General features: G+C 60.3%; 182 protein-coding genes, 7 tRNA genes and 1 pseudogene. 98 read left to right on the top strand and 92 right to left on the bottom strand.

The window, feature by feature from the left end; translation table 11 throughout:
* The first annotated feature begins 218 nt into the window (after window positions 1-218).
* The 3 genes from JBE38_RS22945 to JBE38_RS22935 are packed head-to-tail and all read left to right on the top strand — an operon-like array spanning window position 219 to window position 3,784.
* Entirely contained in the window at window positions 219-878 is a 660-nt protein-coding gene (locus JBE38_RS22945; protein ID WP_060754755.1) for a paraquat-inducible protein A, read from the top strand.
* Window positions 865-1,488, top strand: coding sequence for a paraquat-inducible protein A (locus JBE38_RS22940; protein WP_104995418.1), 624 nt, complete (start codon window positions 865-867; stop codon window positions 1,486-1,488). Before JBE38_RS22945 ends, JBE38_RS22940 begins: the two co-directional genes overlap by 14 nt.
* Window positions 1,481-3,784 carry a PqiB family protein gene (locus JBE38_RS22935; protein WP_205345185.1) on the top strand — a complete coding sequence of 768 codons (2,304 nt, stop codon included), beginning with the start codon at window positions 1,481-1,483 and terminating at the stop codon, window positions 3,782-3,784. The genes JBE38_RS22940 and JBE38_RS22935 overlap by 8 nt, the downstream gene beginning before the upstream one ends.
* Window positions 3,785-3,970: 186 nt before the next feature.
* Here JBE38_RS22935 and mksF read toward each other — a convergent pair whose 3' ends face one another.
* Genes mksF through mksB form a run of 3 tightly spaced genes read right to left on the bottom strand, consistent with a single transcriptional unit; the run spans window position 3,971 to window position 8,782 of the window.
* The gene (gene mksF / locus JBE38_RS22930; protein WP_205345184.1) at window positions 3,971-6,811 is read right to left on the bottom strand and encodes an Mks condensin complex protein MksF; all 2,841 of its coding nucleotides are present in this window, start codon (window positions 6,809-6,811) and stop codon (window positions 3,971-3,973) included.
* Window positions 6,808-7,515, bottom strand: a complete 708-nt coding sequence (gene mksE, locus JBE38_RS22925) for an Mks condensin complex protein MksE (protein WP_060754759.1) — start codon at window positions 7,513-7,515, stop codon at window positions 6,808-6,810. Before mksE ends, mksF begins: the two co-directional genes overlap by 4 nt.
* Window positions 7,505-8,782: an Mks condensin complex protein MksB gene (mksB, locus tag JBE38_RS22920; protein WP_060754760.1), complete on the bottom strand. Its 1,278-nt coding sequence runs from the start codon at window positions 8,780-8,782 to the stop codon at window positions 7,505-7,507. Before mksB ends, mksE begins: the two co-directional genes overlap by 11 nt.
* 187 nt (window positions 8,783-8,969) lie before the next feature.
* On the opposite strand from mksB, the gene JBE38_RS22915 reads away from it, so the two are divergent.
* Window positions 8,970-9,713: an energy transducer TonB gene (locus tag JBE38_RS22915; RefSeq protein ID WP_205345187.1), complete on the top strand. Its 744-nt coding sequence runs from the start codon at window positions 8,970-8,972 to the stop codon at window positions 9,711-9,713.
* The gene (rimI, locus tag JBE38_RS22910) at window positions 9,706-10,158 is read left to right on the top strand and encodes a ribosomal protein S18-alanine N-acetyltransferase (protein ID WP_090366980.1); all 453 of its coding nucleotides are present in this window, start codon (window positions 9,706-9,708) and stop codon (window positions 10,156-10,158) included. Before JBE38_RS22915 ends, rimI begins: the two co-directional genes overlap by 8 nt.
* Window positions 10,159-10,212: 54 nt before the next feature.
* Here the strand turns inward: rimI and JBE38_RS22905 are convergent, their stop codons facing one another.
* Window positions 10,213-10,617 (bottom strand): hypothetical protein, encoded by a 405-nt coding sequence (locus JBE38_RS22905; protein WP_060754763.1) that lies wholly within the window; start codon window positions 10,615-10,617, stop codon window positions 10,213-10,215.
* Between the two features lie 139 nt (window positions 10,618-10,756).
* Between JBE38_RS22905 and can the strand changes: the two genes are divergently transcribed.
* Entirely contained in the window at window positions 10,757-11,401 is a 645-nt protein-coding gene (gene can, locus JBE38_RS22900; protein ID WP_010213394.1) for a carbonate dehydratase, read from the top strand.
* On the opposite strand, the gene JBE38_RS22895 is transcribed toward can, so the two are convergent.
* The 3 genes from JBE38_RS22895 to acpA all read right to left on the bottom strand — a co-directional run bounded on the left by JBE38_RS22895 (window position 11,398) and on the right by acpA (window position 15,060).
* The gene (locus tag JBE38_RS22895; RefSeq protein WP_205345183.1) at window positions 11,398-11,922 is read right to left on the bottom strand and encodes an SET domain-containing protein-lysine N-methyltransferase; all 525 of its coding nucleotides are present in this window, start codon (window positions 11,920-11,922) and stop codon (window positions 11,398-11,400) included. The two genes, can and JBE38_RS22895, sit on opposite strands and share 4 nt — an antisense overlap.
* 145 nt (window positions 11,923-12,067) lie before the next feature.
* Complete coding sequence (locus tag JBE38_RS22890) at window positions 12,068-13,237, bottom strand: hypothetical protein (protein WP_205345182.1); 1,170 nt, start codon at window positions 13,235-13,237, stop codon at window positions 12,068-12,070.
* A 122-nt stretch (window positions 13,238-13,359) separates the two neighbouring features.
* Entirely contained in the window at window positions 13,360-15,060 is a 1,701-nt protein-coding gene (gene acpA / locus JBE38_RS22885; RefSeq protein ID WP_205345181.1) for an acid phosphatase, read from the bottom strand.
* A gap of 158 nt (window positions 15,061-15,218) precedes the next feature.
* On the opposite strand from acpA, the gene JBE38_RS22880 reads away from it, so the two are divergent.
* On the top strand, window positions 15,219-15,509 hold the full coding sequence (locus tag JBE38_RS22880) for a nucleotidyltransferase domain-containing protein (protein ID WP_205345180.1): 291 nt from the start codon (window positions 15,219-15,221) through the stop codon (window positions 15,507-15,509).
* Window positions 15,506-15,850, top strand: a complete 345-nt coding sequence (locus tag JBE38_RS22875; RefSeq protein WP_090366972.1) for a HepT-like ribonuclease domain-containing protein — start codon at window positions 15,506-15,508, stop codon at window positions 15,848-15,850. The genes JBE38_RS22880 and JBE38_RS22875 overlap by 4 nt, the downstream gene beginning before the upstream one ends.
* A gap of 33 nt (window positions 15,851-15,883) precedes the next feature.
* On the opposite strand, the gene JBE38_RS22870 is transcribed toward JBE38_RS22875, so the two are convergent.
* Entirely contained in the window at window positions 15,884-17,302 is a 1,419-nt protein-coding gene (locus JBE38_RS22870; RefSeq protein WP_205345179.1) for a TIGR00366 family protein, read from the bottom strand.
* A 186-nt stretch (window positions 17,303-17,488) separates the two neighbouring features.
* On the opposite strand from JBE38_RS22870, the gene JBE38_RS22865 reads away from it, so the two are divergent.
* Entirely contained in the window at window positions 17,489-18,778 is a 1,290-nt protein-coding gene (locus JBE38_RS22865) for an MFS transporter (RefSeq protein ID WP_090366969.1), read from the top strand.
* Between the two features lie 3 nt (window positions 18,779-18,781).
* On the opposite strand, the gene JBE38_RS22860 is transcribed toward JBE38_RS22865, so the two are convergent.
* A complete protein-coding gene (locus tag JBE38_RS22860; protein WP_060754769.1) occupies window positions 18,782-20,152 on the bottom strand; it encodes a GntT/GntP/DsdX family permease in 1,371 nt (456 codons plus the stop codon).
* Between the two features lie 216 nt (window positions 20,153-20,368).
* On the opposite strand from JBE38_RS22860, the gene JBE38_RS22855 reads away from it, so the two are divergent.
* The 4 genes from JBE38_RS22855 to JBE38_RS22840 all read left to right on the top strand — a co-directional run bounded on the left by JBE38_RS22855 (window position 20,369) and on the right by JBE38_RS22840 (window position 26,883).
* Complete coding sequence (locus JBE38_RS22855) at window positions 20,369-21,274, top strand: cation diffusion facilitator family transporter (RefSeq protein ID WP_205345178.1); 906 nt, start codon at window positions 20,369-20,371, stop codon at window positions 21,272-21,274.
* Window positions 21,275-21,382: 108 nt separating this feature from the next.
* Window positions 21,383-22,603 carry a TolC family protein gene (locus JBE38_RS22850; protein ID WP_205345177.1) on the top strand — a complete coding sequence of 407 codons (1,221 nt, stop codon included), beginning with the start codon at window positions 21,383-21,385 and terminating at the stop codon, window positions 22,601-22,603.
* 20 nt (window positions 22,604-22,623) lie between these two features.
* Window positions 22,624-23,730 (top strand): efflux RND transporter periplasmic adaptor subunit, encoded by a 1,107-nt coding sequence (locus JBE38_RS22845; RefSeq protein WP_205345176.1) that lies wholly within the window; start codon window positions 22,624-22,626, stop codon window positions 23,728-23,730.
* An 18-nt stretch (window positions 23,731-23,748) separates the two neighbouring features.
* Window positions 23,749-26,883: a CusA/CzcA family heavy metal efflux RND transporter gene (locus JBE38_RS22840; RefSeq protein WP_205345175.1), complete on the top strand. Its 3,135-nt coding sequence runs from the start codon at window positions 23,749-23,751 to the stop codon at window positions 26,881-26,883.
* Window positions 26,884-26,893: 10 nt separating this feature from the next.
* On the opposite strand, the gene JBE38_RS22835 is transcribed toward JBE38_RS22840, so the two are convergent.
* The 3 genes from JBE38_RS22835 to JBE38_RS22825 form a co-directional block, all read right to left on the bottom strand.
* A complete protein-coding gene (locus tag JBE38_RS22835; RefSeq protein ID WP_205345174.1) occupies window positions 26,894-28,279 on the bottom strand; it encodes a heavy metal sensor histidine kinase in 1,386 nt (461 codons plus the stop codon).
* Window positions 28,276-28,950, bottom strand: a complete 675-nt coding sequence (locus JBE38_RS22830; RefSeq protein WP_090366961.1) for a heavy metal response regulator transcription factor — start codon at window positions 28,948-28,950, stop codon at window positions 28,276-28,278. Before JBE38_RS22830 ends, JBE38_RS22835 begins: the two co-directional genes overlap by 4 nt.
* Window positions 28,951-29,286: 336 nt before the next feature.
* Entirely contained in the window at window positions 29,287-30,606 is a 1,320-nt protein-coding gene (locus JBE38_RS22825; protein WP_205345173.1) for an OprD family porin, read from the bottom strand.
* Between the two features lie 225 nt (window positions 30,607-30,831).
* On the opposite strand from JBE38_RS22825, the gene JBE38_RS22820 reads away from it, so the two are divergent.
* The 3 genes from JBE38_RS22820 to JBE38_RS22810 all read left to right on the top strand — a co-directional run bounded on the left by JBE38_RS22820 (window position 30,832) and on the right by JBE38_RS22810 (window position 33,217).
* Entirely contained in the window at window positions 30,832-31,164 is a 333-nt protein-coding gene (locus JBE38_RS22820; protein WP_060754777.1) for a DUF2790 domain-containing protein, read from the top strand.
* A gap of 102 nt (window positions 31,165-31,266) precedes the next feature.
* Window positions 31,267-32,583: a methyl-accepting chemotaxis protein gene (locus JBE38_RS22815; RefSeq protein WP_090366959.1), complete on the top strand. Its 1,317-nt coding sequence runs from the start codon at window positions 31,267-31,269 to the stop codon at window positions 32,581-32,583.
* Between the two features lie 52 nt (window positions 32,584-32,635).
* Window positions 32,636-33,217, top strand: a complete 582-nt coding sequence (locus JBE38_RS22810; protein WP_090366958.1) for a flavin reductase family protein — start codon at window positions 32,636-32,638, stop codon at window positions 33,215-33,217.
* A 58-nt stretch (window positions 33,218-33,275) separates the two neighbouring features.
* Here JBE38_RS22810 and JBE38_RS22805 read toward each other — a convergent pair whose 3' ends face one another.
* Entirely contained in the window at window positions 33,276-34,085 is an 810-nt protein-coding gene (locus JBE38_RS22805) for an AraC family transcriptional regulator (protein ID WP_060754780.1), read from the bottom strand.
* 190 nt (window positions 34,086-34,275) lie between these two features.
* Here JBE38_RS22805 and JBE38_RS22800 point away from each other — a divergent pair, with 190 nt between their 5' ends.
* The 4 genes from JBE38_RS22800 to ddlA all read left to right on the top strand — a co-directional run bounded on the left by JBE38_RS22800 (window position 34,276) and on the right by ddlA (window position 36,926).
* On the top strand, window positions 34,276-34,839 hold the full coding sequence (locus JBE38_RS22800) for a DUF2975 domain-containing protein (RefSeq protein ID WP_090366957.1): 564 nt from the start codon (window positions 34,276-34,278) through the stop codon (window positions 34,837-34,839).
* A 7-nt stretch (window positions 34,840-34,846) separates the two neighbouring features.
* Window positions 34,847-35,068, top strand: a complete 222-nt coding sequence (locus JBE38_RS22795) for a helix-turn-helix domain-containing protein (protein ID WP_060754782.1) — start codon at window positions 34,847-34,849, stop codon at window positions 35,066-35,068.
* A gap of 80 nt (window positions 35,069-35,148) precedes the next feature.
* Window positions 35,149-35,787 carry a LysE family translocator gene (locus JBE38_RS22790; protein ID WP_205345172.1) on the top strand — a complete coding sequence of 213 codons (639 nt, stop codon included), beginning with the start codon at window positions 35,149-35,151 and terminating at the stop codon, window positions 35,785-35,787.
* 44 nt (window positions 35,788-35,831) lie between these two features.
* Complete coding sequence (gene ddlA, locus JBE38_RS22785) at window positions 35,832-36,926, top strand: D-alanine--D-alanine ligase (RefSeq protein WP_161548335.1); 1,095 nt, start codon at window positions 35,832-35,834, stop codon at window positions 36,924-36,926.
* A 27-nt stretch (window positions 36,927-36,953) separates the two neighbouring features.
* On the opposite strand, the gene JBE38_RS22780 is transcribed toward ddlA, so the two are convergent.
* From JBE38_RS22780 to JBE38_RS22745, 8 genes are all read right to left on the bottom strand, one after another.
* Window positions 36,954-37,268, bottom strand: coding sequence for a helix-turn-helix domain-containing protein (locus JBE38_RS22780; RefSeq protein WP_090366954.1), 315 nt, complete (start codon window positions 37,266-37,268; stop codon window positions 36,954-36,956).
* Window positions 37,269-37,339: 71 nt separating this feature from the next.
* Window positions 37,340-38,065, bottom strand: a complete 726-nt coding sequence (pgeF, locus tag JBE38_RS22775; RefSeq protein WP_205345171.1) for a peptidoglycan editing factor PgeF — start codon at window positions 38,063-38,065, stop codon at window positions 37,340-37,342.
* 21 nt (window positions 38,066-38,086) lie between these two features.
* Entirely contained in the window at window positions 38,087-39,916 is a 1,830-nt protein-coding gene (gene ggt / locus JBE38_RS22770; RefSeq protein ID WP_205345170.1) for a gamma-glutamyltransferase, read from the bottom strand.
* Window positions 39,917-39,952: 36 nt separating this feature from the next.
* Complete coding sequence (locus tag JBE38_RS22765) at window positions 39,953-40,732, bottom strand: PhzF family phenazine biosynthesis protein (RefSeq protein WP_060754788.1); 780 nt, start codon at window positions 40,730-40,732, stop codon at window positions 39,953-39,955.
* Window positions 40,733-40,826: 94 nt separating this feature from the next.
* On the bottom strand, window positions 40,827-41,660 hold the full coding sequence (locus tag JBE38_RS22760; protein ID WP_090366950.1) for an EamA family transporter: 834 nt from the start codon (window positions 41,658-41,660) through the stop codon (window positions 40,827-40,829).
* 206 nt (window positions 41,661-41,866) lie between these two features.
* Entirely contained in the window at window positions 41,867-43,141 is a 1,275-nt protein-coding gene (locus tag JBE38_RS22755; RefSeq protein ID WP_060754790.1) for a glycoside hydrolase family 68 protein, read from the bottom strand.
* A 427-nt stretch (window positions 43,142-43,568) separates the two neighbouring features.
* A tRNA-Met gene (locus JBE38_RS22750) sits at window positions 43,569-43,645 on the bottom strand.
* Window positions 43,646-43,869: 224 nt separating this feature from the next.
* The gene (locus tag JBE38_RS22745; RefSeq protein ID WP_060754791.1) at window positions 43,870-44,421 is read right to left on the bottom strand and encodes an RNA polymerase sigma factor; all 552 of its coding nucleotides are present in this window, start codon (window positions 44,419-44,421) and stop codon (window positions 43,870-43,872) included.
* Window positions 44,422-44,683: 262 nt separating this feature from the next.
* Between JBE38_RS22745 and sctW the strand changes: the two genes are divergently transcribed.
* The 11 genes from sctW to sctU are packed head-to-tail and all read left to right on the top strand — an operon-like array spanning window position 44,684 to window position 54,824.
* Window positions 44,684-45,748: a type III secretion system gatekeeper subunit SctW gene (gene sctW, locus JBE38_RS22740; protein WP_205345169.1), complete on the top strand. Its 1,065-nt coding sequence runs from the start codon at window positions 44,684-44,686 to the stop codon at window positions 45,746-45,748.
* Window positions 45,745-47,838 carry a type III secretion system export apparatus subunit SctV gene (gene sctV, locus JBE38_RS22735; protein ID WP_205345168.1) on the top strand — a complete coding sequence of 698 codons (2,094 nt, stop codon included), beginning with the start codon at window positions 45,745-45,747 and terminating at the stop codon, window positions 47,836-47,838. Before sctW ends, sctV begins: the two co-directional genes overlap by 4 nt.
* 34 nt (window positions 47,839-47,872) lie before the next feature.
* A complete protein-coding gene (locus JBE38_RS22730; RefSeq protein WP_205345167.1) occupies window positions 47,873-48,772 on the top strand; it encodes an FHA domain-containing protein in 900 nt (299 codons plus the stop codon).
* The gene (locus JBE38_RS22725) at window positions 48,769-50,127 is read left to right on the top strand and encodes a FliI/YscN family ATPase (RefSeq protein ID WP_060754795.1); all 1,359 of its coding nucleotides are present in this window, start codon (window positions 48,769-48,771) and stop codon (window positions 50,125-50,127) included. Before JBE38_RS22730 ends, JBE38_RS22725 begins: the two co-directional genes overlap by 4 nt.
* Complete coding sequence (gene sctO / locus JBE38_RS22720; protein WP_205345166.1) at window positions 50,114-50,542, top strand: type III secretion system stalk subunit SctO; 429 nt, start codon at window positions 50,114-50,116, stop codon at window positions 50,540-50,542. Before JBE38_RS22725 ends, sctO begins: the two co-directional genes overlap by 14 nt.
* Window positions 50,539-51,000 carry a type III secretion system HrpP C-terminal domain-containing protein gene (locus JBE38_RS22715; RefSeq protein WP_205345165.1) on the top strand — a complete coding sequence of 154 codons (462 nt, stop codon included), beginning with the start codon at window positions 50,539-50,541 and terminating at the stop codon, window positions 50,998-51,000. The genes sctO and JBE38_RS22715 overlap by 4 nt, the downstream gene beginning before the upstream one ends.
* A complete protein-coding gene (locus tag JBE38_RS22710; RefSeq protein WP_205345164.1) occupies window positions 50,997-52,010 on the top strand; it encodes a FliM/FliN family flagellar motor switch protein in 1,014 nt (337 codons plus the stop codon). Before JBE38_RS22715 ends, JBE38_RS22710 begins: the two co-directional genes overlap by 4 nt.
* Entirely contained in the window at window positions 52,007-52,660 is a 654-nt protein-coding gene (gene sctR / locus JBE38_RS22705; RefSeq protein ID WP_090366944.1) for a type III secretion system export apparatus subunit SctR, read from the top strand. Before JBE38_RS22710 ends, sctR begins: the two co-directional genes overlap by 4 nt.
* 7 nt (window positions 52,661-52,667) lie before the next feature.
* On the top strand, window positions 52,668-52,931 hold the full coding sequence (gene sctS / locus JBE38_RS22700; RefSeq protein WP_060754800.1) for a type III secretion system export apparatus subunit SctS: 264 nt from the start codon (window positions 52,668-52,670) through the stop codon (window positions 52,929-52,931).
* Between the two features lie 10 nt (window positions 52,932-52,941).
* Window positions 52,942-53,730 carry a type III secretion system export apparatus subunit SctT gene (gene sctT / locus JBE38_RS22695; RefSeq protein ID WP_161548327.1) on the top strand — a complete coding sequence of 263 codons (789 nt, stop codon included), beginning with the start codon at window positions 52,942-52,944 and terminating at the stop codon, window positions 53,728-53,730.
* Window positions 53,727-54,824: a type III secretion system export apparatus subunit SctU gene (gene sctU, locus JBE38_RS22690; RefSeq protein WP_090366941.1), complete on the top strand. Its 1,098-nt coding sequence runs from the start codon at window positions 53,727-53,729 to the stop codon at window positions 54,822-54,824. The genes sctT and sctU overlap by 4 nt, the downstream gene beginning before the upstream one ends.
* 1 nt (window position 54,825) lies before the next feature.
* Here sctU and JBE38_RS22685 read toward each other — a convergent pair whose 3' ends face one another.
* The 18 genes from JBE38_RS22685 to JBE38_RS22605 all read right to left on the bottom strand — a co-directional run bounded on the left by JBE38_RS22685 (window position 54,826) and on the right by JBE38_RS22605 (window position 69,141).
* On the bottom strand, window positions 54,826-55,197 hold the full coding sequence (locus JBE38_RS22685; RefSeq protein WP_161548325.1) for a transcriptional regulator: 372 nt from the start codon (window positions 55,195-55,197) through the stop codon (window positions 54,826-54,828).
* Complete coding sequence (gene hrpT / locus JBE38_RS27740; protein ID WP_060754804.1) at window positions 55,194-55,397, bottom strand: HrpT family type III secretion system protein; 204 nt, start codon at window positions 55,395-55,397, stop codon at window positions 55,194-55,196. The genes JBE38_RS22685 and hrpT overlap by 4 nt, the downstream gene beginning before the upstream one ends.
* Window positions 55,394-57,526, bottom strand: a complete 2,133-nt coding sequence (gene sctC, locus JBE38_RS22680) for a type III secretion system outer membrane ring subunit SctC (RefSeq protein ID WP_090366937.1) — start codon at window positions 57,524-57,526, stop codon at window positions 55,394-55,396. Before sctC ends, hrpT begins: the two co-directional genes overlap by 4 nt.
* 14 nt (window positions 57,527-57,540) lie before the next feature.
* Entirely contained in the window at window positions 57,541-57,948 is a 408-nt protein-coding gene (locus tag JBE38_RS22675; protein ID WP_090366935.1) for a hypothetical protein, read from the bottom strand.
* Entirely contained in the window at window positions 57,935-58,171 is a 237-nt protein-coding gene (locus tag JBE38_RS22670; protein WP_090366934.1) for a hypothetical protein, read from the bottom strand. The genes JBE38_RS22675 and JBE38_RS22670 overlap by 14 nt, the downstream gene beginning before the upstream one ends.
* 104 nt (window positions 58,172-58,275) lie before the next feature.
* A complete protein-coding gene (sctL, locus tag JBE38_RS22665) occupies window positions 58,276-58,836 on the bottom strand; it encodes a type III secretion system stator protein SctL (RefSeq protein ID WP_235863192.1) in 561 nt (186 codons plus the stop codon).
* 7 nt (window positions 58,837-58,843) lie between these two features.
* Window positions 58,844-59,425 (bottom strand): type III secretion protein, encoded by a 582-nt coding sequence (locus JBE38_RS27735; protein ID WP_235863190.1) that lies wholly within the window; start codon window positions 59,423-59,425, stop codon window positions 58,844-58,846.
* Window positions 59,418-60,191, bottom strand: coding sequence for a type III secretion system inner membrane ring lipoprotein SctJ (gene sctJ / locus JBE38_RS22655; protein ID WP_090366930.1), 774 nt, complete (start codon window positions 60,189-60,191; stop codon window positions 59,418-59,420). The genes JBE38_RS27735 and sctJ overlap by 8 nt, the downstream gene beginning before the upstream one ends.
* A 7-nt stretch (window positions 60,192-60,198) precedes the next feature.
* Entirely contained in the window at window positions 60,199-60,561 is a 363-nt protein-coding gene (locus JBE38_RS22650; RefSeq protein ID WP_126870743.1) for a hypothetical protein, read from the bottom strand.
* A gap of 433 nt (window positions 60,562-60,994) precedes the next feature.
* Window positions 60,995-61,909 (bottom strand): sigma 54-interacting transcriptional regulator, encoded by a 915-nt coding sequence (locus JBE38_RS22645; protein ID WP_090366926.1) that lies wholly within the window; start codon window positions 61,907-61,909, stop codon window positions 60,995-60,997.
* A 325-nt stretch (window positions 61,910-62,234) separates the two neighbouring features.
* Entirely contained in the window at window positions 62,235-63,335 is a 1,101-nt protein-coding gene (gene ychF, locus JBE38_RS22640; protein ID WP_090366924.1) for a redox-regulated ATPase YchF, read from the bottom strand.
* Window positions 63,336-63,357: 22 nt separating this feature from the next.
* Window positions 63,358-63,942 carry an aminoacyl-tRNA hydrolase gene (gene pth, locus JBE38_RS22635; protein WP_003171596.1) on the bottom strand — a complete coding sequence of 195 codons (585 nt, stop codon included), beginning with the start codon at window positions 63,940-63,942 and terminating at the stop codon, window positions 63,358-63,360.
* A gap of 166 nt (window positions 63,943-64,108) precedes the next feature.
* Entirely contained in the window at window positions 64,109-64,705 is a 597-nt protein-coding gene (locus JBE38_RS22630; protein ID WP_060754814.1) for a 50S ribosomal protein L25/general stress protein Ctc, read from the bottom strand.
* Window positions 64,706-64,842: 137 nt separating this feature from the next.
* Window positions 64,843-65,784: a ribose-phosphate pyrophosphokinase gene (locus JBE38_RS22625; protein WP_003171603.1), complete on the bottom strand. Its 942-nt coding sequence runs from the start codon at window positions 65,782-65,784 to the stop codon at window positions 64,843-64,845.
* 46 nt (window positions 65,785-65,830) lie between these two features.
* Window positions 65,831-65,905 (bottom strand) — tRNA-Gln (locus tag JBE38_RS22620).
* A 36-nt stretch (window positions 65,906-65,941) separates the two neighbouring features.
* Window positions 65,942-66,745 carry a 4-(cytidine 5'-diphospho)-2-C-methyl-D-erythritol kinase gene (gene ispE, locus JBE38_RS22615; protein ID WP_240202583.1) on the bottom strand — a complete coding sequence of 268 codons (804 nt, stop codon included), beginning with the start codon at window positions 66,743-66,745 and terminating at the stop codon, window positions 65,942-65,944.
* A 49-nt stretch (window positions 66,746-66,794) separates the two neighbouring features.
* Window positions 66,795-67,412, bottom strand: a complete 618-nt coding sequence (gene lolB / locus JBE38_RS22610) for a lipoprotein insertase outer membrane protein LolB (RefSeq protein WP_104995457.1) — start codon at window positions 67,410-67,412, stop codon at window positions 66,795-66,797.
* 4 nt (window positions 67,413-67,416) lie between these two features.
* Window positions 67,417-69,141, bottom strand: coding sequence for a tetratricopeptide repeat protein (locus tag JBE38_RS22605; RefSeq protein ID WP_205345162.1), 1,725 nt, complete (start codon window positions 69,139-69,141; stop codon window positions 67,417-67,419).
* Window positions 69,142-69,323: 182 nt separating this feature from the next.
* Between JBE38_RS22605 and hemA the strand changes: the two genes are divergently transcribed.
* The 6 genes from hemA to JBE38_RS22575 all read left to right on the top strand — a co-directional run bounded on the left by hemA (window position 69,324) and on the right by JBE38_RS22575 (window position 74,691).
* Complete coding sequence (hemA, locus tag JBE38_RS22600; protein WP_060754818.1) at window positions 69,324-70,613, top strand: glutamyl-tRNA reductase; 1,290 nt, start codon at window positions 69,324-69,326, stop codon at window positions 70,611-70,613.
* Entirely contained in the window at window positions 70,610-71,692 is a 1,083-nt protein-coding gene (gene prfA / locus JBE38_RS22595) for a peptide chain release factor 1 (RefSeq protein ID WP_060754819.1), read from the top strand. Before hemA ends, prfA begins: the two co-directional genes overlap by 4 nt.
* Entirely contained in the window at window positions 71,693-72,523 is an 831-nt protein-coding gene (gene prmC / locus JBE38_RS22590; protein ID WP_205345161.1) for a peptide chain release factor N(5)-glutamine methyltransferase, read from the top strand. It abuts the gene before it with no gap.
* Complete coding sequence (locus JBE38_RS22585; RefSeq protein WP_205345160.1) at window positions 72,517-73,272, top strand: molybdopterin-synthase adenylyltransferase MoeB; 756 nt, start codon at window positions 72,517-72,519, stop codon at window positions 73,270-73,272. Before prmC ends, JBE38_RS22585 begins: the two co-directional genes overlap by 7 nt.
* The gene (gene murI, locus JBE38_RS22580) at window positions 73,265-74,059 is read left to right on the top strand and encodes a glutamate racemase (protein WP_205345159.1); all 795 of its coding nucleotides are present in this window, start codon (window positions 73,265-73,267) and stop codon (window positions 74,057-74,059) included. The genes JBE38_RS22585 and murI overlap by 8 nt, the downstream gene beginning before the upstream one ends.
* A gap of 113 nt (window positions 74,060-74,172) precedes the next feature.
* Complete coding sequence (locus JBE38_RS22575; RefSeq protein WP_060754823.1) at window positions 74,173-74,691, top strand: acyloxyacyl hydrolase; 519 nt, start codon at window positions 74,173-74,175, stop codon at window positions 74,689-74,691.
* Window positions 74,692-75,002: 311 nt separating this feature from the next.
* Here JBE38_RS22575 and JBE38_RS22570 read toward each other — a convergent pair whose 3' ends face one another.
* From JBE38_RS22570 to JBE38_RS22520, 11 genes are all read right to left on the bottom strand, one after another.
* Entirely contained in the window at window positions 75,003-75,308 is a 306-nt protein-coding gene (locus JBE38_RS22570; RefSeq protein ID WP_060754824.1) for a YkgJ family cysteine cluster protein, read from the bottom strand.
* Between the two features lie 54 nt (window positions 75,309-75,362).
* Window positions 75,363-75,854 carry a DUF2878 domain-containing protein gene (locus JBE38_RS22565; RefSeq protein WP_090366907.1) on the bottom strand — a complete coding sequence of 164 codons (492 nt, stop codon included), beginning with the start codon at window positions 75,852-75,854 and terminating at the stop codon, window positions 75,363-75,365.
* On the bottom strand, window positions 75,847-77,118 hold the full coding sequence (locus JBE38_RS22560) for an SAM-dependent methyltransferase (protein ID WP_090366905.1): 1,272 nt from the start codon (window positions 77,116-77,118) through the stop codon (window positions 75,847-75,849). Before JBE38_RS22560 ends, JBE38_RS22565 begins: the two co-directional genes overlap by 8 nt.
* Window positions 77,105-77,914, bottom strand: a complete 810-nt coding sequence (locus JBE38_RS22555) for a DUF1365 family protein (protein ID WP_205345158.1) — start codon at window positions 77,912-77,914, stop codon at window positions 77,105-77,107. Before JBE38_RS22555 ends, JBE38_RS22560 begins: the two co-directional genes overlap by 14 nt.
* Window positions 77,911-79,158, bottom strand: coding sequence for an FAD-dependent oxidoreductase (locus JBE38_RS22550; RefSeq protein WP_205345157.1), 1,248 nt, complete (start codon window positions 79,156-79,158; stop codon window positions 77,911-77,913). Before JBE38_RS22550 ends, JBE38_RS22555 begins: the two co-directional genes overlap by 4 nt.
* On the bottom strand, window positions 79,155-79,937 hold the full coding sequence (locus tag JBE38_RS22545; RefSeq protein ID WP_060754829.1) for an SDR family NAD(P)-dependent oxidoreductase: 783 nt from the start codon (window positions 79,935-79,937) through the stop codon (window positions 79,155-79,157). The genes JBE38_RS22550 and JBE38_RS22545 overlap by 4 nt, the downstream gene beginning before the upstream one ends.
* Window positions 79,934-80,356, bottom strand: coding sequence for a nuclear transport factor 2 family protein (locus JBE38_RS22540; protein ID WP_205345156.1), 423 nt, complete (start codon window positions 80,354-80,356; stop codon window positions 79,934-79,936). The genes JBE38_RS22545 and JBE38_RS22540 overlap by 4 nt, the downstream gene beginning before the upstream one ends.
* Window positions 80,349-81,791: a deoxyribodipyrimidine photo-lyase gene (phrB, locus tag JBE38_RS22535; protein ID WP_205345155.1), complete on the bottom strand. Its 1,443-nt coding sequence runs from the start codon at window positions 81,789-81,791 to the stop codon at window positions 80,349-80,351. The genes JBE38_RS22540 and phrB overlap by 8 nt, the downstream gene beginning before the upstream one ends.
* The gene (locus tag JBE38_RS22530) at window positions 81,792-82,721 is read right to left on the bottom strand and encodes a MerR family transcriptional regulator (protein WP_060754832.1); all 930 of its coding nucleotides are present in this window, start codon (window positions 82,719-82,721) and stop codon (window positions 81,792-81,794) included.
* Between the two features lie 5 nt (window positions 82,722-82,726).
* Window positions 82,727-83,686, bottom strand: a complete 960-nt coding sequence (locus tag JBE38_RS22525; RefSeq protein WP_205345154.1) for a YbgA family protein — start codon at window positions 83,684-83,686, stop codon at window positions 82,727-82,729.
* A gap of 113 nt (window positions 83,687-83,799) precedes the next feature.
* Window positions 83,800-84,786 carry an NAD(P)/FAD-dependent oxidoreductase gene (locus tag JBE38_RS22520; protein ID WP_060754834.1) on the bottom strand — a complete coding sequence of 329 codons (987 nt, stop codon included), beginning with the start codon at window positions 84,784-84,786 and terminating at the stop codon, window positions 83,800-83,802.
* A 226-nt stretch (window positions 84,787-85,012) separates the two neighbouring features.
* Here JBE38_RS22520 and JBE38_RS22515 point away from each other — a divergent pair, with 226 nt between their 5' ends.
* Both JBE38_RS22515 and hemH read left to right on the top strand, forming a co-directional pair.
* On the top strand, window positions 85,013-85,912 hold the full coding sequence (locus JBE38_RS22515) for a TIGR01777 family oxidoreductase (RefSeq protein WP_090366893.1): 900 nt from the start codon (window positions 85,013-85,015) through the stop codon (window positions 85,910-85,912).
* A 14-nt stretch (window positions 85,913-85,926) separates the two neighbouring features.
* Complete coding sequence (hemH, locus tag JBE38_RS22510; protein ID WP_205345153.1) at window positions 85,927-86,949, top strand: ferrochelatase; 1,023 nt, start codon at window positions 85,927-85,929, stop codon at window positions 86,947-86,949.
* Between the two features lie 6 nt (window positions 86,950-86,955).
* On the opposite strand, the gene JBE38_RS22505 is transcribed toward hemH, so the two are convergent.
* The 3 genes from JBE38_RS22505 to algW all read right to left on the bottom strand — a co-directional run bounded on the left by JBE38_RS22505 (window position 86,956) and on the right by algW (window position 91,049).
* Window positions 86,956-87,675, bottom strand: coding sequence for a DUF4198 domain-containing protein (locus JBE38_RS22505; RefSeq protein ID WP_205345152.1), 720 nt, complete (start codon window positions 87,673-87,675; stop codon window positions 86,956-86,958).
* Between the two features lie 12 nt (window positions 87,676-87,687).
* Window positions 87,688-89,784 (bottom strand): TonB-dependent siderophore receptor, encoded by a 2,097-nt coding sequence (locus tag JBE38_RS22500; RefSeq protein ID WP_205345151.1) that lies wholly within the window; start codon window positions 89,782-89,784, stop codon window positions 87,688-87,690.
* Between the two features lie 110 nt (window positions 89,785-89,894).
* Window positions 89,895-91,049, bottom strand: a complete 1,155-nt coding sequence (gene algW / locus JBE38_RS22495; RefSeq protein WP_104995472.1) for a Do family serine endopeptidase AlgW — start codon at window positions 91,047-91,049, stop codon at window positions 89,895-89,897.
* A gap of 103 nt (window positions 91,050-91,152) precedes the next feature.
* Here algW and JBE38_RS22490 point away from each other — a divergent pair, with 103 nt between their 5' ends.
* From JBE38_RS22490 to cysN, 3 genes are all read left to right on the top strand, one after another.
* Entirely contained in the window at window positions 91,153-91,911 is a 759-nt protein-coding gene (locus JBE38_RS22490; protein WP_060754840.1) for a Nif3-like dinuclear metal center hexameric protein, read from the top strand.
* Window positions 91,912-92,137: 226 nt separating this feature from the next.
* Window positions 92,138-93,055 carry a sulfate adenylyltransferase subunit CysD gene (gene cysD, locus JBE38_RS22485; RefSeq protein ID WP_060754841.1) on the top strand — a complete coding sequence of 306 codons (918 nt, stop codon included), beginning with the start codon at window positions 92,138-92,140 and terminating at the stop codon, window positions 93,053-93,055.
* A 9-nt stretch (window positions 93,056-93,064) separates the two neighbouring features.
* Window positions 93,065-94,963: a sulfate adenylyltransferase subunit CysN gene (gene cysN, locus JBE38_RS22480; RefSeq protein ID WP_090366885.1), complete on the top strand. Its 1,899-nt coding sequence runs from the start codon at window positions 93,065-93,067 to the stop codon at window positions 94,961-94,963.
* Between the two features lie 98 nt (window positions 94,964-95,061).
* On the opposite strand, the gene JBE38_RS22475 is transcribed toward cysN, so the two are convergent.
* From JBE38_RS22475 to JBE38_RS22465, 3 genes are read right to left on the bottom strand one after another with little or no spacing between them, the layout of a single operon-like run.
* Window positions 95,062-95,961: an acyltransferase gene (locus JBE38_RS22475; RefSeq protein WP_205345150.1), complete on the bottom strand. Its 900-nt coding sequence runs from the start codon at window positions 95,959-95,961 to the stop codon at window positions 95,062-95,064.
* Window positions 95,962-98,061: a phosphate acetyltransferase gene (pta, locus tag JBE38_RS22470; protein WP_060754844.1), complete on the bottom strand. Its 2,100-nt coding sequence runs from the start codon at window positions 98,059-98,061 to the stop codon at window positions 95,962-95,964.
* Window positions 98,062-98,121: 60 nt separating this feature from the next.
* A complete protein-coding gene (locus JBE38_RS22465; RefSeq protein ID WP_081087021.1) occupies window positions 98,122-98,415 on the bottom strand; it encodes a DUF3565 domain-containing protein in 294 nt (97 codons plus the stop codon).
* A 14-nt stretch (window positions 98,416-98,429) separates the two neighbouring features.
* Between JBE38_RS22465 and JBE38_RS22460 the strand changes: the two genes are divergently transcribed.
* The gene (locus tag JBE38_RS22460) at window positions 98,430-98,915 is read left to right on the top strand and encodes an FKBP-type peptidyl-prolyl cis-trans isomerase (protein ID WP_060754845.1); all 486 of its coding nucleotides are present in this window, start codon (window positions 98,430-98,432) and stop codon (window positions 98,913-98,915) included.
* A gap of 182 nt (window positions 98,916-99,097) precedes the next feature.
* On the opposite strand, the gene rpsT is transcribed toward JBE38_RS22460, so the two are convergent.
* Entirely contained in the window at window positions 99,098-99,376 is a 279-nt protein-coding gene (gene rpsT / locus JBE38_RS22455) for a 30S ribosomal protein S20 (RefSeq protein ID WP_060754846.1), read from the bottom strand.
* A gap of 253 nt (window positions 99,377-99,629) precedes the next feature.
* Between rpsT and murJ the strand changes: the two genes are divergently transcribed.
* From murJ to ispH, 6 genes are all read left to right on the top strand, one after another.
* On the top strand, window positions 99,630-101,168 hold the full coding sequence (gene murJ, locus JBE38_RS22450) for a murein biosynthesis integral membrane protein MurJ (RefSeq protein ID WP_090366879.1): 1,539 nt from the start codon (window positions 99,630-99,632) through the stop codon (window positions 101,166-101,168).
* A 119-nt stretch (window positions 101,169-101,287) separates the two neighbouring features.
* The gene (ribF, locus tag JBE38_RS22445) at window positions 101,288-102,226 is read left to right on the top strand and encodes a bifunctional riboflavin kinase/FAD synthetase (protein ID WP_060754848.1); all 939 of its coding nucleotides are present in this window, start codon (window positions 101,288-101,290) and stop codon (window positions 102,224-102,226) included.
* Between the two features lie 14 nt (window positions 102,227-102,240).
* Window positions 102,241-105,072, top strand: coding sequence for an isoleucine--tRNA ligase (gene ileS / locus JBE38_RS22440; protein WP_205345149.1), 2,832 nt, complete (start codon window positions 102,241-102,243; stop codon window positions 105,070-105,072).
* On the top strand, window positions 105,065-105,574 hold the full coding sequence (lspA, locus tag JBE38_RS22435; RefSeq protein ID WP_060754850.1) for a signal peptidase II: 510 nt from the start codon (window positions 105,065-105,067) through the stop codon (window positions 105,572-105,574). Before ileS ends, lspA begins: the two co-directional genes overlap by 8 nt.
* A gap of 7 nt (window positions 105,575-105,581) precedes the next feature.
* Window positions 105,582-106,019: an FKBP-type peptidyl-prolyl cis-trans isomerase gene (gene fkpB / locus JBE38_RS22430; RefSeq protein WP_174554049.1), complete on the top strand. Its 438-nt coding sequence runs from the start codon at window positions 105,582-105,584 to the stop codon at window positions 106,017-106,019.
* Window positions 106,020-106,197: 178 nt separating this feature from the next.
* Window positions 106,198-107,145, top strand: coding sequence for a 4-hydroxy-3-methylbut-2-enyl diphosphate reductase (gene ispH / locus JBE38_RS22425; RefSeq protein ID WP_060754852.1), 948 nt, complete (start codon window positions 106,198-106,200; stop codon window positions 107,143-107,145).
* On the opposite strand, the pseudogene JBE38_RS22420 reads toward ispH, so the two are convergent.
* Window positions 107,099-107,678: pseudogene (locus JBE38_RS22420) on the bottom strand (GspH/FimT family pseudopilin). The gene ispH and the pseudogene JBE38_RS22420 overlap by 47 nt on opposite strands.
* A gap of 203 nt (window positions 107,679-107,881) precedes the next feature.
* Here JBE38_RS22420 and pilV point away from each other — a divergent pair.
* The 5 genes from pilV (at window position 107,882) to thiO (ending at window position 111,195) form a co-directional block, all read left to right on the top strand.
* The gene (gene pilV, locus JBE38_RS22415; protein WP_205345148.1) at window positions 107,882-108,367 is read left to right on the top strand and encodes a type IV pilus modification protein PilV; all 486 of its coding nucleotides are present in this window, start codon (window positions 107,882-107,884) and stop codon (window positions 108,365-108,367) included.
* Window positions 108,364-109,071 (top strand): PilW family protein, encoded by a 708-nt coding sequence (locus JBE38_RS22410; RefSeq protein ID WP_090366868.1) that lies wholly within the window; start codon window positions 108,364-108,366, stop codon window positions 109,069-109,071. Before pilV ends, JBE38_RS22410 begins: the two co-directional genes overlap by 4 nt.
* A 7-nt stretch (window positions 109,072-109,078) precedes the next feature.
* Window positions 109,079-109,609: a pilus assembly PilX family protein gene (locus JBE38_RS22405; RefSeq protein ID WP_205345186.1), complete on the top strand. Its 531-nt coding sequence runs from the start codon at window positions 109,079-109,081 to the stop codon at window positions 109,607-109,609.
* 12 nt (window positions 109,610-109,621) lie between these two features.
* The gene (locus tag JBE38_RS22400) at window positions 109,622-110,023 is read left to right on the top strand and encodes a type IV pilin protein (protein ID WP_090366864.1); all 402 of its coding nucleotides are present in this window, start codon (window positions 109,622-109,624) and stop codon (window positions 110,021-110,023) included.
* Between the two features lie 62 nt (window positions 110,024-110,085).
* On the top strand, window positions 110,086-111,195 hold the full coding sequence (thiO, locus tag JBE38_RS22395) for a glycine oxidase ThiO (protein ID WP_205345147.1): 1,110 nt from the start codon (window positions 110,086-110,088) through the stop codon (window positions 111,193-111,195).
* Here thiO and JBE38_RS22390 read toward each other — a convergent pair.
* Both JBE38_RS22390 and JBE38_RS22385 read right to left on the bottom strand, forming a co-directional pair.
* On the bottom strand, window positions 111,182-111,415 hold the full coding sequence (locus JBE38_RS22390; protein WP_060754859.1) for a PP0621 family protein: 234 nt from the start codon (window positions 111,413-111,415) through the stop codon (window positions 111,182-111,184). The two genes, thiO and JBE38_RS22390, sit on opposite strands and share 14 nt — an antisense overlap.
* A gap of 126 nt (window positions 111,416-111,541) precedes the next feature.
* Window positions 111,542-112,567 carry an outer membrane protein assembly factor BamD gene (locus JBE38_RS22385; RefSeq protein WP_090366860.1) on the bottom strand — a complete coding sequence of 342 codons (1,026 nt, stop codon included), beginning with the start codon at window positions 112,565-112,567 and terminating at the stop codon, window positions 111,542-111,544.
* Between the two features lie 149 nt (window positions 112,568-112,716).
* On the opposite strand from JBE38_RS22385, the gene rluD reads away from it, so the two are divergent.
* The 7 genes from rluD to JBE38_RS22350 all read left to right on the top strand — a co-directional run bounded on the left by rluD (window position 112,717) and on the right by JBE38_RS22350 (window position 117,813).
* Window positions 112,717-113,679, top strand: a complete 963-nt coding sequence (gene rluD, locus JBE38_RS22380; protein ID WP_090366858.1) for a 23S rRNA pseudouridine(1911/1915/1917) synthase RluD — start codon at window positions 112,717-112,719, stop codon at window positions 113,677-113,679.
* Window positions 113,676-114,401 carry a peptidoglycan editing factor PgeF gene (pgeF, locus tag JBE38_RS22375; protein ID WP_205345146.1) on the top strand — a complete coding sequence of 242 codons (726 nt, stop codon included), beginning with the start codon at window positions 113,676-113,678 and terminating at the stop codon, window positions 114,399-114,401. The genes rluD and pgeF (JBE38_RS22375) overlap by 4 nt, the downstream gene beginning before the upstream one ends.
* Window positions 114,402-114,531: 130 nt before the next feature.
* On the top strand, window positions 114,532-117,096 hold the full coding sequence (gene clpB, locus JBE38_RS22370; protein WP_060754863.1) for an ATP-dependent chaperone ClpB: 2,565 nt from the start codon (window positions 114,532-114,534) through the stop codon (window positions 117,094-117,096).
* 303 nt (window positions 117,097-117,399) lie between these two features.
* A tRNA-Asn gene (locus JBE38_RS22365) sits at window positions 117,400-117,475 on the top strand.
* Between the two features lie 9 nt (window positions 117,476-117,484).
* A tRNA-Pro gene (locus JBE38_RS22360) sits at window positions 117,485-117,561 on the top strand.
* 5 nt (window positions 117,562-117,566) lie between these two features.
* Window positions 117,567-117,642 (top strand) — tRNA-Lys (locus JBE38_RS22355).
* 94 nt (window positions 117,643-117,736) lie between these two features.
* Window positions 117,737-117,813 (top strand) — tRNA-Pro (locus tag JBE38_RS22350).
* A gap of 104 nt (window positions 117,814-117,917) precedes the next feature.
* Here the strand turns inward: JBE38_RS22350 and JBE38_RS22345 are convergent.
* The 3 genes from JBE38_RS22345 to JBE38_RS22335 all read right to left on the bottom strand — a co-directional run bounded on the left by JBE38_RS22345 (window position 117,918) and on the right by JBE38_RS22335 (window position 120,169).
* Window positions 117,918-119,216 (bottom strand): NAD(P)/FAD-dependent oxidoreductase, encoded by a 1,299-nt coding sequence (locus JBE38_RS22345; RefSeq protein ID WP_060754864.1) that lies wholly within the window; start codon window positions 119,214-119,216, stop codon window positions 117,918-117,920.
* Between the two features lie 60 nt (window positions 119,217-119,276).
* The gene (locus JBE38_RS22340) at window positions 119,277-119,450 is read right to left on the bottom strand and encodes a DUF3094 family protein (protein ID WP_090366854.1); all 174 of its coding nucleotides are present in this window, start codon (window positions 119,448-119,450) and stop codon (window positions 119,277-119,279) included.
* Between the two features lie 89 nt (window positions 119,451-119,539).
* A complete protein-coding gene (locus JBE38_RS22335; protein WP_053254334.1) occupies window positions 119,540-120,169 on the bottom strand; it encodes a DUF1780 domain-containing protein in 630 nt (209 codons plus the stop codon).
* A 128-nt stretch (window positions 120,170-120,297) separates the two neighbouring features.
* Between JBE38_RS22335 and JBE38_RS22330 the strand changes: the two genes are divergently transcribed.
* Window positions 120,298-120,987, top strand: a complete 690-nt coding sequence (locus JBE38_RS22330) for an energy-coupling factor ABC transporter permease (RefSeq protein WP_090366852.1) — start codon at window positions 120,298-120,300, stop codon at window positions 120,985-120,987.
* 65 nt (window positions 120,988-121,052) lie between these two features.
* The gene (locus tag JBE38_RS22325) at window positions 121,053-121,268 is read left to right on the top strand and encodes a hypothetical protein (protein WP_003171680.1); all 216 of its coding nucleotides are present in this window, start codon (window positions 121,053-121,055) and stop codon (window positions 121,266-121,268) included.
* Here JBE38_RS22325 and yacG read toward each other — a convergent pair.
* The 4 genes from yacG to JBE38_RS22305 are packed head-to-tail and all read right to left on the bottom strand — an operon-like array spanning window position 121,265 to window position 124,150.
* Window positions 121,265-121,462 carry a DNA gyrase inhibitor YacG gene (gene yacG / locus JBE38_RS22320; RefSeq protein WP_090366850.1) on the bottom strand — a complete coding sequence of 66 codons (198 nt, stop codon included), beginning with the start codon at window positions 121,460-121,462 and terminating at the stop codon, window positions 121,265-121,267. The two genes, JBE38_RS22325 and yacG, sit on opposite strands and share 4 nt — an antisense overlap.
* Window positions 121,459-122,082 carry a dephospho-CoA kinase gene (gene coaE / locus JBE38_RS22315; protein ID WP_060754868.1) on the bottom strand — a complete coding sequence of 208 codons (624 nt, stop codon included), beginning with the start codon at window positions 122,080-122,082 and terminating at the stop codon, window positions 121,459-121,461. Before coaE ends, yacG begins: the two co-directional genes overlap by 4 nt.
* Window positions 122,079-122,945, bottom strand: coding sequence for a prepilin peptidase (locus tag JBE38_RS22310; RefSeq protein ID WP_205345145.1), 867 nt, complete (start codon window positions 122,943-122,945; stop codon window positions 122,079-122,081). The genes coaE and JBE38_RS22310 overlap by 4 nt, the downstream gene beginning before the upstream one ends.
* Window positions 122,942-124,150, bottom strand: coding sequence for a type II secretion system F family protein (locus tag JBE38_RS22305; protein WP_205345144.1), 1,209 nt, complete (start codon window positions 124,148-124,150; stop codon window positions 122,942-122,944). Before JBE38_RS22305 ends, JBE38_RS22310 begins: the two co-directional genes overlap by 4 nt.
* A gap of 203 nt (window positions 124,151-124,353) precedes the next feature.
* Here JBE38_RS22305 and JBE38_RS22300 point away from each other — a divergent pair, with 203 nt between their 5' ends.
* From JBE38_RS22300 to JBE38_RS22290, 3 genes are all read left to right on the top strand, one after another.
* Entirely contained in the window at window positions 124,354-124,767 is a 414-nt protein-coding gene (locus JBE38_RS22300) for a pilin (protein WP_126870647.1), read from the top strand.
* A 64-nt stretch (window positions 124,768-124,831) separates the two neighbouring features.
* A tRNA-Thr gene (locus JBE38_RS22295) sits at window positions 124,832-124,907 on the top strand.
* A 172-nt stretch (window positions 124,908-125,079) separates the two neighbouring features.
* A complete protein-coding gene (locus JBE38_RS22290) occupies window positions 125,080-125,382 on the top strand; it encodes a DUF6388 family protein (RefSeq protein ID WP_060754872.1) in 303 nt (100 codons plus the stop codon).
* 144 nt (window positions 125,383-125,526) lie between these two features.
* Here the strand turns inward: JBE38_RS22290 and nadC are convergent, their stop codons facing one another.
* Window positions 125,527-126,375 (bottom strand): carboxylating nicotinate-nucleotide diphosphorylase, encoded by an 849-nt coding sequence (gene nadC / locus JBE38_RS22285; protein WP_090366842.1) that lies wholly within the window; start codon window positions 126,373-126,375, stop codon window positions 125,527-125,529.
* 239 nt (window positions 126,376-126,614) lie between these two features.
* On the opposite strand from nadC, the gene JBE38_RS22280 reads away from it, so the two are divergent.
* The 4 genes from JBE38_RS22280 (at window position 126,615) to JBE38_RS22265 (ending at window position 130,819) form a co-directional block, all read left to right on the top strand.
* Complete coding sequence (locus JBE38_RS22280) at window positions 126,615-128,771, top strand: DUF1631 domain-containing protein (RefSeq protein ID WP_205345143.1); 2,157 nt, start codon at window positions 126,615-126,617, stop codon at window positions 128,769-128,771.
* A 61-nt stretch (window positions 128,772-128,832) separates the two neighbouring features.
* Entirely contained in the window at window positions 128,833-129,396 is a 564-nt protein-coding gene (ampD, locus tag JBE38_RS22275) for a 1,6-anhydro-N-acetylmuramyl-L-alanine amidase AmpD (protein ID WP_205345142.1), read from the top strand.
* Window positions 129,393-130,229: a regulatory signaling modulator protein AmpE gene (gene ampE / locus JBE38_RS22270; protein ID WP_205345141.1), complete on the top strand. Its 837-nt coding sequence runs from the start codon at window positions 129,393-129,395 to the stop codon at window positions 130,227-130,229. The genes ampD and ampE overlap by 4 nt, the downstream gene beginning before the upstream one ends.
* 161 nt (window positions 130,230-130,390) lie before the next feature.
* Window positions 130,391-130,819 carry a hypothetical protein gene (locus tag JBE38_RS22265; RefSeq protein WP_090366833.1) on the top strand — a complete coding sequence of 143 codons (429 nt, stop codon included), beginning with the start codon at window positions 130,391-130,393 and terminating at the stop codon, window positions 130,817-130,819.
* Here JBE38_RS22265 and JBE38_RS22260 read toward each other — a convergent pair.
* Together JBE38_RS22260 and cra are read right to left on the bottom strand one after the other, a co-directional pair.
* Window positions 130,748-131,542 carry a TatD family hydrolase gene (locus tag JBE38_RS22260; RefSeq protein WP_205345140.1) on the bottom strand — a complete coding sequence of 265 codons (795 nt, stop codon included), beginning with the start codon at window positions 131,540-131,542 and terminating at the stop codon, window positions 130,748-130,750. The genes JBE38_RS22265 and JBE38_RS22260 overlap by 72 nt on opposite strands.
* Before the next feature lie 2 nt (window positions 131,543-131,544).
* Entirely contained in the window at window positions 131,545-132,540 is a 996-nt protein-coding gene (gene cra, locus JBE38_RS22255; protein ID WP_060754879.1) for a catabolite repressor/activator, read from the bottom strand.
* Window positions 132,541-132,833: 293 nt separating this feature from the next.
* Between cra and ptsP the strand changes: the two genes are divergently transcribed.
* The 4 genes from ptsP to JBE38_RS22235 are packed head-to-tail and all read left to right on the top strand — an operon-like array spanning window position 132,834 to window position 139,920.
* Entirely contained in the window at window positions 132,834-135,692 is a 2,859-nt protein-coding gene (ptsP, locus tag JBE38_RS22250; protein WP_205345139.1) for a phosphoenolpyruvate--protein phosphotransferase, read from the top strand.
* Window positions 135,693-136,613 (top strand): 1-phosphofructokinase, encoded by a 921-nt coding sequence (gene pfkB, locus JBE38_RS22245; protein WP_126870689.1) that lies wholly within the window; start codon window positions 135,693-135,695, stop codon window positions 136,611-136,613. It abuts the gene before it with no gap.
* An 11-nt stretch (window positions 136,614-136,624) separates the two neighbouring features.
* Window positions 136,625-138,334, top strand: coding sequence for a PTS fructose-like transporter subunit IIB (locus JBE38_RS22240; RefSeq protein ID WP_205345138.1), 1,710 nt, complete (start codon window positions 136,625-136,627; stop codon window positions 138,332-138,334).
* 44 nt (window positions 138,335-138,378) lie between these two features.
* Window positions 138,379-139,920 (top strand): alkaline phosphatase D family protein, encoded by a 1,542-nt coding sequence (locus tag JBE38_RS22235; protein WP_090366822.1) that lies wholly within the window; start codon window positions 138,379-138,381, stop codon window positions 139,918-139,920.
* Window positions 139,921-140,098: 178 nt separating this feature from the next.
* Here the strand turns inward: JBE38_RS22235 and JBE38_RS22230 are convergent, their stop codons facing one another.
* Together JBE38_RS22230 and JBE38_RS22225 are read right to left on the bottom strand one after the other, a co-directional pair.
* On the bottom strand, window positions 140,099-142,624 hold the full coding sequence (locus JBE38_RS22230) for a PepSY domain-containing protein (protein WP_205345137.1): 2,526 nt from the start codon (window positions 142,622-142,624) through the stop codon (window positions 140,099-140,101).
* A 136-nt stretch (window positions 142,625-142,760) separates the two neighbouring features.
* Window positions 142,761-145,043 (bottom strand): TonB-dependent receptor, encoded by a 2,283-nt coding sequence (locus tag JBE38_RS22225; protein WP_205345136.1) that lies wholly within the window; start codon window positions 145,041-145,043, stop codon window positions 142,761-142,763.
* Window positions 145,044-145,247: 204 nt separating this feature from the next.
* Between JBE38_RS22225 and JBE38_RS22220 the strand changes: the two genes are divergently transcribed.
* Together JBE38_RS22220 and JBE38_RS22215 are read left to right on the top strand one after the other, a co-directional pair.
* Window positions 145,248-145,928, top strand: a complete 681-nt coding sequence (locus JBE38_RS22220) for a Fe2+-dependent dioxygenase (RefSeq protein ID WP_025856255.1) — start codon at window positions 145,248-145,250, stop codon at window positions 145,926-145,928.
* Window position 145,929: 1 nt separating this feature from the next.
* Window positions 145,930-146,679 (top strand): tetratricopeptide repeat protein, encoded by a 750-nt coding sequence (locus tag JBE38_RS22215; RefSeq protein ID WP_205345135.1) that lies wholly within the window; start codon window positions 145,930-145,932, stop codon window positions 146,677-146,679.
* 49 nt (window positions 146,680-146,728) lie between these two features.
* Here the strand turns inward: JBE38_RS22215 and JBE38_RS22210 are convergent, their stop codons facing one another.
* The 5 genes from JBE38_RS22210 to JBE38_RS22190 all read right to left on the bottom strand — a co-directional run bounded on the left by JBE38_RS22210 (window position 146,729) and on the right by JBE38_RS22190 (window position 151,845).
* A complete protein-coding gene (locus JBE38_RS22210; protein ID WP_090366814.1) occupies window positions 146,729-147,892 on the bottom strand; it encodes a type III PLP-dependent enzyme in 1,164 nt (387 codons plus the stop codon).
* 477 nt (window positions 147,893-148,369) lie between these two features.
* On the bottom strand, window positions 148,370-149,527 hold the full coding sequence (locus tag JBE38_RS22205) for an osmoprotectant ABC transporter ATP-binding protein OsmV (RefSeq protein WP_090366812.1): 1,158 nt from the start codon (window positions 149,525-149,527) through the stop codon (window positions 148,370-148,372).
* On the bottom strand, window positions 149,524-150,177 hold the full coding sequence (locus JBE38_RS22200; RefSeq protein ID WP_060754889.1) for an ABC transporter permease: 654 nt from the start codon (window positions 150,175-150,177) through the stop codon (window positions 149,524-149,526). The genes JBE38_RS22205 and JBE38_RS22200 overlap by 4 nt, the downstream gene beginning before the upstream one ends.
* Before the next feature lie 12 nt (window positions 150,178-150,189).
* Entirely contained in the window at window positions 150,190-151,083 is an 894-nt protein-coding gene (locus JBE38_RS22195; protein ID WP_090366809.1) for a glycine betaine ABC transporter substrate-binding protein, read from the bottom strand.
* A gap of 9 nt (window positions 151,084-151,092) precedes the next feature.
* The gene (locus tag JBE38_RS22190; protein ID WP_240202574.1) at window positions 151,093-151,845 is read right to left on the bottom strand and encodes an ABC transporter permease; all 753 of its coding nucleotides are present in this window, start codon (window positions 151,843-151,845) and stop codon (window positions 151,093-151,095) included.
* 295 nt (window positions 151,846-152,140) lie between these two features.
* On the opposite strand from JBE38_RS22190, the gene JBE38_RS22185 reads away from it, so the two are divergent.
* The 3 genes from JBE38_RS22185 (at window position 152,141) to JBE38_RS22175 (ending at window position 154,509) form a co-directional block, all read left to right on the top strand.
* A complete protein-coding gene (locus tag JBE38_RS22185) occupies window positions 152,141-153,724 on the top strand; it encodes a peptide chain release factor 3 (protein ID WP_060754891.1) in 1,584 nt (527 codons plus the stop codon).
* Window positions 153,725-153,902: 178 nt separating this feature from the next.
* A complete protein-coding gene (locus tag JBE38_RS22180; protein WP_060754892.1) occupies window positions 153,903-154,148 on the top strand; it encodes a hypothetical protein in 246 nt (81 codons plus the stop codon).
* Window positions 154,149-154,245: 97 nt separating this feature from the next.
* The gene (locus JBE38_RS22175; protein ID WP_060754893.1) at window positions 154,246-154,509 is read left to right on the top strand and encodes a hypothetical protein; all 264 of its coding nucleotides are present in this window, start codon (window positions 154,246-154,248) and stop codon (window positions 154,507-154,509) included.
* A gap of 112 nt (window positions 154,510-154,621) precedes the next feature.
* Here JBE38_RS22175 and JBE38_RS22170 read toward each other — a convergent pair whose 3' ends face one another.
* The 11 genes from JBE38_RS22170 to JBE38_RS22120 all read right to left on the bottom strand — a co-directional run bounded on the left by JBE38_RS22170 (window position 154,622) and on the right by JBE38_RS22120 (window position 171,520).
* A complete protein-coding gene (locus JBE38_RS22170; protein ID WP_090366801.1) occupies window positions 154,622-155,593 on the bottom strand; it encodes a peptide ABC transporter ATP-binding protein in 972 nt (323 codons plus the stop codon).
* Window positions 155,593-156,561: an ABC transporter ATP-binding protein gene (locus JBE38_RS22165; RefSeq protein WP_060754895.1), complete on the bottom strand. Its 969-nt coding sequence runs from the start codon at window positions 156,559-156,561 to the stop codon at window positions 155,593-155,595. Before JBE38_RS22165 ends, JBE38_RS22170 begins: the two co-directional genes overlap by 1 nt.
* Before the next feature lie 10 nt (window positions 156,562-156,571).
* Window positions 156,572-157,483, bottom strand: a complete 912-nt coding sequence (locus tag JBE38_RS22160) for an ABC transporter permease subunit (protein WP_060754896.1) — start codon at window positions 157,481-157,483, stop codon at window positions 156,572-156,574.
* A 10-nt stretch (window positions 157,484-157,493) separates the two neighbouring features.
* Entirely contained in the window at window positions 157,494-158,504 is a 1,011-nt protein-coding gene (locus tag JBE38_RS22155; RefSeq protein WP_104995505.1) for an ABC transporter permease subunit, read from the bottom strand.
* 75 nt (window positions 158,505-158,579) lie between these two features.
* The gene (locus JBE38_RS22150; protein WP_205345134.1) at window positions 158,580-160,178 is read right to left on the bottom strand and encodes an ABC transporter substrate-binding protein; all 1,599 of its coding nucleotides are present in this window, start codon (window positions 160,176-160,178) and stop codon (window positions 158,580-158,582) included.
* A gap of 80 nt (window positions 160,179-160,258) precedes the next feature.
* A complete protein-coding gene (locus JBE38_RS22145) occupies window positions 160,259-161,653 on the bottom strand; it encodes an OprD family porin (RefSeq protein ID WP_205345133.1) in 1,395 nt (464 codons plus the stop codon).
* A gap of 170 nt (window positions 161,654-161,823) precedes the next feature.
* On the bottom strand, window positions 161,824-163,368 hold the full coding sequence (locus tag JBE38_RS22140; protein WP_446731252.1) for an ABC transporter substrate-binding protein: 1,545 nt from the start codon (window positions 163,366-163,368) through the stop codon (window positions 161,824-161,826).
* Window positions 163,369-163,728: 360 nt separating this feature from the next.
* Window positions 163,729-165,357, bottom strand: coding sequence for an ABC transporter substrate-binding protein (locus tag JBE38_RS22135; protein WP_205345131.1), 1,629 nt, complete (start codon window positions 165,355-165,357; stop codon window positions 163,729-163,731).
* A gap of 258 nt (window positions 165,358-165,615) precedes the next feature.
* Window positions 165,616-167,217, bottom strand: a complete 1,602-nt coding sequence (locus tag JBE38_RS22130; RefSeq protein ID WP_205345130.1) for an ABC transporter substrate-binding protein — start codon at window positions 167,215-167,217, stop codon at window positions 165,616-165,618.
* A 102-nt stretch (window positions 167,218-167,319) separates the two neighbouring features.
* Window positions 167,320-170,481: a dermonecrotic toxin domain-containing protein gene (locus tag JBE38_RS22125; RefSeq protein ID WP_342592926.1), complete on the bottom strand. Its 3,162-nt coding sequence runs from the start codon at window positions 170,479-170,481 to the stop codon at window positions 167,320-167,322.
* Window positions 170,482-170,806: 325 nt separating this feature from the next.
* Complete coding sequence (locus tag JBE38_RS22120; RefSeq protein WP_205345128.1) at window positions 170,807-171,520, bottom strand: SIMPL domain-containing protein; 714 nt, start codon at window positions 171,518-171,520, stop codon at window positions 170,807-170,809.
* 218 nt (window positions 171,521-171,738) lie between these two features.
* Here JBE38_RS22120 and JBE38_RS22115 point away from each other — a divergent pair, with 218 nt between their 5' ends.
* From JBE38_RS22115 to JBE38_RS22105, 3 genes are all read left to right on the top strand, one after another.
* Window positions 171,739-173,001 carry an ATP-binding protein gene (locus JBE38_RS22115; protein ID WP_090366785.1) on the top strand — a complete coding sequence of 421 codons (1,263 nt, stop codon included), beginning with the start codon at window positions 171,739-171,741 and terminating at the stop codon, window positions 172,999-173,001.
* The gene (locus JBE38_RS22110; RefSeq protein WP_003171731.1) at window positions 172,994-173,554 is read left to right on the top strand and encodes a response regulator transcription factor; all 561 of its coding nucleotides are present in this window, start codon (window positions 172,994-172,996) and stop codon (window positions 173,552-173,554) included. Before JBE38_RS22115 ends, JBE38_RS22110 begins: the two co-directional genes overlap by 8 nt.
* A gap of 99 nt (window positions 173,555-173,653) precedes the next feature.
* Window positions 173,654-175,378 (top strand): ABC transporter ATP-binding protein/permease, encoded by a 1,725-nt coding sequence (locus JBE38_RS22105; protein WP_090366783.1) that lies wholly within the window; start codon window positions 173,654-173,656, stop codon window positions 175,376-175,378.
* A gap of 196 nt (window positions 175,379-175,574) precedes the next feature.
* Here the strand turns inward: JBE38_RS22105 and JBE38_RS22100 are convergent, their stop codons facing one another.
* A complete protein-coding gene (locus JBE38_RS22100) occupies window positions 175,575-176,012 on the bottom strand; it encodes a YhcB family protein (protein WP_060754907.1) in 438 nt (145 codons plus the stop codon).
* Between the two features lie 146 nt (window positions 176,013-176,158).
* On the opposite strand from JBE38_RS22100, the gene JBE38_RS22095 reads away from it, so the two are divergent.
* The 3 genes from JBE38_RS22095 to zapE all read left to right on the top strand — a co-directional run bounded on the left by JBE38_RS22095 (window position 176,159) and on the right by zapE (window position 179,342).
* Complete coding sequence (locus JBE38_RS22095; RefSeq protein ID WP_060754908.1) at window positions 176,159-176,788, top strand: alpha/beta hydrolase; 630 nt, start codon at window positions 176,159-176,161, stop codon at window positions 176,786-176,788.
* Window positions 176,789-176,812: 24 nt separating this feature from the next.
* On the top strand, window positions 176,813-178,168 hold the full coding sequence (locus tag JBE38_RS22090; protein ID WP_205345127.1) for a tryptophan--tRNA ligase: 1,356 nt from the start codon (window positions 176,813-176,815) through the stop codon (window positions 178,166-178,168).
* Window positions 178,169-178,247: 79 nt separating this feature from the next.
* Window positions 178,248-179,342: a cell division protein ZapE gene (gene zapE, locus JBE38_RS22085; protein WP_060754910.1), complete on the top strand. Its 1,095-nt coding sequence runs from the start codon at window positions 178,248-178,250 to the stop codon at window positions 179,340-179,342.
* A 132-nt stretch (window positions 179,343-179,474) separates the two neighbouring features.
* Here zapE and JBE38_RS22080 read toward each other — a convergent pair whose 3' ends face one another.
* On the bottom strand, window positions 179,475-180,395 hold the full coding sequence (locus tag JBE38_RS22080) for a GlxA family transcriptional regulator (RefSeq protein WP_174554048.1): 921 nt from the start codon (window positions 180,393-180,395) through the stop codon (window positions 179,475-179,477).
* A gap of 220 nt (window positions 180,396-180,615) precedes the next feature.
* Here JBE38_RS22080 and JBE38_RS22075 point away from each other — a divergent pair, with 220 nt between their 5' ends.
* The gene (locus JBE38_RS22075; RefSeq protein WP_060754912.1) at window positions 180,616-181,752 is read left to right on the top strand and encodes an acyl-CoA dehydrogenase family protein; all 1,137 of its coding nucleotides are present in this window, start codon (window positions 180,616-180,618) and stop codon (window positions 181,750-181,752) included.
* Between the two features lie 112 nt (window positions 181,753-181,864).
* Here JBE38_RS22075 and JBE38_RS22070 read toward each other — a convergent pair whose 3' ends face one another.
* Window positions 181,865-182,905 (bottom strand): NADP(H)-dependent aldo-keto reductase, encoded by a 1,041-nt coding sequence (locus tag JBE38_RS22070; protein ID WP_090366779.1) that lies wholly within the window; start codon window positions 182,903-182,905, stop codon window positions 181,865-181,867.
* Window positions 182,906-183,153: 248 nt separating this feature from the next.
* On the opposite strand from JBE38_RS22070, the gene rplM reads away from it, so the two are divergent.
* From rplM to JBE38_RS22030, 8 genes are all read left to right on the top strand, one after another.
* Window positions 183,154-183,582 carry a 50S ribosomal protein L13 gene (gene rplM / locus JBE38_RS22065; RefSeq protein WP_060754914.1) on the top strand — a complete coding sequence of 143 codons (429 nt, stop codon included), beginning with the start codon at window positions 183,154-183,156 and terminating at the stop codon, window positions 183,580-183,582.
* Window positions 183,583-183,596: 14 nt separating this feature from the next.
* Entirely contained in the window at window positions 183,597-183,989 is a 393-nt protein-coding gene (gene rpsI, locus JBE38_RS22060; RefSeq protein WP_016971570.1) for a 30S ribosomal protein S9, read from the top strand.
* A 266-nt stretch (window positions 183,990-184,255) separates the two neighbouring features.
* Complete coding sequence (gene petA / locus JBE38_RS22055; RefSeq protein ID WP_060754915.1) at window positions 184,256-184,852, top strand: ubiquinol-cytochrome c reductase iron-sulfur subunit; 597 nt, start codon at window positions 184,256-184,258, stop codon at window positions 184,850-184,852.
* Window positions 184,852-186,063, top strand: a complete 1,212-nt coding sequence (locus JBE38_RS22050; RefSeq protein ID WP_060754916.1) for a cytochrome b — start codon at window positions 184,852-184,854, stop codon at window positions 186,061-186,063. The genes petA and JBE38_RS22050 overlap by 1 nt, the downstream gene beginning before the upstream one ends.
* Window positions 186,063-186,842, top strand: coding sequence for a cytochrome c1 (locus JBE38_RS22045; RefSeq protein ID WP_205345126.1), 780 nt, complete (start codon window positions 186,063-186,065; stop codon window positions 186,840-186,842). The genes JBE38_RS22050 and JBE38_RS22045 overlap by 1 nt, the downstream gene beginning before the upstream one ends.
* Before the next feature lie 149 nt (window positions 186,843-186,991).
* Window positions 186,992-187,609 (top strand): glutathione S-transferase N-terminal domain-containing protein, encoded by a 618-nt coding sequence (locus JBE38_RS22040; RefSeq protein ID WP_060754918.1) that lies wholly within the window; start codon window positions 186,992-186,994, stop codon window positions 187,607-187,609.
* Window positions 187,610-187,626: 17 nt separating this feature from the next.
* Window positions 187,627-188,046, top strand: a complete 420-nt coding sequence (locus tag JBE38_RS22035) for a ClpXP protease specificity-enhancing factor (RefSeq protein ID WP_205345125.1) — start codon at window positions 187,627-187,629, stop codon at window positions 188,044-188,046.
* Window positions 188,047-188,203: 157 nt separating this feature from the next.
* On the top strand, window positions 188,204-188,953 hold the full coding sequence (locus tag JBE38_RS22030; protein WP_060754920.1) for a FadR/GntR family transcriptional regulator: 750 nt from the start codon (window positions 188,204-188,206) through the stop codon (window positions 188,951-188,953).
* 3 nt (window positions 188,954-188,956) lie between these two features.
* Here JBE38_RS22030 and JBE38_RS22025 read toward each other — a convergent pair whose 3' ends face one another.
* Window positions 188,957-190,111, bottom strand: a complete 1,155-nt coding sequence (locus JBE38_RS22025; protein ID WP_205345124.1) for a phospholipase — start codon at window positions 190,109-190,111, stop codon at window positions 188,957-188,959.
* Between the two features lie 232 nt (window positions 190,112-190,343).
* Between JBE38_RS22025 and kdgD the strand changes: the two genes are divergently transcribed.
* The 4 genes from kdgD to garD all read left to right on the top strand — a co-directional run bounded on the left by kdgD (window position 190,344) and on the right by garD (window position 195,781).
* Entirely contained in the window at window positions 190,344-191,255 is a 912-nt protein-coding gene (kdgD, locus tag JBE38_RS22020) for a 5-dehydro-4-deoxyglucarate dehydratase (RefSeq protein WP_060754922.1), read from the top strand.
* Window positions 191,256-191,309: 54 nt separating this feature from the next.
* Window positions 191,310-192,755, top strand: coding sequence for an aldehyde dehydrogenase family protein (locus JBE38_RS22015; RefSeq protein ID WP_205345123.1), 1,446 nt, complete (start codon window positions 191,310-191,312; stop codon window positions 192,753-192,755).
* A gap of 96 nt (window positions 192,756-192,851) precedes the next feature.
* On the top strand, window positions 192,852-194,216 hold the full coding sequence (locus JBE38_RS22010; RefSeq protein ID WP_205345122.1) for an MFS transporter: 1,365 nt from the start codon (window positions 192,852-192,854) through the stop codon (window positions 194,214-194,216).
* Window positions 194,217-194,227: 11 nt separating this feature from the next.
* Window positions 194,228-195,781: a galactarate dehydratase gene (gene garD, locus JBE38_RS22005; protein WP_205345121.1), complete on the top strand. Its 1,554-nt coding sequence runs from the start codon at window positions 194,228-194,230 to the stop codon at window positions 195,779-195,781.
* Window positions 195,782-195,932: the final 151 nt, after the last annotated feature.

The following is a 195,932-nucleotide window of genomic DNA, read 5'->3' as shown; positions in this document are numbered from 1 at the left end:
CAGTGAAACGATGCATCGCCGATGGTAGTGTGGGGTTTCCCCATGTGAGAGTAGGTCATCGTCAAGATTAAATTCCGAAACCCCATTTGCGAAAGCAGATGGGGTTTTGTTTTGGGCGATCGAAAATTCACCGGCACTCCCCGACAAATTTGCACAGTTATTTCTGAACCAGGCCACTAGAATAGGCACCTAACCATTTTTAGAGTCTGAGCCCTACTATGCCCGATCCGGTTGATACCCTTGAGGTGTCGGATTTACCGCTGGACGATCTGGTGGCATGCCATGAGTGCGACTTGCTGATGCGTAAACCGGTACTCGCCATCGGTGAGAAGGCCCAATGCCCACGCTGCGGATACGAGTTGTACGCTCATCGCCACAATGTCGTGGAGCGAAGCCTTGCCTTGGTAATTGCCGCGCTATTGCTTTACATCCCCGCGAACTTTTTACCTATCATGCAGCTCAATCTACTCGGGCAATCCTCCGAAGATACCGTCTGGACTGGCGTCGTCGGTTTGTTTGATACCGGCATGCAAGGCGTCGCGGTGGTGGTGTTCCTGTGCAGCATGGGCATTCCCCTGCTCAAATTGCTCTGCCAGTTGGCCGTGCTGCTCAGCATCCGCTGGAAGGTTGGCCGCAGCTATGGGTTGTTGCTCTACCGTATTTACCATCATCTGAAAGATTGGGGGATGTTGGAGGTCTACTTGATGGGCGTGCTTGTGGCGATCGTCAAACTCGCTGACATGGCCTCCATCACAGTCGGCCTGGGGCTCGTCTGTTTTGTCAGTCTATTAATCGTTCAAGTGCTGCTTGAGGTGGTGATGTCGCCCCATCAGATCTGGCAGGCGCTGTCTGGAGAGGATGATCATGCGAGCGATTGATGCAGGTATTCTGATCTGTACCGAATGCCACGAACTGAACAAGCAAGAGCCGGACACCGATGAGCAGCTGTGCACGCGTTGCGGTGCGCTTATCCATGCCCGTCGCCCCAACAGCCTGGCGCGCACATGGGCATTGCTGATGACTGCGGCGATCCTGTACATCCCCGCGAACCTATTGCCGATCATGACCATCAATACCCTCGGCCAGGGCGACCCCAGCACCATCATGGCCGGCGTGATCCAACTGGTGCAGCACGGTATGTACCCCATTGCGGCCGTGGTGTTCATCGCCAGTATCCTGGTGCCCACATTCAAGTTGGTGGGTATCGGTCTGCTACTGTTTTCGGTGCAGCGCCATCAACCGCTGTCCGCGCAACAACGCATTATCATGTACCGCTTCATCGAATTCATTGGCCGCTGGTCCATGTTGGATATCTTCGTGATCGCCATCCTGGTGGCGGTTGTAAACTTTGGCCGGCTTGCCAGTGTCGAGGCTGACCTCGGCGCTGCAGCGTTCGCCAGTGTGGTGATCTTGACGATGCTTGCCGCAGTAACTTTTGATCCCCGACTGATTTGGGATAACACGGAGTCGGACGACGACCATGAGTGATTTGCCTAAAGCTAAAACCCGCCCAGCCTCCAACTGGTCGGCCATTTGGGTGTTGCCCCTGATTGCCCTGATCATCGGTGGCTGGTTGGGATGGCGTGCCTATAACCAACAGGGCATTGAGATCCAAGTCCGTTTTGAAAGCGGCGAAGGTATTCAGGTCAACAAGACCGAAGTGGTCTACAAAGGCATGACCGTGGGTAAGGTCAAAGCCATGGCTCTGGATGACGAAGGCAGCAATCGGGGTGTGATCGCTACCATCGAAATGAACAAAGACGTTGAGCAGTATCTCAAGACCAACACGCGTTTCTGGCTGGTCAAACCCAGCGTCAGTCTTGCGGGTATCACCGGCCTTGAAACCCTGGTCTCAGGTAACTACATCGCTGCCAGTCCAGGTGATGGTGAACCCACCCGCAAATTCAAGGCGCTGTCTGAAGAGCCACCGTTATCTGACGCCAAGCCCGGTTTGCACTTGACCCTCAAGGCCGATCGACTCGGCTCGCTGAATCGTGGCAGCCCGGTGTTCTACAAGCAGATCCAGGTTGGCCAGGTCAAAAGCTACCTGCTCTCCGAAGACCAGAGCACCGTCGAGATCAAGGTCTATATCGAACCGACCTACGCCCACCTGGTGCGCAAACATACGCGGTTCTGGAACGCCAGTGGTATCAGCATCGACGCCAACCTCTCCGGCGTAAAGGTGCGCAGCGAATCCCTCTCTAGCATCGTTGCCGGCGGTATCGCCTTCGCCACGCCGGAGAATCGCAAGGACAGTCCGCCGACCGACCCGAGCCTGCCCTTCCGTCTGTATGAGGATTTTGATGCGGCCGCGGCCGGTATCAGGGTCAAGGTCAAACTGACCGATTTCGAAGGTTTGCAGGCTGGACGCACCCCCGTCATGTACAAAGGTATCCAGGTCGGTAGCCTGAAAACCCTGAAGATCGACCCAAGCCTCTCCAGTGCGAACGCTGAACTGACCCTCGATCCGCTCGCTGAGGAATACCTGGTGCAGGACACCCAGTTCTGGGTCGTCAAGCCGTCCATCTCACTGGCGGGCATCACTGGTCTGGAAGCCTTGGTCAAAGGTAACTACATCGCCATCCGACCTGGCGATAAAGGCGGCGCGCCACAGCGTGAGTTCACTGCCCGTGCCAAAGCTCCGCCGTTGGACCTGCGCTCCCCAGGCCTGCACATGGTGCTGCTCACCGATAGCCTCGGCTCCCTGGATGTGGGCAGTCCGATCCTCTACAAACAAGTCAAAGTCGGCTCGGTGCAGAGCTACCAGTTCTCCCGCAAGAACAAGCAGCTTGTGATCGGCGTTCACATCGAGAAGGAATACGAAAACCTGGTCAACGGTTCGACGCGCTTCTGGAATGCCAGCGGCGTCACCCTGACTGGCGGTCTGACCGGCGGCATCCAGGTCAAGAGTGAGTCGCTGGCCAGCCTGATGGCTGGCGGTATTGCTTTCGAAACCCCGGAGCCCAACGTACCCCTGAAAAGGCGCATTCCACGTTTCCGCCTGTTTGCTGACCGTGACGCGGCCAATCAGCATGGCACCCTGGTGACCATCAGGGTTGATCGCGCCGATGGACTGCGCCCGGGCACACCGGTACGTTTCAAGGGACTGGATGTGGGCAAGATCGAGAGCGTTGACCTGAGTGCCGACATGCAATCGGTATTGCTCAGCGCACGTATCACCCAAGTGGCCGATCGGATCGCGCGCGCAGGCAGCCAGTTCTGGGTGGTCAAGCCTGAGCTGGGCCTGATGAAAACGTCGAACCTGGAAACCCTGGTCACCGGCCAATACATCGAAGTGCAACCGGCGGCGAAAAACGCCGCTGCGCAGAAGAGTTTTGTAGCGCTGGACCAGCCTCCTGAAGCCGCCCACCAGGAGGCTGGCCTGAGCCTGACCCTCAGCGCCGCCCGCCGTGGTTCGTTGAAGGAAGGGGTGCCGGTCACGTATCGCGAAGTCACCGTCGGCAAGGTGACGGGTTACGAGTTGGGCCAGACTGCGGACCGTGTCCTGATCCATATCCTGATCGAGCCCAAGTACGCGCCTTTGGTACGGAGTGGCAGCCGCTTCTGGAACACCAGCGGCTTCGGGGTCGACTTCGGGCTATTCAAAGGTGCAACAGTGCGCACCGAGTCCCTGGAAACCTTGGTTGCCGGTGGTATCGCCTTTGCCACGCCAGACGGCGAGCGCATGGGCAACGCCGCACGGCCACAGCAAACCTTTGCGCTGTTCGACAAGTTCGAAGACGAATGGCTGACCTGGGCGCCTAAGATTCCTCTGGGCAAATAGACCGAGGCGCTGCCTTTCGCGAGTAAGCCCGCTCCCACATTCGCCCGCATTCCTGCAGCGAACACTCGGTCACCTGTGGGAGCGGGCTTGCTCGCGAAGAGGCCTCCAAGGGCTCCACGCTACTCAAAACCATAAAAAAGGCCGCGATCCATCAGATCGCGGCCTTTTGCGTTTCAGCGCAGTGGATCAAACCTCATCCAACTCCGGCTCGTCCGCCTGCACGTTCATCGTTGCCTTCACCACATCGTGACGACGGATGTACTTCCAGTCCGCTTCATCGATGTAGATGCCGTTCGGCCCGCTGCCGCCTTCAAGGTCAATCGCCACCTGGGCGGACACCTGCGGCTTCACACTCGCCAGGATCGGTACGAAGCCCAGCTGCAAGCTGGTTTCCAGCAGCGCGGCCTGGTTCTTCTCGTCGATGTCCGCTGCCTCGTCCAGGTAGTACGGCAAGCGCACACGCCCGGCCTGGTCGCGGTCCATCAAGTGCAGCAACAAGTACATGTTGGTCAGCGCCTTGATGGTCATGGTAGTGCCGTTGGACGCCGCGCCGTCGATGTCGGTGTGAATCACCGGTTGGCCGTGCACCTTGGTGATCTCGAACGCCAGCTCGAACAAGTCCTTGAGGCCCAGCTGGTTATGGTTGGCGGCTACCAGGCGTGCCAGGTATTCCTTGGCCTCTTCGTTCTTGTTGTCCTGCTCGGCGCTCTGGCTGAGGTCGAACACCGACAAGGTTTCGCCTTCTTCATACTGACCGGCACTGTGGATGATCTGGTCGATATGCTTGAGCGCCTCCTTGTTCGGCGCCAACACGATGCGAAAGCTCTGCAGGTTGGACACCTGACGCTTGTTGATCTCGCGGTTGAACAAGGCCAACTGGTGTTCCAGGCTGTCGTAGTCACTACGGATATTGCGCAGGGTACGTGCGATATCGGTGACCGCCGCACGGCGCGCCTTGCCCAGTGTCAGGGCTTCGTCGGTACGGTGCGCATAGGCGTTGATCAACAGTTGCAGGCGGCGTTCTACGTCATCCTCGCTGTCGAACTTGGCCACGCCCTTGAGGCGTACCTGCGCATACAACGCTTCGATCTGGCCATCGGCGCGCAGCAAACCTTGCCAGCTGTCCTGATAGTCATTGAGCAGTGGCAGCAGGTTGTCCATGGAGTCGTCGACCGGGTCCATGAACGGCGTGCCGAACGGCAAGTCCGCCGGCAGCAGTTGGCGACGGCGCAAGGCGTCATCCAGCGTACGCTGCTTGGCTTCCATATCCGCGATCTGACGGCCGACCAGTTGCAACTTGGCCGACAATTGCTGAACGCGCTCGGTGAAGGCATCGCTGGAGCGTTTCAACTCATCCTGGGCGGCTTCCATCTGCGCCAGGCTTTCCAGTTTTTCGCCTTCTTCGGCACTCAGGGTTTGCGTACGGCGGAAGTCTTCCAAGGCCTTTTGCGCATCCAGCACTTGCTGGTACAGCGCTTCGGTCTGGGTCTTGCTCGCCGCGCGGTCAGCAGCGACCGCCTGTTGCGTCTTGAGCTGCTTGAGTTCTTTTTCCAGGCGTTCTTTCTGGTCACGCAGTGCTGCGCGATCCGCCAAGGCTTGCAACGCCGGTGGCTCGATGTGGGAGATGTCGATGGACAGCCCCAGCACTTCGAAGCGCTCGCCCTTGAAGCCGTCGAGGATCTGCTCCAGGGATTTGACCCACTGGCCGTCCTCGTCCAGCGTGATGCCGTGCTCACCCAATGGCAGGCTGAACAGCGAACTGTTGAACAGGCGCATCAGACGTTCGACATCCTGCTGCGAGAACTCTTCACGCAGTTTGGCGTAGCTGTTGTTGTCCGCGTGGTCGAGCTGCTGCCTGACCGACTTCAAGCGTTTTTCCAGATCCCGCAGACGCTCGTCCAGATCCTCGGCGCTGAATTGTCGCGACTGCGCCAGGGCACCGGCCAATTCATCGTGGGCATCCTTGGCCGCCAGCAGTTGCTGCTCCAGCACCTTGACGTCATTGACCAAGGCAAAGCGATGCTTGAGCACCGACAACTCGCCCAACCAGCGCTGAATACCGCTGATCTCCCGCTCCAGGCGCATCAGCTCCTGGGTGCCGCCGCGCTGGTCGTTCTGCAGTGCGTCCTGCTCGTTGCGGTAGTGCTCGGCCTGGATCGTCAGTTCTTCCTTGCGCGCACTGGCGTAATCCGACCAAGTGCCCAGCAACGAATCCAGCAACGGCGACAGGCGATGCAGTTTGCCGCGCAGGATATCGCGCTGCTTCACACCATTGGACAGTGCCTCGACCAAAGGCCCCGCGGCCACCAGCGAGTTGTAGTCCTGTTCCATGCGTCGTACATCACGGAAGGCCTCTTCGCATGCAGCGATGTAATCGACACTGCCGGAACGCAGGCTGTGTTCGAACGCATCGAGGAACAATTGCTTGAGCTTGGCCGCGGTGATTTCGCGCATGTGCAGCAGGTTGATAAACAGTGCCCGGAACGTCTTCAGGCTCTGCTCGCTGGTGGAGCGTAGCGGAATCAGGGTCAGGTCCAGTGGGATCGACGTATGGCCGCCCACCAGCAGGCGACGCAGTTCATCGGGCTTGAGCTCATAGGCTTTCAGGCCTTCGCGCTCAAGGTTGGTGAACAGCTCTTTCTGGCGCAGGCAGGTATCGTTTTTCTGGTAATGGGCCAGGTCCAGCTTGCCGGCATAGGCAAAGAACTGGTGGCCGAAACCGCCCCCCGGGCCACGTCCGACCACACCGATCACGTGGGGGCCGTGAGGCAGGGAGACTTCCACGAGGATGTAGCTGGTGTCACTGGCGAAGTAGAAGCGCCGCGATTGTTCCAGGGTGTACTTGCCGAAACTCATGTCCGACATGCGCGCCAGGATCGGGAACTGCAAGGCGTTGATCGACGCGGATTTGCCCAGGTTGTTGGCGCCATAGACCGACAGCGGTTCTTCCAGTGGGAACAAGCCCAGGCTGTAGCCGGCGGTGTTCAATAGGGCGAAACGGCGGATGCCGTAGCGTTCCTTGCTCATGCGTCGGTCTCCTGTTCTTCTGCAATGGCACGAGCCAGGGCGTCTTCTTCGCTTTCTTCGGTAAAGTCACTGAGGTCCAGCGGGTCATCGGTTTCCAGCAGTTTTTCATCGCTGTCTTCGTCGATGATCACCGGTGCCGGCAATGGCAACACGCTGTGGATGCTGGCGGCCAGGTCGCGATCCTGCTGTACCGACAGGCACACATCAAGGAAACGGTGCATCGGCGGCAGGAAGCGGTACACGCCGTTGTCTTCGCTGGCAAAACCCAGTTGGGTCATGCGGCGCATGATTTTCTCTTCGAGTTCTTCCTGGGTCTGCACTTCGGCCTGGATAAACAGGTCGCGGTACTTCTCCAGCAACGACGGCAGCTCATCGCGGCCCAGGCTGCCACCGTCCAGCACAGCGATCGGGTCGCGGCCCTGGTCGGCCAGATGTTCGACGATGATGAAGGTGAACAACGCCAGGCGCTGCGCGGTCTTGTTCACTTGCGCGGCGGCCACGGCGGTGTCCGGCACGAAATAGTAGAAGCCCCGGGTGTCGCATACCAATTCAAAGCCCAGGGCCTTGAATAGCGTGCGGTACTGGTCCTGGAAGTTTGACAATTGTGCATACAGCTCAGGGTCGCGGCGGCTGACGTGGTAACCCTTGAACAGCTCGCGAAAAATCGGCGCCAGCTGGGACAGTTCGGATAGATCAAGATGCATAAGGCGTGCTCGCAGAATTCTCGGCGGCGTCAGGCGTGGCCGGGAGCAGGGCGAATGAGCGCAGGCTGACCTGGTGCTCGTGTGTGTGGTAATCGCGGCGTTCCAGGCGTTCGCGCTTGAAACGTTTTTCCCGCGAGAGGCGCGAGAACCAGTACAGCAACTCATCGGTGGCACCGTCCGGTTCCTGTTCCAGCAGCCAGGTCATCAGGTCCGGCATCGGCAGCGCGTCTTCGCAGCGTTCGAGCATTTCCTTGACCGTGCGCGGCGCGCGTTGGGCTTCGCCTCTGTGGGATTTGTGCGCCTTGGGGAAGCGTGCCGGTTTCGGCTCGAAATTCGCCAGGGCGTACACATAGGCTTCCACCTGGCTCGCACTGCCGAGAAAGGTGCTTTGCGGCCGGGTAAACATGGGCAACGCCGCTTGCGGCACCGCGTCCAGCCCTTTGCGGCGAATCGCCGACAAGGCCAGCGCCGCGCCTCGGGTCACGGCGTTGTGCCGACGGGCTTCTTCACGCAGCGGCAACAGCAGTTCGCGCGCATGACGCAAGGTCAGCTGGGCACTGGTCTGCATTTCAAGAATGCGCGCGTGGGTGCGCAGCAGCATGTCGTCGTCCACCAGGTGACCCAGGCGCTGTTGCTCGGTGAGCAGGCGCAGCAGCACATTCTCGACCTTGCGCACGCCCTGTTCGAAGGCGCCATCGGCGTTCACCAGTTGGATCATCGGTTCGACGTATTCATCCCAGGTTGCCAATACCTCGGCGTAACGCTGGCGCAGCGGTATCTGCCGGTCACTGGTCTTGGCGCGGTCGGCCACTGCGGCGAGGGCCTGTTCGTCGTTGGCGAGCTTTTTCAGCACGTCACGCACACGCATGTCGAGCAGGCGCAGTTGACGGGCCAGGTCGTGGCCGTCACGGATATCGAACGCATCTTGGATGTAGCCTGCCAAGCGTTCCAGATGGCGCAGGTAGGCTTCGATTTCCAGGCACAGGCCAAGCCGGTGCTCCTTGCGAAGATAAGCCAGGAAGTCATGGATCTGCGCATTGAGCTCGAAACGGTTCGGGCTCTTGGCGACAGGCACCAGGATATCCAGGCGAATCCATACGTCCAGCAGGTTGGTGATGTCCTGGGGCGTGCTGTCCAGTTGTTGGGCGGCCAATTGTGCGCGCAGCTCGCCCAGGCTCAAGGTGCCTTGGTCGAAGTGTTCACACAGTGGCTCCAGTAAGGCCCAGTGTTCGGCGAGGGCGCGTAGGACGCGCTTGGGTTCGATCATGGGAATGGCCGGCTGGTTGGCGATTAAAAGTCGCGATTGTACTGCATCAGGCGCGGGATTTATCCACAGCCGGTCAGCGCGCAGTGGGCGATTGTTGCCGAACAGCGGTAGAATCCTCGCTCTTTACTTATCCACAAGTGGCCGAGCTGTGCTTATCGAGTCCCGACGTCGCGCTTACTTGACCGCCATGCAGGTGGTCAACTGGCTGCCCCGCACCGAACTGCCGTTTGCCGCGCCGTCGCGGCCTGAGCTGTTGCAGGCGCTTGAACCCTATGAGGCGTTCGAGTCATCGGGCGAAGAGGCCGCAGCGCCCGTGGCGGTGGTCAACCCCGTAGCCCAATCGCGCCCTGTGGTCGAGCGAGCGAAGATCGAAGTACCGCGCCCATCGCCGGTGACCAAGCCGGTGGTGGCTGAAGAGACTGCGCCGGTGGTCAAGACGCCGGTAGTGCCGCCACCGCGCTTCGCCCTGCAATTACTGCGCGCCGGCCGTTGCCTGTTGCTGGTGGAACTGCCCACTGGCGAGCGTTTCCAGACCCGCGACCCGGCCTATATGCTGCTCAAGGACATGCTGCGCGCCGCCGGCCTGCCCGACAGCCCGCAAATCGTCGGCGACCCGGTGCGCTGGCCGCTGCTGGTACGCGGCACCATGGACCAGGGCCCGGAAGCTGCGCGGGATTTTGTGCAAGGCTTTGTGTCGGCGCGCCTGGAAGACGAACCCTGTGCATGCCTGTGGCTGATCGGCCTGCCCGCCGTGCGTTTCGCCGGCGAGGCCAATGCCGAAGCCTGGTACCGTGAACTGCAGGTCGAGGGCCTGGGCCTGTCCTGGGCCCTGCCGGGCCTGGAATTATTAATGGAAGAGCCACAGCGTAAGGCTGATGTCTGGCAAGCCATGCGCCGGCTGATGGCGCGCTGGAAAACGACTGATGAGTGAGGCTTTATCCTTCCGCCCGATGACCGAGGCTGACCTCGACGCGGTGCTGAAAATCGAATATGCGGCGTTCAGCCATCCGTGGACCCGCGGGATTTTCCTTGATGGCTTGGGCAAGTACCAGATCTGGCTGATGTTCGAAGGCGAGCAACAAGTCGGCCACGGCGTTGTACAGATCATCCTCGATGAAGCGCATTTGCTGAATATCACCGTCAAGCCGGAAAACCAGGGCCGCGGCCTGGGCTTGGCGTTGTTGGAACACCTGATGTCCCGCGCCTACGCGGCCAACGCTCGCGAGTGCTTCCTCGAAGTGCGCGACAGCAATACCAGCGCGTTCCGCTTGTATGAGCGCTACGGCTTCAACGAAATCGGGCGTCGGCGCGATTACTACCCCGCCGTGGGTGGCCGCGAAGATGCCGTCGTGATGGCCTGCACCCTCGTCGACTAGGGCGCAGGCCTCGTGTGGGAGCGGCTTGCTCCCACATCCAGCTCCGGTGGTGTGTCAGCGGCTACCGTCTACCGGGTCGATGTCGGCCAACTCGGCCTCATCCAATCCATTGCCGCCGCCAATCTCGTCTTCATCGACAATGCTCAGGTCATAATCGGCAGCGTCGCCATCGCCAGCTTCTCGAGCATCCCGCGCACCGTCTTCATGGATCAGGGTTTCCGGGCTCATGTCATCGTCGGTCGCCTCATGATCGGCCGTCGAAGCCCCGGTCATGCCGGCCTCCCGCGCCCGTTCAGCGGGTATCAGGTGCTCGCGCTCACGCGGGGGGATCTCTTCACCTATCTGCGCCGTCGGTTCCTCTTCGTCAAAATCCAGCTCGCGCATCGAGCCCATGCGATCTTCGTTGTCATCAATCGGTTCGGGCTGCGTGGCGCCGTAGGGGCGTCGTGATTCGGTCATGGCCAATCCTCATACTGTGGGGCTTATAGTGTGTGGACAGGCGCGGCAGCCTAAAGATTCAAGCTAATTAGCACTCAGCGTGACCCGGACGACGGGTTGTCAGTCACAAAACTGCGCACCATTCCTGAGGCTTTCCCTGATGAACGAACTACAAGACTTACTTGATAACAACGAACGCTGGGCGGACGCGATCAAACAGGAAGATCCCGAATTCTTCGCCAAGCTCGCTCGCCAGCAGACGCCGGAATACCTCTGGATCGGCTGCTCCGATGCCCGCGTACCGGCTAACGAGATCGTCGGCATGCTGCCGGGTGATCTGTTCGTGCACCGCAACGTGGCCAACGTGGTGCTGCACACCGACCTCAACTGCTTGTCGGTGATCCAGTACGCGGTCGACGTGCTCAAGGTCAAACATATTCTGGTGACCGGTCACTATGGCTGCGGCGGCGTGCGTGCCTCGATGCAAGACCGCCAGTTCGGCCTGATCGACGGCTGGCTGCGCACGATTCGCGACCTCTATTACGAGAACCGCGACCTGCTGGCCCAATTGCCCACCGAAGAAGAACGCGTCGACCGCCTCTGCGAGTTGAACGTGATTCAGCAGGTGGCCAATGTCGGCCACACCAGCATTGTGCAAAACGCCTGGCACCGTGGGCAGAGCCTGTCGATCCATGGCTGCATCTACGGCATCAAGGATGGGCGCTGGAAGAGCTTGAACACCACCATCAGTGGCTTTGAGCAGTTGCCGCCACAGTATCGCTTGCGCCCACTGGGTGAAGCCTAAGGGCTTTTGCGCATCCGCCACTGCTGCATGAACGCCTGGCCTTCGGCGTTCAGCGGCTCCTGGCTGCCGGTGATCCACCCTCGGCAGTTCAGCTCGCCACATTGGCAAGCGAACTGCCGGAACAACACGTCCTCGGTGCTCGCGTAATCCATGCTCAGGATTGTGCCGGCGCGCAAGGGCTGCACGGTCCACACCTCCAGGTAGGTGGTGTCGAAAAACACGTTCGGGTTGCACGAGTGCATCAATAAACCGGCGAACCAGCGGTCGTACAAGTGGATGCGTGACGACAACTGCAAGGTATGCAGGCGTCGCTCGCTGACCGCGTAGCCGGAGACTTTGGCGATGCGCACGCGGGCGTCGAAGGCCACGCGGGCCTTGACCCCGGCGCCGACACCCTCAATGTCGTGCAAAATCTTGAATTGCTTGGCCGAAGGGTAACCCTGTTCAACAAGCAGTGTCTTGAAGGGGTAAAGGCAGTCATTTACAGACGCTTTGGCCTTATCCATGGCATGAGTTTTCATGACTCTCCTGGGTTAGGCTGCATCGACTTGCTGATGTTGTCTGATTACCAGTCTCGCAGCTGATGGGGGCTGCTCAAGAATCGTCGAAGTTGGATCCGGTTTCTACTGTCAAATCTGACAGTAGAAACCGGGTTTTTTGCCTGATTTACAACGCTGGGGCTGCGAGGGTGGGGATTGGAGCGGCGGTTTTCAGTTGTTTGAGCTGGGCCTTGATGACCGGCGTGGCGCATTTGGCATTGGCTTGCTCCGGTGTCAGGTTGCGCACCGAGGTGTAGAACAGCTCACAGGTCTGTTCCTTGCGCGTGACTTGCCAGGTGTTCATGCACGCTTTAAGCAACACATTGGGATCGCCGGCCGGTTTCTGCCCCATCCCCGCTTGCCAGCAGGCGGCGCTCAAATCCTGCCCCATGACTTTCAAGCCCGCTTCATCGGCTTTTTGCTCGTTACCGTCATAGGTGGCCGGGTCAGCCGCATACCAGATGTAACTGGGATGGTTGGAGCCCAGCACCGACACTGTTTTGCCGGCGGCCGGGCTGATCTGCGCCAGGCCCAGCACACCGACGGTCTGGCCGTATTGCTGCTTGATCCAATTGCGCACCGGTGCGCCGAACGCGACCATCGGCAAGGAGCCACTTGGCGTCAGGCTCAGCTCCTGGACCATGCGTGTCTGGTAGCCATTGAAATAGCTGTAGACGCCTTCCAGATCCTTGCCCGCGTTAGACGGTGCAGCGACGGGAGCGATATCGATGATCGTCTGGTACGCAGGCGTTTCTGTGGCCGGGATACCGTTGTCGGTGAGCAAGGTCGCCCAACGGTCGGTCGTGGCCGATTCCAGGTAGTCCTGGGCCTGGGTCAGTGAGTAGTCCGGTGGGAAGTGCAGCAGCTCAATGCTCTTGCGGTTTTCCAGGGCCATGCCCAACGGCAGGAACAGGTACCAGTTGTACGCCCACTTACCGTCGCTGTTGAGCTTGCTGGCGCCTTGGTAAGCCAGGTCGGCGGTGTCGAGCAATTTGCTCAAAGGCTGGCCGTAGTTGTCAGGCACGCCGCTGAAGGTCGCCGAGAGCTGGCCCTCGTGGGTCTTCACGCTGACCTTGGCACGGTTGTAGCCATCACGCTGCAGGCTCTGGTTCAAGTAGTGCTCGACGGTCTGTTCCAGCGACCAGGGCCGAAAGCAGATCACGTTGCAATTATTGGGGAAAGCGAACAACTGGGTGACGCGCTGCGTACTGCCTAGCGGCACTTCGATATCAGCCTGGACGGCCGCACTCCCCAAGAGTGCAGCCAGGGCAAAAGACAACCGGGTCGGTTTGAACATGCTTGATTCCTTGTCAGCGAAAGCCCGTCTGCGCGGGGTGAAAGCCCACCCCCACACAGTAGCGGCTGACCAGCAAAACTGCGTGTTAAATCGCCCGGTGTGTCGCTATTGGATAAGAAAACCTACACATTGAACTGCAATGCGTTGCTCAAGTCGCCCATGGGCTTCTGGCCACGGGCGATCATCGCGTCATCCCGTTGCTTGAGACCGTCCAGTTTCTCCAACTGGAACACCCGGGTGATCAAGCGCAGGATCGATGCTGTGTCGTACACCGTATGGTCAACCGTGCCTTTACGGGCAAATGGCGACACCACCAGCGCCGGCACCCGGCTGCCCGGGCCCCAACGGTCGCCCTTGGGCGGAGCAACGTGGTCCCACCAGCCGCCGTTTTCATCCACGGTGACCACCACGACCATGTTTTTCCACTGCGGGCTTTCCTGCAGGACTTTCAAGGCGCGGGCGATGTGGCGATCACCCGATGCCACGTCGGCGTAACCGGCGTGCATGTTCAGGTTGCCCTGGGGCTTGTAGAAGGTCACGGCGGGCAGCTTGCCGGCCTGGGCGTCGGCGAAGAATTTGTTGGTGCTGGCCTCATCGCCCAAGCCGCCGTCGCGCAGGCGTTTGTCGCGTTCAGCGCGATTTTCCGGCCCTTGTTGCTTGAAATAGTTGAATGGCTGGTGGTGGTACTGGAAGTTCGGGATCTTCGGGATGCCGCCCGAATCCTTGAACTGGTCCAGGGTCGCTTGCCAGGCGCCGGCATACCAGGCCCAGTCGACGTTCTTTTTCGACAACTTGTCGCCGATGTGTTCGTGGGTCTGCGGTACCAGTACGTTGGGCAGGTCGGCCTTGGCGTAGTCCGGGTTCTGCGGATCGCGAATCCAGGTCGGCCAGTAGGGCGGCGCCAAGGTATTCACGCCGTAACCATCCGGGGTCAGTGCGCTCGGGCCGAACTGCGGCGGGCCGGTCATGGCGCTGGCGGGGGACTTGTCCAACGGCTTGAGACGAGTGTCGGTCGGGTCATCGCTTTGCAGTGTGGCGATCTGGGCCTTGGCGACCGATTGCGCAGCATTGGGATAAAACGGCGCGGTAGCGCTGATCAGATACTGGTGGTTAAGGAACGAGCCACCGAATGCTCCCTGGAAGAAGTTGTCGCACAGCACAAATTCCTTGGCCACGTCCCACAGGCGCAGGGAGTAACGGCTCTGGGCGTAATAACCCATTACCAGACCACCGGAATCGGCCCAGGCGACGAAGTTATCGTTCTTGCCGCCGTTGATCTGCATCTGGTTTTGATAGAACACGTGCCACAAATCACGGGTGACCAGGCTCAGCGGCAGGTCTTCGGCGCTCGGCCCCTTGAGGGCAAACGGTGCGTTGGGCAGGTTTTCCTGGAATTGCACTTCACTGGGATAGGTCACCCCATCCACCGTTTGTGGGCCGACTTGCAACACACCGCCCCAGGCCGGTGGCAATGTGCTCAGCAGGCTGCCGTCGCGGTCGCGTTGCTGGGTGTCTGCGGCCGACAGCGCCGACAAGGGTTTTTCTACGCCAGGGAAGTCCGCAAACAGATTGTTGAAGCTGCGGTTCTCGGCATAAATCACCACCACGGTTTTCACCTGCTCGTGCAGGGCCTTGTCCAGCTCTTGCGGCGTCAGTGGCCGCTCCACCGGTTTGCCCGGCGTCTGGTTGGCGTTGCCGCAGGCACTCAACGTCGCGCCCACCCCCAGCACCGCCGCGCCCCCCAGGAAACGCCGGCGGCTGGTATCGACCGGCGGTTGGGCTACGGAATCGGGGGAAGGGCGTTCTTCGTGCTCGTCACTCATTGCTGGGAGTCCTTGCTGGCGAGATGTTGCAAGATATTTCGCAGGACGGTAGCAATGCAATGTGACGGAACGAAGACAGTGATGTGAGCACCCAGACGTGTCTACACGCGCCCCGCGCTGCTAGACTTGCTCGATAATGGATGTCACCGGGGTGAACCGTGAAACCTTCAACTGCGCTGGATCTGAAGCGAGCGGCCGTCAGAGAAGTGGTGGGCCGTTTTCGCATTTCTAACCCAAGGGTATTTGGGTCTGTATTGCTGGGTACCGACCAAGAAGGCAGCGACCTTGATTTGCTGGTCGATGCGCCGGCGGGGACCACACTATTTGATCTTGGTGGGCTGCAAGTCGAGCTTGAAGATCTACTCGGGGTTAATGTGGATCTACTGACGCCTGCCGATTTGCCTTTGAAGTTTCGCGCGAAGGTGTTGGCTGAGGCGCGGCCGGTATGACTGCAAACCGCCTCGGGGATTATCTGGACCACATAAGGCAGGCCACTGTTGATGCGATCAGCTTTGTCGAAGGCTTGAGCAAAGATGAGTTTTTGGAGGACAGGCGTACCCAGCAAGCGGTGGTTATGAGTTTGATCATCATCGGTGAAGCCTCAACGAAAATCATGGATCAACATGCGGAATTCGCTGCGGCTCATTCACACGTTCCGTGGCGCAGCATGCGCGGAATGCGCAACCGGATCGCCCACGGCTACTTCGATATCAACCTGGATGTGGTTTGGGACACGATCCAGATCGCATTGCCTGATTTACTCGAGTGTCTCCCTGTTGCTCCTGCATGAAGCACCTGTTGCAACAGGTGCTTCACCCGTTGATTAAGGCATCACCGGCGGCAAATACTTCAACGTCGTCCCCAGCGCCCACAGCAGGAACAGCACCAACGGCGTGTGCACCAGCAGTTGCACGAACGAAAACCCGATCAGATCCCGTGCCTTCAACCCCAACACGCCCAGCAGCGGCAGCATGTAGAACGGGTTGATCAGGTTCGGCAGCGCTTCGGCGGCATTGTAGATCTGCACTGCCCAGCCCAGGTGATACTGCAAGTCATTGGCCACTTGCATCACATAAGGCGCTTCGATGATCCACTTGCCACCACCTGACGGAATAAAGAAGCCCAGGACCGCCGAGTACACGCCCATCAATAGTGCATAGGTGTCGTGGGAGGCGATAGAGGTAAAGAAGGTCGAGATATGGTGCGCCAGGGTCTGGCCATCGCCGCCCTTGACCACGGTCATCAACGCAGCGATCGAGCCGTACAGCGGGAACTGTATCAGCACGCCGGTGGTGGTCGGTACGGCGCGAGCCACGGCATCGAGGAAGCTGCGCGGCCGCCAGTGCAGCAGCGCGCCGACCATGATGAACAGGAAGTTGTAGGTGTTCAGCCCCGAGATCGCACTGATCGCCGGCTTGCTCGAAAACTCATGGAACAGCCAGCCGGCGGCCAGCAAGGCCAGCAGGATGGTCAGCAGCGGGCTGTGTTCCAGCCATTCGCCAGGGCGGCTCGGTGCTTGCGGCTTGGGCAGGTTGAAGGCTGGGTCGACGCCACACGCCTTGGCATCGCGGGCGCTGTTCGGCCCTGGTGCGGTGGCGTAGGCGACGATCAGCGAGACTACGATCAACGCCAGCAACAGCGCGCCGGATTGCCACAGGAAGATGGTGTCGGTGAACGGGATCATCCCGGTGATCGCCAGGATCGAGGGCGGCAAGCTCGCCGGGTTGGCCTGCAACTGCGCGGCGGATGACGACAACCCCAGCGCCCACACTGCGCCCAGCCCCAAATAGGCAGCCGCACCGGCGGCGCGGTAGTCCATGCGCAAATCCGTGCGCCGGGCCAGTGCGCGTACCAGTAGCCCACCGAACACCAGGGACAGGCCCCAGTTGAGCAAGGAGGCGACCATGGAAATCAACGCCACCCAGGCCACGGCCGAGCGGCCGTTCTTCGGGATACGCGCCAGCCGGTCGATCAACTTCACCGCAGGCGGCGAGCTGGCCACCACATAACCACCGATCACCACGAAGGCCATCTGCATGGTGAACGGGATCAAACTCCAGAAACCGTCACCAAAAGCCTTGGCGGCTTCGGTGGGCGCGGCGCCCATGCCCAGGGTCGCCACGGCCACGATGATCACGGCGAGGGCGGCAAACACCCAGGAGTCAGGAAACCAGCGCTCGGCGAAATTGGAGCAGCGCAGGGCAAAGCGGGCATAGCGGCTTTCTTCGATAGCATCGGCCACGAGTCATTCCTCTTGTATTTATTATGAGGTTCGGCAGTTTTACGGCATGTTCCGCTACGGCTATTGATATGGGAATGCAGTTATCTTCATCGATCGATGAGGAAAACAAATATATCTGTCGTGATTGCCATCATTGGGCTCAGCTCATAACCTGCACGCCATTTTGTTTGTCTGCCGAGCTTTCACATGACTGCCACCTTCTCTTCACAGGCGCAGCGTTTTTCCCGCTCCGACTACAAAACCCTGGGCCTGGCCGCCCTCGGCGGCGCCCTGGAAATCTACGACTTCATCATCTTCGTATTCTTCGCGCTGACCCTCAGCCAACTGTTCTTCCCGCCGGAAATGCCGGAGTGGCTGCGCCTGCTGCAAAGCTTCGGCATCTTTGTCACTGGCTACCTCGCACGCCCGCTGGGCGGCATCCTGATGGCGCACTTCGCCGACCATCTGGGACGCAAGCGTGTGTTCAGCCTGAGTATTCTGATGATGGCCTTGCCGTGCCTGCTGATCGGGATCATGCCGACGTACGCGCAAATCGGCTATTTCGCACCGCTGATTCTGCTCGCCTTGCGCGTGCTGCAAGGGGCGGCGGTCGGCGGCGAAGTGCCCAGCGCCTGGACCTTTGTCGCCGAGCACGCCCCGATCCATCACCGCGGCTACGCCCTGGGTTTCCTGCAAGCCGGCCTGACCTTCGGCTACCTGCTTGGTGCCCTCACCGCGACGCTGCTGGCGCAACTCTTCAGCCCCGCCGAAATCCTCGATTACGCCTGGCGCTTCCCGTTCCTGCTCGGTGGTGTGTTCGGTGTGATCGGCGTCTGGCTGCGCCGCTGGCTCAGCGAAACCCCGGTGTTCCTCGAAATGCAGGCACGCCGCCAGGCCGCTGCCGAACTGCCGCTGCGCACCGTGCTGCGTGAGCATCGCGCCGTGTTGCTGCCGGCGATGATCCTCACGTGCGTGCTGACATCGGCCGTGGTGGTACTGGTGGTCATCACCCCGACCATGATGCAGAAAACCTTCGGTATGAGCCCCAGCCACACCTTCGCCTTGAGCGCGCTGGGCATCGTCTTCCTGAACATCGGCTGCGTGCTCGCCGGCCTTTTGGTCGACCGCATCGGCGCTTGGCGCGCGGTGCTGGTCTATAGCCTGCTGCTGCCGGTAGGCATTGCGGTGTTGTACGCCAGCCTGATCGCCGGTGGTGTATGGCTGGGCGCGGCATACGCCTTGGCGGGCTTGAGTTGTGGCGTAGTCGGTGCGGTGCCGTCGGTGATGGTCGGGCTGTTTCCGGCGCAGGTGCGGGTGTCGGGGATTTCCTTTACCTACAACATTGCCTACGCGCTATGGGCGAGTACCACGCCGCTGTTGCTGATTGCGCTGATGCCGACCAGTCCGTGGATTTGTGTGGGTTACTGTGCGGTGATGGGGGCGGTGGGTGTGGCGAGTGTGGCGCTGTTTGGCAAGCGCCACACCTTGGCTGCCTGAGGCTCAGGTCAGAAAATGCCAGAGCAACAGCGTCCCGATCAAACCTACGACCGACACAATAGTCTGCAGTACCGACCACACCCAGATCGTCTGCTTGAGCTGTAAGCCGAAGTACTCACGCACCATCCAGAACCCGGCGTCGTTGACGTGGCAGAAGAACACCGAGCCTGCGCCAATCGCCAGGGCTACCAATGAGCTCTGCGTCGCCGCCAGCCCGGCCATCATCGGCGCGAGAATACCGGCTGTGGTGGTCGTGGCGACGGTCGCTGAGCCGGTGGCCTGGCGCAAGGCCACGGCGATCAGCCAGGCGAGTAAGAGATAAGGCATGTGTGCGCCTTCGGCGACCTTGCTGATGGTCTGGCTGACACCGGCGTCGAGCAGGGTTTGCTTGAGGCCGCCGCCGGCGCCGATGGTCAGCAGCAGTACGGCGATGGGTGCGAGCGCTTTGCGCAGGGTGTTGCCGACATCGGCGCGGGGCATGCCGGCGGCCCAGCCCAGGCAGATCACGGCGGCGATCACGGCGAGGCCGAGGGCGATCAGTGGTTCACCGAGGAACTTCAAGGTCAGGCCGATGCTGCTTTCTGCCGGCAGCGCGACTTTGGCCAGGGTGCTGCCCAGCATCAGAATCACCGGCAACAGAATGATCAGCAACGACACCCCAAAGCTCGGCTGGCGCGGGGCCTTGGGCGGTGCGCTGAACAGCGCGCCGATATCGGCCGGTTCATCCACGTGCAGGCGTTTGGACAGCCAGTTGCCATAGATCGGGCCGGCCAGCATCACGGCCGGTACCGCCAGGCAGAAGCCCAGCAACATGGTCAGGCCCAGGTCGGCGTGCAACGCGCCCACCGCAATCAGCGGCCCGGGGTGCGGCGGCATCAGGGCGTGCAGGGTGGTCATGCCCGCGAGCGCCGGGATGGCGATTTTAAGCAGAGGCTGGTTCGAACGCTTGGCCATCACGAAGATGATCGGCACCATCATCACCAGGCCCACTTCGAAGAACAATGGCAGGCCGATGACCATCGCCACCAGGGCCATTACCCACGGCAATGACTTGCCCTTGCCCAGCCCGAGCAACGTGGTGGCGATGCGGTCGGCTGCGCCGGATTCGGCCATCAACGCGCCGAGCATCGAGCCCAGCGCAATGATGATGCCGGCCTCACCGAGGATCGCCCCGGCGCCTTTGCTGAAGGCTTTGGCAACTTCTTCCGGCGGTAGCCCGGCGCCGACACCGGCGATAAAGGTGCCGATCAGGATCGACAGGAACGGCGGTAATTTGGTCGCGCTGATCAGCACGATGATGCTGGCGATGGCCAGCAGGACGCAAAACATGAGGCGTGTGTCGTGAACCATCCACGCAGCAGTCGATAACTCCAAGAGGGAACTCCTTATCGAACAGGTTGGCTAATATGTTTCTTTTTGTTTCCTGCTCGAAAAGCATACCCGATAGAGCGGTTCCAGAGCGGTCATGAGCGATTTTGGTGCGGCCAATGTAACGGCGAGCTGGCGAGCGGATGACAAGTTTGCAATGCAGGTCCGAAGATCTGGCCTATAGCTCTATGATCGACGGACACCCTCACAGGAAGACATTTCATGAGTGCAGGACATAGCCACGCCCAAGTACGCGCCGGCCACGAAAGAAAACTCTGGTTTGCCCTGGGGTTGACCGGCAGCTTCATGATCGCCGAGGTGATCGGTGCCTTCATCACCGGCAGCCTGGCACTGTTGTCGGACGCCGCGCACATGATGACCGACGCCTTGGCCCTGGCGATTTCCCTGGTGGCGATCCAGGTCGCCAAGCGTCCCGCCGACCGCAAGCGCACCTTTGGCTACGCCCGTTTCGAAATCCTGGCGGCGGCGTTCAATGCGCTGCTGCTGTTCGCCGTGGCGTTCTACATCCTCTACGAAGCCTATCAACGGTTACAGGCGCCCGCCGAAATCCAGTCCACCGGCATGCTGGTGATCGCGGTGCTGGGGTTGGTCGTCAACCTGATCTCCATGCGCCTGCTCAGCGCCGCCAGCGGCGAGAGCCTGAACGTCAAAGGCGCGTACCTGGAGGTCTGGAGCGACATGCTCGGTTCCATCGGTGTGGTCATCGCGGCGGTGGTGATCATGTTCACGGGGTGGGGCTGGCTAGACTCCGTGGTCGCGGCGGCGATTGGTTTCTGGGTATTGCCACGCACCTGGACCCTGCTCAAGGAAAGCATGAACGTGCTGCTGCAAGGTGTTCCGGAGGGCCTGGATATCGATCAGATCGAGCAGGCCATTGGCAATGTACCCGGGGTCAAGGGCGTGCACGACCTGCATATCTGGGCCCTGACCAGCGGCAAAAATGTGCTGAGCACCCATTTGGTGGCGGACGCGTCGAAGGGCACCGAGCAACAAATCCTTAGCGCGGTCACGGAAATGCTGCATGAACAATTCGATATTTCCCACGCGACCATTCAGGTTGAAGGGGAGGGTTTTCAACATGACGAGCACGACGAGGTTCACGCCTGATCCCGGCTAACGGATTTGTAATGTTCCACCCACCGCTCTGATAAGTAACGAAAGTTACATTGCCCCCGCTGGGAACCTCAGCGACTTCATGGGCGTGGAACTTTCGTTATGGCAATTTCCGTAAGAGCATTTTTAGGCGCGATGACGTTGTGGATGGCCGCAAGTGTCGCCCAGGCGCAAACCCTCACCCTCGACTCAGCCTTGCAAGCCGCATTCGCCAACAACCCTGAACTGGCGGCTGCGCAATGGGAGATCGAGATTGCCCAGGGCGGTCGCCAACAGGCCGGCTTGATCCCCAACCCGGTGGCCTCCTGGGATGCGGAAGACACCCGCCGCAACAGCCGCACCACGACCGTCAAACTCAGCCAGACCGTGGAGCTGGGCGGCAAGCGCGGTGCGCGAATCGACGTGGCGACCCGCGCCCAGGACGCCGCCGCGCTGACCTTGGAGCAGCGCCGCAACGGCCTGCGCGCCGAGGTGATCGACAGCTATTACAGCGCCCTGCGCGCCCAGGAGCGCCTCGACCTCGCGCAGCGCTCGATGGCCTTGGCCGAGCGCGGCCTGGTGGTTGCCAACGGTCGTGTCAACGCCGGTAAATCCTCACCGGTGGAGGCCACTCGCGCCCAGGTACAACTGTCCGAGATTCGCCTGGAATTGAACCGTGCGCAGGTCGGCCTCACCGATGCCTACCGTCGTTTGGCCGCCAGCACCGGCAGCGCCGCGCCGGACTTCCAGGGCGTGGCCACGCAAAGCCGATCCTCACCGCCCTTGCCGTCCTCTGCGCAATTGCTGTCACGCCTGGAGCAAACCACCGAGCTGCGTCTGGCCGAGTTACAGATTCTGCAAAGCGAAGCCAGTGTGGGCCTGGAGAAAGCCCAGCGCATTCCCGACCTCGACGTGTCGGTCGGCAGCCAATACGACGCCAGCGTGCGCGAGCGGGTGAATGTGGTCGGGGTGTCGATGCCGATCCCGCTGTTCAACCGTAACCAGGGCAACGTGCTCGCCGCCAACCGCCGTGCGGACCAGGCTCGCGACCTGCGCAATGCCACCGAGCTGCGGCTGCGCACCGAAACCCGTCAGGCGCTGGACCTGTGGCAAACCGCAAACACCGAGGTGCAAGCGTTCAACCAGCAGATTCTGCCGGCGGCCCAGCGAGCGGTCGACAGTGCCACCCGTGGCTTCGAGATGGGCAAGTTCAACTTCCTCGACGTGCTCGATGCCCAGCGCACCTTGATCGCTGCACGCACCCAATACCTCACGGCGACCGCCCAGGCCACCGACGCCTGGGTGCGTATCGAACGGATCTACGGCGACCTCGCCCGGTTTTGATTTTTTCTGGAGTTTTTTTGATGAACAACAAACATGGCATGGCGCTCGCCGTCGCCCTGAGCCTGATGCTGTCGGGTTTTGCCTGCGCCGATGAAGAGGAAGGCAAACTCGAACTCACTGAGGCGCAGATCCAGGCCGCCGGTATTCAACTGGCGCAGGCACAGCCCCGTGCGCTCAGTACGCTGCTGACATTGCCGGGAGAAGTACGCTTCGACGAAGACCGCACCTCGCACATTGTTCCGCGTGCGGCGGGCGTCGTAGAGGCGGTCAAGGTCAACCTCGGGCAAGCGGTGAAGAAGGGCGAACTGTTGGCGGTGATCGCCAGCCAGCAGATCTCCGATCAACGTAGCGAGTTGGCCGCCAGCGAGCGCCGTGTCGAACTGGCGCGCACCACCTTCCAGCGTGAGCGCCAGCTGTGGAAGGACGAGATCTCCGCAGAGCAGGATTACCTGCTGGCACGCCAGACTTTGCAGGAGGCCGAAATTGCCCTGAACAACGCTCGGCAAAAGATGAACGCCCTGAGCGGCAGCGCGGTCTTGGCGGGCGGTAATCGCTACGAGTTGCGCGCGCCGTTCGCCGGTGTGGTGGTGGAAAAGCACCTTGGCGTCGGCGAAGTGGTCAGCGAAACCAGCAACGCCTTCACGCTCTCGGACCTGTCCCAGGTGTGGGTCACCTTCGGTGTGTTTCCCAAAGACCTGAACAAGGTGCGCGTCGGTAAACCGGTGAAAGTCAGCTCCACCGAAATGGGCACCGATGTGCTCGGCACGGTGGCCTATGTCGGCAACCTGCTCGGCGAGCAGACGCGCACCGCCAGCGTGCGCGTGAGCGTACCCAACCCTGATGACGCCTGGCGTCCGGGCCTGTTTGTGACGGTGCAAGTGGCCACCGACACCTATCAGGCCAAGGTCACCGTGCCGCAAACCGCGATCCAGACCGTCGAGGACAAACCTTCGGTGTTTGTGCGCACCCCGGACGGTTTTATCACTCGCCATCTCGAACTGGGCGTGAGTGAAAACGGCTACGTCGAGGTCCGCAAAGGTCTCGACGCCGGGGCACAGGTGGCAACCGTCGGCAGCTTCATCCTCAAGTCCGAATTGGGCAAAGGCTCGGCCGAACACGCCCATTGATCCTGCGAGTGATTTCCCATGTTTGAGCGCCTTATCCAATTCGCCATCGAGCAGCGCATCATTGTGCTGCTGGCGGTGCTGTTGATGGCCGGTGTCGGCATCGCCAGCTATCAGAAGTTGCCCATCGACGCCGTGCCTGATATCACCAATGTGCAGGTGCAGATCAACTCGGCAGCGGCCGGGTTTTCGCCGTTGGAAACCGAGCAGCGCATCACCTTTCCTATCGAAACGGCCATGGCCGGGCTACCGGGGTTACAGCAGACGCGTTCGTTGTCGCGTTCTGGTTTGTCCCAGGTCACGGTGATTTTCAAGGATGGCACCGACCTGTTCTTTGCCCGCCAATTGGTCAACGAGCGTCTGCAAGTGGCCCGTGAGCAATTACCCGAGGGTATCGAAACGGCCATGGGGCCGATTTCCACTGGCCTTGGTGAAATATTCTTGTGGACCGTCGAGGCCGAGGAGGGCGCACTCAAAGATGACGGTACGCCCTACACGCCGACCGACTTGCGGGTGATCCAGGACTGGATCATCAAGCCGCAACTGCGCAACGTTCCGGGCGTAGCGGAGATCAACACCATCGGTGGTTTCGCCAAGGAATATCAGGTCGCGCCCGACCCCAAGCGCCTGGCGGCCTACAACCTGACCTTGGGCGATCTGGTCACGGCGCTGGAACGCAACAACGCCAACGTCGGTGCCGGTTACATCGAACGCAGCGGTGAGCAGTTGTTGATTCGGGCGCCGGGGCAAGTGGCGTCCATCGACGATATTGCCAACATCGTGATCACCACCTCGGACGGTACGCCGATCCGCGTGCGCAATGTGGCTCAGGTCGAGATCGGCCGCGAACTACGCACCGGCGCAGCCACTGAAAACGGCCGTGAAGTGGTGCTGGGCACGGTGTTCATGTTGATCGGTGAAAACAGCCGTACCGTGTCCCTGGCGGTGGCGAAAAAGCTCGAGGAGATCAACCGTTCGCTGCCCGAGGGGGTGGTGGCCGTTACCGTCTACGACCGCACCAGCCTGGTGGAAAAAGCCATTGCCACGGTAAAGAAGAATCTCTTTGAAGGCGCGCTGCTGGTGGTCGCGGTACTGTTCCTGTTCCTGGGCAATATCCGTGCGGCGCTGATTACGGCCATGGTGATTCCCCTGGCGATGCTCTTCACCTTTACCGGCATGTTCACCAATAAAGTCAGCGCCAACTTGATGAGTCTCGGCGCGCTGGATTTCGGCATTATCGTCGATGGTGCGGTGGTGATCGTGGAGAACGCCATCCGCCGTCTGGCCCACGCGCAGCACCGTCATGGGCGCTTGTTGACCCGCAGCGAGCGCCTGCATGAGGTGTTCGCGGCGGCCAAGGAAGCGCGCCGTGCACTGATCTTCGGGCAACTGATCATCATGGTGGTGTACTTGCCGATCTTCGCCCTGACGGGGGTGGCCGGGAAGATGTTCCACCCCATGGCGTTCACCGTGGTGATCGCCCTGCTTGGCGCGATGATCTTGTCGGTGACCTTTGTGCCGGCGGCGATTGCGCTGTTCGTTACCGGCAAGGTCCAGGAAGACGAAAACCTGGTGATGCGCAGTGCGCGCCGGGCCTATGCCCCGGTGCTGGATTGGGTGATGGCTCGTCGCTCGCTGTTGTTCGGCCTGGCGGTGCTGACCATCATCGCCTCCGGGGCGGTCGCCAGCCGCATGGGCAGCGAGTTTATCCCCAGTCTCAGTGAAGGCGACTTCGCCCAGCAGGCCTTGCGCGTACCCGGCACCAGCCTGACGCAGTCGGTGCAGATGCAGCAGCAACTGGAAAAAACCTTGCTGGCCCAGGTACCGGAAATCGAGCGGGTGTTTGCTCGCACCGGCACTGCGGAAATCGCCTCCGACCCGATGCCGCCGAATATTTCTGACAGCTATGTGATGCTCAAGCCGAAGGAGCAATGGCCCGATCCGAAGAAGTCCCGCGAGGCGCTGATTGCCGATATCCAGCGTGCCAGTGCGATTGTGCCGGGCAGTGCGTATGAACTGTCGCAACCGATCCAGTTGCGATTCAACGAACTGATTTCCGGGGTGCGCAGTGATGTGGCGGTGAAGGTGTTTGGTGACGACATGGCCGTGCTGAACAAGACCGCCGAGGAAATTGCCGAAACATTGAAAAAGCTCACGGGCGCCTCGGAAGTGAAGGTGGAACAGACCTCCGGCCTGCCGGTGCTGACCATCAATATCGACCGCGACAAGGCCGCGCGTTTTGGCCTGAACGTGGGCGATGTGCAGGACACCATTGCCGTCGCGGTGGGTGGGCGGCAGGCCGGGACCTTGTACGAAGGCGATCGTCGTTTCGATATGGTTGTGCGTTTGTCCGATGCGTTGCGCACCGATATCGAGGGGCTTGCGCGACTGCTGATCCCGGTGCCGGCAATGGCCGGCAGCGGAGCGGGGCCATTGGGCTTTATTGCCTTGTCCCAGGTCGCCAGCCTGGACCTGGTGCTCGGCCCGAACCAGATCAGCCGCGAGAACGGCAAGCGCCTGGTGATCGTCAGTGCCAACGTACGGGGGCGGGATATCGGTTCATTCGTCGAAGAGGCCGAAACGGCGATCAGCCGCCAGGTGAAGGTGCCCGCCGGTTACTGGACCACCTGGGGCGGCCAGTTCGAACAATTGAAGGAAGCCTCCGAGCGTTTGCGTATCGTGGTGCCGGTGGCGTTGCTGCTGGTGTTCGGGCTGTTATTCATGATGTTCAACAACCTCAAGGATGGCCTGCTGGTGTTTACCGGGATTCCGTTTGCGCTGACCGGCGGAATCATGGCCCTGTGGTTACGGGATATTCCGTTGTCGATCTCGGCGGGCGTGGGCTTCATCGCATTGTCCGGGGTGGCGGTGCTCAACGGGCTGGTCATGATCGCTTTCATCCGCAACCTGCGGGAGGAGGGGCGTTCATTATCAAAGGCGGTCAACGAGGGGGCTCTGACGCGCTTGCGCCCGGTGCTGATGACTGCGTTGGTGGCCTCTCTCGGGTTTATCCCCATGGCACTCGCCACCGGCACCGGCGCCGAGGTGCAGCGGCCGTTGGCGACGGTGGTGATCGGCGGGATTATTTCATCGACGCTGCTGACCTTGCTGGTGCTGCCGGCGCTGTATCAATGGGCGCACCGCAAGGAAGAATGACCCTTGCACTTCACGTGAATGGGAAGACCAGGCGAAACAGCGTGAAACCACCGGGCAGGCTGCGTACGTCGGCCTGCCCCTGGTGCAAGGTCATGATCGACCGCACGATGGCCAGCCCCAGGCCGGTACCGCCCTCGTTGCGGGCGCGGCTGCTGTCGACACGGTAGAAACGTTCGAACAGGTGCGGCAGGTGCTGGGCTTCGATGCCCGGGCCGGGGTTGCTCACCGATACCGACACCTGGTTGCCATAGGTTTCCACCAGCAACGAAATATGCGAGCCCGCCGGGCTGTGGCGGATGGCATTGGACAGCAGGTTGGACAGCGCACGCTGGATCATCAGGCGGTCCCCGAGTACCTGGGCGTCGCCGCTCAAGGTCAGGGTCAATTGTTTGTCTTCGGCACTCAGCGCAAACAACTCCATGACCCGATGGGCTTCAGCCGCCAAGGGGACCGCCGTAAATGAGGCGCGTGCCGCCGGGTGGCTGACCTGGGCCAGAAACAGCATGTCATTGACGATGCGTCCCAGACGTTCCAGTTCTTCGGTGCTGGATTCCAGTACGGCCTTGTATTCCTCCGGAGGGCGTTGGCGTGACAAGGTCAGTTGGGCCTTGCCCATCAAGTTGGTCAGGGGCGCACGCAGTTCGTGGGCGAGGTCATCGGAGAATTGCGAGAGCTGCTGCACCCCAGCGTCCAGGCGATTGAGCATCACATTGAAGCCTTGAGCCAGTTCGCCCAGTTCCTTGGGCAGGTTATCGATGGACAACCGATGGGTGAGGTCCTGGGTGGTGACTTGGGCTGCCACATGACTGAACTGCTTCAATGGCGCGAGCCCGCGTTGCACCAGCCACCAGGCACCCATGCCGATCAGGATCAACAACATGGGCAGCGCGATGATAGTGGCTCGCAGGTAGGCGCTGAGCAGGGCCTGGTCGTCCATGCGGTCCAGCGACAGCAACACCCGTACGCGTTCGCCGCTGGCCAGGCGCATCAGGCTGGAGGCGCTGAGCACCTGGTTGCCATAACTGTCCGTCCAGTTCAGGTAGCCGAGGGTTTCCCGAGGCTTGAAGTCGGTCAGCAGCGGTTCTTGCGGCTTGGCACCGACGCTCAGCAGTACGCTGTTGTTGGGCGCGGTGCCGACGATGGTCAGGTAGAAGTTGTCGTGGCCCATTACCAGGTCCATCAGCGAATGTGGCCGGGCACGAATGGCATGGGTATCGAGGCCCAGGGCGAGGCTGTGCTGGATCTGTTCCATCTTGCTTTCCAGGCCCTTGCGCGCCAGTTTTTCCAGCTCATGGGTCAGGGCCAGGTAGGCCAGGGTCGCCAGCAGCACGACCAGGCCCGCGCCCATCAGGCTGACGGTCAGGCCCAGGCGCATCGACAGACTGCCGGTTTTCATGGGCGTGCCTCCAACACGTAGCCCACACCGCGGATGGTGTGGATCAGCTTGACCTCGCTCTGGTCATCGACCTTGGCACGCAGGCGGCTGATGGAGACCTCCACCACGTTGGTATCGCAGTCGAAGTTCATGTCCCACACCAGGGAGATGATCTGCGTGCGGGTCAGTACTTCACCGGTCTGGCGCATCAGCACCTGCAGCAGGGCAAACTCCTTGGTGGTCAGGTCAATGCGCCGGTTGCCGCGATAGGCGCGATGGCGGCGAGGGTCCAACTCAAGGTCCGATACGCGAAACACTTCAGGCTGTTGAATATGTTCGCTGCGCCGCAGCAGCGTGCGCACCCGCGCCAGTAACTCGGGAAATTCGAAGGGCTTGACCAGGTAATCATCGGCGCCCATGTCCAGGCCCTTGATCTTGTCCGCCAGTCGGCCACGGGCGGTCAGCATCATCACGCGCTGGGTGCCGTTGCGGCGTAATTGCTCCAACACTTCCCAGCCATCTTTGCCGGGCAGGTTGACGTCGAGAATCACCAGTTCATACGCGTGTTGCCCGGCCAGGTGCAGGCCGTCAACGCCATTGCTGGCGCAGTCCACCACATAGCCGCTTTCGTTCAAGCCTTGCTGCAGGTAGTCGGCGGTTTTTTGTTCGTCCTCAACCACAAGGATACGCATGGGGGGTTACCTATCACGAAGAGAAAAGAAGGCCATTTCCTTATGGACTGTGCGTTGGGGGAGTAGGAAAAGTCTGAACCGTGAAGTAGCTTCAGGGTCAACTGCGACCATCGGCCGCACAAAACCGGGCTCAAAAAAAACGCCCCAGGCGGGGCGTTAAAAATCCATCTCTTTCCAAAGGAGCTACACAAAAGCTTCAGAGATGAATGTGCTCGGTGAATAAGTTGAGGCCAGTATAGGAAGATCAACTTAACGAGAAGGTGAGGCCAATATTACAGTTTTGATAACTGGGAATTTGTGAACAGATGTTGGTCAACGGCGAACGAATGTAATCACTTACAGCGCTACCAGTGGATATTCGGCAATCAAGCGAACTTCCTCCAGGTCCGACTCAAATGCACTGGAGCGCACGGTGGCCTGGCGCAGGCGCAATGACAAGTCTTTCAAGGTGCCACTTTGCACCACATATTTGGCCTCGATATCCCGCTCCCAGCGACGCTGGTCGGTCAGCGGGTTACCCGCTGCATCGCGGCGCATGTAGACGGCGTTGGCGTTGCTGTAGTCGGCACCCGTGCCTTTACCGTAGCGGGTCATGAACGACAGGCCGGGGATGCCGAACGGCTGCATGTCCAAGTCATAGCGCAGCATCCAGGAGCGTTCCTTGGGCGCGTTGAAGTCGCTGTACTGGATCGAGTTATTGAGGAAGATCGAGTCTGATTGGCGCAGATAATCAAAGTCGTCATCGCCGTTGTTGCGCTGGTGCGAGACGGCTACGCTGTGGGCGCCGATCTTGACCCCGAGCCTGGCACTCCAGATGTTGTTATCGAACTCACCCAGGCGTTTTTTGCCTTCGTCCACCGCTTTGTAATAGTTGAAGTCGCCGAACAATGAGACGTCATCGTTCAGCGGGTAACTGGCGGCGCTGCCGAAATAATATTGATCCCAGGCGTCCTTCAAGCGGCTGCTGTACAGGCTCACACTCAAGTGTTTGTTGAGCTGGTAATCACCGCCGAAGTAGCCGATCCAGGGCGAGTCCACCTTGCCTGCATAGAAGGTCGCGAAACCGTTGTTCATGCCGCTTTCGTTGGGTTGGCTCATGCCGCTCAAGCGCCCGCCTTGCAGGCTCAAACCCTCGATGGAGGTGTTTTGCGCGGTCACGCCACGAAAGCTTTGCGGCAGTAAACGCGAGTCGCCGTACGCCACCACGGGGGTGAGCGGGAACACATCACCGGCCTTGATCACGGTGTCGAGCACGCGCAATTTCACCGCGCCGCCAACTTTGCTGTAGCTGTTTTCAGGGTGGTTGTCGCTGTCCACCGGCAGCACGCCGAACGAGCCCTTGCCGCCGCTGCGGCCGCTGCCCGAGTCGAGTTGCAGGCCGTACATGGCGAACGCATCCAGGCCGAACCCCACCGTGCCTTGGGTAAAACCGGATTCGAATTTGCCGATCAACCCCTGCGCCCAGGCCGCGGAATAACCGTTGCCGGTGGGGCTGGATTGGCCCTTGCGATCATCTCGGTTGAAGTAAAAATTGCGCGCTAGCACGTTGACACTGCTGCCTTCGATAAACCCTTCGGGCTTGTCCTCAGCAGCCACGGCGGTCAGGGGCAATGCGGCGATCAACGAAAAGGGAAGGGTGTAGTGGCGGATATTCATGGTTCGCTCCTGGGGCTTGGCAGTTATCGGCTTCTTATGGGGGCGGGCGTTCTTATTGATCTGGCCCAGGCTGATAGTTGCAAACCTCAGATAACGGGAAAGTGGCTCGAACATTACAATTCTGGAAAGTCATGGCCACCTAACAAATAAGTAATGTTGTCGTGAACATGGCGTCAGGGTTGGCTGGTTAATCTCGGCACTGAACTTTCAGACGAGGAACCGGTAATGAACTTTTATAAAATTGGCCTGGGTGTATTAACGGCTATCCTGTCTTTTGGCGCATTGGCCGAAGGCGGCGGGGATCGTACGTTCGCTCTGATGATGGAGCGCAATGAAAAGGCTATGGCCGATTACGCGGCCAGGGTCGGCAAGCCGGCACCCGAGGTACAGGCGTATCGCTACGGCATGAAGCTGGACATCGCCAACGTGGTCAACGTGACGCCGCCCATCCGCTCGTGCAACCCGGTGCCGTCACGCATGACCTATGAGGACTCCACGGGCAAGCTCAATACCCTGGAGTATCAAGTGATGGGGGTGTGCCGGAACAATGGCGGCTGACCGGCCAGGAATATAGTTGGATCTGAGGTGAAACCCTCTTCAGAAAACGCCGGCCGCGCCGATGCAGAAAATACCCTGTCATCATTTGATCATTGGTGCCCCATGTTCACGACCCGTTTGAAGCAGGAGCTGTCGGCTCTTCGCGAAGAGTTGTCCAGCTTGCAACAGGTTAAAGAGAGCCTGGAAAGCGAAATGATCGCGATCACCCTGGACCCGCAAGGGCGCATCGCGTCGGTCAACGCCCTCTTTCTTCAGGAGATGGCTTATCAAGGCACGCAACTGTCGGGGCGCTTGATTGATGAGTTGTTTCCGGCACATGTGCGCGACAACGAATTCCAGCAGCGTTTCAAGAACGCACTGGTACGCGGTGAACACTATGCCGGCACCGTGCGCCTGATGCGCGGCAATGGCAAGGAAGCGTGGCTGCGCTCGATCGTGCAGCCGGTGCGCAGCTCGGACGGGCGCATCAAATATTTCTCGATCGTCTCCAGCGACCTGACCCGGACCATCGAGGCCTCGCGTGAGCATGAAAACCTGATCACGGCGCTGGTGCGCTCCACTGCGGTCATCGAGTTTGACCTCGACGGTCATGTGCTGACCGCCAACGACCGTTTTCTCAATGGCATGGGCTACAGCCTGGCTCAGATTCAGGGCAAGCATCACCGCATATTCTGCGAGCCGGAGGAATACAACAGCGCCGAATACCAGCATTTCTGGACGCGCTTGAAGGCCGGAGAATTCATCGCGGCGCGCTTCAAGCGTGTCGACAGCCAGGGTCGTCTGGTGTGGCTGGAAGCGACCTACAACCCGGTGCTGGATGCCAATGATCGAGTGTACAAAGTGGTCAAGTTCGCCACGGTGATCACCGACCAGGTCAACCGGGAGCAGGCCGTGGCCGAGGCCGCCAACATTGCCTACAGCACCTCGCAGCAAACCGACAGCAGCGCTCAGCGCGGCACCACTGTCGTGACGCAGGCGGTGGGGGTGATGCGTGACCTGGCCAAGCACATGCAGCAGGCCGGCGAAGGCATTGAAGCGCTGAACGAGCAGTCCCAGGTGATCGGCAGCATCGTCAAGACCATCAGCGGTATTGCCGAGCAGACCAACCTGCTGGCGCTCAATGCGGCCATCGAGGCGGCCCGTGCCGGTGAGCAAGGCCGTGGTTTTGCGGTGGTGGCGGATGAAGTTCGTCAGCTGGCATCACGTACCAGCAAAGCCACTGAGGAGATTGTCGGTGTGGTGCGTCAGAACCAGGATATGGCCCGCGATGCGGTCGCCCTGATGACCGATGGCCGCGTGCAAGCCGAACAGGGGCTGGCGCTGGCGTCCGAGGCGGGTACGGTGATTGTGGAAATTCAGGACGGCGCGCAGAAGGTGGTCAGCGCGGTCGGGCAGTTCGCCAATCAGCTGTCGAGCTGAGCATAGGGCTCAGGTATCGTAGGTTCTTTCTTGCATGAAGAGCCGACCTTCCATGAGCCCTACCCATCGTCGCCCCGTTCCTCTGTCCAAAGCTTATCGTTTGCTTAACCACGGGCCGACCGTACTGGTGAGCGCAGCCTTTGGGGGCAAGCGCAATATCATGGCTGCAGCCTGGGCCATGCCCTTGGATTTCGAACCGCCGAAAGTCGCGGTGGTCCTGGACAAATCCACCTGGACCCGCCAATTGCTCGAAAGCGCCGGCACCTTCGTGCTCCAGGTGCCCTGTGTGGCCCAGGCTGACCTGGTGCAGACGGTCGGTAATACGACCGGCGCTGAAACCGACAAGTTTGCCGCTTACGGCCTGCAAACTTTTAGCGGGGAGCACACCGAAGCGCCGCTGCTGGAAGGCTGCGTGGCCTGGTTGGAATGCCGCTTGTTACCCGAACCCCACAACCAGCAGACCTACGATCTGTTTCTGGGCGAAGTGGTTGCCGCCTACGCCGATGTGCGCGTGTTCAGCGAGGGGCATTGGCATTTTGAAGGGCATGATGAGCTACGCACCTTGCACCACATTGCCGGCGGGAATTTCCTGAGCATCGGCGCACCGGTTGTCGGGCGTCAACTTTTGCCCTGAATCCACCCTCTGTAGGAGCGAGCAAGCTCGCTCCCACACATAGGGCGAGCCAGTTTTTTCAGCGCCCGAGCATCTTCACCCAGCGCGACGGCGGCATGCCGTAGGTGCTGCGAAATTGCCGGGTCATATGGCTCTGGTCGGTGAAGCCGGCGGTCAGTGCCGCGTCTACCAACGATTGCCCCTGGGCCAGCAAGCTGCGTACCAGGTCCAGCCGCCGCATGGTCAGGTAGCGATAAGGGCTGGTGCCGAACAACAAGCGAAAATCCCGCGACAAGGCCCAGCGATCACGCCCGCAGTGGTCGGCCATTTCATCCAGGGTAATGCTGCGGCCCAGCGCGCTGTGGATAAATTCCCGAGCGCGCTCGGCGGCGACGTAGTCGAACGACTTGCGGCTGACAATCACCCCCGAGGCGGCGTTCAGTGCCTGGGCCAGGTCGTACAGTGCGTCCTGCTCCTGCATCGGGTCGATCGGGCAATCGAGGCTTTGCAGCAACACTTCGCTGGCGCGAAATAACCGTGGGTCTGTCGATAGGCCCTTGTGGATAAACGGTAAAGGCCGGCCTCCGAGAATCTGCTGGATCAACGCCGGTTCCACATAAATCATGCGGTACTTGAAGCCTTCCACGCTGCTGGCGCGGCCGTCATGGGTTTCATCCGGGTGAATCACCATGGTCGTGCCGGGCAGGCTGTGGGTCATGCAGCCCCGGTAGTGATAGCTCTGTACGCCAAACAAAGTGCGCCCGATCGCATAGGTGTCATGGCGATGGGGGTCGAATGCAAAGCCCGCAAAGTACGCCTCGATACGGTCCAGGCCGCTGGCGTGCGGGGCGCGGTGCAGCCAGTCGAGGGTGGAGGTGGGTTGGCCCATGGTGACTTGTCACAAATAGAGGTGGAAACACGTTAACCCAGTCTGTGCAGGTTGTGGGGCGTGGTCTTGAACGATTGTGCAGGTTTTTTTGGGAAGGATGAGCGGTTTTAATTGTGTATCGGTAAATTATTATTGTTTTACGATAATAAATTCGCTATTTTGCCTCGACATTAATTCAACGAGGTTGTTTATGAACACTCAACGTCTTGCCCTGCTTAGCCAACGAATGTCAGTGATCACATTGCTGCTGATTGTCGGCATGCTGGTCCTGAACGCGGCTGTGTGGTTGTTTCCAACCTTGAGCTCCTCTACTGGTGGGCGAGGCTTCAGTTTTGCGCTGAGCGATCGCCTGATCCAGGGGCGCATGGACCAGGTAGCCCTGTTCCCGCTATGGCAAACCCTGGGCGCCATTGTGCTGTCGAGTATTCCGCTGATGGCCTTGGCGAGTGGCTTGAATCATCTGCGCAAGCTGTTCCAGCGCTATTCGCGGGGTGAGTACTTTTCCAGCACGGCCGCTTCGCACTTGGGCAAGGTTGGGAAAGCCGTCGCGATCTGGGTCTTGCTGGACTTCCTATGCGAACCATTGCTGAGCGCCTGGATAACAATGACCTTGCCGGTCGGCGAGCGATTGATCACCCTGAGCGTGACGGCGCCCAGCGTTGTGGCACTGTTTCTGGCCGGTTGTATCGCAGTGATTGCGCGTATTCTGTGGCAGGCCAGTGAAGTCGATTCCGAAAACCGCACCTTTGTCTGAGATTGAAATGCCCATTGTGATTGAGCTGGACGTCATGCTTGCCCGGCGCAAGGTCAAATCCAAGGACCTGGCGGCCGCCATCGGAATTACCGAACAGAACCTGTCGTTGCTCAAACAAGGCAAGGTCAAGGGTATACGGCTGGGGACGCTGGATGCCATCTGCACCTATCTGCAGTGCCAGCCCGGTGATCTGTTGGTGCATATGCCGGAACCTCCGGTCGAGCGGTAGCGGCTAACTATTTTTCGAACAGGGATCGGCTTATGCTGCTTTCACACGGATTGGCGATTTTTTCGAGCAGGGGTCAGTTTATGGAGCTTTCACACTGGGTCTATACCGCGCCATTGCTCTCGTTAGCGTTGCTCTGGATAGTTGCCGTCGTCACCCCGGGGCCGAATTTTTTCAACATCGCCCAGTTAGCCGCCAATGCCTCGCGCCGCCATGGTGTGGCGGCCTCGGCAGGTGTCGCCTCGGGTACGGTGCTGTGGGGAGTGGCCGGTGGCCTGGGCATCAAGTCGTTGTTTACGGCGGCGCCCATGTTGTACCTGGCGTTCAAGATTATCGGTGGCTGCTACCTGATTTACCTGGGGCTCAGGCTGTTCAAACGTTCGGTACCGGTCGCGGGCCGGAACCCGCTGGCGGATGGGCAGCGACGCTCGCTGTTGTCGGCTTGGCGGCTGGGTTTGCTCGGTAATTTGTCCAACCCGAAGTCCGCCCTGTTTGTCGCGACGATCTTCGCCTCGACCATGCCTCCTTCGCCCTCGCCGTTGCTGCTGACGCTGGCTGTGATCGTCATGGCCAGCCTGTCGTTCAGTTGGTATTGCGCCGTTGCACTGGTGTTTTCCAGTGAGCGCATGGCCAACCTCTACAGTCGTTCGCGCAAGTGGCTCGACCGTTTTGCCGGTGGTTGCTACGTACTGTTCGGTGCACATCTGGTGGCGAATCGCTGACCGCCCGTGTTAAGAAGCCTTACTTTCAACTGTGAGGCCGGGTCATGAGCAAGGTGCGGGTGGGTATTATTTTTGGTGGCCGTTCGGCCGAGCACGAAGTCTCTTTGCAATCGGCGCGCAATATCGTCGACGCCTTGGACCGTACGCGCTTCGAGCCCGTCCTGATCGGCATCGACAAGGCCGGCCACTGGCACCTCAACGACACGTCGAACTTCCTGATCAACCAGGAGAACCCGGCGCTGATCGCCCTCAACCAGTCCAACCGCGAACTGGCGGTGGTGCCAGGCAAGGGCAGCCGGCAAGTCGTGGAAACCTCCGGGCAGGGTATGCTGGAACACATCGACGTAATCTTCCCCATCGTCCACGGCACCCTGGGTGAAGATGGCTGCCTGCAAGGTTTGCTGCGCATGGCCGATATGCCTTTCGTTGGCTCCGATGTGCTCGGCTCGGCGGTGTGCATGGACAAGGACATCAGCAAGCGCCTGCTACGCGATGCCGGTATTGGCGTTACCCCGTTCATCACCCTGACCCGTGGCAATGCGGCGCGCACATCCTTTGAAACGGCCGTCAACAAACTGGGCTTGCCGATGTTCGTCAAACCCGCGAACCAGGGGTCTTCGGTGGGTGTGAGCAAGGTTGCCAGCGAAGCCGAGTACCACGCAGCCGTCGAGCTGGCTTTGGGTTTTGATGAAAAAGTGCTGGTGGAATCCGCCGTTCAAGGCCGAGAAATCGAATGCGCCGTATTGGGCAACGACAATCCCATCGCCAGCGGTTGTGGCGAGATCGTGGTGAGCAACGGCTTCTATTCCTACGACAGCAAATACATCGACGAGCAGGCCGCCCAAGTGGTGGTGCCGGCCGCTATCAGCCATGACGCCAGTGAGCGTATCCGCCAGTTGGCCATCGAGGCATTCGGGGTGCTGGGCTGCTCCGGGCTGGCCCGGGTCGATGTGTTCCTCACCGACGACGGCGAAGTGCTGATCAACGAAATCAACTCACTGCCCGGCTTCACCCGCATCAGCATGTACCCCAAGCTGTGGCAGGCGGCGGGGATGAGCTACAGCGAGCTGGTGAGCCGCTTGATCGAGCTGGCACTGGAGCGCCATGCCGGGCGCAAGGGGCTCAAGATCAGTCGGTAGTCATCGACCGACAGCTCAGTAGCGTCATCAGGCGTTACTGAGTACTTCCCGGAAAACGTCTGGCCGTATGGCTGCTATGTGCAGCAGTGAGCGTGCGGCCCCGGAAGGAGAGCGACGCCCTTGTTCCCACTCTTGAAGTGTTCTTACCGAAACCCCTAAAAGCTCGGCAAACTTGGGTTGTGACAATCCGGTTTTACTCCTGGCTTCTGCGGCTTGAGTGATCTCAACCTGATGCACAGCGCCGTAATGTCCCGCTTTAACATCCTGTATGGCGGCCAGTAACTCTTCGCCAATATTACGTTTGGCGTCACGTTCCTTCAGTTGCTTCTCAGTGAGGGGCATGGTTCATGTCCTTTGCGATTTTGTGCAGGATATGCGCTGGAATATTCTCGGTATCCTTTGTAGGTTCTCTCTCACCGGTCTCGGCGAGCAATCCACGAATAGATCAACGTCTTCGGTTCCTGCGGGTGATGAGTTCTTCGGCGGTAGCTGGCGAAGGTGGGCGATGTGCAATAAGTGCACACCTCACTGACTTCAATCTGCTCACGTTTGAGTCCCGCCGCTTGCAGAAGCATCACCCCATACCCGCTCAAATCGAACCAGGCACTTCCCGCTTGCCTGGCATACGGCGGTGCAATCTCGGGTGGCAGCAATGGGGTCGGTTGCGCAAAGCTCCATGGCGTCAGACCGTCCCGCCACAAGTGGCCTTGATCGATCTGGAACTGCCCGATAAACCCCTCGCTCACTTCATAACAGCACGGCTTGATCGACGGTCCGATGGCCACTCGCAATTGGTCCACGGGAATGCCCTGGGCGGCAAAGCGTTGCACCGCGTTGGCGATGATCCCGCCTTGCAGTCCCTTCCAGCCGCCATGCACGGCGGCAACCATTGCGCCGTTTTCCGAGGCGATAAGCACCGGCAGGCAGTCGGCTGTAATCACCGCAATCGTCTGATGCTCGCGGGTGAACACGCCGTCCGCCTCAAGGGTGTTGGCCACCTGATCGGCCTGCCATTCAATCACCGAGGCGCTGTGCACCTGCTTGCAGATGAACACGGTTTCTGGCCGTAGCGGATCATTGATCGAGCAAAAGCCATGGTCGACGCCGGGGACGGCGCCGAGATTGTCTGCCTGCTGCACAGGATGTCTCCGCTGAAAAAATTAGTCGCCGACCGCTTCGCCTTCACGCCGAGGGTCGGCGCCGCCGCTCAGCGACACCTTGCCCTGGGCATCCCGCGTGCGCACGATGGCCTGGATGCCGCTGGTCATCTCAATCTCGCTCAACGTATGGCCTTTGTCCTGCAATGCCTGTTTCAACCCTGGGCTGAACAGGCCAGCCTCCAGTTCGGTCGCACCGTTGCGGCTGCCGAAGTTCGGCAGGCTGATGGCGGCTTGCGGGTCGAGGTTCCAGTCGAGCATAGCCACCAAGGATTTGCTCACATACTCGATGATCTGTGAGCCGCCCGGCGAGCCTACCGTGGCCAGCAATTCACCGCTCTTGCGGTCGAACACCAGGGTCGGTGCCATGGCCGAACGTGGGCGTTTTCCCGGCTCGACGCGGTTGGCCACCGGCTGGCCGTTTTCTTCGGGGATGAACGAAAAATCGGTCATCTGGTTGTTCAGCAGAAAGCCTTGGACCATCAGGTGCGAGCCGAACGCCGCTTCCACCGTGGTGGTCATCGATACGGCGCCGCCCTGGTCGTCCACGGCCACCACTTGTGAGGTGGAGATACGCAGCGGCGAACGGTCCGGCGCGTACGCCACCTGGATGCCCGCAGGTCGGCCCGGTTTGGCGATGCCCATGCTGCGCTCGCCGATCAGCGTGGCGCGTTGGGCCAGGTAGTCCGGTGCGACGAGGCCCGCGACGGGGACGGGGGTGAAGTCTGAATCGGCCACATACAGTGCGCGGTCGGCGAAGGCCAGGCGACCGGCCTCAGCGATCAGGTGCACGGCTTCGGGGCTGGGCTCAAGACCGGCGGGCGAGGCACTTTTCACGGGTGTCATCGGCGCGATGGCCAGGCGCGGGTCGCGGGCCTCCACGGCCTGCAACGTGCCGAGGATTTGCGCAACGGCAATCCCGCCCGAGGAGGGGGGCGGCATGCCGCACACGCGGTAATGTTTGTAGTCGGTGCAAAGCGGTGTGCGCTCCTTGGCGACATAGCCCTTGAGGTCGGCCTGCGACAGGCTGCCCGCATTGCGATTGCCCTGGACCTTGCGTGCGATCTCGTCGGCGATCGGGCCGTGGTACAGCGCGTCGGGTCCTTCCTTGGCAATGCGCTTGAATACACTCGCCAGTGCCGGGTTTTTCAACAGCGTGCCGGTGGCTTTAGGCGTGCCATCGGCGTTCAGAAAGTAGGCCGCCATGTCAGGCGACTGCGCGATGTAGCGGTCGGCGGCAATCAGCGCGTGCAAGCGGGGGGATATCGCGAAGCCCTGCTCCGACAAACGAATGGCGGGCTCGAACAACTTGGCCCATTGCAGGTGGCCGGTTTGCTTGTGGGCCATTTCCAGAGCACGCAAGACGCCCGGCGTGCCGACCGAACGCCCGCCGATCTGCGCCTCGGGAAACGCCATGGGAGTGCCGTCGGCCTTCAAGAACAAGCGCTCGGTTGCACCGGCCGGCGCCGTTTCGCGACCGTCGTACGCGTGTACGGTTTGCCCATCCCAGAGCATGATGAAAGCACCGCCGCCGATGCCGGACGACTGCGGTTCCACCAGGGTCAGCACCGCCTGCATGGCGATCGCCGCATCAATGGCCGAGCCTCCTTGGCGCAACATCTCACGCCCGGCTTCGGCCGCCAACGGGTTGGCGGCGGCGGCCATATGGCGCTCGGCGTGTTGCGTCACAAGATCGCTGCGGTAACCCGAACCCAGCTCCGGTGCTGGAGGTTGTTCAGTGACGGGGGTGTGACAGCCGGCCAGGGCGAAGGCTGCGGCAACCATTGACAGTTGACGGCGGGAAATCGAAAGCACGCGCTGAACTCCGTTCATTGTGAGAATGATCTGTTGTCCTTGGGTGGCTCCTTTTTACAGGTAAATCGTGCCCTTGAGGTAGAGCACTGCGTGCCCGGCGATAATCACGCGGTCGCCCTTGAGTTCGCAACGCAGTTGTCCACGACGGTTGCCTCCCTGTTCGGCGGTCAATTGCGACTTGCCCAGGCGCTCGGCCCAGAATGGCGTCAGCGAGGTGTGCGCAGAGCCGGTGACAGGGTCTTCATTGATACCGACATTCGGGCCGAACCAGCGAGAAATGAAATCAAACCGCGTGCTTTTGGCCGTCACCGCAATTCCGCGTTTAGGCAGGCCCTTGAGGCGAACGAAATCCGGCGTCAGGGCGGCGACCTGGGCTTCGTCTTCCAGCAGCACGATGTAGTCATCGGTGGCATACACCTCGGCGTGCTCAACCCCCAAGGCGTTCAACAGGCCGGTGGGTGGCTCACAACGCTCGGGCTGCTTGGCCGGGAAATCCATCGCCAGTTCGTCGCCATTGCGCGTTACGCGCAACTCACCGCTGCGGGTGGCGAAGCGCAATACATCCGGTGCATCCGGCAACTGGTGAATCAAGACCCATGCCGCCGCGAGCGTGGCGTGGCCGCACAGGTCCACCTCGACTTCCGGGGTCAGCCAGCGCAACTCGTAAAATCCATCACGGGGCACGAAGAACGCGGTTTCCGAGAGGTTGTTCTCGGCGGCGATGTTGTGCAGTTGCTCATCGGTCAGCCATTCGGTCAGCGGGCAGACCGCCGCCGCGTTACCGCCAAAGGGATGTTGGCTGAAAGCATCGACCTGGTAGATATCCAATTTCATCAGGAGCACTCCGTGTAGGGGAGGCCGGACACTAACAGTGGGTCCCCGGAGCGTCAAAATACAGATACGAAGTTTTTTTGAGCGCAAACGCTGTTCAGCCCAGGCGCAATACCATCGCCCCGCCGGCAATGATGCAGGCGGCGAGGAGGCGAGCCCGCGTCAGATGCTCTTTGAGTACCCATGCACAGATCACCACGCCAAACAGGATGGAGGTTTCCCGTAGCGCAGAAACCGTGGCGATCGGTGCGGCAGTCATCGCCCACAGGGCCAGGCCATAGGACGCCAGTGTGCCGAAGCCGCCCACCACGCCAAGGTGCCAGTGGCGCCTGACGTATTCAATGAAGACGCCGCGCTGTGTGGCCAGGGCCCATGCGCAAAGCGGGATGCCGGTCAGCAGGAATATCCACAGGGTGTACGCCGCCGGCGCGCTGGATTTACGCACACCCACGCCGTCGATCAGGGTGTATCCCGCGATCACGCCGGCGTTGATCAAGGCCAGCACCACGCCTTTTCGCGACCCTGCCGAAGGGACGGCGGCCATGCTCAAGATGCCGAGGGAGATGATTGCGATGCCGAGCCAGGCGAATGCCGACAATGCCTCGGACAACAGCAGCACGCTCACCGTCGCCACCAGCAGTGGCGCGGTACCGCGCATGATCGGATAGGTCTGGCTCATGTCGGCCACGCGGTAGGTCGAGGCTATGAGGGCGAAATACAGCACCTGGAAAACCACTGATGCCCCTATGAACGGCCAACTGCCTCGCGCCGGGGGCTCCAGGAACGGGACAGTCGTCAACGCGATCAGCGAAGCGACTGAGGCGATCATGCAGGTGGTCAGGAGCTTGTCGGCCCCCCCTTTGACTACGGCATTCCAGGTGGCGTGAAGTGCGGCGCCCAGCAGAATGATGGCGAATACGTCGAGGCTCATGAAGGGCGTTCCTGCTGCGCTCAAGGGTATGTCAGACAGGCAAGAGTGTGATGAAGTAGCTCACAAAGAGGAAGACCCGTTACGGGCTGCATCCTTGCAGCCCGTAACGGGTCGGTGTTGCAGTGAGCCGGGCGGGATACTCGATCCTATCCACAACGGGCTCTTTATCGAATTCGAGCCCGCTGCCCAAACACCCTGTTTCGCTGTTATTGGAGTGCTACATCGAGCATCGGCGGAATGTAACCGTAGTCATACTCGGCCACCACGAACGTCTGCTGCCCTTTGATCTTGATCCCCACCGTCGGTGCTTCGGTACCGCCGATACGAATCTGCTTGCCGGTTTCGTCGGTCGGCACACTGTCGATAAACGAGGTCACCAGGCCGTTGGGCATCACACAGTGCGAGTAGGTCTGGAAAGGCTGGGAGGACGGGTTGCCCAGCACCAGGCCGGAACCGTTCAACGGCACGTAAGGGCCGAACAGCGAATCGGCGACGAAACCGTACACCCCGTCCGGCCCGGTCACGCCGTCGGCATAGGTAAAGGTGTGGCTGATGGTGAACAGGTAGTACTTGCCGTCCTGGAACACGAAGTGTGGGCGTTCGGTCTGGTCGTTGACGCCGACCGCGGTCAGCAGCGGCGGCAGCATTTCCCAGTCGTCCCCGTCTTCGTCACGGGCCACGGCGATACCGACACAGGCGGTCTGGAAGCGCGAGTTGCCGACGTCTTCATAACCCGGCGGCACATCGCCGATTTCGGCTTTCCCGACCTTGTGCGAACCGCGCTCGCCGGCCACGTTGCCTTCAAACAGCATGTACAGTTTGCCGTCGTTGGGGTCACGGAACGGCCAAGGATCGCGAAAGCCCCAGAAGGCGTTCTGCGCTTCGGTCTGATACATGTGGCCGTCGGCTTCGAACAGCGGCTTGACCTTTTCAAAGCCGACCATGCTGACACCATGCTCGGTCGTCACCACCCGACCGCGCACCTTGACGATGGTCGCGCCTGGCGTGACGGCGGTGTAGTACAGGTCAATGTCCCCCTTTTCGTTCAACAGGATTGGCGTGCCGGCCCATTCGCGAGCGGTCGGCGAAACCCCTTCGGCCATCACTCGGCCACCGAGTTTCCAATCCTTGCCGGTACGGGAAAACCAGTAGTACATCTTTGCCCGGCCATGGCGGTCGTTCCAGTCGCGGGTGATGTCGTAGTTACCGTTCTCGTCGATGTACTCCGGGTCGTTAGGATGGCGATCCGCGGTCAGGGTGAAGATCACCGACCAGCCATCGACGGAGGTCACGTTTCCGTCCAGGTCGCGCAGCGGCATGGTGTCCCAGATGAACACCTCATTGCTCAATACCGGGAAATCCGCACTGACCAGTGGCTGGGTCGTAGTGGGATCGTCCGCGTGGACTTTCAGCGCATCGGCCCGAGTCCAGAGGCTGGGTTGATGGGGGATCTTGCCGAATTTTTCAGTGTTGCTTTTCATGGGTAATACCTCGTCCGTGAAGGAAGTTATAAAAAATACTGTATGTACATACAGTAGTTTCATCTTAGGCAAACCTGTTTTTAGGGTCAAGCGTAAATTTGCATTTGTGCATAATTTGACTTTTTACGCAGGCTGATACGTTTCAGCTTGATGCGTTTCTAGAAGTTAGCTTTAAGCCTGATCGGCGACGATGCCTGCATGATATTCGCGGCAGAGAACTGTGGTGCGTTGGTCTGGGCGTGGGCGGGCGTCTTCAAAGCCTGGAGTACAGGCATGATCAAGCAGCCAGGTTGGCGGGTGTCGTATTGGAGAGAGGGGAGTTTGACGTCGCTGGACCCGCATGGATGTCCAGAAACAAAAAAGCCCGCACTAGGCGGGCTTCTTGAGGTGATTCACAGACTGCTGTAGACATCTATGGATCGGTACTTGGTGGCTACACAGGGACTTGAACCCCGGACCCCAGCATTATGAATGCTATGCTCTAACCAACTGAGCTATGTAGCCAAGTGGCGCGCATTATTCGCGTAGAACGGGAATGCGTCAAGCGTTTTTGTTGAAAATTTTTCTACGCTTTCAACTGTTTAAGGAAAATCGGGCTAAACAGCGACGAGTGGCGGGTTGGGCGTCAGGTTTCGGCGGGATGGGCACGGCCTTGCTGTCGCGCATGAAAAGGCTAGATCGAGTTGGGCTGATATCCCTGTCGCCCAACGATGGCCAGCTAGTCTGGCTTAAGGTCGCAACGGCGTGTGGGTGACGCGCTTGAGTTGTTCACGTGCCCGTGACAGGCGCGAGCGAACAGTGCCGATAGGGATGTCCAGTGCATCGGCGGTGTCCTGATAGCTGCCATCCGTCTCCAGCGAGGCATACAGGGTTTTGCGCATTTCCTGCGGCAGGTCCTTGATGGCTATCAGGGTTTTTTCCAGCCGGCGATTGACCTCGAACTCCCAGTCCAGATTACGGCTGTCCTCCTGGCCATGCCACAGCGCCTCGTCGAATTCGCAATGCACCGGTTTGGCATACAGGCGCCGGAAGTGGTTGCGAATCAGGTTCTGCGCGATTCCGCACATCCAGGTGCTGAGTGTCGCCTGGCCGCTGTAGCGCTCGCGGTTACGCCAGGCTTCCAGGTAGGTGAGTTGCAGAAGATCGTCCGCATCTTCCGGGTTGAGCACGCGCTTATGAATGAAGCGCCGGAGTTTTTTTTGTTGGTCGTCCGTCAGGTGGAGCATGAATTGAGGCGAGCTGCCAACAAGATGAGCGAGGGCACCAATAGGGATATCCATGATTTTTTCCTCTGGGTGGACACGGTCGAAGTGGTTTCGACGTGACCCCTTTTGCACTGGCTGTGCCAAAGAAAAAAAAGTTTTAATTCGTTGATTTATAAGTAGATATTTATTTTTTTGTGCTGGGTTTTGTGCAGTCTTTTGCAAAAAGCGGGGATGCTGTTGTGCGGGTATTTTCAAAAACGCCGCAGGGATAGTTCGATGGAACCGTATGGCGCGCGCCTGCCACATAGGGACACAAACTCCCTGTCCTGGCCCGCCCATGAAAGTCGAACCGTTCAACGATGTGCAACCGATCCTGAGCCCGGATCAACCCCGCATCGGCGTTACCCAAACGCAGGCCGGTGCCACGGCTATCGACGACATTGCCCAGATATTCAACGAAGAAATGGCGCTCAATGGCGTGGCTCTGGGCCGCCGTTCGATTGGGCGGCAGGTCACACCGATTGAGCACATCACCCAGCTCTATGAACAACTGGGCCATCCTGCCCAGGCGTCATTGGCAACCGTTGCTCGCCAGGTCCGCATGCAACTGTTGCTACAGCCTGGTATCGACACATTGCTCGAGCTGACTGGCCGCGATCCTGCGCGCACCTTCGTGGTACTTCAGCGGGTGGCGGCCGAGGCGCAAGCTGAAGCGCGCAAAGTCGAGGCGGCCCTGGCGCGAGATGCACTCGCAAAGTTGGAAATCCGCTTCAAGCGGGAAATCCAGGCCGGGCTGAATATCGCACTGACGCTGCAGCAGGCCAGTGGTGACCCAGAGGAGCGCCAAGCGGTGCGTGCGTTGTATTACGCCAGCGTGGTCATGCGCCAATCCCTGGCGTTCATGATGCAATCGCTGCTCGGGGTGTACGGTGGCGAGCAGTTTGGCGCCGGGCTCAACCTGATGCGTCGTGCTTTGGCCGACGATATCGCCGCCCACACGCCTTCGGTACCCACGGCACAACTGCGTACGTTGCTGCTGGGTTTGCAGAGCTGCAGCCAGCTGGGCGGGGCGTTATCCAATTGCCAGGCGTTGATCCAGCGCCTGGATGCGGAACTGGATGCGGTAGGCCTGCTGCAACGGCTTCTGGGCTATGCCGGCACCGGTATCGAATCGGCGGAAGTCCAGCGGCTGGCTTGCGATTTTGGCGGCGCGCTACCGGCTGCCCAACTGGTGTCTCTCAACGGCTTGTACCCGGTGATGCAACGTTTGCCCCTGGCTCTGTGGCGTGACAGCCGTGGGCGTGAAGAGGCCCTGCACAACATCTTGCTGGTGATGGACGAATTCACCCGTGCCGAGCGCGGTCACCTGCACTTCGACGGTGAGCCGAGGAGCCTCCCGTGACGGTGCTGGCCGCCATCAACGCTGTGCTGCTCAAAGTGGCGCAGCGTGCTGAAGTGTTAGGCGCGGTGGTGGTCATGGCCATCGTGTTCATCTTTATTGTGCCGTTGCCCACCTGGTTGGTGGATATCCTGATCGCACTCAATATCTGCATTTCCTGTTTGCTGATCGTGCTCGCGCTGTACCTGCCCGGGCCGTTGGCGTTCTCGTCGTTCCCGTCGATTTTGCTGCTGACCACGATGTTTCGCCTGGCATTGTCGATCGCCACCACGCGTTTGATCCTGCTGGAGCAGGACGCGGGTGACATTGTCGAAGCCTTCGGCAATTTTGTGGTGGGCGGTAACCTCGCGGTGGGCCTGGTGATTTTCATGATCCTGACCCTGGTCAACTTCCTGGTGATTACCAAGGGCTCCGAACGGGTCGCCGAAGTCGCCGCGCGCTTCAGCCTGGATGCCATGCCGGGCAAGCAGATGTCGATCGACAGCGATTTGCGCGCCGGGCTGATCGACGGTGGGCAAGCTCGCGACAAACGCGAGCAGTTGTCCCGTGAAAGCCAGCTGTTCGGGGCCATGGACGGGGCCATGAAATTCGTCAAAGGCGACGCCATTGCCGGCTTGATCATCGTGCTCATCAACCTGCTGGGTGGTTTCTCCACCGGGATGTTCCAGCATGGGATGAGTGCGGGAGAATCGATGGCGTTGTATTCGGTGCTGACCATTGGCGATGGCCTGATCGCCCAGATTCCAGCGCTGCTGATCTCCCTGACCGCCGGCATGATCATTACCCGTGTGGCACCGGATGGGCGCAAGGGCGCCAAGAACATGGGCGCCGAAATTGCCCGGCAGATGACCAGTGAGCCCAAGAGCTGGATGATCGCCTCGGTGGGCATGCTGGCCTTCGCCGCGCTGCCGGGCATGCCCACGGTGGTGTTTATTCTGATCTCGCTGATGACCGGCAGCCTGGGCTACTACCTGGCGCGTCAGCGCCAGCGCGAGGCTGCCCCGCCGCCGCAGGCTGAAAAAGTGGTGCGGCCCGAGGAAAACGGTGACGAAGACTTGCGCGGTTTTGATCCGTCACGCCCCTATCTGTTGCAGTTCCACCCGACGTTGTACGCAACGCCGCAGGTCATCGATATCGTTCATAAGATTCGCCAGGCCCGCAACGGGCTGGTCACGAGCATCGGCCTGACGCTGCCGCCGTTTGAAGCCGAATTCGATGACTTGCTGGCACCCGACGAGATGCGCTTCTGCGTGCATGAAGTGCCGGTGATGGCGGCGACCCTGAGTGATCGCATCGCCGTTGAATACGCATTGCTGACGCCACCCTTGGAGCGAGGCGAGAGAGGGCTCCCTGAGCGCGATGAGCAGGACTGGTTATGGCTTGCTCCCGATGACCCTTTATTGGACGACCCCCAGGTCGAGCGTTTCACTGCCCCGAGCCTGATCATCGAGCGCATGACGCGAGCGATGATGCTCAGCGGGCCGCGCTTTCTCGGTATCCAGGAGAGCAAGGCGATTCTCAGTTGGCTGGAACACAACCAGCCGGAACTGGTGCAGGAACTGCAACGCATCATGCCGCTTTCGCGGTTTTCGTCAGTGCTGCAGCGCCTGGCCAGCGAAGGCGTGCCGTTGCGTGCGGTGCGCTTGATTGTCGAGTCGTTGATCGAGTACGGCCAGCATGAGCGCGAACCGGATGCCTTGGCCGATTACGCGCGCATTGCCCTCAAGTCGCAGATCTACCACCAATACAGCGAGCCCGATGGCCTGCATGCCTGGCTGCTGTCGCCCCAGACTGAAAACATCCTGCGCGAAGCGTTGCGCCAGACCCAGAGCGGCGTGTTCTTTGCCCTCGACAACGAGAGCAGTGCAGCCCTGATCAACCTGCTCAACCAGGCATTTTCGGCGCGGCCCAAAAGCAAGAGCGTGATGCTGGTGGCACAGGATCTGCGCAGTCCCTTGCGCACTTTGTTGCTGGACGAATTCAGCCATGTGCCGGTGCTGTCCTTCGCCGAGTTGGGGAGTACTTCCAAGGTCAGGGTACTGGGGCGTTTTGACCTGGGCCAGGACGAGTTGATGCGCGGAGCAGTGGCATGACACCGCCGTTAATGCTGACACCACAGGTGCGATGATGTTCGAGCTGCGGGTACTCGATGGACTGCAAAAAGGCGCCGCTTTGCCGTTGTTTGGCGAGCAGTGGAGCCTTGGCGCCCACGCGGATGCCGACCTGTTGTTGAGGGACCCGGGTATCACCGAGCACCACGCCCGTTTGCAACTGGTCGACGGACATTGGACGGTGCAGGCCGAAGCGGGGCTGTTGCAAGACAGCGACGGGCAAGTGCTGGCGCAGATCGGCGACCTGGCACTCGATACGCCTTTTGTGATCGGTGCCGTGCGCTTGTGTGTGGTGCCGGCTGATCAGCCTTGGCCGCAGGCGCCGCCTGACCGGCCAACACCGTTGGCGCCGCCGCCTGAACCCGCCCAGCGGCTGGTGCTGTCGTCGATCTCCCCGTCGCAACAGAAACGTTTGATCAGCCTGGTGTTGCTGTGTGCCTTGGTCATCGTCGCGATCGGTATCGTCTCGACGCCAGGGCGCGGGGCACAGGCGTCGCTGATGCCCGCCGTGGAGCAAAAGCAGGAGCTGATCTCGCCCTTCGAGGTGCGGCAGCAGTTGTTGAAGATGCTCAGCGAACGTGAGTTGGCTCAGCGGGTCAGCTTGCAGGTGATCAATGCCCAGATTGTCCTCAACGGCGATGTTTCCCAGGAAGAGGTCGAGTTGGTCGCCCGCATGCTCAGTCGTTTCGCCGAGCAGTTCGACACCGCCGTGCCGGTGATCAGCCGCGTGCAGGTACGCGATAACACACTCCCCTTCAAGATCCTCCAAATCGTCGGCGGCGCCAGCGGCCATGTGGTGCTTGAGCACGGCGTTCGGTTGTTCGTGGGCGACGAACTGAATGGCCTGCGGTTGGTGTTGATCGACAACAACAAAGTGATTTTTGACGGTACGCAACGGTATGAGGTGCGCTGGTGAACAACTCGATACAGGCGCGCCTGGAAGCGTGGCGGCTGAACCAGTCACACGCGTTGACCCGCTTTGCGCCCGTTTCGATGCGCGGTCGCATACAGCGTGTGAACGGCATGCTGTTGCAATGCCGGTTGCCTGACGCACGTATTGGTGACTTGTGCCAGGTGGAGAAAAAACCGGGTGATTGCATGCTGGCCGAAATCATCGGGTTCGATCAGCAGGACGCGGTGCTCAGCGCCCTGGGTAACCTGGAAGGTGTGCGCGTAGGCGCCAGTGTTGAGCGCCTGGGCGTGCCACACCGAGTACAAGTCAGCGAGGCGCTGCTGGGGCAGGTGCTGGATGGCTTTGGTCGGCCTATTGCGGGGGACGGTCCCAGTGCGTTTGTCGTGACCGACACGCTCGATGCCAGCACCGTATTGTGCGAAGCGCCGCTGCCGACCGAGCGACCGAGGATCAATCGGGCGCTTGCCACCGGGGTGCGTTCGATCGATGGCCTGTTGACCTTGGGCGAGGGCCAGCGCGTGGGCCTGTTTGCAGGGGCCGGTTGTGGCAAGACCACCTTGTTGGCCGAGATTGCCCGCAACGTCGACTGCGATGTGATTGTGTTCGGCCTGATTGGTGAGCGAGGCCGCGAGCTGCGTGAGTTTCTCGACCATGAGCTGGATGACGCATTACGCGCCAAGGCGGTATTGGTCTGTGCCACCTCCGACCGTTCCAGCATGGAGCGCGCCCGCGCCGCTTTCACCGCAACGGCGCTGGCCGAAGGGTTTCGGCGCAAAGGCCAGCGGGTGTTGTTGCTGATCGATTCCCTGACCCGGTTCGCCAGAGCCCAGCGCGAGATCGGCCTGGCGGCCGGCGAACCCCTGGGGCGCGGGGGCTTGCCGCCGTCGGTGTATAGCTTGCTGCCGCGGTTGGTGGAGCGGGCCGGGCTGACGCGAGACGGTGTGATCACCGCCATCTACACGGTGCTGATCGAACAGGACTCCATGAGCGATCCGGTGGCCGATGAGGTTCGCTCCCTGCTTGATGGTCACATCGTGCTGTCGCGCAAGCTGGCCGAGCGTGGTCACTATCCGGCGGTGGATGTACTGGCCAGCTTATCGAGGATTTTGAGCAATGTGGCCGAGCCCGCACATATCCGGGCCGGCACCGCGCTGCGACGCTTGTTGTCGGCGTATCAGCAGATCGAGCTGATGCTCAAGCTGGGTGAGTATCAGCCCGGCAGTGATGCCTTGACCGATATGGCCGTGGACAGCCGTCAGTCCGTCGATGGTTTTCTGCGCCAGGACTTGCGAGAGCCATCACCTATCACGACGACCCTGGAGCAACTGACGGAGCTGACAGCGTATGTCCCCTTCTGAGTCACTGAGTGTTGAAGTCGAGACACTGCGGCGCTTGCGTCGGCATCGCGCGGATCGTGTCGAGCGAGCGTTGAGTGCCGCCCAGCGAGCCCAGCGAGCCCTGCTGGAACAGATCGCGCAGGCGCAGCAGGCGCTTGAACACACACGCCTCGAAGAGGCGCGGCAATGCGCACAACTGCTGAGTCAGCATCAGGGGCAGGTCATGACCTTCAAGGCGTTGAAAGATTGGAGCGCCCAAGAGCGCAACCTGTCGGCCGGCACCCAGCGTGAAGAAGACCAGCTACACGCCTTGCATGAGCAAAAGGCGCAGCAGGCCGAGCACATCAGCAGCGTGCAGAAGCAGGTCAGCCAATGTTTGCGTGAGGTCGAAAAGCTTCAGGAACTGGCCAGTTTATTGATTCAGGAGGAGGCGTGACTCAGGTGCCGGCAGACAAGGTCGAGCGTCCGCGCCTGCGGGAGCTTCGTGAGGCGCGTGAGGCCGGGGCCGGCGTGGCTATCCCTGAAGAACAAGGGCAGTTGTTCCGCCGGCTATTCGCTGATGAAGGTGAGCCCACGGGCTATGGCAGCCACGCTGCGGCGGGACGAAGCGCAGCCGCAGAGATCGCCATGATCGAGACATTGACCGAACAGTTGGCCCCTCGGTTACACATCGCTTCGCAGTGGCCGCTGGAAGCGATGCTGTACGTGCCTCGGCTGGGGCGGATTAAGACCCGTATCCGCCGAGAGCAGGGCGCCTGGAGCGTTGAGTTGGAGGCCGAGCAGGACACGACGACGCGTTGGCTCAGTGGTGTGCGACAGCGCTGTGAGGATCGGATTGCCCAGGCCGTTGGCCAGCCGGTCAGCCTGCATCTGGCGCATCTGGAGCGCACGTGATGATGCCGCCTCTGGCCTTGCGCCCGGTGCAGGGTGACGTGGTCGCTGCGCTGCGTCGGTTGGGGGGCGGGTTGCGCCTGCCCTTTGAGGTCGACGGCCAGCGCGGGGAGTTGCGGCTTGAGCCCGCGCGCGCACCGGAAGGCGTAACGCCGTTGTGTTTTGAAACGGCCTGCGGGGTGCTGGCGTTCGGTGAGCCTTCTCCGCAGCTCAGCCTGTTGGGCGAGTGCCCGGTGACACTGGCCCAGGCCGGCAATGATCCGGACTCCTGGTTCTGGGCGCTGTTTGAACAACATCTGAGCCCACAGGTTCGCGCGTTGTTCGGCTACCTGCGTTTATCCCCCGCGGTGCCGGTGTTGGACTTCGGTTGTCGGCTGTGGGTATGCCTTGGCGCATCCAGGGTCGCGGGTTTTCTGTGGATGTCTACGCATAGCTTCCTGGCACTGTGCGAGGCCGGGCCTTGGCAGCCGACAGCCGCGCCGATGCCGGACCGATTCCAACTGACGCTCGCGGTCACGCTGGGGCATTTGCGTTTGTCGATCGCGCAGCTGTGCAGCGTCCGCGAAGGCGACGTCGTGGTGCTCGAACACACCTATTTTCAAGTGCAGGGCACCGGTTACTTGCCCGTCGGCAAGCATCGCCTGCACGGGTGCATTGACGATGCAAGCGGGTCGCTGTGCCTGACCGTGACTTCAATAGAGGAAACAACTGTGGATGAAGATTTGATTGCTCATCACGCTCCGCAAGGCGGGGACGACCAACCGGTGACGGATGTGTTCGGTCATGAGCCATTTGATGAGTTGAGCATGGCGCTCAATGTACGCTGCGGCACGCTGAACCTGAGCCTCGGCGAGTTGCGCAACCTCGCCCCCGGCGCCGTGCTGGGGATAACCGGATACGCCCCCGGCATGGCCGGGCTTTACTATGGCGACCGGCCCATCGGCCAGGGCCAGTTGGTTGAGGTGGATGGGCGGCTCGGCTTGCAGTTGTCCCGTGTGGTGTTCTCCCGATGACCTTTCAAGGCGTGGACCCGCTCGTTCTCGCGCTGTTTCTGGGTTCATTGTCGCTGATGCCGATGTTGTTGATCGTGTGCACGGCGTTCTTGAAGATCGTCATCGTGCTGATGATTACCCGCAACGCCATCGGCGTGCAGCAGGTACCCCCGAGCATGGCGATCAATGGCATCGCCCTGGCGGCGACGCTGTTTATCATGGCGCCCGTCGGCTATGAGGTGGCGCAGACGCTCAAGGCGTCACCGCTGGACTTGAGCAGCGTGCAGACGATGCAAGAGACTGGCTTGGTGGCCATCCAGCCGTTGCGCACGTTCATGCAGCGCAATACCGATCCGGATGTCCTGACCCACCTGAAGGAAAACAGTGCGCGCATGTGGCCGCCGGAAATGGCGCAGCAGGTTCAGCGCGAAGACTTGATCCTGTTGATGCCGGCCTTTGTTCTCTCGCAGTTGCAGGCGGGTTTCGAGATCGGCTTCCTGATCTACATCCCGTTTATCGTCATCGATTTGATCGTCTCCAATCTGCTCCTGGCATTGGGCATGCAAATGGTCTCGCCCATGACCATCTCACTGCCGCTCAAGCTGCTCCTGTTCGTCCTGGTGTCCGGATGGTCGCGTCTGCTCGACAGCCTGTTCCTTTCTTATCTGTGAGTGACCTATGGAACCGATCGTGCTGTTCAAGCAAGGCATGTTGCTGGTGGTGGTCCTGTCGGCGCCCCCGTTGATCGTGGCGGTGGTGGTCGGTGTGCTGACATCGCTGGTGCAGGCGTTGATGCAAATACAGGATCAGACCCTGCCCTTTGGCATCAAGTTGGTCGCGGTAGGCGTCACGCTGATATTGACCGGCCGTTGGATTGGGGTGGAGTTGATCCAACTGATCAACCTGACGTTCGACATGATCGCCCGTTCGGCACTGAACTGAGGTTACCGGCTTGCTGCTTCTCGTTGATTACCTGCCCAGCCTGCTGGTCGCCATGGCGCGCATCTATCCCTGTGCTTTTCTGGTGCCTGCATTCTGCTTCCAGCACCTTAGGGGGATGCCTCGACACATCATCGTCATGGTCCTCGCGCTGATTCCGGCACCCGGCATCTACAGCGTGCTCAACGGCCAGGACTACTCGGCCTTGATGATCGCTGGGTTGGTGTTCAAGGAGCTGGTGCTGGGGTTCCTGCTCGGGATCTTGCTGGCCATGCCGTTCTGGATGTTCGAGTCAGTGGGCGCCTTGCTGGACAACCAGCGTGGCGCCCTGGCCGGTGGTCAGCTCAACCCTTCATTGGGGCCGGATGCTACGCCCGTGGGCCACCTGTTCAAGCAGTTGGCGATCTACCTGTTGATCGCGACCCTCGGGCTTGGCGTATTGACCCAGGTGATCTGGGACAGCTACCTGGTGTGGCCGCCGACGGCGTGGCTGCCGTCGGTGGCGGTGAATGGCTTCAGCGTATTCCTCGGGCTGCTTGGCGATACGTTCATGCACATGATGCTGTATGCCGCACCGTTTATTGGCGTGTTGCTGTTGCTGGAATTCGGCGTCGCCTTGCTCGGGTTGTATAGCCCGCAACTGCAAGTGTCGACCCTGGCGCCGCCGCTCAAAAGCCTGGCCGGGTTGATGATCCTGATTTTGTACTTTCCCCTGTTGCAGGATTTGATCGTCGGTCGCATGAGCCTGCTGGGTGATCTCAAACACGCCCTGGGCCTATTGCTTCAGGGCTCGACGCCATGAGTGACTCCGGTGAGAAAAAGCACGCGGCGACGCCGAAGAAGTTGCGTGACCAACGTCAAAAAGGCCAGGTCGCGCAGAGCCAGGATGTCGGTAAATTGCTGGTGTTGACCGCCTTGAGCGAGATCGCCTTGTTCACGGCCGAACCCAGCATGCAACGCTTCCAGCAGCTGATGGTGCTGCCCATGTCGCGAATGGGCCAACCCTTCGCACGCGCTTTGGAAGAGGTGTTGCTGGAAAGCCTGATCGTGTTTTTTGCGTTTGCCCTGATGATGGCCGGCGTGGCGATCAGCGTGAAGTTGATCAGCAGCTGGATGCAGTTCGGGTTGCTGTTTGCGCCACAGAGCCTGCAGCTCAACTTCAGTCGCCTGAACCCTCTGAGTCAACTCAAGCAGATGTTCTCGGCCCAGCAGGTCATGAACCTGTTGATGAGCCTGGCCAAGGCCCTGCTATTGGGCGTGATCCTGTATGCCGTGATCGGTCCGTCCTTGGGAACCCTGATCAAGCTGGCCGGTAGCGACCTGCAAACCTATGTCCAGGCGCTGATTGTAGTGTTCCGCCATCTACTGCATGCCTGTCTGGGCTTGCTGTTGGTCTTGGCGTTGATTGACCTGGCGTTGCAGAAGCATTTTTTTGCCAAGCGCATGCGCATGACCCAAGTGGAGGTACTCAAGGAATACAAGGATATGGAAGGCGACCCGCACGTGAAGGGGCAGCGTCGCTCCCTGGCTTATCAACTGGCCCAGGAAGAACCCAAGGTCAAGCTGCCCAAGCTGGAGGAATCCGACATGCTGGTGGTCAACCCGACGCACTTTGCCGTCGCCTTGTATTACCGCCCAGGCAAGACGCCGCTGCCGTTACTGGTGGACAAGGGCACGGATGCGCAGGCACGCGCGTTGATCGACCGGGCGAAAGCCGCCGATGTCCCGGTGGTCCAATGCGTCTGGCTGGCCCGTACGCTGTACGAGAAAAAGCTGGGGATGGGGATTCCTCGCGAAACCTTGCAGGCGGTCGCCTTGATCTACCGGACCTTGCGTGAGCTTGACGCTGAAGCCAAGCGCGAAACCCTGGAATTGCCGGGACTGGAGCGGCGTTGATTCAGCGAGCGGCGCGCCGGTCCAGCGTCTCGAGATTGGCCAGCGAGAGCAGGCGGCTGATGGTTGCGTCGAGCGCCTGGCGCTGTGTCGGCAGTGCATGCCAGATCACCAGGTTGCCCCCGGCGTCCAGGTAGACAAAGCAGCCACTGAAGGCCACTGCTTGTTCAAACCGGCGCTCAAGTGCCCGCTGCAATTGTCGGGGTTGCAAGACGTCGCGGTTCACCTGCAGGGCCAATCCCGGGCCGGCAGCCGTATCCATGGCGTAGATGGCAATGCCGGGGCCGACTGGCAGGTGGGCGCCAGGGCCACCCACCCATGCGTCGCTGAATGCCTTGCGACGCTGCTGGTTATCGGCAAGTGCGTGGGGCGTCATCGTTCCAGCGATATCGTCTGGTAATCCGAACGCTCGCCTGACGGGCCCGACTCGGCTCGCATCTGCGGTGGCCACCAGACCACCAGCGTGTGCTTGCCTGACTGCGGACGTGAGCACGAGTCGCCTTGGCAGGTCGGCGTGCAGCCGGCGACGAGCAGTGCCGCACCGATGAGTGTGGAGCACAACAGTAAAGGCTTCATTGCGGTTGGTTCCGGGTTGGGGTGAGCAGGGAAGGGCGGGAGACGCCGATGTGTTCGTCTTTCACCACGGGACGCATGGCAATAAAGACCTCGGCTTCTTCACCCGGCTTGAGCCAGGCTCGCGGCCAGACGCTGACGGCCAGGGTGTGTGAGTTACTGCACTCCTTTTCATCAATACGTACGTTGCGCTTGAACTGGTTGCGCAGCACGACGACGGCCACGTTGAAGTCCGGGCCGGTGTACCACTGGCTGCGGTCGGTATTGAGCGCCAGCAGATCGCGCGTGACGCATAGGGTATTGAGCCCCAAGGGCAAGGGAGCCATCTTGAAAGGCTTGGGTACCTGGCCGCTCACCAGATGCGCCAGGGTGCTGGTGATATCGCTGCGCTTGATCACCGGTTGGTGAGGGGCATCGCGCCTGGCCAAGGGTTTGAGGGCGGCTTGCAACTCGGCCTGATCGTCTTGTGGCAGGTAGCGCGAAGGGTCGGCCTGATCGCCGATGACCCGCGGGGTCAGGATGAACAGCCTTTCGCGGCGATTGTTCTGGCGTTCAGTGGAAGAAAACAAGGCCTTGCCCAGCAGGGGAATATCTCCCAGCAATGGGACTTTGTTGTGCTTGTCGGTGCTTTCGCTGACGTGGAAGCCACCGATCACCAGTGAGCGTTTCTCCGCCATCACCGCCTGGGTGCTGACTTTGCCACGGCTCACATCCGGTGTTGTGCTCAGGGGGTTGGACTCATTGAAGTTACCGTCTTCGATGTCCACCAGCAGGTGGATCTGATGCTTGCCCCGGGACGTGATGACCCTGGGCACGACCTGGAAGCTGGTGCCGACCGTGACGGGCAAGATGGTTGCGTTCTCGGTGCCGCCGACCAGGTATTGAGTGCGGTTGAAATCGATCACCGCAGGGTGGTTTTCCAGGGTCAGGACCGACGGGTTCGAGACCAGGGTTGCCAGGCCGCGTTGTTCCAGGGCACGTATGTCTGCGTAGAACCGGTCGCGATTTTCAAATGAAAGTTGTGATGACGTACCGGGGCTCGTGTTCACGCCGCCTCGGAAACGGCTGTTCTGAAACCCCCAGTTAACCCCGAATTCACGCAGTTGAGTGCGCTCGATATCCAGGATGATTGCGTCGATTTCCACCAGCTTGCGCGCTACGTCGAGTTGGGCAATCAGGTCGCGATACATGGCCTGGCGTTCGGGCAGGTCATAGATCAGTACCGCGTTGTTGCGCACGTCCGCCTCGACGCGGATTTTGCCGCTGCCGACGGGCGCACGCGGCGTGACCATGGGGCCAGTGCCTGGGGGCTCCGAAGGTGCCGTGGTGCCCAGCATCTGCCCCAGCAACGGGTTGCTCAAGCGAGCGCCGCTCGCCGCGAGCGGTGCGGGTGCGGAAGGGGGCGTGGTACGGGGTGACAAGGCTGAGGCTGGGCGCGTTTCCAATAGCCCGCGCAGCATATTGGCGACGCCGGGGACGTTGTATTTTTCGCCACGATAATCAATCTGCCGGTCTGCGGCATTGGCAAACTTCAGAGGGAACGTCAGTACGCTCTGTTTTTCATCGGGCGACCGGCGCTGGCTGGCGAACTGTTTGATCTGCTCGATGTAGCGTCTGGGGCCGGAAACCAATATCACACCGTCCTCGGGGAGCTCGCCCCAGCCGAAGCGGCTTTCCAGCAAGCCGATATCAGTCAATGCCTGCTTCAAGTCCGCGATGGTTTCCGAGGAGACCTCGAGGCGTGCGGATTCCTGTTGGTCCAGGGTGCTGATATACAAAGTGTTGTTGTACAAGTACCACTGGAAACGATGCTCAACGCCCAACCTGTCGAGCAGCGACTGGGGGGTATTGGCGCGGATCTTTCCATTGACGACACCCTCCAGCAGGCCCTCGATCTGCAACTGCGTGCCGAAGGTCTGGGCGAAGTCTTCAAGTACCTCGCGCAAAGGCTTGTGTTCGGCTTCATAGGCATACGCGGTGTTTTTCCATTCGCTGGGAATGGCGGCCTGTGCGCTTTGCCAAGGGATCAGCAACCATGGCAGAACGAGCAGGCCGCGCCAGCCGGAGCGCTTTGCAGTTAACCGGGGCGAGGGGGCATGCAAGCCATCAGGCTTGTCGGAGGTATTGTTCATAAGGCGTTCTCTGATTAAGGCGAAAGCGGATGTCGCGAGGTGGTGCGCAGCGCACGGGCAGGGCGTGCAAGGCGGGCCATGACTGCCCGCCAGGTGTCACGCTGATTGAGCAGCGCCTCGAGGCTTTTCTGCACCTGCGTCGGGTGTGGCGCGTCGTGCAGGCACTCGAGCAACCACAGCGCGCCATGGGCCGGGTCTTGGGCGAGCGCCCCTGGAAAATGATGCAAGCTGGCGGCGCCCGGACGCATCCAGTTCTCCAACTGGGCATTGGTGGGCACGTGCTGAGTGAGTTCAACGCCCAGTACCAGCGCGCCGCTGTCACGTCGCAGGACGATACGGCTATCGCCTTCAGTCAAGGTGATCTGCGGATCGGAACCGCTCAACCAGTGCGCCAGGTCATCCTCACCTTCAAGGGATTCCATCAAAGACGATCTTCCCTTTATCGGCCATGTGATTGGTCATCGCGAAGGTTGAGGTCACCAGTTGGTTGGCATCCATTTTTAGCTCGAGGGCTTCACCCAATAACGCCTCGAATGTTTCGTTATCGAGCGCCTCTTCCGTAGCTTTCTTCATCTGTTCGATGCGGCGGTTGACGGTATCCAGTTCCCTGTATTGCCGTTGCTGCTGGCGGTAATCAAAACTCATGGGCGGCTCTCCGGTGGCTTTGCCGTTATAAGTGGCTAAAGCCTGGTAACGGTTCCACGCCAAGAGTTTTGAAAGGCAATGTAATCAGCGCTGCCGGAAATTCCTTACCTGCCGCGGGACACGGGCTCAAGCAATAGCAGGCTATCAACGGTAGAGCGCCACTCGATGTGGAAGCGGCCTTCTTCGGTTTCCAGTATGAGTGTCTCGGCCGCCAGGGAGTCATCAAGGCGCAGGCACCAGGGGGCCTCAGTGTGAAGCTGCAGCCATTGCTCGACCTGCGCGTGGTCCTGCGGGTGGCAGACCAGGTTGGCGGCGATTGCCGGGACTTGCGTGTTCAGCAGTTTTTTAAGCAGTGCGCTGAGGCGCTCGGCGGGAGGTGTCAGCTCCAGCAAGCTGATCAGCGCTTGATTGGTGACGGAGGTGGCAATCTGCTCGAGGCGCTCGCAAATGGCCTGCCGCTCTACTTCCCAGCGTTCGAGCTGGCGATTGGCACGCTGCCAGAACTCGACCTGGGCCTGTTCAAGCAATTGCTCGCTGTGTGCCTGAGCCTGGCGCAGCAGCGCGTCGGCTTGGGCCTGGGCGTTTTCGAGCAACTGCTCGGCCTGTCGGCTGTCGGCAAGGACAGCTCGGGGAATCAAGGCATGCGGCAGGCTTGCGGTGGGCATCGACAGTTCAATCTTGCGTCGGCATAACATGGTGCGGGGGCACTCCGGAGGGGGCAGCGTGAAAGTCGTCTTCCGCCGCAGCGGTGGCACGCCAGATCACTGCCTGCCAGACAGTGTCCAGTTTGCTTCCCACTTGCGGCAGGTATTGGCTTTCGAGTTCCAGTACCCGACGTCGCGCAAAACTGAGGCGCAAGCGCTGCCACACGGTGTGATCGACCCAGGCGCGCAGATGATGCAGAGGGTCTTCACCGGGTTGTCGGGACGAGGAGGGCAGGGCCATGGATAGGCGGGCGCACCACTGGCGCTGGTCATGATTCAAAGCCGTATCGCGCCGTGGGTGGTAAATGCCGTCGACCAGGGTCAGCATCAACGCTTGTTGCTCCGGCGGTGCCAGTACCATCCGCAATAGCGCGGCAGAGGGCTGGATCGGCAGGCAGGGCGTGATGCCCAATGCGCGACTGATCAGCTCATGTCGGCCGCGGCATAACGCCAGGCTGGCGGGTGAGTTGAGATCGAAGGCGACCCATGGATGCTGCGAACGGCTCCAGGGGCAGGCCCACCAATGCACCCAGTCACGGATATCAGGCATGTGGTGGCGAACTCGAAGGTGATGCGGTTCGCGTCTTGCGAAGCCATAGAGCAGCGGCAACGAGTGACACTATCAAGAGGATCAGCAAGACCGTCACACAGATCTGCCAAAAGGCCAGGTCAGCCTCGGGTACTAGAAACGCGCCGAAGTAGACCAGTCGTTCGCGCTCGATATAGGTCGCGGCCGGCACGAACGTAACGGTGAGTTTTTGCGGGTTGTCCGCCGTGGTACTCATGCCGGGGATGCTGCTGGCAACCATCCTGCGTACGCGTGGCCTGATGTTGTCCGGCTCCAGCCTTGGATCGTGCTTGATAAAGACCGAGGCTGAAGCCGGTTGTACGGGTTCGCCCGGCGCTACACGCTCGGGCAGCACAACATGGACGCGGGCAACGATGACCCCATCTATGTTGGATAGCGTCGCCTCCAGTTCCTGGGACAAGGCATAGATATAGCGCGCACGCTCTTCCAGCGGGGTGGAAATAACCCCTTCCTTACGGAAAATTTCACCGAGTGTGGTGCGCGCGGTTTTTGGCAGCCCTGCCGCCTCCAGCGTTCGAACCGCACGGGCGATATCGCTTGTGCGGACCCGTACCACGACACCGTCTTTCTCCAGCGCTTTCTGGGCACGGATATGCTTGTCCGCCAGTTCGGCGATCACATCGTTGGCTTCCTGCTCGGACAGTTGGCGGTGAAGGTCAATGCGTTCGCCACAGCCGCTCAGCATGAACATCAGCGCAAGTAATAAATAGATGAAACGCGTGCGCATAAGCGGCCTACTGCAAGTTGGTGGTTTTTTCTACCATCGAAACGCAGTGCTTAATGATTTTCACCGACACGGTCAGGACCTCTTTGCTTTCAGCCAGCGCCTGCGGGACTTCAACTGATTTTATCGAGTTCTTGTCTTTCACCAGGTCGCTCAAGCCCTTGGAGACATCGTTGGCGCGCGCCCTCAGATAGTTGGATTGCTCGGCCAGAAAGTGCGTGCCGATGGTGGGGGGCGGTGTTTTGACGCTGTCATTGGTTGCCAGGGCTGACGCAAAAAAGTGGCTGTCGATGGTGCTGTCAGGGCCCGTCGTGGCTTCGGCGATTGGAAGCGGTGTGGAAGGCGGCGAGGCCCACTCGTTTTTTAAAAGCATGTAATCTCCACCCATTGCACGAGGTTGAAAACGAAAAGAGTTGCCTCCCTTGCTAAGCAAACAAAGGAGGCAGTAGGGTCATGGCCTGGCTGAGCCTATTTGTTGCATTATTTTTGTCGAATTATCGATATGAATGGTATTGATAGCGTGCTTGACGTTATCCCCATTCTTTTTCTTTTGCAGCTCAGCTAGTACCTGTTCCGTTTGCTCGTTTGAGATGAGGCCGTTGCTAGGAATGAGTGAGGATATGTTGTTGGTATCCATATGCAGTACCTTTTACAGTTGGAAATGTCTATGTGGTTAGCAAAGTTTACTTGTGCGAGTGTTAAGGGCTAACGCTCACATCGTGGGTGGCTGAATATGTTTCAATAGTTCCGGGCTTGCGCTTTTTAGTCGTTGCCAGATATTTCGTAAATGTTGTCTGTTGACGGGGCTAATTGAATATATTCAAGTGCTTCAAACGGTAGTACAGCGTCCGCTTGGGGATTCCCAGTTCCATCGCCACACTTTCCACACAATCGGCATGACGTTTCAGGGAGGCCTCAATCAGTGATTTCTCGATTTGTTGCAGTTTTTCCTTGAACGGTTGCACCCTCTGCTCCACCAGCGGTTCGCACAGGGGCGGCAAGCCCAACACAAAGCGCTTTGCCGCTGAACGCAGCTCCCGGATGTTGCCGAGCCAGGCGTGACACAGCAATTGTTGGAACAACGTAGGGGAAGGCGTCGGTGCGGCGCATTTGAAGTGCTCGGCTTCCTGTTGAACCATGCTCAAGAACAACGGAATGATTTGCTCCTGGCGAGTACGCAGCGGTGCGAGGCGGATGCTGACAACATTGAGCCGGAAGAACAGATCGCGCCTGAAGGTCCCTTGTTCAACCATGTCATGCAGCGATTGCTGGGCAGAGGCGATCACGCGCATGTCTACCGGGATGAAACGAGTCGACCCCAGGCGTTCCACTCCGCGAGACTCCAGTGCACGTAATAGCTTGGCTTGCAGCGCGAGGGGCATGCTATCGATTTCATCCAGATACAACGTGCCCAAGTGCGCTGCTTCAATAAATCCTGCACGTGACTGCACCGCACCGGTATAAGCGCCACTGTTCACGCCGAACAGCTGGCTCTCCGCCAGGCTTTCCGGAATCGCCGCACAGTTCACGGCGACGAAGTTTCCTCGACGCCCGGATAAACGATGAACGCGTTGGGCCAGTGTGTCTTTGCCAGTCCCCGTTTCTCCTAATAACAGAATGTCAACATTGAGTGTTGCAGTGCTATTGATTGTATGCTCGATATCGGAACTTTCAGTGAGTGGATGGTCTGTTTCGTGTTCTTCTTGAAAGACGGCCGACATAGTGTGGATGCTCTACTCTCACGTTTAATTCACTGTGGGTGGCGCAAATGATAAAGGCCACTCAGTAGAGCTCAAATTGCGAAGAATGTCATGAGTTCTTCAATGGATAATGGCAGGAAGTAGAGTGGGAAAAGTTGGATTGAGTGAGCGGTTAAGTTGTGCAAGTGCTTTTTTGTTTTTAACGCCGCACAGCAAGTAAGAATAATCTTAAAGTGGTGATGAGTGGAGGGAAGTAACAGCTTGTTTGTGGTTTTAAATCCAACGCCCACAAAAAAGCCGATGCATTGCATCGGCTTGATGTTGTAGCGAAGTCTTGCGGTAATGCTTACACGTTAAAACGGAAGTGCATCACGTCACCATCCTTGACGATGTATTCCTTGCCTTCCAGGCGCCACTTACCGGCTTCCTTGGCACCGGCTTCACCCTTGTACTGGATAAAGTCGTTGTAGGCGATCACCTCGGCGCGGATGAAGCCTTTTTCAAAGTCGGTGTGGATCACACCCGCAGCCTGTGGCGCGGTGGCACCGACCTTGACGGTCCAGGCGCGGACTTCTTCAACACCGGCCGTGAAGTAGGTCTGCAGGTTGAGCATTTCGTAACCGGCACGAATCACGCGGTTCAGACCCGGCTCTTCCAGGCCCAGGGCCTCAAGGAACATGTCTTTCTCTTCGCCGTCTTCAAGCTCGGCGATTTCCGCTTCGATCTTGTTGCACACAGGCACAACCACTGCGCCTTCTTCCTCGGCGATGGCCATGACCACGTCGAGCAGCGGGTTGTTCTCGAAGCCATCCTCGGCGACGTTGGCGATGTACATCACAGGCTTGGTGGTCAGCAGGTGGAAGCCTTTGATCACGGCCTTCTCGTCCGCGCCCATGTTCTTCATCAGGCTGCGTGCCGGCTTGCCTTCGGTGAAGTGAGCGATCAGTTGCTCCAGCAGGCCCTTCTGGACCACGGCGTCCTTGTCACCGCCTTTGGCGTTGCGCGCGACTTTCTGCAGTTGTTTCTCGCAGCTGTCGAGGTCAGCGAAGATCAGTTCCAGATCGATGATCTCGATGTCGCGTTTCGGGTCGACGCTGTTGGAGACGTGAATCACGTTCTCGTCTTCGAAGCAGCGGACCACATGGGCGATAGCATCGGTTTCACGGATGTTGGCCAGGAACTTGTTGCCCAGGCCCTCACCTTTCGAAGCACCGGCCACCAGGCCGGCGATGTCGACGAATTCCATGGTGGTCGGCAGGATGCGCTTCGGATTGACGATAGCCGCCAGTGCGTCCAGGCGTGGGTCCGGCATCGGCACGATGCCGCTGTTGGGCTCGATGGTGCAGAAGGGGAAGTTCTCCGCCGCAATACCGGACTTGGTCAGGGCGTTGAACAAGGTGGATTTGCCGACGTTGGGCAGGCCGACGATGCCGCAATTGAATCCCATGGTGTTTTCCCCTCGGTAAGAGTCAGGCCTTCTGGCTGTGCAGGTTTTTCATCGCACGGTTCCATTCACCGGCGAAGATATCCGGCAGCACGCCGAGGGCAAAGTCGATGCTGGCATCGAGTTTTTCCTGTTCGGCGCGTGGCGCACGACCCAGGACGAAATTTGAAACCATACTGGCGACGCCTGGGTGGCCAATGCCGAGCCGCAAGCGGTAGAAATTATTCTGATTACCCAACTGCGCAATGATGTCGCGCAGACCGTTATGCCCACCATGCCCGCCGCCGAGCTTGAGTTTGGCGACGCCGGGAGGCAGGTCCAGTTCGTCATGGGCCACCAGGATTTCTTCGGGTTTGATCCGAAAGAAGCCCGCAAGCGCCGCGACGGCCTGGCCACTGCGGTTCATGTAGGTGGTGGGAATCAGCAGACGAACATCCTGACCTTGATGCGAGAAGCGTCCGGTCAGGCCAAAATATTTGCGATCGGCCGCAAGGTTCACACCTTGTGCGTGGGCGATACGCTCAACAAAAAGGGCCCCTGCGTTATGCCGGGTCTGTTCGTATTCGGCGCCTGGATTTCCCAGGCCAACGATCAGTTTAATGGCAGTCACGACAGGGGCCCTTCCTTTGGAGTTGTGGATAAGATCGCCAGACCTGAGTGCGGCGAAAGTGGACGACATTACATCATTTACTCAAGAGTAAACGCCGCGTTATCGCCCGCTTTCTCGCTACGTCTCGGTCCGCGATGTTTCCTCAAACTCCGGCAATACAGAGTAATTACTCTGCAGCGCCTTCTTCAGCTTCTGGAGCAACGCGTGGAGCGTGAACGTTGGCAACAGCTTTGTCATCACCGTGAGCCAGTGCAACGAACTCAACGCCTTTTGGCGCCTTGATGTCGGACAGGTGAACGATGGCGCCGATTTCCAGAGCCGACAGGTCGACTTCGATGAACTCAGGCAGGTCTTTCGGCAAGCAGGTCACTTCGATTTCGTTCAGAACGTGCGAGATCTCGCCGCCTTTCTTGACCGGAGCTTCTTCACCAACAAAGTGCACAGGCACGATCGCGGTCAGTTTCTGGCCGGCAACAACGCGAACGAAGTCAGCGTGCATGATGAATTGCTTGGACGGGTGACGCTGCATCGCTTTAACGATGACGTTCTGCTTGGCGCCATCGACGTTCAGCTCGATCACGTGGCTGTAGGCAGCTTCGTTTTCGAACAGCTTGGCGATTTCTTTGGCCAGGATGGTTACGGATTCAGCTGGCTTGTTGCCACCGTAAACAACAGCAGGGATGTTGGCGGCGTGACGCAGGCGGCGGCTCGCACCTTTCCCCAGGTCAGTACGCGCTTGGGCGTTCAGAGTAAAGTCAGTCATTTTGTATCTCCAAAATAGCCATCATCGAGGGGCGTTTGCGACCAGCGCCGCACTCGATATGGGCAAAAAAGCCCCGCCCCGACAGGATGCCGGGGCGGGGCGCTTTTCGTCAGTGAGGTGTTCCGAAGGTTTGACCCTTAACGGAACATCGCGCTGATCGATTCTTCATTGCTGATGCGGCGAACCGCCTCGGCAACGACCGGTGCGATATCCAGTTGGCGGATACGCGCACAGGCTTGAGCTGCGGCGGACAACGGGATGGTGTTAGTCACCACCAGTTCATCCAGCACGGAGTTCTCGATGTTCTCGATCGCTCGGCCCGACAGCACAGGGTGTGTGCAGTAGGCGAAGACTTTAGCCGCACCGTGCTCTTTCAAGGCTTTCGCCGCGTGGCACAGGGTGCCGGCGGTGTCGACCATGTCATCAACCAGAATACAGGTACGCCCTTCGACATCACCGATGATATGCATCACTTCAGAGTGATTGGCTTTTTCACGGCGTTTGTCGATGATCCCGAGGTCCACGCCCAGGGATTTGGCAACAGCCCGTGCACGCACGACGCCACCAATGTCCGGGGACACGATCATCAGGTTTTCAAAGCGCTGATCTTCGATGTCATCCACCAATACTGGGGAGCCGTAGATGTTATCTACCGGAATATCGAAGAACCCCTGGATTTGGTCAGCGTGCAGGTCAACCGTGAGAACACGGTCGATGCCTACCACGGTCAGCATGTCAGCAACGACTTTCGCGCTGATAGCCACACGTGCGGAACGCGGACGGCGATCCTGACGAGCATAACCAAAGTAAGGGATTACAGCTGTGATTCGAGTCGCTGAGGAGCGGCGGAAGGCATCAGCCATCACGACGAGTTCCATCAGGTTATCGTTGGTCGGAGCGCAAGTCGGCTGAATAATGAAGACGTCTTTACCGCGAACGTTTTCATTGATCTCGGCTGTAATTTCGCCGTCGGAAAACTTGCCGACAGAGATGTCACCGAGAGGGATATGCAGCTGACGTACGACACGTCGAGCCAGATCGGGGTTAGCGTTCCCCGTAAAGACCATCATCTTGGACACGCGCAGTACCTAGAGGCTGAGGGTAACCTGGATGAGTATTAGAAAATGGCAGGGGCGGCTGGATTCGAACCAACGCATGGCAGGATCAAAACCTGCTGCCTTACCGCTTGGCGACGCCCCTGTATCTGTTGCAACGAGTGCCTAACACTCGGTTCCTTTAGAGCAGACTTTGCAGCTTGCGATGCAACATCGAAACGTTGCTTCCCTTTGCTACAAACCCTGTAAGGGTCTCTGTAAGAAGGGCCGAGACTTTATCAGCTTCAGCTTTGTTTGGGAAGCCCCCAAACACACAACTTCCAGTTCCGGTTAATTTTGCTTCGGTAAAATTACCTAACAAATTCAAAGCGTTACGTACCTCTGGATAACGCCTTGCTACAACCGGTAAGCAGTCATTTCGACTGTTTCCCTTGGGAACGGGGCGCACTTTAATGGGAGAAGAGTTACGTGTCAACAACGGATCTGAAAAAATTTCTGCTGTACTTACAGATACTTGCGGAACAAGCACGACGTACCACGGCTCTTCGGGGTATTCCGGCGTGAGTTTCTCCCCCACGCCCTCAGCAAAAGCGGCCCGTCCGTGCACGAAAACCGGGACATCGGCGCCTAGCGTCAGGCCCAGCGCGGCCAGACGTTCAAGGTCCCAGCCCAGTTGCCACAAGTGATTCAGACCCAGCAGTGTGGTCGCGGCGTTCGAGCTGCCACCACCGATTCCGCCGCCCATGGGCAGAATTTTATCGATCCATATGTCGATGCCCAGTGAGCAACCGGATTGTTCCTGAAGTTTTTTGGCCGCCTTCACAATCAGGTTGCTGTCGTGGGGCACACCTTCGAATTCGGTGTGCAAGCGGATCACGCCATCGTCGCGCACGGCGAAGGTGAGTTCATCGCCGTAGTCGAGAAATTGAAACAGTGTCTGCAATTCGTGATAGCCGTCTTCACGGCGGCCGAGAATGTGCAGCATCAGATTGAGTTTGGCAGGCGAGGGTAGGGTCAACTTTTCTACGGTCACGTTATTGCCCCAGCTTGCGCGGTTGCCAATCCTTGATCACCAGGGTGACGTCCAGGTCGGTGCCATGCAGCTTGATACGCTCCGGCAGCCAGTAGCCGCCCTGTTCTACATAGCTGAGGTACTCGACCTGCCAGCCATCCTGCTCCAGTGACGCGAGGCGGCTGTCGCCATTGAGGCTCAGACGGCTCTTGCTGTCCGGTGCGGGCAAGCCGCGCACCCACCATACAAGGTGCGACACGGGCAGTTTCCAGCCAATCTGTTCTTCCAGCAGCGCTTCCGGCGATGCCGCTTCATAGCGTCCCTGGTTGGCCACTTCGAGGCTCACCTGGCCAGGTCGACCGGTCAGGCGCGCTGCGCCGCGACCGAGCGGGCCGGACAGGCGAATATCGTAGTAGTCCTGGCGTTGCAGCCAGAACAGCGTGCCGCTGCCCGAATCTTTCGGCGCGCGCACTCCGACCTTGCCCTCTATCTGCCAGCCATCAATGCTGCTGAGCTGGTTTTTGTGCTGTTTCCATTGCCCTGGGTTGCCCTGGCCTTCAACGGATTCGCGGCTACCGACACCCGCGCAACCGGCGAGCAGGGCAATAAGACTGAACACTACAATGTGGCGCAAGAACATAAGCTTAAAGGGTCTCGGATCCGGTCAGGCGCTTGATGGTGCCGCGCAGAATGGGGCTTTCGGGTTGTTCCTTGAGGAATTTTTCCCAGATTTGTCGCGCTTCGCGCTGCTTGCCGTTGGCCCACAGCACTTCACCCAGGTGGGCGGCGACTTCCTGGTCGGGGAAGCGTTCCAGTGCCTGGCGCAGCAGGCGTTCCGCTTCGTCCAGGTTACCCAGGCGGTAATTCACCCAGCCCAGGCTGTCGAGTACGGCCGGGTCTTCCGGGTTGATCTTGTGCGCTTGCTCGATCAGCGTCTTGGCTTCGTCGTAGCGCGTGGTGCGATCAGACAAGGTGTAACCCAAGGCGTTGAGTGCCATGGCGTTCTCGGGGTCGCGCTTGATGATCAGGCGCAGGTCTTTTTCCATCTGCGCCAGGTCATTGCGTTTTTCCGCCTGCATGGCGCGGGTATATAGCAGGTTCAGATCATCGGGGTATTGCAGCAAGGCTTGTTGCAGCAATTTCCAGGCGCGCTCGCCCTGCTTGTTGGCGGACAAGGTTTCGGCCTGGATCAAGTACAGCTGGATCGCGTAGTCCGGTTCGGCATCGCGGGCCGCGGCCAGGCGTTTCTCCGCTTCATCGGTACGGCCGTTGCTCATCAGGATATCGGCCTGGCGCAACTGGGCGGGCAGGTAGTCGTTACCTGGGCCGACCTGGGCGTACTCCAGCAGGGCGGCCTGGGGATCATTGCGCTCTTCGGCAATACGGCCAAGGTTCAGGTGCGCCGAATCGACGTGGCTTTCCCGCGCAATCAGCTCCTCCAGGTAACCCTTGGCTTCGTCCCAGGCCTTGGCTTCCAGGCACACCAGCGCCAGGGAATAGCGCAGCTCGTCATCGTCCGGGTACTGCTGGACCAGGTTGGCGAACTGGACTTTGGCGTCCTCCATGCGGTCCTGCTCGACCAGCATTCGCGCGTAGGTCAGGCGCAGGCGCTTGTCTTCCGGGTATTTCTTGATGCTTTTTTCCAGCAGTGGAATCGCTTCCTTGCCGCGATTGAGGTTCTGCAGCAGGCGCGCGCGCAACAGGATCGGAGCGATCTCGCCCTCTTCCGGCGGGTTCTGTTCCAGCAGCTTCAGGGCTGCGTCGGCTTCGTCATCCTGTTGCAGCAGCAACGCCTTGCCGAAAATCAGCTGGCTGTTCTTCGGATGCTTTTGCAGCAGGCGGTCGAAACCCTTCATCAGGCCATTACGCGTGTCCTGGTCGGTATCGGCGGCCGACAGCGCGAGGAAGTCGAAATGGGTGTCACCCTTGCCTTGCAGGACTTTCTCCATATAAACCATGGAGTCGTCATAGCGCCCGGCGCGTGCCAGTTGAACCGCCGCGGCCCGCTGGGCTTCCAGGTCGTCCGGGGCGTTTTTTGCCCAGATCAGCGAGCTGTCCAGCGCAGCCTGGTCGGCGCCCAGGTATTCGGCGATGCGAAACGCCCGCTCGGAAATGCCGGGGTCCTGGGTGTTGATCGCCTGGGTCACATAGTTATCCAGCGCAATATCGAAACGATTCCGCTGGCCGGCCAGTTCCGCCGTCAGCAGGCTGTAGACCGTCTCTTCACTGAACGAGGAGTAAACCTTGGGTTTTTCAGGGGCGGGAGTGCTGTCTTCCACCGGTGGCGTACCGTCCGGCGATACGGGTGCCATGGCCTGGCAGCCGCTGAGGAAGACAAAAGCAAGGAGCAACGCGGAGGATCTATTCATATAGGAAGAGGACGACTAACCTGCGGTCGGATCATCATGACACAAGCCTTCGGCCAAACATAACCAAGTCTCAGTGGATGCCTTTATAGACACAAGGCATTAGGACAATAGCCTACGGTGGTTGTTCTGAATCATTCGAAGTAGGACAATTGTCGGCTTCCCGACATCATCAGCGATATTGAATGGCCTTCCTCGCACTCGGTATTAACCACAAGACTGCTACCGTAGACGTGCGCGAGCGCGTGGCGTTTACGCCAGAGCAGTTGGTTGAGGCCTTGCAGCAGCTCTGCCGGCTCACCGACAGCCGCGAAGCTGCAATCCTTTCGACCTGCAATCGCAGCGAGCTTTATATAGAGCAGGAGCATCTTTCAGCGGATGGGGTACTGCGCTGGCTGGCCGATTACCACCATTTAAGCCTCGACGACCTGCGCGCCAGCGCCTATGTGCACGAAGAAGATGCGGCAGTTCGTCACATGATGCGCGTCGCCGCAGGGCTCGACTCGCTGGTGTTGGGCGAACCGCAAATCCTCGGCCAGATGAAGTCCGCCTATGCCGTGGCCCGCGAGGCCGGCACCGTGGGGCCGCTGCTGGGCCGCCTGTTCCAGGCCACGTTCAATTCGGCCAAGCAAGTGCGCACCGACACGGCCATCGGCGAAAACCCGGTTTCCGTGGCGTTTGCCGCCGTCAGCCTGGCCAAGCAGATTTTCAGTGACCTGCAGCGCAGCCAGGCGCTGCTGATCGGCGCCGGTGAGACCATCACGCTCGTCGCCCGGCACCTGCACGACCTGGGCGTGAAACGTATCGTGGTGGCCAACCGTACGCTTGAGCGCGCGAGCATCCTGGCCGAGCAGTTCGGTGCGCACGCCGTTCTGCTCTCGGACATTCCGGCCGAACTGGTGCGCAGCGATATCGTGATCAGCTCAACCGCCAGCCAGTTGCCGATCCTGGGCAAGGGCGCGGTGGAAAGCGCATTGAAACTGCGCAAGCACAAGCCGATCTTCATGGTCGATATCGCTGTTCCCCGCGATATCGAACCCGAAGTCGGCGAGTTGGACGACGTTTACCTCTATAGCGTCGACGACTTGCATGAAGTGGTCGCCGAAAACCTCAAGAGCCGCCAGGGCGCTGCCCAGGCCGCAGAGGAAATGGTCAGCGTCGGCGCCGAAGATTTCATGGTGCGCCTGCGTGAACTGGCAGCGGTGGATGTACTCAAGGCGTATCGTCAGCAGAGCGAACGCCTGCGCGACGAGGAGTTGGCCAAGGCCCAGCGGTTGCTGGCCAACGGCAGCAGTGCCGAAGAGGTGTTGATGCAACTTGCCCGTGGCCTGACCAACAAGTTGCTGCATGCACCCAGTGTGCAGTTGAAAAAGCTTACCGCCGAAGGCCGCCTCGATGCGCTGGCCATGGCCCAGGAACTCTTTGCCCTCGGTGAGGGCGCGTCAGATAGCTCTTCGGATAAAAAACCGCAATGAAAGCGTCACTGCTCAATAAACTGGATGTGCTCCAGGACCGTTTCGAAGAACTGACCGCCTTGCTCGGCGATGGTGAGGTCATCTCCGATCAGACCAAATTCCGCGCCTATTCCAAGGAATACGCCGAAGTCGAGCCGGTGGTCGCCACCTATAAGAACTTGCTGAAGGTGCAGGCCGACCTCGAAGGCGCCCAGGCGCTGCTCAAGGACAGCGACCCGGACATGCGTGAAATGGCCGTGGAAGAAGTCCGCGAGGCCAAGGAAAAGCTGGCCGAGCTGGAAGGCGACCTGCAACGCATGTTGCTGCCCAAAGATCCGAACGATGGCCGCAACGTGTTTCTCGAAATTCGCGCCGGCACCGGTGGTGACGAGGCGGCGATCTTCTCCGGCGACCTGTTTCGCATGTACTCGCGTTATGCCGAACGTCGTGGCTGGCGCGTGGAGATCCTGTCCGAGAACGAGGGCGAACACGGTGGCTATAAAGAAGTCATCGCCCGGGTTGAAGGCGACAACGTCTACGGCAAGCTCAAGTTCGAGTCCGGCGCGCACCGTGTACAGCGGGTTCCTGCGACTGAGTCCCAGGGCCGCATCCACACCTCGGCGTGTACCGTGGCGGTGTTGCCCGAGCCGGACGAGCAGGAAGCCATCGAGATCAACCCGGCGGACTTGCGCATTGACACCTACCGTTCGTCGGGTGCCGGCGGCCAGCATGTGAACAAGACCGACTCGGCGATCCGGATCACCCACTTGCCGTCAGGGATCGTGGTGGAGTGCCAGGAAGAGCGTTCCCAGCACAAGAACCGTGCGCGGGCCATGTCCTGGCTGTCGGCCAAACTCAACGACCAGCAGACCAGCGCTGCCGCCAACGCGATTGCCAGCGAGCGTAAATTGCTGGTCGGGTCGGGTGACCGTTCCGAACGCATTCGTACCTACAACTTTGCCCAGGGCCGGGTCACCGACCACCGCGTCAACCTGACCCTTTATTCCCTCGACGAAATTCTTGCCGGCGGCGTTGAAGCGGTGATCGAGCCGTTGCTCGCTGAGTACCAGGCTGATCAATTAGCGGCGATCGGTGAATAAATGACCATCATCGCCAGCCTGCTGCGCGCCGCCGACCTGCCCGACTCGCCCACTGCGCGCCTGGATGTGGAACTCTTGCTGGCGGCTGCCCTGGGCAAATCGCGCAGTTACCTGCACACCTGGCCGGAGAAAATCGTCAGCAGTGAAGACGCGCTGACCTTCGCCGGTTACCTGCAGCGCCGCCGCAGCGGCGAGCCGGTGGCGTATATCCTCGGCCAGCAGGGTTTCTGGAAGCTGGACCTGGAGGTCGCGCCCCACACGCTGATCCCGCGTCCGGAAACCGAACTGCTGGTAGAAGCCGCCCTGGAACTGTTGCCCGCAACGCCCGCCAAGGTCCTCGACCTGGGCACCGGCAGCGGCGCCATTGCCCTGGCCCTGGCCAGCGAGCGGCCGGCCTGGCAAGTCACCGCCGTCGACCGGGTATTGGAAGCCGTGGCCCTGGCCGAGCGCAATCGCCAGCGCCTGCACCTGAAGAACGCCAGGGTGTTGAACAGCCATTGGTTCAGCGCCCTGCAAGGCGAGAGCTTTGATCTGATCATCAGCAACCCGCCGTATATCGCCGACAACGATCCGCATCTGGTCGCCGGCGATGTGCGTTTTGAGCCGGCCAGCGCACTGGTGGCGGGCCACGATGGCCTGGATGATTTGCGGTTGATCAGCCAAGCGGCGCCTGCTCATCTGAATGCCGGTGGTTGGCTGTTGCTTGAGCATGGTTACGACCAGGCGGCCGCCGTGCGTGATCTGTTGCTGAGCCAGGGGTTCAAACAGGTGCACAGCCGCATCGACCTTGGCGAGCACGAACGCATCACCCTGGGGCGCCGGCCATGCTGACCGACCAGGAGCTGTTGCGCTACAGCCGACAGATTCTGTTGCAGCATGTCGACATCGAAGGTCAGTTGCGCCTGAAAAACGGCCGGGCGCTGATCATCGGCCTCGGCGGGCTGGGCGCGCCGGTCGCGTTGTACCTGGCTGCGGCGGGCGTGGGCCAATTGCACCTGGCGGACTTCGACACGGTCGACCTGACCAACCTGCAACGCCAGATCATCCACGACACCGACAGCGTTGGGCAGACCAAGGTCGATTCAGCCATGCGCCGCCTGACGGCCATCAACCCTGATATCACCTTGCTTGCCCACCGTGTGGCGCTGGATGCCGATTCACTGGCGGCGGCGGTGGCGAATGTGGATGTGGTGCTCGATTGCAGCGACAACTTCTCCACCCGTGAGGCCGTTAACGCAGCCTGCGTCGCCGCTGCCAAGCCATTGATCAGCGGCGCGGCGATTCGGCTTGAGGGGCAATTGTCGGTGTTCGATCCGCGTCGCGCCGAGAGCCCGTGCTACCACTGTTTATATGGGCACGGCAGCGATACCGAACTGACTTGCAGCGAGGCCGGCGTCGTCGGGCCTCTGGTGGGGCTGGTCGGTAGCCTGCAAGCGCTGGAGGCGTTGAAGCTGCTCGCCGGTTTTGGTGAGCCGTTGGTGGGCCGCTTGTTGCTGGTCGATGCCTTGACCACACGGTTTCGCGAACTGCGGGTCAAGCGCGACCCGGGCTGCAGCGTGTGCGGGACTCAGCGTGGATAAGGGCGCGCCTATCGGTGTGTTCGACTCCGGCGTCGGCGGCTTGACGGTGCTGGATGAAATTCAACGGTTGTTGCCCCATGAGTCGCTGCTGTATGTCGCGGACTGTGGGCATATTCCCTACGGCGAGAAAAGCCCGGCGTTCATTCTCGAGCGCTCCCGCACAGTCGCCGAGTTTTTCCGCAAGCGCGGCGCCAAGGCGTTTGTGATCGCCTGCAACACCGCGACTGTCGCCGCCGTTGCGGACTTGCGCCAGGACTACCCCGACTGGCCTCTGGTGGGAATGGAGCCCGCGGTCAAGCCTGCGGCTGCCGCGACGCGCAGCGGCGTCGTCGGTGTGCTTGCCACTACCGGTACCTTGCAAAGTGCCAAGTTCGCCGCCTTGCTCGACCGCTTCGCCACCGACGTGCGGGTGATTACCCAGCCTTGCCCGGGGCTGGTGGAGTTGATTGAAACCGGCGACCTCGTCAGCCCTGCGCTGTGCACTATGTTGCAGGGTTATGTCGAACCGCTGCTCAACGCCGGCTGCGACACCATTATTCTGGGCTGCACCCACTACCCATTCCTCAAGCCGTTGCTGGAGCAGATACTCCCGCCGAGCATCATTCTGATCGACACCGGCGCCGCCGTGGCACGTCAGCTCAAGCGATTATTGGGCGAGCGCGACCTGATAGGCACCGATAAGCCTGAACATGCACAGTTCTGGACCAGTGGTGATGTCGATCATTTAAGAAATATCTTACCGACACTATGGAAATATCCCGGCGTTGTGAGTAGTTTTGGCTCGTGAAAAATTCGTGAAAAAACCTCGGTTAGAAGCTGAACTTCTGACACTACGCAGGCTTCTATACCGAGTTAGCCCTTACATATCACTCTAACTCCGTTCTTAAAGGACTGTTTCTTATGAAGCGTTTGTTCGCTTTGGCTACGATTGTGGCCGCTGTGGTGGGACACTCTGTTTCGGCCCAGGCCGCCGGCCTGGAATTCGGGGTGGGGGGCACGAGTGATTCGACGATGACCTATCGCCTGGGTCTGACTTCCGACTGGGATAAAAGCTGGTGGCAGAGCGATACCGGCCGACTGACCGGCTATTGGAGCGGCGCCTATACCTATTGGGACGGTGACAAGCGCGCCAGTGTAAGCAGCGTGTCGTTCTCACCAGTGTTTGTGTATGAGTTTGCCGGAGAGTCGGTCAAACCCTACATCGAGGCTGGGGTCGGTGTGGCGCTGTTCTCGCGCACGCGGGTCGAGGACAATAACATCGGCCAGTCCTTCCAGTTCGAAGACCGGTTGGGCTTTGGCCTGCGCTTTGCGGGTGGGCATGAAGTGGGTATCCGTGCCACGCACTATTCCAACGCGGGCATCAGCAGCAACAACGACGGGGTGGAAAGCTACTCGCTGCACTACACCCTGCCGTTGTAATTCTTCAGAGCACTGCCACACCCCTGTGGGAGGGGGCTTGCCCTAATGCCTGTCAGTTAAGCGATAGAGCGGACGATGGATAACCTGTGGGAGGGGGCTTGCTCCCGATAGGCCGCGCAGCGGCCTCAAAAATGGGCCTGCTACGCAGTCCATCGGGAGCAAGCCCCCTCCCACAATGACCGCGTTAAGCCTTAACTGACTGGCATCAGGGCTTGCCCCCGATAGCGCGGGTTCAGTCAATGCATTTGCCACTGACACCACGCAATCGACCGCAAGCCCTTCCCGCATTCTGCTCTGCGCTCATCTCAACATCAGCGATACGCGGTCGCAATCCCTTCACGCTCGGTCAGGCACTCCGGCGCTCCCATCTCGAACTCCCGGCAAATCAGCGGTCGCCTGTCGTAAATGGTGCACATCATCGTGTCCCGATCCAGCGCCGCACACCAGCCGTCGTCAAGGCGCAGCATGACTTCGCCACCCCACTCATCGGTATCGATATAGCGCTCCGGCACACCGGTATCGGTGATCAGCATGACTTCCAGCTGGCAACAGCAGGCTGCGCATGTTGAGCAGGTGACGGCGGGTTCGGTGATCTGGGTATGGGGGATGTGGGTCATAGGTGCGCAGTGTAAGGCAAGCGCATGATATGCGTATGAATGCTCTGACAGACGTCACTGCTCCAGTTGCCGTGCGATCCAGTGCAGCAGTGGGAACAGCGCCGCCCAGAGCAGCGCCAGGCCGATGAGGGTGAGTGTCGTGCCGTAGCCGAAACGCACGCCCGCCAAGTGGCTACCGGCGTAATAAGACAACGGCCCGCCGATCGCCCCCAACAGGCTCGCCCGCCACCACGGCTGAGCGCTCCAGGCCAGGCAATGCCGCAGGGTGGTTGCCAGCAACGCCCACAGCAGCATCAGCCAAAACGGAATCAGCGGCCCTGGAAAGCTGAAATGAAACACCCCAAATGTACGTAGGAAGGTATCGATCACGATGCCCAGCAAGGCCACGGCAAGGATCACCTGGCCTTCCTGGGACCATGAACTGGTCCATAGCAAGTGGATGGCCAGCACCGCGCCTCCCACCAGTAACCAGCGACTGTCACCGCCGAGCACACAGGCAAACCAGCCGCACTGGAATAGCACGGCGTTTGCCAAGGGTTTAAGCACTGAAGCGCCCGAGCAAGGGCGGGGTGATCGCCGCGGGTTTGGCCAGCAGTAACTGCGCGGTGCCAATGGTTCGTTCCATGAAGCCTCCTTCGCAGTAGCACAGGTAGAACTCCCACAAACGCAGGAAGTACTCATCGTAGCCCAGCTCGGAGAGCCGCGCGTGAGCGCGGCGCAGGTTTTCATGCCACAGGCGCAGGGTGCGTGCGTAATGCAGGCCGAAGTCTTCCATGTGCAGCAGGTTCATGTCGGTGTCACGGCAGACGATCTGCAGCATGTTTTGCACGCACGGCAGGGCGCCACCGGGGAAAATGTAGCGTTGGATAAAGTCGACGCTGCGCTTGGCCTGTTCGAAGCGTTGCTCGCGAATGGTGATGGCTTGCAGCAACATCAGGCCCTGCGGCTTGAGCAGGTGGGCGCATTGCTTGAAGTAGGTGGGCAGGAAACGATGGCCGACCGCTTCAATCATTTCGATGGACACCAGCTTGTCGTACTGGCCGCTCAGGTCGCGGTAATCCTGCAGCAACAGGGTGACCTGGCCCTGCAATCCCAGCGCCTCGATGCGTTTCTCGGTGTAGGCGAACTGCTCTTTGGACAGCGTCGTGGTGGTGACCTTGCAGCCGTAGTGCTGCGCCGCGTACAGCGCCATGCTGCCCCAGCCGGTGCCGATTTCCAGCAAGTGGTCGGTGGGCTTGAGTGCCAGTTTCTGGCAGATGCGTGCAAGCTTGTTCAGCTGCGCCTGTTCCAGGGTGTCATCGGGCGTGAGGAATTGGGCTGCCGAATACATCATGGTCGGGTCGAGGAATGCTTCGAACAGGTCATTGCCCAGGTCGTAATGGGCCGCGATATTCTTCTGCGAGCCCTTGCGGGTATTGCGGTTGAGCCAGTGCAACGCCTGGGTGAACGGTCGGGCCAGGCGCGCCAGGCCGCCCTCCATGGCGTCGAGCACCTCCAGGTTGCTGACCATCACTCGCACCACGGCGGTCAGGTCCGGGCTGCTCCAGTAACCATGAATGAACGCCTCACCGGCACCGATAGAGCCGTTGGCCGCCACCAGGCCCCATACCGCCGAATCGAGGATGTGGATTTCCCCAAGCAAATGCGCTTCCCGTGCGCCGAACACCTGCCGTTCGCCGTCCTCGATCACCACCAGTTGACCGTGGCGCAGTTGGCTGAGTTGACGCAGCACGCCTTTGCGCAGCAGGGCGCCGGTCATGCCGTTGACGTTCATGCGGTGGGGCTTGACCGATAAGCTAGGGGATTTCATGGCGGTGATCCTTGGTATACCCGACTGCAGTGCGAGAGGCGCCATCGGCGGCCTGATGGGAAAAAATCGGTGTGCGTTTGAGCAGCAGGCGCAGCGCCTGCCAGTAAATCGCCAGGCAGGTCTTGGCGGTCATCCAGGGAAAGCGCCACAGGTAGCGATGCAGGCTGGCCCGATCCAGTGCTTGCCGTTGCAGGCTCAAGGTGGCGTCGAAGACTTTTTGCGCGCCCTGCCAATCAGCCATATGCACGCCCAGCCTGGCGCCGGGAGGGCTGAAACTCATGCGATATTCCAGGTCGCGGGGCAAAAACGGCGACACATGAAACGCCTTGGCTACGGCGAAGTGCTGGTGCTCACCGGCATCGAGGGCCTGGGCCGGCAGTACGTAGTGGTAGCGTTCGCGCCACGGGGTGTTGGTCACTTCACACAGGATGGCGGCCAGTGATCCATCAGCCTCGTAGCAATAGAAGAAGCTCACCGGGTTGAACGCCAGGCCCCAACTGCGGGCCTGGGTCAGCAGGCAGATAGCGCCTTGGGGTGTGCGCCCCAGCGCCTGGCCGACTTGTTGGCGCACGGCGTCGCTCAAATTCATGCCATGGCGAGTGAACTCACGCAGGTAATCCTGCTGACGAAAACCGAAGGGGGCCAGCCGGCCGGCGCCGGCCAAGGGGGACAGCCCGAGTACTTGGTGTTCTTCGTTCAAGTCCAGGTACAGCAGGCCGATGCGGTAGCGAAAGGCATGGCCTCTGGGCGCAAACCGGCGATGGGCGATCCAGCCGCTGTACAAGGCGCTGTTCACAGGCTTTCTCCAAAGGCTTGCGCCACGCGCAGGGCGCTGACCACGCCGTCTTCGTGAAAACCGTTGGCCCAGTAGGCGCCGCAATAAAAGGTGTGGCGCGCGCCGTGCAATTCTTCCCAGCGCGCTTGTGCGGCCACTGCCGCGAGGCTGTATTGCGGATGGGCATAGGTGTAGCGCCCGAGGATCTTCAGTGGGTTGATCATCGGTGTCTGGTTGAGGCTGACGCAGAAGGTCGTCTCGCTGTCGATGCCTTGCAGGATGTTCATGTCATAGGTCACGGCCGCCTGCGTCTGCGCATCGCCGGCCAGCCGGTAGTTCCAACTGGCCCAGGCGAGCTTGCGCTCAGGCAACAGGCGCGTATCGGTGTGCAGCACCACATCGTTGTTGGCGTAGGGCAGGGCGCCTAGGATCTCCTGTTCGGCCTGGCTCGGGTCGGCGAGCAACGCCAGGGCTTGATCGCTGTGGCAGGCCAACACTACCCGGTCAAAGGCCTCGCTGCCGGCAGGGCTGTGGATAACCACGCCCTCAGGCGTGCGCTCGACCTTATGCACAGGGCAATTGAGGCGGATCCGCTCGCGAAAGCCTTGGGTCAACGGTTCTATGTAACGGCTGGAGCCACCTTCGATCACGCACCACTGCGGCCGTTTGTTTACCGACAGCAAACCGTGGTTCTTGAAGAAACGCACAAAGAACTGCAAGGGAAACCCGAGCATATCCGCCATGGACATCGACCAGATCGCCGCGCCCATCGGCACAATGTAGTGCCGGATAAACCTTTGGCCATAACCGCCCGCTTCCAGATAAGCCCCCAGGGTCATCTCGGCGCTGATGCGCTGCTGTTGCAGGTCCAGCGGCGCCTGATGGTTGAAGCGCAGGATGTCGCGCAGCATGCCCCAGAATCCTGGCGACAGGATGTTGCGGCGCTGGGCAAAGAGACTGTTGAGGTTATTGCCGTTGTACTCGAAACCGCTGCTCTGGTCGCACACCGAGAAGCTCATCTCAGTGGGTTTGAATTTCACCCCAAGCTGCTCCAGCAGGCGAATGAAGTGGGGGTAGGTCCAGTTGTTGAACACGATGAAACCGGTGTCCACCGCATAGTGCCTGCCCTCGACCGTCACGTTGGCGGTGTGGGTATGTCCGCCAATACGGTCGCCGGCCTCGAACAGGGTAATGTCGTGGCGACGGTTGAGCAGGTAGGCGCTGGTCAGCCCGGCGATGCCGCTGCCGATAATGGCGATCTTCACAGGTCGTCCTTCTGCGGTGGCGGGCTGCGCAGCATGCGTTTGCCGATGATCAGTTGCGCACGGTTGGGCAGTTTCGACAACGGCCACAACGTGGCGATGAACAGTGCGGGAAAGGCGATTTCCAAAGGCCGTTTGGCAAGCTGGCCGAAGATATGCTTCGCCGCCTTGTCGGCGGACCAACTCAAGGGCATCGGGAAATCATTGCGTTCGGTCAGTGGCGTGTCGACAAAGCCCGGGCTGATCACCGTCACGTCGATATTCTCCGGTGATAGGCTGATGCGCAGCGCTTCGAACAGGTAGCGCAGCCCGGCCTTGGACGCACCATAGGCCTCGGCACGGGGCATCGGCAGGTACGTCACCGCGCTGGCTACCCCCACCAGATGCGGACTCTGCCCTTTGCGCAAGAGCGGCAAGGCGGCCTCGATGCAGTAACTGCTGGCCAGCAGGTTGGTGCGTATCACGTACTCGATGATCGATGAGTCGAACTGTTTGGCATCGACATATTCACAGGTGCCGGCGTTGAGGATCACCGTGTCCAGCGAACCCCAGGCCGCCTCGATCCGCTCGCCGATCTCGCGTACGGTCTGACTGTTGGTCAGGTCGCCGGCCACTACCAGCACCTGCCCCGAATAACGTTGGGCGAGTGCTTCCAGCGGGCCTTTGGTGCGCGCGCTCAGTGCCACGTGGGCACCGCTGTTGAGCAATTCCACGGCGAGCGCGGCACCGATGCCACTGCTGGCGCCGGTCAGCCAATAACGGCGGGGCGGTGTAGGGCTCATCCCAGTCTCCTCTTCAGCCAACGGATCAATCGGCCGAATAGCGGCAAGTGTTCATAGAGCAGTGCGCCTGCATCAAAATAGTCGCGATGGCGGTAGACCTTTTCGTGCCACATCAGGTGTGAGCAGCCTTGTACGTTCACCTCCTCACCGTGGTTCAGGCGTGGGTGGCGAAAACTCATGTTCCAGCGCAGGTAGCCTTCGCCTTCCGCCACTTGGTCAAACCCCTGGAAGTCAAAGCGCAACTGGTTGACGTGGCTGTACAGCTGGGTGAAGTAACGGTGCATTGCGGGGAGCCCGTGGACTTCGTGCAGCGGGTCGGCGAATACGATGTCCGGGCTGTACAGGCTGTCGAGCCGGTGCAGGTTGTGCTTGTCCAACGCGGCGAAGGCCTGGGCGAACCGTTGCAGGAAATCACTCATGTTCAGCCGCCTCCTGGCGTTGCGGCAGGCTGCGGAACGCGGCCAGTGCGCGCTCGCGGGAGTGTTTCAGGTCGACCATCGGGCGCGGGTAATCGGCCACGCCGAACAGGCCGCCGACGGACTCCGGGTTGTGCACTTGTTTTTTATTCAGCGCGGCCAGTTCCGGCAGCCAGCGCTTGATGAACACGCCCTCGCCGTCGAATTTTTCCGATTGGCTCAATGGGCTGAAAATCCGGAAGTACGGCGCCGAGTCGGTCCCGGTGGAGGCGCTCCACTGCCAGCCACCGTTATTGGCGGCCAGGTCGCCGTCGATCAGGTGGCGCATGAAAAAGCGCTCGCCCTCACGCCAGTCGATCAACAGGTTCTTGGTCAGGAACATCGCCACGACCATGCGCAGGCGGTTGTGCATCCAGCCGGTTTCCAGCAATTGGCGCATGGCGGCGTCGATGATCGGCAGGCCGGTGCGTGCTTGCTGCCAGGCGGCCAGCTCCTTGGGCGCGTGGCGCCAGGCCACGGCTTCGGTTTCGGGGCGGAAGGCGCGATGGCGCGACACGCGCGGGTAGCCGACGAGGATATGTTTGTAGAACTCGCGCCAGAGCAGCTCGTTGATCCAGGTGATAGCGCCGATGTCGCCGCTTTCGAATTCACCCTGGTTGGTTTGCAGCGCGGCATGCAGGCATTGGCGCGGCGACACCACGCCGGCGGCAAGGTATGCCGATAGCTGGCTGGTGCCGGGTTTGGCCGGATAGTCGCGTTCGTCCTTGTAGTAGCTGATCTGTTGATCGGCGAAAGCATCGAGACGGCGGCGGGCCTCGTCCTCACCCGCAGGCCACAGGGCACGCAGGCTTTCACTGGGTGTTTCGAAGCCTTCAACGGTGGTTGGCACAGCATCACTGTCGAGCTTGAGTGGTGCCTGGGCTTCTGGCGTGGGCACGATCGGCGGCAAGGCGCTATGCAGGCGGGTATAGCAGACTTTGCGGAACTGGCTGAATACCTGAAAGTAGGTGCCGGTCTTGGTCAGTACGCTGCCTGGCTGGAAAAACAGTCGGTCGAGGTAGCTGTGGAACGTCACGCCGTCGGCTTCCAGGGCCTTGGCCACTGCGGCATCGCGGCGGCTTTCGTGGATGCCGTATTCCTCGTTGACATGCACCGACGCGACCGACAGCTCCCGACACAGTGCGCTCAGCACGCCCGGTACCTCTTCCCAGGTCGCAGCTGTGCGAATCAGCAAAGGAATATTCAGCGTGCCCAGCGTCTGGCTCAAGTGCTGCAGGTTGCGCAACCAGAAGTCGACTTTGCACGGTGCATCATCGTGAGCCAGCCATTGTTCGGGCGTGATCACGTAGATGGCCGCGGTCGGGCCTCGCCGGCATGCGGCAGCCAGGGCGGTGTTGTCGTGTAGGCGCAGGTCGGTGCGCAGCCAGATCAAATGCATTTAGACAATTCCACGCTGGATCAATAGCTGATGAGCCGACAACGGGTCTTCGGCCACGAACAATTGCGGGGTATCACGGCTCAACGCGACCAGTTCGGCTTGGTGAATGCATACCGTGGGGCCGGCAATCAATAGAGGGCAAGCAACGCCGCTCAAGTGCTTGGGCAGCGCCGCCAACTGAAGCGATTTGCTCGAATACAGCACCACGGCGCGGGGTTTCAGGTGAGCCACGGCCAGCGCCAGTTCGCCGGCCGGCAGTGGCCAGTCGAAGACTTCCACCGGGCAGTCGGCGCTGCTGGCCAGCCAGGCGCACAGCCACAGGTGCGGCTCCACGGGCAAGTCGGAATGGTTGATCAGCAGCAACGGGGCGCCATGCAGTTGACGATTGTTGTGATAGATGCGCGCGCCGAACTTGCTGCGCAGCCATGACAGGAAAAACACCCGCTCCATTTGTGCGCCGAGTTGGCCCTGCCACTTTTGCTCCAGTTCATTGAGCAGCGGCAGCATTAATTGCTCGCACAAGGTCCGTGGCGGGTACAACGCCATGGCCTGGTTGAACGCATCGTCGACCCGGCGCTCGGCCAGCTCGCTGATGGCCTGCACCAGTGTCTGGCGCAGGGCGTGCCATTCGTTTTCGACGGCGTCAGGTGGGGATTGGGCGGAGTCGATCAGGGATTTCACCTGGCTGACCGGCACGCCGCGATTGAGCCAGGTCAGAATGGTGTGGATACGTTGGACATGCTCGGCGCTGAACAGCCGGTGGCCCTTGGGCGTACGCTGCGGCACGATCAGGCCATAACGGCGTTCCCAGGCGCGCAGGGTGACCGGGTTGACACCGGTCTGGCGCGCCACTTCACGGATCGGCAGCCAGCCATTTTGCAGGGCTTGCGCGATGTCCTCGCCGGGTTCGTCTAGCAGGGCAGCTTTCATATGAGTCAGATCGCGTTTCGCAGGCTGAGGTTTTCCGGGTGCGGTTGCAGGTACGCCTGCTGCGCGATATAGCGGTCCGGGTGTTGGCGAAAGTGATGCTTGAGCAAGGTCAGCGGCACCACCAGCGGTACGATGCCATGGCGGTATTGGCCGATGACCGTTTGCATTTCTTGCTTATCCTCGGCGCTGATGGCCTGTTTGAGGTAGCCGCTGATGTGTTGCAGCACGTTGGTGTGGGTGCCACGGGTGGCGCATTTTTTCAGGCCGGTCATCAACTCGCTGAAATACCCGGCAGCCAGGTTTTCCAAGTCGATGTCTTTGGTCATGCTGCCAAGGAGGTGGCCGAGGCTTTTGTAATGCGCCGGGCTATGGGCCATCAGCAAGTATTTGTAGCGCGAATGGAAAGCCAGCAGGCGATGGCGGGTGAGGCCCTCAGCCAATAGCTGTTGCCAACTGGCATAGACGAAGACGCGGGTCAGGAAGTTTTCCCGCAGCACCGGGTCATTCAGGCGGCCGTCTTCCTCCACCGGCAGGTTGGGGTGACGTGTGCAAAACGCCTGGGCATAAATGCCCCGGCCGCCGCCATCGACGGGCGTGCCGTTGTCGCGGTAGACCTTGACCCGCTCCAGGCCGCACGACGGCGATTTCTGCATAAAGATGTAGCCGCACAGGTCGGTATGTTGCTCAGCCATTTGCTGGCCATAATTATCCAGCGGCTGGGTGACATTCAGTTCGCGGCGTACGGTACCGACGGCTTGCGGCTGCGCCGGGTCGCCTACCAGGCGAATCGGTTCGCGGGGGATGCCCATGCCGATCGCCACTTCGGGGCATACCGGCACAAAGTCGAAATAGTCGGCGAGGGTCTGACTGCACAACAGGGATTGTTTGTGTCCGCCATTGAAGCGCACGTTCTCGCCGAGCAGGCAGGCACTGATGGCGATCTTCGGTTTTGCAGTGCGGGACATGACCAAACCTCTGTGAAATTCCTGTACAAGCCGTGGAGGCTCGTACAACTACATTCATCATAGGTTTAATGTTGTACAAATCAAATGTTTTGTACAATTTTTTTAAGCGTGAACTACGCCATATGTTCGATCAGCCGTCGCGCTGCTTCCTGGCCGCTGAGCCAAGCCCCTTCCACTCGACCGGACAGGCACCAGTCGCCGCATACGTACAGGCCCAGGTCAGCGTCGGCCAATACGCCGAACTCATGGCTGCTGGACGGCCGGGCGTACAACCAGCGATGCGCCACGCTGAACGACGGTGCTGGCATGGCACAGTGCAGCAGTTCAGCGAAGGCGCCGTGCAAGTGCTCGATCACGGCTTCCTTGGAGAGGTCCAGATGAGCTTTGCTCCAGGCGCTGGTGGCGTGCAGTACCCAGGTGTCGAGCGCGCTGTCGCGCCCCGGCTTGCTGCGATTGCGTGCCAGCCAGTCGAGAGGGCTGTCTTGGACGAAGCAGCCTTCCATGGGGGTATCCAGAGGCTGGTCGAACGCGAGGGCGATGGCCCAGGTCGGGTCCATTTTTACCCCGGCGGCGGCACTCGCCAGCTTGGGCGCGGCGGCCAGCAGAGCCGTTGCTTGAGGGGCCGGCGTAGCGATCACTACGTGGCTGAACGGGCCGTGATTGCCGCCGTCGGCGTCCAGCAGGTTCCAATGGTGTTCGCCTTGAAACACTTCGGTGATGCGGCAACCAAACTCGACCGGCAGGTCGTCGAGCAAGGCGCGGGTGATGGCGCTCATGCGCGGCGTACCCACCCAGCGGCTTTGTTCATCGGGGGAGGGGCTGAGCTGGCCGGACTTGAAGTTGTACAGCTGCGGTTTCCATTGTTCGGCCCAGCCATTGCTCTGCCAGCGCTGTACTTCGTTGACGAAACGTCGGTCGCGGGCGGTGAAGTATTGCGCGCCCATGTCCAGTGAGCCGGCATCGCTGCGCTTGCTGGACATGCGCCCGCCACTGCCACGGCTTTTATCGAAGAGTTGTACGGTGTGCCCCGCGTCTTGTAACGCTCGGGCGGCGGAGAGACCGGCGATGCCGGTGCCGATGATCGCGATGGGAACAGTCATGGAAGGCCTCGTTTACCGTTGGGTACAGCCTACGCCGACACTAATAGCTGTACAATATTGTTTTTTGGTATAAGTTTTGGCGTAACTGTTCTTACAACGTGACCTATGGTTAAAGCAGAGGCTTGGAACCCTGCGGTTCTAGGCCACGGCTACGCCCGATAACAAATGAACCCTGCTTATAAAATAGACCAGTGGCGGGCGGCAAACGTTACATGAGGAGCGTCTTATGCATATTTTGCTGACCGGCGGTACTGGTTTGATCGGTCGCCAACTCTGCCGCTATTGGCTCGCTCAAGGCCATCGCCTGACCGTGTGGAGTCGTGACCCGGAGCAGGTCGCCCGACTCTGTGGCGAGCAAGTGCTGGGTGTCGGCAGCCTGCAAGAGGTTATCGGCGCGGTGGACGCTGTCGTTAACCTGGCCGGCGCGCCGATTGCCGATCGCCCGTGGACGAAGAAGCGCAAGACGCTGCTGTGGAGCAGCCGTATCAGCCTCACCGAAACCCTGGTGGCATGGATGGAAAGCCTCGAGCAGAAACCGGCCGTGTTGATTTCCGGCTCTGCGGTGGGCTGGTATGGCGATGGCGGCGAGCGCGAGCTGAGCGAGGCGAGCGGTCCGGTGCAGGATGATTTTCCCAGCCAGCTGTGTATCGCCTGGGAAGAAACGGCATTGCGCGCCGAAGCATTGGGCCTGCGCGTGGTGCTGGTGCGCACCGGCCTGGTGCTGGCAGCCGAGGGCGGCTTTTTGTCGCGGTTGCTACTGCCGTTCAAGCTGGCGTTGGGCGGGCCGATCGGCGATGGTCGGCAATGGATGCCGTGGGTCCATATCAAAGATCAAATCGCCCTGATTGATTTTCTTCTGCACAAGCCTGACGCCAGTGGTCCTTATAATGCCTGCGCCCCTCACCCGGTGCGTAACCGCGAGTTTGCCAAGACGCTGGGCCAGGTGCTGCACCGCCCCGCATTCATGCCGATGCCGGCCTTGGCGTTGAAGGTTGGTTTGGGCGAGTTGTCCGGGTTGTTGCTGGGCGGGCAGAAAGCCGTCCCCGAACGGCTACTGGCCGCCGGTTTCACTTTTCAGTTCACTGATTTGCACGCGGCCCTGGAAGATTTGTCCAGCCGCCTCTAGAGATAGGATGTTGCATGACGGATCACGCGTTGTTACTGGTCAACCTGGGCTCACCGGCGTCCACTTCGGTGGCCGATGTGCGCAGCTACCTCAATCAGTTCCTGATGGACCCCTACGTGATCGACCTGCCGTGGCCGGTGCGGCGTTTGCTGGTATCGCTGATCCTGATCAAGCGGCCCGAACAATCGGCCCACGCTTATGCCTCGATCTGGTGGGAAGAAGGCTCCCCGCTGGTGGTGCTCAGCCGTCGCCTGCAGCAGCAGATGACGGCGCAATGGACCCAAGGCCCGGTCGAGCTGGCCATGCGGTATGGCGAGCCCTCGATTGAAAGCGTGTTGACCCGGCTGGCGAGCCAAGGTATCCGCAACGTCACCCTGGCGCCGTTGTATCCGCAGTTTGCCGACAGCACCGTGACCACCGTGGTGGAAGAGGCGCGGCGCGTGATGCGGGACAAAAAGCTCGACGTGCGCCTTGCCATCCTGCAGCCCTTCTACGACCAGCCCGAATACCTCGATGCCTTGGTCGCCAGTGCCAAGCCGCATCTGCAGCAGGACTACGATCACTTGCTGTTCAGCTTTCACGGCCTGCCGGAGCGGCACCTGAAGAAGCTCAACCCAAGCCATGCCTTTGATGGCGCCACGGACTGCTGTGCCAACGCGTCACCCGAAGTGCGGGCGACTTGTTACCGTGGCCAGTGCTTCAGTGTGGCGCGGGAGTTTGCCGCGCGCATGGGGCTGCCCGAAGACAAGTGGTCGGTGGCTTTTCAATCGCGGCTGGGCCGGGCGAAGTGGATCGAACCCTACACCGAGGCGCGCCTTGAGACCCTGGCTCAGCAGGGGGTTAAAAAGCTGCTGGTGATGTGCCCGGCGTTTGTCGCTGATTGCATCGAGACGCTGGAAGAGATCGGCGATCGCGGGTTGGAACAATTCCGCGAAGCGGGGGGCGAGGAGTTGGTGTTGGTGCCATGCCTCAATGACGACCCGCATTGGGCAGTGGCGCTCAACACACTGTGTGAAAGAGCGCCGTTGGACCTCTGAACACCCTCACTCGTGGTGAGGTTCGCCGAGGAACGTCAGCGAAGTGAATAACCCACGTGTCGCCACATCGGGGTTGTCCTTGAGCGGTACGACCACCTGCGCGGCGATCACGTTCAAGCCCTCATTGCGCACCAGCACCTGGGCACGTCCGTCTTTATCGGTTTCGGTGCTCAAGGTGTTCGGTGCGTTGCGATAATCGCCCACCAGCTTGACCCCGGCCACCGGCTTGCCGTCGAGCAGCACTCGCACGGGCAATGATCGACCCGGGCCGACAGTCAGCGGGTCGACTTCCGGCAGGATCAGCAACTTGAGTGCGTCCAGCTTGGGCAGCTTGGCGCCAGGCGTGTAAATCGCCAGGCTGTACTTGAAGGTCTGCGTCGACTCAATGGCTCCAGGCACCTGGGTGCGCCCTTTGTTGATCCACTGTTTATCCGCCGTTTGCGACCACATGCCGTTATCCAGCGCCACTGCCAATACTGCCGGTGCCTTGAGCGGCTTGAGGCGTGCGTGATCGTCAAGGCGCTGCACAGTCACCGGGATCATTTTGCCGCTGGCGTCGTAGGCCCAGGCGCCGCTGATTTTCTGGGCCTTGAAAGCGTTGTCCTCGGCGCCATGGCCGTAGATCACTTCGATGTTGCCGCGACGTTCTTCGGTCCACAGGCCGTGTGCCGATACCTGAGTGGCGAACAGCAGGCCAACCAGGGCTAGGGGTTTGAGTGGGTGCATGATGGGGTCCTTTTACAAGTTGAGGGTCAAGCTCAGGGTCAGGTTGCGCGGCTCGCCGGGTGTGACCCAGTAGGTGCTGTAGGAGCGCTCGTAGTATTTTTCATCGAACAGGTTGTTGAGGTTCAGGCCCACGGTCACCTGCTCGCTGGCCTTGTAATGGGCCAGCAGGTCGACGGTGTGATAGGCCGGCAATTCGAAGTGGCTGCCCGCTTCCCCGGAGCGGTCACCGACATAGGTGAATGCCGCGCCCAGGTCCGAACCGCGCAGCGCGCCATCCTGGAATTCGTACACGCCCAGCAGGCTGGCGCTGCGCTTGGCCACGCCGAGAATGCGGCTGCCGGTTGGAATGGCTTTATCACCCTGGGTGACTTCGGCGTCGATGTAGGCGAAGGCGCCGATGACTCGTACGGCGTCGCTCACTTGCCCGCTGGCTTGCAGGTCAAAACCTCGGCTGCGGGCCTTGCCCATGGCGCGCTGGGTGTCGGTGGCCGGGTCCAGGGCCAGGACGTTTTCCTTGTCGATATGGAAGGCGGCAAGGGTGGTGCTGAGGCGGTCGTCGAACAGCTCGCTCTTGATACCCACTTCATAGCCCACGCCTTCTTCCGGCTTGAAGGATTTGCCACCGGCATCCAGGCCATTATTGGGTTTGAACGATGTCGAGGCGTTGGCAAACAGGCCGACTTGCGGTGTGAGTTGGTACAGCAGGCCGGCGCGCTGGGTCAGGGTGTAATGGGTTTGCCGGCTCTTGGCGTGGTTGCGTGTGAAGTCCTCAGTGCTTTGTTCCACATGCTCCAAACGCGCGCCAAGCATGCCGCGCAGGCGGTCGGTGAAGACGATCTGATCCTGCAGGTTCAGCGCCTGGCTTTTGACTTGTTCATAGACGTCTGTGCCGGAGCGCGTGCCGTTGGGTTTGGGCTGGCCATACACGGGGTGGAAGACGTCTATGGCGTAAGGGCTGCCGGCAATCGCGGTGACACGTTCCTTCTTGCGGTAGTCCTCGTACTCGGTACCGATCAGCAGTTCGTGTTGCCAACTGCCGATATCGAACCGGCCGCGCAGTTCCAGTTGGGTGATGCTGTCGTGCCAGCCGGTGGAGCGCTCACGGTAGCGGCGGTTGACGGTGTGCCCGTCGGCGTTCAGTGCTCGGCTTTCCGAGGCATCGCCCCACAGGCTGCCTTGTTTGTAATGGCTGGCTAGGCGCAATTGCCAGGTGTCGTCGAGGCTGTGTTCGATAGCGGCCTGGATCCGATTGTTGTGGTTGCGGATATTGCCGTCGTTGGGTTCGCCGAGAAATGTGGAGCGGGACATGCCGGTGTTGGCGACGATGCCGCGATCGAATGTCGAGCTGTGGCGTACGAATTCACTTTCTACCAGCAGGTGGGTGTCCGGCGTCAGTTGAAAGCTGAAGGACGGTGCGACAAACACCCGCTTTGCATCCACGTGATCGCGGAAACTGTGGTTGTCCTCCACCGCCAGGTTGACCCGCGACAGTAGGTTGCCTTCGCTGTCCAGCGGCGTATTGACGTCTATGGCGGTACGGTAGCGGTCCCAACTGCCGGCGCTGGTTTGCAGGGTGGTGAAGGCATCCGGTTGAGGTTTCTTGGTGACGATGTTGACGGTGCCGCCCGGATCTCCACGCCCATACAGGCTGGCAGCAGGGCCCTTGAGCACTTCAATGCGCTCGATATTGGCCGTGTCCGGTGTACTCGGGTAGCCGCGGTTGGCGCTGAAACCGTCCTGGTAGAACTCGGAGGTGGTGAAGCCTCGCACGCTGTATTCGTAGAGCGTCAGGCCGCCGAAGTTGTTTTGCTTGGACACACCGCCTGCATATTCCAGGGCGCGCTCAACGTTGTGGCTGCCCAGGTCCTTGAGCACCGTGGCAGGGATCACGCTGATCGATTGGGGGATGTCGCGAATCGCGGTGTCAGTTTTGGTCGCGCTGGCAGAGCGCGTGGCGCGATAGCCTTCAACCGGACCTGTGGCGGATTCATAGGCGTCGGTGGTGACGCTGATGGCATCCAGTTCAACGGTATTGTCTTCGGCGTAGGCGGGGTCCAGCAGCAAACCCAGGGCCAGGCCGGCCAAGGGCACAAACTTTCGAGACGACATGATAGAGCGTTCCAATAGCGATATTGAAACAATATAACATGACTAATGAGAGTGAATTGCTTTGAAACATCCGTTTACAGGTGCCCGCGAACGGGTACCTGCGATGTGACTTATCCCTCTTCCTTCATCGGCGCGGGCGGCGGGCGCAGGCCAATTTCCGCCGACAGGTTGATCTCTTTACCGTTGCGCATGACCTGGATCGTCACCTTCTCGGTCGGTTTGATCCGTGCTACCTGGTTCATCGACTTGCGGCCATCACCGGCCGGCTCGCCATCGATACTCAGGATCACATCGCCCAATTGCAGGCCGGCTTTCTGGGCCGGGCCGTCGCGGAAGATCCCCGCCACGACAATGCCGGGGCGACCGGTCAGGCCAAAGGATTCGGCCAGTTCCTTGGTCAACGGCTGGACTTCGATCCCCAGCCAGCCGCGAATCACCTGGCCGTGTTCGATGATCGACTTCATCACTTCCATCGCCAGTTTTACCGGGATCGCAAAACCGATGCCTTGGGAGCCGCCGGACTTGGAGAAAATCGCGGTGTTGATGCCGGTCAGGTTGCCATTGGCATCCACCAGCGCGCCGCCGGAGTTGCCCGGGTTGATCGCCGCGTCGGTCTGGATGAAGTCTTCGTAGCTGTTGAGCCCCAACTGGTTGCGCCCGGTAGCGCTGATGATGCCCATGGTTACCGTCTGGCCAACACCGAACGGGTTGCCGATGGCCAATGCCACATCACCCACGCGCAGCCCTTCCGAGCGGCCGATGGTGATCGAGGGCAGGCTCTTCAAATCGATCTTCAGCACCGCGAGGTCGGTTTCCGGGTCGCTGCCGACCACACGGGCCAGGGTTTCACGGCCATCGCGCAGGGCCACGACGATCTGGTCGGCGCCGCTGGTCACGTGGTTATTGGTAAGGATGTAGCCTTCGGGGCTCATGATCACCCCGGAACCCAGGCTCGACTCCATGCGGCGCTGCTTGGGGTCGTTGTCACCGAAGTAACGGCGGAACTGCGGGTCTTCAAACAACGGATGCGCCGGCTTGTTGATGACCTTGGTGGTGTACAGGTTGACCACGGCAGGCGCGGCGATGACGACAGCGTCCGCATAAGTCACCGGGCCTTGCACCACCGAACTGGTTTGCGGCGCCTGCTGCAGGTTGACATCAAGGCTGGGCAAACCCACCCACTGGGGATAACGCTGAATAATCAGCATCGCGATCAGCACGCCAGCCAACAATGGCCATCCAAAAAAACGCAGTGCCTTGAGCATCAAGTAAGTCCTGACAGGTTGCAGGGGGCGGGAGAGCGCCCATAATGTCGCGCATTATACGAGGCTGCGAGCGCCTCGGAACGGGATATTTAGGAGTCTTTATATGGCCGTCCCCCTTACCACCCTCGTCGAGGAAGCGGACCGCTACCTTGCCAGCGCAAAAATTGCCGATTACTGCCCAAATGGCCTGCAGGTGGAGGGTCGCCCGCAAGTGCGGCGCATCGTCAGTGGCGTGACCGCAAGCCAAGCCCTGTTGGATGCTGCCGTCGAAGCCGAGGCTGACTTGGTGCTGGTGCATCACGGGTATTTCTGGAAGGGTGAGAACCCGTGCATCACCGGCATGAAGCAGCGCCGCCTGAAAACCCTGCTCAAACACGACATCAGCTTGCTGGCCTACCATCTGCCGCTGGACCTGCACCCGGATGTGGGCAACAACGTGCAGCTTGCCCGCCAACTCGACATCACCGTCGAAGGCCCGCTGGACCCGAGCAACCCCAAGGTCGTCGGCCTGGTCGGTTCCCTCGTCGAGCCCTTGTCGCCCCGTGATTTCGCGCGCCGTGTGCAGGACGCCATGGGCCGCGAGCCGCTGCTGATCGAAGGCAGTGAAATGATCCGCCGTGTCGGCTGGTGTACCGGCGGTGGCCAGGGCTATATCGACCAGGCGATTGCTGCGGGTGTCGACCTGTACCTGAGTGGCGAAGCGTCCGAGCAGACCTTCCACAGTGCGCGGGAAAACAACATCAGCTTCATCGCCGCCGGCCATCACGCCACCGAGCGCTACGGGGTGCAGGCGTTGGGTGATTACCTGGCGCGGCGTTTCGCCCTGGAACATTTGTTCATTGACTGCCCGAACCCGATTTGAGCCGTGCGGCGGGTGACTTGCCGGCGATAGCAGTGTGTCAGTCTGAGAAGGGTGGCTGAGCCGCCGCTATCGAGAGCAAGCCCCTCCCACAGGCCAAACCTGGGGGCATATTCATATACCGTTTCGATCTAGTTGGCGCCCTGAATAGAAGAAGGTGCTGTGCTAGCATGCCTCGCTCGAACACGGCCCGCTGGCCGTCCATAAGATCGTTTTTCCGTGAGTAACCATGGTCGACAAACTGACGCATCTGAAACAGCTGGAGGCGGAAAGCATCCACATCATCCGCGAGGTCGCCGCCGAGTTCGACAACCCGGTGATGCTCTACTCGATCGGTAAAGACTCCGCCGTGATGCTGCATCTGGCGCGCAAGGCGTTCTTTCCGGGCAAGCTGCCGTTCCCGGTGATGCACGTCGACACCCGCTGGAAATTCCAGGAGATGTACAAGTTCCGCGACCAAATGGTCCAAGAGCTTGGCCTGGAGCTGATCACCCACGTCAACCCGGATGGCGTGGCGCAGGGCATCAACCCATTCACCCACGGTAGCGCCAAGCACACCGACATCATGAAGACCGAGGGCCTCAAGCAGGCCCTGGACAAGCATGGTTTCGACGCAGCCTTTGGCGGTGCCCGTCGCGATGAAGAGAAATCCCGCGCCAAAGAGCGCGTGTACTCGTTCCGCGACAGCAAACACCGCTGGGACCCGAAGAACCAGCGCCCCGAGCTGTGGAACGTCTACAACGGCAACGTCAACAAGGGCGAGTCGATCCGTGTGTTCCCGCTGTCCAACTGGACCGAACTGGACATCTGGCAGTACATCTACCTGGAAGGTATCCCGATCGTACCGCTGTATTTCGCCGCCGAACGCGATGTGATCGAGAAGAACGGCACGTTGATCATGATCGACGATGACCGCATCCTTGAGCACCTTTCCGACGAAGAAAAAGCGCGAATCGTCAAAAAGAAAGTACGTTTCCGTACCCTTGGCTGCTACCCGTTGACGGGCGCGGTGGAGTCCGAAGCCGAGACGCTGACGGACATCATTCAGGAAATGCTCCTGACGCGAACTTCCGAGCGCCAGGGCCGTGTCATCGACCACGATGGTGCCGGCTCGATGGAAGACAAAAAACGTCAAGGTTATTTCTAAGGGGCTGTCATGTCGCATCAATCTGATTTGATCAGCGAGGACATCCTCGCCTACCTGGGCCAGCACGAGCGCAAGGAAATGTTGCGCTTCCTGACCTGCGGCAACGTCGACGACGGCAAGAGCACCCTGATCGGGCGCCTGCTGCACGACTCCAAGATGATCTACGAGGATCACCTGGAAGCCATCACCCGCGATTCGAAGAAAGTCGGCACCACCGGTGACGACATCGACCTGGCCTTGCTGGTCGATGGTTTGCAGGCTGAGCGTGAGCAGGGCATCACTATCGATGTTGCCTACCGCTATTTCTCCACCGCCAAGCGCAAATTCATCATCGCCGACACTCCCGGCCATGAGCAGTACACCCGCAACATGGCCACCGGTGCATCCACCTGTGACCTGGCGATCATTCTGATCGATGCGCGCTACGGCGTGCAGACCCAGACCCGTCGCCACAGCTTTATCGCCTCGTTGCTGGGGATCAAACACATCGTGGTGGCCGTCAACAAGATGGACATCAATGGCTTTGACCAAGGTGTATTCGAGCAGATCAAGGCCGATTACCTGAAGTTCGCCGAGGGTATCGCCTTCAAGCCGAGCACCCTGGCATTCGTGCCGATGTCCGCGCTCAAGGGCGACAACGTGGTGAACAAGAGCGAGCGTTCGCCCTGGTACACCGGGCAGTCGCTGATGGAGATTCTCGAAACCGTCGAGATCGCCAACGACCGCAACTACACCGATTTGCGTTTCCCGGTGCAGTACGTCAACCGTCCGAACCTGAACTTCCGTGGTTTTGCCGGCACCCTGGCCAGCGGCATCGTGCACAAGGGCGACGAAGTGGTGGTACTGCCTTCGGGCAAGAGCAGTCGCGTCAAATCCATCGTCACCTTCGAAGGCGAGCTGGAGCACGCAGGCCCGGGCCAGGCCGTGACCCTGACCATGGAAGACGAGATCGACATCTCCCGTGGCGACCTGCTGGTACATGCCGACAACGTGCCGCAAGTGACCGACGCCTTCGACGCCATGCTGGTCTGGATGGCTGAAGAGCCGATGCTGCCGGGCAAGAAATACGACATCAAGCGCGCCACCAGCTATGTGCCGGGTTCCATCACCAGCATCGTGCACCGCGTGGACGTGAACACCCTGGCCGAAGGCCCGGCGAGTTCGCTGCAACTCAATGAGATTGGCCGGGTCAAGGTCAGCCTCGACGCCGCCATTGCCCTGGACGGCTACGACAGCAACCGCACCACGGGTGCGTTTATCGTCATCGACCGTTTGACCAATGGCACCGTGGCTGCCGGCATGATCATCGCGCCGCCGGTGGGTCATGGCGGTGCGGCGCAGCACGGCAAATTGGCGCATGTCTCCACCGAAGAGCGTGCGTTGCGCTTCGGCCAACAGCCGGCCACCGTGTTGTTCAGCGGCCTGTCGGGCGCCGGCAAAAGCACCTTGGCCTACGCGGTTGAGCGCAAGCTGTTCGACATGGGGCGTGCGGTGTTCGTGCTGGATGGCCAGAACCTGCGTCACGACCTGAACAAAGGGCTGCCGCAGGACCGTGCCGGTCGCACTGAAAATTGGCGGCGTGCCGCCCATGTGGCGCGCCAGTTCAACGAGGCCGGCCTGCTGACCCTGGCCGCGTTCGTTGCGCCGGATGCCGAAGGCCGTGAACAGGCCAAGGCGCTGATCGGCGCCGACCGCCTGCTGACCGTCTATGTGCAAGCGTCGCCGCTGGTGTGCGCCGAGCGTGATCCGCAAGGTTTGTACGCTGCCGGTGGGGATAATATCCCTGGCGAATCCTTCCCGTATGACGTGCCGCTGAACGCCGATCTGGTGATCGACACCCAGGCCCTGTCGCTGGAAGAGAGCGTCAAGCAAGTGCTGGAGCTGTTGCGTCAGCGCGGCGCGATCTAAAAATGTGGGAGGGGGCTTGCTCCCGATAGCGGTACATCAGCCATTACCTTTGTGGCTGATCCGCAGCTATCGGGAGCAAGCCCCCTCCCACAGGTTGATTACCTTTTGCCTGGATGCTCTGTGTGCAGCTTGTCCAGCAGCGCATCCTTGTCCTGCCAGAGTTGGTTGATCCAGCCCTGGAATGCGGTTCGATACTCCCCATCCTGCTCGTAGTTCTTGCCGATGAACGCGGCGGGGATCTGCACTTCTTCAAACTGCACCACCACGTCCTTCACATTTCCGCAGAGCAAGTCCCAATACCCCGGGCTCCCGGCCGGGTAATGAATGGTGACGTTGACCAGTGACTTCAGTTGCTCGCCCATGGCATCCAGCACAAACGCAATCCCACCGGCTTTGGGCTTGAGCAGGTAACGAAAGGGTGAATTCTGCTGCGCGTGCTTGCCAGGGGTAAACCGCGTGCCTTCGGCAAAGTTGAAGATGCCCACGGGGTTGTCACGAAACTTCGCGCAGGTCTTGCGGGTGGTTTCCAGGTCTTTGCCTTTCTTCTCCGGGTGCTTTTCCAGGTAAGCCTTGGTGTAGCGCTTCATGAACGGGAAGCCCAACGCCCACCACGCCAGGCCAATCACCGGTACCCAGATCAGCTCCTGCTTGAGGAAAAATTTCAACGGGCGAATCCGCCGGTTGAGCACGTATTGCAACACCATGATGTCGACCCAGCTCTGATGGTTGCTGGTCACCAGGTAGGAGTGTTGGTAGTCCAGGCCCTCAAGGCCGGACAGGTGCCAGCGTGTACGCTGCACCAGGTTCATCCAGCCTTTGTTGTTGGTGACCCAGGCTTCATGGGTGTGGTTCATCAGCCACTCACTGAAGCGCTTGGCAAACGGCAGCGCCTTGAACAGCGCCACGATAAACAGGAACGAACACAGCAGGATCGTATTCAACGCCAGCAGCAGCGAAGCAATGACCCCGCGCACGGCGGCAGGTAGAAAATCCAGCATTTAAATATCCATGGGGCGGTTGGCGGCTTGGATCGCAGTCAGTGCGATGGTGTACACGATGTCGTCGACTTGAGCGCCGCGTGGCAGGTCGTTCACCGGTTTGCGCAAGCCCTGGAGCATCGGCCCCAGGCTCACGCAGTCGGCGCTGCGCTGCACGGCCTTGTGCGTGGTGTTGCCGGTGTTCAGGTCCGGGAACACGAAGACGGTGGCTTTGCCGGCGACCTGGCTATTGGGCGCCAGTTGCCGAGCGACGGTTTCGTTGGCGGCGGCGTCGTACTGCAACGGGCCATCGATCAGCAGCGAGCTTTGCTGTTCGTGGGCGAGCAGGGTGGCTTCGCGGACTTTTTCCACCTCCTCGCCGCTGGCTGAATCACCGCTGGAGTAGCTGATCATCGCCACGCGCGGGGTGATGCCGAACGCGGCGGCCGAGTCGGCGCTTTGCAGCGCGATCTCGGCCAGTTCGGCCGCGCTCGGGTGCGGGTTCATGACGCAGTCGCCGTACACCAGCACCTGTTCGGGGAACAGCATGAAGAATACCGACGACACCAGCGTGCAGCCCGGCGCGGTCTTAATCAGCTGCAGGGCCGGGCGGATGGTGTTGGCGGTGGAATGAATGACGCCGGACACCAGGCCGTCCACTTCATCCAGCGCGAGCATCATGGTGGCGATCACCACGTTGTCTTCCAGTTGCTGCTCGGCCATCGGCGCGTTGAGGCTTTTGCTCTTGCGTAGCGCAACCATGGGTTCGACGTAGCGCTGGCGTATCAGGTCCGGGTCGAGAATCTCCAGGCCCTCGGGTAATTCGATACCCTGGGCGCGGGCGACGGCCTCCACATCCGAAGGCTTGGCCAGCAGCACACAGCGCGCAATGCCGCGGGCCTGGCAGATGGCGGCTGCTTGTACGGTCAGCGGTTCGCTGCCCTCGGGCAACACGATGCGCTTGTTGGCGGTCTGGGCGCGTTGGATCAGCTGATAACGGAACACCGCCGGCGACAGGCGCATTTCCCGTGGCGTACCGCAACGTTGGTGCAGCCAGCGTGCATCCAGGTGGCTGGCGACGAAATCGGTGATGATCTCGGCGCGCTCGCGGTCGTCGATCGGAATTTCCTTGTTGAGGCTGTTGAGCAGGTTCGCCGTGTCGTAGGAACCGGTGCTTACCGACAGCACCGGCAGTCCGGCCTGGAGCGCGCCACGGCACAAATCCATGATGCGCGGGTCGGGCAGGGTGTCGCTGGTCAGCAGCAGCCCGGCCAGGGGCACGCCGTTGATCGCCGCGAGGCTGACGGCGAGGATGATGTCGTCGCGATCACCTGGCGTCACCACCAGCACGCCAGGCTTGAGCAGTTCCACAGTGTTGCGCATGGTGCGCGCGCAGATGATGATTTTGGTCATGCGCCGGCTTTCATAGTCGCCGGCGTTGAGGATCTGCGCGCCCATCAGGTCGGCGACGTCGCGGGTGCGCGGAGCGTTGAGCTCGGGTTGGTAGGGGATGCAGCCGAGCAGGCGGAAATCCCCACTGCGCAGTAACGGCGAATGTTCTTTCAGGCGCGCCGAGAAGGCTTCCATGCTTTCGTCGGTGCGCACTTTGTTGAGGATCACGCCCAGTACCTTCGGATCTTTCGGGCCGCCGAACAGTTGCGCCTGCAATTCGACCCGGCCGGAAAGCTCGGTGAGTACTTCGTTCTCCGGGGCGGACACGAGGATCACCTCGGCATCGAGGCTTTTGGCCAGGTGCAGGTTGACTCGCGCCGCGTAGCTCGCGCTGCGGGTCGGCACCATGCCTTCGACGATCAACACGTCCTTGCCCACGGCGGCTTGCTGATACAGGGTGATGATTTCCTCGAGCAGCTCATCGAGCTGGCCGTCGCCAAGCATGCGCTCAACGTGGGCCAGGCCCAGGGGTTGGGGTGGTTTCAGGCCGTGGGTGCGCGCCACCAGTTCGGTGGAGCGCTCGGGGCCCGTGTCGCCAGGGTGCGGCTGGGCAATCGGTTTGAAGAAGCCGACTTTCAGTCCGGCCCGCTCAAGGGTACGCACCAGCCCGAGGCTGATGGAGGTCAGACCCACACCAAAATCGGTGGGCGCGATAAAAAAAGTCTGCATGCGAATTCTCTGGAGGTGCATGGCTTCGGTGGTGCTCTATGGTTGAGCACCTGCCGGGAATCAGGCATCAAGATTATCGTTATTCGACCCTTGCGCACACCAGCCGCAGGCAAAGGGTTGGCCTATTTTTTCAAGGCGTTGCGTGGTATCGAGTACCCAGCCTCGGGACTGCCAGGGCGGCTGGTGGCGCAGGTGCTGGGTGTGGCCGCAGGAGAGCTCGGCGACCCAATGCTGATCGTCATCCTGGTGGAACCCGATGATGAGGGATACCGTTGGTCGGTCCCGTTGGTCCGGGTTCTGTTCGCTTTCGGGCAAATCCTTGTTTAGACTTGTCCGTTCTTCATTCTTATGCAAAAGGTCTCGCCCCCATGACGATCGCCGCTAACAAGGCTGTCTCCATCGACTATACCCTGACCAACGACGCTGGTGAGGTCATCGACAGCTCAGCCGGCGGCGCGCCGCTGGTCTACCTGCAAGGCGCAGGCAACATCATCCCGGGCCTGGAGAAGGCCCTGGAAGGCAAGAGCGTCGGCGATGAGCTGACCGTTGCCGTTGAACCTGAAGATGCCTACGGCGAATACTCCGCCGAACTGGTCAGCACCCTGAGCCGCAGCATGTTCGAAGGCGTCGACGAGCTGGAAGTGGGCATGCAGTTCCACGCCTCCGCACCGGACGGCCAAATGCAGATCGTCACTATCCGCGATCTGGATGGCGATGACGTGACTGTCGACGGTAACCACCCTCTGGCTGGCCAGCGCCTGAACTTCAAAGTGAAGATCGTTGCCATCCGCGACGCCTCCCAGGAAGAAGTGGCTCACGGTCACGTCCACGGTGAGGGCGGTCATCACCACTGATTGATGCATTGATCGGCTGGTAGCAAAAAACGCCCCGACTGGTTCGGGGCGTTTTTTTGCCTGCATTTCATGGTGGGCGGGTTTCTATGATTTTCAGGCACAAACAAAAATGCCCCGGACCTTTCGGTACGGGGCATTTCTTAACTGTTACGCCGGTAAGCCAGCGTTGCAGTTGTTACCACTTAGGCAGCAGCAGCGACGTTCAGAGCCTTGATGTGGCCATTCAGGCGGCTCTTGTGACGAGCGGCTTTGTTCTTGTGGATGATGCCTTTATCGGCCATACGGTCGATAACAGGCACAGCCAGAACGTAAGCAGCTTGAGCTTTTGCAGCGTCTTTGGTGTCGATGGCTTTAACTACATTCTTGATGTAGGTACGAACCATGGAACGCAGGCTGGCGTTGTGGCTGCGACGCTTCTCAGCCTGTTTTGCACGTTTTTTGGCGGAAGGTGTGTTGGCCACCGTCGAGCTCCTCGAAAGACTTTTTAGGAAATAGCAAACAAAATAGGCCGCGAATCATGCCGATGACTTGTTGGGTTGTCAAGGGCGGCTGATGCGAACTGCTGAGTGGTCGATCTGAAGAGGCGGGTGATTTATTTCCGGCGCTTGACCTGTAAACTCGCGAGCTTTGGCTCTGTGCTGTTGCAGGCGCGCAGTATCGCATAAGTGGGCGCTTTGTTCGCCTGCTGTTTATCTATAGGCGCAAACTCTTTCGATGAATCTGCTCAAATCGTTGGCTGCGGTCAGCTCTATCACGATGATCTCCCGGGTATTGGGGTTTGTGCGTGACACCCTGTTGGCGCGCATTTTCGGCGCCAGCATGGCCACGGACGCCTTCTTTATCGCCTTCAAGCTGCCCAACCTGCTGCGCCGGATCTTCGCCGAGGGCGCATTTTCCCAGGCCTTCGTGCCGATCCTGGCGGAATACAAGACTCAGCAGGGCGAGGAGGCAACCCGCACCTTCATTGCCTACGTCTCGGGCCTGCTGACGCTGGTTTTGATGTTGGTCACCATTGCCGGCATGCTCGCTGCACCCTGGGTGATCTGGGCCACGGCGCCGGGTTTTGCCAATACGCCGGAAAAATTCGCGCTGACCACTGATCTGCTGCGGGTGACCTTTCCTTATATATTGCTGATCTCGCTGTCATCCCTGGCCGGCGCCATCCTGAATACCTGGAACCGGTTCTCGGTGCCGGCGTTCGTGCCGACCTTGCTCAACGTGAGCATGATTATCTTCGCAGTATTCCTCACGCCGTACTTCGATCCACCCGTGATGGCTCTGGGCTGGGCGGTGCTGGCCGGTGGCCTGGCGCAGTTGTTGTACCAACTGCCGCACCTGAAAAAGATCGGCATGCTCGTTCTGCCGCGCTTGAACCTGAAGGACACCGGTGTCTGGCGCGTGATGCGCAACATGTTGCCGGCAATCCTGGGGGTATCGGTCAGCCAGATTTCCCTGATCATCAACACTGCCTTCGCCTCGTTGCTGGTGTCGGGTTCGGTGTCGTGGATGTACTACGCCGATCGCCTGATGGAGTTGCCGTCCGGCGTGCTCGGTGTGGCCCTGGGCACGATTTTGCTACCGACCCTGTCGCGCACCTATGCCAGCAAGGACCGCCAGGAGTACTCGCGTATTCTCGACTGGGGGCTGCGCCTGTGCTTCGTGCTGGTGCTGCCGTGTGCCCTGGCCCTGGGAATCCTGGCTGAACCGCTGACGGTGGCGTTGTTCCAGTACGGCCAGTTCAGCGCGTTTGACGCCTCCATGACCCAGCGCGCATTGATTGCCTATTCGGTGGGTCTGCTTGGCATCATCGTGATCAAAGTGTTGGCGCCGGGCTTCTATGCTCAGCAAAACATCCGTACGCCGGTGAAAATCGCGATCTTCACGCTGATTGTCACGCAATTGCTCAACCTTGCATTCATCGGCCCGCTGGCGCACGCCGGGCTGGCCCTGGCCATCAGTGCCGGCGCCTGTATCAATGCCGGCCTGCTGTTCTATCAACTGCGCAAGCAGCAGATGTTCCAGCCGCAACCTGGCTGGGGCCTGTTTGCGCTCAAGCTGGTGGTTGCGGTGGGCGCGATGTCGGCGGTGCTCTTGGGTTTGATGCACTTCATGCCCGCCTGGGATGAAGGGCATATGCTGGAACGCTTCCTGCGCCTGGGCCTGCTGGTGGTTGCGGGCGTTGTGGTTTACTTCGGCATGTTGCTGCTGCAGGGCTTCCGGCTGCGGGATTTCAATCGCAAGTCCCTGAACTAGGGACTTTGCCTCAATAAAACCGGTGTTTTATCGAATCAACCCACTTGGCCTGCGCTGTTGCCTGTCGTCCGGGGCCGGGTGTGGTTATAATCGACCACTTTATGAGCAAGAAGCGCGTTATGCAGCTGGTTCGAGGTCTCCACAACCTGCGCCCCCAGCATCGGGGCTGCGTCGCCACTATTGGCAACTTTGACGGTGTTCACCGTGGTCACCAGGCTATCTTGGCCCGGCTGCGTGAGCGAGCGGTCGAGTTGGGTGTGCCCAGCTGTGTGGTGATTTTCGAGCCACAGCCGCGGGAGTTTTTCACCCCGCAAACGGCGCCGGCCCGTCTGGCCCGCTTGCGCGACAAACTGCAACTGCTGGCTGAAGAGGGCGTGGACCGAGTTCTCTGCCTGGCCTTCAACCAGCGTTTGCAAAGCCTTAGCGCCGCCGAATTCGTCGACCGTATCCTGGTGGATGGCCTGGGTGTGCAACACTTGGAGGTCGGCGACGACTTCCGTTTCGGTTGCGACCGTGTCGGGGATTTCGATTTCCTGCAACAGGCCGGCGTCAACCAGGGCTTTACCGTCGAAGCCGCGCAAACCGTCGAACTGGACGGGCTGCGCGTTAGCAGCACGCAGGTGCGTAATGCACTGGCCGCTGCCGACTTCGCCTTGGCCGAGCGCCTGCTCGGTCGTCCGTTCCGCATTGCCGGACGGGTATTGCACGGCCAGAAGCTGGCGCGCCAACTGGGCACGCCGACCGCCAACGTGCAACTCAAGCGCCGCCGTGTGCCGCTGACCGGGGTTTACCTGGTGAGCGTCGACATCGACGGCCAATCGTGGCCGGGAGTCGCCAATATAGGCGTCAGGCCCACGGTTGCAGGTGATGGCAAGGCCCACCTGGAAGTACACCTTTTGGATTTTGCCGGTGATCTGTATGACCGGCGTTTGACGGTGGTTTTCCACCAGAAGCTGCGTGAAGAGCAGCGTTTCGCCTCACTTGAGGCGTTGAAAACGGCGATCAATGCGGATGTCGCCGCCGCCCGTGCACTAGCCGCACCTAGCGCCCATCGCTAACCGAAGAGCCTTAAATGACCGACTATAAAGCCACGCTAAACCTTCCGGACACCGCCTTCCCAATGAAGGCCGGCCTGCCACAGCGCGAACCGCAGATCCTGCAGCGCTGGGACAGTATTGGCCTGTACGGAAAGTTGCGCGAAATTGGCAAGGATCGTCCGAAATTCGTCCTGCACGACGGCCCTCCTTATGCCAACGGCACGATTCACATCGGTCATGCGCTGAACAAGATTCTCAAGGACATGATCATTCGCTCGAAAACCCTTTCGGGTTTCGACGCGCCTTATGTCCCGGGTTGGGACTGCCACGGCCTGCCGATCGAGCACAAGGTCGAAGTGACCCACGGCAAGAACCTGGGCGCGGATAAAACCCGCGAACTGTGCCGTGCCTACGCCACCGAGCAGATCGAAGGGCAGAAGTCCGAATTCATCCGCCTGGGTGTATTGGGTGACTGGGCCAACCCCTACAAGACCATGGACTTCAAGAACGAGGCCGGTGAAATCCGTGCCTTGGCCGAGATCGTCAAGGGTGGCTTCGTGTTCAAGGGGCTCAAGCCCGTGAACTGGTGTTTCGACTGCGGTTCGGCCCTGGCCGAGGCGGAGGTCGAGTACGAAGACAAGAAGTCCTCGACCATCGACGTAGCCTTCCCGATCGCGGACGACGCCAAGCTGGCCGAGGCCTTTGGCCTGGCGAGCCTGGGCAAGCCAGCGGCCATCGTGATCTGGACCACCACCCCGTGGACCATCCCCGCCAACCAGGCGCTGAACGTACACCCGGAGTTCACTTACGCCCTGGTGGACGTTGGTGACCGCCTGCTGGTGCTGGCCGAGGAAATGGTTGAAGCCTGCCTGGCCCGTTACGAGCTGCAGGGTTCGGTGATTGCCACCACCACCGGTTCCGCGCTGGAGTTGATCAATTTCCGCCACCCGTTCTATGACCGTCTGTCGCCGGTTTACCTGGCTGACTACGTCGAGCTGGGCTCGGGTACCGGCGTGGTCCACTGCTCGCCCGCCTATGGTGTGGACGACTTTGTGATCTGCAAGAAATACGGCCTGACCAACGATGACATCATCAACCCGGTGCAAAGCAATGGCGTGTATGTGTCATCGCTGGAGTTCTTTGGCGGCCAGTTCATCTTCAAGGCTGACCACGCAATCATCGAGAAGCTGAGCGAAGTCGGTGCGTTGATAAAGTCCGACACCATCAAACACAGCTACATGCACTGCTGGCGTCACAAGACCCCGCTGATCTACCGCGCCACCGCGCAGTGGTTCATCGGCATGGACAAAGAGCCGGCCAGCGGCGACACCCTGCGCGTGCGCTCGCTCAAGGCCATCGAAGACACCGGCTTCATCCCGGCCTGGGGCCAGGCACGCCTGCACTCGATGATCGCCAACCGCCCGGACTGGTGCATCTCGCGTCAGCGTAACTGGGGCGTGCCGATCCCGTTCTTCCTCAACAAGGAAAGCGGCGAGTTGCACCCACGCACCGTTGAGCTGATGGAAGTCGTGGCCCAGCGCGTTGAACAGGAAGGCATCGAAGCCTGGTTCAAGCTTGACGCCGCCGAGCTGTTGGGCGACGAAGCACCGTTGTACGACAAGATCAGCGATACCCTCGACGTGTGGTTCGACTCGGGCACCACCCACTGGCACGTGCTGCGTGGTTCGCACCCGATGGGCCACGAGACCGGTCCTCGCGCCGACCTGTACCTGGAAGGTTCGGACCAGCACCGTGGCTGGTTCCACTCTTCCTTGCTGACCGGTTGCGCCATCGATAACCACGCTCCGTACCGCGAGCTGTTGACCCACGGTTTCACGGTGGATGAAAGCGGCCGCAAGATGTCCAAGTCACTGGGCAACGTGATTGCGCCGCAAAAGGTCAACGACACCCTGGGTGCCGACATCATGCGTCTGTGGGTGGCCTCGACCGACTATTCGGGCGAAATGGCTGTATCCGAGCAGATCCTGCAGCGCAGTGCCGACGCCTACCGCCGTATCCGTAACACCGCACGCTTCTTGCTGTCGAACCTGACCGGTTTCAACCCGGCCACCGACATCCTGCCGGCCGAGGACATGCTCGCCCTGGACCGTTGGGCCGTGGACCGTACCCTGTTGCTGCAGCGCGAGTTGCAGGAGCATTACGGCGAATATCGCTTCTGGAACGTTTACTCGAAGATCCACAACTTCTGCGTGCAGGAGTTGGGTGGTTTCTACCTCGACATCATCAAGGATCGCCAGTACACCACCGGCGCCAACAGCAAGGCCCGTCGCTCGGCGCAGACCGCGCTGTACCACATCAGTGAGGCGCTGGTGCGCTGGATCGCGCCGATCCTGGCCTTCACCGCCGACGAGCTGTGGGAGTACCTGCCAGGCGAACGCAACGAATCGGTGATGCTCAACACCTGGTACGAAGGTCTGACCGAATTGCCGGCTGATTTCGAATTGGGCCGCGAGTACTGGGAAGGCGTGATGGCCGTCAAGGCTGCGGTGAACAAGGAGCTGGAAGTTCAGCGTGCGGCCAAGGCCGTCGGTGGCAACCTGCAAGCCGAAGTCACTCTGTTTGCCGAAGACGGCCTGACTGCCGATCTGGCCAAGCTGAGCAACGAACTGCGTTTCGTGCTGATTACCTCCACCGCGAGCCTGGCGCCATTCGCCCAGGCCCCGGCGGATGCAGTCGCCACCGAAGTGCCAGGCCTCAAGCTCAAAGTGGTCAAGTCGGCCTTCGCCAAGTGCGCCCGTTGCTGGCACTGCCGTGAAGACGTCGGTGTGAACCCTGAGCATCCGGAAATCTGTGGTCGTTGCGTCGACAACATCTCGGGTGCTGGTGAGGTTCGCCACTATGCCTAACACCAGTCGTTTCGGACGTCTGGGCTGGCTCGTGCTGAGTGTGCTGGTCCTGGTCATCGACCAGGTCAGCAAGGCTCATTTCGAAGGCTCCCTGCAGATGTTCCAGCAGATCGTGGTGATCCCGGACTACTTCAGCTGGACCCTGGCCTACAACACCGGCGCCGCTTTCAGCTTTTTGGCTGATAGCGGTGGCTGGCAGCGCTGGCTGTTCGCGCTGATCGCGGTGGTGGTCAGTGCGGTGCTGGTAGTTTGGCTCAAGCGTCTTGGCCGCGATGACACCTGGCTGGCTATCGCCCTGGCCCTTGTGTTGGGCGGCGCGCTGGGCAACCTCTACGACCGCATTGCCTTGGGCCATGTGATCGACTTTATCCTGGTGCATTGGCAGAACCGCTGGTACTTCCCGGCGTTCAACTTTGCCGACAGCGCCATCACCGTCGGTGCGATCATGCTGGCGTTGGACATGTTCAAAAGCAAGAAAACCGGAGAGACCGTCAATGACTGATCAGGTATTGGCTGAACAACGTATCGGCCAGAACACGGAAGTCACTTTGCATTTCGCACTGCGCCTGGAAAATGGCGACACGGTCGACAGCACGTTCGACAAGGCCCCCGCGACTTTCAAAGTCGGTGATGGCAACCTGCTGCCGGGTTTCGAAGCCGCGCTGTTCGGCTTCAAGGCTGGCGACAAGCGCAACCTGCAGATCCTGCCGGAAAATGCCTTTGGCCAACCCAACCCGCAAAACGTGCAGATCATCCCGCGTTCGCAGTTCCAGGACATGGATCTTTCGGAAGGCTTGTTGGTGATCTTCAACGATGCGGCGAATACCGAACTGCCGGGTGTGGTGAAAACCTTCGATGACGCGCAAGTGACCATCGACTTCAATCACCCGTTGGCCGGTAAAACCTTGACCTTTGATGTTGAAATCATCGACGTTAAAGCGATCTGATCAACGACGCGGTTAAAAATGTGGGAGCGGGCTTGCTCGCGAAAGCGGTCTATCAGTAACACATGTGTTATCTGGCCCACTGCTTTCGCGAGCAAGCCCGCTCCCACCTTTGATCTCTACTGTCAGGTGGGTTAGCGTCTAGCTTGAACCCAAGTGGCTGCAAGACACGAGGCACAGCATGCAAATCAAACTCGCCAACCCCCGTGGCTTCTGCGCCGGCGTGGACCGGGCGATCGAAATCGTCAATCGCGCCCTGGAAGTCTTCGGGCCGCCGATTTATGTGCGCCATGAAGTTGTCCACAACAAGTTCGTGGTCGAAGATCTGCGCGCGCGCGGTGCCATCTTTGTTGAAGAGCTCGACCAGGTGCCGGACGACGTTATCGTCATTTTCAGCGCCCACGGCGTTTCCCAGGCCGTGCGTACCGAAGCTGCCGGCCGTGGCCTGAAAGTATTCGATGCCACCTGCCCATTGGTCACCAAGGTGCATATCGAAGTCGCACGCTACAGTCGTGACGGGCGTGAATGCATCCTGATCGGTCATGCCGGCCACCCGGAAGTTGAAGGCACCATGGGCCAGTATGACGCCAGCAACGGCGGTGCCATCTACCTGGTGGAAGATGAAAAGGACGTCGCCGATTTGCAGGTACACAATCCTGATCGGTTGGCTTTCGTGACCCAGACTACCTTGTCCATGGACGACACCAGCCGCGTTATCGACGCTTTGCGCGCGCGTTTCCCTGCCATTGGCGGTCCGCGCAAGGATGACATCTGCTACGCCACGCAAAACCGTCAGGATGCGGTCAAGCAATTGGCCAACGAATGCGACGTGGTTTTGGTGGTCGGCAGCCCGAACAGCTCCAACTCCAATCGTCTGCGCGAGCTGGCTGAACGCATGGCCACACCGGCCTACCTGATCGACGGTGCTGAAGACATGCAACGCAGCTGGTTCGATGGCGTTGAGCGTATCGGTATCACGGCCGGAGCCTCGGCTCCGGAAGTGCTGGTGCGGGGCGTGATCCAACAGTTGCAGGCTTGGGGCGCGACCGGCGCCGATGAGTTGGCCGGCCGTGAAGAGAACATCACGTTCTCCATGCCCAAGGAACTGCGGGTTCGCTCGTTGCTCTGAGCCCAGGTGCTGGATCAGTCCCGACATAACGCCTGCTCGGTTTTATCACTGCGCAGGCTGATGCGGCCGCTTGGGGCCAGCACTACCTGATGCAGGCTTTGTGCCTGGCCCGTGTCGCATATGTGCACGGTGCCGGCACGGAAGCCTCCCCCCGTAAATACCGGCTCGCCCAATCCGCTGAAGCGCACTTGGCTCTTGACCGGCCCATTGCCGACCAGCGTTGCACGCCCGCTGTCCTGTCGCTCCAACAGTATCGGGTTGTCTTCGTCCATATGACCGCGCCCGCTGACATCCTCGATGACTCGCCAGCCTAGGCTCCAATCGTCCTCCAATGCATGAACAATCACCGCGCGATTGCGTGTGAGCGCTGCGCTGCGGGCGAAGCGCAGGCCCTGCGCCAGTGATTCGGCTGCGCTGTGTTGCTGGTGTGCGTCGAGTAATCCTTTGAAGCTGGGCACCGCCAAATGCGCCAGCAGGCCGCTCAGCATCAGGCCCAATAGCAACTCGATCAGGGTGAAGCCTCGTTCTGTCATATGCCGTCCCTCCGTGGACGCAGCTGGTAATCCAGCGGGTAGAGACAGGTATAGCCAGCGGATGCCAGGGTTGGATGATGGCCTTTATGTCCAAAGTATTTCCCTTTGTTCCGCAAGCAGCACCGATTAAAAACCGGCGCTAGTCTTGGGGCGCACAACAGGTTTTGCCTGTTTTTCGCCCCTCGACATGGATGACGACGGTGATGCTAGTCCGTACACACAGGTTTTTTCTTCGCGCCGTCCAGTGGCGCCAAACCGGCATGACCCTGATCGAGGTGTTGGTGGCGGTGTTGATTCTGGCTGTCGGTTTGTTGGGCGCTTCGGCCATCCAGCTCAATGCGCTCAAGTACACCGAGAGCGCCAGGATGACCAGCCAGGCCAGTTTCATTGCCTACGACATGCTTGATCGAATTCGCTCCAATCCCGGGATCGATTATTCGTGGTCGCGAGCTGGATCTTCGATGGCCAATGTCCCGACCGCCAGCGTGCGTGATCTGGACCTGCATGATTTCGAGGCCAATATCCTGGGTTTCGCCGGCGCAGATGCCAAAGGAGCGGTATCGACCAGCGGGCCTGAGGTCACTATCACCATCAGTTGGCTGGCGGGCAGGGGCGCAGGCGGCCCGGGAGCAAGGGAGACGTTCGTTCTCACCAGTCGCATGGTCGATGAACAAGGCGCGTTGCAATGAGCCGTCTTGTACGCGGATTCAGCCTGGTGGAAATGCTGGTGGCGTTGGCCGTTGGGCTCGTGTTGGTGCTGGGCGCAAGCCAGGTGGTCATCAGCACACGGCTGACGCATGCCAGTCAATTGGCGGCAATGGTCCTGCAAGACGATGCACGATTTGTACTGGGCAAGCTGACGCAGGATATTCGCCAGGCGGGCATGTTTGGTTGTCTGGCCAGCGCATTTATCGACGACGCCCCCGCCGCCCTGGAGCGACCGTTGGGGTGGAGTACCTCGGGGAATGCGACGTCGCTGACCCTGGTCACTGCGGATGTCGGTAGTGGGGGAGGCAAGCCTGATTGGACGGTGGTATCCGACTGCAAGACGGTTGCCCGGGCATATGCTGGGGCATCACCCGCGCCGGCGCCTGGGCAGATCCGCTTTGCGCTGCGCCAGCTCACCTACACCTTTGAATCCGGCCAACTGAAAGTCAGCACCCCGGCGGCGCCGGCCAAAGCGGTGCTTGTGGATAACGTGCGGGCGTTCGACATCAGTTTTGGTATGGCGGCCAAGCCCGCATCAACAAGCGTAGTGCGTTACGACAGCAACCCTGCCGATGAGTCGTTGATACGCAGTGTACGCATCCTCATGACGTTGCAAGACCCGACAGGGCGTGTCAGGGACCAGACCTACAGCGTTGTGGCTGCGCTGCGAAATCGCCAGGGGTAGGGCCGTGATGAAGATAAGTGGCGGTATTCATTGGCGTGAGGCAGGGATGGTGTTGTGGATCAGCCTGGTGTTCCTGCTGCTGTTGTCACTGGTTGGTTTGTCATCGATGCAAGGTGCGATATCCCAGCAAAAAGTCGCGGGCAGCTTGTGGCATCGCAACCAATCTTTTCAAAGCGCCGAAAGCGGCCTCAGGTTGGGGGAGCTGGCGGTAAAGCGCGGTGGCGGTGGGCTGCCCGAATGTCACTCGATCATCACATGCTCGCCACCTGAGGAGGCGTTTACGTTGATGGGGGCCGGGGCGAATCCGGTCTCGGCGGTTACCTGGGTTGCCTTCGACGCGGGGTTCTATGGCATTCAATTCATAGGCGAGGGCTTGGGGCTGGCGCATTTGCCGGCGCAAACCGCGGCGCGGCTGTTTCGAGTGACGGCCATCGGGCTAGGGGGCCAATCGCGCACGGTCCTGGAGAGCGTGTATGCCCAGGTGGACGAGGGAGGGCGGGCGCGGTTTCAACGAATCCTGTGGCGGCAACTTCAGTAAAGGAGCAAACGGATGAGCACGGATAGCCAGGGATTTACCCTGATCGAGTTACTGATTGCCATGGCAATCATTGCGGTGTTGGCCACGGTCGCTTATCCCGGTTATACCGGGCATGTGAAAAAGGTCTATCGCAGTCAGATTGCCGCACTGTTGACCGAACAGGCCCAGTATCTGGAGCGCTTTTACGCCCGGAACGGCACTTTTATTGATGCAGGGGACGTCAGTGCGGGTAATGATCACTATAGAATCAGCGCTGTATTGAGTGCCCAGGATTTTGCCCTGCTTGCCACGCCCTCCGTCTATTCAGTCATGGCGGACGACGCATGCGGTGAATTCAGCTTGAGCAGTACCGGCGTGCGAAGCAACCCGGGAGCCAAGCCGGAAATGTCGCGCAAGACGTGCTGGGGGCAGTGATGAGAGTGCTGGATGAATGGGCGCTGTGTGCGCCAACCCCTATATATCGGCTGGATCAAATGATGGCAGAGCAACAGCGAGTGGTGATTGTCGGCGGCGGAGTAATCGGGTTGTTGACGGCGTTCAACCTGGCCACCCAGGGGCAGTCGGTAGTATTGCTGGAGCGTGCGGGGCTTGGGCAAGAGTCTTCGTGGGCCGGGGGCGGGATCGTTTCACCGTTGTACCCATGGCGCTACAGCCCGGCAGTGACCGCTTTGGCCCATTGGTCCCAGGACTTTTACCCACAGCTGGCGCAGCGGTTGTTTGCCGCCACCGGGGTTGATCCAGAGGTGCATACCACGGGCTTGTACTGGCTTGATCTGGACGATGAAGCCGAGGCTTTGGCCTGGGCTGCTCGCGAGGGACGGCCGCTGAGCAAGGTGGATGTGTCGGCCGCGCACGATGCCGTGCCGGTGCTGGGGCGCGGCTATTCCCAGGCCATTTACATGGCTGATGTGGCCAATGTTCGCAACCCTCGCCTGGTCAAATCCTTGAAGGCGGCGTTGCAGGCATTGCCCGGTGTGACGATTCACGAGCAGTGTGAAGTGGCCGGTTTTGTCCTGGAGGGCGATACCGTAGTGGGCGTCGAAACGACGGCTGGCCGGGTGCTCGGCGATCAGGTCGTGCTTGCGGCGGGAGCCTGGAGTGGGGAGCTGCTGGGCACGTTGGGGCTGGCGCTGCCTGTTGAGCCGGTCAAAGGCCAAATGATCTTGTACAAATGTGCCTCGGACTTTTTGTCGAGCATGGTCCTGGCAAAAGGACGTTATGCGATCCCACGCCGTGACGGCCACATATTGATTGGCAGCACGTTGGAGCATGAGGGGTTCGACAAGACGCCGACCGAAACCGCGCTGGAAAGCCTCAAGGCTTCGGCAGTGGAATTGATTCCTGCCTTGGCTGGCGCTGAGGTGGTGGGGCATTGGGCGGGCTTGCGGCCTGGCTCGCCGGAAGGTGTGCCGTACATTGGCGAAGTGCCCGGCTTCAACGGGCTGTGGCTCAATTGTGGGCATTACCGCAATGGCCTGGTGCTCGCACCCGCGTCCTGTCAGTTGTTCACTGACTTGCTGCTGGGCCGTGCGCCGATTATCGAGCCGGCACCTTATGCGCCGGCTGGTCGTCTCAGCGCTGGCTAGGCTTCGGACCTTGTTCCAGGTGCGCCTGGGTGCAGTACCACTCTTGGCGTACGCTCAGTGCGCGATCCTGCGGCAGGTGTACGCCACAGTGCGCGCAACGCACCATCGGCGTGGCATCGGGCTCACTGGACCGTTGCTGTTTGGCGGCCGGGCTTTTGAATTTGCGCCAGAACCATACTGCGGCAGCAATGACGGCAATCCAGAACAGTAGACGAACCATGGTAAGCAGCTTCTCGACAAGGAATGCGCCAGTTTAGCCAAGGACGCAGCAGGCGCACAGCGCAATAATGCTCGCCCACAAAAAAGGGAGCCTATAGGGCTCCCTTTCTCTGATTGCCTGGATCGATCAGTCGAAAATACCGAAGGTCATGTAGCTGAACCACGAACGATCTTCCTTGCTGCCAGCGGCTTGTGGTGCCTGCTCTTCGATCACATCGCCGTTTTCGTCATGAGGCTTGAGGTCGGAAGGAATGGCGTCTTTCGCGTCCTGGAACTGCTTGATCACGTCCTGGTTGGCGCGGGTTTCGCCCGGCGGCAGCGGTGGACGGGATTCGATCAGGCCCAAGGTGTACTTGCTCAGCCACGAACGGTTATCCGCTTCGGCAACCTGAGGCACGAACTGGCCGTCTTTCAGGCTCGGGTGATCCGGGTAGTTGAGCTTCAGGGTTTCCAGGCTGGTGCTCGCCAGGGCGTCCAGGTGCAGGCGCTGGTAAGCCTCGGTCATTACCGCCAGGCCGTCACCCACGGATGGGGTTTCCTGGAAGTTTTCCACCACATAGCGGCCACGGTTGGCAGCGGCCACGTACGCCTGACGGGTCAGGTAGTAGTGGGCTACGTGGATCTCGTAGGACGCCAGCAGGTTACGCAGGTAGATCATGCGTTGCTTGGCATCCGGGGCATAGCGGCTGTTGGGGTAGCGGCTGGTCAGCTGGGCGAACTCGTTGTAGGAGTCGCGGGCAGCGCCCGGATCACGCTTGGTCATGTCCAGCGGAAGGAAGCGCGCCAGCAGGCCGACGTCCTGGTCGAACGAGGTCAGGCCCTTCATGTAGTAGGCGTAATCCACGTTCGGGTGCTGCGGGTGCAAGCGGATAAAACGCTCTGCGGCGGACTTCGCGGCTTCCGGCTCGGAGTTCTTGTAGTTGGCGTAGATCAGTTCGAGCTGGGCCTGGTCGGCGTAGCGCCCGAACGGGTAACGCGACTCCAGGGCCTTCAGCTTCGCTGTGGCGCTGGTGTAGCTATTATTGTCCAAGTCTTTCTGAGCTTGCTGGTAAAGCTCGACTTCGCTCAGGTTTTCGTCGACGACGTCCTTTGTTGACGAGCAAGCAGCAGTCATGGCGAGGATGGCGATCAGCAGCAGGTGTTTCACTTGCATGGCGGCTTGCGTCCCTATGACGGCCGCTGTCTTGGGCGGGGCCGTCCTGTTATGATGAGCGCCCCGTTGAAAGCCTCGGGGCAAAAGACGCCGTATTTAACCACAAGCGCGCAGCCGAAACCAAAGGCTGTGCCACGCCTAGTCTGAGCATGTCCGATAAAATTGAACTTCGCGCAGAGGTGCCGTCCGAAATGGGTGGCCAACGCCTCGATCAAGTCGCCGCACAATTATTCGCTGAGCACTCGCGCTCGCGCCTTTCCGCCTGGATCAAAGACGGCCGCCTGACTGTGGATGGAGCGGTTATCCGCCCGCGAGACATAGTTCATGGCGGTGCGATTCTTGAGCTGACTGCCGAGCAGGAAGCCCAGGGAGAATGGGTTGCCCAGGACATCGAGCTGGACATCGTCTATGAAGACGACGACATCCTGGTCATCAACAAACCCGCAGGGCTGGTGGTTCACCCGGCTGCCGGGCACGCTGATGGCACTTTGCTCAACGCCCTGTTGCATCACGTCCCGGACATCATCAATGTCCCGCGCTGCGGCATCGTGCACCGTCTGGACAAGGACACCACCGGCTTGATGGTGGTGGCCAAGACCATTCAGGCGCAGACGCAGTTGGTTACCCAGTTGCAGAGCCGCAGCGTCAGCCGGATCTACGAGTGCATCGTGATCGGCGTCGTGGTGGCGGGTGGCAAGATCAACGCCCCAATCGGTCGCCACGGCCAGCAGCGCCAGCGTATGGCGGTGATGGAAGGCGGCAAGCAGGCCGTGAGCCATTACCGCGTACTGGAGCGTTTTCGCTCCCACACCCACGTGCGGGTCAAGTTGGAAACCGGTCGTACTCACCAGATTCGCGTGCATATGGCGCACATCAACTTCCCGTTGGTCGGAGATCCTGCCTACGGTGGCCGCTTCCGCATTCCGCCGGCGGCCAGTGCAACCATGGTTGAATCGTTGAAAAACTTCCCGCGCCAGGCGCTGCATGCCCGCTTCCTGGAGCTGGATCATCCGACGAGCGGTAAGCGCATGAGCTGGGAATCGCCTCTGCCAGACGACCTGGTGTGGTTGTTGTCGCTGCTCAAGCAGGATCGCGAGGCGTTTATCGGATGAGTGACTGGCTGATTCCTGACTGGCCCGCGCCGGCTCAGGTGAAAGCCTGCGTCACCACCCGTGCGGGCGGCGTCAGCCTGGCGCCGTTCGACAGCTTCAACCTGGGCGATCATGTCGAGGACAGCCTGGAGGCCGTCCTTGAAAACCGTCGTCGTCTCTCCGAGACCTTCAAGATTCAGCCGGCTTGGCTGCGCCAGGTCCATGGCGTGAGCGTGGTCGAGGCCGATCCCGGCCGCATTGCCGAAGCTGATGGCAGTTGGACCAGTACTCCAGGCATTGCCTGCACCTCAATGACTGCTGACTGCCTGCCGGCGTTGTTCTGCAACCGTGCCGGCACTCGCGTCGCGGCTGCCCATGCCGGTTGGCGCGGGTTGGCGGCAGGGGTGTTGGAGGCGGCGTTCGAAAGCCTGGATACCGAGCCTGCCGACGTCCTGGTCTGGCTCGGCCCTGCCATTGGTCCGCAAGCTTTCGAGGTCGGTCCGGAAGTGCGTGAAGCGTTCATGCAGCAGTTGCCGATGACCGCCCAGGCCTTTGTACCCAGCCGCAATCCTGGCAAGTACATGGCCGACATCTATGAGCTGGCGCGCCTGCGCCTGGCCGTACAGGGCGTTACCGCTGTCTATGGTGGCGGTTTCTGCACGGTGACCGACCCACGCTTCTTCTCCTATCGCCGCAGCCCACGCACCGGTCGATTTGCCTCCCTTATCTGGCTTGAGCGCTAGACTCTCCTGACTTACGTCAACTGTTCGTAGCTTGAATCTTCCAGAATTCACCCCATCTACTGGATATCTGGCAGGTTTCTTCATTCAGGATGTGTTTATAGCTCCGGCCTGCTCAAAAGGAAGGTGACTAATGCGTATTGATCGTTTAACCAGCAAATTGCAGTTGGCTTTATCTGATTCCCAATCGTTGGCGGTGGGCCTTGACCACCCGGCCATTGAGCCTGCGCACTTGATGCAGGCGCTCCTGGAGCAGCAAGGTGGTTCTATCAAACCCTTGCTGATGCAGGTCGGTTTTGACGTCAACAGCCTGCGCAAGGAGTTGAGCAAAGAGCTCGACCAACTGCCGAAAATCCAGAATCCCACCGGCGACGTCAATATGTCGCAGGACCTGGCGCGCCTGCTCAACCAGGCTGACCGTCTGGCTCAACAGAAAGGTGACCAGTTCATCTCCAGCGAGTTGGTGCTGCTCGCGGCCATGGATGAGAACAGCAAGCTCGGCAAGTTGTTGCTCGGCCAGGGCGTGAGCAAGAAAGCCCTGGAAAATGCCATCAACAACCTGCGTGGCGGCGATGCGGTGAACGACCCCAACCACGAGGAGTCGCGCCAGGCCCTGGACAAATACACCGTCGACCTGACCAAGCGTGCCGAAGAAGGCAAGCTTGACCCGGTGATCGGCCGTGACGATGAGATTCGTCGCACCATCCAGGTCCTGCAGCGTCGCACCAAGAACAACCCGGTGCTGATCGGTGAGCCCGGTGTGGGTAAAACCGCGATCGCCGAGGGCCTGGCCCAACGCATCATTAACGGTGAAGTGCCGGACGGCCTGAAAGGCAAGCGTCTGTTGTCCCTGGATATGGGCGCGTTGATCGCCGGCGCCAAGTTCCGAGGCGAGTTCGAAGAGCGTCTGAAGGCTCTGCTCACCGAACTGTCGAAGCAGGAAGGGCAGATCATTCTGTTTATCGATGAACTGCACACCATGGTCGGCGCCGGTAAAGGCGAAGGCTCGATGGATGCCGGCAACATGCTCAAGCCGGCTTTGGCCCGGGGGGAGTTGCACTGCGTTGGCGCGACCACGCTCAACGAGTACCGCCAGTACATTGAAAAGGACGCGGCCCTTGAGCGTCGCTTCCAGAAAGTGCTGGTGGAAGAACCGAGCGAAGAGGACACCATCGCGATCCTGCGCGGCTTGAAAGAGCGCTATGAGGTCCACCATAAGGTGGCGATCACTGACGGTGCAATCATTGCGGCGGCCAAATTGAGCCATCGCTACATCACCGATCGTCAGTTACCGGACAAGGCCATCGACTTGATCGACGAGGCCGCCAGCCGCATCCGCATGGAGATCGACTCCAAGCCGGAAGTGCTCGACCGTCTGGATCGACGCCTGATTCAACTGAAAGTTGAGTCCCAGGCCCTGAAGAAGGAAGAGGATGACGCGGCGAAGAAACGCCTGGAAAAACTCCAGGAAGAAATCGTCCGCCTGGAACGTGAGTATTCGGACCTTGAAGAAATCTGGACCTCGGAAAAAGCCGAAGTACAGGGTTCTGCACAGATCCAGCAAAAGATCGAGCAGTCGCGGCAGGAGTTGGAAGCTGCGCGTCGCAAAGGTGACCTGAACCGCATGGCCGAATTGCAGTATGGGGTGATCCCGGACCTGGAGCGTAGCCTGCAGATGGTTGACCAGCACGGCCACAGCGAGAACCAGCTGTTGCGCAGCAAGGTGACCGAGGAAGAAATCGCCGAAGTGGTCTCCAAGTGGACCGGCATTCCCGTGTCGAAGATGCTGGAAGGCGAACGTGACAAGCTGCTGAAAATGGAAAGTCTGTTGCATCAGCGCGTCATCGGCCAGGAAGAAGCGGTGGTCGCGGTGGCCAACGCCGTACGGCGGTCCCGGGCAGGGTTGTCCGACCCGAACCGTCCGAGCGGCTCATTCATGTTCCTCGGTCCGACTGGTGTGGGTAAGACCGAGTTGTGCAAGGCGTTGGCCGAGTTCCTCTTTGATACGGAAGAAGCCATGGTCCGGATCGATATGTCCGAATTCATGGAGAAACACTCGGTGGCCCGCTTGATCGGCGCCCCACCAGGCTACGTGGGCTATGAGGAGGGCGGTTACCTGACCGAGGCCGTGCGGCGCAAGCCTTACTCGGTGATCCTGCTGGATGAGGTCGAGAAGGCGCACCCGGATGTGTTCAACATCCTGCTGCAAGTGCTGGAAGACGGCCGCCTGACGGACAGCCACGGACGTACCGTAGACTTCCGCAATACGGTGGTCGTGATGACCTCCAACCTGGGCTCGGCACAGATCCAGGAGTTGGTGGGTGATCGTGAGGCGCAGCGTGCCGCGGTCATGGATGCGTTGACCAGCCACTTCCGTCCGGAATTTATCAACCGGGTGGACGAGGTGGTGATCTTCGAGCCTCTGGCGCGGGATCAGATCGCGGGCATCACCGAGATCCAGTTGGGTCGCCTGCGGGGTCGCCTGGCCGAGCGCGAGCTGGGCCTGAATCTGAGCGGCGAGGCCTTGGACAAGCTGATCGCGGTGGGTTACGACCCGGTGTATGGCGCACGGCCGTTGAAGCGTGCGATTCAGCGCTGGATCGAAAACCCGCTGGCTCAGTTGATCCTGTCGGGCCGCTTTATGCCGGGGACCAGCGTCGAGGCCACGGTGGAGAACGACGAAATCGTCTTCCATTAAGCTTGGCGAGTACGTTAATAAGAGAAGGCTCCGCATCGCGGAGCCTTTTTTTTCGATAGGGCGTTGAACTGTAAGGCAAAGGCTTGTAAAGTGCGCCCCGCAACAACGTCAGCCCAAGGGTTTCTTCTCCCCAAGAAGAAATCAGAAAGAAGCGCAAATCATTGTCTTAAAAGCAATTTAAAGGGTTGACAGGGGTTTTTAAGATTGTAGAATAGCGCGCCTCAGAGACATGAACGTAGCGATACGGACAGATCGAAGAGAAGGTTACATCGCAGTAAAAGTTGTAAATTTGAAATACGCAGTTCCGTGATAGCTCAGTCGGTAGAGCAAATGACTGTTAATCATTGGGTCCCAGGTTCGAGTCCTGGTCACGGAGCCATTTCAAAATCGGGGTATAGCGCAGTCCGGTAGCGCGCCTGCTTTGGGAGCAGGATGTCGGGAGTTCGAATCCCCCTACCCCGACCATATTTGGGTCGTTAGCTCAGTTGGTAGAGCAGTTGGCTTTTAACCAATTGGTCGTAGGTTCGAATCCCACACGACCCACCATTTTTGAGACCAGTTAACCCTGGAATCAAATCTTAAGATCAGAGGCCAAAAGCACTGATCGAAGAAGGCGACTGAAAGGTCGCCTTTCTTTTACCGGGGTATAGCGCAGTCCGGTAGCGCGCCTGCTTTGGGAGCAGGATGTCGGGAGTTCGAATCCCCCTACCCCGACCATATTAAAAATCCCCGTATCGAAAGATACGGGGATTTTTTTTGCCTGTGGAAAACTCGGCGGCACTGTAAATCAATGTGGGAGGGGCAAGCCCCTCCCGCAGGTTTTAGTGCAGCTTAAGACGTGGCTCGGTGCCACGCCCAATCTTGCTGCCCAGCATCAGCATCGCCGTGCGAAAGACTCCATACAGCGCCATCTGATGCATGCGATACAGCGACACATAGAACATCCGCGCCAGCCAGCCTTCGAGCATGACGCTGCCGGTCAGGTTGCCCATCAAGTTACCCACAGCGGAAAAGCGCGACAGCGAGATCAGCGAGCCGTAGTCAGTGTACTTGTACGACGGCAGCTCCTTGCCTTCGATCCGCAGTTTCAGTGACTTGGCCAGCAACGAGGCCTGTTGGTGAGCGGCCTGGGCCCGTGGCGGCACGTTGCGGTCGGTGCCCGGTTGCGGGCAGGCGGCGCAGTCACCGAAGGCGAAGATGTTTTCGTCGCGGGTGGTTTGCAGCGTCGGCAGTACTTGCAGTTGGTTGATACGGTTGGTTTCCAGGCCATCGATATCCTTGAGGAAACCGGGGGCGCGAATACCGGCGGCCCATACCTTCAGGCTGGCCGGGATCACCTGGCCGCTGCTGGTAATCAGGGCATCTGCCGTCACTTCGCTGACCGCCGAGTTGGTCAGCACGGTCACTCCGAGTTTCTCCAGGGTTTTATGCACAGGCGCGCTGATCCGCTCCGGCAGCGCGGGCAAGACTTTTGGCCCGGCCTCGATCAAGGTGATGTGCATGTTTTCCGGTTTGATGCGGTCCAGACCGTAGGCCGCCAGTTCATGGGCGGCGTTGTGCAGCTCGGCGGCCAGTTCAACCCCGGTGGCACCGGCACCGACGATGGCGACGCTGATTTTTTCTTCCACATCGGTCTGGCCCGCGTGGGCGCGCAGATAGTGGTTGAGTAATTGCTGATGGAAGCGCTCGGCCTGCTTGCGGGTGTCGAGGAACAGGCAATGTTGCGCTGCACCCTCGGTGCCGAAGTCATTGGTGGTGCTGCCCACTGCGATTACCAGCGTGTCGTAGCTCAACACTCGCGCGGGCACCAGCTCGCGCCCCTCTTCATCGAGGGTGGCAGCCAGTTGAATTTTTTTCTGTTCACGATCCAGCCCGCTCATGCGCCCCAGCTGGAACTCGAAGTGGTTCCATTTGGCTTGGGCGACATAGTTGAGTTCGTCTTCCGAGGAGTTCAACGAACCGGCGGCCACTTCGTGCAGCAGCGGTTTCCAGATATGAGTCAGGTTGGCGTCCGCCAGTGTGATGCTGGCGATGCCGCGCTTACCCAGAGTCTTACCCAGGCGGGTAGCCAACTCCAGGCCGCCGGCGCCGCCGCCGACGATAATAATACGATGGGTCATGGGGATATCTCGCAAGGCTAAAAGAAATCGGAGCAGTGACCCCCGCGAGCGCCAGGCAGCTCATAGCGTGAGGTAACTCAAAAGGCGGCTCAGCAAACCGAGCCCGATTACCGCCACCAGCACCACACCAAGGAGCAGCCAAGGCCGGAAAGGCTTGCGCTCGACTTGGTTCTGGGAGAGTTGCAGGTACTCTTCGACATGCTGTTGGTCATCGGGGTTCAGGCGGCTGGTCATAAAGGCCTCGTCAGGTAGACGTTGCAAAAGGGCGCCACGTTACAGTCAGGGGATTGGCGGCATCGCCACAAGCGTAGCCTGCGCCCGTGTCACAGGCTGATGCCCACGTCGAATACTATGCTGCGGCCCAGGTTGTTACGCAAGAAGTCCGGTGCGTCTGGGTGTGCGAACAGCACCCGGGCAAAGGTCGGCCCGACTAACGACAGCGAACGCCAACCCTGGCGCAGGTATTCGGTGGGGGGCGGGAAGTGGCTGTTGAGGTCCAGTACTTCGCGTTTGAGGCTGGTGAAGGCAATCAAGTCCAGCTCGCCGAGGTCCATGCCGCGTTCTTTGTAGTTATGGGCTTTCTTGCGCAAGGTGGGGGCCAGGCGCAGCAGAAACTCATGGGCGGGGATGCGTCGCGGCTTGGCCTCGCGCCGGACCAGTTGGCTCAGGGAAAACGCACTGCGTCGGCGCAGCAGCTCATCGCGCCATTCGTCGTTCAGGCGCCGGCCTTCATCCAGAACAAAAAAAACTTCGAAACTGGCGTCGCGAAACAGCACGTCCGGCGGCTCTTGCCCGGCAGGGTGAAACTCTTCCGCCCGGTAAGGCACGTTCAAGCCTTGCAGCAGGCGCTGGCAGACCCAACGCTCACGCTCCCATTTGCGGGCATTGGACAAGAACGCGTTGGCTTGTTCGGCCGCTACGGTGAGCAGGCGCAAGTAATCTGAGTCATCCATGTTTGCAGCTTAGCGTTCAAATGATGACCGCAGGAAGTCTTGCTTTAAAACAGCGGTGTAGACTGGCCTCTCGAGAGTGGCTCAGGGATGAGGTGCATGATGAGGTTTCTTGCAGGGGGTGTGTTCCCGTGATCAGCGCAGCGGTATTGGCACCGGCAACGCTCGGCTTCGGTTGGTTGTTGTACGCGCCCTGGGTGTTGTGGGCGATCCTGCGCTCGCCCTGGGTCGAGCTGTTTGCCGACCGACGGCGCCAGCATTTGTTGTTCGGTACGGTGTTTGCGCTGTTCATGCTGTGGTTGGTGCGGCGGGATTTCGATACCGGAGTTTCCTACCACTTTATCGGTATGACCGCCGTGACCCTGTTGCTCGACTGGCCCCTGGCAATCGTCGGAGGGCTTGTCGCGCAAATGGGCCTGGTGTGGCTGGGGCGCCAGGATCTGGCCGCTGTCGGGGTCAATGGCCTGTTGTTGGTCGTGCTGCCGGTGCTGGTCACCGAAGGCTGCGCGCTGCTGGTGGAGCGTGCGCAGCCGCGTAATCCTTTTGTGTATATCTTCTGCTCGGGTTTTTTCGCCGCTGCGCTGTCGGCGTTGCTCTGTCTGTTGGCCGCATTGGGGCTGTTGTGGTTCGACGGGCGTTTCGCGATGCCGGAATGGCTGGAGGATTTCGTCGGTTACTTGTGGCTGATCATCTTCCCCGAAGCCTTTATCAACGGCATGGTGATCAGTGCCTTGGTGGTGTTCAGTCCTGAATGGCTGGAGACTTTCAACCGCACCCGCTACCTCTCGGCACCCTGGAAGGATGACGACTCGCAGCGTTGATCCAGATCAAATCGCGGGCAATCCGGCAGGCCCATGCTCTGCACAATTTTTCAGGAGCACGGATCATGAGTGTGTATGAGTGGGCACGGCAGGAGTTGCGCAGAAGCCAGGACGCAGCGCAGGAAATCGGTTTTGACCCAGGGCTGACCCTGCGCGCCATGCTCAGTGCAGTGGTGCAACAGAGCAAGGGCGTACGCAGCTTCGAAGACCTGGCCGACGAACTGCAATACCTTGCAGAGAACCTCGACGACCAGCAGGAATACGCTTTTATGCGGCCTTAGTGGCGCGGCAGGTCTTCGGAGAACAGCTCGTCTTCGGCATCCGGGGCCACGGGAATCTTGTGTTCTTCAGCCGCCCAGGCACCCAGGTCGATGAGCTTGCAGCGGTCCGAGCAGAACGGTCGGTTGGGGTTGGTTGTTTTCCATTCCACGGGTGCGCCGCAGGTTGGGCAGTCGACGGTCAAGGGTTGGCTCATGATCGGCCTCCACGCAAAGTAAGGTAAAAGTGGTGCAGTCGCTCGACCTCGCTATGCAGCCAGGCGAGGTCCTGGTCATTGACCAGCACGTCATCGGCATGGTTCAGGCGGTCTTCACGGCTGGACTGGGCCTTGAGAATCGCCTGCACCTGCTGCTCGCTGATGCCGTCGCGCTGCAGGGTACGCTGAATCTGCAGCGATTGCGGCACGTCGATCACCAGGATGCGCTGGGTCATGCTGTACTGGCCGGACTCGATCAGCAGCGGAGACACCAGTATCGCGTAGGGCGATTGCGCACGCGCCAGGTGGCTGCGAATCTCTTCGCCAATCAGTGGGTGCAGCAAAGCTTCCAGCCAGAGGCGCTCCTGGGGGACTTCAAAGATCAGTTGACGCAACGCGGCGCGGTCCAATCGGCCGTCGGGCAGCAGCACGCCGGCACCGAAGTGCTCGGCGATACGCGCCAGTGCCGGTCGGCCGGGCTCGACGACCCAGCGGGCGGCATGGTCGGCGTCGACCAGGTCGATGCCCAGGTCGATAAAGTGCTGGGCGGCAGCGCTCTTGCCGCTGCCAATGCCGCCGGTGAGGCCAAGAATCCAGGGTGTTGCGACAGAAGTGGTCATCTGAAACCGACAGACTGCAAATAGAAGTCGGTTATTTGACCACCCCAGAGCAATGCAATCCAGCCGGCAATCGCCAGGCAAGGACCAAATGGCATCGGCGTCGATACGTCGGACTTGCGCAAGTGCATCAGCATCAGCCCGGCAGACACCCCCAGCAGCGACGCCAACAGCAGCGTCATCGGCAGAATCTGCCAACCCCCCCAGGCGCCGAGCAGGGCCAGTAATTTGAAGTCGCCATGGCCCATGCCGTCCTTGCCGGTGATCAACTTGAACAGCCAGAACACCGTCCACAGGCACATATAGCCCGTGACCGCGCCCCACAGCGCATCGGGCAGTGTCGCCAGCAGGCCATTGCTGTTGAGGATCAGCCCCAGCCATAGCAGTGGCAGCACGAGCACGTCCGGCAGCAGTTGATGCTCTGCATCGATCAGGCTCATGGCCAGTAAGCCCCAACTCAGCAGCATCACTGCGCCTGCTTGCCAGCCGAAACCGAAGTGCCAGGCAGTGGCGGCCGAAATGAGTGCGCAGGCCAGTTCGGTCAACGGGTAGCGGGTGCTGATGGGCTCGCGACAATGGGCGCAGCGCCCCCTGAGCATCCCGTAGCTGAGCAGCGGGATATTTTGCCAGGGGCGAATCGGTTGGTTGCACCGCGGGCAGCAGGAATTGGGGCGAATCAGGTTATAGGCAGGCCCGACAGGCGCAGTTGGCAGTCCGAGGAGTTCGTTGGCCTGGGCACGCCATTCCCGTTCAAGCATCTTCGGCAGGCGCCACACCAGCACATTGAGGAAGCTGCCGACGATCAGGCCGAGCACCAGCGCCGTTGCAACGAAGGCCCAGGGAAGCTCAGTGAGCAGCCTGCTCAAAATGCGCTCCCCAATTGGAAGACCGGCAGGTACATGGCAAGGACCAACGCACCGACAATACCGCCCAGCACCACCATGATCAGGGGCTCCATCAGGCTGGTGAGGTTATCGACCAGGTGGTCCACATCGGCCTCGTAATGGCTCGCGACTTTTTCCAGCATGCCGTCCAGCGTGCCGGACTCTTCACCGATGGCTGTCATCTGGACCGCCATGCCTGGAAACAAACCGCTGGCGGCCATGCAGTGATTCAGTTGCATGCCGGTGGAGACATCATGGCGCATACGTTCGATTGCCTGTTTGAAGGGGCCAATGCCGACGGCGCCGGCTGCCGAGCTCAAGGCCTGCACCAGCGGCACGCCTGCGGCAAAGGTAGTCGAGAGCGTACGGGCGTAGCGGGCGATGGCGGACTTCTGCAGCAGTGTGCCCGCCAGGGGCAGTTTCAACAAACCCGCTTCCAGCCTGTGACGAAAGCCCGGAGACGCCCGATGGGCCAGGCGTAGCCCGGCAGTTGTCGCGCCCAGGCTCAGTGCCACTAACCACCAGGCACGCTGCAGGAATTCGGACAAGGCAATGACCCACAGGGTAAAACCGGGCAAGGAGCTGTCGACCCCCGCGAACAGGTTCTGGAACTGCGGCACCACATGGATCAGCAGCACCGTACTGACCAGAGTGGCAACCACCAGGATCGCGATAGGGTAGGTCATGGCTTTCTTGACCCTGGCCTTGAGCCGTTGGCTTTTTTCCAGATGGATTGCCACGCGCTCCAGTAGGGTTTCCAGGGCGCCGGCTTGTTCTCCGGCGGCGATCAGGTTGCAATACAAGTCATCGAAGTAGCGCGGGTGCTTGCGCAGTGCGGCAGCCAGATTGGTGCCGGCGGCAATCTCCTGTTTCAGCCCCTTGAGCAGTTCGCGCAGCTGTTGGTTTTCGACGCTTTCACGAATGATATCGAACGCCTGCAGCAAGGGGATGCCGGCCGTCAGCAGCGTCGCCAGCTGGCGAGTGAACAGCGCAATATCGGCGGGCTTTATTGCAGGAGCGAGTATTGGCAGGCCCTGGGCTTGCTTGCGCACGCGACCGGGGCAGATTCCTTGCCGGCGCAGTTGGGCCTTGATCGATGCAAGGTCGTGACCGGTGGTTTTTCCGCTCACCCTGCGCCCTTTGCGGTTGATGCCTTCCCAGGCGTAGATCGTCGAAGCGTCGTTCATGTCGCGGTTCCGCACACAGGTAGTGGAAGCTTTATAGCTTAGCCAGGTAACGGGCTCGGGCCTGAAGCGGCTGAGCGATAAAATGTCAGAATGTGCGTCTTGTGCGCGATTGGCCGCTCACGGATGAGTACACTGGCGCCGCTGCAAAATGCGGGGCGCAGGAAGCGCCTTGTCTTGGGTTATATCTCTGGAGAGTGAATGTGATGCGTCAGAAAGGCTTTACCTTGATCGAGCTGCTGATCGTCGTGGCGATCATCGGCATTTTGGCAACCATCGGCTTGCCCATGTACACCAAGCACCAGGCCAAGGCCAAGTTCACGGCGGGCTTGGCTGAAATCAGTGCATTGAAGGCGGGCTTCGAGGACACCCTTAACCAGGGTACCGTACCGACGCTGGCTTTGATCGGTGGCACCAGCCCCACCGCCAACTGCACTATCGACGTGACGGGTGATGTGGCCACCGGGGCCGGCTCCATCCGTTGTGAAATCCTTGATGCGCCTGCGCCCGTGCTGGGCAAGACCATCACCTTGACGCGCAGTGCCACCACGGGCTGGAAGTGTGCCACCACGGCTGACGCGCAATACGTCGCCAAGGGCTGCGGCACCGACGGAGCGTAACCTTTGCCGGGTGGTAGGCGAGTGAGTTGCCGCATGCCCGATGCGGTGCTAGCTTTAGCCCACCGCCCGTGTAGCTCAGCCGGTAGAGCAGCGCACTCGTAACGCGAAGGTCGCAGGTTCGATTCCTGTCTCGGGCACCAAGGCAACACTGTTTCAACGGCATGTTTCAAAGGCTGTTTCAAAGGCAACGTTTTCAGATGATCCCAGAATGGTTCTGAAGGCCAGACAAGTCGGCATTCGTGCCCGCTTATCAATATCTGCGCGACCTTGATGACCCAGATGCATCCCCATTCCTCGATCTAAGAGAACAACATGACCACGACTGAGATGACCCAGGAAGTTCGGCACCAGGTAGCACTCGAAAAGTACCTCGAGGAGTCACCGCAGCTTAAGGAAGAGATCAAGGATTTGAGTGCTGATGACCAGCGCGACCAGATTCAGTGGGCATTCGAGGACGAAGCCGAAAGCCGGGGCTACCAACCTTGGGAGCTGACGCTCAAGTACACCTCTACACCCGAAGAGTTCGAAGCCGCGCGGCTGGCCTTGCATAAAGAGGCGGCCGAGGTGCTCGGAGTCGAGTGGGAAGAATATTGCGAGATGAACAACCTCGTGTAGTGAGCGGGCTTGCCCCGCGCTGGGTGGCGCAGCCGCCCCAAACCCAGGCGCCTCGGTCCTCCTGAAACACCGCAGCGCCCCGATTGGGGCGGCTGCGCCCCCCAGCGCGGGGCAAGCCCGCTCACTACAACATTTCGGGGGAGGTCAGATGCTCAGGCGCATCGACAAATCCACCGCCTTGACATCCTTGGTCATCGCGCCGATGGAGATGTAGTCCACTCCGGTTTCAGCGATAGGCAGCAGGGTGCTTTCATTGATCCCGCCGCTGGCTTCCAGCTTGGCCTTGCCGGCGTTCAGTCGCACGGCTTCACGCATGTCATCCAGGCTCAATTCGTCGAGCATGATGATGTCGGCATTCGCCGCCAGTGCTTCACGCAGTTCTTCCAGGCTTTCCACTTCGATTTCCACCGGCTTGCCCGGGGCGATCTTGTGGGCGGCCGTAATTGCCTGGGCAATGCCGCCACACGCAGCGATATGGTTTTCCTTGATCAGGAACGCGTCATACAGACCGATACGGTGGTTGTGACAGCCGCCGCAGGTCACTGCGTACTTCTGCGCCAAGCGCAGGCCCGGCAAGGTTTTGCGGGTGTCGAGCAGCTTGACCTGGGTACTCGCGACAAAGTCCGCCAGGTACTGAGCCCGCGTGGCTACGCCTGACAGCATTTGCAGGAAGTTCAGCGCGCAGCGCTCACCACTGAGCAGCGAGCGCGCCGGGCCTTCGAGATGAAACAACGCCTGGTTGGGGCTGACGCGATCTCCGTCGGCCACCTGCCAATGTACGGCGACGCGCGGGTCGAGCTGGCGGAATACCGCGTCTACCCAGGCGGTGCCGGCGATAACCGCCGCATCACGGGTAATGATCGTGGCTTTGGCCAGCCGTTCGGCCGGGATCAATTGCGCGGTGATATCGCCGCTGCCGATATCCTCCAGCAGTGCACGGCGCACGTTGGCTTCGATTTCGGCGGTGAGGTCGGCAAGACGGAGATTCGGCATAACAGGCTCCACAAACAAAGTGCAGGGATTATAGGGCCAGCACGCGCCCGAACCCAGGCTCACTACTCATTTGCCACGCGATGGCAGAGTTTGCTGGCGTAACGGCCCTCATTTGCAAGATAATCCAGCGCCTTGCAATTGGCGTCATAGCTTTGACGTAGGGGTGATGCCGGGATATTTGCAGTGCCCGCCCAGGCCTGCCCTCGATATTTTCAACTCCACCGTTTCAGGAGGCCAGGATGCACAATGACGGAAAGGTGGTGCCGATCAACAAGGCACAGGCCACGCCATCGCCGCTCGCGCGCCTGCCTGTGGTGTTGCTGCAGGTGCGTGACAAGGCCGCGCAACAGCTGCAACAAGGGTTGCAGGAGCTGTTCGACAACGCCGACGACACCCTGTTCGAGATGGCCGACAAGGCCCGCAGTAACGCCGACCACCACATCTTCTTTGAAGCCATGCGCGACCTGCGGCTCAAGCGCAAGAATTTCGAGCGCGTATTCATGGAGCAGCTGTTTGCCGCCTTCGCCCATCTGGGGCAGGTCGGGCGCGGTGACGTGCAGCTGGTGCCGAGGGTGTCATACGAAACCGGCGTCGCTAAGTCCGGCGATGCACTGGAAAAGGCCGTGGCGCTGGAGGCCATGTTGGGGCGGGTACACCACCGTGACGGCCTGGCGCTGGGGCAACTGACGGCCCGCTTGAGTGCTTTGCTGGGCAAGCCACTGGACGAGCGTGAAAACCCTTTGGGGCCGGCCCTGCTGTGCGAGTTCTTTTTGCAGGCGGGGCGCAGCCTGGGCGTGGAGATTCGCGTCAAGCTGATCATGCTCAAGCTCTTTGAAAAATACGTGCTCAGTGACGCCGACCTGTTGTACGGCGGCGCGAATCAACTGTTGGTTGCCACCGGGGTATTGCCCGAGCTCAAGGCGGTACCCTCGCGCCGACCCGGCGGGCGTGCGTCGCGTGACCAGCAGCGCGAGGAACGCTCGCCATCCATGGAGCCTGCGGGCGATGACAGTGGCCAGGAAGCCTTTGCCGCTTTGCAGAAGCTGCTGGCCGCCGTTCGTGGCAGCGTTGCCCCCACCCTGGAAGCCAGCGCCGAGCCGCAACCGATTGCCTCCCGCGACCTGCTGCGTCTGCTTTCTCATCTGCAACAGTACGTGCCGGAGCCCGAGGCCGAAGACGATTTCGACCTGCGTAACCAGCTTGAACAGCTGTTGACCCGGGTCAGCGTCAAAAGCGGAAAATCCCGTGTGGTGGAAGACGCCGATGAGGATGTGATCAACCTGGTCGCGCTGCTGTTCGAATACATCCTCAGTGACCGCACCGTGCCTGACGCCTTCAAGGCACTGATCGGTCGCTTGCAGATTCCGATGCTGAAAGTGGCGGTGCTGGACAAGAGCTTCTTCAGCCGTACCAGCCATCCGGCGCGACGCTTGCTGAATGAAATAGCCGCCGCCGCCATGAGCTGGAGCCCACGGGATGACTATCAGCGCGACAGCCTGTACCTGCATATTGAGCAGGTGGTGCAGCGCTTGCTGAATGATTTCGTCGACGACATGACGATTTTTTCCGAGTTGCTGGCGCAGTTCACTGCGTTTGTCTCGGATGAGCGTCGCCGCAGCGAGCTGCTTGAACAACACACCTACGTCGCCGAAGAAGGGCGCGTGCGGGCTGACGCGGCTCGCCAGCGTGTGGCCGAGGTGCTCAACCGGCGGCTGCTGGGCAAGGTGTTGCCCCAGGCGGTGGTGCAATTTATCCAGCAAGCCTGGAGCCAGGTGCTGTTGCTGGCCAATCTCAAGCACGGCGAGCAGTCGGTGCAATGGCAGGCGGGGCTGCGCACCATGGACGAGTTGATCTGGAGCGTGGGGCTGCAGAAGGACACCGAGGCCGGTCGTCACCTGCTGGAGCAGTTGCCCGGGCTGCTCAAGGCATTGCGCGACGGCCTGACCAGTGCCGCGTTCGATCCCTTCAGCACGCGCGAATTCTTCGATCGGTTGCAAGCCATGCATGTGCAGTCTTTCGGTGGCGAGGGGGCCGAGACGTTGGTTGAAGTGCGCGAGCCCTTCGTACTCGGTGCCGGGGCGTCTGATCCGGCCGCGAACTTGCCCAATGATGACCCGGACCTGCTCAAGGTCTATCAGTTGCGGCTGGGAAGCTGGTTCGAGTTCCAGACCAGCGCGGCCAGCACCCTGCGTTGCAAGCTGACGGCGATCATGGCACCGACCAATACCTATATTTTTGTCGGTCGCTCCGGGCTCAAGGTGCTGGAGAAGAGTGCTGCGCAGTTGGCCATGGCCTTCAAGCAGGGTGTACTGCGCACGTTGGACGAGGGCTTGCTGTTTGATCGTGCGTTGGCTTCGGTGATCGGTAACCTGCGTCAACTCAATCGCGGCAAGTGATCGCAACCGCAGGGCGGAACGCGGCATACTGGTAACACTTCGTCTCATTCAAGGAGCCAGTATGCAGTTGGACCCCGCCAGCGGTTGGTGCCAGGGCATCCGTCATTGCCCTTCGCCCAACTTCAACGAGCGCCCGGCTGGTGAAATCTCGCTGTTGGTGGTGCATAACATCAGCTTGCCACCTGCGCAGTTTGCCACCGGCAAGGTGCAGGAATTTTTCCAGAATCGCCTCGATGTTACGGAGCATCCCTATTTTGAAGGGATTGCCGCCCTACGGGTATCTGCGCATTTTCTGATTGAGCGTGACGGCACAGTGACGCAATTTGTCTCGTGCCGTGACCGGGCGTGGCATGCCGGGGTTTCCAGTTTCGAGGGGCGTGAGGTCTGCAACGATTTTTCCCTGGGGATCGAGTTGGAGGGAACGGACGAGCTGCCTTTTACCGATGCCCAGTATGATTCGCTGATCGAACTGACACGCCAGTTGTTGGCGGCTTATCCCGACATAACGCACTCGCGTATTTGCGGTCATAGCGATATCGCCCCGGGTCGCAAGACCGACCCCGGCCCGGCTTTTGATTGGACGCGCTTTCGCAGCGCCCTGCAGGATGGAGGACACGCACGATGAGTTTCCTGGTGTTGGTTCTGGCGGTGTGGATCGAGAAGTTCTCGGCCCTGCGCCAGCGGTTGCAGAGCGATGGTGGCTGGTTGCGTGAGCTGGCCAAGTTGGAGTCGAGCCCCAGGATGGGCAAGCGACCCTGGCTGATTCTGTTGTTGCTGGTATTGCTGCCGGTACTGTTGCTGGCGCTGTTGTTGCTGGTGCTGGAGCCGGTGGCCTACGGTTTGTTGGCTTTGCCGGTGCACTTGCTGGTGGTGATCTACAGCCTGGGGCGTGGCGATCTATTGGCGCAGCTCGGACCTTTCCGCGATGCCTGGCGACGCGGTGACCTGCAGGCTGCCGAGCACGTGGCCGAGCGAGACCTGAACATCGGCGCCGACAGCGGCGAGCAGCTACTGGAGCGGGTTCAGGGGCATCTGCTCTGGCAGGCCTACCAGAGCTTTTTTGCGGTGATTTTCTGGTATTTCCTGCTGGGCCCGGTGGCGGCGTTGGCTTACCGCTTGCTGGCGCTGGCCAACGAATACAGCCAGAACCCGTTGGTGGCCGAGCGCGCCGGGCAACTGCGGCACGCGTTCGACTGGGTGCCGGTACGCCTGCTGGCGGCCAGTTTTGCCTTGGTCGGTAATTTCGTAGCGGTCAGCCGGGTGATGCTCCACGAGCTGCTGAATTGGGATATCAGCGCCGCACAACTGCTGGAAAAAGTCGGCCTGGTGGCCGCAGAAATCCCTGCGCCCGTGGTGGGCGTCGACGGCATCAATAGCCTGGATCAGTTGTGGGAACTGCTGCTGCGCGCGGCGGTGTTGTGGTACGCCGGGTTTGCTATCTGGACTGTGTTGCCCTGACACAATCCCGCAGGGGTGGGTCGTTTCGCGTGTAGGGCTTTCGTGTAGGAATAAGATTTTTGCGGTGTGGTGCTTGTCTTGTTTTCCCTGTCGGCCTTCATTGTGAGGTAAATCGGTGAGAAGTTTGTATCACCTAGTAACCGTCTCGGGGAGGCACAGTCATGACCGCTGTCATCGGCATCAAAGGGCATTGTGCTCACTGTGAAATGACATTCGAGCTCAAGCCTTGGCAGTTGAATGCCATTGCCATCGATGAGCCCTTTGACTGCAGGTACTGTCACGCGTGCTTGCAGCTGTGTTGCCACAAGCAACTGCGTCAATTCCGAGCGTTGGACCATTGGGCGCTGGTGCGTCCCGGCATGGTCATTCTGACCTGCGCGACCTTGCTGATGGCGCTGGTGGCGGAGTGGGTGGGACTGCTCAGTGTGGTCGGGCAGTTCAATATTTCACTGACGACGGTGTTGGTGCATTGCCTGAGCGTGCGTTACGCCCGCCACCGGCAAAAGATTACCTTGAATCTACAGGCTGTCAGCCGGCTGCCAATTGAACAGCTGGCACGCGTTGCGTGTGCTCGCCTCGGCCAGGCGTGACGCGTCGATACCCATGCGTTCAGCCAGAGCGATGCAGATGTCTGGCAGGTGTTGCGGGCTGTTGCGCTGGCCCGGGTACATGACCGGCGCCATATCCGGTGAATCGGTTTCCAGCACGACCGCCTCAAGGGGCAGTTGAGCGAGCACCTTGTGCATGCGCAGTGCCTGGGGCCAGGTAGCGGCGCCGCCCAGGCCCAGTTTGAAACCGAGCTTGATGTACTCGCGGGCCTCTTCGACGCTGCCGGCGAACGCGTGGATGATGCCGCCGCGTGGCAGGCGAATGCGCTTGAGCGTGGCGATGACCGCCGCGTGGCTACGACGCACGTGCAGCAGGGCCGGGAGCTGAAAGTCCACCGCCAGTTTCAGCTGGGCTTCGAACAGGCTTTGCTGGCGCTCGCGATCCAGTTGCTCAAGGAAGTAATCCAGGCCGATCTCGCCGACGGCGCACAGTTGCCGGTGGCCGTGCAAGCGGTTCAGCCAGTCGCCCAATTCCTCCAGGTCGGCGGGGCGGTGCTCATCGAGATACACCGGATGCAGGCCGAAGGCGGCGAATAAGCCGTCATCTGTTTGCACCAGATCCCACAACCGCTGCCAATTCTGCTGATACACCCCCAACACCACCATGCGCTGCACGCCGAGTTGGCGGCTGTGGGTGAGGACTGCCCGGCGATCGTCATCGAAATCCGGGAAGTCCAGGTGGGTATGGGTGTCGATCAGCTTCACGTTCAAGCCTCGTGAATGCGCTGCTTGAAGGTCCGGCCGATGGCGTGCACGCCAGGCTGATACTGCTCGTCTTCAATCGCCGCCAGCGCCAGGCGCAGGGCGGTATCGGCGATCAATTGATGTTGTTGGGCCATGGCGTTGACCGGCAACGGCAGGAAATCCAGCAACTGAGTGTCGCCGAACGTGCCCAGGCGCAATGGCCGGGACTTAAGGGGGAAATCATGCAGTGCGTCGAATACGCCTTGCAGCAGCACGTAGGAAGTGGTCACCAGCGCATCGGGCAAGTGCCCCAAGCGCTGCAGGAGTTGCTCCATCAACTGACGGCCGCAATCGCGGCTGAAGGCCTCGCCGTGTTCGACGATCACCTCGCCGGCAAACCCTTTGAGGGCTTCACGAAAGCCCGCGGCACGTTCCTGGCTGATGCTCAGCTCTGGGTGGGCACCGATCAGCGCAATCTGCTTGGGCAACGGCAGCAACAGGCTACTGGTCAGTTGCTGGCAGGCCTTGCGGTCGTCGCTGACCACCGAGCAGAACTGCGCAGGCTCCATGACCCGGTCGATGGCGATCACCGGCAGCCCCTTGGCTTGCAGCTCGCGGTAACTGTCGTCGCTGGCCGGCAGACAACTGGCGACAAACAACGCATCGCAGCGCCGCGCGCGGAACAGTTGCAGCAACTGGCGCTCGCTGTCGGCTTCATCGTCGGAACTGGCGATCAGCAATTGATAACCCCGTGCCCGTGCCCCTTGCTCCAGCAGCTTGGCGATACGTGCGTAACTGGGGTTTTCCAGGTCCGGCAGGATGAAGCCCAAGGTGCGCGTATGCCGGCTGCGCAGCCCGGCCGCCTGGGGGTTGGGAGTAAAGCCATGGGCTTCAACCACTGCACGCACCCGCTCGACGGTGGCGTTACTGATGCGTTGCTGTTCGGCCTTGCCATTGATGACATAGCTGGCGGTGGTTACGGACACACCGGCCAGGCGTGCGATATCACTGAGTTTCAAACCGGGATTTCCTTGTTTTTTGGAGCTCGCCCCGACATTTTGTCTAATCGTAACCGATTCCAGCGCGTGGCCCATGCCTCAGCTCAAGTGCCGAGCGGCCCTTCAAGCTTGCGCAATTACCGCGTAACCTGCCATAAATTCTAGATTAAACGTTTCAGCTGGCGTATTTTTACGACGTTCGTGACTAAGTGGCTACTGCCAATTGACCACTCAGTCAGTTATTTTTGAACACATTGCGCTGATTTATTCAAAACAATACCTAGTGCACGCCTTGCACTAACTAGGAGAACGGCATGCTGGAGCTCACTGTAGAGCAGATATCCATGGGCCAGGTGGCTGTGGATAAATCTGCCGCCTTGCATTTGCTCGCTGACAAATTGGTGGCCGATGGCCTGGTCGCCGAGGGTTACCTCAGTGGCTTGCAAGCCCGTGAAGCCCAAGGCTCGACCTTTCTCGGCCAAGGCATCGCCATCCCCCACGGCACTCCCGAGACCCGCGACCAGGTGTTTTCTACCGGCGTGCGCTTGCTGCAGTTCCCCGAAGGGGTGGACTGGGGTGACGGCCAGATCGTTTACCTGGCCATCGGCATTGCCGCCAAATCCGATGAACACCTGCGCCTGCTGCAACTGTTGACCCGTGCCCTCGGCGAGACCGACCTGGGCCAGGCGCTGCGCCGCGCAGGTTCCGCCGAAGCCTTGCTGAAACTGCTGCAAGGCGCGCCGCAGGAGCTGGCGCTGGATGCACAGATGATCAGCCTGGGCGTGTCCGCCGATGACTTTGAAGAGCTGGTTTGGCGTGGTGCCCGGCTGTTGCGCCAGGCCGACTGTGTCAGCAATGGTTTCGCCGCCGTATTGCAGCAAGTCGACGCGCTGCCCCTGGGTGATGGCCTGTGGTGGTTGCACAGCGAACAGACGGTCAAGCGCCCGGGCCTGGCGTTCGTCACCCCGGACAAACCCATGCGCTACCTTGGCCAGCCGCTGCACGGCCTGTTCTGCCTGGCAAGCCTGGGCGAAGCACACCAGACGTTGCTGGAGCGCCTGTGCGCGTTGCTGATTGAAGGTCGCGGCCAGGAGCTGGGCCGCGCGACCAGCAGCCGTGCCGTGCTCGAAGCGCTCGGTGGCGAACTGCCTGCCGACTGGCCCAGCGCTAGCATTCCCCTGGCCAACGCCCATGGCCTGCACGCGCGTCCGGCCAAGATCCTCGCGCAATTGGCGAAAAGCTTCGACGGTGATATCCGCGTACGCATCGTCGATGGCCCGGTGGGTGCCGTGTCGGTGAAAAGCCTGAGCAAACTCTTGAGCCTGGGCGCACGCCGTGGCCAGGTGCTGGAGTTTGTCGCCGAGCCGACGATTGCCGGTGATGCGTTGCCTGCCTTGCTGGCGGCGGTAGAAGAGGGCCTTGGCGAAGAGGTTGAACCGCTGCCGACTGTAAGCGCCCCTGCGCCAGTGCTCGACAGTGAGCCGGTGATCAATGCGCCGCTGTCCGGCAGCCAAGTCCAGGCGATTGCGGCTGCCCCCGGCATCGCCATCGGCCCGGCCCATATCCAGATCCAGCAAGTGTTCGATTACCCACTGCGTGGCGAATCTTCGGCCATTGAACGCCAGCGCCTGCACCAGGCCCTGGCTGATGTACGCCGCGATATCCAGGGTTTGATCGAACGTAGCCAGGCCAAGGCTATCCGCGAGATCTTCATTACCCACCAGGAAATGCTCGACGACCCGGAACTGACCGATGAAGTCGACACGCGCCTCAAGCAAGGCGAGAGTGCGCAAGCTGCGTGGATGAGCGTGATTGAAGCGGCCGCCAGGCAGCAGGAATCGCTGCAGGACGCCTTGCTCGCGGAGCGCGCCGCCGACTTGCGGGATATCGGTCGCCGGGTGCTCGCGCAGTTGTGTGGCGTGGAAACCGCCCAGGAACCCAGCGAGCCGTACATTCTGGTGATGGACGAAGTGGGCCCCTCGGATGTGGCGCGCCTCGATCCATCGCGTGTCGCCGGCATCCTGACGGCCCGGGGCGGCGCTACGGCCCACAGCGCAATTGTTGCGCGCGCGCTGGGCATTCCCGCGCTGGTGGGGGCCGGTTCGGCAGTCTTGCTGCTGGCGTCCGGCATGCCACTGTTGCTGGACGGCCAGCGCGGCCGCCTGCATGTCGACCCCGACGCCGGCACCCTGCAACGTGCCGTGGTCGAGCGCGATACCCGCGAACAGCGCCTGCAAGCCGCAGCGGCCCAGCGCCATCAACCGGCACTGACCCGCGACGGCCATGGCGTGGAAGTCTTCGCCAACATCGGCGAAAGCGCTGGGGTTGCCGGTGCGGTGGAGCAGGGGGCCGAAGGTATCGGGCTGCTGCGCACCGAGCTGATTTTCATGGCTCACCCGCAGGCGCCGGATGAAGCCACCCAGGAAGCGGAGTACCGCCGCGTGCTCGACGGCCTCGCCGGGCGCCCGCTGGTGGTGCGCACCCTGGATGTGGGTGGGGACAAACCGCTGCCCTACTGGCCGATTGCCCAGGAAGAAAACCCCTTCCTCGGCGTGCGCGGTATTCGTCTGACCTTGCAGCGCCCACAGATCATGGAAGCCCAGTTGCGGGCGTTGCTGCGTTCGGCGGACAACCGTCCGTTGCGCATCATGTTCCCCATGGTCGGCAGCGTGGATGAATGGCGTGCCGCCCGGGAGATGACCGAGCGCCTGCGCCTGGAAATCCCGGTGGCGGATTTGCAGTTGGGCATCATGATCGAAGTGCCGTCCGCTGCGTTGCTGGCGCCGGTACTGGCCAAGGAAGTGGACTTCTTCAGTGTCGGCACCAACGACCTGACCCAGTACACCCTGGCCATCGACCGCGGCCACCCGACGCTGTCGGCCCAGGCGGATGGCTTGCATCCCGCCGTATTGCAATTGATCGACATCACCGTGCGTGCCGCCCACGCCCAAGGCAAGTGGGTTGGCGTGTGCGGCGAGCTGGCGGCCGACCCGCTGGCGGTGCCGGTGCTGGTCGGCTTGGGTGTGGATGAGTTGAGCGTTTCGGCCCGCAGCATTCCGGAAGTGAAGGCGCGGGTGCGGGAATTCAGTCTGAGCGAGGCCCAGGGCCTGGCGCAAAAAGCACTCGCGCTGGGCTCGGCCGCCGACGTGCGTGCCCTTGTGGAGGCCGTGTAAATGGCGAAGATTCTGACCCTGACGCTGAACCCGGCGCTCGACCTCACGGTGCGCCTGGCGTGCCTGGAACCGGGCGCCGTCAACCGCAGCGAGCCTCTGCTCACCCACGCTGCCGGCAAGGGGGTGAACGTGGCCCAGGTGTTGGCCGATTTGGGCCACCAAGTCACCGTCGGCGGCTTTCTCGGTGAAGACAACCCCCAAGCCTTCGAGGCGCTGATTGCGCGGCGCGGGTTTGCCGATGCGTTTATCCGCGTGCCGGGCGAAACCCGCAGCAACATCAAGATCGCCGAACAGGACGGCCGGGTCACTGACATCAATGCCCCGGGGCCACAGGTCAGCGAGCAGGCGCAGTTGGCGCTGCTCAATCAGCTCGCCTTGATTGCGCCCGGCCATGAGGCCGTGGTGGTTGCCGGCAGTTTGCCGCGTGGTGTCAGTGTGCAGTGGTTCCAAGGCTTGCTCGCAACATTGAAGGACCTCGGCTTGAAGGTGGCCCTGGACACCAGCGGCGAAGCCCTGCGTGCGGGTTTGCAAGCCGGTCCCTGGTTGGTCAAGCCCAACACTGAAGAGCTGGCCGAAGCCCTGGATAACGCCGCAGACACCATCAGCCGCCTGCATCGGCAAGGCGTGGAGCATGTGGTGGTTTCCGATGGCGCCGCCGGCGTGAACTGGTACAGCCCGGGCGTGGCGTTGCACGCCACGCCGCCCAAGGTCAGCGTCGCCAGTACCGTCGGCGCCGGCGACTCGCTGCTGGCCGGCATGCTGCACGGTTTGCTCAGCGGCGACGCGCCCGAGCAGACCCTGCGCCGCGCCACCGCGATTGCCGCCATGGCGGTCACGCAGATCGGTTTCGGCATCAGCGATGACGCGCAGTTGGCGCGTCTGGAAAGCGGCGTCGATGTGCGCGCGCTGACAGAACAATAAGAGGGTTTGTGATGAAGTTAGCCATTGTTACCGCCTGCCCGAACGGCATGGTCACCAGTGTGCTGTGTGCTCGCTTGTTGGACGCCGCCGCGCAACGCCAGGGTTGGAGCACCAGCGTCGAAGTGGTGGACGTCGCACGCCCGGAGCGGCAGTTGTCCCAGGCGACGATCGATGCCGCCGAGTGGGTGCTGCTGGTCAGCAGCACGCCGGTCGACATGCAGCGGTTTGTCGGCAAACGCGTGTTCCAAAGTACGCCTGCTCAAGCCTTGGCCGATGTCGAGGCGGTGTTGCGCCTTGGCGCCGAAGAAGCCCAGGTGTATGTCGAGACACAGCAGGCGGTAAAAAGCGCGCCGCGTATCGTCGCGATTACCGCATGCCCCACCGGCGTCGCGCATACCTTCATGGCCGCCGAAGCCTTGCAGCAAACCGCCAAGCGCTTGGGTTATGACTTGCAGGTCGAGACTCAAGGTTCGGTCGGTGCCCGCACCCCCCTGAGCCCGGAAGCTATCGCCAATGCCGATGTGGTGTTGCTCGCGGCGGACATCGAAGTCGCCACCGAGCGCTTCGCCGGCAAGAAGATCTACCGTTGTGGGACTGGCATCGCCCTCAAGCAATCCGAAGCGACCCTCAACAACGCCCTGGCCGAAGGCGCGGTGGAAAACGCCGCCAGTGGCGCGGTGGCCAAGCCGGAAAAAACCGGGGTGTACAAACACCTGCTCACGGGTGTGTCGTTCATGTTGCCGATGGTGGTGGCAGGCGGGTTGCTGATCGCCTTGTCGTTCGTGTTCGGCATCCATGCCTTCGAAGAAAAAGGCACCTTGGCCTCGGCCCTCAAGATCGTCGGCGACCAAGCCTTCATGCTGATGGTGCCGCTGCTGGCGGGCTACATCGCCTACTCGATTGCCGACCGTCCGGGCCTGGCGCCCGGCATGATCGGCGGCTTGCTGGCGGGCACGCTGGGGGCCGGGTTTATCGGCGGCATTTTTGCCGGTTTCCTGGCCGGTTACTGCGTCAAGTTGATCACCCGCGCGGTGCAGTTGCCGCAGAGCCTGGAGGCGCTCAAGCCGATCCTGATCATCCCGTTGCTGGCCAGTCTGTTCACCGGGCTGGTGATGATTTATCTGGTCGGCCCGCCGGTGGCGCGCATGCTCACGGGCTTGACCGATTTTCTCAGCACCATGGGCACCACCAACGCGGTGCTGCTGGGCATTCTGTTGGGCGGCATGATGTGTGTCGACCTGGGCGGGCCGATCAACAAGGCCGCGTATGCGTTTTCCGTCGGCCTGTTGGCGGCGCAGAGCGGGGCGCCTATGGCTGCGACCATGGCCGCAGGCATGGTGCCGCCGATCGGCATGGGCATCGCGACGTTCCTGGCGCGACGCAAGTTCGCCCAGACCGAACGCGAAGCCGGCAAGGCCGCGATGATTCTAGGGTTGTGCTTTATCTCTGAGGGCGCGATCCCGTTCGCCGCCAAAGACCCGCTGCGGGTGATCCCGGCGAGCATCGCCGGTGGCGCCTTGACCGGTGCGCTGTCGATGTATTTTGGCTGCAAACTCGCGGCGCCTCACGGCGGCTTGTTTGTGCTGGTGATTCCGAACGCAATGAACCATGCATTGCTGTACTTGCTGGCGATTGTGGCCGGCAGCCTGCTGACCGGTCTGGTCTATGCGTTGATCAAGCGTCCGGACGCGGCGCCGGTGGCTGTCGCAACGGTGTCATAAGCGCATGCTTTAGTGGCCCTTTTGATACTCAAGAGGGCACCTGCATGAGCCACTTCGATCTCGGCCGTCGCCGTGTGATGCAAGCCGTCGGCGCCGGCATTCTTCTGCCGGGTCTTGCCCCGGCGGTGATTGCTTCGGTCAAGGACCGTCCGCAACTCACCGACGGGGTGCAGTCCGGTGACTTGCTCGGCGACCGCGCCATGATCTGGAGCCGCAGCGACCGCCCGGCCAGGATGGTGGTGGAGTGGGACACCCGCAGCGTGTTCAGCAACCCCCGTCGTTTTGTTTCCCCTCTGGCCGACCAGCGCAGCGACTTTACCGCTCGCGTCGAGCTGACCGGGCTGCCGGTCGATCAGGCGATTTTCTACCGCGTGCACTTCGAGGATGCCCAGACCGGTGTCGCCAGCGAGCCCTGGTTCGGCCACCTGCGCAGTGTGCCGCAGCAGCGTCGCGACATTCGCTTTGTATGGAGCGGCGATACCGTTGGCCAAGGCTTCGGCATCAATCCGGACATCGGCGGCATGCGCATCTACGAAGCCATGCGCCTGCGCCTGCCGGACTTCTTTATCCACAGCGGCGACACCATCTACGCCGACGGCCCGGTGCCGGCGCAACTCACGGTCGAGGACGGGCGTATCTGGCGCAACATCACCACCGAAGCCAAGAGCAAGGTTGCTGAAACCCTCGATGACTACCGCGGCAATTATCGTTACAACCTGATGGACGAAAATGTGCGCCGCTTCAATGCCGAGGTGCCGCAGATCTGGCAATGGGACGATCACGAAGTGGTCAACAACTGGTCGCCGAGCAAGCAATTGGACGAGCGTTATCAGGTCAAGGACATCAACACGCTGGTGGGGCGTGCGCGTCAGGCCTGGCTGGAATATTCGCCGATGCGCCGGCAGAGCGCCGACGGCGGCGGGCGCATTTACCGCAAGCTCAGCTATGGTCCGCTGCTGGATGTGTTCGTGCTGGATATGCGCAGTTATCGCGGGCCTAACGACGACAACCTGGGCGGCGAAAAACCCTTTATGGGGCGTGAACAACTGGACTGGCTCAAACGTGAGCTCAAGGCGTCCCAGGCGCAATGGAAAGTCATCGCCGCCGACATGCCCATCGGCCTCGGCGTGCCGGATGGTGAGGTCAGCCCAGGTGTACCGCGCTGGGAAGCCATCGCCAACAATGACCCGGGCGCACCGCAAGGCCGCGAGCTGGAGGTGGCCGAGTTGTTGGGCTTTTTAAGGGCGCAGCAGGTTCGCAACCACGTGTGGCTGACGGCTGATGTGCATTACTGCGCGGCGCATCACTATCACCCGGATCGCGCAGCGTTCCAGGATTTCGAGCCGTTCTGGGAGTTTGTCGCCGGGCCATTGAACGCGGGCAGTTTCGGGCCAAACCCACTGGATAAGACGTTTGGCCCCGAGGTGGTTTTCCAAAAGGCTCCAGCTGCGCAGAACAGCTCGCCGTTTGCCGGGTTCCAGTTTTTTGGCGAAGTGCAGATTGATGGGCAGACGGCGGAGCTGACGGTGACTTTGCGCGACCTGGATGGCGTATCCGTATACCAGCAAAAACTCCAACCCGCCTGACTTGTTGGTGGGTCTGTAGTGAGCGGGCTTGCCCCGCGCTGGGTGGCGCAGCCGCCCCAAACCCAGGCACCTCGGTCCTTCTGAAATACTGCGGCGTCTTTGTTGGGGCGGCTGCGCCACCCAGCGCGGGGCAAGCCCGCTCACTACAAGCCCCCGGATCTCCATCGGCTTTCGAGGGTCAGTAGACATCTCGACGGTAGCGGCCTTGCTCAATCAAGCGTTCCACCGCTTCACGGCCGAGCACGTCATGCAGCACTTGGTCCACGCCCGCTGCCATCCCCTGCAAACTGCCGCACACATAAATGGCTGCGCCATCGGTCAGCCATTTGCGCAGTACGTCTGCCGACTCACGCAGTCGGTCCTGTACATAGATTTTCTCTGCCTGATCGCGGGAAAACGCCAGGTCGAGCAGGGCCAGATCGCCGCTGGCCAGCCAGCCATGCAACTCGTCCCGGCAGAGGAAATCGTGCTTGATATTGCGTTCGCCGAACAGCAGCCAGTTGCGCTGCTGGCCATCGGCAATACGCGCCTTGAGCAAGCTGCGCAGGCCCGCGAGGCCGGTGCCGTTGCCCAGCAGAATCAGCGGCACCGGGGTTTGTGGCAAGTGAAAGCCGCTGTTACGCCGCAAGCGCAGGCTGATGCCCGAGCCGATTGCTGCGTGCTCGGTCAACCAGCCCGAGCCGAGCCCCAGGCTGCCGTCGGGATGACGTTCCTGGCGCACGATCAGTTCCAGCACGCCGTCGCTGGCAATCGAGGCGATGGAGTATTCGCGCATGCCCAGGGGCACCAGCGCGTTCACCAGCGCCTGGGCGTGCAGGCCGACCAGGTGCGCACGGTGGGTCGGTAATTGGCGGGTGGCCAGAGCCTGTTCGAGGGGTTGCGCCAAGCCATCGATAACCACGCTGTCGTCACCGGCCAGGCCCATGCCCTCAAGGAAGTGTTCAACGGCCCCCAGGCTGTTGCGCGGCAGCACTTCCACCAGGTCGCCCGCCAGCCAGGTTTGCGGCGACGGCGGTGTCAGGCCCAGCAGGTAGATGCTGGCGCCGACGCTGTCGCGATTGAGCAGGGTGCGTTGGCTGAGGGTCCAGTTTTCATACGGTGCGGCCTGCCAGGCCGCTGCAGGCGCGTGGCCGGTGAGTTGGCCCAGTTGCTGTTGCCAGGTCGACAGGGCTGCGGTATCGCCGCTGTCGACTTCCACCGGGGCAAATAAGGCATTGCCGCCCTGATGGGTCAGCCAGAAATGCAGGCGTCGGGCAAAGCCGCAGAAGTGTTCATATTGACGATCGCCCAGGGCCAGTACCGAGTAGTTCAGGCCTTTGAGGGACAGGTCCTGGCCGAGCACGTTGCGCTCAAAACCACGGGCGCTGTCTGGCGCTTCACCATCACCGAAGGTGCTGACTACGAACAGTGCATTTTCCGACTGGCTCAAGTCGCTTTGGCTGACGCTGCCCAGAGGTTGCACCTTCACGGACACCCCGGCGGCCTGCAATTGGCCGGCCGTTTGCCAGGCCAACTGCTCGGCAAAGCCGCTCTGGCTGGCAAAACCGATCAACCAGGCTGGGGCGTTGCCCGGGTTGGTGCCCAGGCCCTTGCGCGCATCGCGCACCTGGCGTTTTTTTCGGCGCCGGTCGAGGTATAGCAGCCAGCCCGTGATAAAGAACAGCGGCATCAACAACGAGGCGACGGTGAGGATGATCCTGCCGGTCAGGCCAAAGTAGCTACCGGTGTGCAGCGCGTAGATGCTGGTGAGCCACTGGGACTTGAGGGACTGGGCCGCGTACGGGTCGTGGGATTGGACCTCGCCGGTGACCGGGTCCAGATCGATCTGGTTCAACGCCCGGTCATGCGGCGATGAGCTAAGCAGGTAGTAGACGGTGGCCGGCTGCCCGGCGACGGCCGGCATACGAATGTTGTAGGCGCTCAAGTCGGGGCCGGCATTCGCGTAGATGCTGCTCCAGATGGCGTCGTAGTTGGCCTCCGGGGCCGGACCTTGAGGCGCCGGTCCGCGCTTGCGCACGCGCTCGTTATGCGGGGCGTCGGACAGCAGGCTGGTGAGGCCCTGCCTGTACCAGTCGTAGGACCAATACAGGCCGGTCAGCGCCGAAAACAGGTAGAACAACAGGCACCAGGTGCCGAACACCGAGTGCAGGTCCCAGTTGAAACTGCGGCCCTTTTTGCGCCAGTCCAAGGTCAGCCAGGCACGCCAGTTCGCCACTTGGCGTGGCCAGCGCAGGTACAGGCCGGAGAGGCAGAAGAACACCAGGATCAGCGTGCAGGCGCCGGTGATGTTGCGCCCGGTTTCGCCCATGGCGAGGAAACGGTGCAGTTGCAGAGTGAAGCCGAGCACATCCTGGCCGACGGCATCGCCCCTGTCATCGCCGGTGTACGGGTCGAAGTAGCGCATCTGGCCACGCCGCTCACCCGGTGGCGCGGTGAAGTACACGCGGGCGGCATTGCCGCTTTCGGTTTCCACCCACAGCATCGACACGCTCTTGCCCTCACGGGCTTCGAGCTTGCGCACCAGCTCGGCGGGAGGCAGCACGCCGGCCTCGCGTTTTTCCACGGTCAGTACCCTGGGGTTGAGCGCCCGCAGGATTTCATCCTGAAACGAAACCGCAGCCCCAGTGATCCCCATCAACGCCAGCACCAGCCCGGCCGTAATGCCGAAGAACCAGTGCAACTGAAACAGGGTTTTCTTCAACACGTCTGACTGCCTCGCTCATCTGGATTTGTTCGTCACGGCGCGCATTATGCCGTGAGTTGTCGAGAAGCATTCTTTTTTACATGCAAAAGCCCCACGCATCCGATACGTGGGGCTTTTGGCGGGGCGTTGACCGCTTTTAGAAGTGGAAGCTGGTGGTCAACAGCGCCGTACGACCGGCGGCCTGGTTGGCGAAGTGCGTAGAGAAGGCCTTGTCGTAGTAGGTCTTGTCGGTCAGGTTTTGCACGTTCAGTTGCAGGTCGACGTTCTTGGTCAGCTTGTAGCTGGCCATGGCGTCGTAGCGGGTGTAGGACGGTACGTACACGGTGTTACCCACATCGCCGTAAACCTGGTCGACGTAAAAGGCGCCGCCGCCGATGGTGAGTTTTGGCGTGAGGTTGTAAGTGGTCCACAAGCTGAACGAGTTCTTCGGCGTGTTGGGCATCTGGTTGCCTTTGCTGGAGCCGGCACTGACGACACCGTTACGCCCGTTGAGGCCCGATTTGACCAGCTCGCTGTCCAGATAGGTATACCCGGCGAATACTTGCCATTGTTCGGTCAGCTTGCCGCTGGCGGACAATTCCACGCCATCGACCTGGGATTCGCCGGCGTTCTGGTAGGTGAGGGCGTCCACCAGGATTCGCGTGTTTTTCTTCTCGGTACGGAATACGGCAGCCGTCAGGGACAGGCGATCGTGGAACAGGTCCCACTTGGTGCCCAGCTCATAGTTGACGGTTTCTTCCGGTTTGAGGTCGCTGGTGGCTGCGCCGGCCGATAGCGGATTGCCGTCAGCCCCTTCGCCGACCAAGCCGCCGGGAGGTGAAGCCGAGGTCGCGTAGGAGGCGTAGATGCTGCCATTCTCCAGCGGCTTCCAGACCAGGCCTGCCTGCCAGTTGAAGAATTGGCTGTCCTCCTTGATTTTGCTGCGACCGGTGGTGGCGTTGCTGTTGGCCACGGTGTCGAAGGTGTCGTAACGCAGGCCCATGTTCAGCAACCATTTCGGGTCGAGTTCGATGGTATCGAATACGTACGCGGCGCGGCTGGTGGCCTTGGTGTTGGTGCCGTTGTAATTGCGCGCGATGCTGCCGTTCCAGACATCGTCCGGGTTCGGATTGCTCAGGGATGTGCACTGGCCTCCCAGGCTGCCCTTGGCGGCGGTGCACACAGGGTTGGCGTTAGGGCTGACGTTGTAGCCGCTGACACGGGTTTCTTCACCCGTGAACTCCAGACCTGTGGAGTAGCTGTGCTTCAAGCCCAGGGCCTGGAAACTGCCGAACAGGTCAGTCTGGTTAGTGGTGGTCGTGGTGGTGGACACGCGACTGTTGGCGCGGCGCCATACCGTGCCGTAACGGTTGACGTTGAACTTGCTGTCATCCGGCTGAGTGAGCACATAGTCCTGGCCAGTGCTGCCGTGGCGCAGGGTGTTCTTGAGGGTCATATTGTCGTTCAGATCGTGCTCGATGGAGACGGTGCTGATGTCGGCGCGGGTCTTGCGGAAGTCACGGCTCTTCAGGCCGTAGAAGTTGTTGCTGTCGCCGCCATCGACAGGTTTGTCGTGCACGTGGGCGGTGGCGGTCGACGATCCGTAGCCATAGGGAATGCCCGAATCCGGCAGATCATCGCTTTCCATGTGGTAGTAGCTGAGGTTGACGCGGGTCGGTGTGCCCAGGCCGAAAGTCAGCGACGGCGCTACACCCCAACGGTCGTAATTGATCGCATCGCGGCCGGCCACATTCTGCTCGTGGCTCATCAGGTTCAGGCGGAACGCGGCGTTGTCGAGGAACTGGCGGTTCACGTCGAGTACGTAGCGGCGGGTCTGGTCGGAGCCGTAGGTGAAACCACCGTTGGTGAAGTCCCGCGCCTGGGGCGTCTTGCTGACCAGGTTGAGGCTGCCGCCGGCCGAGCCGCGACCGCCGAAGGATGAGTTCGGACCTTTGCTGACTTCAATCGACTCGATGTCGAAGATCTCGCGGCTCTGGCCGCCGGTGTCGCGCACGCCGTCCAGATAGGTGTCGCCCTGGGCGTCAAAACCACGAATGAAGGGACGGTCGCCTTGAGGGTTGCCGCCTTCACCGGCACCGAAGGTAATCCCCGGTACGGTGCGCAGGGCATCTTGCAGCGACGTGGCGGCGGTGTCTTTCAGGACTTGTTGCGGCACTACAGTGACCGATCGCGGGGTGTCCACCAGCGGGGCGGTGTACTTCTGCGAGGAGGCCTTTTCCACCTGGTAGGAGGTGTTGTCCTGTTCCTGGCCGGTGATGCTGGTGGCACCCAGGGAGATGCTGTTGCGCTCGCCTTTGGGTTCAGTGACTTCAGCCGCTTGCGCCAGGTGGGTGACAGAGCCGGCAGTGAGAGCGACGCCGATGGCCGATGCCAGCATGCGTGGTGAACTGGCCGGTGTTTTTGTAGTGGTGCGCGACATGACGTGTCCTTCCCCAAGGATGTGAGGCCGCGGAATATAGGCTCAACAAGACTTTCTATCAATTGCGATACATTGCTATTCGCATTGAATTTACATTCTTTACACTTTTGCCTTACGGTTTCCACGCACTCATTCGTCTGGGTGTTTTACATGGCGGATAAGAATCAATACCATTAGCACCTTTCCGTATTCAGGGGCTGCCCCATGCTGCTGCACATACCCGGCCTGTTCTCTCGTGAGGAAGTGCAGCGCATTCGCCAGGCCCTGGAAACCACCGAATGGGCCGACGGCAAGATCACTGCCGGGCACCAGTCCGCCAAAGCCAAGCACAACCTGCAATTGCCCGAAGGCCACCCGCTGGCCAAGGAAATTGGCGCCGCAATGTTGGAGCGGTTGTGGAAAAACCCGCTGTTCATGTCCGCCGCGTTGCCGCACAAGGTCTTCCCGCCGTTGCTTAACTGTTACACCGCCGGCGGCAGTTTCGACTTCCATATCGATAACGCCGTGCGCCAGGCGCGGGGCAGTCACGAGCGGGTGCGCACCGACCTGTCGTCTACCTTGTTTTTCAGCGACCCGGATGAGTACGACGGCGGCGAACTGGAAATCCAGGACACCTTCGGCCTGCAACGGGTCAAGTTGCCGGCCGGTGACATGGTGCTGTACCCCGGCTCCAGCCTGCATAAAGTCAACGCCGTGACCCGCGGTGCGCGTTATGCCTCGTTCTTCTGGACCCAGAGCCTGGTGCGTGAAGACAGTCAGCGCACCTTGCTGTTCGAGATGGACGGCGCCATCCAGCAACTGACCCGCGACGTGCCTGACCACCCGGCCCTGATCCAACTGACCGGCACCTACCACAACCTGTTGCGTCGCTGGGTCGAGGTCTGACATGAGTTTTTTATTGCGCCGCGAGGAAGTGCTCAACGTCGAGCAACTGCGAAGCATGCTCGACGACTCCCCGGTGCGCGCAGCCCAGGCGATTCTGATGGCGGCGAAGGAAGGCGTGACTGAAGCGCAGGCGTTGCTGGGGCAGATCCTGCTGGAAGGGCGCGGCATTGCGCGGGATGAAGCGCTGGCATTGCGCTGGTTTCAGATTGCAGCCAAGCGCGGCCATTTAATGGCGCGCAACATGGCCGGGCGTTGCCTGGAGCATGGTTGGGGCTGTGCCATCAACGAGGCGGCGGCTGCGCGGGAATATCGCCTGGCGGCGCAGGCTGGGTTGGATTGGGGCCAGTACAACTATGCCAATCTGCTGGCGACCGGCCGAGGTGTCGCTGAAGACCGACGGCAAGCGTTGAGGCTGTATCGCCTGGCGGCAGAGCAGGGCCATGCCAAATCCATGAATCTGGTGGGCCGTTATCTGGAAGACGGGCAGTGTTGCCCAAGGGATCTGGAGGCCGCCGTCGAGTGGTATCGCCGCTCCGCCGAGGGCGGTGATTTTCGCGGGCAATTCAGTTACGCGGCGGTGCTGGCCGATAGAGCGCAAATCGATGAAGCGTTGGGTTGGCTGCGCAAAGCATTGGCGGGCGGCAATCGTAAGTTTTTGCTGACGGCGCACAAGGCGTTGGCGGCGGCCAATGATCCGCAGGTCCGCGCAATGGCGCAAGCCTACCGGCAACGCGCCGCCAGCTTGTCTTGAGGCATAAAAAAAACCATGACCTGTCATGGGTTTTTTGTGTGCGGCGGGCTTACACGTAGTAAGACTTCAACGGTGGGAAGCCGTTGAATTCAACCGCGCTGTAGCTGGTGGTGTACGCACCGGTCGACAGCCAGTACAGGCGATCACCGATCGCCAGGTTCAGCGGCAGGCCATATTTGTAGTTTTCGTACATGATATCGGCGCTGTCGCAGGTAGGACCGGCGATGACCACTTCTTCCATCTCGCCTTTCTTCTCGGTCCAGATCGGGAACTTGATGGCTTCGTCCATGGTTTCGATCAGGCCGGAGAACTTGCCCACGTCGGTGTACACCCAACGCTCGACGGCAGTACGGGATTTACGCGCCACCAGCACCACTTCGCTGACCAGGATACCGGCGTTGGCAATCAACGAGCGCCCTGGCTCCAGGATAATTTCCGGCAGGTCGTCGCCGAAGTCTTCCTTGAGGAAGCGGATGATTTCTTCCGCGTAGGTTTCCAGGCTGTTGGTGCGGGTGATGTAGTTGGCCGGGAAGCCGCCGCCCATGTTGATCAGCTTGAGGTGGATGCCGTCTTCTTCTTTCAGACGTTCGAAGATCACTTTGACCTTGGCGATCGCCGCGTCCCAGACGCTGATGTCGCGCTGCTGCGAACCCACGTGGAACGAGATGCCGTACGGCACCAGGCCCAGGTCGCGGGCGAGGATCAGCAGGTCCATGGCCATGTCGGTCTGGCAGCCGAATTTACGCGACAGAGGCCAGTCGGCCGTGGTCGAGCCTTCGGTGAGGATACGGACATACACTTTCGCCCCCGGCGCAGCCTTGGCGATGTTGCGCAGGTCGGCTTCGGAGTCGGTAGAGAACAGGCGCACACCCTTTTCAAAGAAGTAGCGGATGTCCTTGGATTTCTTGATGGTGTTGCCGTAGCTGATACGGTCCGGGCTGACGCCGCGGCCCAGTACCTTGTCCAGCTCGTAGATCGAGGCGATGTCGAAGCTCGACCCCTTGTCTTTCAACAGGTCGATGATTTCGACGGCTGGGTTGGCCTTGACCGCGTAATAGACCTTGGCGAATTCGAAACCGGCGCGCAGGTCATCGTAGGCCTGGCTGATCATCGCGGTGTCGATCACCACGAACGGGGTTTCTTGCTTGTCGGCGAACGCCTTCATTTTGTCAAAAGTGGCGCGCGCGAAATAATCTTCGACCTGGATCGACATGCTGGGAACTCCTAAGGGCAAACTGAAATTAGCAATGGGTGCAAATGAACGTCCTCCGTATCCCCACTTTGGTTCGCCTACTTCCCAAGGCATGTCGCCGAAAGCAAAAAGGCCATGGGATCAACCGCTTCCCTTGGCCTTGCTGTCTCGTCGTCAGTACTTGAGCCGGATGGATCGTTTCCAGCATGGACGTTCGGCGCGAACTTTAGGACGTGAGGGGCTATAGATCAACTAAAAATGTCGCGTTTTTGCACGCGTTCGTCGCGGCACCCCGTGCAGCTACTTATGTAACCGACCGGTGTGACGGATTGATGTTCCCCGGATGTGGCAAATCGGTGGGATTTCCCTGACACCCCGAGGGGGAAATGTGGGAGGGGGCTTGCTCCCGATAGCAGTGTGTCAGTCAGCTTATCGGTAGCTGTCACACCGCCATCGGGAGCAAGCCCCCTCCCACAGTTTTAACTGCGTTGTGTCAGGTCAAGCCAATGCGGTCTCGGCAGGGGAGACGATGCTGGTTTTGCCCCCACGCGACTTACCGGAACTCAGGTACTCGGCAATCGACTCCTGGGTCACTTCACCGAGGAACACCCGCTCTGCATCCATGACCGGCAACCACGAGCGGTTGAATTCGTACATGCGCGACAGCAGGATGCGCAAATGTTCGTCATACGCGGCGGTGGCGTTGAACTCGCGCAGGTATTGGCCGCAGGTGCCGGTCTGACGGTGCAGGTCGCGACGTCGTACATACCCCAGCGCCTTGTTCTCGGCGCAGGTGACCACCACGTAACGACGGTCATGCTCATCCATCAGTTCCAGCGCATCGGCCACCGGAGTCTCCGGGCTCACCGATGGGGCGTTGTCCGCCGCGTCCTCGGCCTTCACCAGCAGCAGGCGCTTGAGGGTGCTGTCCTGGCCTACGAAATTGCTGACGAACTCGTCGGCCGGGTGGGCCAGTAGGGTGTCCGGATGGTCGATCTGCAGCAGCTTGCCGGCGCGGAAGATCGCGATCTTGTCACCCAGCTTTATCGCCTCGTCGATGTCGTGACTGACCATGATCACCGTCTTGTTCAACGCCCGTTGCATCTCGAAGAACTCGTTCTGGATCATCTCGCGGTTGATCGGGTCGACCGCGCCGAACGGCTCATCCATCAGCAGCAACGGCGCATCGGCCGCCAAGGCGCGGATCACACCGATCCGCTGTTGCTGGCCGCCGGACAATTCACGCGGGTAGCGGTGCAGGTACTGCTTGGGTTCCAGCTTGATCATGCTCATCAACTCGCGGGCGCGGTCGTGGCATTTCTGCTTGTCCCAGCCGAGCAGTTTGGGCACCACCACGATGTTTTCCTCGATGGTCATGTTGGGGAACAAACCGATCTGCTGGATCACATAGCCGATGTTGCGACGCAGGGTCACTTCGTCGAGGTCGGTGGTGTCTTCGCCGTTGATCAGAATCCTGCCCGAAGTCGGTTTGATCAGGCGGTTGATCATCTTCAGCGTGGTGCTCTTGCCGCAACCCGACGGGCCGAGGAATACGCAGATTTCGCCTTCGTTGACGGTCAGGCTGACATCGTTGACGGCAGTGATGGTCTTGCCGTTGCTTTGGAAGGACTTGGACAGGTTTTGGAGTTCGATCATTTGAGCAATCCTTTTGGAGTCAGCGAGCGTTGCAGCCATTGCAGAAGCAGGTCGGCGAAAATGGCCAGGAGGCTGACCAGTACGGCGCCGACAATCAGCATCGACATATCGCTGCGGCTGATGGAAGCCAGAATCAGTACACCCAGGCCGCCGGCGCCGATGGTGGCGGCGATGGTCATCACACCGATATTCATCACTACGGCGGTACGCACACCGGCGAGGATCACCGGTACGGCGATGGGCAATTCGACCATGCGCAGGCGCTGGCCGAAGGTCATGCCGATGCCGCGTGCGGCCTCACGAATGCCCGGCTCGACGCCGGTGAGGGCCAGGTAGGTGTTACGCATGATCGGCAGCAGGGAGTAGAGGAACACCGCCGTGATTGCCGGCATCGGCCCCAGGCCCTGGCCGAACTTGGAGTAAAACGGCAGCAGTAGGCCGAACAGGGCGATGGACGGCACGGTCAGTAAGACCGTGGCGCTGGCCTGCAACGGGCCGGCGAGGGACGGGAAGCGCGTCATCAGGATGCCCAGCGGCACGCCGATGAGGATCGCGAGGATCACGGCAATGCCAACAAGGGTGATGTGCTGCCAGGTCAGGTGCAGGACTTGGGCCCAATCAAGATGGGAAAAGGCGTTCAGGAATTCCATGTCTTCTCCTATTTAGTTGATTGGATGTTGGCGCAGGAAATCGGCGGCCACGGCGGATGGGCTCTCATGGTCGACGTCGACCCGCGCATTCAGTTGGCGCATGGTTTCATCGTCGAACAGGGCGGCCAGCGGCTTGAGGTCAGCTGCCAATTGCGGATGGGCGTCGAGATAAACCTGACGAACCACCGGGGCTGCGGTGTAGTCCGGGAAGTAGTGCTTGTCGTCTTCCAGCAGCTTCAATTTGAAGGCGTTCAGGCGACCGTCGGTGGTGTAGACCAACCCGGCGAACACCTGGCCATTGCGCAACGCGGTGTAGACCAGGCCCGCGTCCATCTGCCGAGTGTTTTTGCGCGTCAGGTTCATGTCATACAGCTTGACCATGCCGGCCAGGCCGTCGGAGCGGTTGGCGAACTCGGTGTCCAGGGCCACCAGACGGTTTTCCTTGGCGTCTTGTGCCAAGGCTTGGGTCAGGTCGCTGATGCTGTTGATTTGAGGGTGTTCCTCGGCAACCTTCTCCGGCAGGGCCAGGGCGTAGGTATTGCTGAAACGCGACGGTGCCAGCCAGGCCAGGCCTTTTTTCGCGTCGAGTTCTTTAACCCGTGCGTAGGATTGTTCGCTGTCGAGTTTCTCGTCGATGTGGTTGTAGGCCACCAGCGACACGCCGGTGTATTCCCAGATCAGGTCCAGTTGCCCGCTTTCCTGGGCGCTGCGTGCCAGGTTGCTGCCCAGGCCGCCAGTCACGCGAGTGTCATAGCCTTTGGTGCGCAGGTATTGGGAGGTGATTTCGGCAAGCAGGGTCTGTTCGGTGAACACCCGGGCGCCGATGCGAATGACGGGTTTTTCCGCCGCCTGTGCGAAACCTGCACAGAGCAGGACGCAACTCAGTATCAAGGTCAGTGTTTTCATGTCGGTTCCTTAAGACGCGCGCAGCCCGCGTTCCAGCCAGAGGCGGCTGGTCAGGGTCACCAGGCCGTCAAGCAGCAACGCCAGCAGCGCGGTGCATGCGGCGCCGAGCAGCAGTTGCGGCTGATTGTTCAGGGCGATGCCGGGGAAGATCAGGCTGCCCAGGCTGTTGGCGCCGATCAGGAACGCCAGCGGTGCGGTGCCGACGTTGATCGCCAGGGCCACGCGCACGCCACCGATGATGATCGGCACGGCATTGGGCAATTCCACGCGAAACAGCACCTGGCGTGGCGTCATGCCGATGCCGGTGGCGGCTTCTTTCAGGGAGCCTTGGACGTTTTTAAGGCCTTCGTAGGTGTTGCGCACGATGGGCAGGAGGGAGGCCAGGAACAACGCGAAGATGGCCGGGCCGCTGCCGATGCCGAGGACGCCGAGGGCGATGGCCAGTACGGCCAGGGGAGGGACGGTGTTGCCGATGTTGAATATCTGCATGAAGCGTTCTGCGCGCCCGACCATGTTCGGTCGGCTGAGCAGGATACCGGCGGGGATGCCCACAACGAGGGCGGCCAGCATGGAGACAAGAACGAGGATCAGGTGAGCTTGCAGGTAAAACAACAAATCGTCGCGGTACAGTTCGATCGTGTTGATGCCGATCCAGTGGACCAGCAGGGCCAGGAGCGCGACGACAACCACGCCTCCTATCAGCCCTTTGCCATAGCGAATAGCCACAGGCGGACTCCTTTTTTCTTCTGTCGGCGAACACATTCCGTGGCGGCAATGCCATTGCTGGCTGTCTTCGAATGCGTTCGCGAAAAGCAGCTCGCCGATACCGTCAACGCGGTATGCGATCGAGCCATGAGCGCAGCCTCGTCAGGCTAACTTGCTGATTTTTCAGCCCCTGTTACGAGTGCGATAACAGGGGAATGGACGTCTCTACCTTTTTAAAGGTTCCATACTTGGCAGTATTTAGCCACCCCTCATCGGGTGAACGGTGGTCCGGGCCACGGGGTTTGCGCTATACTCGCCGCCCTTTTTTGACTCACCTGCCAGGCGATTTCCCATGACCCACCAGGCCGCCGAAGTCGCGAAACGCCGCACTTTCGCCATTATTTCCCACCCCGATGCCGGTAAAACCACCATCACCGAGAAGCTCCTGCTGATGGGCAAGGCAATCGCGGTGGCCGGCACGGTGAAATCCCGCAAATCCGACCGCCATGCCACCTCCGACTGGATGGAAATGGAAAAACAACGGGGTATTTCCATTACCACGTCGGTCATGCAGTTCCCGTATCGCGACCACATGGTCAACCTGCTCGATACCCCCGGCCACGAAGACTTCTCCGAAGATACCTACCGCACCCTGACGGCGGTGGACTCGGCGCTGATGGTCCTCGACGGCGGTAAAGGTGTCGAGCCACGGACCATCGCCCTGATGGATGTCTGCCGGCTGCGTGACACGCCCATCGTCAGCTTCATCAACAAGCTCGACCGTGATATCCGCGACCCCATCGAACTGCTCGATGAAATCGAAGCCGTCCTGAAGATCAAGGCCGCGCCGATCACCTGGCCGATCGGTTGCTACCGCGACTTCAAGGGCGTGTACCACCTGGCCGACGACTACATCATTGTCTACACCGCCGGCCACGGTCACGAACGTACCGAAACCAAGATCATCGAGAAGCTGGATTCGGACGAAGCCCGCGCTCATCTGGGCGACGAGTACGACCGTTTCGTCGACCAGCTGGAACTGGTGCAGGGCGCCTGCCACGAATTCAACCAGCAGGAATTCCTCGACGGCCAGCTGACGCCGGTATTCTTCGGCACCGCCCTGGGCAACTTCGGCGTCGACCACGTGCTCGACGCCGTGGTGGACTGGGCCCCGCGCCCGCTGCCGCGTGTGGCCAACGAGCGCACCGTGGAGCCGGTTGAAGAGAAGTTCTCGGGCTTCGTGTTCAAGATCCAGGCGAACATGGACCCCAAGCACCGTGACCGCATCGCCTTCATGCGTATCTGCTCCGGCAAATACGAAAAAGGCATGAAGATGCGCCATGTGCGCACCGGCAAGGACGTACGCATCGGCGACGCCCTGACGTTCTTCTCCTCCGAGCGTGAACAGCTCGAAGAAGCCTACGCCGGCGACATCATTGGCCTGCACAACCACGGCACCATCCAGATCGGCGACACCTTCACCGAAGGCGAAGCGCTGGGCTTCACCGGTATCCCGCACTTCGCCCCGGAGCTGTTCCGCCGCGTACGCCTGCGCGATCCGCTGAAATCCAAGCAGTTGCGCCAAGGTTTGCAGCAATTGGCGGAAGAAGGCGCGACCCAGGTGTTCTTCCCCGAGCGCAGCAACGACATCATTCTCGGCGCTGTCGGTGTGCTGCAGTTCGATGTGGTGGCCAGCCGCTTGAAAGAGGAATACAAGGTCGAATGCTCCTACGAGCCTATCACCGTGTACTCCGCGCGCTGGATCGATTGCAGCGATAAGAAGAAGTTGGAAGAGTTCTCCAACAAGGCCGTGGAAAACCTGGCGATGGACGGCGGCGGTCACCTGACCTACCTGGCCCCGACCCGGGTCAACCTGGCGCTGATGGAAGAGCGCTGGCCGGACGTGAAATTCCGTGCGACCCGCGAACACCATTAAGGTCTGAGCGGTAGATAAAGGGCGAAGCTGTGATGGCTTCGCCCTTTTTCATGGCCGCTGCAAAAGCCGATGTGGATGGCGGCTTGATCTCCACTCGGCGGTCGAATTGGCGAGAAGCCCACATCCGGTCTAGCGTTTCAACTATTTCATTCTCTCACCGACGGATCAGGAGACGCCCGTGCGTATAACTCAACGTGCCATTCAACTGGTGCTGCTGGGCGCCTTGGGGCTGTGCGCCACCTGGGCCCTGGCGGATGCAGGCACCCCCCAGTGGAAGGACACCGGGGCGGTGAGCAAGAAAAAGCAGAAGGAGGTCAACTCCGGTGGTTGGCAGCCCCAGGCCCAACCCGCGCCTAAGGAAGATGCGGAAAACCCTTACAACGAAGGCGAGGACAGTGGAACCTACGATGACGGCGATACCTGAGGCACAAGTGGCTTGAACCCTGTAGCGCAACTAGCTTGATCCACAGCGCCGGCCGAACGCTGGCGCACATGATTCACTGACTGGACGGAAATCGACCATGACTATCTTTCAACGTTTAGTGCTGATGCTAAAAGTGCTGGTGATGTTGTCCCTGGGCATTTCGTCTGCATGGGCCAATACGGCTGTGCAGAGCCAGGTCCCGGGGTTTGTGGCGGCCAATACCGTGCAAACCGGCGGTTTGCAGCTGGCCAAGAGTGAATCTGAACCCGGTGATGAAGACCAGGGCGGCTCCAAGGATGACGACGACCAGCAAGCCCCGCCCGATGACAGCGACGACAGCGACGGTGACAGCGATACCTGAGTCGACCTGAAAAAAAGCCCCACCTGCCAGACTGATGCGCAATCTGACGGGCGGGGCGGTAGAACGCCTGCAATGCCCTGGGCCAAATCGCCCAGGGCATTTTTATACGTGGTCAGGCGACGAACTGCTCCGCGTAGTGGCACGCCACCTGGCGGTTATCCAAGGCGCGCAACTGCGGTTCCTCGCTGCTGCAACGTGCGGTCGCATACGGGCAGCGCTTGTGGAAGGCGCAGCCAGGCGGCGGGTTCAGCGGGTTGGGCAGCTCGCCGACGATCTTGATCTTCGGCTTGTTCGGGTCCGGGTGGATGGTCGGGGTGGCCGACAGCAGCGCCTGGGTGTAGGGGTGCAGTGGGCGCGCGTAGATGTCGGCCTTGGGGCCCACTTCCACCGGGCGGCCGAGGTACATCACCATCACGTCGTCGGCGACGTGCTGCACCACCGCCAGGTTGTGGGAGATGAACACGTACGCGGTGTTGAACTCCTGCTGCAGGTCCATGAACAGGTTGAGCACCTGCGCCTGGATCGACACGTCCAGTGCGGAAGTCGGTTCATCCGCCACCAGCACTTTGGGTTGCAGCATCATTGCCCGGGCCAGGGCGATACGCTGGCGCTGGCCACCGGAGAACATGTGCGGGTAGCGTTGATAATGCTCAGGGCGCAGGCCCACTTGCTTCATCATCGCCTGCACTTTCTCACGGCGCTCGGCGGCCGACAGGTTGGTATTGATCAGCAACGGCTCGGCCAGTTGATCACCGACTTTCTGGCGTGGGTTCAATGAGGCGTACGGGCTCTGGAAGACCATCTGCACGTCTTTGCGCAGTTGCTTGCGCTGGGCCTTGTCGGCGCCCGCCACTTCCTGGCCGGCGATTTTCAGCGAGCCTGAAGACGGCTCTTCAATCAGTGTCAGCGCACGCGCCAGGGTGGATTTGCCGCAACCCGACTCGCCTACCACGGCGAGGGTCTTGCCGGCTTCCAGCTCGAAGGACACGCCATTGAGGGCGCGCACTGTAGCGTGGCCCTTGAACAGGCCGCGGGACACTTCGTAGTGACGGGTCAGGTCGCGGGCAGTAAGAACGACGGCCATTACGCCACCTCCTGGTTCAGCGGGTAGAAGCAGCGGGCGAGGCTGTGGCTTTTCGGGTCAAGGCCTGGGCGCTGGGCACGGCAGGAGTCCTGCACGTACGGGCAGCGCGGCGACAGCAGGCAACCCTGCGGGCGGTCGTAGCGGCCGGGCACGATACCCGGCAGCGTGGCCAGGCGCGTGGCGCCCAGGCTGTGCTCGGGGATCGCCTTGAGCAGCGCTTCGCTGTAGGGATGCGCCGGAATATCGAACAACTGCGGCACCTGGCCGACTTCGACCGCTTGGCCGGCGTACATCACGCACACGCGCTGGGCGGTTTCAGCCACCACCGCCAAGTCGTGGGTGATCAGCACCAGGCCCATGTTCTGCTCTTTTTGCAGGGCCAGCAGCAGGTCCATGATCTGCGCCTGGATAGTCACATCCAGTGCCGTGGTCGGTTCGTCGGCGATCAGCAGCTTGGGTTCGCCGGCGATCGCCATGGCGATTGCCACACGCTGGCTCATGCCGCCGGACAGTTGGTGCGGGTAGGCATCCATGCGGCTGGCCGCGCCTGGAATTTCCACTTTTTGCAGCAACTCGATAGCCCGTTTGCGCGCTTGCTTGCCGGACATCTTCAGGTGCAGGCGCAACACTTCTTCAATCTGGAAACCCACGGTGTAGCTGGGGTTCAGCGCGGTCATCGGGTCCTGGAATACCATGGCCAGGTCCTTGCCGACGATCTGGCGACGCTGACGGTTGCTCAGCTTGAGCATGTCCTTGCCGTCAAAGGTCAGCGCGTCGGCGGTCACGATGCCCGGGTGCTCGATCAGCCCCATCAGCGCCATCATGGTCACGGATTTACCCGAGCCCGACTCGCCAACGATCGCCAGTACTTCGCCTTTGTCGACCTTGAGGTCGAGGCCATCGACCACCGGTACGGCGGTCTTGTCGCCGAAGCGGACGTTGAGATTCTTGATTTCTAACAGTGACATGGGAATCTCCTCAGGCGGCGTTCTTGAGTTTCGGGTCCAGCGCATCGCGCAGGCCGTCGCCCATCAAGTTGATTGCCAGCACGCTGAGCAAAATGGTCAAACCCGGCAGGCTCACGACCCACCAGGCACGTTCGATGTAGTCGCGCGCCGAGGCCAGCATGGTGCCCCACTCCGGAGTTGGCGGTTGTACGCCAAGGCCGAGGAAGCCCAGGGCTGCGGCATCGAGGATCGCGGAGGAGAAACTCAGCGTGGCCTGTACGATCAGCGGCGCCATGCAGTTAGGCAGCACCGTGATGAACATCAGGCGTGGCAGGCCGGCACCGGCCAGGCGGGCGGCGGTCACGTAGTCGCGGTTCAGTTCGCCCATCACCGCTGCGCGGGTCAGACGCACGTAGGACGGCAGCGACACGATGGCGATAGCGATCACGGTGTTGATCAGGCCTGGGCCGAGGATCGCGACAATGGCAACGGCCAGCAGCAGCGATGGCAGGGCCAGCATGATGTCCATCAGACGCATGATGGTCGGGCCGAGCACGCGCGGGAAGAACCCGGCGAACAGACCCAGCAGGATGCCCGGGATCAGCGACATCACCACCGACGACAAGCCGATCAGCAGCGACAGGCGCGAGCCCTGGATCAGGCGCGAGAGCAAGTCACGGCCCAGTTCGTCGGTGCCGAGCAGGAACTGCATCTGGCCGCCTTCCAGCCAGGCCGGCGGGGTCAGCAGGAAGTCGCGGTATTGCTCGCTCGGGTTATGCGGCGCCACCCACGGCGCGAAGATCGCGCAGAACACGATCAGCAACATGAACAGCAGGCCGGCAACCGCGCCTTTGTTCTTGGAGAAGGCTTGCCAGAATTCTTTGTACGGCGATGGGTACAGCAGGCTTTGATCGACTGCTGACACTTGAGTAGGTGTGGTCATGGTCATGATCTCAGCGCTGGTGACGGATGCGTGGGTTGGCGAAGCCGTAGAGGATATCCACCACGAAGTTCACCAGGATCACCAGACAGGCGATCAACAGGATGCCGTTTTGCACCACCGGGTAGTCCCGTGCGCCAATGGCTTCGATCAGCCATTTGCCGATGCCGGGCCACGAGAAGATGGTTTCGGTCAATACCGCACCGGCCAGCAGCGTGCCCACTTGCAGGCCGACCACGGTCAATACCGGGATCAGCGCGTTGCGCAGGCCGTGTACGAAGACCACGCGCGTTGGCGACAGGCCCTTGGCCTTGGCGGTGCGGATATAGTCCTCGCGCAAGACTTCGAGCATGGAGGAGCGGGTCATCCGCGCGATGACCGCCAGCGGGATGGTGCCGAGCACGATGGCCGGCAGGATCAGGTGGTGCAGCGCGTCGAAGAAGGCGTCCGGCTCGTCAGCCAGCAGGGTGTCGATCAGCATGAAGCCGGTGCGCGGCTCGATGTCGTAGAGCAGGTCGATACGCCCGGAAACCGGGGTCCAGCCCAGGCTGACCGAAAAGAACATGATCAGGATCAGGCCCCACCAGAAGATCGGCATCGAATATCCCGCCAGGGAGATGCCCATCACCCCATGGTCGAACAGGGAGCCTCGCTTCAAGGCCGCGATCACCCCGGCCAACAGGCCCAGGACACCGGCGAACAGCAGGGCGGCCATGGACAGTTCCAGGGTCGCCGGGAAAAGGGAGGTGAACTCGGTCCACACGCTGGTGCGGGTGCGCAGCGATTCGCCGAGGTCGCCATGGGCAAGCTTGCCCACATAGTCAAAATATTGCGCATACAACGGTTTGTTAAGACCGAGGCGTTCCATTGCCTGTGCATGCATCTCGGGGTCGACGCGCCGCTCGCCCATCATCACTTCGACGGGGTCGCCAGGGATCATGCGAATCAACGCAAATGTCAGCAACGTGATGCCGAAAAACGTGGGGATCAATAACCCCAATCGGCGGGCAATAAAACTAAACATCTTGGTGTGTACCTCAATCAGCCGGTTAGGCAGGTCCGGCGCCGTCGATGTCGACGGCACCGAGCGTTTTTCTTATTACTTCACCTGGGTAGTGGCGAAGTTATTGGTCGTCAGAGGGCTTTGGGTATAACCCTCGACGTTCTTGCGCATGGCGGTGAACATTTTCGGATAGGCCATGGGGATCCAGGGTTGGTCTTTCTCGAAAACGTCCATTGCTTGTTCATAGAGTGCCGCGCGCTGGGTCGGTTCAGCATTGGCACGGGCCTTGTCGATCAAGTCCTGGAACTCTTTGTTGCACCAACGCGCGTAGTTTTCGCCGTTTTTGGCGGCGTCGCAACTCAGGTTCGGGGTGAGGAAGTTATCCGGGTCCCCGTTATCCCCCGCCCAGCCGGCCGACACCATGTCGTGTTCGCCGGCTTTGGCGCGCTTGAGCATTTCGCCCCATTCCATGACCTTGATATTGACCTTCAGGCCGATCTGGGCCAGATCCGCTTGCATGCGCTGGGCGCCGAGCAGCGGGTTAGGGTTGGTCGGGCCGCCGCCGTTACGGGTGAACAGGGTGAACTCGGTACCCTCCGGCACGCCGGCTTCCTTGAGCAGGGCGCGGGCCTTGTCGAGGTCGCGTGGTGGGTTCTTCAACTTATCGTTGAAACCCAGCAAGGTCGGCGGATACGGGCCGGTGGCGTCGACGGCATTGCCTTTGCCGTACAGCGATTCGTTGTAGCCTTTCTTGTCGAACGCGATGTTGATCGCGTGGCGCACCCGCGCATCGCTCATGTACTTGTGCGTGGTGTTCATGGCGGTGTACGCGGTGGTCATCGCCGCCAATTCATCGACTTTCAGGTTCGGGTCTTTCTTGATGCTCGGGATATCGTCGGGCTTGGGATACAGCGCGACCTGGCATTCGTTGGCCTTGAGTTTCTGCAGGCGCACGTTGTTATCGGTGGTGATTGCCAGAATCAGCGGATCAGCCGGCGGCTTGCCACGGAAGTACTCTGGGTTGGCCTTGAAGCGCACCTGGGCGTCCTTGGCATAGCGCGTGAAGATGAACGGCCCGGTGCCGATCGGCTTGGCGTTCAGGTCATCGGTCTTGCCGGACTTGAGCAACTGGTCGGCATATTCGGCGGAGTGAATCGAGGAGAACGCCATGGCCAGGTCGGCCAGGAACGGTGCCTCAGGGCGGGTCAGGGTAAAGATGACGGTATGATCATCGGTCTTCTCTACGCTCTTGAGCAGTTCCTTGAAACCCATGCTTTCGAAGTACGGGTAGCCCACAGCGGACTTGTTGTGCCAAGGATGATTCGGGTCCAGCTGGCGCTGGAAACTCCAAAGTACGTCGTCGGCGTTCATATTGCGCGTGGGTTTGAAATAGTCGGTGGTGTGGAACTTGACGTCGTCACGCAGGTGAAAGGTGTAGGTCAGGCCGTCGGCGCTGATTTGCGGCAGGTCTTTGGCCAATGCCGGTACGACTTCGGTGGTGCCGGGCTTGAAGTCCACCAGGCGGTTGAACATGGTTTCCGCGGCGGCGTCAGCGGTGACGGCCGTGGTGTACAGAACCGGGTCAAAACCTTCCGGGCTGGCTTCGGTGCAGACCACCAGCGGTTTGGCCGAAACGCCGATCGCCACGCTCAGCAGCGCGGCGGCCATGGCGGCTTGTAACGGGAGCATTTTCATTCAGAACCCTCTGCAATCGATGGAGCCAGACAAGCGTAGACGGCAGGCTCGTCCTGAGCCCGCCGTGTACCTGGCGCTAATTAAAGAATGTTGAACGGGATGGTGGTGACCAGGCGGAATTCACGGATGTTGCCGTCAGCCTGATTGGCGGTGGCACGGTGAGTCACGTAGGTTCCACGGACAGTAGTGGCCTTGAGTGCGCCGCTCTGGATCGCGTAGGACGCGCCCACGCCGTATTCCTGGTGCTTTTCGCCGTCCTGGGACTGAATGCCGTTATAAGCAAAGCCGGTACGGCCGCCGTCGCCGGTGTAGTGAGTACCGTCGATACCCCAGCCGCGAGCCGAGTAGACGTTGAACTTCAAGCCTGGCACGCCGTATTCAGCCATGTTGATGGCGTAAGCGATCTGGAACGATTTCTCCCGCGGGCCGTTGAAGTCGGAAGTCAGGGAGTTGGCCAGGTAGATGCCGTTGGTTTCGTGCAGGTAGTCGAAGTATTCGTCACCCAGCACTTGCTGGTAGGCGAAGGTCAGGCTGTGAGCCTGGTGGGTCAGGCCGAACGACAGCGAGTAGGTGTCGTTGTCGATCTTGCCCATCAACTTTTTGCCTTGATCGACGGTCTTGTAGTAGTTCAGGCCGGTGGTCAGGGCCAGGGTGTCGCTATCACCCAGTTCGTGGGTAGCGCCGAAGTAGTACTGGTTCCAGAAGTCTTTGACCTGGGCGCCGAACAGGCTGGTTTTCAGGCTTTGGAATGGCTGGTAGTTGACGCCTGCGGTGTAGACCTTATCGGCTTCTGCGCCATTGCCGTATTCGGTACGGAATTTCGACAGACTTTGTTCGGTACGTGGCGAGACGCGGTCAAACACGCCGCCCTGGAATGACAGATTGCTGAATTCTTTGCTGTCGATGCTCACGCCTTCAAAGCTCGAAGGCAGCGCACGGTTGCCGATGGTGTCGACGATGCCGCTGCTGAAGTTCTGACGACCGGCGGTCAGGGTGGTGTTCGACACACGGAACTTGACGTTGGCCAGGCCCAGTTTGCTCCACTGATCGACAGCCTCACCGTTGTGGTCTGCCAGGGTACGGTTGGAACCACCCTTGATGTCGCGCTTGCTGCGGTCCAGGACCAAGGCGTTGTAGAGCGCCACTTCCGTGCTCACGCCAACGGTGCCCTGGGTGAAACCCGAGGTGGCGTTGAGGATGGTGCCCTGTACCCAGTTGGTACGGTAGGCGTCAGTACGGGCTTCACCATGTTTTTGATAGGTGAATTTTCCGCCACGGAATTTCTGTTCGTTGGAAAACCAGTTCCGGGTAGTACCGCCCAGGCTTGCTCCATCGATAAAGCCCTTGGCCTCGCTTTGGGCGCTGGTGCCGGCCAATGTGGTTGGAACGAAGTCCTGGCTCTGGGTTTCAGCGACGGCGGTTGCCGTGATGCTGCTGATGGCCAGGGCCAGAAGCGCTTTGCTGCTCAATTTCATGGGTGGAGCTCCTTTGGTTCTCTTTTTATGCCGGTCTTTTTAGGTGAACCGGCTATTGGTGTGTAACTCGTTCAAGCTTTTGCAAACGTTTGGCGTAGGAAAAATCCCAACAAAAGGCTGCGCGTTTGCAGCAGAGCCGTTCCCGCTCTGCGCAATCCGGTTATTTATTTTTATGGGTTGAGACTGACGCCCGAGAACACGTTGCGGCCGAAAGGGCTTACCTTGAAGCCTTCGACTTTGGCGCTTAACGGCTGGTTGACCGTCGAGTGGGCGACTGGCGTGATCGGCACCTGCGCTTTAAGCAGTTGCTGCGCCTGTTTGTACAGAACAGTCCTTTGTTCACGGTCGGTGACGACCTTGGCTTGCTTGATCAGCTTGTCGTACGCCGGGTCACACCACATGGAGTAGTTGTTCCCGCCGATGGCGTCGCAGCTGTAGAGGGTGCCCAGCCAGTTGTCCGGGTCACCGTTGTCGCCGGTCCAACCGATCAGGCTGATATCGTGCTCACCGTTCTTGGTGCGCTTGATGTACTCGCCCCACTCGTAGCTGACGATCTTGACCTTGAGGCCGATCTTGGCCCAGTCGCTTTGCAGCATCTCGGCCATCAGCTTGGCATTGGGGTTATACGGCCGTTGTACCGGCATGGCCCACAGGGTGATCTCGGTGCCTTCCTTCACGCCGGCAGCCTTGAGCAATTCCTTGGCTTTTTCCGGGTTGTAGACGGCGTCCTTGATCGTGTCGTCGTAGGACCACTGAGTCGGCGGCATCGCGTTGACGGCCAGTTGCCCGGCGCCTTGGTACACAGCATTCAGGATGCTTTGCTTGTTCACCGCCATGTCCAGCGCCTGGCGCACTTCGAGCTGGTCGAAAGGTTTGTGGCGCACGTTGTAGGCGATGTAGCCGAGGTTGAAGCCGGGCTTGGTCAGCAGTTGCAGGTTCGGGTCAGCCTTGAGCGCGTCGACATCGGCCGGGCGCGGGTGCAGGGTCACCTGGCATTCGCCGGCCTTGAGTTTTTGCACGCGTACAGAGGCGTCGGTGTTGATGGCGAAGATCAGTTGGTCGAGCTTGACCCGGCTCGGGTCCCAATACTGTTTGTTCGCCACATAACGGATCTGTGAATCCTTCTGGTAGCGCTGGAACACAAACGGGCCGGTACCGATGGGCTTCTGATTGATATCGCTGGGCTTGCCTTCCTTGAGCAACTGCTCGGCGTATTCGGCCGAAAGGATCGCGGCAAAGCTCATGGCGATGTTCTGCACGAATGCGGCGTCGACCGTGTTCAGGGTCATTACCACGGTATGCGGGTCGGTTTTCTCGACCTTGGCAATGTTCTTGTTCAGGCTCATCCCGTTGAAGTACGGAAACTCGGTGGGGTAGGCCTTGCGAAACGGATGGTCGGGGTCAAGCATGCGGTTGAAGGTGAACAGCACGTCGTCGGCGTTGAAGTCGCGCGTCGGCTTGAACTCCTTGTTGCTGTGGAACTTCACCCCTTCGCGCAGGTGAAAGGTGTAGGTCAGGCCGTCTGGCGAAATATCCCACTTGGTTGCCAGCCCAGGCACCACATTGGTCGCACCCTTTTCGAACTCAACCAGGCGGTTGTACAACGGCTCGGCCGCATCGTTGTCGGTGGCGGTGGTGTATTGCGCGGTGTCAAACCCTGCCGGGCTGCCTTCAGAGCAGAACACCAGGCTCTTCTTGTCGGCGGCTTGGCCCATTGTGGCCACAGCCAGCAGGCTGGTGCCAAAAATTGCGGATAGAACGGTGGTATGGCGCATGACGATCCCGATCCTTGTTTGTAGTTATCAACCAGCGAGCCATTTCCCGGGACTAAGGGAAACCTCACTGATCCCACACGCAGCAAGTACCTTTCTCAGAATGAAGCTGCTGCTGTCCTACGACGTTATGGGTCGCGGATCTTGCAGTAAATGCGTCAAATCTGACTGACCTTGTAGGTAACGGAGCCACGGTTCGCAGTTCATTGCTGTAGGACGGCAATGAGTTCGCTGTGGCCTGTTTCCTAGTGTCTCGGTGGATGCAATAACGGCGACGCCCTGAAGCGTCGCCGTCACAGATCCTTACTTGTCGCTTACGCTGACGCCGTAGAAGGAGTTCAAGCCAAACGGGCTGATCTTGAAGTCCTGCACGGTGTTGCGCATGGGTTGATACACCGTCGAGTGCGCGATAGGTGTCATCGGGACTGCATCTTTGAGGATATGTTGCGCCTGCTTGTACAGCTCGGTGCGTTTGGCGACGTCCGATGTGGCCTTGGCTTCTTTCACGATGCCGTCGAACTTTTTGTCGCACCATTTGGAGAAGTTGTTACCGGACAGCGAGTCGCAGCCGAACAGTACGTTCAGCCAGTTGTCCGGGTCACCATTGTCGCCGCTCCAGCCAATGATCATGGCCTGGTTCTCGCCGCCTTTGGAGCGCTTGATGTACTCGCCCCATTCGTAGCTGGTGATCTTGACCTTAAGGCCTATCTTGGACCAGTCGTTCTGCAGCATTTCAGCCATCAGCTTGGCGTTCGGGTTGTACGGACGCTGGACCGGCATGGCCCACAGCACGATCTCGGTGCCTTCCTTGACGCCGGCTTCCTTGAGCAGCGCCTTGGCTTTCTCAGGGTCGTACTTGGCGTCCTTGATGGTGGTGTCGTAGGACCACTGGGTCGGCGGCATGGCGTTGACGGCCAGTTGACCGGCGCCCTGGTATACCGAGTCAATGATCTGCTGCTTGTTCACCGACATGTCCAACGCCTCACGCACGCGCAGGTCGGCCAGTGGGTTGGGCTGGTCGCTGCCCTTGACCTTGTCCATGACGTTGTAGGCGACATAGCCCAGGTTGAAACCGGCCTGGTGCGGCAGTTTCAGATCCTTGTCTTCGCCCAGCGCCTTGAGGTCGGCCGGACGCGGGAACAGGGTGACCTGGCACTCGTTCTTCTTGAGTTTCTGGATACGCACCGACGGGTCGGTGGTAATGGCGAAGATCAGGTTGTCGATCTTCACGTCTTCCGGTTTCCAGTAGTCCTTGTTGCCGGTGTAGCGGATGTTGGAGTCTTTCTGGTAGCTCTTGAACACGAACGGGCCAGTGCCGATCGGCTTCTGGTTGATGTCGGAGGCCTTGCCTTCCTTCAACAGCTGCGCGGCGTATTCGGCGGACTGGATCGACGCGTAGCTCATTGCCAGGTTCTGGATGAAGGCGGCGTCCACGGTGCCAAGGGTGAACTTGACGGTGTGGTCATCGACTTTCTCGATGTTCTTGATGTTGGTGTCCATCCCCATGTCCGTGAAGTACGGGAACTCGGTGGGGTAGACTTTGCGGAACGGATCGTCCTTGTTGATCATGCGGTTGAACGTGAAGAGCACGTCATCGGCATTGAAGGTACGAGTAGGTTTGAAGTACGAGGTGGTATGGAACTTCACGCCGTCGCGCAGGTGGAAGGTGTACGTCAGGCCATCCGGGGACACGTCCCAACTGGTGGCCAACCCAGGAATCACAGCGGTGCCGCCGCGCTCGAACTGGGTCAGGCGGTTGAACATGGTTTCGGCCGAGGCATCGAAGTCTGTTCCGGTGGTGTACTGGCCCGGGTCAAAACCAGCGGGGCTGCCTTCGGAGCAGAACACCAGGTTAGTCGCCGCTTGGGTGAACGGGGCTGCGGCCATAAGGCCAGCGCTCACGATTAACGGAATGACTGCGTGTTTAAGCATGTTGGCCTCATGATTTGTTGTCATTTTTGGTGGTGAGGGCGACCTCGTGAGTCGGCCTGCGGATACTTATGCAGGGGCCATACCCAATGCAAGATGCAGAACCGTTGCGAGACTGAAAGTGTGGTACGAACGTACAGGAATGTCGCAAATCTGAAAGTTTCTACATAATTGCGTACATTCAGAGGGTTTTTTCGGTGCAGGGTGCGCACCAAAAATGCCCAACCAAGGCGTCTGGCGCACTTGGTTGGGGCGCAGCTGTTACTTGTCCAGGCTGACACCATAGAAAGGCGTGAGGCCAAAGGGGCTGATCTTGAAGTCCCGCACCTCCTTGCGCAGCGGTTGGAAAACCGTCGAGTTTGCAATAGGCGTTATAGGTACTTGTTCCTTAAGAATTTTTTGAGCCTGTTGATACCACTTTATACGCTGCTCACGGTCGTTGCTGACCTTGGCCTGCTGCACGAGTTTGTCGTAGGCAGGGTTACACCATTTGGCGTAGTTACTGCCCTTGACGGCGGCACAACTGTAGAGCACTCCAAGCCAGTTATCCGGGTCGCCGTTGTCGCCGGTCCAGCCATAAATCATCGCGTCGTGTTCGCCGTTTTTGGCGCGCTTGATGTATTCGCCCCACTCATAGCTGACGATATTGGCTTTGATGCCGATTTTTTCCCAATCCTGCTGGATCATTTGGGCGGACATCCGCGCGTTCGGGTTGGAGGCGCGCTGGACGGTCATTGCCCACAGATTGATGGTGGTACCCGGTGCAACCCCTGCTTCTTTTAGTAGCGCCCGAGCCTTGGTCGGATCGTAGGGAGCGTCCTTGATGGTCGGGTCATAAGACCACTGCGCTGGAGGCAGGGCGTTCTGCGCCAATTGTCCGGCGCTCTGGTACACCGCCTTGATGATGGCCGGCTTGTCGATAGCCATATCCAGGGCCTGGCGCACTTTGAGTTGGTCCAATGGCGGGTGGGTCACGTTGTAAGCCAGGAACCCCAGGTTGAAACCGGCTTGTTGCAGCACGCGCAGGTTGGGGTCCTGCTTCATGACTTCGATATCGGAGGGGCGCGGGTAACCGCTGACCTGGCATTCGCCGGCCTTGAGTTTCTGCAGGCGTGCGGCGGCGTCCGGGGTGATGGCAAATATCAGGTTGTCGAGCTTCACATCCCCGGGCTTCCAATACTGCTTATTGGCCGCGTAGCGGATCTGCGAGTCTTTCTGATAGCGCTTGAATACAAACGGGCCAGTGCCCACCGGCTTCTGGTTGATGTCGGAGGCGGTGCCTTCCTTTAATAGCTGGGCGGCGTACTCGGCCGATTGCACCGAGGCGAAACTCATGGCCAGGTTCTGCACGAGCGCTGCATCGACGTTGTTCAGGTTGAAACGCACGGTGTGTTCGTCGAGTTTTTCGACGCTCTTGATCGTGGTGTTCAAGCCCATATCGGTGAAGTAGGGCGATTCGGACGGATACGCCTTGCGGAATGGGCTTTCGGCATCCAGCAGGCGATTGAAGGTGAACAACACATCGTCCGCATTGAAGTCGCGGGTGGGCGTGAAGAAATCGGTGGTGTGGAACTTGACGCCTCCGCGCAGGTGGAAGGTATACGTCAGGCCATCCTTGGACACCTCCCAGCTCGTCGCCAGGCCGGGTTCCACTTCGGTGCCGCCGCGCTTGAATTGCGTGAGGCGGTTGAACACGGTTTCGGCAGAGGCATCGAAATCGGTACCGCTGGTGTATTGGCTGGGGTCGAAACCGGCGGGGCTGGCTTCGGAGCAGTAAACCAGGGTGCTCGCCGCCTGGGCGATGGGCATAAAGGCCAGCAGGCCTGCGGCGAGGAGGAGCGGTTTGAAGGCGATTCTTTGCATAAAGACCCCTGAAATGGCAGGCATATATAAGCTGCCCAAACGAAAACGGCGCAACCGAGGTTACCGCCGTTGACGTTTGTCAGATAGGGGCTGTTTAGGTGATCACTTCAGTACAAGCGTGAACTCAATGTTGGATGGCGCTTTTTTGTCGATAACGTAGACGTTGGCGGCATCTTGGGTCTCATTGCTTTCGGTGATCGTGAGGGTACGTTTTGTGATGATTTCAACCTCCGGAATTTTATAGCGTTCAGTTTCCGGTTGGCTGATAGTGCTCTTGCCCACGAAATTGACCTTGGCTTGGCGGGTCACGGCGTCATATTCGATGATGATCTCGGTGTCTTTCCCACCCAGGTAAAAGCCGCTGTGCAGACCGGTGGCCTCGTCGTTCAAGTACTTTGTAGACGGCGCCAGTGAGCCTTGGTGAGCCACTTCGGAAATGCGCGCCCGCAACTTCGGGTTGGGAATCAGCGCTTCAAATTGGCGAAGTTTTTCCGCGGTATTTTCCAGGCCGTCCTGCGCTGTGCTCGTAAGCACCGTGCGGGTTTCAGCCAGGCCGTTCTTGACCACCACGGAGTAATTGAACCGCGCAAGGTCTTTGGTGAACTGTTCTGAATACTCGCTTGAACTGAAATCCGACGGGCCGGCAGCCTCGCTCGCATAGATTTGAAAATTATCCTCCGCCAAGTCCCAGGAAATACCGATCTTGGATTTTATGACGCCATTGTCTTCAACGTTACGAATGGAGTATTCGTAAGCCATGTTGTCATCCATTTTCAGGTATTCATCGATCTGCTCGGCGCCTTCAAGCTTCCGGCCTTCCAGATCAACAAACGCGTCAGAGACTTTCGACAGGGGCTTGGCCTCTTTTCCCGGTGGTGCAGAGGGTTTGTTCCACGGCCACTTGCCGCCTGGGCCAAGACCACGAGCCCATTCGCCGTCCGCCGTGGCATGCACGGTCATTACCGGCTTGCCCGTCTCGCGGTTGATGATCTGCACATAATCATGACTCAGCTTGAAGTCGCCTCTGACCTCATACACCCGGCCGACGCCCGTTGTGTCGGTATACCGGATAAACCAGTGGTCCAAGCCTGAAACCTGATCTTTTACCTGGTAGATACCCTTGGCATTGCGCGTGGCGTTTTCGATGAGCTGCTCACCGTTCGCGACCGCGTGTTCGCTGATGTTACCGGCTTGGCTGGGTTGCAGACGGTTGACCGGAACTCGCGGTTGCAGGCTTTCAACCACAGGGGCTTCGCCCGGGGCGGGAACGATCGGTTGATCTTCCGGCGGCAGGAACGGGTCCTCCACAGAACCGCTGGCCCCGACCGAAAACAACACATTCAGCAAGCCATCGAAGGCTTTGGACGCGCCGTCGTTACGCTCGGCCTCAGTGTCGCCGGAGAGGGCTTTTTCCGTTCCCAGCACGCCTTCGGCCAGGCCTGTGACGGCGGCAAGGGCGGCCACCGGTGCGGCGATGGGGGCGAGCCTGGCCAGTAAGCTGGCAGCCACCGTAATGTCGTTGAGCCAGGTATCGCGATTGACCTCACTGTTGGATTTGATCATCACATCAGCGTCGCCCGTCATGCGTTCTTTAGCGGCGGTGGTGAGTGTGGAAAACACATCCCCTTCAATCGGTGAATGACCATCGTTGATGGCCGGGCCCTTCAACGTGCCGTTCGCCATTTTCTCGAAGATTGTGTCCAGGCCTTCTTTCTTGTCGCCCACATGGGAGAACCAGAGTATGGGCATCAGCGTTGTAGCCGCCTTCTCGGCGAAACCTGCCGCATGGTCCTGGCGATAGATCAGCGGAAAGTGAGCGACCAAGGCCTCGCGTTTTTTGGGATCCCTGGTTTGCTCGGTCACCCATTGGTTCAGCTTTTCCAGGGAGTCGAATCTGAGGAAGGCGGGCTGCGCCCCTGGTATGTAGAGGACTTGTCGACCGCCGTCAGCGCTGAAGCGCAGGATATCGCTGGACATGAACCCGTGAATGTTCAGCGCATGTGCCTGAACGCGTCCGTTGGCGGTAGCCTTCGCCTTGAGCTGTTCAACGCTGAGCGGTGCGTTTTCATCACTCGGCAGGTTGGGTACGGCCCCCATTACCAGGCGGTAATCCTCCCGGGTGAAACGGTGTTCGGGCGCCTGCAGCGCGCGTTCAGCCGGTGGCCAGGCTTGCGCAGCCTTCAACTGTTTGCGGGCCTGGTAGACGAACTCGCCTCTGATTGCCGTCTCGTAGTTCCCGGTGTGGGCGCTCCAGAAGTTGTCGATCTTTTGCGTCATCCCTGCCTGGAAGTCGGTCTTCCAACTGGCGTGCATGAGTGCGCAGGGAGCCAGGGGAAACTGGTTGTGCGCGCCATATCCACCCTTCGCACTTTGCCCCGGGCCCGCCAGGTACAAGCCGGCCTCCTGATCCAGGCTGCCTGGCACGCCATCGTGTTCGGAGAAGTTTTCAAGCAGCGCATCCGGCAGGCGCAACGATGAGTAAGGTTCTTCGCCTGGGTGCTCCCAGCCTGTGGCGGTGGCCGTCTCGGCGCTCAATGGGGTGTTTGCTGTCTTGAAGCGGTTCAGGTAGATCGTATCGGCATCCACCTGTTTGCCCGTCAATTGGAAGATCAGCGTTTCGGCCCACAGCTTGGCTTGCGCCCGTGTATTGGGCAGGTTGTTGGCGACATCCACGGCCAAACGCTTGAAAGCCAAAGCCTGGGGAGCGCTCGCGTAGTACTGCGCGGCATGCTGTTTATGCACGCCCAGCGCCTGCGCCGAGCGGCTGGCAGCCGGGCGCAGCGGGTCGTTGGGGGCGATCGGGTCGAAGGCTTTGTTGTGCTCGAGTCGCCTGATCTGTGCCCTGGCCTCGGTAACGTTTTTCGGCAGGTATTCGCCGTAGAAGTCGGCCACCAGCTTGACTTTCACTTGCAGGGTTTCACCGTCAAAGGTCGGTTGCAGGCTGCTGCCAGGGACGGGGGATACAACCTTCGCGGCCGCCAGCAGCGGGCCTGAAACCTGGCCCCAGCCACTGTTATCGCGGGGCAGAAAGGTTTTCCTGACGCCCTCGACTTCGGCGGACAGGGCTCCGGTTGCGGGGTTGATCGACACGCTCGCGGTGTCGATGTTCTGTTCGCGCATCCAGCCGCTTACGACAGGGTGTTCCAATTGATTGCGATAGTGTTTCAGCCATTGCCCCAGGGCGCTCTGAGGCGAAACGGTGACCAACCCGACTTTTTGCTTGAGGACCTTGCGTTGAACGGCGGCGAGGTAGGCCGCAAGCACTGCTGTTTCATCGGGGTGCACCGACGCTGGGGCTTGCGCTACTACAGGCTGAGCCGAGGCCTGCGCAGTGGGGGGCCTGGAAATTGGGGGGATAAGAGCAAGGTGGGGCGTGTTCAGGGAGACTGGCATGGGGTTCGATTCTCGTCAGTGAAATACAAGCCGGCAATGCGCTCCCTGCGAGCCTTGGCGGTATCTGTGTCGCGAGAACCGATGGTTTGATTCCATCGGGTGTACAGCTGGATATGACGAAACGGGTGTATCCCCTTGCCCAAAAAAAACGGCGCGAGCCTGAGGCCGCGCCGTTCTTGCTGTCGGAAAACGTTGGTTATTGAAGCACTTCGATGACCCCGTCCGCGCTCATGGTGACCTGGCTGGTGCCGGCTTCGACTTCCGGTGTCGGTGCCGAATCCATCATCGCTGCTTTCATCATAATCCCGCCATTGCGGGCGTAGGGTTGCGGGTAACCGTTGGTATTGAAGTTCAGGTTGACGATTTTGTAGCCCTTGCCACCCAGTGCATCGGTGGCCAGTTGCGCACGGGCCTTGAAGGCAGCCACGGCGTCTTTGAGCAGGGCATCTTCGCTGGCCTTGCGCGTGGCATCGGCGATGGCGAAGTCCATGTTTTCCATTTTCAATGTGTTGAGCAGTTCGCCGGTGAGCTTGGACAGCGCCGGGAAGTCCGCGCTTTCCAGGCGCAGTTCGGCGCGCTCGCGCCAGCCGGTGATCTTCTGGTTCTTGCTGTCGTAGATCGGGTAGCTGTTGCGGCTGCCCTGGCGCAGGGTCACGCCCTTGACTTCGCGGGCCTGGCCCAGGGCGGTGTTCAGGGTAGTGGTGATTTCGGCAGCGAGTTTGGCGGGGTCGCTGTTTTGCGATTCGGTGTAGAGGGTGACGATCATCTTGTCGCGGGCAACCTCCTGGCTGGCCTCGGCGCGCAGGGAAATCTGGTTGTAGTTCAGCCCTTCGGCGGCCACGGCCGGAAGGCTGGCCAGGGTGGCGACACCGAGGGTGATAACAGCTGCACTGCGAGTCAAACGTGACATGTAAATTCCTTGAGAGAGTCGTGTTGGGATACTCGTGTTCGGTATGACTGTAGACGGCGGCGTAGGGTTCTTCGGGTTTACACATTCGCTACAAGTTGGGGAATGGCGACGAACGGTCATTTGCCCGGCCTGCGTCAAAGAGCCACAGATGCCGTGCCGGGCGGTCCGCTTCGTTTATACTCCTGCCGATCCGCCTGCTGCGCTCATCGGGAGAGCTCATGCTCGCCGCCGTAAAACTGACTTCCGCCACCCGCCAGAACCTCTGGCGCCTGACGTTCATTCGTACCTTGGTGCTGGCCGCCCAGGCCGGCTCGGTCGGGCTTGCCTACTGGTTCGACCTGCTGCCGTTGCCGTGGCTGCAATTGGCCGTGACCCTCGGTTTCTCCACGGTGCTGTGTGCGTTCACCGCGATCCGGTTGCGCACCACGTGGCCTGTGACTGAGCTTGAATACGCCCTGCAACTGGCCTGTGACCTGTTTATCCACAGTGTGTTGCTGTATTTCTCCGGCGGGTCCACCAACCCGTTCGTGTCGTATTACCTGGTGCCGCTGACCATTGCCGCCGTGACGTTGCCGTGGCGTTACTCGGTGGTGCTGTCGGGCATTGCGCTGACGCTCTACACCTTGCTGCTGGCACAGTTCTATCCGTTGCAAACCTTCCCCATCGCCCGGGAAAACCTGCAGATCTACGGCATGTGGCTGAGCTTTGCATTGTCCGCCGCGGTCATCACCTTCTTTGCGGCACGCATGGCCGAGGAGCTGCGCCGCCAGGAAGAACTGCGCGCCATTCGTCGTGAAGAGGGGCTGCGTGACCAGCAATTGCTGGCGGTCGCCACTCAGGCGGCCGGTGCGGCTCATGAGCTGGGCACGCCGCTGGCGACGATGAGCGTGCTGCTCAACGAGATGACCCAGGATCACCACGACCCCGCACTGCAAGAAGATCTCGGTGTGCTGCGCGAACAGGTCAAACAGTGCAAGCTGACCTTGCAACAACTGGTGCGCGCTGCCGAAGCCAATCGTCGCATGGCGGTGCAAATGCAGGATGTGACCCAGTGGCTCGACGAGGCCCTGAACCGCTGGCACTTGATGCGCCCCGAAGCCAGTTACCGTTTTCATCTGCTGGGGCAGGGCAGCGTACCGCGCCTGGCGCCACCGCCGGACCTGACCCAGGCGCTGCTCAATCTGTTGAACAATGCGGCCGACGCCTGCCCCGAGGGCTTGGGCGTACAGTTGGATTGGGATGCGGAAAACGTGACCATCAGCATTCGTGACCACGGTGCGGGCGTGCCGCTGGCCATTGCCGAGCAGATCGGCAAACCCTTCTTTACCACCAAGGGCAAAGGTTTCGGCCTGGGCCTGTTTTTGAGCAAGGCCAGCGTGACCCGCGCGGGCGGCTCAGTGAAGCTCTATAGTCATGAGGAAGGTGGCACGCTTACCGAGCTGCGCCTGCCGCGTGTCGCACGAGGAGATATCGATGAGTGACGAGATCCAAGTCGAAGGCGAAGAACTGCCACACCTGTTGCTGGTAGATGACGACGCTACCTTTACCCGCGTCATGGCGCGGGCCATGAGCCGTCGCGGTTTTCGCGTGAGCACCGCCGGTTCCGCCGAGGAGGGCCTGACCATTGCCCAGGCCGACCTGCCGGACTACGCCGCGCTCGACCTGAAAATGGACGGCGATTCCGGCCTGGTGCTGCTGCCCAAGCTGTTGGAACTCGACCCGGAAATGCGCGTGGTGATCCTCACCGGTTATTCCAGCATCGCCACCGCCGTCGAGGCGATCAAGCGCGGCGCCTGCAACTACCTGTGCAAACCGGCGGACGCCGACGACGTGCTGGCGGCCTTGCTCTCCGAGCACGCCGACCTCGACACCCTGGTGCCGGAAAACCCAATGTCGGTGGACCGTTTGCAGTGGGAGCACATCCAACGTGTGCTGACTGAGCACGAAGGCAATATTTCCGCCACTGCCCGCGCCCTGGGCATGCATCGCCGGACCCTGCAGCGCAAATTGCAGAAACGCCCGGTACGGCGCTGAACAAAGTCTGAACAATCTTCTTCAGGCTGCACGGAGCCCTGAACCGATCGTCTAAGATCGGTTCAAACGCCTGTCATTTTTTCCTACCGAGCCTGAACAATGAACCAGAACGCTGAGTATTGCGCGGTCAACGACGCGGTGCGTGGGCATTTTTTTCGCCGAACCTGGGCGATGATCACGCCCTATTGGCGCAGTGAAGAGAAGGGCAAGGCCTGGCTGTTGCTGGCTGCAGTTATCGGCCTGTCGCTGTTCAGCGTGGCCATCTCCGTGTGGATCAACCACTGGTACAAGGATTTCTATAACGCTCTGGAGAAGAAGGACACGGCAGCCTTCTGGCAATTGATCGGCTATTTCGGCGGCATCGCCGCCGTGGCGATTCTTGGCGCGGTGTATCGGCTGTACCTGACTCAGATGCTGACGATCCGCTGGCGTGCCTGGCTGACCGAAAAACACTTCGCACGATGGCTCGCCGACAAGAACTACTACCAACTGGAGCAGGGCGGTTACACCGATAACCCGGACCAGCGGATTTCCGAAGACCTCAACAATTTCACCTCCAGCACCTTGAGCCTGGGCCTGGGCCTGCTGCGCAACGTGGTCAGCCTGGTGTCGTTCTCGATCATCCTGTGGGGCGTGTCGGGTAGTATCGAAGTGTTCGGCGTCACCATCCCCGGCTACATGTTCTGGTGTGCGCTGCTGTACGCCGCCGTCGGCAGCTGGTTGACGCATCTGATCGGCCGTCGCCTGATCGGCTTGAGCAACCAACAACAACGCTTCGAAGCGGACCTGCGTTTCTCCATGGTGCGCGTGCGTGAGAATGCCGAGAGCATCGCTTTGTACAACGGCGAGCCGAATGAAAACCAACGCTTGAGCGCGCGCTTCGGCAAAGTCTGGCATAACTTCTGGGACATCATGAAAGTGTCCAAGCGCCTGACCTTCTTCACCGCCGGTTACAGCCAGATCGCAATCATCTTCCCGTTCATTGTTGCCGCGCCGCGCTACTTCGCCGGCAAGATCGAGCTGGGCGAGCTGATGCAAATCAACTCGGCGTTCGGCAATGTGCAAGAGAACTTCAGTTGGTTTATCAGCGCGTATTCGGAACTGGCGTCGTGGCGCGCCACCAGCGACCGTCTGCTGAGCTTCCACCAGGCGATGAGTGATAACGAGCAACGTACGCCCGCCATCGATGTACGCCCCGAAGGCGAACGCTTGGTGGTGAAAAACCTGGGCATGGACCTGGCCGATGGCCGTCACCTGCTCACTGATGCGGATATGACCGTGGAGCCCGGCCAGCGCGTCATGCTCAGCGGGCGTTCCGGCAGCGGCAAAAGTACGCTGTTGCGGGCCATGGGCCACCTGTGGCCGGCCGGCCACGGCAGCATTCTCCTGCCGGCCGCGCGTTACTTGTTCTTGCCGCAAAAGCCTTATTTGCCGATTGGCACGCTCAAGGCCGTACTGAGTTACCCACAGGACGACAGCGTCTACCCACCAGAACGTTATGCACAGGTGCTGCAAACCTGCCGCTTGCCGCATCTGGTCGACCGCCTTGATGAAGCCAACCACTGGCAGCGCATGCTTTCACCAGGCGAGCAGCAACGCCTGGCCTTTGCCCGCGCCTTGTTGTTCGCACCGCAATGGCTGTACATGGACGAGGCGACCTCGGCCATGGATGAAGAGGATGAAGCGACACTTTATCAAGCGCTGATCGATGAACTGCCGGGCCTGAGCATCGTCAGCGTCGGTCATCGCAGCAGCCTCAAGCGATTCCATGGGCGGCATGTGCGGATCGAGGGTGGGCAACTGCGGGAACAACAACCGGCTTAAGGTCGTACTCGGTCAGTGTGGGAGGGGGCTTGCCCCCGATGGCTGTGGGTCAGTCACAGCATCTGTAACTGATAGACCTCTATCGGGGGCAAGCCCCCTCCCACAGTGGATCTCTGGTGTGCTTGAGAGTGAGCACCCAATAAAAAGCCCGGCTGATCAGCGATCAGCCGGGCTTTTTGTGTGCTTGAAAAATGACTTATTTCTTCAAGCCGTAATGCTCATCCAGCATGCCGGGAGCGTTCGGCGATTTTGGCGCGTAGTCCCGTGGCGGCTCCTGGTTTTCCCGTGGCGGGGTCAGGCGCTCGCGTGGGGCTTGCGGCGCATCGGAATGCAGCGCGGCCAGCAGACGCTGACGGGTGATGTCGTCGAGGGCCAGGCGGTTGGCGCCATCGGCGAGGTGATCCTGTACTTCCTGGTAGCTCTGGGTGAGCTTCTTGACCAGGGTCGCGGTGCTGTTGAAGTGGGTAACAACCTCGTTCTGATAACTGTCAAAACGTTCCTGAATGTCATCCAACTGACGCTGCGTGCGGTTAGGCGCGGCATTCGGCAGCAGGCGAGCAACCAGGAATCCAATGGCGACACCGGCAACCAGGGCGAGAGTCGGCAACAACCAAACTAAGAGCGAGTGTTCCACGAGTCCTTCCTCTATAAACGGCTTTGCTTTACGTTAACGGCTCGGACCTGCGCTGTATACCGCGATTAAGCTCGCAATGATGCCATGCACAGACTTTTAGCTAGACGAGTCGACCCTTTGAGAGGTCACGGAGTTCATCCTTGCTCATGCGTGAAACCCCCGTTTTGATCGATGGCCCGGCGGGTCAATTGGAAGCCTTGTACCTGGATCACCCCGAGCCACGTGGCCTGGCGCTGATCTGTCATCCCAACCCGGTGCAGGGTGGGACCATGCTCAATAAAGTCGTGTCGACCCTGCAACGCACAGCCCGCGATGCCGGTTTGATTACTTTGCGTTTCAATTACCGGGGTGTCGGTGCCAGTGCGGGCACCCACGACATGAGCACCGGTGAAGTGGATGATGCCGAAGCGGCCGCTGCCTGGCTGCGGGAAAAGCACCCGGACTTGCCGATCACACTGCTCGGTTTTTCCTTCGGCGGCTATGTGGCCGCGAGCCTCGGTGGGCGCCTGGAAGCCAAGGGCGAAAAGCTGGCGCACTTGTTCATGGTGGCGGCTGCGGTGATGCGCCTGCGCGATACCGACCTGCTGCCGCTGGGCTGTCCGCTGACCCTGATCCAGCCGGAAACCGACGAAGTGGTCGACCCGCAGGTCGTCTATGACTGGTCCGCTGCCCTCAAACGCCCCCATGAGCTGCTGAAAGTGGCAGAATGCGGACACTTTTTTCATGGCAAGCTGACCGATCTCAAGGATCTGGTGCTGCCGCGCCTCTCGAATTGATAGCAGTCTGATAAGCGATTACCCATGACGACTCGTACCCGTATCCTCACCGGCATCACCACCACCGGCACGCCGCACCTGGGCAACTACGCCGGCGCGATCCGTCCGGCGATCCTCGCCAGCCAGGACGCCAATGCCGATTCCTTCTACTTCCTGGCCGACTACCACGCCCTGATCAAATGCGATGACCCGCAACGCATCCAGCGCTCGCGTATGGAAATCGCCGCGACCTGGCTGGCCGGCGGCCTGGATGTGAACCGGGTAACGTTCTACCGCCAGTCCGATATCCCTGAAATCCCCGAGCTGACCTGGCTGCTCACCTGCGTCGCCGCCAAGGGCCTGCTCAACCGTGCCCACGCCTACAAGGCCTCGGTGGACAAGAACGTGGAAGCCGGCGAAGACCCGGATGCGGGCATCAGCATGGGCCTGTATAGCTACCCGGTACTGATGGCGGCGGACATCCTGATGTTCAACGCGCACAAGGTGCCGGTCGGCCGCGACCAGATCCAGCACGTTGAAATGGCCCGCGATATCGGCCAGCGCTTCAACCACCTGTTCGGCAACGGCAAAGAGTTCTTCACCATGCCCGAGGCGCTGATCGAAGAGAGCGTCGCCACCTTGCCGGGCCTGGATGGCCGCAAGATGTCCAAGAGCTACGACAACACCATCCCGTTGTTCACCAGCGCTAAGGACATGAAGGATGCGATCTCGCGCATCGTCACCGATTCCCGTGCCCCCGGCGAAGCCAAAGACCCGGACAACTCGCATCTGTTCACCCTGTACCAGGCGTTTGCTACGCCGGCCCAGGAGCAGGAGTTCCGTGCCGAACTGTTGCAGGGCCTGGGTTGGGGCGAGGCGAAGAACCGTCTGTTCCAACTGCTGGATGGCCAGCTGGGCGAAGCCCGTGAGCGTTACCATCAATTGATGTCGCGCCCGTCCGACATGGAAGACCTGCTGCTGATCGGCGCCAAGAAAGCCCGTGCCGTGGCGGCGCCATTCCTGGCTGAGTTGCGTGAAGCGGTGGGCCTGCGTTCGTTCGTAAATCAAGCGGCAGCGCCGGTGGCGGCCAAGAAGAAAGCTGCGAAAGCCGCGCGCTTCGTGAGCTTCCGTGAAGATGATGGTAGCTTCCGCTTCCGCCTGCTGGCCGCCGATGGCGAGCAACTGCTGCTGTCGCGCAACTTTGCCGACGGTAAAGCCGCTGGCGCGGTGACCAAGCAACTGCAAAGTGCCGACGCCCTGGACGTGCGCACCGAAGCCCTGGGTTTCAGCGTCTGGCTGGACGGCGTGGCGGTGGCCGACAGCGCCGAGTTCGCCGACGAACAGTCGCGCGATGCGGCCATCGCGGCCTTGCGCGTCGCGCTGACCCCCCTCGAGGATTAACCCGACCAAGGGTTGATTGCCATTATCCGGGGCCGTCGCTACAGTGACGGCCCGTTTTTGTTGCCTTGCTAACGAAATTATGACGCCCCTAGAACGATATCAAGCTGATCTGAAGCGCCCTGAATTCTTCCATGACGCAGCCCAGGAAACCGCGGTGCGTCATTTGCAGCGCCTGTACGACGACCTGCTCGCGGCCTCGCAAAGCAAGCCAGGGATGCTCAGCAAGCTGTTTGGCAAAAAAGACCGCACGCCGGTCAAGGGCCTGTACTTCTGGGGCGGCGTCGGCCGGGGCAAGACCTACCTGGTCGACACCTTCTTCGAAGCGCTGCCGTTCAAGGAAAAGGTCCGTACCCACTTCCACCGCTTCATGAAGCGCGTGCACGAAGAGATGAAGACCCTGCCGGGCGAGAAGAACCCGCTGACCATCATCGCCAAGCGCTTCTCCGAAGAAGCGCGGGTGATCTGTTTCGATGAGTTCTTCGTCTCCGACATCACCGACGCCATGATCCTCGGCACCCTGATGGAAGAGTTGTTCAAGAACGGCGTGACCCTGGTCGCCACTTCGAACATCGTGCCCGACGGCCTGTACAAGGACGGCCTGCAACGTGCGCGCTTCCTGCCGGCCATCGCGCTGATCAAGCAGAACACCGAGATCGTCAACGTTGACAGTGGCGTCGACTACCGCCTGCGTCACCTTGAGCAAGCTGAGCTGTACCACTTCCCGCTGAACGAAGCGGCCCACGAGAGCCTGAAAAAGAGCTTCCGTGCGCTGACGCCGGAATGCACCCAGGCGGTGGAAAACGACAAGCTGATGATCGAGAACCGCGAAATCATCGCGCTGCGCACCTGCGATGACGTGGCCTGGTTCGACTTCCGCGCACTCTGCGATGGCCCGCGCAGCCAGAACGACTACATCGAGCTGGGCAAGATTTTCCATGCGGTGATCTTGAGTGGCGTGGAGCAGATGAGCGTCACCACCGACGACATCGCGCGGCGCTTTATCAACATGGTCGACGAGTTCTACGACCGTAACGTCAAGCTGATCATCTCGGCTGAGGTCGAGCTCAAGGACCTGTATACCGGTGGCCGCTTGAACTTCGAATTCCAGCGTACCTTGAGCCGCCTACTCGAAATGCAGTCCCACGAATTCCTGTCGCGCGGACACAAACCTTAAGAACGCTATACACACAAACTGTGGGAGGGGGCTTGCTCCCGATAGCGGTGTATCAGTCAACCTGTACAGTGACTGGCACCCAGCTATCGGGAGCAAGCCCCCTCCCACATTTGCCTTGTGCGTATCCCTGATTCAGGCCGCTTGCTGGAACTGCTGGCGATATTGGTTCGGCGACAGCTCCGTGTGCTGCCTGAACAACCGCGCAAAGAAACTCGCATCGTCGTAACCCACCTCGTAACTGATGGTCTTGATGCTCTTGCGGCTGCCCGAGAGCAGGCCTTTGGCCGTCTCGATTCGCAGGCGTTGCAGGTAATGCAGCGGCTTGTCACCGGTGGCGGTCTGGAAGCGGCGCATGAAGTTGCGAATGCTCATGCCGTGCTCCCTTGCGACGTCTTCAAAGCGGAACTTGTCGGCGAAGTGCTCTTCGAGCCAATGCTGGATCTGCAGGATGATCACGTCCTGATGCAGCTTCTGCCCACCAAAACCGATGCGCCCCGGCGCGTAGCTGCGCTGCACTTCGTAGAGGATATCGCGGGCCACGGCCTGGGCGATGTTGGCGCCGCAGAAGCGTTCGATCAGGTAGATGTAAAGGTCGCACGCCGAGGTGGTGCCACCGGCGCAATACAGGTTGTCGGCGTCGGTGAGGTGTTTGTCCTGATTGAGTTGGACCTTGGGGAAGCGCTCGCTGAAAGCGTTGAAGAAACGCCAGTAGGTGGTCGCCTCCTTGCCATCGAGCAGGCCGGCCTCAGCGAGCCAGAACACCCCTGTGGCTTCGCCGCAGAGTACGGCGCCGCGGGCATGTTGCTCGCGTAGCCAAGGCAGCACTTGCGGATAGCGAGTGCACAGGGCGTCGAAATCATCCCAGAAAGCCGGCAGCACAATGATGTCGGCGTTTTCCAGGCCGCCATCCACCGGCATGATCACGTCGCTGAAGCTGCGCACCGGTTGCCCATCAGGGCTGACCAGGCGCGTTTCGAACGCTGGGGTCAGGCCCAGGCCCTGCTGTTTGCCATAGCGCAGGCTGGCAAGGTGGAAGAAATCCTTGGCTTGCATGAGGGTTGAAGCAAATACCCGATCAATGGCCAAAATGCTGACGCGCCGCAAGGGCGTGGAGATTTGGTTAGACATAATTTCATTTATTCTTATAGGGGAAAGTGGTCACCAGACGGCTGGATCGTCTTATTTTTTGTCGCATGTGTCCAGTGTCCCGTGACGCCATCGGGGCATAGTCTCTGGGGTCTCGTCCTTGTCCGACAATTCTTGCAGGTGACCCATGATTCCCAGAACCTTGTTCAGTCCCGAGCACGAACTCTTTCGCGAGAGCGTGCGCACCTTCCTCGAAAAAGAGGCGGCGCCATTCCACAGTCAATGGGAGAAGCAGGGCTATATCGACCGCAGCTTGTGGCGCAAGGCCGGGGAGGCGGGGATGCTGTGTTCCCATCTGCCGGAGACGTATGGCGGGCTGGGCGCGGACTTTCTCTACAGTGCGGTGGTGATCGAGGAGATCAGTCGCCTGGGGTTGACTGGCATCGGTTTCTCTCTGCATTCGGACATCGTCGCGCCCTACATCCTGCATTACGGCAGCGAGGCGCTGAAGCACAAATACCTGCCCCAATTGATCTCGGGCGAGATGGTCACGGCCATTGCGATGACCGAGCCGGGTGCCGGTTCCGACCTGCAGGGGGTCAAGACCACAGCGGTTCTGGACGGCGATGAGTACGTGATCAATGGCTCCAAGACCTTTATCACCAACGGCTTCCTGGCCGAGCTGGTGATCGTCGTAGCCAAGACCGACCCCAAGGCCGGCGCCAAGGGCACCAGCCTGTTTCTGGTGGAGGCCGATACGCCTGGCTTTGACAAGGGCAAGCGTTTGGAGAAGGTGGGCATGAAGGCCCAGGATACGTCGGAGCTGTTTTTCCAGGACGTGCGCGTGCCCAGGGAAAACCTGCTGGGCCAGGCGGGCATGGGGTTCGCTTACTTGATGCAGGAGCTGCCCCAGGAGCGATTGACCGTGGCGATTGGCGCCCTGGCGTCCGCCGAGGCTGCGTTGGAATGGACCTTGGAGTACACCCGTGAGCGCAAGGCCTTCGGCAAGGCCATTGCAGATTTCCAGAACACCCGCTTCAAACTGGCAGAGATGGCGACCGAGATTCAGATCGGTCGTGTATTCGTCGACAAGTGCATGGCGTTGCATCTGGAGGGCAAGCTTGATGTGCCTACGGCGGCGATGGCCAAGTACTGGGCGACCGACCTGCAATGCAAGGTGCTCGACGAATGCGTGCAGCTACATGGCGGTTACGGTTTCATGTGGGAATACCCGATTGCACGGGCCTGGGCGGATGCGCGAGTGCAGCGGATCTATGCGGGGACCAACGAGATCATGAAGGAAATCATTGCGCGGGCGCTTTGAGGGGGGGCGTCGTTGAGGGCCTCATCGGGAGCAAGCCCCCTCCCACATTTGAATGTATTCATAGATCAAAATGTGGGAGGGGGCTTGCTCCCGATAGCAGTCTAAAGGTCAATCAAGGCGCAGGATTCGGATGATCCTTCTGAATCGCCTCTATCCCTTCCAACACCTCTTTGGACAGCTTCAGGTCAGCACTGGCGATGTTGCTGTCCAGTTGCTCCAGCGACGTAGCCCCGATGATGTTGCTGGTCACGAACGGCTGCTGTGTCACGAACGCCAGCGCCATCTGCGCCGGGTCCAGGCCATGCTCGCGCGCCAGCGCCACATAACGGCTGCATGCCGCCTCCGACTGCGGGTTGAAGTAGCGGCTGAAACGGCTGTACTCGGTCAGGCGTGCCTTTGCCGGGCGTGCCCCGCCTTCGTACTTGCCGCTGAGCATGCCGAAGGCCAGGGGCGAGTAGGCCAGCAGGCCGCACTGTTCGCGAATGGCGACTTCGGCCAAGCCCACTTCGAAGCTGCGGTTGAGCAGGTTGTAGGGGTTCTGGATCGACACCGCACGGCTCCAGCCGCGCGCTTCGGCCAGGGCCAGGAACTTCATGGTGCCCCACGGGGTTTCGTTGGACAGGCCGATGTGGCGGATCTTGCCGGCCTTCACCTGTTCATCCAGTGCCTCGAGGGTTTCCTCAAGGGGGGTGAGGTCGTCTTCGTCCTTGTGCTTGTAGCTCAGTTGGCCGAAGAAATTGGTGCTGCGTTCCGGCCAGTGCAACTGGTAGAGGTCGATCCAGTCGGTCTGCAGGCGCTTGAGGCTGGCATCCAGCGCCAGGGCGATGTGCTTGCGGTTGTGGCGCAGGTGGCCGTCGCGGATGTAGTCGATGGTGTTGCCGGGGCCGGCGATCTTGCTGGCCAGGATCCAGTCCGCCCGGTCGCCGCGACTCTTGAAGTAGTTGCCGATGTAACGCTCGGTGGTGGCGTAGGTGTCGGCCTTGGGTGGCACCGGGTACATCTCGGCCGTATCGAGGAAGTTGATCCCCGCGGCCTTGGCTCGTTCGATCTGCGCAAAGGCCTCTGCCTCGCTGTTCTGCTCGCCCCAGGTCATGGTGCCCAAGGCTATCGCGCTCACGTTCAGATCCGTACGGCCCAGCTGTCGATAATCCATCGGGTACTCCTTCAGGGAAAACAATCATAAAAGCAGGTTGAATTTTTTTTCGCAATCTGCATAATTGCCCACCTCTTTCTGCAGTGGAAGTGATGCGCCGCCTGCCGAAGAATCTTGCCGTTGAACGGACGCGCCGACCCGAGCCCCCGATAGCGTCTGTATCCGGCTGCCTTTGACCTTGTCAAAGTACGCACTATTCAGTAAGATCCGCCGTCTAATTTACAGGCGGCCCCTGAGGCTATTAAAGAATGACAACTTTTACTGCAAAACCGGAAACAGTTCAGCGCGACTGGTTTGTCGTCGACGCCGCTGGTCAGACCCTGGGTCGTCTGGCCACTGAAGTCGCCAGCCGTCTGCGTGGCAAACACAAGCCTGAGTACACCCCGCACGTTGATACCGGTGACTACATCGTGATCATCAACGCTGAGCAGGTTCGTGTAACCGGCAACAAAGCAAGCGACAAAATGTACTACCGTCACTCCGGTTTCCCAGGCGGTATCAAGTCTTCCAACTTCGAAGGCCTGATTTCCAAGAAGCCTGAAGCCCCGATCGAAATCGCGGTCAAAGGCATGCTGCCGAAGGGCCCACTGGGTCGCGATATGTTTCGCAAGCTGAAAGTCTATGCGGGCGCAGCTCACCCTCATGCTGCTCAGCAGCCCCAAGAACTGAAGTTTTAACGGAATAGTTCATTATGTCGGCGACTCAAAATTACGGCACTGGCCGTCGCAAAACCGCAACCGCACGCGTTTTCCTGCGTCCGGGCACTGGTAACATCTCGATCAACAACCGCTCCCTGGACAACTTCTTCGGTCGCGAAACTGCCCGCATGGTAGTTCGTCAGCCGCTGGAACTGACCGAGACCGTTGAAAAGTTCGACATCTACGTCACCGTTATCGGTGGCGGTGTAAGTGGTCAAGCTGGCGCAATCCGCCACGGCATCACTCGCGCTCTGATGAGCTACGACGAAACCCTGCGTAGCGCTCTGCGCAAAGCTGGCTTCGTTACTCGCGATGCCCGTGAAGTTGAACGTAAGAAAGTCGGTCTGCGTAAAGCGCGTAAGCGTCCGCAGTACTCGAAGCGTTAATTCGCTTTACGTTCCACAAAAACGCCCAGTCTCCTCACGGAGCTGGGCGTTTTTTATTGCCTGCGATTTATGCAGAAATTTTACCGTGACAACTTGCCACATCCGTAGACCCCCTATACTACAAGGCTTGGAGAGGGAGCCCCGGGCAATTCCCTTGTCATACGTGGGGCTTTTCATTACCATCCGTCAAAATTTTTATAAGTAAAGATTCAACACTTAGTAGACGCCTGATTTAACAGGCCAAAAAGCTGATGGGAGAGGACTGAATGAGCAATGACGGCGTGAATGCAGGCCGGCGTCGCTTCTTGGTAGCAGCCACATCCGTGGTGGGTGCTGCAGGAGCGGTGGGGGCTGCGGTCCCGTTCGTGGGGTCATGGTTTCCCAGTGCCAAGGCGAAAGCCGCAGGTGCACCGGTGAAGGTGAATGTCAGCAAGATCGACCCAGGCCAGCAAATGATTGCTGAGTGGCGCGGTCAGCCAGTATTCATCGTTCGTCGTACCGAGGAAATCCTGGGGAATCTGAAGAAAATCGAAGGTCAACTGTCTGACCCCGACTCGAAGAATTCCGACCAACCCGCTTACGTCGATAAGGAAATCCGTTCGATCAAGCCAGAAATCCTGCTGCTGATCGGTATCTGCACCCACCTGGGCTGCTCGCCTACTTTCCGTCCTGAAGTTGCTCCCGCCGACCTTGGCAAAGACTGGGTAGGTGGCTACTTCTGCCCTTGCCACGGCTCTCACTACGACCTGGCCGGTCGCGTCTACAAGGCACAACCCGCACCCTTGAACCTGCCGGTTCCGCCCCATCACTACGAGACTGACAGTGTCATTGTCATTGGTGTCGACCAAGGGGAGAAAGCCTGATGAGCAAGTTCATGGATTGGGTGGATGCACGCTTCCCCGCGACTAAAATGTGGGAAGACCATCTCAGCAAATATTACGCACCAAAAAACTTCAACTTCTTCTACTTCTTCGGTTCCCTGGCGCTGCTGGTGCTGGTCAACCAGATCGTCACCGGCGTCTGGCTGACGATGAGCTACACCCCGTCGGCGGAGGAGGCGTTCGCCTCCGTCGAGTACATCATGCGCGACGTCGAGTACGGCTCGATCCTGCGCCTGCTGCACTCCACCGGCGCATCGGCGTTCTTCATCGTTGTCTACCTGCACATGTTCCGTGGCCTGCTCTACGGTTCGTACCAGAAACCCCGCGAACTGGTCTGGGTCTTCGGCATGCTGATCTATCTGGCGCTGATGGCCGAAGCCTTCATGGGTTACTTGCTGCCTTGGGGCCAGATGTCGTACTGGGGAGCCCAGGTGATCATCTCGTTGTTCGGCGCGATCCCGGTGATCGGTAACGACCTGACCCAGTGGATTCGTGGTGACTACCTGATCTCCGGCATCACCCTGAACCGCTTCTTTGCTCTGCACGTCGTAGCCCTGCCGATTGTGATTCTCGGCCTGGTAGTACTGCACATCCTGGCGCTGCACGAAGTGGGCTCCAACAACCCCGATGGCGTGGATATCAAGAAGCACAAAGACGAAAATGGCGTACCGCTGGACGGCATTCCATTCCATCCGTACTACACGGTCAAAGATATTGTCGGTGTGGTCGTCTTCCTGTTTATCTTCTGCTCGATCGTGTTCTTTTTCCCGGAGATGGGTGGTTATTTCCTGGAGAAACCCAACTTCGAACAGGCCAACGCCTTCAAGACGCCTGAGCATATTGCCCCGGTCTGGTACTTCACGCCGTTCTACGCCATCTTGCGGGCGATCCCCGACAAACTGATGGGTGTCATGGCGATGGGGGCTTCGATCGCCCTGCTATTCGTGCTGCCCTGGCTGGACCGAAGCCCGGTCAAGTCCATGCGCTACAAAGGCTGGCTGAGCAAAATCTGGCTGTGGATATTCTGCATCGCGTTCGTGATTCTGGGCGTACTCGGCGTATTGGCGCCAACCCCCGAGCGTACGCTGCTGTCGCAGATCTGCACCTTCCTGTACTTCGCCTACTTCATTCTGATGCCGTTCTACACCCGGCTCGAGAAGACCAAACCGGTTCCGGAAAGGGTGACTGGCTGATGAAAAAGTTATTCGTTGCTTTGATGCTTGCGGCGCTGCCGCTCCTGTCCTTCGCGGCCGAACATGGTCCTGAGCTGGAAAAAGTCGATATCGACGTGTCCGATAAGGCTGCCATGCAAGACGGCGCACGCACGTTCGCCAACTACTGCATGGGTTGCCACAGCGCCAAGTTCCAGCGGTACGAGCGCGTCGCCGACGACCTGGGCATTCCTCACGAAGTGATGCTCGACAAGCTGGTATTCACTGGCGCCAAGATTGGCGACCATATGAACATCGGGATGCAGCCGACGGACGCCAAGGCCTGGTTCGGTGCGGCACCGCCCGATCTGACCCTGGTGGCCCGCGTGCGTGGGACTGACTGGCTGTATGGCTATCTGAGATCTTTCTACGAAGATCCGGCGCGCCCTTGGGGGGTGAACAACAAGGTGTTCCCGAACGTCGGCATGCCTAACGTTCTGGTAAGCCTGCAGGGCCGGCAAGTGGTAGGATGCAAGCAGGTTCAGGTCGTTGAAGACGGCAAGAAGCAATATGATCCGTTGACCGGTACGCCGTTGACCCACGAAGCGTGCGATCAACTGACCATCGTGCCCAAGACCGGTACGCTGAATGAAGAGCAGTTCGACGAGAAGGTCAAGAACCTGGTGACCTTCCTGGCCTACTCGGCCAACCCGGTCAAACTGCAGCACCAACGTATCGGCACCTATGTATTGCTGTACCTGGCTTTCTTCTTTGTATTCGCTTATCTGCTCAAGCGCGAATACTGGAAGGATGTGCATTGATCCAACCGTAAGCAATTGCTGTTAATCTTGCGCGCCCAGCGGCATCTCTGAACATGTAGCAGTCTGGTTGAACCGGACGTTACGGAGATGCTCACTGGGCGCGCTCGTTTTTGAGCTTTCGATAATTTCAACAAGCGAGGAGGACCGCCATGGGCGTGACCAATCGGTTGGCCTGTTACTCCGACCCCGCCGACCACTATTCCCACCGAGTACGTATCGTGCTCGCCGAGAAGGGTGTCAGCGCAGAGATCATCAGTGTGGAGGCGGGCCGTCAGCCGCCGAAGCTGATCGAAGTGAACCCCTACGGCAGCTTGCCCACTCTGGTCGATCGTGACTTGGCGTTGTGGGAGTCGACTGTGGTGATGGAATACCTGGATGAGCGTTACCCGCATCCCCCTTTGCTGCCGGTGTACCCGGTGGCGCGTGCCAACAGCCGCCTGCTGATCCATCGGATCCAGCGTGACTGGTGCGGGTTGGTGGATCTGATTCTGGATTCGCGTACCAAAGAAGCCGCTCGGGTGCAGGCGCGTAAGGAATTGCGCGAGAGCCTGACCGGTGTTTCTCCGTTGTTCGCCGATAAACCTTTTTTCCTCAGTGAGGAACAAAGCTTGGTGGATTGCTGCCTATTACCGATACTCTGGCGCTTGCCGATTCTCGGTATCGAACTGCCGCGGCCGGCCAAGCCGTTGCTTGATTACATGGAGCGCCAGTTTGCGCGTGAGGCTTTCCAGGCGAGTCTGTCTGGTGCCGAACGCGATATGCGCTAAGGCTTAAGGAGCCGCTGATGAACTCCAGTCGACCCTACCTGGTCCGCGCGCTCTATGAGTGGATTGTGGACAACGATTGCACCCCGCACATGCTGGTCAATTCCGAATTTCCTGCGGTTCAGGTACCGCTGGGTTTTGCCAGTGACGGGCAGATCGTCCTGAACGTATCACCCAGCGCCGTGCGCCACCTGCACATGGACAACGAGGCAGTCAGCTTCGAAGGGCGTTTCGGCGGCGTGCCACATACGCTGTACGTGCCTATTGGTGCCATCCTCGGGATTTACGCCCGGGAAAATGGCCAAGGCATGGTGTTTGATCTGGAGTCGTCTCTCGCAGATGACGAATCGATCGAAGGCGAAGATGGCGATGATGTGCCACCACCGGATACCGAGCCACCGCGCCCTAGCGGCCGGCCGAGTCTGAAAGTGGTGAAGTAATGGGTTGACCCTTGAGGTCTGCCTGGAAAATGCCTCGACCTGGGTCGGGGCATTTTTTTGCGCGGATGATAAAGATGAAAGTCGCGACAGGACGGTGATCGTACAACCGCCATGGGCTATGATGCGTGCTCAAGTTCGCCGAAAAAGATGATTCATCATGGATAACGCCCACACCGCCCCTCGTCTTCCCCGCAAGCGCCGCAGCCTTGCCCAGGAACTGGTCACGGTGTTGTCCGAGCAGATCCGCGATGGCCAGCTCAAGCGCGGTGATAAATTGCCCACCGAGTCGGCGATCATGGACGCCCACGGGGTCAGTCGCACGGTCGTGCGCGAAGCGATCTCGCGATTGCAGGCCGCAGGGCAGGTGGAAACCCGTCACGGTATCGGCACTTTCGTATTGGACACGCCAAGCCCCAGCGGCTTTCGGATTGACCCGGCCACGGTTGTGACCTTGCGTGATGTGCTGGCGATCCTGGAGCTGCGCATCAGCCTGGAGGTGGAGTCTGCCGGCCTGGCGGCGCTACGTCGCAGTGATGAGCAGTTGGCAGCCATGCGCGCCGCCCTCGACGCCTTGAATGAAAGCGCGGCTCATGCCGGTGATGCGGTGGCGTCCGACTTTGCATTCCACCTGGAAATTGCGCTGTCTACCGGCAACCGTTACTTCACCGACATCATGACCCACCTGGGCACCAGCATCATTCCGCGCACGCGGTTGAATTCGGCGCGCCTGGCCCATGATGACCAGCAGCACTACATGAGCCGCTTGAGTCGTGAGCACGAAGAAATCTATGAAGCGATTGCGCGGCAGGATTCGGATGCGGCGCGGGCGGCCATGCGGCTGCATCTGACCAACAGCCGGGAACGGCTGCGCCATGCCCATGAAGAGGCGCAGGCGCAGCGCGGTTAAGGGTCAGGCGGGTTGGTTGGGCTTATAGTCCTTGAGCAACAGGTAGGTGCTCCACCCCCACCAATCATTCGTCCAGTGCTTGTCGTTCAGGTCATTCACGTCCTTTCGGCGCAGCACCTTGTCTCCCTCCATCTTGAACAGCGGCGAGAAGTTATTCGCCGGGTTCTGCGCGGCATTCAGGTCCGGCACATACAGCGGTGCCTTGAAGTTGGCCGGAGAGGGCGCGACCCCGCTGATAAAAGTGTCGAAGATCTCATCCGCTGAAGCCTGTACCGCACGTTTGACCTGTACGCGATTGGCCGCGTCAATCGCATCGAAGTAGCGTTTGTCCCCATAGGCGTGCCACTGATCACCCATGGCATTGCGTACGTTGAGTCCGAATTTGCTGTCTTCGTCGTGCATGAAACGACTGATCAGCGAACCCAGATCGCCCGGCGTCACCACGGCCGCCAATTGTTTGCGCGGTACACGCAAATGGCCGGCGGAGAACAGGTCGGTCAAAAAGTGATCGGCGAAACTGTTCATGGCATACGCCAGCTCCAATGCCTGGTCGGTACCGGTCTGATGGGCGACGACGGCTTGTTGAAGTGCCGCCGTGTGCCCCGCCAGATAGGCCGAAAGCGCCCATTCGCCGAAGTGATCGGCATTGTCCGCCGCCAGTTTCAGGTAGCGTCCCAGCGGGATCAGCGCCGAAACCGCACTGCCGCCGCCGGTGATTCGGTTCCATTCTTCAGACAACGTATCACCCAGAGCGTCATAGGCTTCATGGGGTTGCTTGCCGTCCTTGATGGCCTGGTTGACCGCGTTGATCTCCTTTTGCATCACCGCGAGAATTTTTTTGGCTTCTTCCCGTGAGGCCGGCAGCACGGCCAGCGAGTTAAACGCTGCCGTGAAGCGTTGCACACGGTCGGCAGGGGACGCGCCATCGCTGATGGGTTGGCCGGGGATGCCATAGAAGTCGCCGCCCAGGGCGATCACTTGGCCATACGTCAGTGCGAGGCCGTTGGGCATGTGTAACTCGACCTGGTGGGCAGGAATTGCCGGAGCGCCTTTGACGAAGCGCAACAGGGTGTCGTCGCCGATGGCGGTGTGTTCACCCCCTTCGAAGCGCAATGTCGGCGGGCTTTTTTCGGGTGCTGCGAGTTCAAGATCTGACATGTTAGCTCCTTGCTATGTCGTAGGAATCTTCCTTGATAACTGTATGTATATACATTTAATTTGAGGATAGGGGAAAATTTTCCTACGTCAAGAAGGCGCGGCCAGACACCCCGCGCACTGCAGCCTGATGAATTGCGGTTGACGAATTCATTTATAGTTGTACGATGACGTACGACATCGCGAAAACCAACAATACCTTTCACATGAAGTCTTTGCCCAGGGTGTTCGAATAATGAATCCACAAGAACTGAAGTCCATCCTTTCCCACGGTCTGCTGTCTTTTCCGGTGACCGATTTCAATGCCCAGGGTGACTTCCACCAGGCGGGCTACATCAAGCGCCTCGAATGGCTGGCCCCCTACGGTGCGACGGCGTTGTTCGCCGCCGGCGGTACCGGTGAGTTTTTCTCCCTGGCCGCCAGCGAATATTCCCAAGTGGTGAAAACCGCTGTTGATACCTGCGCCAGCAGCGTGCCAATCCTCGCCGGTGTGGGCGGTTCGACCCGCCAGGCGATCGAGTACGCCCAGGAAGCCGAACGCCTCGGCGCCAAAGGCTTGTTGCTGCTGCCGCACTACCTCACCGAAGCCAGCCAGGACGGGGTTGCCGCCCACGTTGAGGCGGTGTGTAAATCGGTCAAGATCGGCGTAGTGGTCTACAACCGCAACGTCTGCCGCCTGACTGCGCCATTGCTGGAGCGCTTGGCCGAACGTTGCCCGAACCTGATCGGCTACAAGGACGGCTTGGGTGACATCGAGTTGATGGTGTCGATCCGCCGTCGTCTGGGTGACCGTTTCAGCTACCTTGGCGGCCTGCCGACTGCAGAGGTTTACGCCGCTGCCTACAAGGCCCTGGGCGTTCCGGTGTACTCCTCGGCGGTGTTCAACTTCATCCCGAAAACCGCGATGGACTTCTACCACGCGATTGCCAAGGACGATCACGCCACGGTCGCCAAAATCATCGACAACTTCTTCCTGCCTTACCTCGACATCCGTAACCGCAAGGCGGGTTATGCCGTGAGCATCGTCAAGGCCGGCGCCAAGATCGCCGGCTATGACGCAGGCCCGGTCCGTACCCCGCTGACCGACTTGCTGCCGGAAGAATACGAAGCCCTGGCGGCACTGATCGACCAGCAAGGTCCGCAGTAACTTATCAACAAGGCCGCTGAGCAATCAGCGGCCTTTTGCGTCAGGAGAAGATTTGTGTCCCAAGCCAAGCGTTTTGAAAACTACATCAACGGCGAGTGGGTGGCCGGTACCGACTACTGCGTCAATCTCAACCCGTCGGAGTTGTCCGATGTCATCGGCGAATACGCCAAGGCTGACGTCGCCCAGGTCAACGCCGCTATCGATGCCGCCCGTGCCGCGTTCCCGGCCTGGTCGACGTCCGGTATCCAGGCGCGTCACGATGCGCTGGATAAAGTCGGCAGCGAAATCCTCGCCCGCCGTGAAGAGCTCGGCACCCTGCTGGCCCGGGAAGAGGGCAAGACCCTGCCCGAAGCCATTGGCGAAGTGACGCGTGCAGGTAATATCTTCAAGTTTTTCGCCGGTGAATGCCTGCGCCTGTCCGGCGACTATGTGCCCTCGGTGCGCCCAGGCGTCCACGTTGAAGTGACCCGCGAAGCGCTGGGGGTGGTCGGCTTGATCACGCCGTGGAACTTCCCGATTGCCATCCCCGCCTGGAAAATCGCCCCGGCACTGGCCTACGGTAACTGCGTGGTGATCAAGCCCGCCGAGCTGGTGCCGGGCTGTGCCTGGGCCCTGGCGGAAATCATTTCTCGCGCCGGTTTCCCGGCCGGCGTGTTCAACCTGGTGATGGGCAGCGGTCGTGTGGTCGGCGATGTGTTGGTCAACAGCCCGAAAGTCGATGGCATCAGCTTCACCGGCTCGGTGGGCGTGGGTCGTCAGATCGCCGTGAGCTGTGTGTCGCGCCAGGCCAAAGTGCAGTTGGAAATGGGCGGCAAGAACCCGCAGATCATCCTCGATGATGCCGACCTCAAGCAGGCTGTCGAGCTGTCGGTACAAAGTGCTTTCTACTCCACCGGCCAGCGTTGCACCGCATCCAGTCGTTTGATTGTCACGGCCGGCATCCACGACCGGTTCGTCGCGGCCATGGCCGAGCGCATGCGCTCTATCACTGTCGGTCACGCGCTGAAAAGCGGCACCGATATTGGCCCGGTCGTGTCCCAGGCCCAGTTGGACCAGGATCTGAAATACATCGACATCGGCCAAAGCGAAGGCGCTCGGCTGGTCAGTGGCGGCGGCCTGGTGACCTGTGACACCGAAGGCTACTACCTGGCGCCGACGTTGTTTGCCGACAGCGAAGCCGCCATGCGTATCAGTCGTGAGGAGATCTTCGGTCCGGTGGCCAACGTGGTCCGCGTGGCGGACTACGAGGCGGCATTGGCGATGGCCAATGACACCGAGTTCGGTCTGTCGGCCGGTATTGCCACCACGTCGCTGAAATACGCCAATCACTTCAAGCGCCACTCCCAGGCCGGGATGGTCATGGTCAACCTGCCGACCGCGGGTGTGGATTACCACGTGCCGTTCGGTGGCCGAAAGGGCTCGTCCTATGGTTCGCGTGAGCAAGGTCGTTATGCGCAAGAGTTCTACACCGTGGTGAAAACCAGCTACATCGGGTCGTAGGACGCGCCCGTCGTAGGAGCCGGTTGCCTGCCGGCTCCTACCTTCAACACAGAAATGATTACCCGCAAAAAAAATAATTAGTGGGAGTACTTCTTCATGCAAGCGACCAAGCCGACCCACGTCCGCTATTTGATCCTGCTCATGCTGTTTCTGGTGACTACGATCAACTATGCCGACCGGGCCACTATCGCCATCGCAGGCTCCAGCCTGCAAAAAGACCTCGGTATCGACGCGGTCACCCTCGGTTACATCTTCTCCGCATTCGGTTGGGCCTACGTGGCTGGGCAAATTCCCGGTGGCTGGCTGCTGGACCGGTTCGGCTCGAAAAAAATCTATGCCTTGAGCATCTTCACCTGGTCTTTGTTCACCGTGCTGCAAGGCTATGTCGGTGAGTTCGGGGTTTCCACCGCAGTGGTCGCGTTGTTCATGCTGCGCTTTCTGGTGGGCCTGGCTGAAGCACCGTCGTTTCCCGGAAATGCGCGTATTGTCGCAGCGTGGTTTCCTACGGCGGAGCGCGGTACGGCGTCGGCCATCTTCAACTCGGCGCAGTACTTCGCCACCGTGCTGTTTGCGCCGCTGATGGGCTGGATCGTCTTCACCTTCGGCTGGCAGCACGTGTTTATCGTGATGGGCGTGATCGGCATTCTGTTTTCGCTGATCTGGCTCAAAGTGATCCACAGCCCGCGCCAGCACCCGATGATCAACGAAGCCGAGTTCAATCACATCGCGGCCAATGGTGCGATGGTCGATATGGATCAGGATAAAGACAAAGGCAAGAAAACCGACGGTCCGAAGTGGAATTACATCCGCCAGTTACTGACCAACCGCATGATGCTCGGCGTGTACCTGGGCCAATATTGCATAAACGGCATCACGTACTTCTTCCTCACCTGGTTCCCGGTGTACCTGGTGCAGGACCGTGGCATGACCATCCTCAAGGCCGGCTTCATTGCGTCGTTGCCGGCGATCTGCGGGTTCATCGGCGGCGTGCTCGGTGGGGTGATTTCCGATTACCTGCTGCGCAGGGGCCATTCGCTGACCTTTGCGCGCAAGGCGCCGATCATTGGTGGCCTGCTGATTTCCAGCAGTATCGTGGCCTGCAATTACGTGGATATCGAATGGATGGTGGTGGGCTTCATGGCCCTGGCGTTCTTCGGCAAGGGCGTTGGCGCACTGGGTTGGGCGGTGGTGTCCGACACCTCGCCGAAACAGATCGCCGGCCTCAGTGGCGGCTTGTTCAATACCTTCGGTAACCTCGCGTCGATCACCACGCCGATCGTCATCGGTTACATCATCAGCACCACCGGCTCGTTCAAGTGGGCCCTGGTGTTTGTCGGCGCCAACGCGCTGGTGGCGGTGTTCAGCTACCTGGTCATCGTTGGCCCGATCAAGCGTGTAGTACTCAAAGAGCCTCCAAGCAAGGGGCCTGAGCTGACCCATCTGTCCGAAGCGCATTCCTGAGGGGCCGTCTGATGCAATTGATTGAACATGCCGATTCGCCGCGCTCGATTCGTTTGCACGAGCGCGACAACGTGGTGATCGTGGTCAACGATCAGGGGGTACCGGCCGGGACCGAGTTTCCGGACGGCCTGGTGACGGTGGAGTTTATTCCCCAGAGCCACAAGGTGACCCTGGAAGATATTCCCGAAGGCGGTCGGATCATTCGTTATGGCCAGACCATCGGGTATGCCTTGGCGCCGATTCCACGTGGCAGTTGGGTGCAGGAAGATCAACTGCGCATGCCCACCGCGCCACCGCTGGACAGCTTGCCGCTGTCCACCGAGGTCCCGCAAACCCAGGCGCCGTTGGAGGGCTTTACGTTCGAGGGCTATCGCAACGCCGACGGTACCGTGGGGACGCGCAATATCCTCGGTATCACCACCACGGTGCAGTGCGTCACGGGCGTGCTGGATCATGCGGTCAAGCGCATCAAGGACGAATTGCTGCCCAAGTATCCGCACGTTGACGATGTGGTGGCGCTCACCCACAGCTACGGCTGCGGCGTGGCGATCACCGCGACGGATGCCTATATCCCGATCCGCACGGTGCGCAACCTGGCACGCAACCCCAACCTGGGGGGCGAAGCGCTGGTGATCAGCCTGGGTTGCGAGAAATTGCAGGCTGGGCAAGTGATGCATGAGCACGACAGTTCCGTCGACCTGAGCGAGCCGTGGTTGTACCGCCTGCAGGACGCCAGCCACGGCTTCACTGAAATGATCGAGCAGATCATGGCGCTGGCCGAAACCCGCTTGAAGAAGCTCGACCAGCGTCGTCGTGAAACCGTGCCGGCCTCTGAGCTGATCCTGGGGATGCAATGCGGGGGCAGTGATGCGTTTTCCGGCATCACCGCCAACCCGGCGCTGGGGTACGCCTCGGACTTACTGTTGCGGGCCGGGGCGACGGTGATGTTTTCCGAAGTGACTGAAGTCCGAGACGCCATCTACCTGCTGACTTCTCGCGCACAGAGCGAGGACGTTGCTCGGGAGCTGGTCAGGGAAATGGACTGGTACGACCGTTACCTGGCCAAGGGCGAGGCGGATCGCAGCGCCAATACCACGCCAGGCAATAAGAAGGGCGGGTTGTCGAACATTGTCGAGAAGTCTTTGGGGTCTATCGTCAAATCCGGCAGCAGTGCGATCAACGGCGTGCTTGGCCCCGGCGAGCGATTCAAGGGCAAGGGCCTGATTTTTTGCGCCACGCCGGCCAGTGATTTTGTGTGTGGCACCTTGCAACTGGCGGCGGGAATGAACCTGCATGTGTTCACCACCGGGCGTGGCACGCCGTATGGGCTGGCGATGGCGCCCGTGGTGAAAGTGTCGACGCGCACGGAGTTGGCGCAGCGCTGGCCGGATCTCATCGATATCGACGCCGGGCGCATTGCCACAGGGCGCGCGAGTATCGAGGAATTGGGCTGGGAGTTGTTTCACTTCTACCTGGACGTGGCCAGCGGCAAGAAGCAGACGTGGGCCGAACGGCATAAGCTGCATAACGACATCACCCTGTTCAATCCTGCGCCTATCACCTGAGCTTGCCTTGTAGTGAGCGGGCTTGCCCCGGTACAAACCGGGGACATCGTTTACATTTCTAACCGGGGACATGGTTTACAGGCTAATACGCATGATCAGGAGGTAACTGATCATGCCCTGGAACCAAGAGTCCCCTATGAACCAACGAATC

The organism is Pseudomonas sp. ICBG1301 (assembly GCF_016918385.1).
GTDB classification, from domain to species: Bacteria; Pseudomonadota; Gammaproteobacteria; order Pseudomonadales; family Pseudomonadaceae; genus Aquipseudomonas; species Aquipseudomonas palleroniana.
This window is presented reverse-complemented; position numbering and strand designations above follow the sequence as displayed.

Coding starts and splice junctions, on each gene's coding strand:
- JBE38_RS22205 (WP_090366812.1), bottom strand. CDS start 149,527: ATGATCGAACTCCAAAACCTGTCCAAGTCCTTCCAAAGCAACGGCAAG.
- JBE38_RS22340 (WP_090366854.1), bottom strand. CDS start 119,450: ATGACCAGCCGCCTGAACCCCGATGACCAACAGCATGTCGAAGAGTAC.
- hemA (WP_060754818.1), top strand. CDS start 69,324: ATGGCCTTCCTCGCACTCGGTATTAACCACAAGACTGCTACCGTAGAC.
- ampD (WP_205345142.1), top strand. CDS start 128,833: ATGCAGTTGGACCCCGCCAGCGGTTGGTGCCAGGGCATCCGTCATTGC.
- JBE38_RS22130 (WP_205345130.1), bottom strand. CDS start 167,217: ATGCAAAGAATCGCCTTCAAACCGCTCCTCCTCGCCGCAGGCCTGCTG.
- JBE38_RS22905 (WP_060754763.1), bottom strand. CDS start 10,617: ATGACCGAATCACGACGCCCCTACGGCGCCACGCAGCCCGAACCGATT.
- ychF (WP_090366924.1), bottom strand. CDS start 63,335: ATGGGATTCAATTGCGGCATCGTCGGCCTGCCCAACGTCGGCAAATCC.
- sctO (WP_205345166.1), top strand. CDS start 50,114: ATGTCCCCTTCTGAGTCACTGAGTGTTGAAGTCGAGACACTGCGGCGC.
- JBE38_RS22675 (WP_090366935.1), bottom strand. CDS start 57,948: ATGGAATCCCTTGAAGGTGAGGATGACCTGGCGCACTGGTTGAGCGGT.
- JBE38_RS22210 (WP_090366814.1), bottom strand. CDS start 147,892: ATGTCGATCCAGGTCGAAGATTATTTCGCGCGCGCCACTTTTGACAAA.
- petA (WP_060754915.1), top strand. CDS start 184,256: ATGAGCAATGACGGCGTGAATGCAGGCCGGCGTCGCTTCTTGGTAGCA.
- JBE38_RS22110 (WP_003171731.1), top strand. CDS start 172,994: ATGAGTGACGAGATCCAAGTCGAAGGCGAAGAACTGCCACACCTGTTG.
- ddlA (WP_161548335.1), top strand. CDS start 35,832: ATGAGCAAGGTGCGGGTGGGTATTATTTTTGGTGGCCGTTCGGCCGAG.
- garD (WP_205345121.1), top strand. CDS start 194,228: ATGCAATTGATTGAACATGCCGATTCGCCGCGCTCGATTCGTTTGCAC.
- rimI (WP_090366980.1), top strand. CDS start 9,706: ATGAGTGAGGCTTTATCCTTCCGCCCGATGACCGAGGCTGACCTCGAC.
- JBE38_RS22290 (WP_060754872.1), top strand. CDS start 125,080: ATGACCACGACTGAGATGACCCAGGAAGTTCGGCACCAGGTAGCACTC.
- yacG (WP_090366850.1), bottom strand. CDS start 121,462: ATGAGCCAACCCTTGACCGTCGACTGCCCAACCTGCGGCGCACCCGTG.
- clpB (WP_060754863.1), top strand. CDS start 114,532: ATGCGTATTGATCGTTTAACCAGCAAATTGCAGTTGGCTTTATCTGAT.
- ileS (WP_205345149.1), top strand. CDS start 102,241: ATGACCGACTATAAAGCCACGCTAAACCTTCCGGACACCGCCTTCCCA.
- JBE38_RS22545 (WP_060754829.1), bottom strand. CDS start 79,937: ATGAGCCCTACACCGCCCCGCCGTTATTGGCTGACCGGCGCCAGCAGT.
- cysN (WP_090366885.1), top strand. CDS start 93,065: ATGTCGCATCAATCTGATTTGATCAGCGAGGACATCCTCGCCTACCTG.
- JBE38_RS22410 (WP_090366868.1), top strand. CDS start 108,364: ATGAGCCGTCTTGTACGCGGATTCAGCCTGGTGGAAATGCTGGTGGCG.
- JBE38_RS22080 (WP_174554048.1), bottom strand. CDS start 180,395: ATGCAAGCCAAGGATTTCTTCCACCTTGCCAGCCTGCGCTATGGCAAA.
- JBE38_RS22215 (WP_205345135.1), top strand. CDS start 145,930: ATGAGTTTTTTATTGCGCCGCGAGGAAGTGCTCAACGTCGAGCAACTG.
- JBE38_RS22400 (WP_090366864.1), top strand. CDS start 109,622: ATGAGCACGGATAGCCAGGGATTTACCCTGATCGAGTTACTGATTGCC.
- JBE38_RS22630 (WP_060754814.1), bottom strand. CDS start 64,705: ATGACTGACTTTACTCTGAACGCCCAAGCGCGTACTGACCTGGGGAAA.
- JBE38_RS22010 (WP_205345122.1), top strand. CDS start 192,852: ATGCAAGCGACCAAGCCGACCCACGTCCGCTATTTGATCCTGCTCATG.
- cysD (WP_060754841.1), top strand. CDS start 92,138: ATGGTCGACAAACTGACGCATCTGAAACAGCTGGAGGCGGAAAGCATC.
- JBE38_RS22560 (WP_090366905.1), bottom strand. CDS start 77,118: ATGAAATCCCCTAGCTTATCGGTCAAGCCCCACCGCATGAACGTCAAC.
- JBE38_RS22075 (WP_060754912.1), top strand. CDS start 180,616: ATGATTCCCAGAACCTTGTTCAGTCCCGAGCACGAACTCTTTCGCGAG.
- JBE38_RS22145 (WP_205345133.1), bottom strand. CDS start 161,653: ATGAAATTGAGCAGCAAAGCGCTTCTGGCCCTGGCCATCAGCAGCATC.
- ispE (WP_240202583.1), bottom strand. CDS start 66,745: ATGCTGCACATTCTCGGCCGCCGTGAAGACGGCTATCACGAATTGCAG.
- JBE38_RS22935 (WP_205345185.1), top strand. CDS start 1,481: ATGAGTGATTTGCCTAAAGCTAAAACCCGCCCAGCCTCCAACTGGTCG.
- JBE38_RS22835 (WP_205345174.1), bottom strand. CDS start 28,279: ATGAAAACCGGCAGTCTGTCGATGCGCCTGGGCCTGACCGTCAGCCTG.
- JBE38_RS22185 (WP_060754891.1), top strand. CDS start 152,141: ATGACCCACCAGGCCGCCGAAGTCGCGAAACGCCGCACTTTCGCCATT.
- JBE38_RS22915 (WP_205345187.1), top strand. CDS start 8,970: ATGCAGGTGGTCAACTGGCTGCCCCGCACCGAACTGCCGTTTGCCGCG.
- JBE38_RS22855 (WP_205345178.1), top strand. CDS start 20,369: ATGAGTGCAGGACATAGCCACGCCCAAGTACGCGCCGGCCACGAAAGA.
- JBE38_RS22195 (WP_090366809.1), bottom strand. CDS start 151,083: ATGAAAACACTGACCTTGATACTGAGTTGCGTCCTGCTCTGTGCAGGT.
- JBE38_RS22830 (WP_090366961.1), bottom strand. CDS start 28,950: ATGCGTATCCTTGTGGTTGAGGACGAACAAAAAACCGCCGACTACCTG.
- JBE38_RS22940 (WP_104995418.1), top strand. CDS start 865: ATGCGAGCGATTGATGCAGGTATTCTGATCTGTACCGAATGCCACGAA.
- JBE38_RS22160 (WP_060754896.1), bottom strand. CDS start 157,483: ATGACCACACCTACTCAAGTGTCAGCAGTCGATCAAAGCCTGCTGTAC.
- ribF (WP_060754848.1), top strand. CDS start 101,288: ATGCAGCTGGTTCGAGGTCTCCACAACCTGCGCCCCCAGCATCGGGGC.
- JBE38_RS22650 (WP_126870743.1), bottom strand. CDS start 60,561: ATGCTTTTAAAAAACGAGTGGGCCTCGCCGCCTTCCACACCGCTTCCA.
- prfA (WP_060754819.1), top strand. CDS start 70,610: ATGAAAGCGTCACTGCTCAATAAACTGGATGTGCTCCAGGACCGTTTC.
- thiO (WP_205345147.1), top strand. CDS start 110,086: ATGGCAGAGCAACAGCGAGTGGTGATTGTCGGCGGCGGAGTAATCGGG.
- JBE38_RS22105 (WP_090366783.1), top strand. CDS start 173,654: ATGAACCAGAACGCTGAGTATTGCGCGGTCAACGACGCGGTGCGTGGG.
- JBE38_RS22475 (WP_205345150.1), bottom strand. CDS start 95,961: ATGCTGGATTTTCTACCTGCCGCCGTGCGCGGGGTCATTGCTTCGCTG.
- JBE38_RS22540 (WP_205345156.1), bottom strand. CDS start 80,356: ATGAGTGATTTCCTGCAACGGTTCGCCCAGGCCTTCGCCGCGTTGGAC.
- JBE38_RS22390 (WP_060754859.1), bottom strand. CDS start 111,415: ATGGTTCGTCTACTGTTCTGGATTGCCGTCATTGCTGCCGCAGTATGG.
- JBE38_RS22140 (WP_446731252.1), bottom strand. CDS start 163,368: ATGGGCCAAGCCGCCGACAAGAAGAGCCTGGTGTTCTGCTCTGAAGGC.
- JBE38_RS22685 (WP_161548325.1), bottom strand. CDS start 55,197: ATGACGCCCCACGCACTTGCCGATAACCAGCAGCGTCGCAAGGCATTC.
- sctR (WP_090366944.1), top strand. CDS start 52,007: ATGACCTTTCAAGGCGTGGACCCGCTCGTTCTCGCGCTGTTTCTGGGT.
- sctS (WP_060754800.1), top strand. CDS start 52,668: ATGGAACCGATCGTGCTGTTCAAGCAAGGCATGTTGCTGGTGGTGGTC.
- JBE38_RS22305 (WP_205345144.1), bottom strand. CDS start 124,150: ATGAACGACGCTTCGACGATCTACGCCTGGGAAGGCATCAACCGCAAA.
- JBE38_RS22520 (WP_060754834.1), bottom strand. CDS start 84,786: ATGACTGTTCCCATCGCGATCATCGGCACCGGCATCGCCGGTCTCTCC.
- JBE38_RS22045 (WP_205345126.1), top strand. CDS start 186,063: ATGAAAAAGTTATTCGTTGCTTTGATGCTTGCGGCGCTGCCGCTCCTG.
- JBE38_RS22120 (WP_205345128.1), bottom strand. CDS start 171,520: ATGTCACGTTTGACTCGCAGTGCAGCTGTTATCACCCTCGGTGTCGCC.
- JBE38_RS22945 (WP_060754755.1), top strand. CDS start 219: ATGCCCGATCCGGTTGATACCCTTGAGGTGTCGGATTTACCGCTGGAC.
- JBE38_RS22865 (WP_090366969.1), top strand. CDS start 17,489: ATGACTGCCACCTTCTCTTCACAGGCGCAGCGTTTTTCCCGCTCCGAC.
- mksB (WP_060754760.1), bottom strand. CDS start 8,782: ATGATCGAACCCAAGCGCGTCCTACGCGCCCTCGCCGAACACTGGGCC.
- JBE38_RS22670 (WP_090366934.1), bottom strand. CDS start 58,171: ATGAGTTTTGATTACCGCCAGCAGCAACGGCAATACAGGGAACTGGAT.
- lspA (WP_060754850.1), top strand. CDS start 105,065: ATGCCTAACACCAGTCGTTTCGGACGTCTGGGCTGGCTCGTGCTGAGT.
- JBE38_RS22030 (WP_060754920.1), top strand. CDS start 188,204: ATGGATAACGCCCACACCGCCCCTCGTCTTCCCCGCAAGCGCCGCAGC.
- JBE38_RS22405 (WP_205345186.1), top strand. CDS start 109,079: ATGAAGATAAGTGGCGGTATTCATTGGCGTGAGGCAGGGATGGTGTTG.
- JBE38_RS22345 (WP_060754864.1), bottom strand. CDS start 119,216: ATGACCCATCGTATTATTATCGTCGGCGGCGGCGCCGGCGGCCTGGAG.
- ampE (WP_205345141.1), top strand. CDS start 129,393: ATGAGTTTCCTGGTGTTGGTTCTGGCGGTGTGGATCGAGAAGTTCTCG.
- JBE38_RS22265 (WP_090366833.1), top strand. CDS start 130,391: ATGACCGCTGTCATCGGCATCAAAGGGCATTGTGCTCACTGTGAAATG.
- JBE38_RS22850 (WP_205345177.1), top strand. CDS start 21,383: ATGGCAATTTCCGTAAGAGCATTTTTAGGCGCGATGACGTTGTGGATG.
- lolB (WP_104995457.1), bottom strand. CDS start 67,412: ATGTTCTTGCGCCACATTGTAGTGTTCAGTCTTATTGCCCTGCTCGCC.
- sctJ (WP_090366930.1), bottom strand. CDS start 60,191: ATGCGCACGCGTTTCATCTATTTATTACTTGCGCTGATGTTCATGCTG.
- JBE38_RS22040 (WP_060754918.1), top strand. CDS start 186,992: ATGGGCGTGACCAATCGGTTGGCCTGTTACTCCGACCCCGCCGACCAC.
- hemH (WP_205345153.1), top strand. CDS start 85,927: ATGACGGATCACGCGTTGTTACTGGTCAACCTGGGCTCACCGGCGTCC.
- JBE38_RS22095 (WP_060754908.1), top strand. CDS start 176,159: ATGCGTGAAACCCCCGTTTTGATCGATGGCCCGGCGGGTCAATTGGAA.
- JBE38_RS22200 (WP_060754889.1), bottom strand. CDS start 150,177: ATGGAATTCCTGAACGCCTTTTCCCATCTTGATTGGGCCCAAGTCCTG.
- JBE38_RS22800 (WP_090366957.1), top strand. CDS start 34,276: ATGAACACTCAACGTCTTGCCCTGCTTAGCCAACGAATGTCAGTGATC.
- mksF (WP_205345184.1), bottom strand. CDS start 6,811: ATGAGCAAGGAACGCTACGGCATCCGCCGTTTCGCCCTATTGAACACC.
- JBE38_RS22385 (WP_090366860.1), bottom strand. CDS start 112,567: ATGCAAGTGAAACACCTGCTGCTGATCGCCATCCTCGCCATGACTGCT.
- mksE (WP_060754759.1), bottom strand. CDS start 7,515: ATGCATCTTGATCTATCCGAACTGTCCCAGCTGGCGCCGATTTTTCGC.
- pilV (WP_205345148.1), top strand. CDS start 107,882: ATGCTAGTCCGTACACACAGGTTTTTTCTTCGCGCCGTCCAGTGGCGC.
- coaE (WP_060754868.1), bottom strand. CDS start 122,082: ATGACCACTTCTGTCGCAACACCCTGGATTCTTGGCCTCACCGGCGGC.
- JBE38_RS22755 (WP_060754790.1), bottom strand. CDS start 43,141: ATGAAAAGCAACACTGAAAAATTCGGCAAGATCCCCCATCAACCCAGC.
- JBE38_RS22575 (WP_060754823.1), top strand. CDS start 74,173: ATGAAGCGTTTGTTCGCTTTGGCTACGATTGTGGCCGCTGTGGTGGGA.
- JBE38_RS22500 (WP_205345151.1), bottom strand. CDS start 89,784: ATGTCGTCTCGAAAGTTTGTGCCCTTGGCCGGCCTGGCCCTGGGTTTG.
- JBE38_RS22820 (WP_060754777.1), top strand. CDS start 30,832: ATGAACTTTTATAAAATTGGCCTGGGTGTATTAACGGCTATCCTGTCT.
- pfkB (WP_126870689.1), top strand. CDS start 135,693: ATGGCGAAGATTCTGACCCTGACGCTGAACCCGGCGCTCGACCTCACG.
- JBE38_RS22745 (WP_060754791.1), bottom strand. CDS start 44,421: ATGGATATCCCTATTGGTGCCCTCGCTCATCTTGTTGGCAGCTCGCCT.
- sctU (WP_090366941.1), top strand. CDS start 53,727: ATGAGTGACTCCGGTGAGAAAAAGCACGCGGCGACGCCGAAGAAGTTG.
- rplM (WP_060754914.1), top strand. CDS start 183,154: ATGACAACTTTTACTGCAAAACCGGAAACAGTTCAGCGCGACTGGTTT.
- JBE38_RS22135 (WP_205345131.1), bottom strand. CDS start 165,357: ATGCTTAAACACGCAGTCATTCCGTTAATCGTGAGCGCTGGCCTTATG.
- JBE38_RS22025 (WP_205345124.1), bottom strand. CDS start 190,111: ATGTCAGATCTTGAACTCGCAGCACCCGAAAAAAGCCCGCCGACATTG.
- JBE38_RS22890 (WP_205345182.1), bottom strand. CDS start 13,237: ATGTTCAAACCGACCCGGTTGTCTTTTGCCCTGGCTGCACTCTTGGGG.
- JBE38_RS22175 (WP_060754893.1), top strand. CDS start 154,246: ATGACTATCTTTCAACGTTTAGTGCTGATGCTAAAAGTGCTGGTGATG.
- JBE38_RS22070 (WP_090366779.1), bottom strand. CDS start 182,905: ATGGATTATCGACAGCTGGGCCGTACGGATCTGAACGTGAGCGCGATA.
- JBE38_RS22825 (WP_205345173.1), bottom strand. CDS start 30,606: ATGAATATCCGCCACTACACCCTTCCCTTTTCGTTGATCGCCGCATTG.
- zapE (WP_060754910.1), top strand. CDS start 178,248: ATGACGCCCCTAGAACGATATCAAGCTGATCTGAAGCGCCCTGAATTC.
- pta (WP_060754844.1), bottom strand. CDS start 98,061: ATGCAGACTTTTTTTATCGCGCCCACCGATTTTGGTGTGGGTCTGACC.
- nadC (WP_090366842.1), bottom strand. CDS start 126,375: ATGCCGAATCTCCGTCTTGCCGACCTCACCGCCGAAATCGAAGCCAAC.
- acpA (WP_205345181.1), bottom strand. CDS start 15,060: ATGAGTGACGAGCACGAAGAACGCCCTTCCCCCGATTCCGTAGCCCAA.
- hrpT (WP_060754804.1), bottom strand. CDS start 55,397: ATGAAGCCTTTACTGTTGTGCTCCACACTCATCGGTGCGGCACTGCTC.
- JBE38_RS22490 (WP_060754840.1), top strand. CDS start 91,153: ATGGCCGTCCCCCTTACCACCCTCGTCGAGGAAGCGGACCGCTACCTT.
- JBE38_RS22815 (WP_090366959.1), top strand. CDS start 31,267: ATGTTCACGACCCGTTTGAAGCAGGAGCTGTCGGCTCTTCGCGAAGAG.
- JBE38_RS22115 (WP_090366785.1), top strand. CDS start 171,739: ATGCTCGCCGCCGTAAAACTGACTTCCGCCACCCGCCAGAACCTCTGG.
- JBE38_RS22515 (WP_090366893.1), top strand. CDS start 85,013: ATGCATATTTTGCTGACCGGCGGTACTGGTTTGATCGGTCGCCAACTC.
- JBE38_RS22505 (WP_205345152.1), bottom strand. CDS start 87,675: ATGCACCCACTCAAACCCCTAGCCCTGGTTGGCCTGCTGTTCGCCACT.
- JBE38_RS22730 (WP_205345167.1), top strand. CDS start 47,873: ATGTTCGAGCTGCGGGTACTCGATGGACTGCAAAAAGGCGCCGCTTTG.
- JBE38_RS22090 (WP_205345127.1), top strand. CDS start 176,813: ATGACGACTCGTACCCGTATCCTCACCGGCATCACCACCACCGGCACG.
- kdgD (WP_060754922.1), top strand. CDS start 190,344: ATGAATCCACAAGAACTGAAGTCCATCCTTTCCCACGGTCTGCTGTCT.
- JBE38_RS22225 (WP_205345136.1), bottom strand. CDS start 145,043: ATGTCGCGCACCACTACAAAAACACCGGCCAGTTCACCACGCATGCTG.
- ispH (WP_060754852.1), top strand. CDS start 106,198: ATGCAAATCAAACTCGCCAACCCCCGTGGCTTCTGCGCCGGCGTGGAC.
- JBE38_RS22780 (WP_090366954.1), bottom strand. CDS start 37,268: ATGCCCCTCACTGAGAAGCAACTGAAGGAACGTGACGCCAAACGTAAT.
- ptsP (WP_205345139.1), top strand. CDS start 132,834: ATGCTGGAGCTCACTGTAGAGCAGATATCCATGGGCCAGGTGGCTGTG.
- JBE38_RS22765 (WP_060754788.1), bottom strand. CDS start 40,732: ATGAAATTGGATATCTACCAGGTCGATGCTTTCAGCCAACATCCCTTT.
- JBE38_RS22300 (WP_126870647.1), top strand. CDS start 124,354: ATGCGTCAGAAAGGCTTTACCTTGATCGAGCTGCTGATCGTCGTGGCG.
- ggt (WP_205345170.1), bottom strand. CDS start 39,916: ATGAACGGAGTTCAGCGCGTGCTTTCGATTTCCCGCCGTCAACTGTCA.
- JBE38_RS22530 (WP_060754832.1), bottom strand. CDS start 82,721: ATGAAAGCTGCCCTGCTAGACGAACCCGGCGAGGACATCGCGCAAGCC.
- sctL (WP_235863192.1), bottom strand. CDS start 58,836: ATGCCCACCGCAAGCCTGCCGCATGCCTTGATTCCCCGAGCTGTCCTT.
- JBE38_RS22840 (WP_205345175.1), top strand. CDS start 23,749: ATGTTTGAGCGCCTTATCCAATTCGCCATCGAGCAGCGCATCATTGTG.
- JBE38_RS22190 (WP_240202574.1), bottom strand. CDS start 151,845: ATGTGTTCGCCGACAGAAGAAAAAAGGAGTCCGCCTGTGGCTATTCGC.
- JBE38_RS22170 (WP_090366801.1), bottom strand. CDS start 155,593: ATGGCCGTCGTTCTTACTGCCCGCGACCTGACCCGTCACTACGAAGTG.
- JBE38_RS22605 (WP_205345162.1), bottom strand. CDS start 69,141: ATGAATAGATCCTCCGCGTTGCTCCTTGCTTTTGTCTTCCTCAGCGGC.
- JBE38_RS22525 (WP_205345154.1), bottom strand. CDS start 83,686: ATGTCCCGCACTGCAAAACCGAAGATCGCCATCAGTGCCTGCCTGCTC.
- JBE38_RS22050 (WP_060754916.1), top strand. CDS start 184,852: ATGAGCAAGTTCATGGATTGGGTGGATGCACGCTTCCCCGCGACTAAA.
- sctC (WP_090366937.1), bottom strand. CDS start 57,526: ATGAACAATACCTCCGACAAGCCTGATGGCTTGCATGCCCCCTCGCCC.
- JBE38_RS27735 (WP_235863190.1), bottom strand. CDS start 59,425: ATGCCTGATATCCGTGACTGGGTGCATTGGTGGGCCTGCCCCTGGAGC.
- JBE38_RS22325 (WP_003171680.1), top strand. CDS start 121,053: ATGAGTGTGTATGAGTGGGCACGGCAGGAGTTGCGCAGAAGCCAGGAC.
- JBE38_RS22165 (WP_060754895.1), bottom strand. CDS start 156,561: ATGTCACTGTTAGAAATCAAGAATCTCAACGTCCGCTTCGGCGACAAG.
- algW (WP_104995472.1), bottom strand. CDS start 91,049: ATGCTCAAGGCACTGCGTTTTTTTGGATGGCCATTGTTGGCTGGCGTG.
- JBE38_RS22810 (WP_090366958.1), top strand. CDS start 32,636: ATGAGCCCTACCCATCGTCGCCCCGTTCCTCTGTCCAAAGCTTATCGT.
- JBE38_RS22570 (WP_060754824.1), bottom strand. CDS start 75,308: ATGACCCACATCCCCCATACCCAGATCACCGAACCCGCCGTCACCTGC.
- sctW (WP_205345169.1), top strand. CDS start 44,684: ATGAAAGTCGAACCGTTCAACGATGTGCAACCGATCCTGAGCCCGGAT.
- phrB (WP_205345155.1), bottom strand. CDS start 81,791: ATGCATTTGATCTGGCTGCGCACCGACCTGCGCCTACACGACAACACC.
- can (WP_010213394.1), top strand. CDS start 10,757: ATGAACGAACTACAAGACTTACTTGATAACAACGAACGCTGGGCGGAC.
- JBE38_RS22335 (WP_053254334.1), bottom strand. CDS start 120,169: ATGGATGACTCAGATTACTTGCGCCTGCTCACCGTAGCGGCCGAACAA.
- JBE38_RS22805 (WP_060754780.1), bottom strand. CDS start 34,085: ATGGGCCAACCCACCTCCACCCTCGACTGGCTGCACCGCGCCCCGCAC.
- rluD (WP_090366858.1), top strand. CDS start 112,717: ATGTCCGATAAAATTGAACTTCGCGCAGAGGTGCCGTCCGAAATGGGT.
- JBE38_RS22155 (WP_104995505.1), bottom strand. CDS start 158,504: ATGTTTAGTTTTATTGCCCGCCGATTGGGGTTATTGATCCCCACGTTT.
- rpsI (WP_016971570.1), top strand. CDS start 183,597: ATGTCGGCGACTCAAAATTACGGCACTGGCCGTCGCAAAACCGCAACC.
- prmC (WP_205345161.1), top strand. CDS start 71,693: ATGACCATCATCGCCAGCCTGCTGCGCGCCGCCGACCTGCCCGACTCG.
- JBE38_RS22895 (WP_205345183.1), bottom strand. CDS start 11,922: ATGAAAACTCATGCCATGGATAAGGCCAAAGCGTCTGTAAATGACTGC.
- JBE38_RS22280 (WP_205345143.1), top strand. CDS start 126,615: ATGCACAATGACGGAAAGGTGGTGCCGATCAACAAGGCACAGGCCACG.
- JBE38_RS22220 (WP_025856255.1), top strand. CDS start 145,248: ATGCTGCTGCACATACCCGGCCTGTTCTCTCGTGAGGAAGTGCAGCGC.
- JBE38_RS22235 (WP_090366822.1), top strand. CDS start 138,379: ATGAGCCACTTCGATCTCGGCCGTCGCCGTGTGATGCAAGCCGTCGGC.
- JBE38_RS22845 (WP_205345176.1), top strand. CDS start 22,624: ATGAACAACAAACATGGCATGGCGCTCGCCGTCGCCCTGAGCCTGATG.
- JBE38_RS22150 (WP_205345134.1), bottom strand. CDS start 160,178: ATGAAAATGCTCCCGTTACAAGCCGCCATGGCCGCCGCGCTGCTGAGC.
- pgeF (WP_205345146.1), top strand. CDS start 113,676: ATGAGTGACTGGCTGATTCCTGACTGGCCCGCGCCGGCTCAGGTGAAA.
- JBE38_RS22460 (WP_060754845.1), top strand. CDS start 98,430: ATGACGATCGCCGCTAACAAGGCTGTCTCCATCGACTATACCCTGACC.
- JBE38_RS22645 (WP_090366926.1), bottom strand. CDS start 61,909: ATGTCGGCCGTCTTTCAAGAAGAACACGAAACAGACCATCCACTCACT.
- murJ (WP_090366879.1), top strand. CDS start 99,630: ATGAATCTGCTCAAATCGTTGGCTGCGGTCAGCTCTATCACGATGATC.
- JBE38_RS22875 (WP_090366972.1), top strand. CDS start 15,506: ATGACTGCAAACCGCCTCGGGGATTATCTGGACCACATAAGGCAGGCC.
- JBE38_RS22035 (WP_205345125.1), top strand. CDS start 187,627: ATGAACTCCAGTCGACCCTACCTGGTCCGCGCGCTCTATGAGTGGATT.
- JBE38_RS22790 (WP_205345172.1), top strand. CDS start 35,149: ATGGAGCTTTCACACTGGGTCTATACCGCGCCATTGCTCTCGTTAGCG.
- JBE38_RS22585 (WP_205345160.1), top strand. CDS start 72,517: ATGCTGACCGACCAGGAGCTGTTGCGCTACAGCCGACAGATTCTGTTG.
- JBE38_RS22240 (WP_205345138.1), top strand. CDS start 136,625: ATGAAGTTAGCCATTGTTACCGCCTGCCCGAACGGCATGGTCACCAGT.
- JBE38_RS22760 (WP_090366950.1), bottom strand. CDS start 41,660: ATGAGCCTCGACGTATTCGCCATCATTCTGCTGGGCGCCGCACTTCAC.
- JBE38_RS22795 (WP_060754782.1), top strand. CDS start 34,847: ATGCCCATTGTGATTGAGCTGGACGTCATGCTTGCCCGGCGCAAGGTC.